Annotated in this window: 262 protein-coding genes, 2 tRNA genes, 6 pseudogenes and 1 riboswitch (1 of these 271 running past the window's edge); of the genes and pseudogenes, 185 read left to right on the top strand and 85 right to left on the bottom strand. The window is 57.6% G+C overall.

From position 1 onward, the window contains the following. From H8S45_RS16210 to H8S45_RS04645, 14 genes are all read right to left on the bottom strand, one after another. Positions 1-240, bottom strand: the start of a protein-coding gene (locus H8S45_RS16210) for a recombinase family protein (RefSeq protein WP_243182376.1). The gene continues 936 nt to the left of window position 1, outside the view; 240 of the gene's 1,176 nt are visible here — the first part of the coding sequence; it begins with the start codon at positions 238-240; the stop codon falls past the left edge of the window. Positions 241-277: 37 nt separating this feature from the next. Next, complete coding sequence (locus tag H8S45_RS04705; protein ID WP_054327749.1) at positions 278-481, bottom strand: hypothetical protein; 204 nt, start codon at positions 479-481, stop codon at positions 278-280. Positions 482-561: 80 nt separating this feature from the next. Beyond that, positions 562-2,142 carry a relaxase/mobilization nuclease domain-containing protein gene (locus H8S45_RS04700; RefSeq protein ID WP_054327814.1) on the bottom strand — a complete coding sequence of 527 codons (1,581 nt, stop codon included), beginning with the start codon at positions 2,140-2,142 and terminating at the stop codon, positions 562-564. Then, on the bottom strand, positions 2,114-2,512 hold the full coding sequence (locus H8S45_RS04695; RefSeq protein ID WP_054327750.1) for a plasmid mobilization protein: 399 nt from the start codon (positions 2,510-2,512) through the stop codon (positions 2,114-2,116). The genes H8S45_RS04700 and H8S45_RS04695 overlap by 29 nt, the downstream gene beginning before the upstream one ends. A gap of 796 nt (positions 2,513-3,308) precedes the next feature. Continuing rightward, a complete protein-coding gene (locus H8S45_RS04690) occupies positions 3,309-6,041 on the bottom strand; it encodes an N-6 DNA methylase (RefSeq protein ID WP_147573876.1) in 2,733 nt (910 codons plus the stop codon). Between the two features lie 8 nt (positions 6,042-6,049). Beyond that, positions 6,050-6,901, bottom strand: coding sequence for a DNA-methyltransferase (locus H8S45_RS04685; RefSeq protein ID WP_207724444.1), 852 nt, complete (start codon positions 6,899-6,901; stop codon positions 6,050-6,052). After that, positions 6,894-7,121, bottom strand: a complete 228-nt coding sequence (locus H8S45_RS04680) for a helix-turn-helix domain-containing protein (protein WP_054327753.1) — start codon at positions 7,119-7,121, stop codon at positions 6,894-6,896. The genes H8S45_RS04685 and H8S45_RS04680 overlap by 8 nt, the downstream gene beginning before the upstream one ends. A gap of 141 nt (positions 7,122-7,262) precedes the next feature. After that, the gene (locus H8S45_RS04675; protein WP_054327754.1) at positions 7,263-7,613 is read right to left on the bottom strand and encodes a TnpV protein; all 351 of its coding nucleotides are present in this window, start codon (positions 7,611-7,613) and stop codon (positions 7,263-7,265) included. Positions 7,614-7,820: 207 nt separating this feature from the next. Continuing rightward, positions 7,821-8,633, bottom strand: coding sequence for a CAP domain-containing protein (locus H8S45_RS04670; RefSeq protein WP_147573877.1), 813 nt, complete (start codon positions 8,631-8,633; stop codon positions 7,821-7,823). Positions 8,634-8,800: 167 nt separating this feature from the next. Beyond that, on the bottom strand, positions 8,801-9,214 hold the full coding sequence (locus H8S45_RS04665) for a glycosyl hydrolase family 18 protein (protein WP_054327756.1): 414 nt from the start codon (positions 9,212-9,214) through the stop codon (positions 8,801-8,803). A 55-nt stretch (positions 9,215-9,269) separates the two neighbouring features. Beyond that, on the bottom strand, positions 9,270-10,820 hold the full coding sequence (locus H8S45_RS04660; RefSeq protein WP_186949716.1) for a recombinase family protein: 1,551 nt from the start codon (positions 10,818-10,820) through the stop codon (positions 9,270-9,272). 125 nt (positions 10,821-10,945) lie between these two features. Next, entirely contained in the window at positions 10,946-11,296 is a 351-nt protein-coding gene (locus tag H8S45_RS04655; RefSeq protein ID WP_186949714.1) for a hypothetical protein, read from the bottom strand. A gap of 42 nt (positions 11,297-11,338) precedes the next feature. Beyond that, a complete protein-coding gene (locus H8S45_RS15985) occupies positions 11,339-12,790 on the bottom strand; it encodes a GIY-YIG nuclease family protein (RefSeq protein ID WP_207724443.1) in 1,452 nt (483 codons plus the stop codon). Between the two features lie 204 nt (positions 12,791-12,994). After that, the gene (locus H8S45_RS04645) at positions 12,995-13,342 is read right to left on the bottom strand and encodes a helix-turn-helix domain-containing protein (protein ID WP_186949712.1); all 348 of its coding nucleotides are present in this window, start codon (positions 13,340-13,342) and stop codon (positions 12,995-12,997) included. 154 nt (positions 13,343-13,496) lie between these two features. Between H8S45_RS04645 and H8S45_RS04640 the strand changes: the two genes are divergently transcribed. Both H8S45_RS04640 and H8S45_RS04635 read left to right on the top strand, forming a co-directional pair. After that, complete coding sequence (locus H8S45_RS04640; RefSeq protein ID WP_147573883.1) at positions 13,497-13,703, top strand: helix-turn-helix transcriptional regulator; 207 nt, start codon at positions 13,497-13,499, stop codon at positions 13,701-13,703. Then, positions 13,704-13,937 (top strand): hypothetical protein, encoded by a 234-nt coding sequence (locus H8S45_RS04635; RefSeq protein ID WP_054327761.1) that lies wholly within the window; start codon positions 13,704-13,706, stop codon positions 13,935-13,937. Positions 13,938-14,244: 307 nt separating this feature from the next. On the opposite strand, the gene H8S45_RS04630 is transcribed toward H8S45_RS04635, so the two are convergent. After that, on the bottom strand, positions 14,245-14,583 hold the full coding sequence (locus tag H8S45_RS04630) for a hypothetical protein (protein WP_186949709.1): 339 nt from the start codon (positions 14,581-14,583) through the stop codon (positions 14,245-14,247). 67 nt (positions 14,584-14,650) lie between these two features. On the opposite strand from H8S45_RS04630, the gene H8S45_RS04625 reads away from it, so the two are divergent. From H8S45_RS04625 to H8S45_RS04350, 56 genes are all read left to right on the top strand, one after another. Beyond that, positions 14,651-15,277, top strand: coding sequence for a hypothetical protein (locus tag H8S45_RS04625; RefSeq protein ID WP_186949707.1), 627 nt, complete (start codon positions 14,651-14,653; stop codon positions 15,275-15,277). Beyond that, the gene (locus H8S45_RS04620) at positions 15,274-15,480 is read left to right on the top strand and encodes a hypothetical protein (RefSeq protein ID WP_186949705.1); all 207 of its coding nucleotides are present in this window, start codon (positions 15,274-15,276) and stop codon (positions 15,478-15,480) included. The genes H8S45_RS04625 and H8S45_RS04620 overlap by 4 nt, the downstream gene beginning before the upstream one ends. Positions 15,481-15,524: 44 nt before the next feature. Next, positions 15,525-15,980, top strand: a complete 456-nt coding sequence (locus H8S45_RS04615; protein ID WP_186949703.1) for a helix-turn-helix domain-containing protein — start codon at positions 15,525-15,527, stop codon at positions 15,978-15,980. A gap of 40 nt (positions 15,981-16,020) precedes the next feature. Next, positions 16,021-16,251, top strand: coding sequence for a hypothetical protein (locus H8S45_RS04610; protein WP_054327765.1), 231 nt, complete (start codon positions 16,021-16,023; stop codon positions 16,249-16,251). A 196-nt stretch (positions 16,252-16,447) separates the two neighbouring features. Then, positions 16,448-16,897 (top strand): hypothetical protein, encoded by a 450-nt coding sequence (locus H8S45_RS04605; RefSeq protein WP_186949701.1) that lies wholly within the window; start codon positions 16,448-16,450, stop codon positions 16,895-16,897. After that, positions 16,894-17,655, top strand: coding sequence for a hypothetical protein (locus H8S45_RS04600; RefSeq protein WP_186949699.1), 762 nt, complete (start codon positions 16,894-16,896; stop codon positions 17,653-17,655). The genes H8S45_RS04605 and H8S45_RS04600 overlap by 4 nt, the downstream gene beginning before the upstream one ends. Then, on the top strand, positions 17,649-18,968 hold the full coding sequence (locus tag H8S45_RS04595) for a replicative DNA helicase (protein WP_186949697.1): 1,320 nt from the start codon (positions 17,649-17,651) through the stop codon (positions 18,966-18,968). The genes H8S45_RS04600 and H8S45_RS04595 overlap by 7 nt, the downstream gene beginning before the upstream one ends. Beyond that, entirely contained in the window at positions 18,955-19,140 is a 186-nt protein-coding gene (locus H8S45_RS04590; protein ID WP_054327771.1) for a hypothetical protein, read from the top strand. Before H8S45_RS04595 ends, H8S45_RS04590 begins: the two co-directional genes overlap by 14 nt. Next, positions 19,133-19,402, top strand: coding sequence for a hypothetical protein (locus tag H8S45_RS04585; protein WP_186949695.1), 270 nt, complete (start codon positions 19,133-19,135; stop codon positions 19,400-19,402). Before H8S45_RS04590 ends, H8S45_RS04585 begins: the two co-directional genes overlap by 8 nt. Further along, a complete protein-coding gene (locus tag H8S45_RS04580; RefSeq protein ID WP_186949693.1) occupies positions 19,396-19,614 on the top strand; it encodes a hypothetical protein in 219 nt (72 codons plus the stop codon). Before H8S45_RS04585 ends, H8S45_RS04580 begins: the two co-directional genes overlap by 7 nt. Beyond that, a complete protein-coding gene (locus H8S45_RS04575) occupies positions 19,611-20,414 on the top strand; it encodes a ParA family protein (protein WP_186949691.1) in 804 nt (267 codons plus the stop codon). The genes H8S45_RS04580 and H8S45_RS04575 overlap by 4 nt, the downstream gene beginning before the upstream one ends. Next, on the top strand, positions 20,398-21,957 hold the full coding sequence (locus tag H8S45_RS04570) for a ParB N-terminal domain-containing protein (RefSeq protein WP_186949689.1): 1,560 nt from the start codon (positions 20,398-20,400) through the stop codon (positions 21,955-21,957). The genes H8S45_RS04575 and H8S45_RS04570 overlap by 17 nt, the downstream gene beginning before the upstream one ends. Before the next feature lies 1 nt (position 21,958). After that, positions 21,959-22,270: a hypothetical protein gene (locus H8S45_RS04565; protein ID WP_186949687.1), complete on the top strand. Its 312-nt coding sequence runs from the start codon at positions 21,959-21,961 to the stop codon at positions 22,268-22,270. Then, a complete protein-coding gene (locus tag H8S45_RS04560) occupies positions 22,263-22,853 on the top strand; it encodes a DNA methyltransferase family protein (RefSeq protein WP_186949685.1) in 591 nt (196 codons plus the stop codon). Before H8S45_RS04565 ends, H8S45_RS04560 begins: the two co-directional genes overlap by 8 nt. Beyond that, entirely contained in the window at positions 22,837-23,190 is a 354-nt protein-coding gene (locus H8S45_RS04555) for a hypothetical protein (protein WP_186949683.1), read from the top strand. Before H8S45_RS04560 ends, H8S45_RS04555 begins: the two co-directional genes overlap by 17 nt. Continuing rightward, positions 23,187-23,552, top strand: coding sequence for a hypothetical protein (locus H8S45_RS04550; protein WP_186949681.1), 366 nt, complete (start codon positions 23,187-23,189; stop codon positions 23,550-23,552). The genes H8S45_RS04555 and H8S45_RS04550 overlap by 4 nt, the downstream gene beginning before the upstream one ends. Position 23,553: 1 nt before the next feature. Continuing rightward, the gene (locus H8S45_RS04545) at positions 23,554-24,030 is read left to right on the top strand and encodes a hypothetical protein (protein WP_186949679.1); all 477 of its coding nucleotides are present in this window, start codon (positions 23,554-23,556) and stop codon (positions 24,028-24,030) included. Then, entirely contained in the window at positions 24,023-24,163 is a 141-nt protein-coding gene (locus H8S45_RS04540; protein ID WP_186949677.1) for a hypothetical protein, read from the top strand. Before H8S45_RS04545 ends, H8S45_RS04540 begins: the two co-directional genes overlap by 8 nt. Then, entirely contained in the window at positions 24,160-24,387 is a 228-nt protein-coding gene (locus H8S45_RS04535; protein ID WP_186949675.1) for a hypothetical protein, read from the top strand. Before H8S45_RS04540 ends, H8S45_RS04535 begins: the two co-directional genes overlap by 4 nt. After that, entirely contained in the window at positions 24,380-24,718 is a 339-nt protein-coding gene (locus H8S45_RS04530; protein WP_186949673.1) for a hypothetical protein, read from the top strand. The genes H8S45_RS04535 and H8S45_RS04530 overlap by 8 nt, the downstream gene beginning before the upstream one ends. A 6-nt stretch (positions 24,719-24,724) precedes the next feature. Then, positions 24,725-24,943 (top strand): hypothetical protein, encoded by a 219-nt coding sequence (locus H8S45_RS04525; RefSeq protein ID WP_186949671.1) that lies wholly within the window; start codon positions 24,725-24,727, stop codon positions 24,941-24,943. Between the two features lie 126 nt (positions 24,944-25,069). Continuing rightward, complete coding sequence (locus H8S45_RS04520; RefSeq protein WP_186949669.1) at positions 25,070-25,906, top strand: rolling circle replication-associated protein; 837 nt, start codon at positions 25,070-25,072, stop codon at positions 25,904-25,906. A gap of 9 nt (positions 25,907-25,915) precedes the next feature. After that, positions 25,916-26,068, top strand: a complete 153-nt coding sequence (locus tag H8S45_RS04515) for a hypothetical protein (RefSeq protein ID WP_186949667.1) — start codon at positions 25,916-25,918, stop codon at positions 26,066-26,068. Between the two features lie 70 nt (positions 26,069-26,138). Next, entirely contained in the window at positions 26,139-26,342 is a 204-nt protein-coding gene (locus H8S45_RS04510; RefSeq protein ID WP_186949665.1) for a hypothetical protein, read from the top strand. After that, entirely contained in the window at positions 26,332-26,706 is a 375-nt protein-coding gene (locus tag H8S45_RS04505; protein WP_186949663.1) for an HNH endonuclease signature motif containing protein, read from the top strand. The genes H8S45_RS04510 and H8S45_RS04505 overlap by 11 nt, the downstream gene beginning before the upstream one ends. Positions 26,707-26,919: 213 nt before the next feature. Continuing rightward, on the top strand, positions 26,920-28,176 hold the full coding sequence (locus tag H8S45_RS04500; RefSeq protein ID WP_243182390.1) for a site-specific DNA-methyltransferase: 1,257 nt from the start codon (positions 26,920-26,922) through the stop codon (positions 28,174-28,176). Then, positions 28,151-28,645, top strand: a complete 495-nt coding sequence (locus H8S45_RS04495) for a phage terminase small subunit P27 family (RefSeq protein WP_186949659.1) — start codon at positions 28,151-28,153, stop codon at positions 28,643-28,645. Before H8S45_RS04500 ends, H8S45_RS04495 begins: the two co-directional genes overlap by 26 nt. After that, positions 28,642-28,809: a hypothetical protein gene (locus tag H8S45_RS04490; protein ID WP_153802393.1), complete on the top strand. Its 168-nt coding sequence runs from the start codon at positions 28,642-28,644 to the stop codon at positions 28,807-28,809. The genes H8S45_RS04495 and H8S45_RS04490 overlap by 4 nt, the downstream gene beginning before the upstream one ends. 109 nt (positions 28,810-28,918) lie before the next feature. Beyond that, on the top strand, positions 28,919-29,143 hold the full coding sequence (locus H8S45_RS04485; protein WP_186949657.1) for a hypothetical protein: 225 nt from the start codon (positions 28,919-28,921) through the stop codon (positions 29,141-29,143). 122 nt (positions 29,144-29,265) lie between these two features. After that, a complete protein-coding gene (locus tag H8S45_RS04480) occupies positions 29,266-30,933 on the top strand; it encodes a terminase large subunit (protein ID WP_186949655.1) in 1,668 nt (555 codons plus the stop codon). After that, on the top strand, positions 30,927-31,115 hold the full coding sequence (locus H8S45_RS04475) for a hypothetical protein (RefSeq protein WP_054327791.1): 189 nt from the start codon (positions 30,927-30,929) through the stop codon (positions 31,113-31,115). The genes H8S45_RS04480 and H8S45_RS04475 overlap by 7 nt, the downstream gene beginning before the upstream one ends. Then, the gene (locus tag H8S45_RS04470; protein ID WP_186949653.1) at positions 31,112-32,332 is read left to right on the top strand and encodes a phage portal protein; all 1,221 of its coding nucleotides are present in this window, start codon (positions 31,112-31,114) and stop codon (positions 32,330-32,332) included. The genes H8S45_RS04475 and H8S45_RS04470 overlap by 4 nt, the downstream gene beginning before the upstream one ends. Next, the gene (locus H8S45_RS04465) at positions 32,332-33,072 is read left to right on the top strand and encodes a Clp protease ClpP (protein WP_186949651.1); all 741 of its coding nucleotides are present in this window, start codon (positions 32,332-32,334) and stop codon (positions 33,070-33,072) included. The genes H8S45_RS04470 and H8S45_RS04465 overlap by 1 nt, the downstream gene beginning before the upstream one ends. A 30-nt stretch (positions 33,073-33,102) precedes the next feature. Beyond that, positions 33,103-34,365, top strand: coding sequence for a phage major capsid protein (locus H8S45_RS04460; RefSeq protein ID WP_186949649.1), 1,263 nt, complete (start codon positions 33,103-33,105; stop codon positions 34,363-34,365). 15 nt (positions 34,366-34,380) lie between these two features. Then, positions 34,381-34,794 (top strand): hypothetical protein, encoded by a 414-nt coding sequence (locus H8S45_RS04455; RefSeq protein WP_186949647.1) that lies wholly within the window; start codon positions 34,381-34,383, stop codon positions 34,792-34,794. Continuing rightward, positions 34,791-35,126 (top strand): head-tail connector protein, encoded by a 336-nt coding sequence (locus tag H8S45_RS04450; RefSeq protein ID WP_186949645.1) that lies wholly within the window; start codon positions 34,791-34,793, stop codon positions 35,124-35,126. The genes H8S45_RS04455 and H8S45_RS04450 overlap by 4 nt, the downstream gene beginning before the upstream one ends. Beyond that, positions 35,107-35,706 (top strand): head-tail adaptor protein, encoded by a 600-nt coding sequence (locus H8S45_RS04445; protein ID WP_186949643.1) that lies wholly within the window; start codon positions 35,107-35,109, stop codon positions 35,704-35,706. The genes H8S45_RS04450 and H8S45_RS04445 overlap by 20 nt, the downstream gene beginning before the upstream one ends. Next, positions 35,706-36,173, top strand: a complete 468-nt coding sequence (locus tag H8S45_RS04440) for a hypothetical protein (RefSeq protein ID WP_186949641.1) — start codon at positions 35,706-35,708, stop codon at positions 36,171-36,173. Before H8S45_RS04445 ends, H8S45_RS04440 begins: the two co-directional genes overlap by 1 nt. Beyond that, positions 36,174-36,632, top strand: a complete 459-nt coding sequence (locus H8S45_RS04435; RefSeq protein WP_186949639.1) for a phage tail terminator family protein — start codon at positions 36,174-36,176, stop codon at positions 36,630-36,632. Positions 36,633-36,636: 4 nt separating this feature from the next. Beyond that, positions 36,637-37,692 carry a phage tail sheath C-terminal domain-containing protein gene (locus H8S45_RS04430; RefSeq protein ID WP_054327801.1) on the top strand — a complete coding sequence of 352 codons (1,056 nt, stop codon included), beginning with the start codon at positions 36,637-36,639 and terminating at the stop codon, positions 37,690-37,692. A 15-nt stretch (positions 37,693-37,707) separates the two neighbouring features. Beyond that, positions 37,708-38,151, top strand: coding sequence for a phage tail tube protein (locus tag H8S45_RS04425; protein WP_186949637.1), 444 nt, complete (start codon positions 37,708-37,710; stop codon positions 38,149-38,151). A 13-nt stretch (positions 38,152-38,164) separates the two neighbouring features. Beyond that, positions 38,165-38,569 carry a phage tail assembly chaperone gene (locus H8S45_RS04420; RefSeq protein ID WP_186949635.1) on the top strand — a complete coding sequence of 135 codons (405 nt, stop codon included), beginning with the start codon at positions 38,165-38,167 and terminating at the stop codon, positions 38,567-38,569. Positions 38,570-38,589: 20 nt separating this feature from the next. Next, positions 38,590-38,775 carry a hypothetical protein gene (locus tag H8S45_RS04415; protein ID WP_186949737.1) on the top strand — a complete coding sequence of 62 codons (186 nt, stop codon included), beginning with the start codon at positions 38,590-38,592 and terminating at the stop codon, positions 38,773-38,775. Next, positions 38,768-40,867, top strand: coding sequence for a tape measure protein (locus H8S45_RS04410; RefSeq protein WP_186949633.1), 2,100 nt, complete (start codon positions 38,768-38,770; stop codon positions 40,865-40,867). The genes H8S45_RS04415 and H8S45_RS04410 overlap by 8 nt, the downstream gene beginning before the upstream one ends. Before the next feature lie 379 nt (positions 40,868-41,246). Next, positions 41,247-42,005 carry a LysM peptidoglycan-binding domain-containing protein gene (locus tag H8S45_RS04405; RefSeq protein WP_186949631.1) on the top strand — a complete coding sequence of 253 codons (759 nt, stop codon included), beginning with the start codon at positions 41,247-41,249 and terminating at the stop codon, positions 42,003-42,005. 12 nt (positions 42,006-42,017) lie between these two features. Then, entirely contained in the window at positions 42,018-43,025 is a 1,008-nt protein-coding gene (locus tag H8S45_RS04400) for an XkdQ/YqbQ family protein (RefSeq protein ID WP_186949629.1), read from the top strand. Beyond that, complete coding sequence (locus tag H8S45_RS04395; protein WP_054327807.1) at positions 43,022-43,279, top strand: hypothetical protein; 258 nt, start codon at positions 43,022-43,024, stop codon at positions 43,277-43,279. The genes H8S45_RS04400 and H8S45_RS04395 overlap by 4 nt, the downstream gene beginning before the upstream one ends. A 9-nt stretch (positions 43,280-43,288) precedes the next feature. Further along, positions 43,289-43,729 (top strand): DUF2634 domain-containing protein, encoded by a 441-nt coding sequence (locus tag H8S45_RS04390; protein WP_054327808.1) that lies wholly within the window; start codon positions 43,289-43,291, stop codon positions 43,727-43,729. Beyond that, complete coding sequence (locus H8S45_RS04385; protein ID WP_186949627.1) at positions 43,719-44,876, top strand: baseplate J/gp47 family protein; 1,158 nt, start codon at positions 43,719-43,721, stop codon at positions 44,874-44,876. Before H8S45_RS04390 ends, H8S45_RS04385 begins: the two co-directional genes overlap by 11 nt. After that, positions 44,866-45,408, top strand: coding sequence for a putative phage tail protein (locus H8S45_RS04380; RefSeq protein ID WP_186949625.1), 543 nt, complete (start codon positions 44,866-44,868; stop codon positions 45,406-45,408). The genes H8S45_RS04385 and H8S45_RS04380 overlap by 11 nt, the downstream gene beginning before the upstream one ends. Further along, on the top strand, positions 45,405-46,235 hold the full coding sequence (locus H8S45_RS04375) for a phage tail-collar fiber domain-containing protein (RefSeq protein ID WP_186949623.1): 831 nt from the start codon (positions 45,405-45,407) through the stop codon (positions 46,233-46,235). Before H8S45_RS04380 ends, H8S45_RS04375 begins: the two co-directional genes overlap by 4 nt. Next, positions 46,235-46,537: a hypothetical protein gene (locus H8S45_RS04370; protein WP_147573941.1), complete on the top strand. Its 303-nt coding sequence runs from the start codon at positions 46,235-46,237 to the stop codon at positions 46,535-46,537. Before H8S45_RS04375 ends, H8S45_RS04370 begins: the two co-directional genes overlap by 1 nt. A 12-nt stretch (positions 46,538-46,549) precedes the next feature. After that, positions 46,550-47,170: a hypothetical protein gene (locus H8S45_RS04365; protein WP_186949621.1), complete on the top strand. Its 621-nt coding sequence runs from the start codon at positions 46,550-46,552 to the stop codon at positions 47,168-47,170. Beyond that, a complete protein-coding gene (locus H8S45_RS04360) occupies positions 47,127-47,561 on the top strand; it encodes a putative ABC transporter permease (RefSeq protein ID WP_186949619.1) in 435 nt (144 codons plus the stop codon). Before H8S45_RS04365 ends, H8S45_RS04360 begins: the two co-directional genes overlap by 44 nt. An 81-nt stretch (positions 47,562-47,642) precedes the next feature. Continuing rightward, positions 47,643-47,945, top strand: a complete 303-nt coding sequence (locus H8S45_RS04355; RefSeq protein WP_186949617.1) for a hypothetical protein — start codon at positions 47,643-47,645, stop codon at positions 47,943-47,945. A 37-nt stretch (positions 47,946-47,982) separates the two neighbouring features. Then, on the top strand, positions 47,983-48,423 hold the full coding sequence (locus tag H8S45_RS04350; RefSeq protein WP_186949615.1) for a hypothetical protein: 441 nt from the start codon (positions 47,983-47,985) through the stop codon (positions 48,421-48,423). 30 nt (positions 48,424-48,453) lie between these two features. Here the strand turns inward: H8S45_RS04350 and H8S45_RS04345 are convergent, their stop codons facing one another. Further along, the gene (locus tag H8S45_RS04345; protein WP_186949612.1) at positions 48,454-48,735 is read right to left on the bottom strand and encodes a hypothetical protein; all 282 of its coding nucleotides are present in this window, start codon (positions 48,733-48,735) and stop codon (positions 48,454-48,456) included. Positions 48,736-48,918: 183 nt separating this feature from the next. Here H8S45_RS04345 and H8S45_RS04340 point away from each other — a divergent pair, with 183 nt between their 5' ends. From H8S45_RS04340 to H8S45_RS04325, 4 genes are read left to right on the top strand one after another with little or no spacing between them, the layout of a single operon-like run. Next, positions 48,919-49,113 carry a hypothetical protein gene (locus H8S45_RS04340; RefSeq protein WP_107631481.1) on the top strand — a complete coding sequence of 65 codons (195 nt, stop codon included), beginning with the start codon at positions 48,919-48,921 and terminating at the stop codon, positions 49,111-49,113. Between the two features lie 42 nt (positions 49,114-49,155). Beyond that, positions 49,156-49,398: a hypothetical protein gene (locus H8S45_RS04335; RefSeq protein ID WP_107631482.1), complete on the top strand. Its 243-nt coding sequence runs from the start codon at positions 49,156-49,158 to the stop codon at positions 49,396-49,398. Continuing rightward, the gene (locus H8S45_RS04330; protein ID WP_186949610.1) at positions 49,376-49,645 is read left to right on the top strand and encodes a phage holin; all 270 of its coding nucleotides are present in this window, start codon (positions 49,376-49,378) and stop codon (positions 49,643-49,645) included. Before H8S45_RS04335 ends, H8S45_RS04330 begins: the two co-directional genes overlap by 23 nt. A 3-nt stretch (positions 49,646-49,648) precedes the next feature. Next, a complete protein-coding gene (locus H8S45_RS04325) occupies positions 49,649-50,470 on the top strand; it encodes a peptidoglycan recognition protein family protein (protein ID WP_054326786.1) in 822 nt (273 codons plus the stop codon). A 68-nt stretch (positions 50,471-50,538) separates the two neighbouring features. On the opposite strand, the gene H8S45_RS04320 is transcribed toward H8S45_RS04325, so the two are convergent. Next, a complete protein-coding gene (locus H8S45_RS04320) occupies positions 50,539-51,384 on the bottom strand; it encodes a LysM peptidoglycan-binding domain-containing protein (RefSeq protein ID WP_147573951.1) in 846 nt (281 codons plus the stop codon). 160 nt (positions 51,385-51,544) lie between these two features. On the opposite strand from H8S45_RS04320, the gene H8S45_RS04315 reads away from it, so the two are divergent. The 10 genes from H8S45_RS04315 to trpA all read left to right on the top strand — a co-directional run bounded on the left by H8S45_RS04315 (position 51,545) and on the right by trpA (position 59,922). Beyond that, positions 51,545-52,555 (top strand): SPFH domain-containing protein, encoded by a 1,011-nt coding sequence (locus tag H8S45_RS04315; RefSeq protein ID WP_107630898.1) that lies wholly within the window; start codon positions 51,545-51,547, stop codon positions 52,553-52,555. Between the two features lie 14 nt (positions 52,556-52,569). Next, the gene (locus H8S45_RS04310) at positions 52,570-52,827 is read left to right on the top strand and encodes a hypothetical protein (RefSeq protein ID WP_054326790.1); all 258 of its coding nucleotides are present in this window, start codon (positions 52,570-52,572) and stop codon (positions 52,825-52,827) included. A 73-nt stretch (positions 52,828-52,900) separates the two neighbouring features. After that, positions 52,901-53,077 carry a ribbon-helix-helix domain-containing protein gene (locus H8S45_RS04305; RefSeq protein WP_082396942.1) on the top strand — a complete coding sequence of 59 codons (177 nt, stop codon included), beginning with the start codon at positions 52,901-52,903 and terminating at the stop codon, positions 53,075-53,077. 446 nt (positions 53,078-53,523) lie between these two features. Further along, complete coding sequence (locus H8S45_RS04300; RefSeq protein WP_054326791.1) at positions 53,524-54,981, top strand: anthranilate synthase component I family protein; 1,458 nt, start codon at positions 53,524-53,526, stop codon at positions 54,979-54,981. Beyond that, entirely contained in the window at positions 54,981-55,550 is a 570-nt protein-coding gene (locus tag H8S45_RS16205; RefSeq protein WP_054326792.1) for an anthranilate synthase component II, read from the top strand. The genes H8S45_RS04300 and H8S45_RS16205 overlap by 1 nt, the downstream gene beginning before the upstream one ends. A gap of 18 nt (positions 55,551-55,568) precedes the next feature. Then, on the top strand, positions 55,569-56,585 hold the full coding sequence (gene trpD, locus H8S45_RS16200) for an anthranilate phosphoribosyltransferase (RefSeq protein ID WP_054326793.1): 1,017 nt from the start codon (positions 55,569-55,571) through the stop codon (positions 56,583-56,585). Beyond that, the gene (gene trpC / locus H8S45_RS04290) at positions 56,582-57,364 is read left to right on the top strand and encodes an indole-3-glycerol phosphate synthase TrpC (RefSeq protein WP_054326794.1); all 783 of its coding nucleotides are present in this window, start codon (positions 56,582-56,584) and stop codon (positions 57,362-57,364) included. The genes trpD and trpC overlap by 4 nt, the downstream gene beginning before the upstream one ends. Continuing rightward, positions 57,361-57,972 (top strand): phosphoribosylanthranilate isomerase, encoded by a 612-nt coding sequence (locus tag H8S45_RS04285; RefSeq protein WP_054326795.1) that lies wholly within the window; start codon positions 57,361-57,363, stop codon positions 57,970-57,972. Before trpC ends, H8S45_RS04285 begins: the two co-directional genes overlap by 4 nt. Then, positions 57,969-59,153, top strand: coding sequence for a tryptophan synthase subunit beta (gene trpB, locus H8S45_RS04280; protein WP_054326796.1), 1,185 nt, complete (start codon positions 57,969-57,971; stop codon positions 59,151-59,153). The genes H8S45_RS04285 and trpB overlap by 4 nt, the downstream gene beginning before the upstream one ends. Beyond that, on the top strand, positions 59,146-59,922 hold the full coding sequence (trpA, locus tag H8S45_RS04275) for a tryptophan synthase subunit alpha (RefSeq protein WP_054326797.1): 777 nt from the start codon (positions 59,146-59,148) through the stop codon (positions 59,920-59,922). Before trpB ends, trpA begins: the two co-directional genes overlap by 8 nt. Positions 59,923-59,985: 63 nt before the next feature. On the opposite strand, the gene H8S45_RS04270 is transcribed toward trpA, so the two are convergent. Continuing rightward, positions 59,986-60,663 carry a TIGR00266 family protein gene (locus H8S45_RS04270; protein ID WP_054326798.1) on the bottom strand — a complete coding sequence of 226 codons (678 nt, stop codon included), beginning with the start codon at positions 60,661-60,663 and terminating at the stop codon, positions 59,986-59,988. A 238-nt stretch (positions 60,664-60,901) separates the two neighbouring features. Between H8S45_RS04270 and H8S45_RS04265 the strand changes: the two genes are divergently transcribed. The 8 genes from H8S45_RS04265 to H8S45_RS04230 all read left to right on the top strand — a co-directional run bounded on the left by H8S45_RS04265 (position 60,902) and on the right by H8S45_RS04230 (position 69,211). Next, on the top strand, positions 60,902-61,486 hold the full coding sequence (locus H8S45_RS04265) for a GerMN domain-containing protein (RefSeq protein ID WP_054326799.1): 585 nt from the start codon (positions 60,902-60,904) through the stop codon (positions 61,484-61,486). Between the two features lie 359 nt (positions 61,487-61,845). Further along, positions 61,846-62,673 carry a sugar phosphate isomerase/epimerase family protein gene (locus H8S45_RS04260; RefSeq protein ID WP_054326800.1) on the top strand — a complete coding sequence of 276 codons (828 nt, stop codon included), beginning with the start codon at positions 61,846-61,848 and terminating at the stop codon, positions 62,671-62,673. Between the two features lie 133 nt (positions 62,674-62,806). Beyond that, the gene (locus tag H8S45_RS04255) at positions 62,807-64,210 is read left to right on the top strand and encodes an MFS transporter (RefSeq protein ID WP_107630892.1); all 1,404 of its coding nucleotides are present in this window, start codon (positions 62,807-62,809) and stop codon (positions 64,208-64,210) included. Between the two features lie 43 nt (positions 64,211-64,253). Continuing rightward, positions 64,254-65,312 (top strand): zinc-dependent alcohol dehydrogenase, encoded by a 1,059-nt coding sequence (locus H8S45_RS04250; protein WP_054326803.1) that lies wholly within the window; start codon positions 64,254-64,256, stop codon positions 65,310-65,312. Between the two features lie 17 nt (positions 65,313-65,329). Then, entirely contained in the window at positions 65,330-66,193 is an 864-nt protein-coding gene (locus tag H8S45_RS04245) for a transketolase (RefSeq protein ID WP_107630890.1), read from the top strand. Between the two features lie 6 nt (positions 66,194-66,199). Then, the gene (locus tag H8S45_RS04240; protein ID WP_186949608.1) at positions 66,200-67,168 is read left to right on the top strand and encodes a transketolase family protein; all 969 of its coding nucleotides are present in this window, start codon (positions 66,200-66,202) and stop codon (positions 67,166-67,168) included. Positions 67,169-67,208: 40 nt separating this feature from the next. Then, complete coding sequence (locus tag H8S45_RS04235; protein ID WP_054326805.1) at positions 67,209-68,321, top strand: glycerol dehydrogenase; 1,113 nt, start codon at positions 67,209-67,211, stop codon at positions 68,319-68,321. Between the two features lie 2 nt (positions 68,322-68,323). Further along, the gene (locus H8S45_RS04230; protein ID WP_186949606.1) at positions 68,324-69,211 is read left to right on the top strand and encodes an AraC family transcriptional regulator; all 888 of its coding nucleotides are present in this window, start codon (positions 68,324-68,326) and stop codon (positions 69,209-69,211) included. 77 nt (positions 69,212-69,288) lie between these two features. Here H8S45_RS04230 and thiE read toward each other — a convergent pair whose 3' ends face one another. From thiE to H8S45_RS04205, 5 genes are all read right to left on the bottom strand, one after another. After that, on the bottom strand, positions 69,289-69,924 hold the full coding sequence (gene thiE / locus H8S45_RS04225) for a thiamine phosphate synthase (RefSeq protein ID WP_107630887.1): 636 nt from the start codon (positions 69,922-69,924) through the stop codon (positions 69,289-69,291). 14 nt (positions 69,925-69,938) lie between these two features. After that, positions 69,939-70,676 carry a nitrilase-related carbon-nitrogen hydrolase gene (locus H8S45_RS04220; RefSeq protein ID WP_186949604.1) on the bottom strand — a complete coding sequence of 246 codons (738 nt, stop codon included), beginning with the start codon at positions 70,674-70,676 and terminating at the stop codon, positions 69,939-69,941. Beyond that, entirely contained in the window at positions 70,652-71,128 is a 477-nt protein-coding gene (locus tag H8S45_RS04215) for a YbaK/EbsC family protein (RefSeq protein WP_054326810.1), read from the bottom strand. The genes H8S45_RS04220 and H8S45_RS04215 overlap by 25 nt, the downstream gene beginning before the upstream one ends. After that, positions 71,128-71,661, bottom strand: coding sequence for a DUF1836 domain-containing protein (locus H8S45_RS04210; RefSeq protein ID WP_107630885.1), 534 nt, complete (start codon positions 71,659-71,661; stop codon positions 71,128-71,130). The genes H8S45_RS04215 and H8S45_RS04210 overlap by 1 nt, the downstream gene beginning before the upstream one ends. A gap of 79 nt (positions 71,662-71,740) precedes the next feature. After that, on the bottom strand, positions 71,741-72,529 hold the full coding sequence (locus H8S45_RS04205; protein ID WP_207724442.1) for a class I SAM-dependent methyltransferase: 789 nt from the start codon (positions 72,527-72,529) through the stop codon (positions 71,741-71,743). Between the two features lie 187 nt (positions 72,530-72,716). On the opposite strand from H8S45_RS04205, the gene H8S45_RS04200 reads away from it, so the two are divergent. The 5 genes from H8S45_RS04200 to rbr all read left to right on the top strand — a co-directional run bounded on the left by H8S45_RS04200 (position 72,717) and on the right by rbr (position 76,727). Continuing rightward, the gene (locus tag H8S45_RS04200; RefSeq protein WP_159068066.1) at positions 72,717-73,949 is read left to right on the top strand and encodes a polysaccharide deacetylase family protein; all 1,233 of its coding nucleotides are present in this window, start codon (positions 72,717-72,719) and stop codon (positions 73,947-73,949) included. Between the two features lie 152 nt (positions 73,950-74,101). Beyond that, a complete protein-coding gene (gene trhA / locus H8S45_RS04195; RefSeq protein WP_054326814.1) occupies positions 74,102-74,755 on the top strand; it encodes a PAQR family membrane homeostasis protein TrhA in 654 nt (217 codons plus the stop codon). Between the two features lie 254 nt (positions 74,756-75,009). Further along, positions 75,010-75,591 (top strand): hypothetical protein, encoded by a 582-nt coding sequence (locus H8S45_RS04190; RefSeq protein ID WP_054326815.1) that lies wholly within the window; start codon positions 75,010-75,012, stop codon positions 75,589-75,591. A 135-nt stretch (positions 75,592-75,726) separates the two neighbouring features. Then, positions 75,727-76,113 carry a Fur family transcriptional regulator gene (locus tag H8S45_RS04185; protein WP_054326816.1) on the top strand — a complete coding sequence of 129 codons (387 nt, stop codon included), beginning with the start codon at positions 75,727-75,729 and terminating at the stop codon, positions 76,111-76,113. Between the two features lie 74 nt (positions 76,114-76,187). After that, positions 76,188-76,727 (top strand): rubrerythrin, encoded by a 540-nt coding sequence (gene rbr, locus H8S45_RS04180; RefSeq protein ID WP_054326817.1) that lies wholly within the window; start codon positions 76,188-76,190, stop codon positions 76,725-76,727. 81 nt (positions 76,728-76,808) lie between these two features. Here the strand turns inward: rbr and H8S45_RS16980 are convergent, their stop codons facing one another. Beyond that, entirely contained in the window at positions 76,809-77,351 is a 543-nt protein-coding gene (locus tag H8S45_RS16980) for a PLP-dependent cysteine synthase family protein (protein WP_456236939.1), read from the bottom strand. Next, the gene (locus H8S45_RS16975) at positions 77,326-77,742 is read right to left on the bottom strand and encodes a PLP-dependent cysteine synthase family protein (protein ID WP_456236938.1); all 417 of its coding nucleotides are present in this window, start codon (positions 77,740-77,742) and stop codon (positions 77,326-77,328) included. The genes H8S45_RS16980 and H8S45_RS16975 overlap by 26 nt, the downstream gene beginning before the upstream one ends. A 135-nt stretch (positions 77,743-77,877) precedes the next feature. On the opposite strand from H8S45_RS16975, the gene H8S45_RS04170 reads away from it, so the two are divergent. Beyond that, positions 77,878-78,597: a peptidoglycan recognition protein family protein gene (locus H8S45_RS04170; protein ID WP_054326819.1), complete on the top strand. Its 720-nt coding sequence runs from the start codon at positions 77,878-77,880 to the stop codon at positions 78,595-78,597. A 43-nt stretch (positions 78,598-78,640) separates the two neighbouring features. On the opposite strand, the gene H8S45_RS04165 is transcribed toward H8S45_RS04170, so the two are convergent. Further along, entirely contained in the window at positions 78,641-78,895 is a 255-nt protein-coding gene (locus H8S45_RS04165) for a hypothetical protein (RefSeq protein WP_054326820.1), read from the bottom strand. An 83-nt stretch (positions 78,896-78,978) separates the two neighbouring features. Between H8S45_RS04165 and H8S45_RS16555 the strand changes: the two genes are divergently transcribed. After that, positions 78,979-79,245, top strand: a complete 267-nt coding sequence (locus tag H8S45_RS16555) for a helix-turn-helix domain-containing protein (RefSeq protein ID WP_307718887.1) — start codon at positions 78,979-78,981, stop codon at positions 79,243-79,245. A 42-nt stretch (positions 79,246-79,287) separates the two neighbouring features. Here H8S45_RS16555 and H8S45_RS04155 read toward each other — a convergent pair whose 3' ends face one another. Both H8S45_RS04155 and pepV read right to left on the bottom strand, forming a co-directional pair. Further along, on the bottom strand, positions 79,288-80,379 hold the full coding sequence (locus H8S45_RS04155; RefSeq protein WP_147573957.1) for a dipeptide epimerase: 1,092 nt from the start codon (positions 80,377-80,379) through the stop codon (positions 79,288-79,290). A 40-nt stretch (positions 80,380-80,419) separates the two neighbouring features. Then, entirely contained in the window at positions 80,420-81,784 is a 1,365-nt protein-coding gene (pepV, locus tag H8S45_RS04150) for a dipeptidase PepV (RefSeq protein ID WP_107630878.1), read from the bottom strand. Positions 81,785-82,001: 217 nt separating this feature from the next. On the opposite strand from pepV, the gene H8S45_RS04145 reads away from it, so the two are divergent. Continuing rightward, positions 82,002-83,165 carry a DUF819 family protein gene (locus H8S45_RS04145; protein WP_054326822.1) on the top strand — a complete coding sequence of 388 codons (1,164 nt, stop codon included), beginning with the start codon at positions 82,002-82,004 and terminating at the stop codon, positions 83,163-83,165. 50 nt (positions 83,166-83,215) lie between these two features. On the opposite strand, the gene H8S45_RS04140 is transcribed toward H8S45_RS04145, so the two are convergent. Continuing rightward, a complete protein-coding gene (locus tag H8S45_RS04140; protein ID WP_054326823.1) occupies positions 83,216-83,875 on the bottom strand; it encodes a Crp/Fnr family transcriptional regulator in 660 nt (219 codons plus the stop codon). 128 nt (positions 83,876-84,003) lie between these two features. On the opposite strand from H8S45_RS04140, the gene H8S45_RS04135 reads away from it, so the two are divergent. The 4 genes from H8S45_RS04135 (at position 84,004) to H8S45_RS04120 (ending at position 86,171) form a co-directional block, all read left to right on the top strand. After that, positions 84,004-84,711, top strand: coding sequence for a 4Fe-4S binding protein (locus H8S45_RS04135; RefSeq protein ID WP_054326824.1), 708 nt, complete (start codon positions 84,004-84,006; stop codon positions 84,709-84,711). A 75-nt stretch (positions 84,712-84,786) separates the two neighbouring features. Beyond that, positions 84,787-85,335 carry a class I SAM-dependent methyltransferase gene (locus tag H8S45_RS04130; protein ID WP_054326825.1) on the top strand — a complete coding sequence of 183 codons (549 nt, stop codon included), beginning with the start codon at positions 84,787-84,789 and terminating at the stop codon, positions 85,333-85,335. Positions 85,336-85,374: 39 nt separating this feature from the next. Then, the gene (locus H8S45_RS04125; RefSeq protein ID WP_054326826.1) at positions 85,375-85,911 is read left to right on the top strand and encodes a putative signal transducing protein; all 537 of its coding nucleotides are present in this window, start codon (positions 85,375-85,377) and stop codon (positions 85,909-85,911) included. 14 nt (positions 85,912-85,925) lie between these two features. Further along, positions 85,926-86,171 carry a hypothetical protein gene (locus H8S45_RS04120; protein WP_054326827.1) on the top strand — a complete coding sequence of 82 codons (246 nt, stop codon included), beginning with the start codon at positions 85,926-85,928 and terminating at the stop codon, positions 86,169-86,171. 42 nt (positions 86,172-86,213) lie between these two features. Here the strand turns inward: H8S45_RS04120 and H8S45_RS04115 are convergent, their stop codons facing one another. The 8 genes from H8S45_RS04115 to proB all read right to left on the bottom strand — a co-directional run bounded on the left by H8S45_RS04115 (position 86,214) and on the right by proB (position 93,299). After that, positions 86,214-87,479, bottom strand: coding sequence for a diaminopimelate decarboxylase (locus H8S45_RS04115; RefSeq protein WP_054326828.1), 1,266 nt, complete (start codon positions 87,477-87,479; stop codon positions 86,214-86,216). A gap of 29 nt (positions 87,480-87,508) precedes the next feature. Then, positions 87,509-87,742, bottom strand: coding sequence for a DUF3006 domain-containing protein (locus H8S45_RS04110; protein WP_054326829.1), 234 nt, complete (start codon positions 87,740-87,742; stop codon positions 87,509-87,511). Beyond that, positions 87,739-88,611: a ComEC/Rec2 family competence protein gene (locus tag H8S45_RS04105; protein WP_147573958.1), complete on the bottom strand. Its 873-nt coding sequence runs from the start codon at positions 88,609-88,611 to the stop codon at positions 87,739-87,741. The genes H8S45_RS04110 and H8S45_RS04105 overlap by 4 nt, the downstream gene beginning before the upstream one ends. Beyond that, entirely contained in the window at positions 88,611-90,107 is a 1,497-nt protein-coding gene (gene putP / locus H8S45_RS04100; protein WP_107630872.1) for a sodium/proline symporter PutP, read from the bottom strand. The genes H8S45_RS04105 and putP overlap by 1 nt, the downstream gene beginning before the upstream one ends. 163 nt (positions 90,108-90,270) lie before the next feature. After that, positions 90,271-90,864: a CYTH domain-containing protein gene (locus tag H8S45_RS04095; RefSeq protein ID WP_054326831.1), complete on the bottom strand. Its 594-nt coding sequence runs from the start codon at positions 90,862-90,864 to the stop codon at positions 90,271-90,273. Beyond that, positions 90,864-92,111: a glutamate-5-semialdehyde dehydrogenase gene (locus H8S45_RS04090; protein WP_054326832.1), complete on the bottom strand. Its 1,248-nt coding sequence runs from the start codon at positions 92,109-92,111 to the stop codon at positions 90,864-90,866. Before H8S45_RS04090 ends, H8S45_RS04095 begins: the two co-directional genes overlap by 1 nt. Positions 92,112-92,134: 23 nt before the next feature. Beyond that, a complete protein-coding gene (locus H8S45_RS04085; protein ID WP_054326833.1) occupies positions 92,135-92,320 on the bottom strand; it encodes a hypothetical protein in 186 nt (61 codons plus the stop codon). Between the two features lie 169 nt (positions 92,321-92,489). Further along, the gene (proB, locus tag H8S45_RS04080) at positions 92,490-93,299 is read right to left on the bottom strand and encodes a glutamate 5-kinase (RefSeq protein WP_054326834.1); all 810 of its coding nucleotides are present in this window, start codon (positions 93,297-93,299) and stop codon (positions 92,490-92,492) included. Positions 93,300-93,567: 268 nt separating this feature from the next. Between proB and H8S45_RS04075 the strand changes: the two genes are divergently transcribed. The 14 genes from H8S45_RS04075 (at position 93,568) to H8S45_RS04010 (ending at position 107,854) form a co-directional block, all read left to right on the top strand. Continuing rightward, a complete protein-coding gene (locus tag H8S45_RS04075; RefSeq protein ID WP_054326835.1) occupies positions 93,568-93,879 on the top strand; it encodes a cell division protein ZapA in 312 nt (103 codons plus the stop codon). Further along, positions 93,876-95,906, top strand: a complete 2,031-nt coding sequence (locus tag H8S45_RS04070; RefSeq protein WP_147573959.1) for a U32 family peptidase — start codon at positions 93,876-93,878, stop codon at positions 95,904-95,906. The genes H8S45_RS04075 and H8S45_RS04070 overlap by 4 nt, the downstream gene beginning before the upstream one ends. Further along, positions 95,906-96,478 carry a Maf family protein gene (locus H8S45_RS04065; RefSeq protein WP_147573960.1) on the top strand — a complete coding sequence of 191 codons (573 nt, stop codon included), beginning with the start codon at positions 95,906-95,908 and terminating at the stop codon, positions 96,476-96,478. Before H8S45_RS04070 ends, H8S45_RS04065 begins: the two co-directional genes overlap by 1 nt. A 135-nt stretch (positions 96,479-96,613) precedes the next feature. After that, positions 96,614-97,459 (top strand): rod shape-determining protein MreC, encoded by an 846-nt coding sequence (gene mreC, locus H8S45_RS04060; protein WP_107630868.1) that lies wholly within the window; start codon positions 96,614-96,616, stop codon positions 97,457-97,459. Positions 97,460-97,463: 4 nt separating this feature from the next. After that, positions 97,464-97,973, top strand: coding sequence for a rod shape-determining protein MreD (gene mreD / locus H8S45_RS04055; RefSeq protein ID WP_054326838.1), 510 nt, complete (start codon positions 97,464-97,466; stop codon positions 97,971-97,973). 24 nt (positions 97,974-97,997) lie between these two features. Further along, positions 97,998-100,280 carry a penicillin-binding transpeptidase domain-containing protein gene (locus tag H8S45_RS04050; RefSeq protein ID WP_054326839.1) on the top strand — a complete coding sequence of 761 codons (2,283 nt, stop codon included), beginning with the start codon at positions 97,998-98,000 and terminating at the stop codon, positions 100,278-100,280. A gap of 114 nt (positions 100,281-100,394) precedes the next feature. Then, positions 100,395-101,135 carry a nucleotide-binding protein gene (locus H8S45_RS04045; RefSeq protein WP_107630865.1) on the top strand — a complete coding sequence of 247 codons (741 nt, stop codon included), beginning with the start codon at positions 100,395-100,397 and terminating at the stop codon, positions 101,133-101,135. Between the two features lie 45 nt (positions 101,136-101,180). Continuing rightward, the gene (locus H8S45_RS04040) at positions 101,181-101,597 is read left to right on the top strand and encodes a methylglyoxal synthase (protein WP_054326841.1); all 417 of its coding nucleotides are present in this window, start codon (positions 101,181-101,183) and stop codon (positions 101,595-101,597) included. 76 nt (positions 101,598-101,673) lie between these two features. Next, positions 101,674-103,035, top strand: a complete 1,362-nt coding sequence (gene hisS / locus H8S45_RS04035) for a histidine--tRNA ligase (protein WP_054326842.1) — start codon at positions 101,674-101,676, stop codon at positions 103,033-103,035. A gap of 3 nt (positions 103,036-103,038) precedes the next feature. Beyond that, entirely contained in the window at positions 103,039-103,212 is a 174-nt protein-coding gene (locus H8S45_RS04030) for a hypothetical protein (protein WP_153802379.1), read from the top strand. Then, positions 103,209-103,436 carry a hypothetical protein gene (locus H8S45_RS04025; protein WP_054326843.1) on the top strand — a complete coding sequence of 76 codons (228 nt, stop codon included), beginning with the start codon at positions 103,209-103,211 and terminating at the stop codon, positions 103,434-103,436. Before H8S45_RS04030 ends, H8S45_RS04025 begins: the two co-directional genes overlap by 4 nt. A 23-nt stretch (positions 103,437-103,459) precedes the next feature. Then, complete coding sequence (gene aspS / locus H8S45_RS04020) at positions 103,460-105,271, top strand: aspartate--tRNA ligase (protein ID WP_054326844.1); 1,812 nt, start codon at positions 103,460-103,462, stop codon at positions 105,269-105,271. Positions 105,272-105,349: 78 nt separating this feature from the next. Next, complete coding sequence (locus H8S45_RS16730) at positions 105,350-107,302, top strand: LTA synthase family protein (RefSeq protein ID WP_147573961.1); 1,953 nt, start codon at positions 105,350-105,352, stop codon at positions 107,300-107,302. Positions 107,303-107,461: 159 nt separating this feature from the next. After that, positions 107,462-107,854: a VOC family protein gene (locus H8S45_RS04010; protein WP_054326847.1), complete on the top strand. Its 393-nt coding sequence runs from the start codon at positions 107,462-107,464 to the stop codon at positions 107,852-107,854. 37 nt (positions 107,855-107,891) lie between these two features. Here the strand turns inward: H8S45_RS04010 and purF are convergent, their stop codons facing one another. From purF to H8S45_RS03970, 8 genes are read right to left on the bottom strand one after another with little or no spacing between them, the layout of a single operon-like run. After that, entirely contained in the window at positions 107,892-109,256 is a 1,365-nt protein-coding gene (gene purF, locus H8S45_RS04005) for an amidophosphoribosyltransferase (RefSeq protein WP_186949602.1), read from the bottom strand. A 53-nt stretch (positions 109,257-109,309) separates the two neighbouring features. Beyond that, on the bottom strand, positions 109,310-109,882 hold the full coding sequence (locus tag H8S45_RS04000; protein WP_054326848.1) for an ANTAR domain-containing response regulator: 573 nt from the start codon (positions 109,880-109,882) through the stop codon (positions 109,310-109,312). A 51-nt stretch (positions 109,883-109,933) separates the two neighbouring features. Beyond that, positions 109,934-111,253: a glutamine synthetase family protein gene (locus tag H8S45_RS03995; protein ID WP_147573963.1), complete on the bottom strand. Its 1,320-nt coding sequence runs from the start codon at positions 111,251-111,253 to the stop codon at positions 109,934-109,936. A gap of 46 nt (positions 111,254-111,299) precedes the next feature. Next, the gene (locus H8S45_RS03990) at positions 111,300-112,028 is read right to left on the bottom strand and encodes a GltB/FmdC/FwdC-like GXGXG domain-containing protein (protein ID WP_054326849.1); all 729 of its coding nucleotides are present in this window, start codon (positions 112,026-112,028) and stop codon (positions 111,300-111,302) included. After that, positions 112,025-113,266, bottom strand: a complete 1,242-nt coding sequence (locus H8S45_RS03985; RefSeq protein WP_186949599.1) for an NAD(P)/FAD-dependent oxidoreductase — start codon at positions 113,264-113,266, stop codon at positions 112,025-112,027. The genes H8S45_RS03990 and H8S45_RS03985 overlap by 4 nt, the downstream gene beginning before the upstream one ends. 5 nt (positions 113,267-113,271) lie before the next feature. Continuing rightward, positions 113,272-113,700: a 4Fe-4S dicluster domain-containing protein gene (locus H8S45_RS03980; RefSeq protein ID WP_186949597.1), complete on the bottom strand. Its 429-nt coding sequence runs from the start codon at positions 113,698-113,700 to the stop codon at positions 113,272-113,274. A 13-nt stretch (positions 113,701-113,713) separates the two neighbouring features. Next, positions 113,714-115,219 (bottom strand): glutamate synthase-related protein, encoded by a 1,506-nt coding sequence (locus H8S45_RS03975; RefSeq protein ID WP_054326852.1) that lies wholly within the window; start codon positions 115,217-115,219, stop codon positions 113,714-113,716. Beyond that, positions 115,219-116,316, bottom strand: a complete 1,098-nt coding sequence (locus H8S45_RS03970; RefSeq protein ID WP_107630855.1) for a class II glutamine amidotransferase — start codon at positions 116,314-116,316, stop codon at positions 115,219-115,221. The genes H8S45_RS03975 and H8S45_RS03970 overlap by 1 nt, the downstream gene beginning before the upstream one ends. A 391-nt stretch (positions 116,317-116,707) precedes the next feature. On the opposite strand from H8S45_RS03970, the gene H8S45_RS03965 reads away from it, so the two are divergent. The 6 genes from H8S45_RS03965 to ribH all read left to right on the top strand — a co-directional run bounded on the left by H8S45_RS03965 (position 116,708) and on the right by ribH (position 124,616). Further along, positions 116,708-118,795 (top strand): glutamine synthetase III family protein, encoded by a 2,088-nt coding sequence (locus H8S45_RS03965; protein ID WP_107630854.1) that lies wholly within the window; start codon positions 116,708-116,710, stop codon positions 118,793-118,795. Positions 118,796-119,006: 211 nt separating this feature from the next. After that, positions 119,007-120,746 (top strand): ammonium transporter, encoded by a 1,740-nt coding sequence (locus H8S45_RS03960; protein WP_147573964.1) that lies wholly within the window; start codon positions 119,007-119,009, stop codon positions 120,744-120,746. Positions 120,747-120,900: 154 nt separating this feature from the next. Next, positions 120,901-121,028, top strand: a riboswitch (FMN riboswitch). A 154-nt stretch (positions 121,029-121,182) separates the two neighbouring features. Next, a complete protein-coding gene (gene ribD, locus H8S45_RS03955; RefSeq protein ID WP_390126114.1) occupies positions 121,183-122,280 on the top strand; it encodes a bifunctional diaminohydroxyphosphoribosylaminopyrimidine deaminase/5-amino-6-(5-phosphoribosylamino)uracil reductase RibD in 1,098 nt (365 codons plus the stop codon). Continuing rightward, positions 122,262-122,903, top strand: a complete 642-nt coding sequence (locus tag H8S45_RS03950; RefSeq protein ID WP_054326854.1) for a riboflavin synthase — start codon at positions 122,262-122,264, stop codon at positions 122,901-122,903. The genes ribD and H8S45_RS03950 overlap by 19 nt, the downstream gene beginning before the upstream one ends. Positions 122,904-122,924: 21 nt before the next feature. Continuing rightward, positions 122,925-124,133, top strand: a complete 1,209-nt coding sequence (locus tag H8S45_RS03945; protein ID WP_054326855.1) for a bifunctional 3,4-dihydroxy-2-butanone-4-phosphate synthase/GTP cyclohydrolase II — start codon at positions 122,925-122,927, stop codon at positions 124,131-124,133. A gap of 18 nt (positions 124,134-124,151) precedes the next feature. Further along, positions 124,152-124,616: a 6,7-dimethyl-8-ribityllumazine synthase gene (gene ribH / locus H8S45_RS03940; protein ID WP_054326856.1), complete on the top strand. Its 465-nt coding sequence runs from the start codon at positions 124,152-124,154 to the stop codon at positions 124,614-124,616. A 44-nt stretch (positions 124,617-124,660) separates the two neighbouring features. Here ribH and H8S45_RS03935 read toward each other — a convergent pair whose 3' ends face one another. Continuing rightward, positions 124,661-125,251 (bottom strand): dipicolinate synthase subunit B, encoded by a 591-nt coding sequence (locus H8S45_RS03935; protein ID WP_054326906.1) that lies wholly within the window; start codon positions 125,249-125,251, stop codon positions 124,661-124,663. Continuing rightward, positions 125,248-125,700, bottom strand: coding sequence for an NAD(P)-dependent oxidoreductase (locus tag H8S45_RS03930; protein WP_243182375.1), 453 nt, complete (start codon positions 125,698-125,700; stop codon positions 125,248-125,250). The genes H8S45_RS03935 and H8S45_RS03930 overlap by 4 nt, the downstream gene beginning before the upstream one ends. 110 nt (positions 125,701-125,810) lie before the next feature. Here H8S45_RS03930 and H8S45_RS03925 point away from each other — a divergent pair, with 110 nt between their 5' ends. The 4 genes from H8S45_RS03925 (at position 125,811) to H8S45_RS03910 (ending at position 129,556) form a co-directional block, all read left to right on the top strand. Beyond that, positions 125,811-125,951, top strand: coding sequence for a hypothetical protein (locus H8S45_RS03925; RefSeq protein ID WP_153802380.1), 141 nt, complete (start codon positions 125,811-125,813; stop codon positions 125,949-125,951). After that, the gene (locus tag H8S45_RS03920) at positions 125,948-127,558 is read left to right on the top strand and encodes a recombinase family protein (RefSeq protein WP_082396958.1); all 1,611 of its coding nucleotides are present in this window, start codon (positions 125,948-125,950) and stop codon (positions 127,556-127,558) included. Before H8S45_RS03925 ends, H8S45_RS03920 begins: the two co-directional genes overlap by 4 nt. A 224-nt stretch (positions 127,559-127,782) precedes the next feature. Beyond that, positions 127,783-128,541, top strand: a complete 759-nt coding sequence (locus H8S45_RS03915; RefSeq protein ID WP_054326857.1) for a sporulation initiation factor Spo0A C-terminal domain-containing protein — start codon at positions 127,783-127,785, stop codon at positions 128,539-128,541. A gap of 112 nt (positions 128,542-128,653) precedes the next feature. After that, entirely contained in the window at positions 128,654-129,556 is a 903-nt protein-coding gene (locus H8S45_RS03910; protein ID WP_147573966.1) for a YitT family protein, read from the top strand. A gap of 44 nt (positions 129,557-129,600) precedes the next feature. Here the strand turns inward: H8S45_RS03910 and H8S45_RS03905 are convergent, their stop codons facing one another. The 3 genes from H8S45_RS03905 to H8S45_RS03895 all read right to left on the bottom strand — a co-directional run bounded on the left by H8S45_RS03905 (position 129,601) and on the right by H8S45_RS03895 (position 132,236). Then, positions 129,601-130,038 carry a dipicolinate synthase subunit A N-terminal domain-containing protein gene (locus H8S45_RS03905; RefSeq protein WP_107630846.1) on the bottom strand — a complete coding sequence of 146 codons (438 nt, stop codon included), beginning with the start codon at positions 130,036-130,038 and terminating at the stop codon, positions 129,601-129,603. 101 nt (positions 130,039-130,139) lie between these two features. Beyond that, entirely contained in the window at positions 130,140-131,009 is an 870-nt protein-coding gene (locus H8S45_RS03900) for a DegV family protein (protein WP_054326858.1), read from the bottom strand. A gap of 27 nt (positions 131,010-131,036) precedes the next feature. Then, positions 131,037-132,236 carry a M24 family metallopeptidase gene (locus tag H8S45_RS03895; protein ID WP_054326859.1) on the bottom strand — a complete coding sequence of 400 codons (1,200 nt, stop codon included), beginning with the start codon at positions 132,234-132,236 and terminating at the stop codon, positions 131,037-131,039. 320 nt (positions 132,237-132,556) lie between these two features. Between H8S45_RS03895 and cls the strand changes: the two genes are divergently transcribed. The 3 genes from cls to H8S45_RS03880 are packed head-to-tail and all read left to right on the top strand — an operon-like array spanning position 132,557 to position 135,329. Next, the gene (cls, locus tag H8S45_RS03890; protein WP_159068064.1) at positions 132,557-134,083 is read left to right on the top strand and encodes a cardiolipin synthase; all 1,527 of its coding nucleotides are present in this window, start codon (positions 132,557-132,559) and stop codon (positions 134,081-134,083) included. A 29-nt stretch (positions 134,084-134,112) separates the two neighbouring features. Next, on the top strand, positions 134,113-134,874 hold the full coding sequence (locus H8S45_RS03885) for a threonine/serine exporter family protein (RefSeq protein ID WP_054326861.1): 762 nt from the start codon (positions 134,113-134,115) through the stop codon (positions 134,872-134,874). Continuing rightward, positions 134,871-135,329 carry a threonine/serine exporter family protein gene (locus H8S45_RS03880; RefSeq protein WP_107630844.1) on the top strand — a complete coding sequence of 153 codons (459 nt, stop codon included), beginning with the start codon at positions 134,871-134,873 and terminating at the stop codon, positions 135,327-135,329. Before H8S45_RS03885 ends, H8S45_RS03880 begins: the two co-directional genes overlap by 4 nt. Positions 135,330-135,366: 37 nt before the next feature. Here H8S45_RS03880 and H8S45_RS03875 read toward each other — a convergent pair whose 3' ends face one another. Both H8S45_RS03875 and H8S45_RS03870 read right to left on the bottom strand, forming a co-directional pair. Then, positions 135,367-135,690, bottom strand: a complete 324-nt coding sequence (locus H8S45_RS03875; protein ID WP_054326864.1) for a permease prefix domain 1-containing protein — start codon at positions 135,688-135,690, stop codon at positions 135,367-135,369. Further along, positions 135,677-136,027, bottom strand: coding sequence for a PadR family transcriptional regulator (locus tag H8S45_RS03870; protein ID WP_054326865.1), 351 nt, complete (start codon positions 136,025-136,027; stop codon positions 135,677-135,679). Before H8S45_RS03870 ends, H8S45_RS03875 begins: the two co-directional genes overlap by 14 nt. Before the next feature lie 157 nt (positions 136,028-136,184). Here H8S45_RS03870 and H8S45_RS03865 point away from each other — a divergent pair, with 157 nt between their 5' ends. Next, positions 136,185-136,679, top strand: coding sequence for a COG2426 family protein (locus tag H8S45_RS03865; RefSeq protein WP_054326866.1), 495 nt, complete (start codon positions 136,185-136,187; stop codon positions 136,677-136,679). A 50-nt stretch (positions 136,680-136,729) separates the two neighbouring features. On the opposite strand, the gene H8S45_RS03860 is transcribed toward H8S45_RS03865, so the two are convergent. Further along, a complete protein-coding gene (locus tag H8S45_RS03860) occupies positions 136,730-138,172 on the bottom strand; it encodes a nicotinate phosphoribosyltransferase (protein ID WP_186949595.1) in 1,443 nt (480 codons plus the stop codon). Between the two features lie 251 nt (positions 138,173-138,423). On the opposite strand from H8S45_RS03860, the gene H8S45_RS03855 reads away from it, so the two are divergent. The 8 genes from H8S45_RS03855 (at position 138,424) to argF (ending at position 146,841) form a co-directional block, all read left to right on the top strand. Beyond that, positions 138,424-139,677, top strand: a complete 1,254-nt coding sequence (locus tag H8S45_RS03855) for an argininosuccinate synthase (protein WP_054326868.1) — start codon at positions 138,424-138,426, stop codon at positions 139,675-139,677. Between the two features lie 67 nt (positions 139,678-139,744). Beyond that, positions 139,745-141,136: an argininosuccinate lyase gene (argH, locus tag H8S45_RS03850; protein WP_054326869.1), complete on the top strand. Its 1,392-nt coding sequence runs from the start codon at positions 139,745-139,747 to the stop codon at positions 141,134-141,136. Between the two features lie 17 nt (positions 141,137-141,153). Then, positions 141,154-141,627 (top strand): YbjN domain-containing protein, encoded by a 474-nt coding sequence (locus H8S45_RS03845; RefSeq protein ID WP_054326870.1) that lies wholly within the window; start codon positions 141,154-141,156, stop codon positions 141,625-141,627. A 16-nt stretch (positions 141,628-141,643) separates the two neighbouring features. Continuing rightward, a complete protein-coding gene (gene argC / locus H8S45_RS03840) occupies positions 141,644-142,564 on the top strand; it encodes an N-acetyl-gamma-glutamyl-phosphate reductase (protein ID WP_186949593.1) in 921 nt (306 codons plus the stop codon). 59 nt (positions 142,565-142,623) lie between these two features. Then, positions 142,624-143,832 (top strand): bifunctional glutamate N-acetyltransferase/amino-acid acetyltransferase ArgJ, encoded by a 1,209-nt coding sequence (gene argJ / locus H8S45_RS03835; protein WP_147573969.1) that lies wholly within the window; start codon positions 142,624-142,626, stop codon positions 143,830-143,832. A 26-nt stretch (positions 143,833-143,858) separates the two neighbouring features. Further along, positions 143,859-144,731: an acetylglutamate kinase gene (argB, locus tag H8S45_RS03830; RefSeq protein ID WP_054326871.1), complete on the top strand. Its 873-nt coding sequence runs from the start codon at positions 143,859-143,861 to the stop codon at positions 144,729-144,731. Positions 144,732-144,747: 16 nt separating this feature from the next. Further along, on the top strand, positions 144,748-145,929 hold the full coding sequence (locus H8S45_RS03825) for an aspartate aminotransferase family protein (RefSeq protein WP_054326872.1): 1,182 nt from the start codon (positions 144,748-144,750) through the stop codon (positions 145,927-145,929). After that, positions 145,930-146,841 carry an ornithine carbamoyltransferase gene (argF, locus tag H8S45_RS03820; protein ID WP_054326873.1) on the top strand — a complete coding sequence of 304 codons (912 nt, stop codon included), beginning with the start codon at positions 145,930-145,932 and terminating at the stop codon, positions 146,839-146,841. Between the two features lie 44 nt (positions 146,842-146,885). Here the strand turns inward: argF and H8S45_RS03815 are convergent, their stop codons facing one another. Beyond that, positions 146,886-148,640 carry a [FeFe] hydrogenase, group A gene (locus tag H8S45_RS03815; protein WP_107630839.1) on the bottom strand — a complete coding sequence of 585 codons (1,755 nt, stop codon included), beginning with the start codon at positions 148,638-148,640 and terminating at the stop codon, positions 146,886-146,888. Then, positions 148,634-150,466 carry an NAD(P)-binding protein gene (locus H8S45_RS03810; RefSeq protein WP_107630838.1) on the bottom strand — a complete coding sequence of 611 codons (1,833 nt, stop codon included), beginning with the start codon at positions 150,464-150,466 and terminating at the stop codon, positions 148,634-148,636. The genes H8S45_RS03815 and H8S45_RS03810 overlap by 7 nt, the downstream gene beginning before the upstream one ends. Positions 150,467-150,736: 270 nt before the next feature. Here H8S45_RS03810 and H8S45_RS03805 point away from each other — a divergent pair. Next, positions 150,737-150,812, top strand: a tRNA-Pro gene (locus tag H8S45_RS03805). A 74-nt stretch (positions 150,813-150,886) separates the two neighbouring features. Further along, on the top strand, positions 150,887-151,507 hold the full coding sequence (locus H8S45_RS03800; protein WP_207724440.1) for a GNAT family N-acetyltransferase: 621 nt from the start codon (positions 150,887-150,889) through the stop codon (positions 151,505-151,507). A 71-nt stretch (positions 151,508-151,578) separates the two neighbouring features. Here H8S45_RS03800 and H8S45_RS03795 read toward each other — a convergent pair whose 3' ends face one another. The 4 genes from H8S45_RS03795 to H8S45_RS16860 form a co-directional block, all read right to left on the bottom strand. Further along, positions 151,579-151,755 carry a hypothetical protein gene (locus H8S45_RS03795; RefSeq protein ID WP_186949590.1) on the bottom strand — a complete coding sequence of 59 codons (177 nt, stop codon included), beginning with the start codon at positions 151,753-151,755 and terminating at the stop codon, positions 151,579-151,581. Positions 151,756-151,773: 18 nt separating this feature from the next. Continuing rightward, positions 151,774-152,955 (bottom strand): FtsK/SpoIIIE domain-containing protein, encoded by a 1,182-nt coding sequence (locus H8S45_RS03790; protein ID WP_147573970.1) that lies wholly within the window; start codon positions 152,953-152,955, stop codon positions 151,774-151,776. Between the two features lie 393 nt (positions 152,956-153,348). Next, positions 153,349-154,035 (bottom strand): viral replication protein, encoded by a 687-nt coding sequence (locus H8S45_RS03785; RefSeq protein WP_147573971.1) that lies wholly within the window; start codon positions 154,033-154,035, stop codon positions 153,349-153,351. Positions 154,036-154,595: 560 nt separating this feature from the next. After that, complete coding sequence (locus H8S45_RS16860; protein ID WP_054326876.1) at positions 154,596-154,943, bottom strand: helix-turn-helix domain-containing protein; 348 nt, start codon at positions 154,941-154,943, stop codon at positions 154,596-154,598. Positions 154,944-155,694: 751 nt separating this feature from the next. Here H8S45_RS16860 and H8S45_RS03775 point away from each other — a divergent pair. The 9 genes from H8S45_RS03775 to H8S45_RS03730 all read left to right on the top strand — a co-directional run bounded on the left by H8S45_RS03775 (position 155,695) and on the right by H8S45_RS03730 (position 162,007). Next, a complete protein-coding gene (locus H8S45_RS03775; protein ID WP_054326878.1) occupies positions 155,695-156,066 on the top strand; it encodes a helix-turn-helix domain-containing protein in 372 nt (123 codons plus the stop codon). Next, positions 156,063-157,628: a recombinase family protein gene (locus H8S45_RS03770; RefSeq protein WP_082396970.1), complete on the top strand. Its 1,566-nt coding sequence runs from the start codon at positions 156,063-156,065 to the stop codon at positions 157,626-157,628. The genes H8S45_RS03775 and H8S45_RS03770 overlap by 4 nt, the downstream gene beginning before the upstream one ends. A gap of 414 nt (positions 157,629-158,042) precedes the next feature. Then, entirely contained in the window at positions 158,043-158,249 is a 207-nt protein-coding gene (locus H8S45_RS16185) for a hypothetical protein (protein ID WP_243182374.1), read from the top strand. A gap of 96 nt (positions 158,250-158,345) precedes the next feature. Beyond that, complete coding sequence (locus tag H8S45_RS03760; RefSeq protein ID WP_054326879.1) at positions 158,346-158,756, top strand: peptide deformylase; 411 nt, start codon at positions 158,346-158,348, stop codon at positions 158,754-158,756. Between the two features lie 17 nt (positions 158,757-158,773). After that, positions 158,774-159,013: a metallophosphoesterase family protein gene (locus H8S45_RS16725; RefSeq protein WP_330603133.1), complete on the top strand. Its 240-nt coding sequence runs from the start codon at positions 158,774-158,776 to the stop codon at positions 159,011-159,013. A 464-nt stretch (positions 159,014-159,477) separates the two neighbouring features. Further along, a complete protein-coding gene (locus H8S45_RS03750; protein ID WP_174887847.1) occupies positions 159,478-159,669 on the top strand; it encodes a hypothetical protein in 192 nt (63 codons plus the stop codon). Between the two features lie 46 nt (positions 159,670-159,715). Beyond that, positions 159,716-160,951, top strand: a complete 1,236-nt coding sequence (locus H8S45_RS16180) for an alpha/beta hydrolase (protein ID WP_330603132.1) — start codon at positions 159,716-159,718, stop codon at positions 160,949-160,951. Between the two features lie 268 nt (positions 160,952-161,219). After that, on the top strand, positions 161,220-161,429 hold the full coding sequence (locus H8S45_RS03735; protein ID WP_054326881.1) for an ATP-binding protein: 210 nt from the start codon (positions 161,220-161,222) through the stop codon (positions 161,427-161,429). Continuing rightward, entirely contained in the window at positions 161,426-162,007 is a 582-nt protein-coding gene (locus tag H8S45_RS03730; protein ID WP_054326882.1) for a 4Fe-4S binding protein, read from the top strand. Before H8S45_RS03735 ends, H8S45_RS03730 begins: the two co-directional genes overlap by 4 nt. Positions 162,008-162,034: 27 nt before the next feature. Here H8S45_RS03730 and H8S45_RS16855 read toward each other — a convergent pair. Beyond that, positions 162,035-162,613: pseudogene (locus H8S45_RS16855) on the bottom strand (tyrosine-type recombinase/integrase); the annotation flags it as partial. A 76-nt stretch (positions 162,614-162,689) separates the two neighbouring features. Here H8S45_RS16855 and H8S45_RS16170 point away from each other — a divergent pair. From H8S45_RS16170 to H8S45_RS03690, 6 genes and pseudogenes are all read left to right on the top strand, one after another. After that, a complete protein-coding gene (locus H8S45_RS16170) occupies positions 162,690-163,265 on the top strand; it encodes a recombinase family protein (protein WP_243182371.1) in 576 nt (191 codons plus the stop codon). Beyond that, positions 163,225-163,860: a recombinase family protein gene (locus H8S45_RS16545; RefSeq protein ID WP_262564711.1), complete on the top strand. Its 636-nt coding sequence runs from the start codon at positions 163,225-163,227 to the stop codon at positions 163,858-163,860. Before H8S45_RS16170 ends, H8S45_RS16545 begins: the two co-directional genes overlap by 41 nt. 493 nt (positions 163,861-164,353) lie before the next feature. Further along, positions 164,354-164,776 carry a DUF6088 family protein gene (locus tag H8S45_RS03715; protein WP_243182370.1) on the top strand — a complete coding sequence of 141 codons (423 nt, stop codon included), beginning with the start codon at positions 164,354-164,356 and terminating at the stop codon, positions 164,774-164,776. Positions 164,777-165,031: 255 nt separating this feature from the next. Continuing rightward, positions 165,032-166,179: pseudogene (locus H8S45_RS16850) on the top strand (HsdM family class I SAM-dependent methyltransferase). A 71-nt stretch (positions 166,180-166,250) separates the two neighbouring features. Continuing rightward, the gene (locus tag H8S45_RS03695) at positions 166,251-166,826 is read left to right on the top strand and encodes a restriction endonuclease subunit S (RefSeq protein ID WP_054326884.1); all 576 of its coding nucleotides are present in this window, start codon (positions 166,251-166,253) and stop codon (positions 166,824-166,826) included. Further along, complete coding sequence (locus tag H8S45_RS03690; RefSeq protein WP_054326885.1) at positions 166,823-167,698, top strand: winged helix-turn-helix domain-containing protein; 876 nt, start codon at positions 166,823-166,825, stop codon at positions 167,696-167,698. Before H8S45_RS03695 ends, H8S45_RS03690 begins: the two co-directional genes overlap by 4 nt. Before the next feature lie 407 nt (positions 167,699-168,105). Here the strand turns inward: H8S45_RS03690 and H8S45_RS03685 are convergent. From H8S45_RS03685 to H8S45_RS03670, 6 genes and pseudogenes are all read right to left on the bottom strand, one after another. Continuing rightward, a pseudogene (locus H8S45_RS03685) lies at positions 168,106-169,035 on the bottom strand (site-specific integrase); the annotation flags it as partial. After that, positions 169,028-169,954, bottom strand: a pseudogene (locus H8S45_RS16845) (tyrosine-type recombinase/integrase); the annotation flags it as partial. The pseudogenes H8S45_RS03685 and H8S45_RS16845, both read right to left, overlap by 8 nt. Continuing rightward, positions 169,948-170,268 carry a tetratricopeptide repeat protein gene (locus H8S45_RS16155; protein WP_243182368.1) on the bottom strand — a complete coding sequence of 107 codons (321 nt, stop codon included), beginning with the start codon at positions 170,266-170,268 and terminating at the stop codon, positions 169,948-169,950. The gene H8S45_RS16155 and the pseudogene H8S45_RS16845, both read right to left, overlap by 7 nt. Continuing rightward, positions 170,225-170,464: a relaxase MobL gene (locus tag H8S45_RS16540; RefSeq protein ID WP_054326886.1), complete on the bottom strand. Its 240-nt coding sequence runs from the start codon at positions 170,462-170,464 to the stop codon at positions 170,225-170,227. Before H8S45_RS16540 ends, H8S45_RS16155 begins: the two co-directional genes overlap by 44 nt. A gap of 107 nt (positions 170,465-170,571) precedes the next feature. After that, positions 170,572-170,844 (bottom strand): annotated as a pseudogene (gene mobL, locus H8S45_RS16535) (relaxase MobL); the annotation flags it as partial. 24 nt (positions 170,845-170,868) lie between these two features. Next, entirely contained in the window at positions 170,869-171,363 is a 495-nt protein-coding gene (locus tag H8S45_RS03670; RefSeq protein ID WP_243182367.1) for a hypothetical protein, read from the bottom strand. Positions 171,364-172,035: 672 nt separating this feature from the next. On the opposite strand from H8S45_RS03670, the gene H8S45_RS03665 reads away from it, so the two are divergent. The 8 genes from H8S45_RS03665 (at position 172,036) to phnX (ending at position 180,919) form a co-directional block, all read left to right on the top strand. Continuing rightward, positions 172,036-172,872: a tyrosine-type recombinase/integrase gene (locus H8S45_RS03665; RefSeq protein WP_147574513.1), complete on the top strand. Its 837-nt coding sequence runs from the start codon at positions 172,036-172,038 to the stop codon at positions 172,870-172,872. Between the two features lie 384 nt (positions 172,873-173,256). Next, positions 173,257-173,526: a hypothetical protein gene (locus H8S45_RS03660; RefSeq protein ID WP_054326887.1), complete on the top strand. Its 270-nt coding sequence runs from the start codon at positions 173,257-173,259 to the stop codon at positions 173,524-173,526. A 1,369-nt stretch (positions 173,527-174,895) separates the two neighbouring features. Further along, positions 174,896-175,318, top strand: a complete 423-nt coding sequence (gene pth2, locus H8S45_RS03655) for an aminoacyl-tRNA hydrolase (RefSeq protein ID WP_186949585.1) — start codon at positions 174,896-174,898, stop codon at positions 175,316-175,318. 231 nt (positions 175,319-175,549) lie between these two features. Continuing rightward, the gene (locus tag H8S45_RS03650) at positions 175,550-176,317 is read left to right on the top strand and encodes an ABC transporter ATP-binding protein (RefSeq protein WP_054326890.1); all 768 of its coding nucleotides are present in this window, start codon (positions 175,550-175,552) and stop codon (positions 176,315-176,317) included. Between the two features lie 6 nt (positions 176,318-176,323). After that, positions 176,324-177,955: an ABC transporter permease subunit gene (locus H8S45_RS03645; RefSeq protein WP_242977811.1), complete on the top strand. Its 1,632-nt coding sequence runs from the start codon at positions 176,324-176,326 to the stop codon at positions 177,953-177,955. 74 nt (positions 177,956-178,029) lie between these two features. Next, the gene (locus H8S45_RS03640) at positions 178,030-179,019 is read left to right on the top strand and encodes an ABC transporter substrate-binding protein (protein ID WP_186949583.1); all 990 of its coding nucleotides are present in this window, start codon (positions 178,030-178,032) and stop codon (positions 179,017-179,019) included. Between the two features lie 17 nt (positions 179,020-179,036). Further along, positions 179,037-180,146 (top strand): 2-aminoethylphosphonate--pyruvate transaminase, encoded by a 1,110-nt coding sequence (gene phnW, locus H8S45_RS03635; RefSeq protein ID WP_054326891.1) that lies wholly within the window; start codon positions 179,037-179,039, stop codon positions 180,144-180,146. Beyond that, entirely contained in the window at positions 180,143-180,919 is a 777-nt protein-coding gene (phnX, locus tag H8S45_RS03630; protein WP_186949581.1) for a phosphonoacetaldehyde hydrolase, read from the top strand. The genes phnW and phnX overlap by 4 nt, the downstream gene beginning before the upstream one ends. 71 nt (positions 180,920-180,990) lie before the next feature. On the opposite strand, the gene H8S45_RS03625 is transcribed toward phnX, so the two are convergent. The 4 genes from H8S45_RS03625 to H8S45_RS03610 form a co-directional block, all read right to left on the bottom strand. Continuing rightward, positions 180,991-181,572, bottom strand: coding sequence for an ECF transporter S component (locus H8S45_RS03625; protein ID WP_054326893.1), 582 nt, complete (start codon positions 181,570-181,572; stop codon positions 180,991-180,993). A gap of 111 nt (positions 181,573-181,683) precedes the next feature. Continuing rightward, positions 181,684-182,736 (bottom strand): uridine kinase family protein, encoded by a 1,053-nt coding sequence (locus H8S45_RS03620; protein WP_174887848.1) that lies wholly within the window; start codon positions 182,734-182,736, stop codon positions 181,684-181,686. Then, entirely contained in the window at positions 182,733-183,164 is a 432-nt protein-coding gene (locus tag H8S45_RS03615; protein ID WP_054326894.1) for a DUF3842 family protein, read from the bottom strand. The genes H8S45_RS03620 and H8S45_RS03615 overlap by 4 nt, the downstream gene beginning before the upstream one ends. 187 nt (positions 183,165-183,351) lie before the next feature. Next, positions 183,352-184,242: a LysR family transcriptional regulator gene (locus H8S45_RS03610; RefSeq protein ID WP_054326895.1), complete on the bottom strand. Its 891-nt coding sequence runs from the start codon at positions 184,240-184,242 to the stop codon at positions 183,352-183,354. Positions 184,243-184,373: 131 nt separating this feature from the next. Here H8S45_RS03610 and H8S45_RS03605 point away from each other — a divergent pair, with 131 nt between their 5' ends. From H8S45_RS03605 to H8S45_RS03580, 7 genes are all read left to right on the top strand, one after another. Then, positions 184,374-184,622, top strand: coding sequence for a hypothetical protein (locus H8S45_RS03605; protein ID WP_054326896.1), 249 nt, complete (start codon positions 184,374-184,376; stop codon positions 184,620-184,622). Positions 184,623-184,625: 3 nt separating this feature from the next. Next, positions 184,626-185,192 carry a sugar O-acetyltransferase gene (locus tag H8S45_RS03600; protein ID WP_054326897.1) on the top strand — a complete coding sequence of 189 codons (567 nt, stop codon included), beginning with the start codon at positions 184,626-184,628 and terminating at the stop codon, positions 185,190-185,192. Continuing rightward, positions 185,189-185,323 (top strand): hypothetical protein, encoded by a 135-nt coding sequence (locus H8S45_RS16530; RefSeq protein WP_256435174.1) that lies wholly within the window; start codon positions 185,189-185,191, stop codon positions 185,321-185,323. The genes H8S45_RS03600 and H8S45_RS16530 overlap by 4 nt, the downstream gene beginning before the upstream one ends. A gap of 60 nt (positions 185,324-185,383) precedes the next feature. Beyond that, positions 185,384-185,581, top strand: coding sequence for an aldo/keto reductase (locus tag H8S45_RS03595; RefSeq protein WP_147574508.1), 198 nt, complete (start codon positions 185,384-185,386; stop codon positions 185,579-185,581). 34 nt (positions 185,582-185,615) lie between these two features. Next, a complete protein-coding gene (locus H8S45_RS03590) occupies positions 185,616-186,608 on the top strand; it encodes an alpha/beta hydrolase (RefSeq protein WP_054326899.1) in 993 nt (330 codons plus the stop codon). Between the two features lie 141 nt (positions 186,609-186,749). Continuing rightward, a complete protein-coding gene (locus H8S45_RS03585; protein ID WP_153802381.1) occupies positions 186,750-186,908 on the top strand; it encodes a hypothetical protein in 159 nt (52 codons plus the stop codon). Continuing rightward, entirely contained in the window at positions 186,905-187,066 is a 162-nt protein-coding gene (locus H8S45_RS03580) for a hypothetical protein (RefSeq protein WP_153802382.1), read from the top strand. Before H8S45_RS03585 ends, H8S45_RS03580 begins: the two co-directional genes overlap by 4 nt. Before the next feature lie 348 nt (positions 187,067-187,414). On the opposite strand, the pseudogene H8S45_RS03575 reads toward H8S45_RS03580, so the two are convergent. The 4 genes and pseudogenes from H8S45_RS03575 to H8S45_RS03560 all read right to left on the bottom strand — a co-directional run. Continuing rightward, positions 187,415-188,024, bottom strand: a pseudogene (locus H8S45_RS03575) (Sir2 silent information regulator family NAD-dependent deacetylase); the annotation flags it as partial. Between the two features lie 15 nt (positions 188,025-188,039). After that, positions 188,040-188,519, bottom strand: a complete 480-nt coding sequence (locus H8S45_RS03570; RefSeq protein WP_407925829.1) for a macro domain-containing protein — start codon at positions 188,517-188,519, stop codon at positions 188,040-188,042. A 38-nt stretch (positions 188,520-188,557) separates the two neighbouring features. Further along, complete coding sequence (locus H8S45_RS16970; protein WP_456236937.1) at positions 188,558-189,235, bottom strand: hypothetical protein; 678 nt, start codon at positions 189,233-189,235, stop codon at positions 188,558-188,560. Positions 189,236-189,349: 114 nt separating this feature from the next. Then, on the bottom strand, positions 189,350-189,751 hold the full coding sequence (locus H8S45_RS03560) for a pyridoxamine 5'-phosphate oxidase family protein (RefSeq protein ID WP_054326902.1): 402 nt from the start codon (positions 189,749-189,751) through the stop codon (positions 189,350-189,352). A 143-nt stretch (positions 189,752-189,894) separates the two neighbouring features. Between H8S45_RS03560 and H8S45_RS03555 the strand changes: the two genes are divergently transcribed. Then, on the top strand, positions 189,895-190,248 hold the full coding sequence (locus H8S45_RS03555) for a winged helix-turn-helix transcriptional regulator (RefSeq protein ID WP_054326903.1): 354 nt from the start codon (positions 189,895-189,897) through the stop codon (positions 190,246-190,248). A 259-nt stretch (positions 190,249-190,507) separates the two neighbouring features. Next, positions 190,508-190,675, top strand: a complete 168-nt coding sequence (locus tag H8S45_RS03550; RefSeq protein WP_159068061.1) for a hypothetical protein — start codon at positions 190,508-190,510, stop codon at positions 190,673-190,675. 179 nt (positions 190,676-190,854) lie between these two features. Here the strand turns inward: H8S45_RS03550 and H8S45_RS03545 are convergent, their stop codons facing one another. Beyond that, entirely contained in the window at positions 190,855-191,646 is a 792-nt protein-coding gene (locus tag H8S45_RS03545; protein WP_242977810.1) for a RibD family protein, read from the bottom strand. Then, positions 191,622-192,464 carry an aldo/keto reductase gene (locus H8S45_RS03540; protein WP_186949728.1) on the bottom strand — a complete coding sequence of 281 codons (843 nt, stop codon included), beginning with the start codon at positions 192,462-192,464 and terminating at the stop codon, positions 191,622-191,624. Before H8S45_RS03540 ends, H8S45_RS03545 begins: the two co-directional genes overlap by 25 nt. Positions 192,465-192,860: 396 nt before the next feature. Between H8S45_RS03540 and H8S45_RS03535 the strand changes: the two genes are divergently transcribed. The 6 genes from H8S45_RS03535 (at position 192,861) to H8S45_RS03510 (ending at position 199,269) form a co-directional block, all read left to right on the top strand. Beyond that, positions 192,861-193,784, top strand: a complete 924-nt coding sequence (locus H8S45_RS03535; RefSeq protein WP_054328223.1) for a LysR family transcriptional regulator — start codon at positions 192,861-192,863, stop codon at positions 193,782-193,784. 11 nt (positions 193,785-193,795) lie between these two features. After that, entirely contained in the window at positions 193,796-194,317 is a 522-nt protein-coding gene (locus H8S45_RS03530; RefSeq protein WP_054328224.1) for a DUF6933 domain-containing protein, read from the top strand. A gap of 78 nt (positions 194,318-194,395) precedes the next feature. After that, complete coding sequence (locus H8S45_RS03525; protein ID WP_186949576.1) at positions 194,396-195,091, top strand: response regulator transcription factor; 696 nt, start codon at positions 194,396-194,398, stop codon at positions 195,089-195,091. Then, positions 195,091-196,128, top strand: a complete 1,038-nt coding sequence (locus H8S45_RS03520; RefSeq protein WP_147574506.1) for a sensor histidine kinase — start codon at positions 195,091-195,093, stop codon at positions 196,126-196,128. Before H8S45_RS03525 ends, H8S45_RS03520 begins: the two co-directional genes overlap by 1 nt. Positions 196,129-196,201: 73 nt before the next feature. Further along, positions 196,202-196,885, top strand: coding sequence for an ABC transporter ATP-binding protein (locus tag H8S45_RS03515; protein WP_147574505.1), 684 nt, complete (start codon positions 196,202-196,204; stop codon positions 196,883-196,885). Next, positions 196,882-199,269: an ABC transporter permease gene (locus H8S45_RS03510; RefSeq protein ID WP_243182366.1), complete on the top strand. Its 2,388-nt coding sequence runs from the start codon at positions 196,882-196,884 to the stop codon at positions 199,267-199,269. Before H8S45_RS03515 ends, H8S45_RS03510 begins: the two co-directional genes overlap by 4 nt. Positions 199,270-199,682: 413 nt before the next feature. Here H8S45_RS03510 and H8S45_RS16840 read toward each other — a convergent pair whose 3' ends face one another. After that, positions 199,683-199,907 carry a sporulation initiation factor Spo0A C-terminal domain-containing protein gene (locus tag H8S45_RS16840; protein WP_082397374.1) on the bottom strand — a complete coding sequence of 75 codons (225 nt, stop codon included), beginning with the start codon at positions 199,905-199,907 and terminating at the stop codon, positions 199,683-199,685. A gap of 26 nt (positions 199,908-199,933) precedes the next feature. Further along, positions 199,934-200,305: a transposase gene (locus H8S45_RS03500; RefSeq protein ID WP_186949574.1), complete on the bottom strand. Its 372-nt coding sequence runs from the start codon at positions 200,303-200,305 to the stop codon at positions 199,934-199,936. 442 nt (positions 200,306-200,747) lie between these two features. On the opposite strand from H8S45_RS03500, the gene H8S45_RS03495 reads away from it, so the two are divergent. The 3 genes from H8S45_RS03495 to H8S45_RS03485 all read left to right on the top strand — a co-directional run bounded on the left by H8S45_RS03495 (position 200,748) and on the right by H8S45_RS03485 (position 202,151). Continuing rightward, positions 200,748-200,879, top strand: a complete 132-nt coding sequence (locus H8S45_RS03495; protein ID WP_107630771.1) for a type I-E CRISPR-associated protein Cas7/Cse4/CasC — start codon at positions 200,748-200,750, stop codon at positions 200,877-200,879. 102 nt (positions 200,880-200,981) lie between these two features. Then, on the top strand, positions 200,982-201,311 hold the full coding sequence (locus H8S45_RS03490; RefSeq protein WP_161804780.1) for a type I-E CRISPR-associated protein Cas6/Cse3/CasE: 330 nt from the start codon (positions 200,982-200,984) through the stop codon (positions 201,309-201,311). 51 nt (positions 201,312-201,362) lie between these two features. Further along, positions 201,363-202,151 carry a CRISPR-associated endonuclease Cas1 gene (locus tag H8S45_RS03485; protein WP_054328230.1) on the top strand — a complete coding sequence of 263 codons (789 nt, stop codon included), beginning with the start codon at positions 201,363-201,365 and terminating at the stop codon, positions 202,149-202,151. A 907-nt stretch (positions 202,152-203,058) separates the two neighbouring features. On the opposite strand, the gene H8S45_RS03480 is transcribed toward H8S45_RS03485, so the two are convergent. The 3 genes from H8S45_RS03480 to H8S45_RS03470 form a co-directional block, all read right to left on the bottom strand. Next, the gene (locus H8S45_RS03480; RefSeq protein WP_054328231.1) at positions 203,059-203,400 is read right to left on the bottom strand and encodes a GIY-YIG nuclease family protein; all 342 of its coding nucleotides are present in this window, start codon (positions 203,398-203,400) and stop codon (positions 203,059-203,061) included. A 115-nt stretch (positions 203,401-203,515) separates the two neighbouring features. Continuing rightward, a complete protein-coding gene (locus H8S45_RS03475) occupies positions 203,516-204,373 on the bottom strand; it encodes an NAD(P)/FAD-dependent oxidoreductase (protein WP_054328232.1) in 858 nt (285 codons plus the stop codon). A 15-nt stretch (positions 204,374-204,388) separates the two neighbouring features. Next, positions 204,389-205,234, bottom strand: a complete 846-nt coding sequence (locus H8S45_RS03470; protein ID WP_147574503.1) for an aminotransferase class IV — start codon at positions 205,232-205,234, stop codon at positions 204,389-204,391. 108 nt (positions 205,235-205,342) lie between these two features. Here H8S45_RS03470 and H8S45_RS03465 point away from each other — a divergent pair, with 108 nt between their 5' ends. The 9 genes from H8S45_RS03465 to H8S45_RS03425 all read left to right on the top strand — a co-directional run bounded on the left by H8S45_RS03465 (position 205,343) and on the right by H8S45_RS03425 (position 209,147). Continuing rightward, the gene (locus tag H8S45_RS03465) at positions 205,343-205,927 is read left to right on the top strand and encodes an epoxyqueuosine reductase QueH (protein WP_054328233.1); all 585 of its coding nucleotides are present in this window, start codon (positions 205,343-205,345) and stop codon (positions 205,925-205,927) included. A gap of 14 nt (positions 205,928-205,941) precedes the next feature. Next, positions 205,942-206,018: transfer RNA gene (locus H8S45_RS03460), tRNA-Arg, on the top strand. A gap of 163 nt (positions 206,019-206,181) precedes the next feature. Then, on the top strand, positions 206,182-206,415 hold the full coding sequence (locus tag H8S45_RS03455) for a cyclic nucleotide-binding domain-containing protein (protein ID WP_054328440.1): 234 nt from the start codon (positions 206,182-206,184) through the stop codon (positions 206,413-206,415). A gap of 55 nt (positions 206,416-206,470) precedes the next feature. Continuing rightward, the gene (locus H8S45_RS03450) at positions 206,471-206,863 is read left to right on the top strand and encodes a hypothetical protein (protein WP_107630744.1); all 393 of its coding nucleotides are present in this window, start codon (positions 206,471-206,473) and stop codon (positions 206,861-206,863) included. 252 nt (positions 206,864-207,115) lie between these two features. Next, a complete protein-coding gene (locus H8S45_RS03445; protein WP_186949572.1) occupies positions 207,116-207,409 on the top strand; it encodes a hypothetical protein in 294 nt (97 codons plus the stop codon). A 25-nt stretch (positions 207,410-207,434) separates the two neighbouring features. Next, the gene (locus H8S45_RS03440) at positions 207,435-207,998 is read left to right on the top strand and encodes a hypothetical protein (protein WP_147574501.1); all 564 of its coding nucleotides are present in this window, start codon (positions 207,435-207,437) and stop codon (positions 207,996-207,998) included. A gap of 44 nt (positions 207,999-208,042) precedes the next feature. Continuing rightward, positions 208,043-208,270, top strand: coding sequence for a hypothetical protein (locus H8S45_RS03435; protein WP_054328443.1), 228 nt, complete (start codon positions 208,043-208,045; stop codon positions 208,268-208,270). Between the two features lie 28 nt (positions 208,271-208,298). Next, positions 208,299-208,559, top strand: a complete 261-nt coding sequence (locus H8S45_RS03430) for a hypothetical protein (protein ID WP_186949570.1) — start codon at positions 208,299-208,301, stop codon at positions 208,557-208,559. A gap of 153 nt (positions 208,560-208,712) precedes the next feature. Beyond that, complete coding sequence (locus H8S45_RS03425; RefSeq protein ID WP_107630741.1) at positions 208,713-209,147, top strand: hypothetical protein; 435 nt, start codon at positions 208,713-208,715, stop codon at positions 209,145-209,147. Positions 209,148-209,565: 418 nt separating this feature from the next. Here the strand turns inward: H8S45_RS03425 and H8S45_RS16965 are convergent, their stop codons facing one another. The 4 genes from H8S45_RS16965 to H8S45_RS03410 form a co-directional block, all read right to left on the bottom strand. Next, positions 209,566-209,898 (bottom strand): DUF1847 domain-containing protein, encoded by a 333-nt coding sequence (locus H8S45_RS16965; RefSeq protein WP_456236940.1) that lies wholly within the window; start codon positions 209,896-209,898, stop codon positions 209,566-209,568. A gap of 59 nt (positions 209,899-209,957) precedes the next feature. Further along, positions 209,958-210,212: a DUF1847 domain-containing protein gene (locus H8S45_RS16960; protein WP_442908797.1), complete on the bottom strand. Its 255-nt coding sequence runs from the start codon at positions 210,210-210,212 to the stop codon at positions 209,958-209,960. A gap of 90 nt (positions 210,213-210,302) precedes the next feature. Further along, on the bottom strand, positions 210,303-210,734 hold the full coding sequence (locus H8S45_RS03415; RefSeq protein ID WP_054328446.1) for a hypothetical protein: 432 nt from the start codon (positions 210,732-210,734) through the stop codon (positions 210,303-210,305). 23 nt (positions 210,735-210,757) lie between these two features. Then, the gene (locus H8S45_RS03410; RefSeq protein ID WP_054328447.1) at positions 210,758-211,426 is read right to left on the bottom strand and encodes a GntR family transcriptional regulator; all 669 of its coding nucleotides are present in this window, start codon (positions 211,424-211,426) and stop codon (positions 210,758-210,760) included. 298 nt (positions 211,427-211,724) lie between these two features. On the opposite strand from H8S45_RS03410, the gene H8S45_RS03405 reads away from it, so the two are divergent. The 5 genes from H8S45_RS03405 (at position 211,725) to H8S45_RS03385 (ending at position 217,218) form a co-directional block, all read left to right on the top strand. Next, the gene (locus H8S45_RS03405; RefSeq protein ID WP_147574500.1) at positions 211,725-212,750 is read left to right on the top strand and encodes a zinc-binding alcohol dehydrogenase family protein; all 1,026 of its coding nucleotides are present in this window, start codon (positions 211,725-211,727) and stop codon (positions 212,748-212,750) included. A 55-nt stretch (positions 212,751-212,805) separates the two neighbouring features. After that, positions 212,806-213,891, top strand: coding sequence for a C4-dicarboxylate TRAP transporter substrate-binding protein (gene dctP, locus H8S45_RS03400; RefSeq protein WP_107630739.1), 1,086 nt, complete (start codon positions 212,806-212,808; stop codon positions 213,889-213,891). Between the two features lie 128 nt (positions 213,892-214,019). Continuing rightward, positions 214,020-214,550: a TRAP transporter small permease gene (locus H8S45_RS03395; protein ID WP_054328448.1), complete on the top strand. Its 531-nt coding sequence runs from the start codon at positions 214,020-214,022 to the stop codon at positions 214,548-214,550. Then, positions 214,547-215,830 carry a TRAP transporter large permease gene (locus tag H8S45_RS03390; protein ID WP_107631530.1) on the top strand — a complete coding sequence of 428 codons (1,284 nt, stop codon included), beginning with the start codon at positions 214,547-214,549 and terminating at the stop codon, positions 215,828-215,830. The genes H8S45_RS03395 and H8S45_RS03390 overlap by 4 nt, the downstream gene beginning before the upstream one ends. A gap of 104 nt (positions 215,831-215,934) precedes the next feature. Further along, complete coding sequence (locus H8S45_RS03385) at positions 215,935-217,218, top strand: nickel pincer cofactor-dependent isomerase, group 22 (RefSeq protein WP_054328449.1); 1,284 nt, start codon at positions 215,935-215,937, stop codon at positions 217,216-217,218. Positions 217,219-217,376: the final 158 nt, after the last annotated feature.

Below are 217,376 nucleotides of genomic sequence, written 5' to 3'. Positions count from 1 at the left end.
ACCGGAGTACCCGTCATCCACAAAAAACTGGATATTTTTGAAACCTTGTTCTTTAGCGTACCTATTGAGAATCGCCTTTTGATTGACAATGCTGTTGCTATCGCCTGTCAGTTCATCGTCACGACTTAATCTACAGTAGATAGCGGTAATTTTGTCAGACTGCCTATTTATATCTTGTTCCTCCTTAATCGGCGGGCAGTCTGCCAATACAGGATTGCTTGTATATATCATATCACACATTTGTGAATAAATCTACCATTTCGTTATAGTGTTTTTCTTAGTTTTCGTTGTCTTTAACCATGTGGTCGAGCAGCTTTGCGGGCAAACTACGATTTCCGTCATAGCTTCCATTAAAGCGATAAGTGGTTTGACCGGAATGGATGGTTACAGTGATCTTCGGCAACTCTGCTGCACAGTAATTGTGGGCAACAATATTGCCGTTTTCATTGATAGTGTAATTTTTATTGTTCTGCTCATTCATAAAAATTGTCCTTTCTACTTGGTGGTATCCAGTTCCCAAATTGGGAACTGGACGGATGGGAATGGATTCGAATGGAATGATTATCGCTCCTGTTCTTTCTTGTGTTCAATTTTTCTGCCAAGGGTCTGCTCCAGATTGTGCCGAATGGTATCGAGCCGCTGTGCTTCTTCCTTGGCAATCTGATATTGGTTGTAAAGCTCGTTTTTCTCCTTGATGAGCTGCTCCACTTCCGTCTGCAACGCCTTGTAGCTTGGCAGTTTCTTCAATCCCTTAGAATCAAAATAGCGTTTAGCGGCGTTCAGAATGATGAAGTCGCTATCATGCTCATCACGATATTTCTGTCGGGCTTTTTCGTTTTTGCAGGCTTTCAATTCGTCGATTACATATCGGGTCTTGTGATAGTTCAGAATATTATTCCGGAACTCTTTCTTTTCTGAGATTGCAGCTTCTACGGTTTTCATTTCGATGCGAATATCACTTAGCTTCTCATGGGCGGCATCACAGGCGGCAGCTAATGCTTCTGGAGATTCGAATCCCATTTCCTGATACAGAAGATAGGTGCGGCTTGCATTTTTGAGATTGTGCTTCTTTGCCCAATGCTCGTACCCTTTGCCCTTTTCCTTTGCGGCAGTTACATCCACCATACGGCTGACGGTGTTCTGCTGATTAACACGGTCTTGGATGGTCGGTGCGGAATGGACGGGTGCAGCTTTCGCCCTCACTTGTTTTGCGTTTCTGACAAAGACAGCGAATACAACAGCTTTATCAAAATCATTGCCCAGCTTTCGTGCCGTGATGGGTTTGGTGCGGTCGGGTGTGAGATAGGACAAACGCCCTCGGCTTTCTTTGACAGCGATACCACGGCGGAGAAGTTTTTCTGCAAAGTCATCAAAGCTAATTGCTTCTGAAAGTGCCATACGGATTTCTTCACGGAGCTTGTCTTTATCGGTTTCAAACTTGGTCTGCTTAATGGGCAAGCCCTGTTCTGCAAGAACAGCGTTTTCTTCATCCAGCGCAATCTGTCCTTTCTTCTTCGCCCAATACTCATGCTCGGTGATATGAGTTCGGCTCCCATTCAGCAGATCAATCTGATACAGACCCGCATCGTGGCACATTTCCATGACTTCGGAACAAAAGTATTCCATAGCTACGTTGGTGCATCGGTGCTTCATGTCCGGTTGAGTATGGCACGGTCTGTCCATATATGGCATGAACGGAACTTCCATAATTCGCAGAGAGTTGATAACGATGTGTACATGAACATTGCCACTGCCGTTATGTCCGTCGGGATGAGTGCAAACGATAGCTTGATGTCCGGGAAAATGCCTTTTGCAGTATTCCTCGCCTAACTGCTGCGCCCGGTCAACGGTCAATCCGTGGTCGGGAACATCCTTGGGGTCAAAGCTGATGATATAGTGATGGCTTTTAATATCTTCCCGTTTTTGATTTTTGCTGTAGCGGAGATTGGCACGGAGACAGGCAATCGCAAAATCTTCGTCACCGCAGTTCAGCGTAGAAATGCAATAATTCTGTCTTGGAACAAGTCTGCCGTTTTCGTCCAGGGTGGGCTTCATGGTGAACTCGTCGTGTTCAAAAGTGAGGTAGGCTTCGGCGGCAGAATAGTCGGCATTTTTAGAGCTTATATGCTTGAACGTTGCCAACAGCATCACCTACCTTTTTCATCACTTCCAATTTCAGAGTGGCGAGATCAGCGGCAGAATCTTGCAATTCCTTCGCCATGGTAGGATAGGGACTGTGCCATTCATTGAGGTGTCGGGCAATCTGATTGAGGTTGTTGCCGATTCTTCCGTACTCAGCGATTAGCTTGCCGACAGCAGCCAGCAGATCATCACTGACCAATGTTGCCACAATGGTCGGTTTGATGGTTGCGCCGAAGCTTGCTTCACGAATAAACTCCGATTGGGTCATGTCGTAAATCTCCAATCGGCGGAGAAAGTCGGCATGTTCTTCATCGTCCAGGCGGGTTTTTACGATATGGGTTCGTTTCGGTGTATTGTAGTTTTTTGTCATTCGGTTCCTCCTTCATTTGTGAAAATGGTGGTCGGCGTATGCCGTCGCTTCCGCTTTGCGGAATAGAGCAGGGTTTGGGGAAGGCACTCCCCAACAAGATTCCATGATGGGGAAAATGAGTGATAGGCGAAATTTGGAGCCATGGTAGAATCTTGCTCTTCACTACCCAGCCTTTTCGTGTTCGTCGATTTTTCAAGTTCACGCATTTGGCGCTGAACAGTATTTTGAAAAAATGACAAAGCAAAAAGAGCCGATTACACAAAACATCAGAAATCGGAGGGAGCATGGCTCTCGCTTCAAAGTGATGTTCTATGTAATCGGCTCTGAAAAATCAAAGTCGGGTTCTGCTTCGTACAGCTCCTGCCAACAGAACCAATGGCGTGGTGGAGCAGTTCGGCACTTCCGGTGTACCGATACCGTGTCGGATAAAACCGACTCTTATAAAATATGTTTGAACATTTTAATATTCAGTTTTGTGTGGATAAACTTTCTATAATATTATTATACAAACAGCGACCTCAGTTGTCAAGATTTGAACAGGAAATACTTGCCATTGCAGTTGTATCTTTTTTATGAACAGGGGCGGCAGCACTTTTTGCTGTTGCCCCTTGATTGCCTTACAGCAGAGACGGGCGAACTTGTCAACGGTGGGCGAAGCCCGTTCATCTCGACCGTTGACATGGACGGTCGGCTCTGCTACTCGATGCAGAAAAATTCTCTCCCTATAAGGTAAGATAAATTACGCAAATTGAAAAAGCAAGGCACCAACCGTAAAAGTTAGTGCCTTGCTGCTGGATTATTCTCGAACAGTAGCTCTTGTTTCTTGCATAGAGAGTAACGACGATTTGATTTTATCAAAATAATCATCAATGCCGAAACTTTTCAGAACTGTATGCTCAAACTCCAAACGAATGTCATCCGACAATTCTTCAGAAACCCTCATGATTTGCCTGGATTTTAACTTCTCAAATGCCGCAATAATTTTTGTTCTGTCATTTTGGGAAACCAGTTTTGGATTAAGCATATAACAATTTGCAATGCTGTCCTTGTTCACATCCAAAACACCGAGTCCTCGCCCAAAGCCAGAAGCTTCTATATAGAACATTGTGAACATCGAATTAAGCAACGCATGATTGAGTTCCTCATCCGAATAACTCGCTTTATGGGTTAATCCAATGAGCCTCTGATTCACGAATGACGGAGTTTCAAATTTTGCAAAGAAAAGACGCTGATCCGGATTCATCATCGTGAAGACCTCAGCAATTTCGTTGTCTTGCAACTCGTACCATTCCATACCAGTTCTTTTAAGAACTGTTGGCAGTGGCTTTCCAACACCATTTCTTTGGTCAACAAATTTTGTTATCCACTCCAGTGCACCAATATGACCTTGCTTTTCCAAATCCGCTGTTGATACACCACAGCAGAAAGCATCTCTGTCCGCTGTTGCAGTAAGTCGATTTACATTTCGGGCGTTTATAAGAACCTTTTTCAGATATTGCTTTTCAATCCTATGTTCGCCCGCTTGCGGATAAAACAGCGCATCCCAACCTCTACGATTACCTCTAAAAACATGGTAAACCTCGTTGATCGGAATAATTTTATCTTTTACATTTAGCAGCCAATCAATATCGTGGAACAGAGCATTGTAACATACGTTCAGTTCTAACAGGTCATCAATCTGGCTCTGTGCATACTTCGACAGTCTTGATACGGTTTTATCCAGCTCTGTTCCCAACAATGCCGAGTTAACCAAAATGTTCTCATTATCACTATCTGTAGTCAGCTGTTCCAAGGTCTGTTTCCACAGCCAAAAATCAGTAGTAGCTTTTTGGCTGGAACCTTTCTTTTCCAACACAATGATGGTTGTCACTACATCGGCATTTTTGAACCAGCGCCCTTTACCACTAAGGTGTACTTGTTTTAAATAATACTTCTGTCTTAATACCTCGATAAGTTTGGTGCCTGCGTTTGTACCGAGCCAAGAGTTGGAAACAATGATTCCGAGTGTTCCACCGGGCTTTATTACATCGGCAATCTTCGTTGCAATATAGCAATACAAATCTGATCTGCCATCTAATTCAGAAGCCAACGGCATTTTAGAAATTTCATCCTTGTCGTCATCAGGAATAATCTCAAATGGGACGAAAGGAAGGTTGGATACCACCGTACCAAACGCAGGCAGAGACAGATGCATTTCTTCACCTGTTTCCGGATTGACTATGGAAATATCATCTCCAATAGTCAAAGATAATGCATTGTGCTGGAACAAACGATTTGCCAGATTGATAGTATCGGAGTCTGTCATACTAATATTGGCAACCTGCAGCGGATATTTGTACTTATCGCACGCCCATACAGATTCAACTGCGTCTTTAGGTGATAATTGTGTCCTTTTGATTTCAATGGCTGCTTTGGGGATTGTTCCTGTACCACAACAACAATCCAGTATTGTATCGGTCCAATCTTTTACAGATAGACGAACCAATAGTTTTGCTAATTCCGGAGGCGTTGTGTACTGTCCGTTAATTGCTCTTTTACTGGTAGCAACAGAACCCTCCAAAATGTTCTGTAACGCTTCTTGATTGAGATTCTCAATTCCATTGCTCTTCAAGAAATTTGAATACTCAGCAAAATCTTGCCATGTCAGTTCTGGCAAAATGTCATTATATCTTACTGCGGAAAAAACATTATAAAAGTCGCATTTGGCAGTAATCTTCTGGAAAATCTGATTTGCTTCGCTTGGGGTAGTATCATAGTCAAGTTCATTGATTACAAGTGCACCATTCTGCCTATTCTTTATAATATGAGCAAAAATAATTCTGTTTGCCCAATTAAGAATTATTGTCTTAGCATAGGCTTTATACTTATCAGTTTCATCATGTTCATATTCAGATTTTACACCAAGCCACCAATTGTCGATATAGGCTGCCATTACAGCATCTCGGAAAGCAGCTGTCTTTAATTTTTCTGCAATAATTTCTTTATTTCGCTGAATGAGTGTTGTTATGGTGCTTTCAGAAATAATGTCACCAAGCGTAGCGTTGCGGAAATCTCCAGATACAAAATAACTGTTGACGTCAAGGACTATTTCTTCTAAAAGTTTTTCCCAATCTGTGCGATAGGTTTCCACATCCGCCCTTGTGCGAATATGGCTCGTTGCATCCCATTGCTTAAGTTTTGAGAAAGTATTTTTCTCTCCTCTGATATAGAGAACTGCGTATGTAAAATTCCAAATCAAGCAACTATTTAAATTTAGCGCTATAGCCTTTTGCTGTGCATCTTTAATAAAGGTTTCGTCCTCAATCGGGACATCCGGCATTTTGAGTTCCCAACCTTGTAAAATAATACTTTGCTCCTTGTTGCCATAGAGAACAACATCTGGAAACATTGTATTTCCTCGACCTGTTGAAATTGTACTTTCTCCACCGGCACGTTTAATAATTAAGTCATTTGCCGTTGCGATTGCATTAATCTTAGAGATAAGATCTATTGCCCAACTACGTTCATTTCTGCGAATAATTGTTGCCACAATGATACCTACCTTTCTGTGAAATCCTTTATAAGATTAGTCACGGCAATGTGTTGACGTGTCTTTTTGTCCAAACTTTCCCACGCCAAGAACAAACGCCTTTTTGCCACATCTATATAGTTAATAGCATCTTTTTTAAACAAAGCTACATCTTCATTTTTTTCTATACCAATAAAATTACGCCCTTCCATAAGAGCTGCAACTAAAAATGATCCGCTACCAAAAGTGTTATCAAGAATCACATCGCCTGGATTGGTGTATGTACGAATGAAATATCGACCTAATTCAATAGGCTTTTGGGTAGGATGAACGACCTCGCCTTCACATTCAGCAGTCTTAATATAAACGATATCGGTCGGGTAGCGTTCCCCATCACTTGCAACATGGACTGGTTGGAAATCTCCATAGCTCCCGCTTAACTGGTTTTTTCTCACGCCTTTATCATAAGGTTCGCCCTTGGTCATTTGTGGATGGTACGTTGGTTGTTTTTTATAGAATACGCATACATCCTCATGTTTTCTCAACGGTTGCTTCTTAACATTAAGGAAATTAGTCGGTTTAGACTTTTCCCAGATCCATTTATACTTATAATACTTTGGCTGGCTGAGAATGAGTTTTGCGGTAAATAGACCTTGTGATGTAAGTACAATGGCACCATTAGGCTTAATAATTCGTAAATATTGTTCCCATAGCAAATCAAGGGGAATATAGCTATCCCATTTGTTCTGTGTCATTCCATATGGAAGATCGCAAAGGATCATGTCGACAGAAGCGTCAGGAATACGTTTCATGCACTCAAGACAATCTTCTTCAAAAAGGGTATTGACCATAGGATAAAGTGGAGAGTTAATATCAATCATGTTTTTCTTCCTCCTCTCCAATTGAATTGAATTCCAAAATATCATCGACTCCACAGTGGAGGGTTTTGCAAATCTTCTCAATGCTATCGAGAGAAATATAATTATCACGCTTGATACGGGTAATGATATTGGCACTAAATCCTGCTTTCTCCATTAGCTCGGCATTAGTCATACCCTTATCAATCAATAAGTGAAATAATTTTTTATAGGTTACAGCCATAGCGAATCCCTCCTTACATTAATAAATATTATATCACGAAAGTGTGAATTTTTCAATAGGTTTGCATGAATTTGTTTTTTCGTCCACTCTGAAAGAAAAAGAGGGACTTGTGCCACCTTGAACACAAGATCCTCTGCGGTATCAGTTATAACTCAATTCGTGTTTCACAATTTCTTCTGCACGGTTGCGGATACTGTTCATAGCTCCAACCCATGCCATTTGGTCAGTTGCCTTCATGTTCTCTGTCACACCCTCAGCAGCTTTCATCTGCTCGATGATAAGTTCAAGACGGTTCTGTGCCTGCTCGTTCAAATCAGCCAGATACGTCCACAGTTCACCGCTAAGGCACAAATCATTGAAGCGTATGGGATTATGTTCCTTGATGTAATCCCTGTGCATACGTCCCCAACAACCAATAGGTCTGTTTTCCTCTGGTAAGCGAATATTTGGAATATAGTAATCACCGCAACGAATATAAGTAAGTTCCTGCATTGTTTGTTCCTCCAATCATAGTATGAAAATTCTTTAAAGACAGAAAAAGGCGATACCTGGTTGTGAAAACCAAGTATCACCAATTTTTCTTGTCGCACCCTGTACGGCAGCTACCCTATGCCAGTAATGTTCTCATACTGTCTTATTGATAGCCACCCTTTGCGGCCTGTTTTTTCACCCGGCGGTGCCGGAAGCGCAAAAATAAAATTAATAGGTAAACAACTGAGCCCAGTACGGCGTGCCGCCTACCACGGAGTAGCCGACGCCGATGGTGGTGAAGTTCTTGCTCATGATATTCGCGCGGTGTCCGGACGAGTTCATCCACGCGGTGACGACCGCCTGCGGCGTACTCTGGCCGTAGGCGATGTTTTCACCCGCGCCGCGGTAGGAAACGCCGGCCTCGGTCAGCGCAGTCGAAAAAGAGGAGCCGTTGGGACGGGTGTGCGAGAAGGACTGCGCGGATTCCTGTGCGCGCACCTGCGCCGCCTGCTGCACGCGGGCGTCGATCGTCAGGGGAGACAGGCCCTCCTTGGCGCGTTCCGCATTTACCAGCGCGACGACCTGGGAGGCGAAGCTGCCCTGGGAGGAGCCGGTATCGCCGTCCGGCGTCTGCTCGGTATCATTGTCCGGCGTACCCTCGGGACGGTTGTTGTCTGGAAGCTGGCCGGGCTGGTCGTCCGGCTGGTTCTCCGGCTCGTCGTCCGGTGTCTGGTCGGGAAGCTCTTCGCCCGGCGTATCCTCCGGTGTCTGCTCCGGCGTTTCCTCCGGCTGTTGGTCGGGCGTTTCGTCCGGCGTCTGCTCCGGCTTGTTGTCAGGCTTTACGACCGGACAGTTGACCTGCTGGCCGCAGAACGAAATATCAAAGCGGTCGCACAACCGCTGGAGCAGCTGGCGCTGGGACTGGGAAGCGAATATGGTGGGGTTGTAGAATTTGCTCATATCGAGATTGGCCGCGCCGGCCGCAGCGGTAGTCGAAATGGTCAGCGCTAACGCCAACGGTACGATTTTCTTGAACTGCATATTTGGATACCTCCTTGGTTTTCGTAGAGTAAACTGGATTGTTTTACTCTCTGGGGCAAAGTATAGCGCATTTTGTAACCGTTTTGCAATGGAAATAGCTGCCGCCCACGGATATATACAGCAGAATCCGGCCGGAAAAGGAATTTTCCGGCCGGATTTCCCGTATTTTATGGGAGTTTTTCAATTTCATAGAGGTTGTTGAGCACCAGCCAAAGCTGGGGAAAGTACCGCATGATATTCCAGATGCTGATGCCGTGCAGCTGGTATTCGCCGGCCAGCGCAAGCTTGGTGCGGATCGAACGGGCGTCCTCGAACCAGACCTCGTGCTCGGCACGGTCGCGCCAGTAATTATAATGCGGCGACTGGGCGGTTTCGTCGAATTGGATGGGCGCGCCGACTTGGATCGCCTGCTCGACCGCCTGAACATTGCCGAGGCTCCGTGCGCGCGTCTGTCCTTTTATATAGGGGAGAGACCAGTCGTAACCATAATTTGGAATGCCCATAAAGATTTTCGCGGGCGGGATGACCGAGGTGGCGAACCGGACGACTGGCTCTATCTTGTTGATGGGGGCGACCGCCATAGGCTCGGAAAGGGCGTATCCCCATTCATAAGTTTATTTATGATACATATAAAGCTTATTCGAATTTTCGAGATATCTCGACATAAATTGTGGAATCACCCAAGCTACGCTCGGGGGCATTTTTCAGATAGACGATACGGCTAATAACCGTGCGGAGCAGGTCGTTTTTTTCCTGTGCGGACTGAGCGGTGGGGTATGCCTCCAGGACGTGCTGCAATTTGGGAAGCATGGAGGGGGAGGCTCGGCGTTCGCGGTCGATGCACAGTGCGCGTTCACTGGCCTTGGCCAGCGCCCGATCCAGCTCGGTGAGCTGGGCATTGATCTGGTTGCGCCGCGAAACAAAATATTCCGGCGTGTAGATTTCCTGTTCCACCAGCTCGGCGGCTCGGTCGAGCTGCGTGCGCAGTTTGCGTTGGGCTGTGTGGATGCTACGGATTTCGTCTTGAGCCTGCGCGGCTCGGTCGTCCAGTTCGCGCCCGACGCTGTTCTGCTGGTCGGTGTCTACCTCGTACTCGGCCAGCCAGAGCCGGAGGGCGTGCAATACGGCATCTTCAACGTCTGCACAGAACGAACTGACGTTGTCACATGCTGCCCAGCGGCAGTCCAAACGGCCGGTGCAGGGCGGGGCAGCCGCCGCTGCGCCATAGGTAATCACATGACCGCATTTTCCGCAGTACAGCAGCCCGACAAACGGGTTTTTGATCTCATGCCCTTTCTTCAGGGGCAGCCCTGGTGTGCTGTCCAGCAGATGTTGTACGGCGTCAAAGTCTGCCTCGCTGACCAGCGCAGGGTGCATCCCCTTGACTTTGACATAATCCGCGACATAGCGGCGCGGCTTGGTGAGTACGCCAGACCGCACGACCGGCTGCGCCGCTTTATGGCCCCATGTAACAAAGCCCGCATACAGGCAGTTGCGCAGCACGTTGCGGACCGACTGCGCGCTCCATGCGATTCCCGCGCTGGTGCGTTCGCCACGGGCATTCAGCCGACGGGCAATCATATAGCAGCCCACGCCCTGCAGACGCAGGTTGAAGACCTCGCGGACGATGGCGGCCTGCGGCGGGTTTAGTTTGAGCGTGTAGCCCTTACCGTTTGGCACCTTGACGCGAAAGTAGCCATAAGGGTCTGTTTTGCCCATGTACTTGCCCTCTTTGACCGAGGCAATGCGTCCGGCCACCATGCGGCGCTTGATCGTCTTATACTCGCGGCGGGACATGAACAGTCCGAACTCGAAATATTCCTCGTCGAACTCGTTTGACGGATCGTAGGTTTTGGCGGGGGTGATAATCTTGGTGCCGGAGTATTTGAACGCCTGCGAGACAATGCCCTGGTCGATGCTGTCGCCGCGGGCGAGACGCTCAACTTCCATGACCAGCACGCCCTCCCACTGTCCAGCCTCGACCTCGGAGAGCAGACGCTGCATCTGTGGACGGGCGGCAATGGTTTCACCGGAGACGATTTCCTCATATATTGCGCCGATCTCCAATCCCATACGCCGCGCCAGCGCGAGCAGGGCGGTACGGTGGCGGGCAAGCGTTTCGCCCTCGCCGCGGGCTTCGGCTTCCATGTCCATGCGTGATTTGCGCAGATAGATTAAATATGCCATAGAATCACCTGATTTCAGTATATGGAAAACGGAAAATAAAAAGAAAAGAAACATTTGTTCGGTTTAGATGGTTAAAAAAACAGCAGACCACGACGGAACAGTGTTCGGTTATGGTCTGCATGGGGTTACTGCGCTTTTTTCAGTTCGGCCATATCGCGGGACAGCGAGCGGACGACGGTTTTGAGCAGGTCGACTTCTTCCTCCAGCGCTTCCACGCGGGACTTCGGCGCGAGGGCTTCCATCAGCGCTTTCTGTCCCTCGGCCAGCGCGTCAAGGCGGGGGACGATGGTGTTTTCCAGTATGATCTCGGTTTTTGTCTGCCGCTCGTCGAGCTGGTCCATACGGCGGTCGAGCCTGTCAAGCATTTCGCCGTGCTTTTCGAGCAATGTCTCGGTGCGTGCCTGACGCGCGTCAAGCTGATCCACACGGTTGTCGAGCTTTTCGAGCAGGGATAAAATCTTTTCTTCGTTGGTCATGGGGAGGCCTCCTTGGTGGTGTTCGGTTGTGGACTCTAAAGGTTACATCTGGAGGGACTGGCGGTACTCCGTAGCGACCATTGTTCGGTTAAATTCTGCCGATGGGTCGATCTCCTGCACAAGACTTTCCAACTCGTCGAGCGATACGTCGAAAAACTCCTTACGCAGGTTAATTTTGTTTTTTCGTTTGCTGTCCAGTCGCTGATGCAGCATACTTTCCAGACCGACAGCATCATCTGAGAAAATAAAGCTATGTACATCAAACGAAAACGGCACTGAGGCATCACCGAGTTCGCGTACGCGATCCATTGGATCCAGACGGCGGGTCATGCCGACTTTGAATGTATTTGCTCCAAACGAACCAAGGTTGCTGATGACATAAACATATCCGGCCTTGCCGTTCTGCCGCGAAATGATCTCTTCTTTCTTCTGCTCGACAGCGGCAAGCTGAGCCTGCAGTTCAGCGATGCGCGCTTCGAGCGTCTTTGCCTTTTCGTCATCCCCAGAAGTTGCTTCCAGCTGCTCTTGCATTTTGATGATTTCCATAGTGTACTTGCTTTCTTCTTTTTCCACCTGACGCTGTTGCTGTTCGAGCTGTTTGCGCTCTTCGGCTTCCTGCCGCATCTGCTCGCGTAGAGCTTGCTGCTCAGCACGCTCCTTTTCTTTACGGATAAAGTATTCATATTCGACTTTAATTGAACTCTCAAACAGGTCATGAATTTCGGAAATAAAGTTGTTCAACGTTGGAGCGATGGCCTGATTGCCGTCTGATGCGATTTTTAGGAATTTCGCGGTCATTTCGTTCAGGCTGGCGAGGCACTTGTCGAGTTGGGAGAACTTAATACTCGTCAAGATGTTTTGCAACTCCGCACGCAGGGCAAGCACCATCAACTGATAGATCGCACGGTTCTGCTTGGTGGTGTATCTTTTTTCATAGCGGGTAAGAACTTCCTCGATTCGCTTGTCATTTTCCCGATTAAGCGCGCGCAAATCGCGCATATCGTTTGAATGCAGGGGCAATTCAACAGAAGGAAGAATGGTGTTAAGCTGCTCGATCTGTTTAGGAGTCAGGTCAAGCTGCTCAGGCAATTTATTCAAGTCGTAGCGTTCGATCGCAGTCTTGATTGCCTTGAGCAACGTCCGCATGGATTCCAGCTTTATGCTTTGGTTTGCGGCGCGTTTGTCTAACCTATCGACCTGGGCCTGTGATTCTTCTGCCGCTTGCCTTGCGGTTTCGACGGCGTTCTGGTAATCGGAAATAACTTTTTCTTGTTCGACCTTGGTTTGCTCGCGAATTTCAGCGATTGTCTCATCGCGTTTGGCGATCTCTGTATCTTGCTGAGCGATTTGCTCCTCTTTCTGACGGCAGTCAAATTCCAGATGTTGCAGATGTTCGGTCTGTGCAGTGATCTGCGTTTCAACCTGATCAAGTGCTGCTCTCTTTTCTGCAAGCGCCTTTTTAGCGGCAAACAACTCGCGGATGCTGTCAAACATTGAGAAGTCCCCCTAATGTGTGATGTCCAAATTGAACACCTAAAATTTGTGAAAACAATACAATATATTGAAATCTCTCTTGCAATCGAACAAGATAAGGTGTATTATTCTAAATACAAACGGTTGTTCGATTTTGGGAGGGCGATCTAATGACACTACAACAACAGCGCATGCTGGAAATAATGCGAGTAGCTGATTCAGAGACTATTGATCGCCTTTTCTGTGTTGCTGCATCCATAATTGGTATTCTGCCTGCCGAATCATCTCGTCTTGCTGTTCCGGTGTCATCTGATCCATCATTTCCAAAATCTTAATCTGCTTCTGCGTTAGGTCGCTCACCTCAGAGGTGAGCGGCTTTTTTTTATTGATCATACCTAACAAATAGGCGTCTGAAACATCAAACACCTCGCATAAATTCTGGACTTGAGAATATTTTGGCGAGGTAATACCACGTTCCCATTGGCTTACTGCCGTTTGATTAACACCAATTAGATCTGCCAACTCTTTTTGCGACAATTTGGCATTTTGCCGCAATTCTTTTATTCGATTCACGGGGTGGCCTCCTTGTCCTGATGTATCAATATTAACAGTAATACTACTAAAAATCAATACTTGCAAAAAAATAGTAGAAAACTGCTTGACAAAATAGAAAACTAATGTTATAGTGTGCGTACAGTAGAAAACTACTACAGAAAGGAGGGGGAATATGCTTTGCATCAAAGAAAAAAGAAAGAGCTTGGGGATTTCACAAGCAGAGTTAGCGGAGAGGGTGAATGTAAATCAGACAGCAATTAGTCAGTGGGAACGTGGCGTTGTTACACCCTCTCTTGAAAAGGCAAAACGACTCGCGTATGTGTTCGGCTGTACTATCGATGACCTGTATGCAGCCGAGCCGGAAAAGGAGGCGGGGTAAATGCGACGAATCAACGAACTGGAGGAGCGTGTAAGCAAGCTTGAGTACGGAAATATTCTAACACCCCCACACAAAATGGAGTATTATTACAGGCCGTTGCTATCTGACACGCAGAAGAAACAACTTATCGACGAATTACATCAATTTGCCATCGAAACGATGAAAAACCGAGAACCGCAGTCTTTAGCGGTCCTGCCTGATATCCTCGCATATCTGCTGGAAAAGAAAGGATAGGAATAGGGTGATAAAACCAGTCGATGAATCTAAGCTGAACACTATTGACCGCTTAGGGCTTGCATATTGCCGCTTATGCGGATGGCAATGGGATGAATTATTAGGGCAAAAACCGCCTGGGTTTGATGCATTGCCGAATTTTGACCGCAGAAAGCATCGGGTATTTCGGAAACCTATGCAGACAAAGTATGAGATTATTACCCCGAAAATCCGTGCAATTAAAACCTTGATCGGACAAGCAAATACCAGCCGATGTTGGTGGATATTCAAGCTCGGCAGAACAGAAGAAGAATGGCGTGCGTGGTATTCAACCGGGGAATATGAAAGACTTTATAAATGCTGCGAGGGATATCGCGAGTGTTAGCCAAGCTCGAATCTCTTTGAGCCTGGTTGTCTGCTTCCGCTGCTTGATGTTTTCCAGCTCGTCTTTACCGGCAAGTGTAATGCAGAACTTCGAACGGAGCTTGATTTCTGTACTCGGGTCAGATGCTTGAGGGTCAGGTTCTATAAAACCATTGTCAAGCAGGTATTTGAAGTGCGGCACAAAAATATGTGCTGATTGGTTGCAAATCACAGCAAGGTCGCTGACGCTCAAAGATGTGCGCTTTGCGAAATAACGCAATACTGAAAGTGAAGTTGAATTCATACCAGTATCTCCTTTCCCCTAAATTCTACCACAGGGGCAAGGAAAACACCAGAAAGGACAATGAACTATGAGTGCAATGAAAGAATATGCGCTGGGCGTTTGCTACGCGCACCAGAAAGAAATGTTCCATTTGTATGACCTGTTGTGGAACTGCAAACACGCGGAAGCGGCGGTTTCGCTGGCAGGGGTCGAAATAGAGGACAGAGATATATCCCCATTGAGCAGCCTATATCGAACCGTGAGGACAATTGATGCAATTCTTGAAAACATACCAAATGAGGAAAGCGAGGTAATGCTTAATATGGTCAATTGGATTGCGGACGATTCAGCTCAAATGAAAGAGGAGCGTGACTCTTGGCGGGATACGCTGATAGAGCATCCTCGAATCGTTTGCAATGCGCACTCGAGAGAAATGTATGCTCTGTTAGAACAGCTGCATAGCTGCAAACATGCAAAGACAATAATCTCAATGGAGCTGATTGAACTGAGCGGCGGGGATACATACCCTTCGGATGATATACAGCCAAGTATGAGTAAGGTTGGCGATATTCTTAGTGACATTATCATTTCCGGACCGGAGTCCCTCTACGAAGAAGATGCTGTAATTATGCTGGATTATATCTTCCGTCTTTTGGATAATCCGGTTTCTGTGGAAGATGAACTCGCCTATTGGAAGGGACGGTGCGCGGCATGAAACTGGAGCTGTCCCACGCAGAACGCAATACACTGCTGGACGCGGCAGGGCGCGACAAGATAGCATCTGCTGCGGGCGCGTTGCTGGAGCAGGCGAGAGCTGCGGGGCTGACGCACCTGCAGACGATCGCGCTGGTGGACTATATCCGTCTCCGGCTGGAAACGCCGCCCGACTTCGGCGGTTTTGAAAATAAGGCGGGTTGACTTTATGCCTTGCATTATACCACGGAAAGGAGGGAAGCACCACGATGCAAAACTACCAGAATATTTACCAAACTGCCCGTGAGGGTGCGGGTTTGACGCAGGAAGCCGCAGCGGAGCGGTTAGGCTGGTCGGTGCGCTGCCTGCAGGACATTGAGCAGGCCATCCGTGAGCCGTCGCCGGAAAAGGCGGCGCAGATGGCGGCGGCCTACCGCGCGCCCTGGCTGCGGGGGTACTATTGCAACCGCTGTCCGCTGGGCTGCGTATGGCACAGGCCGGAAAGCAACGTTGAGCTGCAGCAGCTTGCGCTGGAGGTAGGGCTGGAGGCCGAGGACTACGAGCAGGAGCGGCGCGACGCGCATGATCTGGCGCGGATCGCGCTGGACCGGAAAATCGATGATGCGGAATACCCACGCTATCAGGCGATACAGCGGCGCATGCTGCGCCGTGCGTATCTGGCAGAGATGGCCTCAATAGCGGGGGAAACGCAGGTGGAAAGATGAACAAGCTCAGCGGAATAAAATACAGCGAGGAGGTGTGCCTATGGAAAGCAAAAACCGCAGGCTGGTTATGGAGCAGGCGTTCACGCTCGCCAGCGGCCGCAAGGCAGTGTGCCGGATCTATGACGACGAGAATACGGTACCCAAGTCCAACGCAGAAGAACACCAGAGGTGTGTTGACCGCATGAAAGAGGTAGCTGCGAACATATTTATGCGGGCCGAATTGGCAAAGCAGCAAAAGGAAAGCGCCCAGGGCGGCGGCAACCGCGACTGAGCGCAAAGAAATAAAAGCTACTTACAGGATAAAACAAAAACCCTGCGCTGTCAAGAGGCGGCGCAGGGGAAACGGAGGAATAAACGATGGTTACAAATTGGCTGTTGATGATGCTGGGGATAGGGTGCCTGTATCTGGCGCTCGGGATTTGTATGGACCGGCTGCTCGGCCGTGTGCTGGAGAGGAGGGGGCGGCGGTGAAAGTCACCGAGGCCCTGCTGGCCGAACGACTGACAGCGCGGCGTGCTGTGCAAGCGGCGGCTCCCGCCTCTGTCCCGCACGGACGGGAGGGAAAAAGGGAGCGCTGGACGGCCGAGCAGACCGCGCGGCTGATTGAGCTATGGACAGAGGGGACCCGCGATTATGTGCAGCTTGCCGATGCAGTCGGTGCAACGGTCGAGCGTACCCGCCGCAAAATCGACAACCTGGTCGCGGCGGGCCGTCTGCCGCCGCGCGCGGGGGATAAGGACCGGAGCAGTCCGGCCCTGTCTCCGCATGCCTCCGAGGCCACAGCGGATAAAGCGGAGCCGCCTGCGTTGCCGGACGCAAATGCAGCGCTGGCCGAGCTGGAGGCTCTGCTTACGCGCGCCGCTGCGATCGTGCAGGCGCTGCGCGTGCTGACAGGGGGAGGGGGCAGTAAAGGATGACTTATCATTTCGACGGCCAGATCGCTGCCATGTATGGCGTGGATGAGGCGGTCTTTATCGCCATGCTTCAATTTTGGATCGCAAAAAACGAAGCCAACGACCGCCATTTCCATGACGGCCGGTACTGGACATATAACAGCATCCGTGCAATGGAAAGGCTGTTTCCCTGGTGGAGCAAGCGGCAGATCGAGCGCATCGTCAAAAAACTGAAAGACGCCGGGGTCGTGCTGACGGCAAATTACAACCGAGACAGCCATGACCGGACGCTGTTTTATTCGCTCGATGAGAGTAAATTGCCCATTTCCCCGTTTTGTCGCGAGCTGTCCCCAAACGGTGACAGCACCCCGTCCCCAAACGGTGACGACTTGGCACCAAACGGTGAAATGTATAAGGAACAGTTAAATACACAGTTAAAAGAAGAAGAGGAAAAGCCGGACGGGAATATCAAACCGCTGGAACTGATGGAGCGGTATAACACGATCTGCACCGGTATGCCGCAGGCGGTCAAGCTGACGGAGAAACGGGCGAAAGCGGTGCGCCGTCTTTACGCAACCGGCTATACGTCCGAGCAGCTGATCGATGTATTTTACCGCGCGCAGGCAAGCAGCTTTTGCACGGGCAGCAACGACCGGGGCTGGCGGGCAGATTTCGACTGGCTCATGAGCGAAAATAACCTGGTCAAGGTGCTGGAGGGCAAGTACGGCGGCAGCGCCGCGCCTGCACCGCACCGTCAGAACGGAGGATACGAGCAATGGTAGAAAAGGCAACGCTGGACGCGGAATACAGCGTGATCGGCTGCCTGCTGGTGGACCCGTCGATCGTGGGCGAGCTGATCAGCCTGACACGGGCGGAGGATTTCAGCATCCCCGAGCTGCGCACGGTGTATCAGGCGGCGGTGCGGCTGTTTACGGCGGGACGGCCGGTGGACGCGGTAACCATTCGCGGCGTCTGCGGCGCGGAGTATAACAACCTGCTGCTGCAGTGCATGGATATCACGCCGACGGCGTTCGGCTGGAAAACGTATATAGCCGCTATGCAGGAGCAGACGCGGGTGCGGCGGCTGCGGGCGCTCGCAGAGCAGCTTGCAGAGGTGCGGACAAGCACGCAGGCGCGCGAGCTGATCGGGCAGGCGGGCGAAATACTCAGCGAGAAAAACCGGACGCGGGTCGTGACGATGGACCAGGCGCTGCTGCAGTTTTTCACCGAGCAGGGGGAAAAACGGAAATTTATCAGCTACGGGCTGGACAAGCTGGACCGGCGGCTGTACTCGGATCACGGGGATTTTGTGGTGCTGGCGGGGCGGCCCTCGGCGGGCAAAACCGCGCTGGCGCTGCAGATGGCGGCGCACATGGGGCAGCAGGAGCGGGTCGGCTTTTACAGTCTGGAGACCAGCCCCGCAAAGCTGACCAACCGCCTGGTGGCGAACCGCTGCATCATCGATTTTGCGCGCATCAACCGGCGCGAAATGACCGACGAGGAATGGCAGCGGGCGGCGACGTGGAAAAAGGAGGTCACCGCGACCGATCTGGAGCTGGTCCATGCGCCGGGCTGGGGCGTGCAGGATATCCTGACCACCGCGCTGGCGCGGCGGCAGCGGATCGTGTTCATCGATTACCTGCAGGAGCTGCGCGGGCGCGGGCGCGACCGGTTCGAGCAGGTGACCAATATTTCGCTCGACCTGCACACGATGGCGCAGGAGCACGGCATCCTGGTTGTGGCGCTCAGCCAGTTTTCCCGCGCCGCGGCCAGCCGCGCGGATGCCGCGCCCACGCTGACCGACCTGCGCGAATCCGGCCAGATCGAGCAGGACGCGGACGCAGTGCTGGCGCTGTATCTCGATCCGGACGAGGACGCGCCTGCGGACGACCGCAAGCTGCGTGTGCTGAAAAACAAAGAGGGGCGGCTGGGCGAGTTTTCGCTGTCGTTTGACGGCCAGCACCAGCTTTTTGCCGAGTATATGGACGGGCAGCTCGCCGCCGCGCGCCATGTGGCGCGCGTGGAGAAAAGCCACCGCGGGCAGCAGTCGGAAATCAAAACCGTGCCGGAGGAGGCCAAAAATGAACCTGCGTGAAGTAATCAAAATCCTGCGCTTTGAGCGCCGCCGCGTGCTGGCAATGAGCAGGGTATGCGAGCCGGAATTTGCAGGGGACTACCTGCGCACCGCCCGCGCGCTCGGCATCGCGGTCGAGGTGCTGGAGCGCGTGAGCGGTAAGCACCGAAGAAAGGATGATCGGAATGGGTAAGAAAGTTCGGATTTGTCTTGAAAGACAGAGACTTGGCATGGATGAAAATGGAAAACCATGTCCCGCAGGCATCTGCCTGACGCTGGGCGATGAGGACGGTGAGGAAATGACCGGCGCGGAATACGAAACATTCTTGCAGCAGGTCAAAATCGAAGAAGTGTTGCGGCTGGCCTGCCTTGATAAGCTGTACACCCCGGCAGACTGCCGCCTGATCACACCGGACGAGTACGACCGGAAATATGGGGAGGACGAACCATGCTGAAAGCAGAAGTAAACGGAACACATGTTACCGTGGAGATGCACGGTTCTGGCCTGACCCCGTATGCGGATGTCATGCGCCTACTGCTATCTGTGTATGACGGTTTGGAAAACACGATGATTGGTGCAGGAGATGCGCTGCTGGCTTATATTTCTGACTCCATAGCAAACGGTGAGTTCTTAAAATGCGCAAGGGAAGGGACTGAGAAAACATGAAAACCATCTCGATTGTCAACCTCAAAGGAGGTGTCGGCAAGACGGTGACCGCGGTCAACCTTGCGGCGATCCTGGCGACCGAATACGGCGCGCGGGTGCTGCTGATCGACGCGGACCATCAGGGCAACGCGTCGAAATTTTACCGGATACCGGCCGAGCCAGGCAGCCTCGCGGACCTGTTTGAGGGCATGGCGGCCTGTTACACAGACCTGATCCAGCACACGATTTACCGCGGGCTGGACGTGATACCGGCCGATATGTCGCTGGCGGCGCTCGACCTCGACGGCAGCCTGCCGGACGACGTGCATGGCCGCCCACCGCGCGAGCGTGCGCTGCGTGCGCTCACCGATCTGCGCGACGCGGTGATCGAGGACGACGCATATGATTATATCATTATAGACTGCCCGCCCGCGTTCTCGCTCGCGTCCATCTCAGCGATCGCGGCGAGCACGGATATTGTGATCCCGCTCAAGCCGGGCGGCTTTGAGATCGACGGCATGGCCGAGCTGACGCGGCAGGTGGAAAGCGTGCGGCGCGTCAGCCCGTCGGTGCGGATCGCGGGCGTGCTGCTGACCATGTGGTACAACGATCCGGACATAATCGGGGTGGAGGACTGGCTGCGGAAAAACAGCGGACAGCGTGTGTTTAACAGCCATATCCGGCTGTCGCGGCCGGTAGATAAGTCGGTTTTGGGAGGCGAGCCGATCTGCCAATGGTCGCCCACCTCGGGCGCGGCACGGGATTACCGCGCATGGGTGCGGGAGTACCTGGGAGGTGTGGACGATGGCGAAACGGCTTGACGTAGGCGCGCTGCTGGGCGCGGCGGTGTCCGATTCGAACACCATGCAGGTGCATGACATCCCGCTGGCCGCGATTGATGAGAATGAGGATAACCGCTACGACCAGTGGAACATTGACGAGCTGGCCGAGAGCATCCAGGTGGTCGGCCTGCAGCAGCCGCTGGTCGTGCAGGCAAATGGCGAGCGGTATCTGCTGATTGCAGGGCATCGCCGCCGGAATGCGCTGGCCCTGCTGGACCGCAAAACCGCGCCCTGTATCGTGCTGGCCGCAGACCTCGACCCATCGCGGCGCACGCTAATCCTGCACTGGACCAATACAATGGCGCGCGGCGGCGCGGGCCTGACCGGCAGCGAGGTCGCAGGCGCGGCAAGGGAGATCGAGGCGGCGCTGGTTGATCTCAAACAGCGCGGGGTGGTGGAACTGCCCGGCAAACTGCGGGAATATGTCGCGGGCGTGCTGCAGGTGAGTGAGGCCGCGCTTGCGCGGGCAAAGGCGATTGATAACCACCTGATCGCTGCCTGGAAAGCTGACTACAAAAAGGCGCACATCAACGAGGCTGTGGCGTATGAGCTGCAGGGCTGCGACGAGCGACTGCAGGAACAACTGCGCGGGGTATATCAGGACAGATTGTGGTGCCTCGACGCAAAAAAGGTCAGGGCGCACAAAAAGGCAGACGCAGCGGGCTTCGCCCCGCTGACCTGTCCGGCCGAGAGATCCCCTGAACCATGTGTGAGCACGGATAAACGCGCGGCGGCGGTAAAGCGCGGCGAATGCCCTGGCTGCTGTCACGACTGCGAGCGGTCTGAGAGCTGCGAGTGGGTATGCGGCAAAGTAAGCAAGGCGAACCGCGCGCATGCCGAGGCCGAGGCGCGGCAGGAGGAGCACGAGCGTGAGATCGACGCGTTTGAGGCGTCGCCGCTGGCTGCGGTGCGGCAGCATATGCGTGCAATGCTGGCGCAGTACGGCGTCACGGCGCCGAACGAGCTGGACGAGCCGCTCTGCTATCGCGTCGGTTGGGTTTTTACAGATGATCCATTTGCGTATCGAGCGCTGGACCTGGCTGATACGTTTGCCCTTGCTGAGCAGATCGGCATTGATCTGCAGGAGCTGCTGTTCGGCAATCCGGCGGGTGCGCCGTTGCGGGAGTTGGCGCAGGGGATAGAGCAGGCGGTGGCCGAGCCGCCGCAGGTCAATGTAAACAGCCATGTGTGCGTGACGGGGCTGAGCAAATACGGCGTATGCGGAGCAGCGCAGTGCTGCGATGAGTCTTACGCGTGCTGCATCGCCTGTCCAAAGGATTGTAACGGCCGTTGTGGTTGGCTACCGAAAGCTACGCCGCAGCCCGCGCCGGTCTGGCACCCGTATCCGGCCGAGCAGCCGGACGAGGAGCAGGTGGTGCTTGTGCGCAAAAGCAACGGCTATTATTCAGCGCTCGTATACAGGGAGGGCGCGTGGTATCTCCCCGAAATACCGGATAGCCAGATGGATGTGCAGGTAGAGTGGTGGTCTGCCGCACTGCCGCCGAAAACAGGGAGGGAATGAAATGACGCGGGAAGAAGCGGTTAAATTTGCGGAACACGCAGTAAACATGACCGATATACCAGAGGTCAAAGAGTTTTACAGGATGGCCGCTGTCGCCCTCACCCCGCCCACGCAGGAGCAGGTAAATAAGGCGTGGAGAGGGGAGTGGGAAGATATGAGAGAGGCTTACAACGATGTGCCAAAGCGGAGATGTTCGCGTTGTAAAAGAGTGTTTATTGGGCCTGATACACCGTTCTGCGAGGCTTGCGGTGCTCCCATGACGGACGAGGCCGTGGAGATGGTGATGGAGAGATGGGAGGAGCTGAATGGATAATCTGACAGCAAGCCGGATCGCTGGCGGGAACACAGCATATAAGCGAGTTGCGAGTGACTTTTACCCAACACCGCCAGAGGCTACCGTAGCCCTGATGGATTTCCTGGATCTCCCGAAAGGTACAAAAATCTGGGAGCCAGCCTGTGGTCAGGGCCACATGGTCAAGGTAATGGAGCAAATGGGATACTCTGTAATCGGGACGGACATCCAGTTTGGAGATGATTTCCTGACCACCCCCCTGATGGACTGCGAATGGATTATCACCAACCCGCCGTTTTCCCAGTCAGAGCAGTTTATCGCTCGCTGCATTGAGCATGGCCTACCATTTGCGCTGTTGCTTAAATCACAATACTGGCATGCGGCGAAACGCCATCCGCTGTTTAATCTGCAACAGCCTGAGGCGATACTGCCGCTGACATGGAGGCCGGATTTCATGTTCAAGACCAGAGGGAATGGTTCGCCTCTGATGGATGTAATGTGGGTACAATGGCACCCAGACTATCACTCTACGACCCACTACATCCCGCTTCACAGACCAACTAAAGAAAGAATGGAAGTGCTGAAAGATGGCAAGGGCGATTGATGCATATACACTAAACAATGATCTCGTGTCTTGGTACAATGACACCGAAGATGAAAAGGAAAAATCTATCCTACGGCGGATGATGCAGAGAGTGGTTCAAGCGCCCACAATCACCCCGCCGAACGAGGCGCTGACGCTGGAGCAGCTGCGGGAGATGGATGGGGAGCCGGCATACGTTGTATCGGCAATAGGAGAGCGTTCCGAATGGTACATTGTTGACCTCGAAGAAAACGAGCTTAAAAATCCGTGGGATAGGATCGCGCTTGATAACTGGGACGAAAGATACCCGTACACGGCCTACCGCCGCCCGCCGGATGGAAAGGAGACCATCAAATGAAATGTAACGATTGCGGAAATTTGGGATGGGGCGATGACGAGGGGGAACTCGTCTATGGTTGGTGTAGAGTACGTCAGTATTGCCCAGACCTTGGAATTGAAAGAGATTGTTCGAGTTTCCTCAAAAAGCGGCCAGATGCCCTCTCCACGCTCCAGATCGAAAACGAGAGGCTGCGGGCTGAGCTGGAGCAGGTAAAGCGGGAGAAGGATGCGGCGGCAAGCGATCTGGAAAGCGTTATGGCCTATCGCGGTGATAATGGTGATAATTTAGACACTTGTCAATTCTGCAAAAACGGCCAGTGCTATGTAAGGGGCGGGACAAAACAGTGCCTCCCGCAATGGCGCGGCCAGAAGGAGGAATGACATGAAGCGATACACGGAAAAGCACTACGATGAGAACGGCTATTATCTCATCTGTAGTGGGAATTGCGAAACGCTTAATTGTGGTGACTGTGGCATCTTGGACAAAATCGTTGACCGCCTCGCCGCCTACGAGGACACGGGGTTGGAGCCGGAGGACATCAAACGGGCATTTAATGAAGCTGCTGTTTTAAAACTGGCCGGACAAGCCCTTGGTATAACACCTGACCGCCTCCGCGAACTGGCACAGGCAGACAGACTTCTTGGAAAAAAAGTGTATGAGCCAAACAAGCGGGGGATTGTTTCCACATACGAGGTTATTTCAGTCCACATTTCTTATTGCTCTGTCTTGGTAGGGTGGAATTTGATTGATGGAATTTATTCCAATCTGAATGGATTTGAAATTTCCGCACTGGGAAAATCCGTCTTTCTCACCCGCGCAGAGGCCGAGACCGCACTACGGAGGGAGCAGGATGGCTGATATTATGATGTTTGTAGCTTCCGTTGAGTGGATAGTCTTGGGTATTCTTACCTTTTGGAAGCTTAGGGGATGGAACAAAAAAATGGATGAACTGTACGAGGATATGAAGAAACAGTGGGAGGAGCAGGAATGAAGGAGTACATCACAAAGGCGAAAGTCATTGAAGCGATTGAGAAAGCTGTTGCTCCAGAAATTACTACAATAGGAGACTATGAAACTATTGGGGTATTCACAAGGGAATCCATTGAACAGATTGTATCCAACCTCCCCGCTGCCGACGTTGCGGAGGTGAGGCGCGGGACAAAACAATGCCTCCCGCAATGGCGCGGCCCAAAGGAGGGAAAGGAGGATGCCTGATGACCAGAACGAGAAAAAAGTGAAACTGGAAAAATGCTCTAAACCCGAATTGATTTGGGTGATACGGAGAATGTGCCAGTATGCGCTCTCAGAGCGGGAGCTGCGGCTTGCACTGAACGACCTCAAATATAAACGCGAAAGTGACCGGACCGAAAAGGCAAACGCACTGCTGACCGAGCAGCGCGTCGCGACCGAACAGTATATTGATCTGCTACGACGCTATGAGGGGAAAGCAATTAAAGATATCCCACCCAAAACGCTGGAGCGGGCTGATGCAGCGCTTTCCAGAGCGCGTGCTGCTGATCGGGCGTGGCGTAAACTGATGGGGTGAAAAGCGATGAATAAAGACTTGGGCTGCTGTACGCATTACAACCGGCAGGGCTATTATACCGGCTATGTGATGCTTCCTGTTTTCCGCGTCCGCATCTGCCGGAACTGCGGCGAGGTGCATGCCGAGTGGAGCAGGGCGGCAAACCTCCTGTTTATGGGACTGTTCCGCTGGTTTTGGAGTGGCAAAGTGCATATTTTGGGACGTTGGTCAGACGATGAATTGTAAAAAAGATCATTAAAAGATTGACAAACCCGAAATTTGCGGATATTCTGAAAAATCATAAAAACGAGGGGTGGGAGGCTGCGGCCTCCCTGAACCCGTTTTAGTGTCCGATTTGAACACGGAGGGCAAATGAAACGACGCAAAACAACGCGCGCGGGTCGGCTGGTGTGGGACATCGCCTACACAGTGCCGCGGCCGAACGCCAGCAAAGAGGAGCGCAAGCGTATCCGCGAGGTGACGGCGGAGCAGATCGCGCGCACCAACTGCAATAACGCCCAGCGCAAATTGGAAATGCTGATGGCTGCCAATTTCGAGCCGGAGGACCTGATGATCACCGCGACATACCGTGACGCGGATCTGCCAGAGAGCGCAGAGGTCACGCGGCGACGGCTCGGCAAGGTGTTTGCGCAGCTCCGCGCCTACCGGAAAGCGCGCGGCCTGCCGGACCTGAAATATATCTATGTGCTGGAGGGGCGGCACGGGGACCACCGGCCGCACGCACATATTATCCTGAATGCGGTCGGCGGCGACCTCGAACTGTTTAAGTCGCTCTGGATATGGGGAGACGACGTCCAACTGAGTTACATCCGCGAACGCGGGTACGATGGCTGGGCGGGCTACCTCACCAAGGAGCGGCGGGAGGCCAGCCTCAATGGCAAAAAGCAGTTCGTCGGCTCGCGGGGCCTCGAGCAGCCGGTCACCACTTATGAATGGGTGGACGACGGCGCAAGCGTGGATGCGCCGCCTGGCGCGCAGGTGCTGGACGAGGGCGGCGGCCGGAATGAGACGGCGAGCTGCCGCTACATTAAATACCTGCTCCCAAGGCGGGAGCCGAAACTATATAAACAACGCGCACGCACGCGCGTTGTTGCTGGCTTGGAATGCCCATTAACATCTCACACAGGCATGGAGAAAAAGCCGCGACCACCTCGACAAACCCGAAAAACAGCGTATAATAGGAGATAAGGAGTTGCCATGATCAAAAACGGATGGTACTGCTGCCCCAAATGCGGCCGCAAGTTGTTTCCAATCAGCGACAAGACGCTGATCCGCAATCTGGAATACCAGTGCAAGCACTGCAAGGAAAAATTCAACATCGAAATCGAGCCACGAGCCTTGGAGCCATGAGCCTAACACGACACGGAATGATCCGGTCGACGTTAGGCTCTTTTTCTTTTGCCCGAAAGGAGGGCATGCCGTGAAAACCATAGCCGAAATGATACCGGAATACGAGGCCAACCTGGACGCGCTGCGGGCGCGGCGGCTGGAGCTGCTGGAACAGCGCAGGGTGGAGCCGCGCTTTGAACTGCGCTACCGGCTCACCGGCCGCATCGTGGCGATCAACCAGATCATCGCCAGCACCACGGCGGCGCTGGCGGCCATGATGGACTATGGCAAGTAAGCCCCTGCGCCCCTGCCTGCACCCAAGCTGTACAGCGCTGGTGCGCAGCGGCTACTGCGAGCGGCACCGGCCGCCGCGCGTGGAGAGGCGCAGCGAGGACAGCCGCCGCTGGCGGCGCTGGTACAGCCTGCCGGTCTGGACTGACGACCTGCGGCCGGAGCAGCTTGCCCGCGAGCCGTTCTGCCGAGAGTGCGCTGCTCACGGCCTGCGGGTGTACGCCACCGACGTGGACCATGTCGTGCCGCACGATGGCGACTGGTCGAAGTTTATCGACCCAGAGAACCTGCAAAGCCTTTGTCACTCGTGCCACGGCCGCAAAACCGCCGCCGAAAGCAGGGCAAAGGCGCGCGGCAAACGCCGGTGACCGGCCGGACGCTCGGACAGGCGCGGCGCGGGCCTGACGCGCCCGAACCCTGGCGGGAAATCCGTGGATTTCCCGTACATCCCCCCACCCTGGAAAAGTTTCGGGGCGGGGTGCGTAAGACCGCAGGCCCCCCTCCGCGTGGGATTTTCTCCCCACGGCGGGAAAACGATGGTCAACTGTGTCCCCATAGCGGGAGGGAACGAGGTGAATCGAATGGAAACGACAACAAAACTGGAGCTGCTCGACCCTGCGGCGCTGATCCCGTCCGCGGCAAACCCGCGGGTGCATAGCCAGCGGCAGATCCGCGAGCTGCGCGCCAGCCTGCGCGAGTACGGCGTGGTGTCGCCGGTGCTGGTGGATCAGGAGCGGAACATCATCGCGGGGCATGCGGTGGTGGAGGCGGCGCTCGCGGAGTGCGTGCCTGCCGTGCCGTGCGTGTATGTGGAGCATCTGACGCCCACCCAGCGTAAGGCCTACATGATCGCATCAAACCGCCTTGCTGAGAAATCCCATTGGGACGACGGCCTGCTGGACGCCTGCCTGCAGGAGCTGTTCGACGCGGGCTTCGACCTGCGGTTGACGGGCTTCGGGGAGTACCGGCTGTCCGACGCGCTGGCGCGGGACGCCGCGCCCGACCTGCCCGACGGGGGTCAAGAAATTGACCAGTGCAGGAGGGGCGACCTGTGGGAGCTGGGGAGCCACCGCCTGCTGTGCGGCGACGCGACCAGACCGGAGGACATGCGGCGGCTGATGCGGGACGAGCGGGCGTGGCTGCTGCTGACCGACCCGCCATATAACGTGGACTACCACGGCGGCACGGCCGAGCATCTGACGATCGCAAACGACAACCTGCCCGCGGACCGGTTCCAGGCGTTCCTCACCGACGCGCTGACGGCGGCACGCGGGGCGCTGATGCCCGGCGCGGCGTTTTACATCTGGTACGGCGCGTCCAGCACGATGCAGTTCCTTGCGGCCTGCCAGACGGCAAAGCTGCCCGTCCACGCTTACCTTGTATGGGTCAAAAACCAGTTTGTGCTGGGGCGGCAGGACTACAACTGGCAGCACGAGCCGTGCCTTGCGGGCGGGCTTGCGCCTGCGGATTACGACGGGTGCCTGTACGGCTGGGACGCGCGGGCGGGTCACCGCTGGTTCGGCGGGGACGGGCAGGGTACGGTGTATTTCTGCGACAAGCCGCAGGAGAGCGCGGAGCATCCGACGATGAAGCCGGTGGAGCTGTTCGCGCGGCAGATACGGAACAGTACGAAAAAGGGCGAGCTTGTGCTGGACCCGTTCTGCGGCTCGGGTACGGCGGTGCTTGTCGCCGAGACCTATGGCCGCAGGTGCAGGGCGATGGAGCTGTCCCCGCATAACTGCGATGTGATCATCCGGCGGTGGGAGGAAATGACCGGCCGCAAGGCCGTGCTGCTGGAGGGAGGTGCGGCCGATGGCGGGACCGAGACAGCCGACTGACCTGCTCGTCCTGAACGGCCGCAAGCACCTGACCAAAGCGGAGGCCGAGGCGCGGCGCGCGGCCGAGGTGAAAGCGCCGCCGCCCAAAAGTAAGCGGGTGAAGCCACCGGCCTACCTGCCGGAGAGCCTGCACAAAAAGTTCCGCACGCTGGCAAAGCAGCTCATCGAGATCGGCATTTTAGCGGAGATCGATTACGACTGCCTGGCGCGCTACCTGCTGGCCGAGCAGGCGTACCTGGCGGTCACCGAGCAGGTCAACCGCGCGATCGCGAATCAGGCGATCGCGCTGCTGGAGGACCTGTCCAAAACGCAGACGCGGTATTTCAACCAGTGCGACCGCGCGGCGGCCGCGCTGGGCCTGACGATCTCCAGCCGGTGCCGTCTGGTGGTGCCGAAGCCGCCCGAGGACGAGGCGGCGGGCGACCCGATAACATCTGTTCTGGGTAGGGAAAGGCGGCGCAGGGCATGAAAAACGGAATCATGTGCAGCCTGCTTTGCCCAATGATCAACAAGTACGGCTTTTGCGAGAGCGCGCTGCGCCGCGTCGAGCGGGTGCAGGAGTGCCCGCATGATAAACTGCGGGCGGTGTCCAAATTGAACACGGGAGGGGAAAATCATGGTACTCGAAATTGATTATGAGCCGAAGGCGCGTCCTCTCAGGATTGGTGTCTACACGGATAGTCTGCCCGACACAAAAAGAAACTTTAACGAGTTGTGCCGGCGGTCTGGTGCGGAGATCGCTATGGAAACACTGAATTGGATACTGTTAAGAGATGAGACGAAATTCATCTTTCTTACGAGGAGAACCCCGTCCTACTATCTTAAGGGCCGGCTTTTTGACCAGTGGATGATCGACAGCAATTATCTGTCAGGCGCGGTGCCGTACTGCATATGGGACGAGATGGTCTGGTCGTTGCGATTCTCCAGTGTACCGGAGGATTATCGAATCCGTTACACCAAGATGTAATTCTTAATCTTTCCGGCGCTGTGACGGGCGGCGAGAGCTGCTTGGAATGTGCTATGGCGGCAGGCGGTGTTCCGACCACCGCCCGTCCGTCACAGCGCCGGAGCGGAGAGGAGGTGCGCCGGATGTTTGACGCCGAGGCGGCGTCGTTTGTATGTGATTTTATCGAGTGTTTGACCTGCTCGAACGGCGCGCCGTTCCGGCTCATGGATTGGCAGCGCGACGCTGTCACCGAGTTCTACGGCCAGCTGATCGAGGCCGAGGGCGGCGGGGCGGACCCCGCCGGACTGTACATCCGGCGGTACCAGTACCTCTATCTGGAGATCGCCAAGAAAAACGGCAAGTCCGAGCTTGCCGCCGCGCTGGGCGTGTACCACCTGTACGCGGACGGGGAAATCAACGGCGAGGTGTATGTCGTCGCGGCGGACCGCGATAACGCGGGCATCGTGTACGCGGCCGCGAAATGGATGGTGGAGCATTCGCCCGCGCTGAAAAAGCGCAGCCGTATTGTGGACAGCACCAAGACCATCTACGACACGGTGAGCGGCTCCCAGCTCAAGGTTTTGTCCTCGGAGGCATACAGCAAGCACGGCTACAAGCCGTCCTGCGTCATTTTCGACGAGCTGCACGCGCAGCCGAACCGCGACCTGTGGGACGTTATGACGTTCGGCGCAGGCGACGCGCGCGAAATGCCTGTGTGGATCGTGCTGACGACGGCGGGCGACGATCCGGACCGGAAGAGCATCGGCTGGGAGGTCCACGAAAAGGCGCTGTCCATCCTGCGGTGCCGCGAGGGGCGCGCCCGCGAGGGCGATATGGACGACCCGCGCTGGCTGCCGATCGTGTACGGCCTTGGCCTGATTGAGGACGAGGACGAGCTGAAGAATATCAACATCTACGACGAGGAATTGTGGCGGCGCTGCAACCCCTCGATCGGCAGGACGGTGAAGCTCAGTACCATCCGCGCGGAGGCGCAGGAGGCCAAGCGCAGCGAGGCGGCGGAGCGGCTGTTCCGCTGGCTGCGGCTCAACCAGTGGATTGCCACGCATACGGTGGGCTGGATACCGGTCACGATCTACGACAAGACGCAATGGAACCCCGAGGGGTGCGCGCACTGGCGCGACGCGGTGAAGCTGCTGCACGGTAAGCGCTGCTTCGGCGGCGGGGACCTTTCCAAGAGCACGGACCTTACCGCGTTTACGCTGCTGTTCCCGCCCCAGGAGGGGCTGGACAAGTGGGTGGCGCTGTTCACAGGCTGGATACCGCTGGACGACATCGAGGCGCGCGAGCGCGCGGACCACGCGCCCTACCGCGACTGGATACGGGCGGGCTTTCTCCGCGGCTGCGAGGGCGACGTGATCGATTATGAGGACGTGATCGACACCATCATGCAGGCCGCCAAAGACTACGACCTGCGGATTGTTGGCTTTGACCCGTGGCTTTCCACCACGATCACCCAGCGGCTCATGTCGCTGATCGCGGGGGCGGGCAGGCCGACGCAGATCGTGGAGATTCCGCAGAGCATGAAAAGCATCAGCCCACCCATGAAAGAAATGGAACACCTCATCCGCACGCACGAGATGCTGCACGTCCACAACACGGCCGCGCGGCAGTGCTTTGCAAACGTGCGGTGCGATACGGACAGTAATGAGAATATACACCCCAATAAGAAGCGCTCGCGCGGGCGCATCGACATTACCGTGAGCTGGATCATCGCGTTTGCGGCGAGCAGGCTGGCCGCGGGTCCCAGCATCAACGAAAAAGTACAAGCGGAGGATTGGAGCCTATGCTGAAAAAGATAAAAACCACGCTCTGGCTGTATCTGGACGACCTGCTGCTGATCGCGGGCGGGGCCTGCCTGTCCCGCGCGGCCGCGCTGGTCCATCCGGCGCTGGGCTGGGGCGCGGCGGGCGCGTTCCTGGTCTGGTACGGCCTGCTGGTCGCCCGTGCGGACGCGGGGAGGTGGCGTAAATGATCGCAAGCAAAGCGGCCGCGCAGTCGGTCAGCTATGAGGCGGTGGACTACGACGAGTTCCTGCAGCGCATCGCGCGCGTGTTCTCACTGGATAACGACGCGGACGAGATCGCGGTGTCAAACGCGGAGCGGCTCTCGCCGGTGGCGGCGGCGCACCGTATCCTGACCAACTCCATGAGCCTGCTGCCAATCGCGCTGCGGCGCAGGGCGGGCGGCGAGCGGCAGGAGCTGACCACGCGCCCCGACCTCGATTATGTGCTGCACAGCCGCATGAACGACGCGATGAGCCCCGCGATGGGCAAAAAAATCATGATGAGCCAGGCGTTTTGGCACGGCCTGGGCGCGGCGTACATCGAGCGGGACGCGGTCGGACGCGTGAAAGAGCTGATCCCGCTGCAGACGGCGGGCTACCAGTACCTGAAAGACCGTGAGACCGGCCAGAGCTGGTATGCGTTCACAGTGGACGATATGGTGCGCAAGTTCCAGCCTGGGGACCTGCTGCTGTGCTTCTTCGAGAGCTACGACGGGAAATGGGGACGCGGCGTGCTCGACCTCGCCCGCGAGACTGTGGCCACCGACCGCGCGGCGCAGAAATACCTGCGCAAGTTCTACGCGGGCGGCGGGCGGCTGAGCGGCATTATCGAGATCGACACGGACGCGGACCGGAACACGCGCGCCAAGGTGCGCGACGCTTTCAACGAGTACGCTTCGAGCATGGACAACGCCTACAAGGTCGCGGTGTTGGACAAGGGGATGAAGTTCACCTCGCTCGGCGTCACGCAGTCTGAAATGCAGTTTATCGAAAGCCGCAGCTTCTCGGTGGAGGAGATCGCACGGTTTACCGGCATCCCCGAGTTTATGCTGCAGAGCGGCAAGCAGAGCTACAACAGTAACGAGCAGCAGCAGCTCGTGTTCGTAACCAACGCGCTCGTACCCCATGTGACCATGTGGGAACAGGAATGGGCGTACAAGCTGTACACGGACGCGGAGCTGCGGGACGGCTGCTACATGCGCTTCAACGTGTCCGCGCTCATGCGCGGGGACGACGCGACGCGCAGCAAATTTTATCAGACGATGGTGTACAGCGGCATCCTGAACCCTGACGAGTGCCGTGCGATGGAGGAGCGCAACGCGATCCCCGGCGGCGCGGGGCAGCGGTTCTTTATCACGAAAAACCTGGACACCATCGACCATATTGTACAGGGGGAGGTGAAATAGTGAGGACACAGATGAACGGCTATGTCGTGTCGGACGACGACGCGGAGCTGTACCGGTATTTCGGCTTCAGCGTGGTGTCGCCGCGCGACGTGCGGCAGGCCATCGCGGACAATCCCGAGGGCGAGCCGCTGACGCTGGAGGTCAACTCGGGCGGCGGCAGCATGTTCGCGGGGTATGAGATTTACACCATCCTCAAGGCGGCAAACATCCCGACCGAGGTGGAAATCCAGTCGCTGGCCGGTTCGGCCATGTCGGTGGCCGCGATCGGCGCGGACGTGGTGCGCGCCTCGCCGGTGGCGCAGTTTATGATCCACCTGCCGAGCCTGCGCACCGAGGGAGACAGCGTGGAGCACAGGCGCAGCCTGCAGGCGCTAAGCTCGTTTAAGGCGAGCGTACTCAACGCCTACGAGCTAAAATGCGCGGGCAAAAAGACGCGCGGCGAGCTGGACGCCATGCTGCGCGCCGAGACGTGGATGCCCGTGCAGGACGCGATGGCGGCGGGCTTTGTAGACAGCGTGCTGTACGACGAGGACGGCGTGATCGCCAGCCAGGCGGTGATGTGCGCGCAGAGCGGCATCCGCGCGCTGGCGACCGCGGGCGGCCTGCCCGATGCGGCCGAGCTGAGGGCGCGCAAGGCCGAGATGGACAAGGGCGGCAGCCCGCCCACGCAGGAGCCGGAGGGCGATAAAAATGCGCTCGCGCTGGCAAAGGCACGGCTCGAGCTGCTTAAAAATATGTGACGGGGCGGCAGCCCCAGAGAGGAGAACAATATGGATTACAGCAGGAAAATTGCCGAGCTCAAGGCAAATAAGGGCGCGCTTGTGACGCAGGCGAACGCCGCGGCGGATGCAGGCGAGCTGGACAAGCTGACCCAGCTCAATGTGCAGATTGCCGATATCAACAACCAGATCAAGGCCGTGGAGGAGCTGCGCGCGGCTTCGGGCGGGCAGGCCGAGCCGGAGGGCAGCGGCAAGCCCGCGCCGGAGGACAGGGGCAAGGACCGCCCGTTCGCTTCGCTGGGAGAGCAGCTGCGCGCGGTGATGCTGGCGGCCAAGGGTACGCCGGACAACCGTCTCGGGGCGGTAAACGCGGCGCAGGGGATCAATACCGGCAGCGGCACGGACGGCGCGTTCGCCATCCAGGAGGATTTCGCGGGCGTAATCCTGGAGACCGCCGCGACCTCGGGCGATATCCTGTCCCGCGTGGACAGCTACACGTCCGGCGCGGCGTCCAACGCGGTGCGCTTTATGACCTGCGACGAGACCGACGTTTCCGAGAGCGTGTACGGCGGCGTGCAGGCGTACTGGGCGAGCGAGGCCGCGACCGTCGCCGCCAGCCGGCCGAAGTTCTACGAGACCAAGATCGACCTGGACAAGCTGATGGCGTTTATCTACATCACCGAGGAGGCGATGGAGGACATGCCGTTTATGTCCGGCCTGCTCAATAACGCGATGGCGACCGCCGCCAACCGTCTGCTGGAGGGCGCGTGCATCGACGGCGACGGCGTGGGCAAGCCGCTGGGCATCCTGCACGCACCCAGCCTGGTCACGGTGGAAAAGGAGAGCGGCCAGACCGAAATGCTGACGTTTAAGAACATCGCGCGCATGTACGGCCGCATCCTGCCGCGCTGCAAGACGGGCGCGGTTTGGGTGATGCATCCGGACATGGCCGAGGAGCTGCCGTTCCTGACGCTGCCGGTAGGCACGGGCGGCGTGCCGGTGTACCTGCCGCCCACGGGCGCGACCGGCGCGCCCTACGCGACGCTGTACGGCAAGCCGATCATCGAAACCGACCATATGGCCGAGGTCGGCAAGGCGGGCGATATCGGCCTGTTCGATCTGAAACAGTACATGCTGCTGCGCAAGGGGACGGTAAAGCAGGATATGTCCATCCACGTTGAGTTCCTGACCGCGCAGAACTGCTTCCGGCTGCAGCTGCGCGCGGGCGGCGCGCCCAAGGGCAAAAACGCGGTAAAGCTCAAAAATTCCAAGGTGCTGCGCTCGCCGTTCGTGGTGCTGGGCGCGCGCTCGTAAGGGAGGTATTACGCTATGCTGAACAACCAGAGAATAACGGAAGCCATGCTGTCCGCGCCCGCGTCGCTCGCGGGCGACGGCAGCGTAACGTCCGCCTGGGCGGACATGAACAACCGCTATGATTACACGTTTCTCGTGGCGGTGGGCGCGATGGCGGCCAGCAAGGGCGTGAAGCTCGAGCTGCTCGGCTCGAACGATTCGGGCGGCAGCGGCGCGGAGACCATCAGGGAGCTGTCCCACACGGCGGACAGCGGCGGCGAGACCGGCCGCCTGTTCGCGGTGCGCGGCAGGGTGACGCCGGACTGGCGCTATCTGGCGGTGAAGCTCACCAATCTGGACGACACCACTGCGACGGTGGCGGCGGTCATGCTGGTGTCCGACACGCGCTATGTGCCGGACGACGGCGGAGTGACCGTCCTGCAGGTATGACCGCCGCGGGACGGGCGGCTGAGGCGGACGAGCGCCTCGCCGCCTGCAAGAAATACATGAAGGTGGACTATGACGAGGACGACGAGCTGATCGCCGGTCTGATGCAGGCGAACGACGCCTATCTGAGCGGCGCGGGCGTGCGGCGGGAGATAAATCCCGCCCAGCACGACCTGATCGTGCAGGCCATGACCTTGCAGATGTACGACGCGCGCGGCGCGGACACGCCCCAGCAGGCGCTGGAAACCGTGCCGCCCGTGGTGCGGCAGATGCTTAACCAGCTTAAATTACGATGTAATTATGGAGGTGCGGACGATGGCGGTACAAGCGGGTGAGATGCGGGAGCGCGTGACCATCCTGACGCTGGCAGAAAGGCCGGACGGCACAGGCTGGGAATGGCAGGCGGGAAAGACCACCTGGGCCAAGGTCGAAAAGACCGGTAAGCGCAGCCTGTTCTCCACCGTGGGCGCGAGCCGCGAGGAGTGGTGCGCCACGATGCGCACCCAGCCCCTGACGCTGCATCAGGCGCTGCGCTGGCGCGGGCATTTCCTTTTCCTTGCTGATTTGACCTTTCCGGACCGCCTGCATATGGAGGCGGCCGCCGTGATGGTTGAGCCGGTTATCTGCTCGGTGCGGCGGACAAAAATCGAGAAGAACGCACTGAACAATCCGACGCTGGCGGTTGACCGCATATTGTCGTTCCCTGCCTGCGTGACCGAGAAATACGAGGGCTTTACCCAGGGAGAAACGCACGACGCCACTACGCTGACCTATGTTGCGATCTGCCCCAAGGCGGTTACGCTGCGGGCGGGCGAGATTGTGACCATCGGCGGCTACAAGTTCCGTGTGCAAACCCAACACGAGCTGTCCGAGTACAAAAACGAGTACGAGATCACACGGGAGGCGGATACCTGATGGCAGACGGAGCGCAGGGACTGCGGCGCTTTGCCAAGCGGTGCGATGCTGAGCTGCAGCGCAAACGCGCCGATCAGCGCGCCATCCATGAACGGCTGGGCGCGCGGATGCAGACCGGTGTGCGCGGCCGGATCGCGGGCATGCTGGGCAACGCACACGGCGGACGGGATAAGGTCGCAGGGTGGCAAAAACTGTACATCGGATCGGGCGGCGGCTATGCGGCGGTCCGTCCGGTCAGCCCGCCAAGCGGAAAGGGCAGTCCAGGCGCGATCACAAATGCGATCGTGAGCGGACACAATATCCGGCGGCCCAGCGGGCGCGCGGCGCGGTACACGCCGGAAATCCATAAGCTGCGCGTGAGCGGCAGGGATTTTTATTCGGCTTACCGCAGCGAGCTTCCCAAAATGCTGCAGCGCGAGGTGGAGCGCTGGGGCGACGAAATGGCCGCCAGACTGGGAGGGAAATAAATGCTGAAAGTGAAAGAGCTCATGGACGGGGTAAACGCGGTGGTGGTGCGGCTGTATCCAGACCGCACCGTTTACACCGATGTACTCCCCGAGAAATTCGAGCGGCCGAGCTTTTTCCTGCGGCCGGAGGGGAGGAAGATCACCTCGCGCACGTCGTGCATAGTCGCGGTGGAGCAGATGATCACCATACAATGCATCGACAAGGTGGGCGACCGCTACGAAACGGAAACCGCCCGCCTGTATGATGTGACAGACACGCTGTCTGACGCCTTTCTGCAGCGCGGCGCGCTCATCTGCGGCGACCGCTGGCTGACCGCCGACCGTATCGATATTTCACGTTCGCTCGACGTGGCGGACGTAACCATCACCGTAACCTATGAGGACAACCGTCCGGCCGCGCCGGTGACGCAGCCGGTGGTCGAGAGCGTGGGCGCGGAAACAACACCAAAGGAGGAGTAACGATATGGGCTTGCCCTCTATTGATATTACATTCAAAACAGCCGCGCAGGTGACGATCGCAATGGGCGACAAGGGATATGTCGGCCTGATCGTGCGCGACACCAAGCAGGCGGGCGCGCATTACCTGACGCGGGCATCCAAAATACCCGCCGAGCTGACCGCGGATAACAAGGCATACATCGAGCGCGCGTTCGCGGGCTATGTCAACCCGCCCAAGGGCGTGTATGTGTATGTGACGGACGAGGAGGACGTAAACCTTGCGGAAGCGCTGGCGTATTTCGCCACGCAGGAAGTGGATTATCTGTGCGGCCCGCCTGATATCGAGGAGGCGGAGGCGCAGGCGGTTGAAAGCTGGCTTAAGGAGCGAAGGGAAGCGCACAGCCATATCAAGGCTGTACTGCCCAAACTGGTCGCGGACTACGATCCGGTGATCGATTTCGACGCGGACGGTATGACAGACGGAACGACCAGCTATACCGCAGCGCAGTATTGCTCGCGCATGGCCGGCATTTTCGCGGGTACGCCGTGGACGATGAGCGCGACCTATGCGCCGCTGCCCGAGTTGACCGACGTGACGCGGCTGGACAAGGAAACCGCAGACGCCGCGATCGACGCAGGCAAACTGATCCTCATTCACGACGGGCGGCAGGTCAAAATCGGCCGCGCGGTCAATTCGCTGACGACCACGACTGCCGAGCACGGCCCGATCTTCCAGAAGATTAAGGCGCTGGAGGTCGTCGACCGCGTGGACGCGGATTTCCGCGCCACCATCGAGGACACGTTCATCGGTAAATACGCGAACACCTACGACAACCGCATGCTGCTGGTAACGGCAGGCCGCAATTACCTGTACCAGTTAGAGGAGGCGGGTATTTTGCTGGCTGGCGGCTCTACGCTGGACATCGACGTGGAGGCGGTGCGCGATTACCTGGGCGATAAGGCGGACGACATGGACGACGATGAACTGCGCCATGCGGACACCGGCTCGCAGGTGTTCCTGACCGGTGCGTTCACGATCGTGGACGCGATCGAGGATGTTACCATTAAGATCGCGGTATAAAGGAGGACGGGATAAATGAGCACAAGCATGGATTCGGCCGCGCGCGTCATGTCCGGCACGCACGGCGAGGCATGGATGGACGACGAGCTGTGCGGCGAGACGCTGGGCCTGCAGGCCAAGGTGGCGGGAAACAAAGAGGACGTACCCATGTGCGGGCAGTTTATGGTGGACACCAAACTGATGAGCGCCAAGGGTACCGGCTCGATCCGCTTCCATAAGGTTAACAGCCGTATGGCAATTAAAATGAGCGACAACCTCAAGGCGGGCAGGGACACGCGCGTCAAGCTGATTTCCAAGCTGGATGATCCGGACGCTTACGGCGCGGAGCGCGTGGTGATCTACGACGCCTCGTTCGACGACCTGACGCTGGCGGACTGGGAGGCCGCGGCCAAGGGGCAGATCGAATGTCCGTTTACATTCACGCGCTGGGAGTTCCTGGACCTGGTCCAGCCGAGATAAGGAGGGAAACACAATGGCAGAGAAAAAGCAGAAATACGAACCGACTACAGTGGAGCGTCTGCTGGGCGCATGCAAACGCGAGCCGCAGGAGCAGCTGCTCCTCTTCAAAAGCTGGACGGATGAGACCGGCGTGCCGGTCGTGTTCCGTATCCGTGAGCTGAGCTATGACGAGGTGCGCGAGATACAGCAGATGCATGCTGGCAGAGATATCGCTGCGGCGGTTATCACAGCGGGTGTGGTTGAACCCAATCTGCGCGACGCGAGCCTGCAGAAAGCATGCGGTGCAGCGACGCCATATGAGGTTGTACACAAAATGCTTCGTGCAGGCGAGATTGAGGATCTGCAGGCCGCGATCGAGAAACTGTCCGGATATCGCGCCTCTACATTGGAGATTCTGGCGGATATCGAAAAAAACTGAGAGAGGATGACGAGACGTATGTGATGTACCTGCTGTTCCGGCATCATCACGTCTTGCCATCCGATTACCTGAAACTGCCGCCCGGCGAGCGGCTTGTGCTGCAGGCTTTTGTGCTGGCCGAGTGCCTGCCGAAAGTGCTGGAGGGCATCCGTTGGAGGGCGGAGAGCGAACGCATGCGGCGGGAGGAGGCGACGGGATATGCCTGATGTATCGATCGCACTGAGCGCAAAGGACAAGGTATCATCGATATTAAAGCAGGTCAGTCGGGCTTCCGGCGAAACCGCGAAAGATATTGATAAATTGCAGAACAGTCTGGACACGCTATCTGCCGCCAAGGTGGATATCAAGACCAACCTGTCCAAAGTGCAGCAGGAGGTTACGGAAGCCCGCAAAGCATTCCGCAAATTAGGCGATGCAGTAAGCGAGCAGAACTATAAAGACAAGCTTAGCGAGCTGGAAAAACTGGAGCAGCAATACTATGCGGTGTCTAAAAGTATCCGCATGGTTGAAAACGAGGAAACCTCGCTTGCAGGGACGCGCAGCAAAATCCTGAACCGCGGAGGCGGCAGCGGCGGGCAGACAAAATCCATCCTGAAGGGCCTTGCGGGGGCCGGTATCGGGCAAATGCTCAGCCAGAGCCTGTCCGGCGCGGCCAATACACTGATTGGCTCTTATTTTGGAGATGAGGCGGGAAGCGCAGTGTCCTCTGTGCTGGGGAACGCGCTATCCGGCGCAGCGATTGGCTCAATGCTCGGACCGGCTGGCGCAGCGATTGGTGCGGGAATCGGTGCGATTACAGGCGGCATCACTGCCGCAACAGAAACCTATGCCAAGCGCGACGAAGCGTTTAAGGCTTATGTGCAGGGGCAGGTGGAGGATGTCTTTTCCAGGCGGGAGGAGGACCTGTCCAGCGGCTCCAGCCTGGCCGCGCAGCGTGAAACCGACCTGATTTCATTTTCGACACTGTTCGGGGACGAGGGGACGGCGCGGAGCTATCTGGAGCAGGTAAAAACCATGGCGAATGCGACGCCGTTTCTGTATAGCGATCTCACTGCCATGAGTAAGACGCTTAAGGCTTATGGTTATGCGGCAAACGAAATGATTCCGGCGATGACCTCGATTGGTGACGCAGGTGCGGCGCTCGGCATGACTACTATGGATATGAATAATATAGCGACCGCGCTTGGACGCATGCGATCGAGCGACAAGACGACGCTGGAGGATCTGGACATACTGCAGGATCGAGGCATCGATGCGGTCGGCGCGCTGGCCAGCGCCAAGGGCGTAAGTAAAGGTACCGCCTACTCGATGATCTCAGACGGCGACATAGCCGGTACGGAGGCGGTACAGATCATCCAGAACTATATGGACAAAATGTACCAGGGTTCGATGGAACAGCAAAGCAAGACTTTTTCCGGCCTGCAGTCTACGCTGGAGGGCTATAATCAGGAGCTGCAGAACGCGATGGGCGAGGGCTATAACGAAGGGAAAAAGCTCGGTATGTCAGACCAGATCGACTGGCTCGGCGGTGAGGCAGGGCAGAAAATGCAGGAGGTCTACAGCCAGATGGGGACGCTCCAGAGTGATCTGGAAAATATGCAACAGGAAATGTACCGCGATATTGTCAATGGAATGTTTTCAGGCGATATCTCTGCGGACATGGACGAGCAGATCGCCGCACAGGTGCAGAGTATGCACGAACGGTATCAGGAAGCCATGAGTACGATTGACAGCGGTACAGCAACGGATGACGAGAAGATCGCCGCCCGCGCCGAGCTGGGCGCGCTCATGGGTGAAGCTCAGGCAATGGCTGAGAGCGAGTATTACAACTCCGAAGCGGTTGGTATCCTGACTGACGCCAATATCTCGATGGCGTCCAATATTCAGGCAGCGGCGGGTAGCGCGTTTGAAAATGCGGGCTATGCGCTGGGGCAGCGGCTCACGCGAGGCCTAATCTCCGGCTACACCCCGCCTGCTATAAGCGTGCCAACCTCGACCTATCTGACGGGGAGCGTTTCATCCGGCGGGGGTGGACGGGCGTCGACTTATCTGACAGGCGGGCCGAGCGCAATCGGCGTTGACCGCGTGCCGCGCGACAATATGCTGTACCTGCTCCATGAGGGCGAGCGGGTGTTGCCCGCGCGGGAGGCGCGGGCGCAGGACCGGCAGGGCAGCGGGAGCGTGGTTATCAACATGGGCGGTAATTACACCGTCCGGCAGGAGAGCGATATCGACGCGATCGCGGAGGCGGTCGCTGCCCGTGTGATGGCCCAGCGGCGCACGCTGCGGCCGGCTTGAGGGCATGAAAAAGCCGCCCCGTAAAGGGCGGCAAGCATAGACAAAAGACGACAGCGTATGCTATAATATGCGTGGACGCTGTTACATATTGGCGGTCAGCCCACCTTTTCCCCGCGCATTGTACCGCGAGGGGAGGTGATGCGAATGTGGAGAAAGGCTTTTCAGCTTTTGTTTTGCGCGGCAATCCTGCTTTGCGCAATGTCCATAAAAGCGCGTTGACCGCTCGGTGGCACCCGAAACGGTCAACATTAGTTGAATCAGAGTAAGGGCTGACCGCAGTAACAGCGTCCCTTTTGTATCTGTATTATAGCGTATAAGCCCCGTCTTTGTCAAGCAAGGCAGAGACGGGGCTTTTATTTTTGGGAAAGGAGGGCGACCCATGCCCATTACAGGCGGCGGGATCATCGGCGGCACGGCTGCCGGACTGCTCGGCAGAGTGGCCGCGCAGCAGATACAGGCATACCGTTCGGGCCGGCGGCGGATCATCTTTGTAAACCTGACGACGGGGCAGGAGGTTGTGCTGCCGGTCACGCCGCAGCAGTATGTGATCGACCGCGGCGTCGCCATCGAAACCGTGAACCTGACGGGCTTCGGGGACGTGCATCTGGCGGGCGACCGGACGCTGTTCAGCGAGACGCTCGAATTTATGCTGCCGGTGCAGGCGTACCCCTTTAACGACGTGACCGCTGTGCTGGACCCATATTATTACATCGACTTTTTTGAACTGACGGGAGACAACAGGCAGGTGTGCCGCTTCATCGTTTCGGACAGCCCGACACAATGCGAGGTGCTGCTGGAAAACCTGCAGTACCGCCAGCAGGAGGGAACGGGCGATTATTACTGCACGCTTGCCATGCGGCGGCACCGTCAGCCGAACCCTGTGCGGCTGGTGGGGGATGACCAGAGCACGGCGCAGGCCGCGACGGTTTCCACCCCCGCCCGCGCGACCGAAACGCCCGCGCAGACCGCGGTGCAGAACCATACGGTGCAGCCTGGGGACACGCTTTCCGGCATCTGCCGCCAGTATTACGGCAATGCCAATTTGTACCCCAAGCTGGCCGCCTACAACGGCATACAAAACCCTGACCTGATTTACGACGGGAGCGTTATCAAAATACCGCCCGCGTCGGCGCTGTGAGGAGGCGGAAGGATGGAGCAGTACCAGTACCGCCAGCCGTGGGTGAGCGTGCGGAACCAGGATGGGGAGTGTGATGTGTCGCACATGTTCCGGCGCATCGAGTGGTCGGGCGACGTGGACAGCGTATGCCGTAAGCTCGCGCTGGAAATGATCGTTTCCGCAACCGACCCGCGTCTGCCCTATGTGTACCTGCCGCTCGCGGGCGGCATTCGGATGGGCGTGGGGGAGCAGACGCTGTTTTACGGCCATGTGGTCAGCAAGGACAAATCCACGGATTCCTCCACCATGTCGGTGACCTGCTATGACAACGGGTTTTATCTCAAAAACAGCAAGGCGAGCCGCAAATACAAGGGGGAAACGCCGGAGGCCATCACGCGGCAGCTTTGCAGCACCTATGGTGTGCCGACCGGCGCGCTGGCGCAGACCGGCGTGTCGATCAGCCGGAAATTTTCCGCAGCCGCGGTGTACCAGATCATTGACACCGCCTACACGCTGGCGAGCCGGCAGACGGGCAAAAAGTACCTGCTGCGCTTTGACGCGGATAAGCTGGAGGTGGTCGAGCGCACGGTGACGCCGCAGTCGGTCATCCTGTCGCGCGGGACCAACCTGCAGACCGCGGCCTACGGTGAGAGCATGGAAAACATGAAAAACCGCGTGATCATCGTGGACAGCGAGGGCAACTTCCTCCGCTCGGTATCGGACGACGCGGCGGTGACACGGTACGGCCTGCTGGCCGACGTGCTGACGCAGCGCGACGGGGAGGACGCCACCGCAGAGGCGCGCGACATCCTCGCGGAGAACGGCGTGGAGCGCACGGCATCCGTGAGCTGCCTCGGCCATACCAAGCTGATCACGGGCAACACGGTATGGATACACGAGCCATATACCGGCCTGGCGAATACCTGCTGGATCGACGCGGATAAGCATGTGTGGCAAAACGGCGTATACGCGACCAGCCTGACGCTGAATTTCAAAAACGAGATGCGCGAGAGTGAGAGCGGATCGGAGGCGGACGAATGAGCAACCTGGCGGAGCTGGCAAGCCTGCTGTCGGAGCCGAGCGGCACGGGCGGCTGGACGCTGACGTTCGGTTTGGTAACCAGGGATTACGAGCATGACGGGACGGTGGCGGTTCAGGCGGACGGGCTGCCGCTGGAGGAGGACGATCTGGGCTTTGCGGCGGGACTGCGGCGCGGCCTGTCGCGCGGGCAGCGCGTGCTGCTGCTCCGGTCGGACGATGGGCAGTCGTATTACGCCCTGCTGGCGATGGAATGAGGTGAGCATATGGCGGAACAGGATATTTTCCCCTATCTGCAGCCAACCGCGGCGACGCCAGCGGCCGCGCTGCCGGTGATGCGGGAATGCGCATGGGATTTTGTGCGGGACGCGCCTGTGCTGCGCGGCGGCGTGCCGGTGATCGTGCTGCGCGAGCAGGCGGTCGCGGTGTGGGCCTGGAACGCGCTGCACACCGAGCGCTTCCGCTGGCCGTGCTTTTCCGCAGGCTACGGGAACGAGGCGAACGCGCTGATCGGGCAGAGTTATCAGCCGGAAACCAAGCGCGCCGAGGTGCAGCGCTACATTGAGGAGTGCCTGCTGGCCTGCCCGTACATCTCAGCCGTGACCGGTATGACGGTGGAGGCGGCGGGCGACCGGCTGACGGTCAGCTTTTCGATTATCAGCATTTATGGAGAGATCAAAATGGAGGTGGAGCAGGATGTCGGATAGGGATGAAACGCTGCAGGCGCAGCTTGACGCGCTCAAAGCGGCGCTGCAGGCGCAGGACTTTGACAGCCTGACGCCGGAGGGCGTGCAGGACATGCTGCGCGCCTTTATCGAGGACGACCTTGGGCTGTACGCGGGCGAGGGCGGCCTGCTGAACATCATACTTGCGCCAGGCGCGTATGTGTTCTGGGAGGGCTTGCAGGCGCTGCGCGCGCAGGTGCCGATCTCCTTTGTAGACGAGACGAGCGGCGCGTACATCGATAAGGCTGCGGCAGGGTACGGCATCACGCGCAAGCCAGGCACGGCCGCAGGTGTGGACGTGACCTTTACCGGCACGGCGGGCGCATCTGTTCCGGCGGGAACCATCTGCGTTACCGCGGACGGGCTGTGCTTTGCGACCGATGAGGCGCTGACGCTGGGCGGGGGCGGCAGCGGGACAGTATCCGCAACCGCGGACGAGGTGGGCGCAGTGTACAACATACCGGCAGGGGCGGTGGTGAGTACGCAGGAGGCCGTTACGGGCGTGACCGGTGTGACAAATACACAGGCGGCTGTGGGCGGCACTGATCCGGAGAGCGACGCGGCTCTGTTCGCCCGCCTGGATGCGTACCGCAAGACGCCGCCTACCTCCGGCAACGACAGGCATTACCACCAGTGGGCGCTGGAGGTAAACGGCATCGGCGCGGCGGCGGTGATCCGCTGCTGGGACGGTCCAGGCACGGTCAAGGTGATCGTAGCCGACATGGAGCTGCGGCCGGTGGAGGAGGACAAGGTGGACGAGGTCGCGGCCTATATCGAAACCCAGCGGCCGGTGACCGCCGAGGTGACCGTGGAAAGCGCGGCGGGCGTTGGCGTGCAGGTAGCGGTGACGGTGGAGACTGACGGGACGGTGTCCAAATCGAACACCGTGCAGGCGCTCACCGACCGGATGGCGGAATACCTCGGCACGCTGGCGTTTCAGCCGGAGGCGGAGATCGTATATAACCGCGTTCTGTCGTTTGTGATGGAGCTGGAGGGCGTGACCGACTGCTCGGGCCTGACAGTAAACGGCGGCACGGTCAACGTGCCACTGGACGCGGACGAGGTGCCGCTGCTCGGCACAGTGACGGTAAACGGCTTTCCAGAGGAGGCGGCGGGCGATGGAACGTAAATTGACCGAGCTGTTGCCCGAGCGCTACCTCGCCAGTCCAGAGGTGGGCGCGGCGGCGGGTGTGCTTTGGGTGCTGGGAGAGGTGTTCCGCGCGCGGGCGCTCGACTGGCTGCAGCAGCTTTGCATCGATACCGCGACGTGGGGTATTGTCTACTGGGAACGGGAGTATGGCGTAACGCCGCTGCAGGGCGAGAGCTGGGACGACCGCCGCGCCCGCGTTAAGGCGAAAATGCGCGGCGCGCAGACCACCACACGGGACATGCTGGCAGGCGTAGCGGCCGCTTATGCGGCGGGTGCGGTTTCCACGGTGGAGGAGCTGGCGCGCGAGCATCGCGTCCGGTTCCGGTTCGCGTCCTCCGGCGCGTTCCCACGGGGGATAGAGGCAATGACCGCCTCGCTGCTGGAGGTCATGCCCTCGCATGTGGTGTTTGACTATCTATTTGACTACCGGCAGGAGCGGCAGGCCGCGGTGCGCGCGTCGGCGGGCATGCTGCTGCATGTCCGGTTTACAGCAGGAGGAGGGCTGACGTGAATTATATAACCATTGTGACCGAGGCAGGGCTGGCGGCGCTGGCGGCAGCGGCACAGGCAGGGGGAAAGGTCAACATCACACACATGGCGATCGGTGACGGGAACGGCGCGGAGTACGAGCCGACCGAAGACCAGACCTCCCTGAAAAATGAGAAATGGCGCGGCGCGGTCGCATCCTACACGCGGAGCGGAAACAGCTTTACAGCGACGGCGGCGATGCCTGCGGAAACGGCTGCTTTTACCATCCGCGAGCTGGCGCTGTTCCTCGCGGACGGAACCTGTTTCGCGGTGGCGAACGCGCCGTCCATCCCGCATCAGCCGCCGGTGAACGGTGCGGGGACCGAGTTCGAGGCGGTCATGCCGTTCGTTGTAGAAAACGCGGAGAGCGTAACGGTAACGGTGGAGCCGTCCGGCGCGGTATCGCAGGATATGGTCGGCCAGCCGGACGGCGTGGCGGGGCTGAACGAGGAGGGCTTTGTACCAATCGAGCAGGGCGGCACAGCCGCAGGCACGGCGCAGGGCGCGCGGACCAATTTAGAGGTGGCAAAGCCGGTGCGGACGACGGCGTCGTTCCCCACGAGCGGCTGGACGCTGTCCGGCAGCGTATACACGCAGACGGTGAGCTGCAGCGTGGCGAAAGCGACGATGAAATACGCCAACATCGGCCCGCAGTACTCCACGGATGCGTCCGCGCGCAAACTGGAGCAGGAGGCGTATGCCCTGATCGCCTATGTCGATACCGCGGACGGGCAGCTTGTGGCTACCTGCTGGGGCAATGAAAAGCCAGCGGTCAACCTGACGCTGATATTCGAGGGAGGGGTGGACTGATGCGGACAATAGCGGGCGGGGGCGGCGTGAAAGAGCCGTCGTTCAAGGTATCCTCTATAAAAAAGCTCGAAGTCCCCAGTGGAGGAAGCCTGTATGTGGGGGACTACCGCATGGTTGCGGCAGCGGCGAGCAGTAACCGGTATCAGGTGCTTTTCCCTGACTATGGATTCTATATTGATGTGGATTATAACAACGGCAGTATTATTTCATCGAGTCAGTTTAATAAGAACCACTATAACCAGAACACCAAAACGCTGACATGGCAATACGGCGATCAATCCCCGATGTATGGCTTCAAATAGGGAGGTGCATCAATGAAGCTGCTCACAAACGATAAGACCTATGAGGGTGTCACGTTCCGGCCGACGGCGGACGGGTGCGTGATCACGGCGCGGGAGGCCATAGAGCCGGGCGGGGTGCTGGTGATACAGGCGGACGACGGCGCGGAGCTGTGCCGCTACACGGTGGCGGACTGGCTGCGGTGCGAGACGGACGGGGGTACGCTGACGTTATCCAACAGCCCAGCGCCGGAGCCGCCGCCCGCGCCCGGGCTGGACACGCTGCGCGAGGCGCGGCAGGAGGCAAACAAGCAGGCGCTCGCGGACTGGCTGGACGCGCATCCGCTCGTCTGGACGGACGGCCAGACCTACGGCGTGACGCAGGAGGATCAGGACGAGTTGGCGCTCAACCTGATGCAGTACCAGCTTGCGGTGCAGGCGCGGCAGGAGGCGGTGCTGGAGTGGCACGCGCAGAAGCAGGCGTGCAGGGTATTCACGGTGGAGGAGTACACGGCGCTCTCGCTGGCGATCGCCGCGTATGTTTACCCGTACCGGCGGTATCAGGAAACGGTCAAGGCCGCGATCTGGGCGGCGGAGGGTGAGGAGGAGATCAATGCGGTGCAGATTGATTACAGCACGGTCGCTGGCGCTGCATAGCGGCATGGCCGTGCTCGGTGGGCTGGCGTACATGGGTATCGAATTGCTTTGGCGCGGGCGCACCCATTGGACGATGGGCGTGCTGGGCGGTGTGTGCTTTGTGCTGATCGGCCTGCTGGACGAGATACAGGAGCACCCGCCGATGCCGCTGCAGATGCTGCAGGGCGCGGCGATCGTGACAGGGCTGGAGCTGCTCGTGGGGCTGGTGGTCAACCGCTGGCTCGGCTGGGGCGTGTGGGACTACTCGGACATGCCATGCAACCTTTGGGGGCAGGTATGCCCGCAGTTTTCGGCGGCGTGGTTCGGGCTGAGCTTTGTTGCCGTAAAGCTGGAAAACCTGGTGCATTGGCTTCTAAATGGAGGAAAAAGTTGTGAAAATGACGAAAAATAATCGGGGGGTATCTAAACAGCGATTTAGATACGCATTTCCCGACATTGGCACCGAAAGGCGGCGCAGGGGATGAGGTGTATCATGCACGGACAGACGGCGGCCGCCGCGCCGCAGATCGTGGAATATGTAAAGGAGAGCTTTGCCGATCAGGAGACCTGGGAGGTGTGCGGCGCACCCAAAAACGATACGCTGATCTCTACTTATTATTCGTACCGGACAGGGACGTATATTTCAGTGTACGCCTACCACGCTGGTACGCAGACCGTATCCAAACTGTTCTCAACATCCACCTATGTCGCAATAAGCGTTCAGAGCGGAAAGATCATTGCAACGCAAAATGCCAACAATTCGGCCGAACGCGGGCGAGTGGTGCTGACCGTATAATCGGCCGCCGAAAGGCGGTGCGGGGATGAGGTGTATCATGCACGGGCAAAACAGTCCGCGGGTGCCGGGGATGGAGTATGTCGAGATCGAACCGTTCACATGGGAGGACGCCATTAATGGGACTACCAGCTATTCGACGGTTACACGAAACGTATCGATAAAAAGCATCTCGCGACCCAGCGACAGCCATTACGACCCGATCCCGCTGGCGGTGGCCGTGACCGGCGCATGGCAGAACGACGCCAGTGTGGTAAAGGCAACTGTCAGCGGCACCAGCCGTGTAACAAGCGGCAGTTGTTCGGCCAACCTGTATCTGATAATTACGCCGGACAGCTCGCGGGCGGTCAATGCCAAAATACGGGTAGAGGGATTTATCATATGGGGGCTGGGTGGATTTCGTTGCTACAGTCAGAGTAGCTCGACGCTGGATTTGACGATGGGGAGAGAGGTCACGATGCAATATAAGAGCGATCTGTAAGGCAAAACAAAACCGCCCCATAGGGACGGTTTAACGCGGCTGGACGAACCAGCGGCCATCCGCGTGCCAGATCAGCGTCTGGTGCTTGCCGATGAATATGCCGTGTTCAGTGGCGCACAGGTTGGGATCATACCGGCAGCCGAGGTATTTGGTAACAGTATAGGTTTTCCCGTGCATGGTGATGCGGTACGGCTCGACCGCCCCGTCAACGGTGCGCGTCTCGACGATCACGCCGGTAAAGTTGCGCGCCCTGCGCGAGATCAGCGCGGGGTTAATCGTGGCGTTGCCGCTGGCCGGATCATCATAAAACATGGCGATCACCTCTCTGCCTTATTATAACGCCGCAGAAAGGGACACGACAACATGCAACTTATGGAAAGGGGGCGGTGCCTATGGGCATTTGACCGGAGCGCGTCAAGATAAGACGCTGTACACCCATAGGGTGAGGACATAAATCAACCACGGACAGGCCGTAAGGCCGGAAAGGATACTATTATGAACATCTACATTAAAAACGACGCGGAGATTCAGGCCATCGCAGCGGAGGGCAAGGTACACGGCATCGGGAACATCCTCGACGTATATGACAACCGTCACGGCCTCGCGCGCGACTTCAAGGCGCGCAAGGCGTATTACGAGCATAAGGGCTATCCGGTGAACGAACTGCTGGAGGCCGAGGCCGCAAAATAACAGGGAGGAGGTGACGGGGCGGGTAGAACCGCCCCACCATCTATGCCAATAGAGGTAATCGTGGCGGGCATGAGCCTGATCGGGACGCTGGCGGGTACGTTCGGCGGTATCCTGATATCCTCCAACCTGACGGGCTACCGTATCGAGCAGCTGGAGAAAAAGGTGGCCGAACACAACAAAATCGTCGAGCGCACCTATAAACTGGAGGGGCGCATGCTGGAGGCGGAGCATGATATCCGCGACATGAAAGGGAGTTTTGTCTATGAACCTGAAAGTAAGAATTAAGAACCCCGTGTTTTGGGTGCAGATCATCCTCGGCGCGTTTGCGACGGCGCTGGCCTATGCGGGCCTGACCGCCGCCGATATGACGACCTGGGCGGGCGTGTGGGAAATCATCAAAGGCACGGTGAGCAATCCCTACTGCCTGTTCCTGGTCGCGTGCAATGTCTGGAGCGCGCTCAACGACCCGACCACCAGCGGCGTGACCGACAGCGATCGGGCGAAAACCTACGATAAGCCGCTGGAGGAATAGGATATGGACATACCCTTTATTCCGGCGCACAGCTCGAACTATGCGCGCGGCCGCACCGCGCCGATCCTCTGGATCGTTGTCCACTATACCGCGAACGATGGGGACACGGACACGAACAATGCGCATTATTTCCAGGGCGCGGGGCGCGGCGCGAGCGCGCATTATTTCGTGGACGAGGACAGCATAACACAGACCGTGCGGGACAGCGACACCGCCTGGCACTGTGGCGCGGAGCGCGGCGGCAGCTATTTCAATGGCGCGCGCAACGCCAACAGCATCGGCATTGAAATGTGCAGCGACGTAGTGGGCGGCCGGTATACGATCACCGAGCAGACGGCCGCGCGCACAGCCGGATTGGTGCGCAGCCTGATGGACAAATACAATATCCCGCTCAGTCGGGTATGCCGACATTACGATGTGACGCACAAGGCGTGTCCGGAGCCATGGGTGCGGAATCCGCAGCTGTGGGAGGATTTCAAGCGGCGGCTGGTCGAGGAGGAGGATGGAATGATCGAGAAAAAGAACGTGCTGCTGAACGGCACAGCGTACCCCTGCGAGTGCATCGAAAAGGACGGATATAATTTTGTCAAAATGCGCAGTCTGACGCAGGCGGGCTATGACGTGGTATTCGATGCGGCGCGGCAGATGCCCGCCATCACCGCGCCGCAGTGCCGACCGTTCGTGCCGGAGGGCGACGAGGCCGTGCAGGACGCGGTTGATGCGCTGCAGGAGGTTTGCGGGCTGGAGGAGCAGACGATTGCGTATCTTCTGCGATATGAGTACGGCGACGAGCTGGTACGGAAGCTCGCGGCTGGTTTGAGATAACGGTGTTCAATTTGGACATGGGAAAGCCCGAGGTTGTTCCTCGGGCTTTATACATATCATTAATAGCCTTACTCATAGGTCATCAGCAGCACATAGTCCGCGGCCTCGCCAAGCATTTGGTAATCGTGCGCCTCGTATAGGAGCCCGCGCTGCCCGGCCGAGGTTTTGGGGGCGAGCGCGACCATGACGATCTTGCCGAGCGGCTCCAGCCGCGCGCGCACCTCACGGATGAAAGCGGTATAGCTTTCCGCGTCCTCGGGCGGGATGTACTCAAAATCAATGTCCACGCCAGCATATCCCTGTTTTTCCAGGGTTTGAACAAGGTTATCGATCAGCGCCGCGCGCGTGGACGGATTTTGCAGCACAAGATGCGCTCGTTCGCCGGAAAACTGGCCATCCTCGCCGAGCGTGGTCAGAACCAGCAGCGGCTTGACCTGATATTGCCGCGCCATGCGGATCAGCAGGTCGGCGTTCTGTGGGAGAATGCGGCCGGTACGGTCAAAGCCGTAGGAAAAAACGGATAAGTACGTCAGATAGGGCAGGGTCTTGCGCAGCAAGCGCGGGTCGATATTCGGATACGCATATCCGTTGACCGCAAAGGCACCGAGCTTGGGCGTCGGATAGGAAAGCACGAGCATCTGGCCGGGATAGATGCGGTCTGTGCCGCCGAGTTGCGGGTTGTTCTGCCAGAGGGACAGGACGGTCGTGCCGTGCCGCGCCGCAATGCTGCCGAGCGTATCCCCGCGTTTGACCAGATAGGTTTCGGAGGGCTGCGGCACCACGATCGTCTGTCCAGGAGTCAGCCGCGCCGGTTCGCGCAGCTCGTTCTGCTGGATGAGGAACGGGAGCGGCACGCCGTGCGTCTGTGCGATGCGGTAAAGCGAATCGCCGGGCTGTACGACATGAATTACCATAGAAAAACCACCTTTCCCTGCAATCTATGCTGGAATGGGAGAGGTTGCCAATAGTCGTGCGCGGCGCATGGATTTCGGAAAAGCGAAAAAGCGGTTGACAAAGGGGAGAGGGAAGTGTATTATGATGATATCAAATTAATATCATTGTGAGGGATAGAGCATGAACGAAAAGAACATATTTTACGAGGAAAAAGCGCTGCGCGCGCCCAATGGACTGGGGATTTTGCTGCTGGACATCCTGCTATGCATCGCAGCGGTCGCGCTGATCATACTGGGCGCGGTCAATCTGGATGAAATGGGAGGCATGGCGGCTGCTATGCTGGTTGTGGGCATCGTATATCTGGCGGTGCCGAGTTGGCTGCTGGCGTGCGGCATCAAGGTGCTGCGGCCGAATGAGGCGCTCGTACTGACGCTGTTCGGCAAGTACATCGGTACGCTCAAGGGTGAGGGCATTTTTTTTGTCAATCCGTTTTGCAGCTCGGTCAATCCGACGGTAGAAAGCGCCAGCGAGAAAGCGCTCGATGATCTTGCCAAGAATGAAAATACTTCGAGTGGTAAGATTGTCAAGGCGGCGAGCATGAGCAAAAAGCTTTCGCTCAAGACCATGACGCTTAACAACGACAAGCAGAAGATCAATGATCTGCTCGGCAATCCGATCGTCATTGGCATCGCGGTCATCTGGCATATTGAGGACACGGCAAAGGCGGTGTTCGCGGTGGATAACTATCAGGAGTTCCTGTCCATTCAGTCGGACACGGCGCTGCGCAATACGGTACGCTTGTACCCCTACGATGTATCCGAGGGAGGGGACGAAAAAAGCCTGCGTGGGTCCGCGCAGGAGATTGCCGCCGTACTGGCGGAGGAGATACAGGGACGCGTAGCATGCGCAGGTCTGCGGATTGAAGAGGCGCGCATCACTACGCTGGCCTATGCGCCCGAGATCGCGGCGGCCATGCTGCAGCGCCAGCAGGCGAGCGCGGTTGTGGACGCGCGCAAGATGATTGTCGAGGGCGCGGTAGGTATGGTCGAAATGGCGCTGGAAGAGCTGAGCGCCAAGCAGGTGGTGGATCTGGACGATGAGCGCAAGGCGCAGATGGTTTCCAACCTGATGGTTGTGCTTTGCGCAGGAAAGGACGCGCAGCCTGTTGTTAATTCGGGCAGTATTTACTAAAAGAGGGATAAAACATGTTTACGTTTTTTGTGCGGCTCGCGCGCAATGCCGCGATGAATGCTGCCGCATCGGAAATCTTGCCTAAACCGTTGCGGTATGTGCTGCGTATACTGTTCCTTGTGCTGATTACCGCTGCTTCCGGCTTTTGCCTGTTCCTCGCGTGGTCAATGCGTGAGAACATGGTGGCGGCATTGCTGATTGCGGCGCTGGGCGTGATAGGCCTGGCACGACTGGTACGTTTTGTGCGGCGCATTTTGCATAATGAGGCATAGCCTGAAAAACGGCTGGGTGGCGGTGTGAGCGGTATATATCCGAGTTTGAAAAATGATTTAAGGGGGCGCGGCCATGGCGGACAAGGAAAAAGCGAAAAAGCAGGTGCCGTTGCGGCTGTCCGCCTCGCTGTACGACGAGCTGGCCCGATGGGCAGAGGATGAGTTCCGCTCGGTCAACGGCCAGATCGAGTACCTGCTCACCGAAGCGGTGCGCAAAAGGAAAAAAGTACAGACGAAGGATGACGAGTAGCGGACAAACCGGACAGGCTGCTGTGCGGCGGCCTGTCCATTTTTATAGTAATAAAAAATGAAGAGAAAATGCTTGACAAATTATTATAGAAAGCATATACTGTGTACCAGAACAAGGCAAAACCGCAGAGCAAGAGTAAGTAAGAGCGAGACCGCGCTCCCAGAGAGCCGCCCGTTGGTGCGAGGGTGGCAGCGAAGGCCGTTTCCGAATGGACTTGTGAGGGCAGCCCCAAATCCGGCGCGCCGGAGAGTATGGCTGACGGGCATCCCGCCGTTACCAGGGGAGGGCGCGTGTTGGCGCGCTGTTGAGCGGGCGTTTTTACGCCAATTTGGGTGGCACCGCAGAAGTTTCGGCTTTTGTCCCATGATGCAGGACGGCATCGTGAGGGCAAAGGCTTTTTTTCTTGCCCCGATGCCCAGATCGTTTTCAAACGGAGGGCGGTAAATATGATAACACCAGGCTGTGATGCAATCGTAAAACTGGCGGAGCGGTATGCGACCATTCCGGTCTGCCGCGAAATCTACGCGGATATGGTCACGCCGATCGCGCTGCTGCGGCGGCTGCAGGCGCGGTCCAGACGGTTTTTCCTGCTGGAAAGCGTGGAGGGTGGCGAAAAATGGGCGCGCTACTCCTTCCTCGGCTACGATCCGGTGCTGCGCGCACGGTGTAAAAACGGCGTGGTCACGATCGAGGGCGCGGAAAACCGCACCATACAGACCGCAAAGCCGCTTGATGTGCTGCGGGAGCTGCTGGGCAAGTACCGCGCGCCCCGCATCGAGGGACTGCCGCCGTTTACCGGCGGGTTCGTGGGCTACTTCGCTTACGCAATGTTGGGCTACGCCGAACCTAAGCTGCGCATCCGGCGCGGCGCGTGGGAGGACTTCGACCTGCTGCTGTTCGACAAGGTGATCGCCTACGACCATCTGCGGCAAAAGCTCGTGCTGGTTGTCAACATGAGTACGGACAGCGTGATGGAGAATTACGGCAAAGCCTGCGCCGAGCTGGAAAACATGGCCGCACTGGTGAACGACCAAAGCCCGCTCCCGCCGCTGCAGGCCGCGGAAACGCCCTGCTTCTCCTGCAGCATAACCGAGGAACAGTACGCGGCAGTTGTCCGCAAAACGCGGGAATACATCTATAACGGCGATATTTTTCAGGCAGTGCAGTCGCGGCAGTTCACCAGCCCCTATACGGGCAGCCTGCTTCCGGCCTACCGTGTGCTGCGCACGACCAACCCCTCGCCCTACATGGTGTTTCTGTCCATCGACGGAGACGAGATCATGTGTTCCTCGCCCGAAACGCTGGTGCGTCTGCAGGACAGGCGGCTGACCACCTTTCCGGTCGCCGGCTCCCGCCCGCGCGGCGCGACGCCGGCCGAGGACAAGGCGCTCGAACGCGAGCTGCTGGCGGACGAAAAGGAGCTTTCCGAGCATAATATGCTGGTCGATTTGGGACGCAACGACCTGGGGAGGGTGTCGCGGATCGGCTCGGTGGAGGTGACCGCCTATCAGATGATTCACCGCTATTCCAAGATCATGCACATCTGCTCGCAGGTCGAGGGCGATCTCGCGGACGGCTGCGACGCGCTCGACGCGCTCGAGGCGGTGCTGCCCGCGGGTACGCTGTCCGGCGCGCCTAAAATACGTGCGTGCGAGATCATTGAGGAGCTGGAGCGCGCGCCGCGCGGCGTATACGGCGGCGCGCTCGGCTATTTGGATCTGGCGGGTAATATGGACACCTGCATCGCCATCCGCATGGCGGCGAAGAAGGAGGGCATGGTCACCGTGCAGGCGGGCGGCGGTATCGTGGCGGACTCCGTGCCGCATAACGAATATATGGAAAGCGCGAACAAGGCGCGCGCGGTGATGAGCGCGATCGAACGCGCATCGGAGGTGGACGGCTGATGATACTCCTGATCGACAATTACGATTCCTTTGCCTACAACCTGTACCAGCAGGCCGCGGCGATCCGGCCGGATATTCGGGTGGTGCGCAACGACGCGGTAACGGCCGGCGTGGTCGAGCAGATGCAGCCCTCGCACATCCTCCTGTCGCCTGGCCCAGGCTACCCGAAGGACGCGGGCGTCTGCGAGGACGTGATCCGGCGCCTGGGCGGCCGCATCCCCATTCTCGGCGTGTGCCTCGGGCATCAGGCGATCTGCGAGGTATTCGGCGCGCGTATCGTACACGCGAAACGGCTGATGCACGGCAAGCAGAGTACGGTCACACTCGATCCGGACGATCCGCTGTTCCGCGGGCTGGAAGGGCAGGTGACGGTCGCGCGCTACCACTCGCTGGTGGCCGAGCCGGACACCCTGCCGGACTGCCTTGTCGTGACCGCGCGCGATGGGAACGGCGAGATCATGGCCGTGCGGCACAAAACGCGGCCCGTTTACGGGGTGCAGTTCCATCCGGAATCCATCCTGACCCCGCGGGGCGATACGATACTGAAAAATTTCCTATCCACCCATTGAGCTAAGGAGGCAAAGTAAATGATACAGCAGGCGATCCACACAGTGATCAACGGCAGGGATCTGGATTATGACACCGCCCGCGCCACGATGCAGGAGATGATGGACGGTACGGCGACCGATATCGAGATGGCGACGCTGCTCACCGCCCTGCGCATGAAGGGCGAAACCATCACCGAAATCACGGCCTGTGCCGAGGTGATGCGCGAAAAGGGCGCGCATATCGAGCCGCGCGGCGCGGTGATGGACATTGTCGGCACCGGCGGGGACGAGGTCGGCTCGTTCAACATCTCGACCACCGCGTCCTTTGTCGCGGCGGCGGGCGGAGTGCCGATCGCCAAGCACGGCAACCGCTCGGTGTCGTCCAAGTCGGGCGCGGCAGACGTGCTCGAAGCGCTGGGCGCGGCGATCGACCTGTCCCCAGAGCAGAACGAGCGCGTGCTCACGGAAACCGGTATCTGCTTCCTGTTCGCGCAGGGCTATCACAAGTCGATGAAAAACGTTGCGCCCGTGCGCAAGGGTATGCGCGAGCGCACGCTGTTCAACGTGCTGGGGCCGCTGTCCAATCCGGCGCGCGCGACCATGCAGTTGCTCGGCGTGTACGACGAAAAGCTGGTGCTGCCGATGGCGCAGGTACTCTCCAACCTCGGCGTGACGCGCGGCATGGTGGTCTGCGGCGGGGGCATGGACGAGGCGAGCCTGCTCGGGGAGAACAAGGTGTGCGAGATCCGCTTCGGCAAGCTGACGCCGTATGCGTTCACGCCGGCCGACCTCGGCCTGCCGTCCTGCACGGTGGCCGACCTGCGCGGCGGCTCGCCGCAAGAGAACGCGCAGATCACGCGCGACGTACTTTCGGGCAAAGAGCGCGGCGCGAAGCGCAGCGAGATACTGCTCAACGCGGGTATCGCGCTCTACCTTGGTATCGACGGCATCCAGCTCGCAGATGGCATCAAAAAGGCCGCGGAGCTGATCGACAGCGGCGCAGCGTATGCCAAGCTGGGACAGTTTATCCGGACGACACAGGAGGTATCCGCATGATCCTGGACGAAATTGCCGCCCATGCGCGCGAGCGGGTCGCGGCAGCCAGGGCGCGTGTCCCGCTGGAGGAGCTCAGGGCGCGGGCCGAAGCCCTGCCGCGCGGAGACTTCCGCTTTGAAAAGGCGCTCGCGGGCAGAGAAGCCGCATTCATCTGCGAGATCAAAAAGGCCAGCCCCTCCAAGGGCGTGATCGATCCGCAGTTCGACTACCTTGGCATTGCCGGGCAGTACGAGGAGGCGGGCGCGGACTGCATCTCGGTGCTGACCGAGTCGAAATGGTTCCTCGGCTCGGACGATATCTTCCGTGCGGTACGGCTGGCGGTCGATGTTCCCCTGCTGCGCAAGGATTTTACGGTGGACGAATATCAGCTCTACGAGGCGAAGGTGTTGGGCGCGGACGCGGTACTGCTGCTCTGTGGGCTGCTGGATACGGATACGCTGCGGCGATATCTTGCGGTCTGTGACGCGCTCGGCCTGTCCGCGCTGGTGGAGACGCACGACGAAGCGGAGTTGCGTTCCGCAGCTGCAGCGGGTGCGCGGGTAATCGGCGTGAATAACCGCAACCTGAAGGATTTCTCGGTCGATTTGAACAATGCAGCGCGGCTGCGCGCGGGCGTGCCGGCGGGCGCGGTCTTTGTCGCAGAGAGCGGCGTATCCTGTCCGGCGGACGCGGCTGCGCTGCGGCAGGCTGGGGCGGACGCGCTGCTGGTGGGCGAATACCTGATGCGGTCGCTCGATAAGGAGGAGGCGCTGCGCGGCCTGAGGGAGGCGGTGAAATGAAGCTCAAATTCTGCGGCCTGACCCGCAAGCAGGATATCCTGGCTGCAAATGCGGCCCGCCCCGACTATGTCGGCTTTGTGTTTGCGGACAGCCGACGCCGTGTGACCGAGGAACAGGCGGCGCGGCTGCGCGCGCAGCTTGCGCCGGGCATACAGGCCGTGGGCGTGTTTGTCAATGACGAACCGGAGCGCATCGCAGCGCTGGTAAACGCGGGCGTAATCGACCTGGTGCAGCTTCACGGCGGGGAAAACAGGGCGTATCTCGATCGCCTGCGCGGTATGACAGGCGCGCAGGTGCTGTATGCGGTCCGTGTGGGGGCGTATGCGGATATTGAACGGGTAAAAGACTATCCAGTGGAATTCCTGCTGTTGGATGCTTCGATAAAAGGCGTCTGCGGTGGGAGCGGACACACATTTGACTGGTCGCTGATCGGGGCGGTGGAAAAGCCGTACTTCCTCGCCGGAGGCCTGAATGAAAGCAACCTCCCGCTCGCCCTGCGCACGGGCGCGTACGCGCTCGACCTGTCGAGCGGGATCGAAACGGACAGCGTCAAGGACGAAACAAAAATGCGCCGCGTGGCGGCGCTGGTAAGGGGAGAACAGCCATGAGCAAAGGACGATTTGGCGTACACGGCGGACAGTACATGCCGGAAACACTGATGAACGCGGTCATTGAACTCGAACAGGCGTATGAGCGCTATCAAAACGACCCCACCTTTCAGGCGGAACTGACCGGACTGCTGAACGATTATGCAGGCCGTCCGAGCCGCCTGTATCATGCGGCGCGCATGACGCGCGATCTGGGAGGAGCGAAGGTTTACCTCAAGCGCGAGGACCTGAACCACACAGGCGCGCACAAGATCAACAACGTGCTCGGGCAGGTGCTGCTGGCCAAAAGAATGGGCAAGACCCGCGTGATCGCGGAGACTGGCGCGGGACAGCACGGTGTGGCTACAGCAACCGCCGCCGCGCTGATGGACATGGAGTGCGAGGTGTTCATGGGGCGCGAGGACACCGAGCGGCAGGCGCTCAACGTGTACCGCATGCGGCTGCTGGGTGCGCGGGTGCATCCGGTGGACAACGGCACGGGTACGCTCAAGGACGCGGTCAGTGAAACCATGCGCGAGTGGACCAGCCGCATCGAGGATACGCATTACGTCCTCGGCTCGTGCATGGGGCCGCACCCGTTCCCGACCATTGTGCGCGATTTCCAGGCGGTGATCTCCAGGGAGATCAGGGCGCAGGTGCTGGAGCGGGAAGGCCGCCTGCCGGACGCGGTGCTGGCGTGCGTGGGCGGCGGCTCGAACGCCATCGGCGCGTTCTACCACTTCATTGAGGATAAGGGCGTGCGGCTGATCGGCTGCGAGGCCGCGGGCCGCGGCGTGGACACGGCCGAGACTGCCGCCACTATCGCCACCGGACGGCTGGGCATTTTCCATGGCATGAAGAGCTATTTCTGCCAAGACGGGTACGGCCAGATCGCGCCGGTGTATTCGATTTCCGCAGGGCTGGACTACCCAGGCATCGGGCCGGAGCATGCCTACCTGCACGACATCGGCCGCGCGGAATACGTCGCCGTCACGGACGACGAGGCGGTGGAAGCGTTCGAGTACCTGTCCCGAACCGAGGGCATTATACCGGCGATCGAATCCGCGCACGCGGTCGCGCATGCGATGAAGCTCGCGCCGCAGATGGGCAAAGACCAGATCATTGTCATCAACATTTCAGGCCGCGGCGATAAGGACTGCGCCGCGATCGCGCGTTATCGGGGGGAGGATATCCATGAGTAAGGTAAGGCAGGCATTTGCCCGCGGCAAGGCGTTCATCCCGTTCGTCACCTGCGGCGACCCGTCGCTCGCGGTGACCGAGGCGCTGGTCTGCGCAATGGCGGAAGCGGGCGCGGACCTGATCGAGCTTGGCATTCCGTTTTCCGACCCGACCGCGGAGGGGCCGGTCATTCAGGCGGCGAACGAACGTGCGCTCGCGGGCGGCGTGACGACGGATAAGATTTTCGACATGGTGCGCCGTTTGCGCGCCAGAACCGACGTGCCTATGGTATTCATGACCTATGCCAACGTGGTGTTCTCTTATGGGGCGGAACGGTTTATCCGCACTGCGGCGGAGGCCGGCATGGACGGGCTGATCCTGCCCGATCTGCCGTATGAGGAAAAGGGTGAATTTGATCCGCTGTGCCGGCAGTACGGGCTTGATCTGATCTCGCTTGTCGCGCCGACCTCGCACGAGCGTGTCCGTGCGATTGCGCGCGCGGCCGAGGGCTTTGTGTATTGCGTGTCCTCGCTCGGCGTGACCGGCGTGCGCTCACATATCACGACCGACGTGGGCGCGATGGTGCGGCTGGTGCGGGAGGAGCGCGATATCCCGTGCGCGGTCGGCTTCGGCATTTCCACACCCGCGCAGGCGGCGGAAATGGCGGCGAAGTCGGACGGCGCGATTGTCGGCTCGGCGATCGTCAAGCTGTGCGCCCAGTACGGCGCGGACTGCGTGCCGCCGGTCACAGCCTATGTACGCGAGATGGTACAGGCAGTGCATGCGCTGTAAAAATGCAAAAAAGTGGAGGAAACTCCTGTTTCCTCCACTTTTTTGCAAATAATGACCAGCCGGTCAGCCGTTGCCCGTAGGGATGAACGGGCGGATGGCCATGGCGACGCCGGAGATCGGCATGGTCTGCAGCCAGATTTTGCCCGGGCCGGTCAGGGTAGTGTTAAACAGCCCCTCACCGCCGAGCAGCTTGTTTTTCAGGCCGGGTACCTGCTGGATATCGATGGACACGCTCGGCTCAAAGCCCGCGACGTTTCCGGTGTCAACCACCATTTTCTGCCCCGCAGCCAGATCGTATTCGACCAACTCGCCGTCAATCTCAACAAAGGCGGTGCCGGAACCGGACAGGCGCTGCATAATGAAGCCCTCACCGCCGAAAAAGCCTGCGCCCAGCTTTTTATTGAAATGGATGGAAAGCTCAACTCCCGCTTCCGAGGCGAGGAATGCGTTTTTTTGCACGATCATTTCGCGGCCGGGGGCGATATCGAGCGGCAGGACTTTGCCGGGGAAGCTGGAGCCGAAAGCGATCATGCCCGCGCCGTTCGCGGTATAGATGTTCTGGAACATGCTTTCGCCGGAAAAAGCTTTGGAAAACATTTTCCCAAGGCCGCCGCCGCGCGTTTCCATCTGCATATTGGGACTCATCCAGACCATAGAACCCTTTTCCGTGATCATCTGCTCGCCGTCGGCCAACTGGCAGACCACGACCGGAAATACGCCGCCCTTGATTTCATAATTCATACGGTATCCTCCTTTTACAGTGCTGAGGTGAATAAAACTTCCATTTTTATAGTATCGTGGAAACGGGATGCTGTCAAGCAAATGGAACAAGGCTTGTATCCGGTTCGTCTAATATGATATAATTGAAAACATAATAAAAGGAATACCGATTTGCCAGGGCGGGTTTGGCTGTGCGCGGCCCTTGTGCCGGAAGGCTGCTGCCGTGGCGCTGTGATGCAAAAGGAAGGAGGCGTTTTGGATGAAAAAACGTACTTTGATTGTTATTGTGGTCCTGATAGTAGTCGCGTTGATCGCGGCGGCATGCGTATATGGCTATGTGTCGGGGCGGCAGCAGACACAGGAAGAGCCGCCCGTCAGCGAACCGGAAAAGCCAGCGGAGCCGGAAGGGCCGGATACGCCGGACAAGCCGGACGAGGAGCCGGTGCAGCCAGACAACCCCAACCCTTCGGGCGGGGAGTCGGTGATCGTGTATGTGCCGGATGAACAGGGCGAAACCCTGACGCCGGTCGGCGCGGACGCGAAGGACGACTCGGATCAGGCATTGGTGGACGCGCTGATCGCGGCCAATTCCCTGCCGGCTGGTGTCGAGGTCCAGTCGTCGTCCGTGGAGGACAGCGTACTCAAGCTGGACATGAACGCCGCCTATGGCGAGGCGGTCCGCGCGTCCGGCACCACGGGAGAGAGCATGCTGATCTATTCGCTGGTCAATACGTTCGCGCAGGCGCGCGGCGTGGATCAGGTTTTGATCACAGTGGACGGCGCTCCGCTCGAAACCGGACACGATATCTATGACTATCCGTTAACGGCAAACAGCAACCCGTAAAGGTATGGACGGCCCCTGCGAAAACGCAGGGGCCGTTTTTTGCGCCATATGCAGGAAAAGACAGGGGATAATTCATATTGATAAAAAGCACAGGCGGTAAGCCACCGGACGCACCCGAGGCGTCCGGCGGCTTTTTTCTTTGCGGGGTTATAAATTTTTATTGTAGCAATCCTGACAAAGCGCCGTAGGGAAATTTGTGATTATTGTCGGGAGTGTGTTAAATCTTTATTCAGATGGACCTAAAAAGTTGGAAGCTGTCCCTCTGAAACATGGAAAGTTTGTGCGAATTGTTTAAAATGAAACGTACAAAAAGAAAAAATATATGCAATAGTACGATTGGAGGCGGAGGAGGACAGGATATGGAACAATGTTACAATTTGCAGACCTGCGCGGCGAATTCATCATTGGAGCAGGATATCAGGCTTTGCGCGGACGTGGGTTTTTCCTCGGTGGAAATCGATTTTCAAAAGGCGAGAAACTATCTGCAGGAACACACGCTGCAGGATCTCAGCCGGCTGATGCAAGCGCACCGGATGCGGTGCGCCTCGATAAATGCAATATTTTCCATAAACTTTTGCACAGAGCAGCAGTGGGAGGACGTATGCGCCCAGTTGGACTTCGCCTGCGACCTGGGGGAAGCGGCCGGTGCGGATCGGGTGATCGTCCTTTCTAACGAACGGGCCGATCTGCCGGCAGGCGTCACCGACGAAGCGGTCTTTACGGACACGCTGCAGGCGTTGCATCGCCTAGCGGACAGGGGCGGGGCGAGAGGGATGAAGATCGCTTTCGAGCCGGTCGGAACCATGGCGATCGGGGATATCGGCACCGCTTGGCGGCTGGTGCAGGCGGCGGACCGGCCGGAGGTCGGGCTGGTGATCGACGATTTCAACCTGTACTTGTGGGATGTGGGCGCGGACTTTGATGTGATCTGCCGCATCGCGCCGGAAAAGGTGTTCATGGTGCATCTCAACGATGCGGAAAAGATTCCGTTTGCGCGGCTTGACCAGAACCACCGCTGCATGCCGGGAGACGGGCGGATCGACGTGCGGCGATACATGGAATGCGTCCGCGCCTGCGGCTATGACGGTCCGGTATCGGTTGAGGTGCTCAATTCGGAGATCTGGGCGAAAGGACCGGAGACGGTTATCCCTGAGGCCTATGAGAAAATGGGGAAATTCGTCGATTGATGTGCGATTGATGCGCGGCTGTTGCTGCAGGACAGCCGCGGATTGAGGAATGATGCATGCGTTAGGAGGGGGAGACGGAATCAAGCATAAGCGGAAAAGAGGATAAAACAATGATACGGAATAGGAGAACGGTATGACGAATTTACAAAATGAAAGCAAACGCTTCTATGTCAAAATTGGTACCGGAGAAAAGCTCGCCTATGGCTTCTGGGGCTTTGGCAGCGACCTGGTATTCCAGACGATCACGATTTACTTAACGTTTTTCTACACGGATATCTTCGGCATCACGCCTGCTCAGGTAACCGCACTGTTCCTGGCCGCGCGTGTCTGGGACGCGATCAACGACCCTCTGATGGGCGCGATCGTGGAAAAATGTCATTTCAAGCATGGCAAATACATCCCCTGGTTCGTGGGGCTGTGTATCCCGTACGGCATTTCGACGGTGCTGGTATTCACAACGCCGGAAAGCATCAGCAAGGTTGCGTACGCGTGGTTTACTTATATCCTGTTTGGTATGCTGTTTACCGGCATCATCATTCCGGTGACCTCGCTGTCCTCTTCCATGACGCAGGACCCGATCGAGCGCGCTAAACTCAATTCGTTCCGTATGTTCTGCTCGGGTATCGGCGGCGTGGCCTGCTCTATCTTGGTGCCAAAGCTGTCCGAATCGCTGGGTACTACGCCGCAAAACGGCTACCAGCGCGCCATGCTGATCCTCTCGGTCGTAATGGTGATTTCGTTCCTTGTGGCTGGTAAGGTGTGCAAGGAGCGCGTGCCGGAATCCGCGATGGATAAGGAGGAGCCGTTCCGCTGGCGGGATATCGGTACGCAGTTTGCAAAGAACAAGCCGCTGCTCATCCTGTTTGTCATGTATCTGGCGGCCTACACCTACAACATTCTGGTTTCCTCGGTCGGCACTTACTTCCTGCAGTACAACGTGGTGCAGTATAACATCTCTACCTCGATGGATATGGGTACTTGGAATCTGCTGCAAACGCTTCCGTCCATTATCCCGATGCTGTTCGTACCGGCGATTGCACGGCGCGTGGGCAAAAAAATGACCGTAATTTACGGCTGCGCGATCTCCACGATCGGCATGCTGCTGTTCTTTGTCATGCCAAACACAATGATGATCGGCTTCTGCATTGGCAAGGCGCTCGGCTCGTTCGGCTACGGCATGACGCTGGCAACGATCTGGTCCACCCTGCCGGATTGCGTGGAATACGGCGAATATGTCACCGGACGCCGCTGCGGCGGCTTGATCTTCTCGCTCGCATCGTTCTCGATCAAGATCTCCATGACGATCGCGGGTATCCTGCCGACCATCCTGTTCAGCTTCACCGGCTATGTGGCGAACGCGGTGCAGAACGAAGCGACACTGACCGTTATCAAGGCGCTGAATTCTCTGGTGCCGGCGGTCATCCTGATCATTGGCATTCTGGTTTATACGCGGTACTCGCTGACCGAGAAGCGGTTTGACGAGATCGTAGAGGAGCTGACCCGCCGCCGTATGGCTGCCAAGCAGGCGGAGGACTGAGCTGCAACACAACAACGCAACAAGAATAAGGAGGCTAAACGCAATGAAAGTGGTATGCGGTATTAAGGTCGGTAATATGAAGGATCCGGACGAGACGAAGCGGGGCAAGGTCGGCATTGTCGACTTTGCGGTAAAGCCGGTCGGGCCGGAGGAAGTGAAGATCAAGGTTGCGTATTGCTCGATCTGCGGCTCGGATCCGCATATCGTGGGCGGCGCGTTTGGTCTGGAGCCGCCGTTCGGCCTGGGGCATGAGATGTCGGGCGTGATCGTCGAGCTGGGCGAGCGCGCCGGCGATACTGGACTCAAGGTGGGCGACCATGTGGGCGGCAATTTCCTGCATTACTGCGGAAGCTGCTATTACTGCAAGACCGGCAATCCGGAATACTGTGAGAACGCGGGCAATGAGCCATGCATGGCGGAGTATGTCGTTTGGCACAAGTCCCAGGTGGTCAAGCTGCCCAAGGGCGTCAGCCTGCTACAGGGCTGCATGATGGAGCCGCTTTCCATCGGCGTGCGCATCATGGATAAGTCCAACCTGCAGACCGGCGGCCGCGTGCTGGTTTCCGGCGGCGGTCCGATCGGCCTGATCACCTGCCAGCTGTTCAAAAAGCGCGGCGCGGCCTGCCTGACCCTGTCCGAGCCGAACCAGGAGCGCTGCGCGATCGCCAGGAGCATCGGCGTGGATTACACGGTCGATCCCACGAAAGAGGACCTGTTTGCGCGCGGCATGGAGATCACCGAGGGGCATGGCTATGACGTGATTGTCGAGGTTTCCGGCGTGCCGGGCGCGGCGCAGTCTGTGCTGCCGCTTGCGGCAAAGTGCGGCACCGTGCTGTTTTCCGCGATGTTCCCGAATTCGTACGACCTGCCGTTCAACCTGTACGAGTACTGCTACAACCGGCAGATCACGGTCAGCGGCACCTACTGCACGCATTTCAACTTTGAGCGCACGGCGCTGATGCTGCCGGATATGGATTTCAGCGCGTTCACAAAGCCGGAGCAGATCTTTGATATCGATGACTGCGAGCAGGCGTTTGCGGCGCACCTGAGCGGCAAATATCCGAAAATCGTCATCCGATGCAACCGGTTTGACGGGGAATAACAAGGAGGGTCTTGAAGATGAGCGAGAAAAAGCTGTTGACGATTGCGGAGCTGGAGGACAAGTGCGTCGATATCCGGAGCGATCTGCTGAATTTTATTTACCGCATCGGTATGGGCCATCTGGGCGGCGAGCTGTCCATTGTGGAGATGGCGGTCGCGCTGTATTACAAATACCTGAACTTTGACGTCATGGACCCGCACAAGGAGGGCCGCGACCGCTTCATCCTCTCCAAGGGCCATTGCTCGGAGACGCTGTACACCATCTTTTCCGATCTGGGGGCGTACACGCAGGACTACATGGTCGAGCACTTTGAAAACCTCGACCAGTACAAGTTTGGCATGCACTCCAACCGAAAGAAATGCCCGCAGATCGAGGTTTCGGCTGGCTCGCTCGGCCACGGCCTGCCGATCGCGGTCGGCTATGCGCTCGGCGCGCGCTACCGCAAGGAAAACTACCGCGTTATCGTCATGATCGGCGACGGCGAATTCGACGAGGGTACCAACTGGGAGGCCCTGATGGCGGGCGGCCATTACCAGCTAAACAACCTGACCTGCATCCTGGACAAAAACGGCCTGCAGATGACGGGTACGACCGAACATGTCATGAACATAGATCCGGTGGCGGACAAGGTGCGCGCATTCGGCTGGGAGGTCATCGAAATCGAGGACGGCAACGACATGGCGCAGGTCTGCGCGGCGCTCGACCACCTGCCGGAGCGCGACTATGCAAAGCGCGCCAAGCCGACGTTCATTATCTCCAACACGGTCAAAGGCAAGGGCGTTTCCTTCATGGAAGGCAACCACAAGTGGCACGGCGGCGGCATCGGTGAAGAGGATCTCAAGACCGCGCTCGCGGACGTTGCAAAAATGAGAAAGGCGTGATGAACGATGGCAGCGAAAACGACTTACGATTTTGATATGATGCTCTCCAACGCCCGCGAGGCGTACGGCGAGGAGCTTTACAAGATGGCCTGCGAGGGCAAGGATTTTGTGTTTACCTTCAGTGATAATGTGGCGCCGTCCTCCTCGGCGGGCAAGCTGCTCAAGGAGTTTCCGGAGCGGTGCTTCAACTTTGGCATTGCCGAGCCCGACCAGGTCGGCGCGTCGGCAGGTCTGGCGCTGTCCGGCTGCACGGTGTTCTCTCAGGTGTTCGGTCCGTTCCTGCCCCTGCGCGCGGCCGACCAGATCCATACCGACATTGCGTATAACGACGTGAAGGTCCGTCTCATCGGCACCCATTCGGGCGTGACCGCGGGCGGCGGCCCGACCCATAACGACATCGCAGACCTGGCGCTCTACCGCGCTATCCCCAACCTGACGGTTGTCGTTCCCGCTGATGCGGCGCAGTGCTGCAAGTTTATCCGTGCGTCGATGGATTACGAAGGTCCCATGATTATCCGCATCGACCGCGCAGGCTCGCCGAACGTCTACGCCGAGGATTATGAGCTGACCATTGGCAAGGCGATCGAGACGCTGGAGGGTACGGACGCCTACATCATCTCGTGCGGCTCCAACCTGTACGAGTGCCTGATGGCGGCCAAAATGATGAAGGAAAAGCATGGCTCGAGCATCGGCGTTCTGGATATGCACACCATCAAGCCGCTCGACGAGGACGCCATCCTGCGTGTGGCGCAGAAGACCGACAATATCGTCACCGTAGAGGACCACTCGATCAACGGCGGTCTGGGCGGCGCGGTGGCCGAGGTCCTGTGCGAGGTCAGCTACAAGGGCAATTTCCGCCGTGTCGGCATGCCGGATGAGTTCGCTGTGCTGGGCTCGACGGACGACATCTACCATTATTACGGCATGGACCGCGATGGCATCACGGCAAAGCTGGAAGAGATGCTGCGCCTGTGACCGGACGACTGTTTTAGAGGGAAAGCGAGGGAATACTGAAATGATGACACAAGTCATGGGCTGCTGCGGAAAGTATGTGCAGGGCTACGGCGTGCTTCACGACCTGAACAAATATGTGGACTGGATGGGTTCAAAATTTCTGGTCGTCGCCAGCAAAAACCGGATGCGCGACCTGAAGGACACCATATCCGTCGCGCTCGCGGGAAAAGAAGTCTCCTTTTATGAGTTTTCCGGCGAATGCAGCTGGTCCAATATCCAGAAGCTGATGGACGCGGCGCAGTCGTTCGGCGCACAGACGCTGATTGGCATTGGCGGTGGAAAGGTGGTGGATTCGGTCAAGGCGGCGGCGTTTAAGGGCGGGCTGCTCAACGAGGTCATCATTCCGACAATTGCGGCGACCGACGCCTATACCAGCGCGGCATCCTGCATTTACGACGAACAGACGCACATGATGACCGAGGCGATCAACTCCCCCAAAAACCCCGACCTTGTGCTGGTGGATACCGAGATCCTGCTGAAAGCGCCGGTACGCCAATTCGTCTCTGGCATGGGCGACGCGCTTTCCACCTATGTCGGCGGCCTAGTGTGTCAGGACAATTATTTTAATAATCACCACGGCGGCGTGGGTACGCACAGCGCGCTGGCGATCGCCAAGCTGTCCTACGACATGCTGTTCCGGTACGGCCGGCAGGCCAAGCTGGCCGCGGAAAAAAGGGCGCTGAGCGACGCATATAATGCTATAATAGAAGTGAACATACTGATGAGCGGCATGGGGTTTGAAAACAACGGCTCTTCTTCGGATCACAGCTTTTATTTCGGCACCTTGGCGCTGCCGGACCGAGAGGAATATGTTTACCACGGCGAGGGCGTGGCGTTCTCCACCTGCTGCCAGCTCGTGATGCAGGGCGCATCCAATGAACAGCTTGACGAGGTTTACCGCTTCTGTCGGGATGTGGGCCTGCCCATCACCTTTGATGATATGCATTTGAGCGACCTGACGGACGAAGAGTACGATATCATGACAAAAGCGGCGCTGGAGCAGGGCTTCATACACAACCAGCCGTTTGAGGTCACTTATGAGAAGGTGCTTGGGGCTTATAAGGCGGCAGATGCGATAGGCCATCTGTACCATGAGGGAGGATCGCTGCTGTAAATATGAATGACCGGCAGTATATGAAGAACATAGCGGAGCTTGCGTTTTCCGGATATAAATTTGTTGTATATTATGCGGAAATGCTCGACCGCTGGATCGCCGAATTCCCGCATAACCATCCCATGTATGAGATCTATTATGTACTGGAGGGGAATGTAAGGATCAATATTGCCGGTACGGTGCAGGAATTGCGGGAGGGGCAGGCGTGCGTCCTTTCCAAGGATATCAAGCACCATCTGTATTACGACCCTGACGTACCCAAACGGTACTTTGCGCTGATCTTTGACATTGTCCCCTGCGAGCGGCTTGCCATGAACGGGCCGGATGGGACAGCCGAGCTTGCGGATATCCGGCAGGCGCTGCTTCCGGTCGATAGAACAGGCTTTCAGATACTCAACGCACATGCAGACGCACGGCAGAACGTCGAACGCATCCTTGAGGAAATCAGGGAGCGCCGGCTCGGCTGGAATACGCAGGCAGTCATGCTGTGCTATCAGTTTTTCGTTTTGACGCTGCGGCAGATCATGAGAGCGCCGGTCAGGGACGTGCATTTCTCCGGTCATGAAAACCTGGCGATGCAGGTGTCCATGTATATCCATGCGCATTATCCGGAAAATATTTCGGTGGAAAGCGTGGCTGAAGCCCTTAACGTATCGCCGCGCCACATCAATCGGGCCTATAAAGCGATGTTCTCTACAACATTTATGAAAAACACCAACCTGCTCCGCATTGCATACGCAAAAAATTACCTGTGTACGACCGATTTGTCCATCGAGGAGATCGCGGAAAAGATCGGCTTCACCTCATCGCGGGCGCTGTACAAGCTGTTTCAGCAATATGAGGGGCTTTCCCTGTCGCAGTATCGGGAGCGGCATAAAAAAGACAACTGAATACACCATATAGAAAGCCGCAGGCTCCGTGAGAGGACCTGCGGCTTTCGTATTCTGCTGCATGGGGGAGCGCGGCGTCAGCGCTTTTCGCGCATGGACAGCACCCTTTGACGGATTGCGGCCGCTGCGGCGCGCGGGTCGTCCGCTTTCATAACGGCGGACACGACCGCCACACCCGCGATCGGGCTGTCCGCGAGAACGTCCAGATTATCTGCCTGCAGGCCGCCGATGGCGACCACCGGAATGGGAACGGCGCGGCAGATCTCGTTCAGTGTGGAAACCGGCGTCAGCCTGGTGGCAACGTGGGTCGTGGTGGGATAGATCGCGCCTGTGCCGAGGTAGTCCGCGCCGTCCGCATAAGCGGCCTTGGCGGCTTCGACGGATTTCGCGGTCGCGCCGACGATCCGGTCCGGCCCCAGCAGACTGCGGCAGACCGCAACCGGCAGGTCGCTCGCCCCGACATGCACGCCCGCCGCGCCGCAGGCGAGGGCGACGTCCACCCGATCGTCAATAATGAGCGGCACCCGGAAGCGGTCGGCGACCTCCTTGACCCGCCGCGCGAGCGCAAGGTAATCGCGGCCGCCGGTATCCTTTTCGCGAAGCTGAATGAGCGTCGCGCCGCCGGCGCAGGCCTCACTGACCGCGCTCAACAGGCTGTCCTCCGTGTGGTAGCTGCTGTCCGTAATAACGTAGAGCGTGGGATCGAATTGCATGTTGATTCCTCGATTCATATTGATATATTGAGCAGGCCACAGCCCGATTCGAGCGCGCCGAGTCCGGCGCCGTCCGGCGCGAACGCGGCGCTGTGGCCAATGAAGCGGTTCGGCGCGTATTGATCGGCGCCGAGTACGGTCATATGGTTTTCAATCGCGCGGGCGCACAGGAGGGTGCGCCAGTGCAGCAGCTTGTTCGGCCCCGCGACCCAGCCGGCGGGGACGAACAGAACTTCCGCACCTGCGGCCCGTTGCGCGGCAGCCAGCGCGGGAAAACGAAGCTCGAAGCAGGTGATAATGCCAAGGCGTCCGGCGGGGGTATCTACTGTCGGAAAAGCACAGTCGCCCGCCCGACATTCATCGGATTCGCGGTAGTCGAACGCATCATACAGCATTTGCTTGCGGTGGCAGCCGCGCAACGTGCCGCGGGCATCCAGCACAACGACGGTGTTGTACGGCAGGCCATCCGTGCGCTCATATACACCGGCGGCAAGCCACAGGCCATGCCGCCGCGCCAGCTCGGCCAAGGCGGTCACGAACGGACCGTCCAGCGGCTCTGCGGCCTGTATGTTCAGCGACCGCCTGTTCGTTTTTGCATAAAACATGCTGTATTCCGGCAAAAACAGCATGGATGCGCCGGCATCCGAGCTTTCCTGCGCAAACGATTGAATGGCGTGCAGGTTGTGCCGCTTGTCCGTTCCGGCGCCGAACTGCGCAAGGGAAACGGTTATGCCTCGCGCCAGCCCTTGCATACGTCCACCCATGCCTTGTAGCCGGAGAACTGCTCCAGCTCCGGAATGGTCAGCTCGATGGCAGAGTTCGCGGAGCCGCAGGCGGGGAATACCGTTTCGAACCGGTGGAGTGATTCATCCAGGAAAACGGTCACGCCGGAGTTGATGCCGAACGGGCAGACCCCGCCGACCGCGTGGCCGATTTCCGGCTCGACCTCATCAAAGGCGAGCATTTTTGCCTTGCAGCCGAAGCGGGCCTTGTATTTGGGATTATCCACCTTAGCGTCGCCTGCGGTGACAATCAGGATTACGCCGCCGTTCGTGCGGAACGACAGCGTTTTGGCAATGCGGGCCGGCTCGCAACCGACAGCTTGTGCCGCCAGCTCGACGGTGGCGGAGGAGGTGTCGAATTCCAACACGCGTTGCGCCGCACCGAAGCGGGACAAATGGTTTTTTGCTTTTTCAATAGACATCAGGTAGTTCCTCCACTCTGTTCCGGTATGGTATCGATCAGGCGCTCGCATAGGCGGCGCAGATAGATCGCGGTTTCGCTCAGCGTCAGGCAAAGCACGAGACGCTCGTCCGGATCATGCGGGTCGGCGGGCAGATACTCGCGCAGCAGGGGCGGGATAAGCGCGCGGATGCGCTCCTTGTTCTGGAGCAGCCGCGTATAGCCGGCCTCAAAATCCACGCCGTCCCGTCCGGTCAGGGCCTTCACGTCGCTGAGCTTGAGCGTCTGCTTGAGATGGTAGACGCAGAGCAACTGCATGATTTGCTGGCGGGTGTATTTTTTGCCGCGCACGGGTGCCAGCAAGCCCTCCTTGACATAGTTGTGGACCATGGTTTTTGTCAGCAACTTGTCAGTTGGGTCGCGTTTTTCCGCCGAAAGCGTCTCGTCGAACAGCGACAACACCTGGTCCATATACAGATCAAGCCGCGGCACATCGGCAGGCTGGATATCCTGATCGGAAAAAACCTCGTCGATCAGCGCATCAAGCTCGGACATGCGTTCACCTCATTCCTTTCCTTATATTATAGTCCTTTCCCTCGGCCGGTGCAAGGGTGCGGGCTATCTGTCCGGCGGCTCACTTTTGGAAAATATCGAGCGCATGGCTGGTGACGCCCGCCAGATCCGGCCGCTCGCAGGTGGCGAAGTGGTATTTCAGATACAGTGCGAAGGCCGCTTCGTCCATTTGGTCGACCGCCTCGCGCATGAACAGGGCACAGCCATCCGACGCCACATAATGCAGGCGGGTCACGGGGAAATCCGCCATCAGTTTGTCGATATCCTCCTTGCGAACAAGCTCGAACAGGTCCTTTGGCTGCGAGGTAGCGGCAAAGGTTTCCGCATCGAGCAGTCCGTCGCGGATATACGCGCGCACATCGATATTGCCCCGGTGGAAGCCTTCGTCCAGCAGGCAGCCGTCAGAGATGACATAAGCGGCGAAAACAATACCGCCCGGCTTTGTTACGCGGAGCGCCTCCCGCAGCGCCTGCTGCTTGTCCCGCTTGGTGTAGAGGTGGTACAGCGGCCCGAGCAGCAGCGTGATATCGTATGTGCCGTCCGGAAAGGCGGACAGATCCAGTGCGTTGCCCTGAACGACGCGTACCTTTTCCTGGGGCTGGGTGTGCGCGCGGAACACCTCGATGTTGTGTTCGACCAGCTCCACCGCGTCCACGGTGTAGCCCTGCTGCGCGAGCGCGTGGGAGTAGCGGCCGGTTCCCGCGCCGATTTCAAGCACGCGGCTACCGGGGGACAGGTATTTCCCGATGTAATGCATGGTGGTCAGAAACTCAACCGTTCCGTGCGGGAGCCGCAGCCGGCTGTCCTCGTCATAGTGGCTGTAGAAATCGATCAGATAACGGTTGTCCATGATCGGAAGCCTCCTTTTGGGGAAATCGATGCGCCTGCCGCCGGACGGCCTGCGGCGTATTGCTGTGATTATACCACAGACCGGAACCGGCCGCAAGACGGCCGGCAGGTGGACAGCGGCACAAAAATATGCTATACTTAAACAATAAACCATGGGGGATTGCGATAAAAGGGGGCAAACCAGTGCGATGAAACGGTTTTTGAGGGATGGGCTTTTGGCGGCCTGCCTTGCGGTGATGCTTTCCGCTTTCGGAACCTGCGGTGCGGCCGGCACGAAACTGCCGGTGCTGATGTATCACGATTTGACGACCGACCCGTCCAAAACCAACAGCATGACGGTCACGGACGAACGGTTCCGGCTGGATATGGAATTTTTACAGCAGTTCGGCTATACGCCGCTGCTGCCGGCGGACCTGATCAATATTCGGGAAGGGAAAATGCAGCTGCCGGACAAGGCGGTGATGGTAACCTTCGACGATGGCTACCGCTCCAACTATGATTATGCTTATCCGGTGCTGCAGAACACCGGTATGAAAGCCGCGATTGCGGTTGTTGCGCATAATATCCGGCAGGAAGGGGACGCCGATTCCGCACGGCACAATATGACCTGGGATGAGCTGCGGGAGATGGTGGACAGCGGCGCTGTCGAGGTCGGCTCGCATACCTATAACCTGCATAACCCGCAGTATGGCGGAAACAACGCGCCCGATGGCATCAACGGGGTGATGCGCCTTAAGGGAGAATCGCGCAGCGCGTATAACGCGCGGGTGGGCGGTGACCTGTCGAGCAGCGTACAGTTGATCCTGACGCATACCGGCCAGGAAAAGGTCAATTATTTTTCCTACCCGTTCGGCGCGTATGACAGTTGGATGCCGGACTTGCTGGCACAGGCGGGGATACAGGTCAGCGCGCTGACCAATCCTGGTCTGTCCGAGATTTCCGTTACCCTACAGGGTCTTTCGCGTTACGGGATCACGATGGACCGGCCGGTGTCCGCGCTGCTGCGGCAGACCGACCAGGCGGTTCCGGCGCTGGCCGCGGTATCGGTCAACGGGGAGCTGGCCAAGCTGCCGGCCTACTACATCAATGGCAACAATTATGTGCGCGTGCGGGACGTTGCGGTCCTGCTGGGGGGAACGGGCAGCGCGTTTAACGTAGAGTGGAACAGCGGGAAAAATCGCGTGGAGCTGCAGTCGTTTACGCCATACACGCCGCTGGGGACGGAAAACGCGCCCCTGTCCGGCGAGACCCGCACGGTTCAGTCCATCACAGAGCCGACCGTGGCGGACAGCGTACCCAGCATGGTCGCGGCTTATAATGTTGACGGGTATACCTATTATAAGCTGCGTAGTCTGGGCGACCTGTGCGGTTTTGCAGTCGATTGGGACGAGGAATCGCAGACGGTCATTGTAACCGCTTAAAAGGGAAATACACCTGCTCGAAAAGGCAGGTGTATTTTTTGCTTGCAAGGGAAAAATGTTTACAAAACAGTGCTTGCATTTTTTGAAAAATGTAGTATCATAAAAGATATAAAATAGTTTTATAAACTATATTAAATTGAGGAGGAAACAATATGCCCCGCGTATTCCAGAAAGCCAGGGAGCCGTTTTCCAGTTATTCACATTTTGTGGGCGCGGTGCTCAGCGGGCTTGGTTTGCTGATCGTACTGGTGCGGTTGCTGTTCGGCAGTGCGGTATCAGGTTCGCTGGCTGCTGCGGCCGTTATCTTCTGCCTTTCCTTGATCGCTCTGTATTCCGCAAGCAGCGTGTACCACTTTTCCGAGAAGGGCGAAGCAGTGGTGCGGCGCCTGAAAAAGCTGGATCACAGCATGATCTATGTGCTGATCGCGGGAAGCTATACCCCGATTCTCTTACGCTATATGCCGTCGCCGCGCTGCTATGTGTTCCTTGGTGCGGTCTGGCTGGTCGCACTGGCCGGTATCGCGGTCAAGCTGCTCTGGATCGATGCGCCGCGATTGATCGGTACGGCGCTGTATCTGGTGCTTGGCTGGGCGATTGCCTTTGACTTTGGCGCGGTGCTGTCCATGCCCGTGCCGGCGATCGCCTTGCTGGCAGCAGGCGGCCTATCCTATACCGTGGGCGGTATTATTTATATGGCGAAGAAACCAAATCTCGGACCGCTGATCGGCTTCCATGAGCTGTTCCACCTGTTCGTGATCGTGGGAAGTCTGTGTCACTACGCGATGGTTTTTTGGTATGTGCTGTGATACCGCCTTTGAGCGGAATATACAAAGCTGCCAGTGGAAAACGTGAAAACTGCACAGCGCAGGGGGAAGAGCGACCGCTATTCCCTGTCATATATACACACAAAAAGAAAAAGATTATGAATTTTGTATAAAAACAGAATGTCAGTTTATACAAAAAGATCTAATTACTGTTGCAGGCGAGCAAAAAAACATGGTAAAATATTTGTCAAGAAATGAGAAATCTGGTAATTTTACTTGGCAAAAGGATGAAATCAATGAAGCAGATGCAGATAAACGGGCAGGATGCCCGTCAGTCGGTATGCACCGAAATAAAGGGCGGCTGGAGCCTCCTGCGCACGTCCGACTGTGCGGAGGGGCGCGAATATGCGCTGCGGGCGCATCGGAAAACCGACCGGACCCTGCGAATACTCGAGCAGACCCTGTATGCCATGCTGGAAGGCCTGTCTGTCGCGGTGCTGGTGGAAGACAACACCGGCCGGATTGCGCATATGGCCATGCAGGCGGTAAAGGGGCAGGCGCCGGATTGCCGGTTGCTGGCGCGTGCCGGTGGGACCGCGTTTGTCGCGCTGCCGGAGCCGGATGCCTGCCGGACTGTGGTGGAGAAGCTGGCGGAATTGTCGCATGGCCGTGAAGATGTCCGGATTCGGATTGCCGGCTATATGGGCGCGTGCCTGCCGGAAGTCCGTTTCGCGGGCCTGCTCAAGGGCGGCGCGGACGTGGAGCTGCTTTACACAGGCGGAGCTTGTCCGGAGCTGCGGTTCCGCACGCGGCGGGAGCATATGACGGCGGATGCGGTATGGATGCGCCTGTACCCCTGCTGGCAGGCAGCGGCATAAAAGAGAAACCGTTTTTCCATGTACGACATGGGAAAACGGTTTTTTTATTTTATTTTCGGGAATACTTGACAAGAGTTGAAAAGAGGAGTAAAATATCAATTGATATAAGATATTAATTAGAAAGAGGGTGACATTATGCAGACCAGAAATACTGTACAGCGTCAGATTGTCCTGCAGGCGGTATTGCGCATGCACGACCATCCAACGGCGGATACTGTATATGCGGCGGTTGCGGCGGAGCACCCGTCGATCAGCAAGGCCACAGTATACCGCAATTTGAACCAGCTGGCCAATCAGGGAGAGATCCGCCGTGTTCCTGTTCCAAACGGGGCGGACCGCTTTGATTTCAATACCGAGGAGCATTACCATGTCCGCTGCAGCGGCTGCGGCGCGGTGTTCGATGTGTATATGCCACATATCGATAACCTGATCGAGCGCATCGACGATGCGTCTGGCGTTTCGGTGCAGCGGTACGATATTTTGTTCGAGGGTCTTTGCCCGAAATGCGGCGGCAAGGCGTAACCGGTGTTATTTTGGCGGCGGAAGCGCCGTTCACAAATAAAAATCCTGTAAAAAACGAGAGGAGAAATGTTATTATGGCAAACTTGAAGGGCAGCAAGACGGAAGCAAACCTCCAGACCGCTTTTGCGGGCGAGTCCATGGCGCGCAATAAATACACCTATTTTGCATCCAAGGCACGGAAGGACGGCTACGTCCAGATTGCGAAGATTTTTGAGGAAACCGCGAATAATGAGAAGGAGCATGCGAAGATCTGGTTTAAGCTGCTCAACGGCGGCATCGACGATACCGCGGCCAACCTGAAAGCGGCGGCCGAGGGTGAGAACTACGAGTGGACCGACATGTACGCGACCTTTGCCAAGGAAGCGCGCGAGGAAGGCTTCGACGATATTGCGTACCTGTTTGAAAAGGTCGGTGAGATCGAGAAGGAGCATGAGGCCCGTTACCTCAAGCTGCTCTCCAACGTGGAGAACAAGGTGGTATTCTCCCGCGACGGCGACTGCATCTGGCAGTGTTCGAACTGCGGCCACATCGTTGTTGGCAAGCAGGCGCCTGAGGTATGTCCGGTTTGCGCACATCCGCAGGCTTACTTTGAGATCAAGGCGGACAACTATTAAGATATAAGATGCTGCGCATCCGTTCCGAAAGCGCAGGCTGAAATAAGAAACACCGCGGAATTTTGATTCCGCGGTGTTTTTTCAGTTTTCGGCGAACAACGGGGTGGAGAAATACCGCTCCGCGGTATCCGGCAGGACGGTAACGACCGTTTTGCCAGTACCGAGCTTTTTGGCAAGCTGGATGGCGGCCGCGACGTTTGTACCGCTCGAAATGCCGCACATCAGCCCCTCGAGCCGCGCAAGGTCCTTGGCGGTGCGGAGCGCCTCCTCGTCCGTAACGATGTAGAGGTGGTCGTAGATTTTGGTGTTCAGGTTTCTGGGGATGATGCCGTCGCCAATACCCATTTGCAGGTGGGTGCCGATCGAACCGCCCGACAGGATGGCGGCGTTCTCCGGCTCGACCGCCCAGATTTCCAACTGAGGGTTCTGCGCCTTGAGCACCTCGCCGATGCCGCTGATCGTGCCGCCTGTGCCGAAGCCGGAGCAGAACCCATCGATCGGGGCGCCGACCTGTTCCAGGATCTCGGTTGCGGTATGATGCCGGTGGACCGCAGGATTAGCGGGGTTGTCAAATTGGCCAGGAACAAAGACCTTTGGGTCATTTTTTTGCCATTTCGTTCGCAATTCGCTGGCATTCCGCAATACAGTCGCCGATATTGCCCGCGTCATGTACCAGAATGACTTCAGCGCCATAGTGCTGCACCAGCTTGCGGCGCTCCTCTGAAACGGAGTCCGGCATGATGATTTTGACCGCGTAGCCCTTGACCGCGCCGCACAGCGCCAGGCCGATGCCCTGGTTGCCGCTGGTCGGCTCGACGATGACCGTATCCGGCTGGAGCAGCCCGCGGCGCTCGGCATCCTCCACCATATTGAGCGCGGTCCGCGTTTTGATCGAGCCGCCGACATTAAGCCCCTCGAATTTGACGAACACCTCCGCGCAGCCCGCCGGAACCATACGGTTCAGGCGAACCATGGGCGTATGGCCGACTGCCTCGAGGATGTTACTGTATACCATTGAAAAATCTTCCTCTCAAACGTGTCTACCCCACATTATAGCACAACCTTTTGCATAAGCATAGAACAGATTGACCAAATTGTGTCAATCTGTACGGCTTTTTTTAGAGTTTATGCAGGGAGGAGGTGAAATGTGATGGAGATACATTTTAAGCAGGCGAACGGCGGCAACTATCTGCCCGCGTCGCGCGGCAAGGGGGATATTCAATATCTGGTGATCCATTTTACGGCCAACGACGGGGATACCGCGCAAAACAACGCCGATTATTTCGCGCGGGAGGATATCTCGACCTCGGCCCACTATTTTGTGGACGAAAACGAGGTCTGGCAGAGCGTTGCCGACCATGATATTGCCTGGCACTGTGGCACGAAAGGGACCTATTACCATCCCTACTGCCGCAATGCCAACAGCATCGGCATTGAGATGTGCAGCCGGCTGCAGGATGGGAAGTACTACTTCCGGCAAGGCACAATCGAAAACGCGGAGGCGCTGGCGCGCATGCTGATGGAGAAATACGGCATCGGGGCCGATCATGTGGTGCGCCATTACGATGTGACGCACAAGACCTGCCCCGCGCCGTATGTAGAGAGCGCGGCGGCATGGAACGCATTCAAAACCGGATTGACAGGGGAGATGGATGATATGACGGCAGACGAGGTAAAGCGGCTGATCGAGCAGAGCAGGACGGTTTACGGGACAGTGGACGCGGTGCCTGACTGGGGGCGCGCGACGGTGGAAAAGCTGGTGCGCAACGGCTGGCTCAAGGGCGAGGGGGACGGCAAGGGCCTGAACCTGTCCGAGGACCTGCTGCGCACGCTGGTTATAAATGACCGAGCGGGCATTTATGGGGAATGAAGTAGAAAAAACGGCGGAAATGCAGGATTTCCGCCGTTTTTTTTCAGGTTGGGGTGTGCATAGCCTGTTGCCGCACCGCCTGCTGATGCACGCTCCACCAGCACAGCCCGCAGAGGAACGCGGCGCGCATTGCCTCGCCGACATAGTCGTTGGCGAGCGTTTCCAGCTCGAAAGCGGCCGGCTGCTGGTCGAGCAGTTTGTAGAACGCGCTGGACTCGGCTTCAATCTCGTTTTGGAGACGTTTGTAAAGCGGAGATTCCAGCCAAAGCTCATACTGCCCATGTAGATAATTGTACATTTGTTATTCACCTCACCTTGTATTGTACTAAAGATAGTACAATATGGCAATGGCAAATATGTACTAAAAAATGAACATATATTGTGCAATTTTATGTGTGGTGCTATAATGATAAAAAAGGTGGTGAGTGTTTGCCAATTTGTTATAATAAGCTGTTCGCTACGATCAAGCAGCGGGGAAAAACAGAATATTACCTCCGAAAAAATGGTATTAGTCCGTCTATCTTGAGCAAATTGAAGAATGGGACAGGCGGTATCGATGCGCGAACAATAGAAAAGCTCTGTAAGTTGCTGGATTGTCAACCAGGAGATTTGATGGAATATAAAGAAAGCCCTCAGTCATCCGACTGAGGGCTTTTTGTCAGCGGCTTCCGGTGCCGCGGGCTTATGTAATCAGTCCAGATAGGTGATTTTTTCAACCCCCTTGATGCCCAGCCCCGGCTCGTCGGAAACCGTGATGTCCTTTTCATGGAACACCGCGCCGCCGAGGATGGGATCCTCGGTGCAAAGCACCGGACCGTCCAGGTCGATTTTGGTGATCACCTGCCTGGCACAGGCCAGATGGATGGCCGCGTTGACGCTGACCTTGGCCTCCAGCATACAGCCGAGCATGCACTCCACGCCGTATACCTCGGCCGCGGACGCGATCTTGAGCGCGTTGTACAGGCCGCCGGCTTTCATCAGTTTGATGTTGACCAGGTCGGCCGCGCGCATCTGCATGATGGTCAGCGCGTCGGCCGGCCCCTGCACGCTTTCGTCCGCCATGACCGGAATGGAAACGTTGTCGGTCACATACTTCAGGCCGGTCAGGTCGTGCTGCGCGACCGGCTGTTCGACAAATTCAATATCCAGACCGGCGTCCTCCATCTGGCCGAGGATGCGCACGGCCTCCTTGGGCTTCCAGCCCTGGTTGGCGTCGATGCGGAGCTTGATGCCTTGGCCGACCTCGGCGCGGATGGCCTGCAAGCGGCGCAGGTCGAGCGGCGCGTCCTTGCCGACCTTGCACTTGAGGCAGTCGTACCCGCGGTCAACGGCGTTGCGCGCGTCGCGCGCCATTTCCTCCGGATCGTTGACGCTGATGGTGATATCGGTCACGATTTGGCTGCGGCTGCCGCCGAGCATCTTGTATACTGGTATGTGGTAAAGCTGGCCGTACAGGTCCCAGAGCGCCATATCGACCGCGGCCTTGGCGCTTGTGTTTTTCAGGATGCAGCCCTGCAGGGCGAGCATCAGGTTTTCAAAATCGTCCACCTCGCGGCCGAGCAGGGTGGGGGCGATATGGTCGCGGACCGCGCCGATGATCGCGCCTGCGGTATCGCCCGTGACCGCGCCGGTCGGGGGCGCCTCACCGTAACCGACCGCACCGGTGTCCGTGTGTATCTCAACGATCACGTCCTCGACGGAGGAGACCGAGCGCACCGCAGTCTTGAACGGCACGCGCAGCGGGACGGAAATGCGCCCCAGGCGGATATTGGTAATCTTCATACTGGTTCAGCTCCTTTTGACATAGTCGTGTGTGGGCGGGTCAGCGGGCTAGCTCGTACATTGCCGCCGCGATGATCTCCGCGTTCTGGATGAGGCGCTCGACCTCCATATATTCATCCGGCTTGTGCTCGCGTATCTCGTCGCCGGGGAAGATCGGGCCGAACGCGACCAGATTGGGGATGGATTTGGCGTAGGTGCCGCCGCCGATGGATTTCAGGACCGCCTTTTCACCGGTCTGCTCCTCGTACACCTGGGACAGCTTGCGGATCAGCTCGCTTTCCGGCGGCATATAGATCGCGGCCTTGTGCTTCATTTTTGTCTCGTGGAAGCCGCCGAGCGCGAAGGCGCGCTCCATGCGGGGATGCGCGCCGTCATAGGTTTTGGTGACCGGATAACGCACGGAAAGCGTGAGCGACAGCGTTTCCTCCGCAAAGGCCGCCACGCCGAGGTTGACTGTCAAGTCGCCCGAAAGGTCGTCGCGCATGGCAAGGCCGAGGGATTCGCCGTGCGTTTCCATGCCGATACGTCCGGCCAGGAACGCCATGCAGTCGGCCAGCTCGCCCTCGAGTGGGAGCTGGGTAAGCGCTAGCGCAAGGCGGCCGATGGCGTTCTCGCCCTGCTCGGGCGTGGAGCCGTGTACGGATACGCCCTGCGCCTCTACGCGGATGCCGCCCTCGATCGGCGTCACCGTGACCTTGCTGGCCTGGATGCGCGCTGCCGCGTCGGCCGGACAGGCCAGCTCGGCCATCGCATAGGCAGGGGAGACGTTGGCGGCTGTGCCGCCCTCGAACCGGAGCAGGCGGCAGGGGCCGGTCTGCTCCAGCCTGCGGGAGTAGACGCAGTTCATGATTCCCTTTTCCCCGTTGATGATCGGGTACTCGCCGTCCGGTGTGAAGCCCATGACCGGCGTTTCGCCGCCATGTGCCAGATACCACGCCATATCGTCGCAGCCGGTCTCCTCGTTCGTGCCGAACAGAATGCGGATGCGGCGGGAGGGGATGAAGCCCGCGTCCTTGAGCGCTGCCAGTGCGTACAGCGCGGCCACGGTCGGCCCCTTGTCGTCCATCGTGCCGCGGCCGTAGATGCGCCCGTCTTTGACCTCGCCGGAGAACGGCGCGGCGGCGTTCCATCCGTCGCCGGCAGGCACAACGTCCAAATGGCCGAGCACGGCGATCATTTCCTCGCCCTTGCCGTATTCGCACCAGCCGACGCGGTCGTCCATATTCACGGTGGGGAAGCCCAGGCGCTCGCACAGCGCGAGCGTTTCGTGCAGGCAGCGCGCGACCTCTCGGCCGTAGGGTGCGCCCGCCTCGGGCGTTCCCTCGACGCTGGGGATGCGGATGAGGGCGGCCAGGCTTTGCAGCAGCTCGTCCGCATGCGCGCGGATATAGGGCTTAAAGTCCATATTTATATTCCTCCTTTGGTTATTAACGGCTTATTAACGGTTCTATATCATATTGTACAGGATAAAACGGGAATTTGCAAACCCATCTGTGCAGTTTGCTTGTAATTATCTTGCAAAAAGCCGCGGGATACGGTATACTATTACTGTCATCTGTCAAGGCGTGCGGAGCCGGCGCAGGTGGGAAAAGAGAATGAAAAAGAAATGAGGGAGGAAACCTATGATAACAAACGGTTTTACTTACTTTGCGGTGCTGGCATTTCTGGCTGCAGTGCTGGTGGGTGCGGAAAAGCTGACCAAATGGAAGTTTTTCAAGTTTATCCCGCCGGTCGTGCTGCTGTATTTGCTGACGATGCTGCTGTGTACCGCAGGGGCGTGGGATATGGAGGCGACCTCGGCGGCATATGGCGCGCTGAAAAATAATATCCTGTACGCCATGCTGGTGCTGATGCTGCTGCGCTGCGATATCCGCAAGATACTCAAGCTTGGCCCCCGCATGCTGGGCGGCTTTTTCGCGGCGAGTATCTCGATTTCGATCGGCTTTATTCTAACCTACGCGATCATGCATGGACAGCTCGGTTCGGAAGCGTGGAAGCCCTTGGGCGCGCTGTGCGGCAGCTGGATGGGCGGATCGGGCAACCTTGTCGCCGTATCTGAGGCCCTGCATATCGGAGAAGCGGATCTTGCGTATGCACTGGTGATCGACTCGATCGATTATTCCATCTGGGTCATGTTCCTGCTTTGGGCGATCTCGTTCGCACCGCAGTTCAACAAATGGACCAAAGCCTCCACCGCAACGCTGGACGAGGTTTGCGCCCGCCTGGAAGCGGAAGAAAAAGAGGCGGATAAGCATATTACCTTTGCCGGCCTGCTGTTCCTGATCGGCGGCGCGCTGCTGGTTTCCGCAATCGGGCAGAACATTGGCGCAGCAATCAACGGCGTCGCACCTTGGCTGGATAAGGCGACCTGGACGGTGCTGGTGGTCACGGTGGTTGCGCTGGTTGCGGCGGTTACACCGATCGGCAAGATCGCGGGTGCGGCCGAGTTGTCCAATGTACTGCTGTACATGGTCATCGCGCTGCTGGCGTCCCGCGCAAGCCTGCTGGAGCTGACGGAAGCACCGGTATGGATCATTTCCGGCTTTATGATTCTCGGAATACATGGGATTATTCTGGTTGCCTTGGCAAAAATCTTCAAGCTGGATATGTTCACCTGCGGCGTTGCTTCGCTGGCCAATATCGGCGGCACGGCCTCCGCGCCCATCCTGGCCGGCTCGTATTCCGGCGCGCTGGTGCCGGTCGGCGTTCTGATGGCGCTGATGGGCTATGTCATCGGAACGGGCGGCGGTATTCTGACCGCGAATATCATGAAATTTTTTGCATAACGATCTCTTTTCCAAATGGAAAGCGGCTGTCCGAACCGGACAGCCGCTTTTTATTTTCGGTGTAGGACAAAATGGTTTTTACGGAAGGAGAGCAGCCCGTCCCGCTGCATTTTGCTCAGCTCGTTCGACAGGGCGCTGCGGTCCGCGCCGAGATAATCGGCAAGCTGCTGGCGGTCGAACGGGATATCGAACGTATCGCAGCCGTTCTGCACGGCCTGCGCGGACAGATAGGACAACAGCCTGCCGCGCAGGGATTTCGGCGTTGTGTGGAAGATTTTGCGCGTCAGGGTCAGGTTTTTCCGCGCTGTCACATCGAGCAGGTTGCGGAGCAGGATGTCGCGCCCGCTGTCCTCCCGACCGGCGGGCGCGAGCAGGTGATCCATGGGCAGGAACAAAACTTCGGACGGTTCGGCGGCGACCGCGCTGACCATCATAGGCGTGCCGGGGACGCAGGCGTAGGTTTCCGCAAACACGGCGCCCGGACCGATATGGTCCAGAATTGTTTTGTTGCCCCAGGCGTCGTCGCGCTCAATGGTCACGCCGCCGGACAGCAGGACGCAGAGCGCGTGGGCCGTATCCCCGACCCGATAGACCGGATGACCTTTTTCGTAGGAGCGGCGGTAGCTGTGCAGCTGTTCCAGCAGCGGCGGAAGCTTTGCTTCCGGCAGACCCTGGAACAGGCGGCAGTGCATTAATACGGATGCTTCCATATTTCCTCCTGTTTTGTTGTTACAACAACATACGGTGTGCTACCAGTATAGTAAGATAGGAGCATAAAGTCAAGTATGCGCCGGTTTGTCCGGACGCGGAACAGGTTACCTATCAGGAGGAAACGGATATGATACGGAAAATTATTGAAATCAATGAAAAAAAGTGTAACGGCTGCGGCTTGTGCGCCAATGCCTGCCACGAGGGGGCGATCGGCATGGTAAACGGAAAGGCGAAGCTGCTGCGGGACGATTATTGCGACGGCTTGGGCAACTGCCTACCAGTCTGTCCGACAGGAGCGATCACATTTGTCGAGCGAGAGGCCGCTGCCTATGACGAAGCGGCGGTGCAGGAGAACCTGCGCGCGAAAGCTGAGGCGCAACAGCCGCTTGCCTGCGGCTGCCCGGGCAGCCATGCGCGCGCAATCGACCGTCTCGCCGCACCGCAGGCAGACGGCGCGGTTCCGAAGGTTTCCCAGCTCCGCCAGTGGCCGGTGCAGATCAAGCTGGCGCCCGTCAACGCGCCGTATTTCCAGGATGCGCACCTACTGGTAGCGGCGGACTGCACCGCCTACGCATATGCAAATTTCCATCAGGACTTTATCCGGAACAAAATCACGCTGATTGGCTGCCCCAAACTGGACGAGGGCGATTACAGTGAAAAGCTGACCGAGATCATCCGGCAGAACGATATCAAAAGTGTTACGGTGGTGCGCATGGAGGTGCCGTGCTGTGGCGGTATCGAGCATGCGGTGCGCACAGCCCTGCAAAACAGCGGCAAGTTTATGCCGTGGCAGGTGGTCGTGGTATCGACCACGGGCGAGATACTGGACCGGTAAGGCGTTTGCAAATTCACTCCGCTGTGGTACAATAGCTCATGAGAACGGGGCGTTGGATCGCGGAGGGATAAGAGTATGAATACATTGGACGTGGTGCATGATTTTCTGCGGCGGCAGGTGAAGCCGGGCGCGGTCTGTATCGATGCCACGGCGGGCAAGGGGCGCGACACCGCGCTCCTTTGCCGTCTTGCGGGAAAAAACGGGCGGGTGATCGCGTTTGATATCCAGGAGGCTGCGGTCGAGCAGACGCGCGCGCTGCTGGCGGAGCAAGGCTTGACCGCTGAGGTCGTGCAGGACAGTCACGCGCATATGGCGCGCTATGCGGCGCCGGGGACGGTGGACTGCATTGTGTTTAACTTTGGCCGGCTGCCGGGCGGAGATGCAAAAATATTCACCACAGCCGCTTCCTCGCTTCCGGCGATCGACGCGGGGCTGACGCTGCTGCGGCAGGGCGGCGTGATGGCGCTTGCGCTGTATTATGGGAAAGAAAACGGATATGAGGAGAAAAATGCGATTTTATCGCACTTAAAGTCGATAAATGACCGATTGTTCACTGTTCTGGCATGCGATTGGCTCAACCGACGGAACGACCCGCCGCTGCCGATTTTCATATGGAAAGAGTGAGCGGTCTGTGTTACAATAAAGGAAAAGGAGGGATATGATATGCCTTGGTGTCCCAAATGTAAAGCGGAATACAGAGAGGGGTTTACGGAGTGCAGTACCTGCCGGGTGCCGCTGGTGGATACGCTGCCCGAGGAAAATGAGGAAAATAAGAAGCCGGAGGAATTCGTCCTGCCGGATGGCATGGAGAAACCAATCGCGGTTTACACCGCCAAAAACCGGTTGGAAGCGGAAATGGTCTGCGACATGCTGCGCGAAAATGATATTGTTGTACTCCACCGGCCGGCGGCGTTCCGTCAGATACAGGCTTACAGCGGCGCGGACGCGCGCTTCGGGGTAGAGATTGTAGTCGATGCGAGCCAGACCGCCCGCGCGCGTGCGTTGATCGACGAAATGAACCACAGCTTTGCGGAGGCGCCGGTTGATGAGGAAGAGCTGGCCCGTCTGGCCGAGGAGCAGGCGATGCAGGTGCCGGAGCAGCCTATGGAGGATAACGCTTCGTTCAAGCTGCTGCCCGTGGTGGCAGGCGTGATCGCGGTGGCGCTGCTGCTGCTGTATTTGGTTTCCAACCGTATGTAAAGGGGAGAGTGCCTATGCCGTGGTGTCCGAAGTGTAAAGCGGAGTTCCGCGAGGGCTTCAGCGTGTGCAATACCTGTCATGTGCCGCTGATCGACCATATACCGGATGGGACGGAAACGATCGCGGAGCCTGCTCAGCCCGACGAGGCCTGGTTGCGCGAGGATGGGAAACGGACAAAGCTGCTTCGGCTGCTGCGGACGCTGATTATCCTGTTTCTGGCGCTGGCGGTCGTACTGCTGCTCGCGGATAAGGGGATATAAAAAGGGAGTGCGTATCACGCACTCCCTTTTTATATGCTGTTGTTACCGAATATCGTCGAACAGGCCGGTGAAGTCCAGTGTTGCGAAATAATCCCTTGGCGTTTCCGCACGGCGGATCAGCTCAACCGAGCCATCCTCGCGCAACAGCAGCTCGGCGGAGCGCAGCTTGCCGTTGTAGTTATAGCCCATCGAGAAGCCGTGGGCGCCCGTATCGTGGATATACACATAATCGCCGATATCGATACGGGGCAGGTTGCGGTCGATGGCGAACTTGTCATTGTTCTCGCACAGGCCGCCGGTCACATCATAGGTGCGGTCGTGCAGCGCGTCCTCCTTGCCAAGGATGGTGATGTGATGGTAGGCGCCGTACATCGCCGGACGCATCAGATTGGCCGCGCAGGCGTCAAGACCGGCATATTCCTTGTAGGTGTGCTTGTGGTGGATGCAGCGGGCGACCAGCGCGCCGTAAGGTCCGAGAATAAAGCGGCCCATCTCGGTATAGATCGCGATGTCGTCCATACCCGCCGGTGCGAGCACCTCTTCATAAGCGCGGCGCACGCCCTCGCCGATGGCCATGATATCGTTCGGCTCCTGCCACGGCTTGTAGGGGATACCCACGCCGCCGGACAGGTTGATGAACGCGATATGCACGCCGGTTTCCTTGCGGACCTCGACCGCCAGCTTGAACAGGATGCGGGCCAGCGCGGGATAGTATTCGTTTGCCACCGTGTTGGAGGCCAGGAACGCATGGATGCCGAAATGCTTGACGCCCTTGGCCTTCATATACTTGAACGCCTCGATCAGCTGTTCGCGGGTCATTCCGTACTTGGCCTCCTGCGGCGTATCCATGATCTCGTTTTCAAGTACAAAATCGCCGCCCGGATTGAAGCGGCAGGACATGGTTTCCTTCCACTGGCCGACCTTATCGTAATAGTCCAAGTGGGTGATATCGTCAAAGTTGATGATCGCGTCCAAGTCGCTGGCGAGCTTGAAATCCTCGTCCGGCGTCACATTGGAGGAAAACATGATATCGTGGCCGGTGATGCCGCAGGCGCGGCTCAGCTGCAGCTCGGTATAGCTGGAGCAGTCGCAGCCGAAGCCTTCTTCATGAAGGAGCTGGACCAGACGGGGGTTCGGGGTCGCCTTAACGGCAAAATATTCCTTGAAGCTAGGGTTCCATGCGAACGCGGCCTTGACCTTGCGGGCATTCTCGCGGATGGCCTTTTCATCGTAGATGTGGAACGGGGTGGGATGGGTCTTTACGATCTCCTGCACCTGCTCAAGGGTCAAAAAGGGTTTCTTTTCCATTGGTTTTCGCCTTTCCTTTGTTTCTGGGGTTATTCGTCGGTCTGTTTGCCGAGGATGCGCTCGAAGCGGCGGCGCATATCGTCCTCGATGCGCTGGGTTTCGATCTGGTCGACGCCGATGATGCGGCCGTCCTGCACGATAACGACCATGCCTTCTGCGAGCATGGCAGGCGTTTCTGCGCGGGGGAAATTGACCATTTTGTCGTTGATTTCCACGACAACGAAATCGCCTTCAAAGCGGTCGACGATACCGGTCTGTTTCATGCAGCATTCTCCTTGCTTGATGGTAGTGGGTCGAGCGGGAGGACGACCGTGCCGCTTTCCGCTGTGATGCGGACGTCGCCAACACCCGCGAGGGACAGGTTTTCCAGCGTTTGCGGGCTGGGATGGCCGTAATCGTTGTTCACGCCGCACGAAATCACCGCGGTCGAGGGCCGCACCGCGCACAGGAATTCCTCGGAGGAGGAAGTGTTTGCACCGTGATGCCCAACCTTGAGGATCTCGCACGACAAAAGTGGATAATGGTTCAACAGGGAGCGTTCCGCCGCGGCCTCGGCGTCTCCCATCAGGAGAACGCTGCGGCCACCCGCCTGGAACAGCGTGACCAGGGAGCGGTTGTTCAGGTCGCTGTCCGATACATCGTCGTCCGGCCCGAGGAACGTGAGCGACGCACCGGAATCAAACGGCAGGATGTCGCCCCGTTGCGGGACGGTCGGACGGAGGCCGCGCGCCTCCAGCGCGTCGAGCATGCTGCCGTAGGTGGCGGTGTTGGCAGTCTCCCGTCCCATAAAGAAATGTCCGATTGGGAATGCCTCGATCACCCGCGCCATGCCGCCGATATGGTCGGCGTGCGGATGGGTGGCGACCACGGCGTACAGCTCCTGCACGCCAAGCTCCTCTAAATAGCGGACGATGGTATCGCCGCTTTCCGCTGTGCCAGCGTCCACCAGCACGGCCTGGCCACCCGACAGGAGCAGGATGGAATCTCCCTGGCCAACGTCGATAAAATGGACTTCGGTCTCGCCGGTGAGTTCCTGCGGACCGGATAAAAAACCGGGCAGGTAAAGCCAGGCGTCAAGCGCCAACACAAGTGCCGCGCCAATAAACAGGATGCGCCGGAGGATTCGCTTCATTATTCTTCACAGGTGCGGTAGGAATCGAATTTGTCCGTGATCTCTTTGGACGGGGCGGGCGTCGCCAGGCTGACGATGATGATGGCGAGCAGGCCGCAGACAAAGCCGGGTACGATCTCGTACAGTTCGAAAATGCCACCGGACATCTGCGCCCAGAACAGGTCGACCAGGCCGCCGACGATGATACCCGCATACGCGCCGTATTTGTTGGCGCGCCGCCAGAACAGGGAGCAGAGCACGAGCGGGCCGAACGCCGAGCCAAAGCCGGCCCACGCGTATTCGACCAGACCGAGTACCGTGCTGTTCTGGTTGGTCGCGATCAGCACGGCAATCAATGCGACTACCATAACGCAGCCGCGGGAGACCCACATCAGCTCCTTGGCAGAGGCGTTGGGGCGTATTTTGTTGTGGTAAAAGTCCTCGGTGATGGCAGACGCGGTAACAAGGAGCTGGCTATCCGCGGTGGACATGATCGCCGCAAGAATGGCGGACAGGAAGATGCCCGCGATGAACACGGGGAAGATGCGGGTGACCATGTTGATGTAGATGGTCTCCTCATTGCCCGCGGTGACGAGCAGGCCGTCGCCCAGGAACATGCGGCCGGAAACGCCGATCAGTACGGCGGCGGTCAGCGAGATCAGAACCCAGACGGTCGCGATGCGGCGGGACTTTTTGATCGCTTTCGGGGACTCGATACCCATGAAGCGGATCAGAATATGCGGCTGGCCGAAGTAGCCCAGCCCCCACGCGATCAACGAAATGATGCCGATGGCCGTGTAAGGCGTATTGGTCGCGCCATCCACGAACAGGTTCAGGAAATTCGGGTTAAACGAATCGACCTGCGCAAAAAAGTCGGCCGGCCCGCCCAGCGAGCCGATGGCAATCGAGGGTACCGCGATGACGCAGAAGAACATCAGCAGGCCTTGGAAAAAGTCGGTCCAGCACACGGCGAAAAAGCCGCCGGCAAAGGTGTACGAAATAACGACGACCGCGCCGATCAGCAGTGACACCAGATAGGGCATACCGAATACAGATGAAAAAAGCTTGGCGCAGGAGACAAAGCCTGAAGCGGTATAAAACAGGAAAAACACCAGGATGAATATTGCGGCGATCACCGAGATCATGCCGCTTTCATCCTTAAAACGGTTCTTGAAGAACTGCGGCAGCGTGATCGCGTCGTCCGCCACCTTGGTGTACTGGCGCAGCGGCTTTGCGACAAGCAGCCAGTTGAGATAGGTGCCGATAGCAAGGCCGATGGCGATCCAGCCGGCCGAAATGCCGGACAGATAGGCCGCCCCTGGCAGGCCCATCAGCAGCCAGCCCGACATGTCGGAGGCCTGCGCGCTCATCGAGGTGACCCAGGAGCCAAGCTTTCGGCCACCGAGGAAATATTCGCTGGTCGTGCGGTTTTTCCCCATAAAGTACATGCCGATGCAGATCATAAAGATCAGATACACGCCAAACGCGACGAGTGTGATGATGCTGTCAATATTCATGTATAATTACCCTCCCAAAATTCATGTTTTATTATACATGGATTCGCTTTTTTTTGCAAGAATGAGGGTGGGAAATTGCGGTTTTCACAAAAAATAGACAATATAGATAAAAGTGGACCGCAAAAACAGGGGAAGGATTGTTATGAATGACGGATAGGCCGGTTCACAGCTTCATGGCCCGCGCGAGCTTGCTTTCTGGCTCCGGCGTCAGGGAGAGGTAATCGGCAAGGTCGGCGGCAAGCGCATGGAAAACCTCCTCGCTGCCCGCGATCCATTCCAGCTCGATCTCGCACAGGGGGGCGGAGCGCCCGTTATGGTGCAGCATGCCCTCGTCCAGCGCAAGCTCGCAGACCGTGTCCTCCTGCTGGAGCAGGATGGCGCAGCGCCGGAAGTCGACCGTGCAGATCGTTTCCAGGCGCGCGGCGAGTGCCTGCTCGCACAGCGCGCGCGGCGCGCCTTTGTCGGGCAGCGCGGAGAGTCCCTCCGCGACCGTCTGCGCGTCGCACTCGTATTCCTCATGCGCGCGCATGCCGGCGGGAGTGCTGGTGTTGCGCCGCTTCATGCAACATACGCTGCGGTCGTTTTCGCGGCGCAGACGGAGTGCGGCGTCGTTGCGGCGCAGCAGACCGTCCGCCGTATCGAAATACTGCGATTTCATATGGATGGTGCGGCTTTGGCTGCCGATACGGGAGGAGGCCCAGAGCAGCGCCTGTCCCAATACCCATTCGTCCGCCCGCCATTTGTATTCCTTTTCCATTACCGTATCTGTCCGTTTCCATAAATGATAAATTTGGTGGTGGTCAGCGCGGTCAGCCCCATGGGGCCGCGCGCATGCAGCTTTTGCGTGGAAATGCCGATCTCTGCACCGAAGCCGAACTCAAACCCATCGGTAAAACGGGTGGAGGCGTTGACATAGACCGCCGCCGCGTCGACCTCATCCAGAAAACGCTGGGAAGCCTCGTAGTCGCGGGTGACGATGCACTCCGAGTGACCGGTGTTGTAGCGGTTGATATGTGCGATCGCCTCGTCGAGCGAATCAACGACCTTGCAGGAGATCTCATATCCCAGATATTCGCGCCCGTAGTCCTCCTCTGTGGCGGGGAAGACGGCGTCGCCCAGAAGCTCCCTGGTGCGGGGGCAGCCATGGATGGAGACGCCGCTCGGCGCGAGGCCGGCCGCCGCCATGGGCAGGAACCGCGCCGCCGCGTCCTTGTGGACGAGCAGGCTTTCGGCCGCATTGCATACGCTCGGGCGCTGGCATTTGGCGTTGACCAGGATGCGCTGCGCCATCTCTAGGTCGGCGGACGCATCCACATACACGTGGCAGTTGCCGGTTCCGGTCTCAATGACTGGAACGGTCGCGTTCCGGACGACCGACTGGATCAGGCCCGCCCCGCCGCGCGGGATAAGCACGTCGAGCCAGCCGTTCAGCTTCATCATCTGCGTGGCGCTGTCGCGCGAGGTGTCCTCGACCAGGTTGATGGCGCCCTCCGGCAGGCCCTCGCCGGCAAGCGCCGCACGCATGAGACGGGTCAGGCACATGGAGGAGTGGAATGCCTCCTTGCCGCCGCGTAGGATGCACGCCGAGCCGGCCTTGAAGCACAGCGCGGCCGCGTCCACCGTGACATTGGGGCGCGCCTCGTAAATAATGCCGATCACGCCCATAGGTACGCGCTTCTGCCCGATGTTTAGGCCGTTCGGCGTTTTGCGCATCCACAGCACCTCGCCGATGGGGTCGGGCAGGGCTGCGACCTGGCGGCAGCCCTCCGCGATGCCGGCGATGCGTTTTTCGTCCAGCATCAGGCGGTCGATCAGCCCTTCCACGAGGCCGTTTGCGCGGCCGTTTTCGATATCGATGCGGTTGGCGTCGATGATTTCGCGGGTATTCGCAAGCAGCGCGTCCGCTATGGCGAGCAGGCCGCGGTTTTTATCGTTTGTGCCGAGTCTGGCGACCGCGTATTTGGCGCGGCGCGCGTCCGCGGCAATGTCCATCAGTTGTCGCATGGGTTACACCTCGTTTTATCGTTTTATTTCTTTTTGAAAGGGGCGGCCGCCATAACAAGCATCACGATCAAGTATAGGCCGTACAGGATGTAGGTAACGGCGTTGCTCCAAGGGAAAGAGGCTTCGGGATGGTGCAGCGCATAGATGAAAAACGCGGCGGCAGCTATCAGCATAACCAGCGCGATGAGGCGTGATTTTTTCTTTGTCATAACGGGCTTCCTCCCTCGTTATATCCGCTGGGGGTGCTCAGGGGAAAGAGGGGGGCGCCGGCGGCCCCGCGTCAGCACGGCCAGCCGTGCAGATAGGCCTGCAGGCCGAAAAACGAACCGACCGCGATGCCGATCAGAGAAGCGATCAGATACCGGATGCGTGTCTTGGTCATAGTCCTGCAACCTCCCGTGCGAAAAGCGTGCCGACCGGCTTACCGTCGACGATATCGTATAATATACCCTGCTTATCCCCGTTGGCGACCAGCATGGGGATGCCCGCGTCCATGCACAGTTCGGCGGCGGTGATCTTGGTGGCCATGCCGCCCGTGCCGTGCGCCGAGCCGGCGCCGCCCGCCATGCGGCGTATTTTCGCGTCGATCCTGGAAACGTGACGGATCAGCTTGGCCTGCGGGTTTTTGCGCGGGTCGGAATCATACAGCCCGTCGATATCCGAAAAAATAACGAGCAGGTCGGCCTCGCACATACGCGCGACGACCGCGGAAAGCGTGTCGTTGTCGCCAAAGTTTTCAATATGCTTCAGCTCGGCTGTGGCGACCGTGTCGTTCTCGTTGACGATCGGCACCACGCCGGTGCGCATGAGGGCGGTAAAGGTGTTGTGGATGTTTTCACGCTGGTCGTCGTCCACAATGTTTTCGCGCGTGAGCAGGATCTGAGCCACGTTGATGCCGTATTCCAGGAACATTTTGTCGTAAATGTGCATCAGCTCGCACTGGCCGACCGCAGCGGCGGCCTGCTTCATGGCCAGCTCGGTGGGGCGCTCGCTCAAGCCGAGCTTGGCGGCGCCGACGCCGACCGCGCCGGACGACACAAGCACCATTTCAAACCCCTGGTTCTGCAGGTCGCTGATGGTGCGGACGAGCCGCTCGATGCGGCGGATGTTGAGCTTACCGTTTTCATATGTCAGCGTCGAGGTGCCGACCTTGACGACGATGCGCCGGACCTCGTTGATATTAAGCATAAAAGACCTCCGGTTTCCGGCAGGGCGGACAGGGCCGCGCCGCTGGCTTCCTATTATATACATGTTTATTGTAGCACAGCGGGCGGCTTCACACAAGGCAAACAAAAATCTTTTACAAATTGCCGGAAAAACCGGTTCGTAGAAAAATATACCCGCCGGACGGCTATCTTTGCGCATATTTTTTGTTCCAAAAGGTCAATTGTTGTGGTATACTATATTTTATCAAATTATGCCTTTTGAACGATTTTGCGAAAGGAAGGGATCAGTCATGGCAAACCGCGTGACCATCCAGATCGCGGGGCAGCATTATACCATGCTGGCCAACGAGACCGTGGAATATATGAACGAGGTCGCGGAACTGGCGCAGCAGACCATCGCGGAGTGCGGCGGCTCGGCGTCGTTCGCGTCCACACGCGCGCTTGCGCTGGCGACCGTCAACCTCGCGGATGAATATATCAAGGCCAAGACCGCGGCGGAAGCGGCCGAGGCCAAGTGCCGCGCGCTGGAAGCGGAAAACACCGCGCTGCGGCAGCAGGTGAGCCGCAACAGCGCGAACCACCCCGGAAACCGACGCAAATGAACCGGATAGAGCTTCTGGCCCCCGCAGGCTCGCCGGAGGGGGTGCGCGCCGCAGTCCAGTCGGGCGCGGGCGCGGTATACATGGGCTTCGGCACGTTCAACGCGCGCCGGGGCGCGAAGGGCTTTTCGCAGGATGAAATGGCGCAGGCGATCGCCTATTGCCGCGCGCGGGGCGTCAAGACCAATATCACCCTGAATATCCTTGCCGGTGACCGCGAGCTGGACGCGGCGCTGCAGGACGCAAGGTTCCTCTACGAAGCGGGCGCGGACGCGCTGATCGTGCAGGACCTTGGCCTTGCGCGCCTGATTCATGCGCACGCGCCGGATTTCGCGCTGCACGCCTCCACGCAGATGACCGTTCACACGCTGGACGGCGCGCGGGAGGCGCGCGATATCGGCTTTTCGCGCGTGGTGCTCAGCCGCGAATGCACGCGGGACGAGGTGCGCCTGATCACCGAACAGGCGGGGGTGGAAACCGAGGTGTTCGTCCACGGTGCGCTGTGCATGTGCTATTCCGGACAGTGCTACCTGTCTGCGGTGATCGGCCAGCGGTCGGGCAACCGCGGCCTGTGCGCCCAGCCCTGCCGCCTGCCGTATGGCGGCGGCTACCCGCTGTCGCTCAAGGATCTGGCGCTGGCTGGCCATGTGGCCGAGCTGGCGGAGATGGGCGTGTCCTCGCTCAAGATCGAGGGGCGCATGAAGCGGCCGGAGTACACGGCGATCGTCACCGGAATCTATGCCGGCCTGCTGCGTGAGCGGCGCGGGCCCACGCCCGGGGAGCGGGATATCCTGCGGCGGGTGTTTTCGCGCGATGGCTTTACAGACGGGTACTATACCGGCAAAAAGGGCGACGGGATGTTCGGCACCAAGACCGACGTGCCGCTGCAGGAGGTTCAGTCCCTGTACGACGAGGCGGCGCGCCGCTTTGCAGAGGGGAAGGAGGCGCCGCTCGTTCCGGTGTCGCTTTGCTTTACCGCGCGGGTGGATACCGGCGCGGTGCTGAGCGCGGACGGGGTTTCCGCCGCGGCGCCGGCCGAGCGGGCGGTCAACCGTCCGACCACGCCGGAGATGGTGGAAAAGTCCTTGCGGAAAACCGGCGGGACGCCGTTTTATGTCAAAAACCTGCGCATCGAGCTGGAGGACGGGCTGGCCGTGCCGGCGTCCGTGATGAACGGGATGCGGCGCGACGCGCTTGCGCTGCTGCTTGCCAAGCGCGGTACGCCGCCCGCCCGCGACTGGCTGGAAGGGCCTCTGCTACGGCGGGACGAGGAATGCGCGTCGCGCGAAGGCTTCCGCGGCTTTACCGCGTCCGTGCGCACCAAGGCGCAGGCGGCGGCGCTCCGCGGCCTTGGACTGGAAACCGTTTACGCGCCGGTCGGCGTGGCGGCCGAGACTGGCCTGCCCGCCGTGCTGCCTCGCGTGTTTTCGGACGCGGAGCAGCCCGAACTGGAGATGCTGCTCGGCGAGGCGATGAGCCGCGGCACCCGCACGGTGCTGGTGGGCAACATCGGGCAGGTCGCGCTTGCGCGGCGCATGGGGTTCACGATACACGGCGATTTCGGCCTGAACGCCTATAACAGCAAAACGCTGCACGCGCTCGCGGAAATGGGCGTGACGCGGCAGACGCTTTCGTTTGAGGTGCGTCTGGCGCAGGCGCGCGATATGGAAGGGCCGCTCGAAACCGAGCTGATAGTTTATGGATATCTGCCGCTGATGATCTTCGAAAACTGTGCGATCCGCCGGCAGCACGGCGGCCGCTGCGCCTGTCGGGAGGGTACGACCTGTTTGACAGACCGGAGAAAGGCGCGCTTTGCGCTGCTGCCCGAATACGGCTGCCGCAACACGCTGCTCAACAGTCGCCCGCTGTACCTGCGCGCGGCGTATGAGCGCTTGGGCGTGCAGACCGCGCGGCTGCTGTTCACGACGGAGCCGCCGGAGGAATGCGCGCGCATCGCGCGGGCGTTCCTGGACGGGACGCCGCTGGACGGGGATTTCACCAACGGCCTGTACAAAAGAGGAGTCGAATAATGCGGATTATACTGGCGTCCGCCTCGCCGCGCAGGCGGGAGCTGCTGGCGCTGATTACGAAGGAATTTACCGTCTATCCGGTGGATGCGGACGAGACGCTGCGCCCGGGCGCGCCGCTCGACGCGGAGGTCGTGCGCCTGTCCCGCCTCAAGGCGGAGGCGGCGCGGCGTATGCATCCGGACGCGGTGTGCATCGGGTCGGACACGATGGTGACCATTGACGGCCTGCCACTCGGCAAGCCGGCGGACGTGCGGCAGGCGGCCGACATGCTGCGCCATCTGCGCGGGCGCACGCACGAGGTGCTGACCGGCCTTGCGGTGCTGCCACCGGACGGCGCGGCGCGCACGCTTTGCACCCGCACGCGCGTTACTTTCCGCGATTTTGCGGAGGACGAGCTGGCTGCCTATCTCGCCACGGGCGAGCCGCTGGACAAGGCGGGCGCCTACGGCATCCAGGGCCGCGGCGCGCTGCTGGTGGCGGGGATCGAGGGCGATTATTACAGCGTCATGGGGCTGCCGGTCGCGCCGCTTTACGAGGTACTGCGCGGGCTGGGCGCGCTCCGCGCCGGATAGGGACGCGCGTCCGGAAAAGTGGGCGCGCAAACAGGGGTTGCGCAGTTGGGGGCTTTGTCCGCGCGGTACGCGGCACGGCCCTTTCGTTTGGAACAGGGGTTCCGGACGGGAGATATCAGAAAGGAAGTTTGATTTTTGCGAAGAAGAAACAGACTGGGCTCGCGTTTTTTCATCGGCGTCGCCGTGGTGATCGTGCTGTGCATCCTTTCCGCACTGTACAGCGGCGTGACCGGAAATCCGTCGCCCGTGACGACCGCAGTGGGGATCGTCGCCACACCGATCCAGAAGCTTGCGACCGGTGTGAGCGGCTTTTTCGGTAAAGGGCTGAGCTATTTTACCGAATTCGACGCGCTCAAGGCGGAGAATGAGGAGCTGCACCGACAGATCCGTGAGATGGAGCAGACCGTGCGCGACGCGCAGCTTGCAATAGAGGAGAACAACCGCCTGCGCGCGCAGGCGGGCCAGCCCGAACGCGCGCGCGAACTGACCACGCTCAACGCGGAGGTCATCGCCCGCAACCCGGGCGACTGGGCGACCGTGCTGACGCTCGACAAGGGTTCGTCGCACGGGGTAGAGGTCAATGACGCGGTCATCACCGAGGATGGGCTGGTCGGCTATGTCAGCGCGGTCGCACCCAACTACAGCACGATCACGACCGTCGTCGATATCGAGATGCAGTGCGGCGCGCTGATCACCCGCACGCGCGACAGCGCGATTGCGGAAGGAAGCTACGACCTGATGGCGGAAGGCAGCCTGCGCCTGTCCTACCTGACAGAGGACGCCAGCATCGTGATCGGCGATACGGTGGAGACCTCGGGTGCGGGCGGCGTGTTCCCCAAGGGCGTGATGATCGGCACGGTCGAGAGCGTCCTGCCGGAGGAAAACGGCATCTCGTATTACGCGGTCCTCAAGCCGTTCGTCGATGTGGAAACGGTGACGAACGTGTCCGTCGTGACCGCCTTTACGGATACTACGGAGTGAGCTTATGCAGAGAGAACAGTTATCCATCCCGAAGATGATCCTGTACATTTTGTTCGCGCTGGTGTTTTATGCGCTGCAGTCCAGCCTGTTCGGGGCGTGGTCGATCCGAGGTTACCACCTCGATCTGCTGCCCGCGTTCGTCGCGGCCGCCGCGCTGCTGGACGGGCCGGTGGAGGGCGTTATTATGGGCGTTGTGGTCGGGCTGCTGTACGACCTGGGCTTTACCGGCATCGACGGGCTGTACCCCATCTTTTTCATGCTGTTCGGCATGGTTGCGGGCGCGATGAGCCGGCTGACGCTCAGCCGGAACTATGTGTCCATGCTGATGCTCAACGCGGTCGAGATGGTCGTGATCGACCTGCTGCGGTATTTCTGCTACCTGCTGCCGCAGAAAGGCGCGCCGTTCGGGCTTGTGCTGCAGCAGACGGTCGGCGGCACGTTGCTCGCCAGCCTGCTGTGCTTTGCGGTATACGTCCCGATGGCCAAGATAAGCCGGAAATTTTCCGCGCGCTGACCCCTGCCAGAAAAGAGGAATCCCATGGTGAACAAAAATCAACTGCTGCGCCGGCTGGCGGCGCTGGCCTGCCTGCTGCTGCTCTGTGCAGGGTTGGCCGGCGGGCAGCTCGTGCAGCTGCAGCTTGTGAACGGCGAGGATTACGTCCGCCAGTCGGCGTACTGGCTGACGACCACCTCGACGGTTTCCGCCGCGCGCGGCGAGATACTCGACCGGTACGGCCGGCCGATGGTGACGAACAAAACCGAGTTTTCGCTGGTACTGGTCTATTCGGCCTGGGAGCAGGAGGGGCAGGCGGCGCGCCTGCTCGATCTGGCGGCGCGGGTCAAGGCGGACGCGGCGGCCGCCGCGGCAAACACGGCGCAGAACGGGGACGGGGACGATACGGACACGGAGAACGGCGCCGCCGCTGCGGCAGAGAGTACGGCCGAGCTGAACGATATTCTGCCCATCAGCGATACCGCCCCATACGCCTATACCACGGATGCGGCGACCAGCGATGGCGCCAGACTTTCCAAATATATCAAGGACAGTGCGGACACGCTTAGCCTGACCGCGGTCCAGCAGGCGATCGCGGACGCGAAAGCGCGTCAGGAGCAGAACCCGCGCACGGATGAGGAAACCGGCGAGGTGATCGACGAGGTGAACGCGCTGGATGCGACCACGCTGGTTTCCGCCGCGGACTTCCTTAGCGCGATGAGGGACTATCTGGACCGCAACTGGGGGCTTCCGGAAACGATGACGGACGCGGATACCCGCACGCTGGTCGGCTTGTATTATACCATGCGGCAGAACGGCTTTGACAACCGCACGAATTTCACATTTGCAACCGGCATATCGATCGACCTGATCGCATATATCAAGGAGCACCATCAGGATTACGCCGGAGTTGAGGTGGAAAGCCAGGCCGTGCGGCAGTATGATACGGAATACGCCGCGCACCTGCTCGGCCGCGCGGCTACGATGTGGGCCGAGGAGTGGAGCGGCGATGCATACGGCGGTCCGTATCAGGGCAAGGCCGGCTATAAGATGAACGATATCACCGGAAAGACCGGCCTGGAGCTGGCGCTTGAGCCGTACCTGCACGGCACGGCAGGCTCCAGCACGGTGCAGACCGATCTGGGCGGTCAAGCGGTCAACGAGCAGGCAAGCTCCTATGCCGCGCCCCAGCCGGGCGATAACGTGGTCACGACGATCGACCTCGACCTGCAGGCCGCGGCCGAGGAGTCTCTTGCGGAAAACCTTGCGCAGTATGGGCGGGGCGGGGCGGCGGTCGCGATCGACCCCAATTCGGGCGAGGTGCTTGCGATGGCCTCCTATCCGACCTACAGCCTGGAAAACTATGTGGAGGAGGCGGAGGCGCGGAACGAGGACGCCCGCTCGCCGGAATTCAACCGCGCGACTTTGGGCGTATACGAACCCGGCTCCACCTTTAAGGTACTCAGCGCGATCGCGGCGCTGGAAGAGGGTATCATTGACGCGAACACCACGATCACCTGCACGGGCGAGTTCGAATACGGCGGGCAGACGTTCCACTGCAACAACCATTCCCAGCCCATGACGCTCGACGTGACGCAGGCGATTAAATATTCCTGCAACACATTCTTCTATACTGTGGGACGGGAGCTGACCGGCAAGCGGCTCGAACGATGGGACGCCAAGTTTGGCCTGGGCATGCTGACCGGAATAGAGGTGGACGAGGCGGCGGGCCGCGCGGCCGGACCGACCTACCGTGAGCAGATGGTCGCGGCCGACCCGACGCTGCAGGACTGGCTCGGCGGCGACGACGTGCAGGCCGCGATCGGCCAGTCGGACAACGGCTTCACGCCGCTGCAGCTTGCCAATTATATCGCGGCCGTGGTCAACGGCGGCACGCTGTATCGGCCCACTTTGGTCAAAAGTGTCAAGAGCTATGACTACTCCGAGGTGGTCAAGAGCGAAACTGCGGAAGTCAAAAATACAATCGAGATGTCTGATACGACGGTTGATTTGGTCATGACCGGCATGAGCGAGGTAACCGACGAGGGCGGCACTGCGGGCAGCGTGTTCGCGGACTACCCGATCAAGGTTGGCGGCAAGACCGGTACGGCTGAGGCTATTGAAAACGGGATAAAATTCGACAACGGCCTGTTTATCGCCTTCGCCCCGTTCGACGATCCCGAAATCGTGATCTGCGTCGTGGGTGAGGGCGCGGAGCACGGCTCATCGGTAACGCCGATCGTGCGCGATATGCTGGATACCTACTTCCAGACAGGCGACGTGGATACGGTGAAATCCGTGCAGCAGGAAAATGTGATCGTACCTTGATAAAATCCTGTATAAAAAAGCGGAAGCGTGACAAAAAATTTGCATAAACGCTTGTAAATTCGACATGTGTGGTTTATAATGTCAATATAGTTTTATCATTTCGGAGGCGGTAGATTGAAGGTCATTCTGGTTGCGTCCGGCAAGGGCGGCACGGGAAAAACCTCCTTTACGGCAGGTGTGGGCGCGGCGCTGTCGCAGCGCGGCCACCGCGTGCTCCTGATCGACGGCGACTGCGGCCTCCGCAATCTGGATATCGTGCTCGGCATGTCGGACAGGGTGGTGTATTCTTTTGCCGATGTGGCGGGCGGCGCGGTGCCGCTGGAAACCGCGATGGCGCGGCATCCGGACTATGAAGCGCTATACTTACTGACCGCGCCCGTGGCTTTGCCCGCGCTCAGCGAGCGCGGCATGGAGCAGCTCGCCGTGCAGGCGGAGGAGGCGGGAATCGAGTACCTCCTCATCGACGGGCCTGCGGGGCTGCCCGCCGAGTTGTCGTGGCTGGCGCACATCTCTACGCAGGCAGTCGTCGTAACCTCGACCGACCGCGCCTGCATTCGCGGTGCGGAACGGTGCGCGCGCAAGCTGGAGGAAGAATACTGCATCGCGCGGATCCGGATGGTCCTTAACCGCATCCGGCCGCAGTTGATCTGCCGCGGCAAGGCGGGCAATATCGACGACGCGATGGACGAAGCAGGCTTACCGCTGCTGGGGGTCGTTCCGGAGGACGAGGACCTGATCTCCTGCGGCAATAGTGGAAAAAGCATTTTTGCGGTCAAGCACACCGGCGCGGCGCGCGCTTTCCAAAACATCGCGCGGCGGCTGGACGGAGAACGCGTTCCACTGATAAAAATCTGAACCGAGTGGAAGAGTAGCTTAGGAAGGAAAGGGGATGTCCTTGAAATGAATATTGCATTAATCGCGCACGACCGCAAAAAGGAATTGATGGTACAGTTCTGCATGGCGTATTGCGGCGTCCTGGCAAAACATAATATCTGCGCAACCGGCACGACGGGAAAATTCGTCGAAGAAGCGACCGGACTGAAAATAGACAAGTGCCTTGCGGGCATGCAGGGTGGCGAGGAGCAGATCTCCGCGCGCGTTGCTTACAATGAGATCGACCTTGTCCTGTTCTTCCGCGATCCGATGTCCAATTCGCAGTACGAGCCGGACCTCCATGCGATCGCGCGGCTGTGCGATATGCATAATATCCCGATCGCGACCAATTCGGCAACGGCTGAAATGCTCATCCTCGGCTTGGACCGCGGCGATCTGGACTGGCGAAATATCGTAAATCCGAAAAACAGTTCGAGAAAATAACAATAGGACACAACTGCACCGGATGGGCCTGCGCCCGTTCGGTGCATCCGTCTGTCTTGAGGAGAATCAAAACGCTATGGAAAAAGTGAAACCGAGAACCCTGTCCGGCTTTATGGAACTGCTGCCCGCGCCGCAGGTGCAGATGGAGCGCATCATGCAGGTGCTGCGCGAAACCTATGCACTGTACGGCTTTTATCCGCTGGACACCCCGCTGATCGAGTCCTCCGAGGTGCTGCTGGCCAAGGGAGGCGGCGAAACCGAGAAGCAGATCTACCGCTTCACCAAGGGCGACAGCGACCTGTCCCTACGCTTCGACCTGACCGTGCCGCTGGCGAAATACGTCGCCCAGCATTACGGCGAACTGACGTTCCCGTTCCGCCGCTTCCAGATCGGTAAGGTTTACCGCGGCGAGCGCGCGCAGCGCGGCCGCTTCCGCGAGTTCTATCAGGCGGATATCGACGTGATCGGCGACGGCAAGCTGGATATCATCAACGAGGCCGAGGTGCCGAGCATTATCTACAAGACCTTTACCGCGCTGGGACTCGAGCGCTTCAAAATCCGCATCAACAACCGCAAGGTATTGAACGGCTTTTTCGCCATCCTCGGCCTGACCGACAAGGCGGGTGACGTGATGCGCACAATTGACAAGCTGGAAAAGATCGGCGCGGAAAGGGTGAAGGCCATCCTGGTGGACGACTTCGGCGTGGCCGCCGAAACCGCAGACGAACTGCTGGCGTTCATCGCCACCCCGGGCGGCACGGCGGGCATCCTCGCCGCGCTCGAGGGCTACAAGGGCAAAAACGAGGTGTTCGACCAGGGCGCGGACGAGCTGAAAACCGTCGCGCGGTACATGCAGGCTTTCGGCGTGCCGGACGACCACTTTGAGATCGACCTGACCATCGCGCGCGGGCTGGATTACTACACCGGCACGGTGTACGAGACTGCGATGCTCGACCATCCGGAGATCGGCTCGATCTGCTCGGGCGGCCGGTACGACAACCTCGCGGAATACTATACGGACAAGCAGCTGCCGGGCGTGGGCATCTCGATTGGCCTGACGCGCCTGTTCTATGTGCTGGGCGAGCAGGGCTACCTGAACGACAAGATGAACCGCGCGCCCGCGGACGTGCTCATCCTGCCCATGACTGACGACATGGGCGCGGCGATCGCGCTGGCGACCAGCCTGCGCGGCGCGGGTATCCGCACCCAGCTTTACAGCGAGCAGAAAAAGTTCAAGCACAAGATCGGCTACGCGGACAAGCTCGGCATCCCCTATGTGATATTCCACGGGGAGGACGAGATCAGGGAGGGTGTTGTCGCGGTCAAGGATATGGAGACCGGCGAGCAGGTCAAGGTATCGCTGAAGGAGGCGGTCGTCCGCATCCAAGCGGGACTGGCCGCGAAAAACCAGGGCAAAGTCATTTGTGACAGGGTATAAATCATGCGGCCGGCCTATACGCTGATCGCCTGCATCACGGGGATGGCGCTTGCCTTTGTGGAAGGTCAATGGGTCGTGTTCGTGCCGTTGCTGCTGGTCGGCTTGGGACAGGCGGTTTCGCTGGTGCGACAGGTCCGTGCGCAGGACAGGCAGGATGACGGGGAGGACGAACGGTGAAACAACTGGTTTGGGGCTGTGCGCAGATGCTGCTGGGCATGCAGACCGTGTTGCTCGGCGTACTGCTTTACTGGATGCCGCACACAGCGGACATGGGCGAGAGCCTGTCGCTTGCTTTGGTGCTCATCAGCATTTTCCTTCTGATTTGCGGGATTGTCACTATGATTGCAGGCTACTGGAATCATGTGTGTCCCTCGCTGCATACGAAAGACGATAACAAATAACATTTGATAAGGATTGATAGAACATGAACGAAACCTCTATTTCAGGGATGAAACGCACGCACATGTGCGGTGAACTGCGTCTGTCCGACGTGGGGCGGGAAGTGACGGTCAACGGCTGGGTCGACCGTGTGCGCGACAACGGCGGCGTGCTGTTTCTGCTCGTGCGCGACCGTGCGGGTATCGTGCAGTGTACGTTCGACAAGTCGGTCAACGCCGGCCTGTTCGATGTCGCTTTTACCTGCCGCACCGAGTTTGTGGTAGCTGTGCGCGGCAAGCTGGTTGCGCGCGACGAAGCGGCAATCAACAGGAAGATGCCGACCGGCGAGGTCGAGATCGTCGCGGAGGAGCTCCGCATCCTGTCCCGCGCGGAAACCACCCCGTTCGAGATCGACGACAGCAAGGAGGTCGGCGATCAGGTGCGGCTCAAGTACCGCTATCTCGATCTGCGCCGCCCCTCCATGCAGCGCAATATGATGCTGCGCCACCGCGTCACCCAGGTGGCTCGCAACTACTTTGACGAGCAGGGTTTCCTCGAGATCGAAACCCCGATGCTCACCAAGTCCACGCCCGAGGGTGCGCGCGACTATCTCGTACCCTCCCGCGTGCATCCGGGCAAGTTCTACGCCCTGCCGCAGTCCCCGCAGCAGTACAAGCAGCTTTTGATGCTCGCGGGCATGGACCGCTATATCCAGATCACCCGCTGCTTCCGCGACGAGGACCTGCGCGCCGACCGCCAGCCCGAGTTCACCCAGATCGACCTCGAGATGAGCTTTGTCGAGCAGGACGACGTGATCGCGGTCAATGAGGGCTTTCTCCAGCGCGTGTTCAAGGAAGTGCTGGACGTGGACATCCAGCTCCCGCTGCCGCGCCTGACTTGGCGCGAGGCCATGGACCGCTTCGGCTCAGACAAGCCGGACACCCGTTTCGGCTTTGAGATCCGCGATATTTCCGACATCGCGGCGAACTGCGGCTTCGGTGTGTTCAAGGGCGCGGTCGAGTCCGGCGGCACCGTGCGGCTGATCAACTTGGGCGGCTACGCGGACAAGTTCCCGCGCAAGGAGATCGACAAGCTGGCCGACTTCGTCAAGACCTACCGAGCCAAGGGCTTGGCGTGGATGAAGGTCGCGGCGGACGGCACCATGACCTCTTCCTTTGCCAAGTTCCTGACCGAGGACGAGATCGCGGCCATCAAGGAGCGCGCGGATATGCACGAAAACGACGTGCTGTTCGTTGTCGCAGACGCTTCCGAGGAGACCGCGCTGGTTTCGCTCGGCGCGTTGCGCTGCGAGCTGGCCAAGCGTCTCGGCCTTGCCAAAAAGGACGATTACAAGCTGCTGTGGGTCACTGAGTTCCCGCAGTTCGAGTACAGCGAGGAGGAGGACCGCCTGGTCGCCAAGCACCACCCGTTCACTGCGCCGATGGACGAGGATATCCCGCTGCTGGACACCGATCCGGCTAAGGTGCGCGCCAAGGCGTACGATATCATCCTCAACGGCTGTGAGCTGGGCGGAGGCTCGATCCGTATCCACGATCCCGCGCTGCAGACCAGGATGTTCGAGGCGCTCGGCTTCACCGAGGAGCGCGCGAAAGAGCAATTCGGCCATCTGATCACAGCGTTCTCCTACGGCGCGCCCCCGCACGGCGGCTTGGCCTACGGCCTGGACCGTCTGTGTATGCTGCTCGCGGGGCTGGACTCCATCCGCGACGTGATCGCTTTCCCCAAGGTGCAGAACGCGTCCGACCTGATGATGTCCTGTCCGGACGTGGTGGACGCAAAGCAGCTTGACGATCTTTCCATCGCGGTCACCCGCGAGGAGAAGGACGCGGAAGCGTAACGGGCCTTGGCCCGTAAAAGCCGTTGCGGCGGATGCTGCAGCGGCTTTCCTGTATCGCGGAAAAAGGAGAAAGCAAACGTGTGTCCCGAATGTAAAAAACGAGAAAAGATTGGGAAAATAATTGGTTATGTCGTGGATATCGCCTTGGCGGCGGCGGTATTTTATGCCGCAGTGTACCTGCTGCGCAAGGGCTCGATCCATTACCGGCCGGAGAGCCAGTGGCCGCTCGGCATCCTGACCGGCCTGCCGCTTGTGCTGCGGCCCCGAAAAAGAGCGACCGCGCCCGAGCTGCTGATACACGATGTACTGGTGCTGCTCTCCGCATCGTCGTTCGCCCTGCTGCTGACCGAGTATGTGGTCAAGGGCGGTATCCTGATCGGCAACGTACAGATCTGGCAGGGATATGTCTACCATGCGGCGATTTTCGGCATCGTCTATTGGATCGTCTGCAATATACGGCTCACGGTGTGCATCGGCATGGGCATCACGATGGTATATGCGCTGATCGACCATTATGTGACCGTGTTCCGCGGCACGCCGGTCCTGCTGAGCGATTTGTTCGCCGTCGGCACGGCCAAAAATGTAGCGGCGAGCTACTCGGTGCCGGTCGAGCTTTCGGTCCTGCAGACCGTGGCGATCGCGGCGTTGCTCTGTGCTGCGGTCTGGCGGGTGCGGCGTCCGGCGTCCGCGCCACGGCGCTGGCAGTTCGCGGCCTGCTCCCTGCTGATGGGATGCTGGCTCTATGGGCTGGGGCTTGCCGGAAACAGCTTCGGCTTCTGGCAGGGCAATCTGGAATACAGCGAGTGGTATTACTTCTGCCGCACGGCGGAGAATGCGGTTGTGAAAAAGCCCGCGGGCTATTCGGAGACGGTGCTGGAACAGGCGGCGCAGGCGTATGCCGGCCGGTCCGGAGCAGTGCAGCCCAATATTATCATGATTATGAATGAATCCTTTGCCGACCTCAAAAGCATCGGCGATTTTGAGACGAATGAGGATTATATGCCCTTTATTCACTCTCTGGCGGAAGCGGAGAATACGATCAGCGGCGACCTGCTGGTATCCACGTTCGGCGGCGGCACGGCGACGACCGAGTTCGAGGTGCTGACAGGGGATACCATGGCCTTCCTGCCGTTCGGCTGCTCGCCCTATCAAATGTATGTCAAGAGTGAAACGCCGGGGCTGGTATCCGGCCTGGAGGCGCAGGGCTACCAGACGGTTTCCCTCCACCCCTATCTGGCGACCTCCTGGAATCGCCAGCAGGTCTATGAGCGCTTGGGTTTTGACCGCCAGTTGTACGAAACGGATTTTTCGGACGATGCCGCGCGGCTGCGCGGTTATATCAGCGACAGTGCAGATTACCGGAAGATCATCGAGTTGTACGAGGCAAAGCCGGCGGGCGAGCCGCTGTTTGTGTTCAACGTCACGATGCAAAACCATGGGGGATATGGGCCGTCTGACGATCCGGCATTTGAGGAACGTATCCGTCTCACCGGCGCATATGAGGGGAAGTACCCGCAGGTGGATCAATACCTGTCGCTGGTGCGGTACAGCGATGAAGCGGTCGAGCAGTTGGTCGCATATTTTTCACAGGTGGACGAGCCGACGGCCATCATCTTTTTTGGGGACCACCAGCCGAATGTGACCAGCGCTTTCTACGACGATCTGTTCGGCAATACGGAGGCAGCTCGCACACGAGAGGAAAAGCAGGCCAAGCTGACCACGCCGTTCTTCATCTGGGCGAACTATGATATCGAGGAACGGGCAGGGGTGCAGATCAGCGCGAACTACCTGTCCGCCTATGCGCTGGACGCGCTGGGCTGCGCGGTGTCGGGCTATGACCAGCTGCGTCTCGCGGCGCGGGAGCAGGTGCCGTGCATCAACAACTACGGCTATTACCTGGCGGGCGGCGCGTGGCGCGATTCCTCGGGCGCGGCGGCGGAGCCGGCTCTGTCGCTCTATCAGCACGTGCAATACGCGCAGCTGTTTGACCCGAAAAGACGGATTGACGCCTGGTACGAGCCGCTGGCGTAGATTTTTGGGCGACAAGCCGCTAAGGGGGTTCCCGCCCCCACAGCTTTATGGTATAATAGCCGCAAAGCGACTATTATATATTTATTTCACATGATTATGCCACAGCGGCCCTTAGAGGCCGCTGTGGCATAATGGGATCATGACAGGAGGGGATTGACCATGAAAGAACTCTATAAAGGGCTTGCCCATGTGGCGGTCAATACGGCGGACATGGAGGAAAGCATCGCGTTTTACGAAAAGATCGGCGGCACGGTCACCGCGCGTTCGAGCGTGGGTGAAAAGCTGTTGGCGCTGGTCGAGTTCGGCGGTCTGGTGCTGGAGCTGATCCAGCCACCGGCAGGCGAGCTGGTACCTTCGGGTGTCGGCAGCATCCCGCATTTTGCCGTGTATGTGGATGATCTGGACAAGGTGGTGGCGGCGATCAAGGCCGCGGGTGTGTTTTCGTTCACCACGCCGGAAAAGCGCGTGCTGCCCGACACCTTCGGCGGCCTGCAGAACTGGTTTTTCACCGGACCGTCCGGCGAACAGATAGAATTGCTGCAAATGCTGTAAAGAGAAAAAGTCATGGCGGTTTTTCGCCATGACTTTTTTATACACTGATAGGGTATTTGCCGGTGAAGCAGCCGTCGCAGAAGCCGCAGGCGGCTTCCGGCGCGATCTGGTGCAGCGCGTCCAGGCTGAGAAAGCCCAAGCTGTCTGCACCGATCAGCGCGCGGATCTCCTCCACCGAGTACCGGCAGGCGATCAGGTTGTCCTTGTCTGGAATGTCCGTGCCGAAATAGCAGGGGGAGACAAACGGCGGAGCGGAGGAGCGCATATGCACTTCAGCCGCGCCCGCCTCCCGCAGCAGGGATACAATCTGCCGCGAGGTCGTGCCGCGCACGATCGAGTCGTCGATCATGACTACGCGCCTGCCCTGCACGCAGCTCCGTAGCGCGCCGAGCTTGATGCGTACCGCCTGCTCGCGGCTCTGCTGGCCGGGGGTGATAAACGTGCGGCCCACATAGCGGTTTTTGACCAGGCCCGTGCCGTAAGGGATGCCGGACTCCTCAGCGTAGCCCATCGCGGCGTCCAGACCGGAATCCGGTACGCCGATCACAACGTCGGCCGCGACCGGATATTCCCGCGCGAGGAACCTGCCGGCGTTGCGGCGCGCCTCGTGGACGGACTGACCGCAGATCACCGAGTCCGGACGGGCAAAATAGATATATTCAAAAATGCACATGTGGCTGGAAGCGTTTTCACAGTTTTCACGGATGGAGCGCACCCCGCCGTTTTCCACAACCACGATCTCGCCCGGGTCGAGCTCACGCTCAAACGCTGCGCCCACCGCGCTCAGCGCGCAGGTTTCCGAGGCAAAAACCACAGCGTCCCCGCGCCGTCCCATGCAGAGCGGGCGGAAGCCCCAGGGATCGCGCGCGGCGATCAGCTTCTGCGGCGACATGACAATCAGGGAATACGCGCCGCGCAGGTCGCGGAGCGCCTGGCAGACCGCTTCCTCGACCGAGCGGCAGCGCAGCCGCTCCTGCGCGATGGCGTAGGCGATCAGCTCGGAATCCGTGGTGGTCTGGAAGATGGCGCCGCGGTATTCAAAGGCAGTGCGCAGCTCGGTCGTACCCGCGAGGTTGCCGTTATGCGCCACCGCAAGCGTTCCTTTCACATATTTGATGGTCAGCGGCTGCGCGTTTTCGCGGCGCGTACCGCCGGTGGTGGAATAGCGGACATGGCCGACCGCCATGGTGCCGCCGAGCCGGTCGAGCGCATCCGCGCTGAATACCTCGCCGACCAGGCCGACGTCCTTGTGGAATGAAAGCTCGCGGTCGTTTATCGTCGCGATGCCGCAGGCCTCCTGGCCGCGGTGCTGCAAGGCGTACAGGCCGTAGTATGTCGTGCGGGCGCAGTCGCCGTGCGGGTCGTAGACGCCGAACACGCCGCATTCTTCATGGATTGACACGAAAAAACTCCTCCGATTCGCTTGAGATAGCCAGCACGGGCGCAAAAAGCCGCTTAGAACTGGCTCAGACCGAGGATCTCCTCCGCGACTTGCCGCTTGCTTTTGCGACCGTTCATGGCCTGCTGTTCAATATAGGCATGCGCCTCTGGCTCGGTCATGCCGCGCAGCTCGATCAGAATACATTTTGCGCGGTCTACCAGGCGGATATCCTGGATGCGGCTCTGCAGGCGCTGGTTTTCTTTCTGCAGCCCGTCCAGACGCGCATGCACGGCGCGGACCATGCGCAGCGCCTGGAAAAACAGAGGCCGGCTGAGCGGCTTGGGCAGGACGAACACGCCGTCCGCCTCCACCAACTCGGAAACGGCGTCCGCCTGCTCGGATTTGACGAGCAGAAGCACACCGGCGGCTGTTTCGTGCGCGGCGGCCTGCGCCAACTCATGGCCGAACTCGTCGGGCAGGGGCGTGTTGATGAGAACAATGTCGAATATCCCGTCCAGCAGGGCGCGCCTTGCCTCCGCGCCTGAAGCGGTGGGAATGGTCTGCGCCTGCATGCCGCAGGAGGCCAGGAACTGCGCGAGCGTGGCCTGGGACTTCTGCGTGGAGGATATGAGAAGAATGCGCTCCAAGGCGGGCCTCCCCCTTTCCGTCAAATTGTACGGGCGGCAAGCGCCCTGTGGTCAATAGCGCGCGAAATACATCTCATGCTCGGCGGCGGGGCGGTTGCGGGCGGCGGCGATGCGGTCGTGCTCAACCTGCTTTGCGCTGAAAAAGCCCTCCAGCGTGCGCGCCGTCAGATGCGCGTCGATAAAGCGGCTCTGCTGTGCCAGCCGGATCGCCTCGCACAGCGAAGCGGGTACCGCATCATAGCGGGACACGACCTCGGCCGGCGCGGTGAACAGGTTGACGTCGCAGGCGGGACCCAGCGGTAGCTTCTGCTCGACCCCGTCCAGACCGGCGTGGATGAGCAGCGCAAACACGATATACGGGTTGATGCAGCCGTCGAGCGCGCGGATCTTCATCCGGTTGGGGGCATCGCCGTGCGCCAGTGGGATGCTGATGAGCGGACAGCGGTTCTGGTGCGACCAGGTGATATACTTGGGCGCTTCAAACTCGCCCAGACGGGCGTAGGAATTGGTCAGTGGGTTGCCGAAAACAGTCAACTCCGCGCTGTGGCGCAGGATGCCCGCCACAAAGCTGCGCCCCTCGTCCGCCTGATCGAACCGCGGATGGAACAGGTTGTGACCATCCTTGCAGACCGTTATGCTCAGGTGCAGGCCGTTGCCCGGCGCGTCGGGCAGCGGCTTGGGCAGGAAGGAGGCGAACAGGCCGCTGGACGCGGCCATGGATTTGACCACCCATTTGAAGGTGACAAAATTGTCCGCCGCCTCGAGCGCGTCCGCGTAGCGGAAGTCGATTTCGTGCTGGCCCGGCCCCTGCTCATGGTGCGAGGACTCGGGCTGAATGCCCATTTCCTCGAGCGTCAGGCAGATCTGGCGGCGCACGTTTTCGCCTTTGTCGAGCGGCGCGACATCAAAATACTCCCCGTGGTCATGCGGGAGCGAGGTCGGGGCGCCGGTCTCGTCCAGCTCGAACAGGTAAAACTCGCTCGCGGTACCCATGGTGACCGAATAACCAGCGCGCCGCGCGCGCTGGCAGGCAGCGCGCAGGATGTTCCGCCCGTCCCCCTCGAACGGACGGCCGTCCGGATACTTAATATCGCAGTAGAAACGCACGACGCGGCCCTGCGACGGGCGCCACGGCAGGATGGACAGCGTGGATGGGTCGGGGAAGAGCAACAGGTCGCTGTCCTCCACGTTGAGGAATCCTCGCAGCGCGGAGGCGTTGAAGTGGATGCCGTGCGCAAAGGCGCGCGGCAGCTCGGACGGCATGATAGCGATATTTTTCTGGTTTCCGAAAATATCGCAAAAGGCGAGCCGGATGAATTTGACATCATTTTCTGCAATAAATTGTACGACTTCGCTGACGGTGGTATCCATAAAGCCGCGCTCCTCTCTGAAAATCACAATATCCCGCTTCGGTCGTTCAGCTTTCATATGTGTAAAGCTGATGGTAGCCCGCTTCCGGATTGGGCGAAAGTACATAATATTTCTGCGCCTTGAGCGCGGCGGCGTCGCCGCCGAACAGCCGGCAGAAATCATCGATATAAGGGGCGAAGGACGCAGCCTCCTCCGGAGAAGCCTCGTTGACCAGCACCTGCCGGGGCAGGCCTGCGGGCGCCTGATCACATCTTAGCACAATTTTGCCGCCGTGCATACCGGTGCCGCAGAAATTGCCGGCAGGGAACGCGCCGTCCTGCCCGATGCCGAGTACCAGGATGAGGCCGCCCGCCTGGTATTCGCCCAGAAACGAGCCGGCCCGGCCGCCGATGACGACCACTGGGAAGTGGTCCTGGTAGGCCTTCATATGGATGCCGCCGCGGTAACCGCAGTCGCCCTGGATAAAGATGCGCCCGCCGCGCATGCCGTAGCCGCAGACATCGCCCGCGCTGCCGTGGATAATGATGTCGCCGTCGTTCATGGTGTCGCCGACCGCCTCCTGCGCGTTGCCAAACACCTCGATGGTCGAGCCGTTGAGGTACTGGCCGAGACCGTTGCCCGGCGTGCCGTGGATGGTCAGGGTCTTGCCGGACGAGCCGCAGCCCAGATAGCGCTGCCCGACCGCGTTCTCAATGGTGATTTCGGTATCGTCAATCTGACGGAGCTGCTCATTGAGTTCTTTATAATAGGTAAGGTTTGCATGTGCTGTGGTCATCCGTGTGCGCCTCCTAACTGTTTCGCGCGCTCAGCGCGGGAGAATGCCATCAGCTGCGGCTTCTCGCGGATTAAATCAAAGTCAATGCTGTCAAGCGGGGTCTGCTCGCGGATGAGCGAGGTGTAGATGCCCGCGCGGTCCACATCTCCGATGAGGATAAATCCGACCAGACGGTTGTCGCGTGTGACGAGCAGCTTGTAGTGCTCCCCGTCCTGCTCCAGGTAGGTTTCGCCGTCGTACGAGCCTGCGGTTATCATATGTAGCCCGAGGAAACCCGATGCATTCATCGGGATGGCCTTGTCAAAGCAGGCGCTGCCGCCCGCCATGGCCTTGCCCGCGGTCTCGCCCTGCATGTAGGCGTTGGGCAGGATGGCGAGGATGCGGTCGGTTTCGGCCGCGATGTCGTGCGAGACCGTGCAGTCGCCCGCAGCGTAGATGTCGGACACGGTCGTGGCCGAATGCTCGTCGATTAAGATCCCTCGTTCGACCGCGCAGCCCGTATCGGCGGCCAGCTCGATGTTCGGCCGTACGCCGACCGCGACCACCAGGACGTCAAAGTCAACCGTCCCGCCGCTCTTGAGATAGGCGGTGTGCGGCTCGAACCGCGCGACCGAATCGCCCAGCAGGAAGCGCACGCCTTTGCCCTCCAGGTGCTTCTGGATGATGGCGGCCGGCGCTTCGGTGAGTACGTTGGGCAGGATGCGCGGGGCCAGGTCGATGACGGTCAGCTCGGATACGCGCTGCTGGATGCCCTCGGCGCATTTCAGACCGATAAGGCCCGCGCCCACGATGAGTACGCGCCTATCGTTCCCCGCGCCCAGCAGAGCGTCCAATCGCTTGGCGTCGTCCAGTGTCATAAAGCTGGTTTTGTTTTCCACCGCATCCAGCCCCTCCATGGGCGGTACGAACGGCCGCGAGCCGGTACACAGGCACAGCTTGTCATAGGGAACGGCCGCGCCGTCCTCGAGCACGACGGTTTTCGCGGCCGCGTCCACCTTGGCCGCGCGGCGGCCGAGTAGGGTGGTCACACCGTTTTTCTCGTAAAAATCCGCGGGACGGTACCGCAGCATTTTCTCCTCCGTGGTCTTGCCGAGCAGCAGGTAGGAGATGAGCGGCCGGCCGTATACCGGATACGGCTCGTCCGAAATGACCGTGATGGGGCCGGTTTGATCGACCGCGCGGATGCCCTCGATCGTGCCGACTGCGGCGGTGCCGCCTCCGATGATGACATAGTTCATAGCGTTCACCTCTCCTCGTATACGATGGCCTTGTTCGGGCAGCCCTGCACGCACATCGGCTGGCCGAACGCGTTTTTGGCGCACAGCTCGCATTTCTGCACCGCGCCCTCATTCGAAGTGGACAGCGCGCCATAGGGGCAGGACAGGATGCAGGTGTAGCAACCAACGCACTTGTCCGAGTTGATCTGCACGGCCCCATCCACGATGGACAGCGCGCCCGAAATGCAGCCCTTGACGCATAGCGGGTCGGTGCAGTGGCGGCAGCTGACCGCAAAGGAGATGTTATCGCGCTCCTCGATGCGGATTCGGGGCGCGATCTTGTGGTCCTTGAGCGCCTTGACCATCGAGGACTTGCCCGAGTTGGCGAACGCGCAGTAATATTCGCATAAATGGCACCCCAGGCACCATTTTTCATTGACATAGACTCGTTTCATGCAGTTTCCCTCCTCATTCGCCCGCGTGCTTGATGCCGAGGATGCTCAGCTCGCGGTCGCTCAGGCCGATGCCGCGCAGCATCAGGCGGTTGCCGCGCAGGGCCTCGATCGAGTTGATGCCCATGCCGCCCATCATTTCCTTGAGTTCATGATCCCAGGCAGTAACTAGGTTGACCAGCCGCTGTGAGCCTATGTCCGGATTCAGGCGCTTGACCAGCTCGGGGCGCTGGGTCGCGATGCCCCAGTTGCACTTGCCGGTCTGGCAGGTGCGGCACAGATGGCAGCCGAGCGCAAGCAGCGCGCTGGTCGCGATGTAGCACGCGTCCGCGCCGAGCGCGATGGCTTTCAAAAGGTCGGCCGCGTTGCGGATGGAGCCGCCGACCACGACCGAAATCTGGTCGCGGATGCCCTCGTCGCGCAGGCGCTGGTCGACCGCCGCAAGCGCGAGCTCAATCGGGATGCCGACGTTGTCGCGGATGCGAGTCGGGGCCGCGCCCGTGCCGCCACGGTAGCCGTCGATGCAAATGATGTCCGCGCCCGAGCGCGCCACGCCCGAGGCGATGGCCGCCACGTTATGCACGGCCGCAATCTTGATCAGCACCGGCTTTTTGTACGCGGTTGCTTCCTTGAGGGAAAAGACGAGCTGGCGCAGGTCCTCGATGGAGTAGATGTCGTGGTGCGGGGCAGGCGAAATGGCGTCCGTACCCTCTGGGATCATGCGGGTGCGCGAGATATCCGGACCGACCTTGTGGCCGGGCAGGTGGCCGCCGATACCGGGCTTTGCGCCTTGGCCCATTTTGATTTCAATGGCCGCGCCCGCCTCCAGATAGTCTTTATGTACGCCGAAGCGGCCGGACGCAACCTGCACGATGGTGTGCGGGCCGTATTGATAGAAGTCCTGATGCAGGCCGCCCTCGCCGGTGTTATAGTAGGTGCCGAGCGCGCAGGCCGCGCGGGCGAGCGACTCGTGCGCGTTGTAGGAAATCGAGCCGTAGCTCATGGCCGAGAACATGACCGGCACGCGCAGCTCGAGCTGGGGAGACAGGTTGGGTACTAGGTTGCCGTCCGCGTCGCGCTCGATTTTGCCAGGCTTTTTGCCGAGAAAGGTTCGCGTTTCCATGGGCTCGCGCAGCGGATCGATGGAGGGATTGGTGACCTGGGAGGCGTTGATGAGGATCTTATCCCAGTAGATAGGGTACGGTTCCGGATTGCCCATGGAGGAGAGCAGCACGCCGCCCGTGCCAGCTTGACGGTAGACCTCGGAGATGGCCTTGCCCGTCCAGTTCGCATTTTCTTTAAAGGTATGGTCGGTCTTGACAATCTTCAGCGCGCGCGTCGGGCAGAGGGAAACGCAGCGGTGGCAGGCGACGCACTTGGACTCGTCGGCCTGCATCTTTTGAAACTCGGGGTCGTAAAAATGTACCTCGTTGGCGCACTGCCGCTCGCACGCGCGACAGGCGATGCAGCGGTCGTAATTGCGCACGACCTCATACTGCGGATACAAAAAGTCGATAGCCATTATTGCTTTCCTCCATCATGCAGATTGACGATCACTGGCTCGCCGCCACGCGGCGCCCAGATGCGGTCGAGCGTGGGCTCGATGGCGCGGATGGCGCATTCCTCGGACGCGATGTACACCGTGTCGCCCTTTTCGCCCACGACCATCGAACGCAGCTTGAGCCGGTCGTTGAGAGCCATCAGGCCGCCCGTGTAGCCGACCAGGATGGAAAACGGACCTGTCACCAGCAGGGAGGCGAAGGCGTTGCGCAGGTAGGTCAGGCGCTCGCACTCGGTCGGCGCCTGCTTTTCAATGGTGGACCAGAAAGGCGCGGCGATGACGTTGGCAATCTCGCGGTAGGTCAGGCCGAGCTTGCGACCCAGGTAGTCGACGATATAGGTGATGACCTCGGTGTCGGTCAGCAGGTCGCATGAGTAGCCGAACATCTCGATAAAGCGGCGGTTGGCGTCGTACGAGGAGATTTCGCCGTTGTGGACGACGGTCGTGGACAGCAGGGCAAAGGGATGCGCGCCGCCCCACCAGCCGGGGGTGTTGGTCGGATAGCGACCGTGGCAGGTCCAGGAGTAAGCCTCGTAATTCTCCAGCATATAGTATTCGCCGACGTCCTCCGGAAAACCGCTGGCCTTGAACACGCCCATGTTTTTGCCCGAGGAGAAAATATACGCGCCGTCCAGTGTGTGATTGATGCGGATGACGAAGCGGGAGGTGAATTCGCGTTCATCAAGCTGGCTGGAGGTGAGCTTGGTGTGCAGCGGGGTGACGAAGTAGCGCCAGATCATGGGTTCGTCCGTGATGCGCGGGTGGCGGCGCGTGGGGATTTTGGACAGGTCGACGATGTCGAAATGGTGTTCGATTTCCTTTTCGCAGGCGGCCTTGGCCTCCGGCGTGTCATAAAATACATGGAACGCATAGTAGTCGGCGTACTCCGGGTAAATGCCGTAGCCCGCGAAGCCGCCGCCCAGCCCGTTCGAGCGGTCATGCATGGGGCGGATGGAGGCGATGATGCGCTCCCCGGTTTCCCGTGTCCCGTCCTTGTGGAAGATACCGGAGATCGCGCAGCCGGCCGGGATGCGGACCTGACCTTCTTTTTGCAGCATTGGTGTTTCCTCCTTATGTTGCCCGGCGTGCCGGGTTCGCTTTCCAGAAAAGGATAAAAAGAAAAGCGCCCGCCGCAAACGAGCAGAATGCTCCTTTGCAGCGGACGCCGTTGTCCGTTCTTTTATTGTAGAACAGGCGCGCACAAACGTCAAGCGGGTTTAAAAGAAAATGCGGATTTTTTGCGCTTTGCCCAGAACGGGAGGGGATGGGACGGGATTAAACCGGCAGATTGCAACAAAAAAGGTGAGCGAGTAAAAAATCCGGCCAAAGGGGGTTGACAAACTGCGGCGGGGCGCGTATACTGCGCTTGTAAGCAGCAAAGGCGCTGTGGGAATGACACCCACGGCGCTTTTTTGTTGCCATTTGACAGACGGTAAGGAGCGAATCGATATGAATACGGCGAAAAATGTACCGGAGCTGTTCGGCAGCATGGTCTTTAACGAGACTGTGATGCGGGAGCGTCTTCCCAAGGACGTATACAAAAAGCTGAAGCAGACCATGCGCGAGGGTACGGCGATCGACGCCGAGGTCGCGCCGGTCGTGGCGACCGCGATGAAGGACTGGGCACTCTCAAAGGGCGCAACGCATTATACGCACTGGTTCCAGCCGTTGACCGGCATCACGGCTGAGAAGCACGACTCGTTCATTTCCCCGACGGACGACGGTGGGGTCGTGATGGAGTTTTCCGGCAAGGAGCTGATCCGCGGCGAGCCGGACGCGTCCTCGTTCCCCTCCGGCGGCTTGCGCGCGACCTTCGAGGCGCGTGGCTACACGGCCTGGGACCCGACCAGCTACGCTTTCGTTAAGGACGGCACCCTGTACATCCCCACCGCGTTCTGCTCCTATACGGGCGAAATTCTGGACAAAAAGACCCCGCTGCTGCGCTCGATGGACGCGCTCAGCACGCAGGCGTGCCGCGTGCTCAAGCTGTTCGGCAAGGACGTCAAGCGCGTGACGACCACGGTCGGGCCGGAACAGGAATACTTCCTGATCGACAAGGCGGACTATGCCAAGCGCAAGGACCTGATCTTCACCGGCCGCACGCTGTTCGGCGCCATGCCGCCCAAGGGGCAGGAGATGGAGGATCACTACTTCGGTTCCATCCGTCCGCGTGTGGCGGCGTTTATGCAGGAGCTGGACGAGGAGCTGTGGAAGCTCGGTATTTTTGCCAAGACTAAGCACAACGAGGTCGCCCCCTGCCAGCATGAGATGGCGCCGGTGTTCACCACGACCAACATCGCCACCGACCACAACCAGCTCACCATGGAGGTCATGCGGCGTGTGGCGGAAAGGCACGGCTTCGTCTGCCTGCTCAACGAAAAGCCGTTCGAGGGCGTCAACGGGTCGGGCAAGCACAATAACTGGTCGATCTCGACCGACACGGGCGAGAATCTGCTCGAGCCTGGCAAGGCGCCGAGCGGCAACCTGCAGTTTTTGCTCTTCCTGACTGCGGTTATCAAGGCCGTGGACGAATATCAGGACCTGCTGCGCATCTCGGTCGCCTCCGCGGGCAACGATCACCGCCTGGGTGCGAACGAGGCCCCGCCGGCGATCATCTCCATGTTTATCGGCGACGAACTGCAGGCAATCCTGGATGCAGTCGAGGCAGGGCGGGATTACACGGATGTGGCCAAGACCAAGATGGATCTCGGCGTGTCCGCGCTGCCGGACATCCAGAAAGACACCACCGATCGCAACCGCACCTCGCCTTTTGCTTTTACCGGAAACAAGTTTGAATTCCGCATGCTGGGCTCCTCGCTCAACATCGCCTGCCCGAACATCATGCTCAACACTGCGGTCGCGGAGGAGTTGCGCCAGTTCGCGGATGAGCTGGACGGCGCGACGGACTTCCAGGCGGCGCTCACCGCGCTGCTGCGGCGTGAGATCAAGGCGCACAAGCGCATCATTTTCAACGGCAACGGCTACGACGAAAGCTGGGTCGCGGAAGCGGAAAAGCGCGGCCTGCTCAACCTCAAGTCCACGGACGCGGCGCTGCCGCACTACACGGATGAAAAGAACATCCGTCTGTTTGAGACGCACGGCGTGTATACCAAGCTGGAAATGGAGTCCCGCGAGGAGGCCGTGATTGAGGAGTATTACAAGACCCTGCACATCGAGGCGCTCACCATGCGCGACATGGCGCGCCGCGAGATCCTGCCCGCCTGCCTGTCGTTCGAGCGCGCGGTGGCGGACGGCGCGCTGGCCAAGAAGCAGCTCGGCCTTGCGGGCGGCGCGGAAACCCGCCTGCTGACGCAGGTATCCGCCCTGAACGATGCGCTGGAGTGCGCGGTATCCACGCTGGAGGAAGCCGTGGAGGCTGTGCCGAAAGCGGACGCGGAAACGCTCGCGCATTATTACCACGATGAGGTACTCCCGTGCATGGACGCCGTACGCAAGCCGTCCGACGCGCTGGAACGGATGGTGGGCAAGGAGTACTGGCCGTTCCCGACCTACGCGGATATCCTGTTTTATACCTGAACGGACAGGGGACCTGAAAAGTCTCCCTGTATACGAAACCAGGTTCCGGAGAAGTCTGGTTTCGATACTCGAATGACGCGGCCCGACAGCCTTGGGGCAAAGGGCGCGGCAAAGCAATTTTCGTGTGTAAAAAATTATCATACACAACGGCGTGTATTTCCGGCCTTGGGACCGGAGATACACGCCAAATTTTTTTAGGAGGGATTTTCTCATGCAAGACCTTGTAAACCTTGCCGCCTCGATGGATACTGGGTGGACGCTGGTCGGAGCCGCACTGGTGTTCTTCATGCAGGCGGGCTTCGCGATGGTGGAAACCGGCTTTACCCGGGCTAAGAACGCGGGCAACATCATCATGAAAAACCTGATGGACTTTTCACTCGGTACGCCGATCTTCTGGCTGGTCGGATTTGGCATCATGTTCGGTTCGATGAACGGCGTGTTCGGCGGCTTTGACCTTCTGGCGGACGGTGTGGTCGGCGAAGGCTACGACTGGACGACGCTGATCTTCCAGACCGTATTCTGTGCCACCGCCGCGACCATCGTGTCCGGCTCCATGGCCGAACGCACCAAGTTCTCGGCCTACTGCATCTATTCCATGGTCATATCGGCGGTGATCTACCCGATCTCCGGTCACTGGATCTGGGGCGGTGGCTGGCTCGCCGAGCTTGGCTTCCATGACTTCGCCGGTTCGACTGCGGTACACATGGTCGGCGGCGTAGCGGCGTTCGTGGGCGCGGCCATCCTCGGCCCGCGTATCGGCAAGTACACCAAGGACGGCAAGGCGCGCGCGATCCCCGGCCACTCGCTGACCCTAGGCGCGCTGGGCGTGTTTATTCTGTGGTTCTGCTGGTTCGGCTTCAACGGCGGCTCGACAGTCGCGCTGTCGAACGGCGCGGCTGAAACCGCGGCGCGCGTGTTCGTCACCACCAACATGGCGGCGGCGGTCGCGACAGTCACGGTTATGTGCGTGACCTGGGTGCGCTACAAGAAGCCGGACGTTTCCATGACGCTCAACGGCTCGCTGGCCGGCCTGGTAGCCATCACGGCGGGCTGCGACACGGTAACACCTTTCGGCGCAGCCATCATCGGCATCATTGCGGGCTTTGTGGTGGTGTTCGGCATTGAATTCATCGACCAGAAGCTCAAGGTGGACGATCCGGTTGGCGCGGTCGGTGTACACGGCCTGTGCGGCGCGACCGGCACGCTGATGGTCGGCCTGTTCGGCTACTACGCCTACGGTACGAACGACGTGGCGCCGGTCGGCCTGTTCTACGGCGGCGGCTGGCACGCGCTGGCCATCCAGGCGCTCGGCATGGCCGTGGTGATCGCGTGGGTCGCGGTCACGATGACCGTGGTGTTCCAGATCATCAAGCATACGGTCGGCCTGCGCGTCAGCGAGGCCGAAGAGATCATGGGCCTTGACAAGCCCGAGCACGGCCTGCCCTCCGCCTATGCGGACTTTATGCCGGTGGTTCCGTCCGTGCTGGGTACCAAGGCGGCGCAGGACGACACAGGGGAAGCGGCTGCGGCCGCGGCCGCGCCCGCTCAGGCGGTGCCGGTCACTAAGATTACATCCGAAGCGTCCAGCGGCGGACACAAGCTGAGCAAGGTGGTCATCCTTGCCAAGCAGTCCAAATTCGAGGTGCTGAAAAACGCGATGAACGAGATCGGCATTGCGGGCATGACCGTGACCAATGTGGTCGGTTGCGGCACGCAGAAAGGCGCGCCCGAGTACTACCGCGGCGCGGAGGTGGACGTGACGCTGCTGCCCAAGATCAAGATGGAGATCGTGGTATCCAAGGTGCCGGTCGAGACTGTGATCGAAACGGCCAAAAAGGTGCTGTACACCGGCCACATCGGCGACGGAAAGATATTTGTGTACGATGTGGAAAACGCGGTCAAGGTGCGCACGGGCGCGGAGGGCTACGACGCGCTGCAGTACGACGACTGATCGAGGGGAACAAGCCGGAACAGTGGGACAGGGCGGCTGCTCTGTCTCACTTTCTGCAGAAACCGGAGGCCAGATGAAAATTTATGCTTGCATTTTGTGGGGAAGGGTGTATACTGAAAGAGCAGAAAGCTTTCTGCAGGAAAACCGAATAAACAGATTTCTTCAGGGCAGGGTGCAATTCCCTACCGGCGGTACAGCCCGCGAGCGGACGCCTTTCCGGCGGAAGCATGACTCGGTGGAACTCCGAGGCCGACAGTATAGTCTGGATGAAAGAAGAAAGTGTGAAAGCAAAAGGGGGATGCCCCTTTGTTTGATTCGCTTGTTTACCGTCCTGAAACGTCGCGCGGCGTTTCAGGATTTTTTGTTTGGCGGCGCGCCATATATGTCCCGGAAGTCTGCGGCTTTCGGGACATTTTTTATTGGGAGATGATGCCGTTTGCAAGAGGAGCTTCTGATGCGCAGGGCGCTCGAGCTGGCGCGGCGCGGTGCGGGACGGGTCAGCCCGAATCCGATGGTGGGCTGTGTGATCGCCCGCGGCGGGCGCGTGATCGGCGAGGGATGGCATGAGACGTGCGGCGGGCCGCATGCGGAGCGAAATGCGCTGGCTGCCTGCACGGAGGACCCCGCGGGTGCGACGCTGTATGTCACGCTGGAGCCTTGCTGCCACTGGGGCCGCACGCCGCCCTGCACGGACGCGATTTTGGAGCGGGGTATCGCCCGCGTGGTGGTCGGATGCACGGACCCTAATCCGCTCGTCGACGGGAAAGGGGTGCGCCTGCTGCGCGAGGCGGGCGTGGAGGTCGAGACCGGCGTGCTGGAACAGGAGTGCTGGCGGCTGAATGAAGTGTTTTTCCACTTTATCCAGCACCGGACGCCGTTTGTCGTGTATAAATACGCGATGACGCTGGACGGCAAGACTGCGTCCGCTTCGGGCGACAGCCGTTGGGTGAGCGGGGAGGCCGCACGGTGCAGAGTGCATGAGGTGCGCGGGCAGCTTTCCGCAATCATGGTGGGCGTGGACACGGTGCTGGCGGACGATCCGCTGCTCACCTGCCGCATACCTGGCGGGCGTGATCCGCTGCGCATTGTGTGCGACAGTCGGGCGCGCACACCGCTGGACAGCCGCCTGATCCAAAGCGCGGGCGAGATACCGACCATAATCGCGGCAGTCGGCTGGAATGAGCGGGCTGCCGCGCTCAAAAAGGCGGGCGCGCAGATCCTGCTCTGCGGGGAGCGGGATGGACGGGTCGATCTGCGCGAGCTGATGCGGCAGCTCGGCGCGCGCGGCGTGGACAGTATCCTGCTGGAGGGCGGCACGACGCTGGCGTTCGCCGCGCTGGAAGCCGGCATCGTCCGCAAGGTGCAGGCGTATATCGCGCCCAAGCTGCTCGGCGGTAGCACGGCCAGGACGCCGGCCGGCGGGCAGGGGCTTGCTCGGATGGCAGATGCGTGGCGTCTGACCGGTCTGACCGCCGAGCCGGTTGGAGAGGACTTTTTGTTGGAGGGATACCTGCCATGTTCACAGGACTTGTAGAGGAGGTCGGGCGCGTCGAACGCATCGCGCACGGCGCGCGGGGCGCGCGGCTGATGATTGCGGCCGATGCCGTGCTCGCGGGGACACGGTGCGGCGACAGTATAGCGGTAAACGGCGTATGCCTGACGGCTGCGGAGCTGGATGGGCGGACGTTTACCGCGGACGTGATGGCAGAAACCCTGCGCCGCTCTGACTTGGGGGAGCTGCGCGCGGGCGCGCCGGTCAACCTGGAGCGCGCGATGCCCGCGGACGGGCGGTTAGGCGGACACATCGTGTCCGGACATATCGACGGCACGGGGACGGTCGCGTCGCTCCTCCGCGAGGATAACGCGGTCTGGCTGTCGGTCAAGACGCCCACGGCTCTGCTGCGGTACATTGTGGAAAAGGGCTCGATTGCGATCGACGGCGTCAGCCTGACGGTCGCGCAGGTGGACGGACAGGGCTTTGCCGTGTCCATCATACCGCATACCGGCGCACAGACCACCCTGCTCGGCAAGCGGCAGGGCGAACGGGTGAATCTGGAATGCGATGTGATCGGCAAGTATGTGGAAAAGCTGCTTGCCCCGCATACCGCCCGGCAGACGGACGTCACTATGGAATTTCTCAGCCAACACGGCTTTTAACAGAAAGAGGGAGGCGGAATCATGCAGCAAAACTTTGCAACCATCGAACAGGCGCTTGACGAGCTGCGCGCCGGCCGGCTGATCATGGCGATCGACGATCCGGACCGCGAGAACGAGGGCGACCTGATCTGCGCGGCGGAATTTGCGACCACGGAGAACGTTAACTTTATGGCGACCCATGCCAAAGGGCTGATCTGCACGCCGATGAGCGCGGAAATCGCGGCTCGGCTCGGCTTTGAGCAGATGGTCAAGGTCAATACAGACAATCACCATACCGCGTTTACCGTTTCGGTCGATCATGTGGATACGTCAACCGGCATCTCCGCCGAGGAGCGCGGACTGACCTGCCGCGCGTGTGCGGATACGGCCGCAGGGCCGGCGGACTTCCGGAGGCCGGGCCATGTGTTCCCGCTGACCGCGCGCCGGGGCGGCGTGCTGACCCGCAACGGACACACCGAGGCAACGGTCGACCTGTGCCGCATAGCGGGGCTGCAGGAGTGCGGCCTGTGCTGTGAAATCATGCGCGACGACGGCACCATGATGCGCACGACCGAACTGCTCGAAAAGGCGCGCGAGTGGGGTGTTGCGGTCATTGCCATCCGCGACCTGCAGGATTACTGCCGCAGGCATGACAAGCATGTGGTTCGCGAGGCCAGCGCCAAGCTGCCGACACGCTTTGGGGAATTCCAGATCTACGGCTATGTCAACGACCTGACCGGCGAGCACCATGTCGCGCTCGTCAAAGGGAAGATCGGGGACGGGAAGAACCTGCTCTGCCGTGTCCATTCGGAATGCCTGACCGGCGACGTGTTCGGTTCGCGGCGGTGCGACTGCGGGCAGCAGCTCGCGGCCGCCATGCAGCAGATCGAAAAGGAGGGCCGTGGCGTGCTGCTCTATATGCGGCAGGAGGGCCGCGGCATCGGCCTGATTAACAAGCTCAAGGCCTATGAGCTGCAGGAGGTGGGCTGGGATACGGTAGAGGCCAACGTTAAGCTCGGCTTTGCGCCCGACCTCCGCGAATACTGGATCGGCGCACAGATCCTGCAAGATCTCGGCGCGCGGGAGCTGCGCCTGCTGACCAACAATCCGGAAAAGATCTACGGACTGGACGGGTTCGGCGTGGAGATCGTTGAGCGCGTGCCGATTGAGATCGCGCCGCAGGAGGACGACGCGTTTTACCTGCACACCAAAAAGATCAAGATGGGGCATCTGTTCCAGAAAACCATATAAAACAGGAGGGAAACCGAAATGAATGTACTGGAAGGCAAGCTTGTCGCGGGGAAAGGGAAATTTGCAATCGTCGCGGCTCGGTTCAATGAGTTCATTGTCTCCAAGCTGATTGCGGGCGCGGAGGATACGCTGGTGCGGCATGGCGTGGATACGGATGATATCACGCTCGCCTGGGTGCCGGGCGCATTTGAGATACCGCTCGCGGCGCAAAAGCTCGCGCAGAGCGAGCAGTACTGCGCGGTCATCTGTCTGGGCGCTGTCATACGCGGTTCGACTACGCACTATGATTATGTGTGCAACGAGGTTTCCAAGGGTATTGCGCAGGTGGGCCTGCAGACCGGCGTACCCGTGCTGTTCGGCGTGGTTACGACCGAGAACCTTGAGCAGGCCATCGAGCGTGCGGGTACCAAAGCGGGCAACAAGGGTGCGGACGCGGCTCTGGCGGCGCTGGAGCTTGTGGATCTGCTTCCGCAGCTGCGCTGACCCGCAGACAAAGAAAAGACCATCCGTTTCGGATGGTCTTTTCTTTACACGTTTGCAGGACTGAGCAGCAGAGGCTGGAGTTGGCGCCCCTGCAGCGCAGCCTGGACGGTATCCGGAATACGCTCCATGTCCGCCACAAGCGAGCGGGGCTTGGCGTCGGGCGCATCCTGGCGGAAGGGGACAAAGTAATAATAGCGGCGGTTGAGCAGCGCGCCGATATTGGCTGCGCTGCCGGAAAGCCCGTCGTTGGTGGATACCGCGAGCACAACCGGCTTGTCGCCGCGCAGATGGCTTTTAACCGCCATGACGACCGGCGTGTCGGTTACGCTGTGCGCGAGCTTGGCAAGCGTGTTGCCCGTGCAGGGCGCCACGACCAGTACGTCGAACAGGCCTTTGGGGCCGATCGGCTCCGCGGCCTGGATGGTATCGATCGGCTGGCGGCCGGTCAGGGCAAAGAGCTTGCCGCGCCACATGGCGGCGTCGCCGAAGCGGGTGTCGAGCTGGGCGGCGTGGAAGGACAGGATCGGCGTGACCTCGCAGCCCTGCCGCACAAGCGTCTGGATGACATCCATCACGCGCGCAAAGGTGCAGAACGAGCCGGTCAGGGCAAAGCCAATGCGGATCGGAGCGGTCATAATATGGATTCCTCCTGCAAAATGGTGAGTACCGTATCGTGGATGGCGCGCGCCGCGGACAGCGGTGCGACCCGTCCCGGGAGGGAGAGCGCGTGCAGCAGCCGGCAGCCGGCCGGCAGCTTCGCGTCCGCGGAGATGCCGCCGGGCAGGGAAGCCAGATCGATGACCAGGCAGCCGGTGGAAAGGCTGGACAGCTCCGCAGCGCCGAGCACCGGCGCGGGGACAGTGTTGAAAATGAGCTGGAACGCACTGAGCCGTCCGGCAAGGCTGCGGGTGTCGAGCGCGCGCATGCCATCGGCCTCGATCCTGGCGAAATCCCGCGGGGAACGGGCGGAAACCGTGACGGCGGCATCCAGCGCGTGCAGCTTATGGGCGAGCAGCGCGCCGATACGCCCATATCCGATGACCAGGCAGGACGCGCCCTGCAGGGTATGCTCGGTCTGTTCCATAGCGAGCTGTAGGGCGCCTTCGCAGGTAGGTACATCGTTAGCGGTATAGGCTCCCGCAGGAATACCGGGGGGATACGGCGGCATATGCTGGCAGGGAGGAGGGAAACGGTATGCGGATGGAGGAAAAGGAGCGGGAGAACCTGTGCAGGGCGGTCAAGACGGGTCTGCTGAAGAAGCTGCGTGAAGCGGGACAGATCAACGAGGCACAGTTGGACCGCGCGCTGGATAAGCTGCGCGCAGGCGAACGGTGACCGGCGCAAAGCTTCGGGTCGCCGCGTACTGCCGCGTATCGACATCGCAGGACGACCAGAGGAACTCCCTGGAAAACCAGCGCCGCTATTTCGCGGAGTATATCGGCAGCCAGCCGGACTGGGAGCTGGCGCGGGTGTATGCGGACGAGGGACTGTCCGGCACCGCCGCGCGCAACCGGCCGGCCTTTCAGCAGATGCTGTCCGCCGCGGAGGAGGGGGAGATCGACCTGATCCTGACCAAGGAGGTGTCCCGCTTCGCCCGCAACACGGTGGATGCGCTGGCCTGCACGCGGCGGCTCCGGCGGTACGGGGTGGGCGTGGTATTCATCAATGACGGGATCGATACTCGTCAGAACGACGGCGAGTTCCGCCTGACGATTATGGCGAGCGTGGCGCAGGAGGAAAGCCGCAAGACCTCGGAGCGGGTCAAATGGGGGCAAAGGCGCTCCATGGAGAACGGCGTGGTGTTCGGGTGCAACAATATCTACGGCTTTTCCCTGCTCCACGGCAGGCTGACGGTGAAGGAGGACGAGGCGGAGGTGATCCGGCTGGTATACCGCAAATTTCTGAACGAGGGGAAAGGAACCTTTGTGATCGCGCGGGAGCTGTCTGAGTCGGGCGTCGAGCCGCCCCGCGCCAAAGGGAAGCCGTGGTCCTCCACGATGGTGCTGCGTCTGCTGCGGAATGAAAAATACTGTGGCGACCTGCTGCAGAAAAAGTCGTATACGCCGGATTTCCTGGATCACAAAAAACAGGTCAATCGGGGGGAGGAGGAGCAGATATACCTGCGCGATCACCACGAGCCGATCGTCCCACGCGCAGTTTTCGAGCAGGCGCAGCAGGAGCTTGCGCGCCGCGCACCGGCCGGCGCGCAGGGACGGCGCTGCGTCCGCCGGTACTGGTGCTCGGGAAAGCTCATTTGCGCGGCCTGCGGCCGCCGCTTCGTTCCGCGCCGGCGGCGGCGCGCGGGAGGTGAGGTATACCGGTATTGGGTGTGCGCCGCACGGGGAAGGCACGGCCCGCGGCATACCGATGGACGGGAGACCCCTGACGGCTGCGATATGCGGATGATGCCTCACCAGGCGCTTTGCACCTGCATGGACGTGGTGGTGGAACGGCTGGGGCTGGACGTCGGCCGGCTGATCCGCGAGACGGCCGAATTGGTGGAACAGGCGGAGGACGGCGGCGTGCCTGTGGCGTTGGAGCGCCTGCGGGAGCGCAGGCAGCGCGTGCTACAGCGGCGGGGGGACGCGCTGGACGCATGGCTGGGACACAGCATCACAAAAGAGGAGCTGGACAGCTTGCGCGCGCGTTATGACGCTGCGCTCGCGCGTCTGGACGGGCAGGAGCGGACGTTGGAGGCACAGTGGCAGGCGGCGCGCACAGGGGATGGCCGGACGGCTCTTCGGGCGTTCCTGGAAACCGAGGCGCTCCGGTGTGAAGCGGTGTACGGCGAGCTTTTGGAGCAGATGCGCATTGGGGAGGGGGGAGTTCTGGTGCGGCTGCGTGGACTGGCGGTGACGTTCCGGCTGCAATATGCGCCGCCCAGGCGCGGAGCTGGCCTGCGGCCGGAGGACATACGCTGCACGCTGCTACCGGATACCTAATGCAAAAAATAAGAGCGGGTTTCCGCCTTGCGGAAACCCGCTCTTTCTGTCCGCGCCGCCCTGCCGCAGACGGAAGTCAGGGGATAGTTTTGTCGATTTGTGTCGATATTTTGAGAAAAATAAATCTTTTTGGCACTTGAACCAATGGAAGAGATATGTAAAAATATAGAACAGAGAAATATAAGGCCGAAAAACAGGAAAGTGGCCATAGGAGAAGATCAAAGATGGCGGATGAAAAACAAAAGCTCCGCGTTTTGCTGGCCTGTGCGGACAGCGAGCTTTCCCGATATGTCGCGCGCCGTTTGCCGGAGAACGGGAAGATCGAGCTAGCCGGATGGACCGAGGATGGGGCGCGGGCGCTGGAACTGTATCGCGATACGCGGCCCGGGCTGGTTGTGCTGGATACCGATCTGTTCCATGTGGATGGGCTGACGGTGGCTTCCCGCATTCGGGAGCAGGGCGGGAAAGAGACGATTCTTCTGCTCAGCGCGTTCCAAGGGGCACAGGTGCTTGCCGAATGCAACGTGCTGTCCATCGATTATATGATGCGCAAGCCGCTGAAGGAGGACGCGCTGTACGACCATATCCGGCTGTGGGCGGCAGGCATGGAGGAACGGGAAAAGGAATTATCCGAGGAAACCCGCTTCCGGAAGCAGGTGGACCAGGTGTTTAAGGCTTTTGACCTGCGCACCGATTCCAAGGGCTACGCCTATACGGTCGACGCGGTCTGCGCCTGCCGGCGGAAGAACAGCGGCCTGACCAAGGAGATCTATCCGGCGATCGCGCGCAAACGCGACACAACGCCGGCAAATGTGGAGCGGGACATCCGGTATACGGTCAAAAAGATCTGGAAAGACTGCGAGGCGTCCGTGCTGGAACGGTATTTTGGCGAGATGGCGGTCAGGATGCGGGGCAGAATCAGCAACGGACGCTTTATCAAGGCGATCCTGGACTATCTGAGCCGACAGGACGAAGAGGGGTAACGCAAAAACAGGTCGTTTCGGACGCGCCTTTGCTTAACTTCCGGCGGCCGCTGTGGTATACTATACCTGCAGCGGGCCTGCTGCGCATTTTTCAGTTAAGGTGGGGGCGTAAATGTCTGGAACGGAACAACAGGGAAAGCAGGGGGGATTGGAACGGGGGCAGTCCTGGGGGGAGCAGCTCAGGCGGCTGCTGTTGATTGTGGCGGCGTCCGTGGTGATGGCGGTCAACATTAAAAGCTTTGTGGACGCGGGCGGCCTGTTTCCCGGCGGCTTCAATGGGCTGACGCTGCTCATCCAGCGCAGCGCGCAGCAGTTTGCCGGTGTTTCCCTGCCGTTTACCGCAATCAACCTGCTCCTCAACGTGGTTCCGGCAGTGGTCAGCTTCCGGCTGATCGGGAAGCGCTTTACGCTGTATTCCTGCCTGATGATCGCGTTGACGAGCGTGCTGACCGACCTGATCCCTTCCATGCCGTTGACCAACGATGTGCTGCTGGTCTGTATTTTCGGCGGCATTGTTAACGGCTTGGCGATCAGCCTGTGCCTGTTGGGGCGCGCGACCAGCGGGGGGACGGACTTCATCTCCGTGGCGCTGAGCGAGCGGCTCGGCGTGGACGCGTGGAATTACATCTTTTTTGCCAACTGCGGGATGCTGGCCGTGGCCGGCCTGCTGTTCGGCTGGGATAAGGCGCTGTATTCGATCATTTTCCAGTTTGCCTCCACGCAGGTTGTGCATATGCTCGACCCGCGCTTTAAGCGGACCACGCTGTTCATCATTTCCAATCGGGCGCAGGAGGTATACGAACAGATCAAGGATACGACGCATCACGGGGCGACGCTGTTCCACGGAACCGGCCTGTATAACGGCGAGGAGCGGGATATGCTGTATTCGGTCATCGCGGGCGATCAGGTCAAGCAGATCACCCGCGTCGTGCGCGATATCGACCCCCATGCGTTTATCAATATCCTGAAAACCGACCAAGTGGCGGGCAATTTTTACCGCCGGCCGCACGATTAAAACGGAAGGGCAGCCCCGGGCGCAGCGATGCGCCTGGGGCTGCTTTACTGTTCGCGGCGGCGAACCGGCCTATAACCAAAGGAAACAGGTACCGCGTTGCGTATCGCAAGCTCGTCGCGGGATAAGTAGTCCAGCAGGCGCAGGTCGTTCTGCACGGCGCGGGCGTGTACCCAGAACGGGACCGAGCCGGCAAGGGCAAGCGTACCCGCCGGAATCGCGTCTAGGATATCCGCGAGCGGGTGCGGGGCGTTGGAGAGCGGGGCGTTGAGTTGAGCGTCGCCATGCTGGATGGGAAGCGGCAGGATCACCGCCTGTACGTCCGCAAAGCCGGCGCGGGGGTCGCTGACAGCGGCGCAGCCCTCGACGGGGCGCCGTTCAAGCGCATAGGTGCGCACCGTGTGGCCGTCGGCGCGCAGCAGGGAGGCCAGATAAGCCTGCCGTACGTCGCCGCCGACGACCGCAAGGGTCGCCGATTGATTCATAAGAAAAACCTCCTTCAGGGCAGTCTATGCCAGCGGGGGAGGCGTTGTTATCCCGTGCGGGGCAGGAAAAACGGCCTGTCCCGTGGGATAGGCCGCAGCGCTTATTCCGGTTTTCTGTCGCCGCCAAAGAAAAAGGCGGTCAGCACGCCAGGGCCGGTGTGCGAGCCGATGACCGTGCCGATGTAGCGGATGTCCGAGCGGACGCCGTGCGCGTCGAGCAGCGCGGCAAGTTGGCGGGCGTCTTCCAGACAGTCGCCGTGGCAGATGCGCACAACTTGGTTCCGGTCGGTCATCTCGCGCAGCGTCCGTTCCGCGAGGTAGGAAATAGATTTCTGCCGGCCGCGGACCTTGCAGCCGACGCCGAGTTTACCCGCATTGTCAACCCAGATGACCGGCTTGATGCCAAGCAGCCCGCCAACCACGGCCGAGGTCTTGCTCAGCCGCCCGCCGCGGTGCAGGTGGCCCAGGTCGTTGACCGTGATCAGATGGATCACATGCAGCCGCATCTGCTCCACCGCGGCGGCAGTCACCTCGATGGTGCATCCGCTGTCGCGCATTTCACGGGCTTTATCGACCAGCAGGTATTCGCCGCCGGTCGCGGAGAGGGAGTCGATGCAGATGATTTTGCGCGCGGGGAAAAGCGGGGCAAGCTCGTCGCGTGCCATGCAGCCCGCGTGGAACGTACCCGAAAGGCCGGAGGAAAAGCCGATGTACAGCACGTCCTGCCCGGCTTCCAACGCGGTGCGGAAAAGGGTTAGAAACGTTTCCAGCTTTGCCTGCGAGGTGACGGGCAGTTTCCCCTCCCGCAGCAGGTCGTAAAACTGGTGGAATGAAACGGTCTGCCCACAGTCCTCCTCAATGGTGCGCCCGTCAATCGTAAATGCGAGCGGCGCGCAGCCAATGTCGTTCTGTGAAAAGTAGGCGGCGGTCTCATCGATGGTCGAATCGGTGATAAGAGCGAATGGATACATAGCAGAACTCCTTGCTTTGCGGCCGGATCAGCCGTTGATTTCAAAGGGGGTGTCGCACGCGCCGGTTAGCGAGCGGGCGGGACCGTCGGAGACGACCTCGTAGGTATTTTCGCAGCCAACCAGACCGACCCCCTCCAGGGCGATCTTTGGCTCGACCGCGAACGTCATGCCGGCGCGGATCGGCTCGTCGAAGCCCCTGGCGAGGACGGGCGATTCGTCCATAGTCAGGCCGATCGAGTGTCCGAAGAACCTGCAGCCGCTCATAAAGCCCGCGCGGAACGCGGGGTCAACGCAGGCGCACAGCTTGCCATATACCTCGGATGGCACCGAACCGGGGCGCAGCATGGCGGCAGCCTCGTTCTCGAGGAATACACATTGTTCGCGCGCGGCACGGATCAGCTTGCTCTGTGGATGCTTGGAGAGGGAACCGTAGAAAAACACAATGCTTTTATCCGTATGGTAGCCCCGATAGCCGTTCGGTATGTCAAGCAGCACAATATCGCCCTCGCGCAGGCGCCGCTCGGAGGAGCCGATGGATTTCATGGCGATACAGGTGCCGGCCGTACCGGTGGGGCTGTCCAGACCGCAGCCGGCCAGACTGTTTTCACTGAAGCTGGCTACGCCGAGCACATCGTCTGCAATCGCCTGGTTGAAGCGGGAAATACCCATCGAACCTCGCTCGAGCAGAACCGTGCTGACCTCGCTGCACAGCCGCGCCTCGCTAATGCCATCCCGCAGCAGGACGGGGGCGATCTCCTCCAGCGCGAAGCGGTGCAGGGCGCCGGACTGGCGCATGCAGTCCAGCTCATAGGCGCTTTTGACGGCCCGCAGGCCTGCGAGGACGCCGTCCACTGGCTGCGGCTGCGTAAAGGGTAAATATTTCTGCAACATAGAAAGTTTTTGCAGCGTCATGGTGCGCGCGGCGACATAGACACGGTCGGGGATGGCGGGGAACGCCTCCGCAACCGTGCGGAAGCTGCTCAGCGGACGGATATCCGCAAAAGCGGATTCGCGTTTGGCACATTCGAATGAACGGCGGACGAACAGCACCGCTTGGTCGGGCGTGACGATGAGCGCGCCATCCTGCATGGTGCCGGTGAAGTAATAAAGATCGATCTTGTTGTCCAGAATGGTCATGGACCACGCGGGATCGTGCTGTGCCAATGCTGCGCGCAGTCGGGAAAGGCGGGCGTTCAGCTCGCCGGCAGGCACGGGGGTATGTGGCATTTGTGTTCCTTCCTTTGCTTATGTTGGTTCTGGGGTGATGCGGGCCAGCGGCATGCCTTACGGCGGCGAAGATACACGCATGGGAAAAAGGCGGCTCGGCCGCTTTGCGGCGCTATTATACCACAGCGGCCAGCACTTATTCGCCTGAAGCGACCGCAAAGTGCCGCTGGTGGTATAATGAAGTGAAATTAATGTATAATAGCCGCTTTGCGGCTATTATACCATAGTTTTTCCGGCTGGGCAATGCGTGCGCATTGACTTTTGCGGAATGGTGCGATATGATGCTATACAGGAAAGTTTATGGAGAAAGGAGTCGGGTTATGCGCAGAATTTTGGGACGGATCCTGGCGGACCGGCGTGTGGTCGGCGGCCTGCTGCTGGTTGCGCAGCTGGTGATCGTCATGTACAGCGTGGGCTGGATGAGCGGGCGCTGGCTGTGGGCGCCACGGATATTGACCGTGCTGAGCGTCATCATCGTGATCTGGCTTGTCCGTAAATATGATAACCCGACCTATAAGATCAGCTGGATCATCGTTATCCTGCTGCTGCCGCTGTTCGGAGGCCTGTTTTACCTGCTGTGGGGCAACACGCCGTTTAACCGCGCGCGCACTCAGCATAAGTACGAACCGCAGCCGCCGGATTTCACCGAATACCGCCTGATGCCGGCGACCGAGGCGCTCGCACAGGAGGATCCGCGCCACGCGGCGCGCGCCCGTTATATCACTGCGCTGGACGGCATGCCGGCCTGGACCAACACCGAGGCGCATTATTTCCGCGTGGGCGAGGATATGTTCGCCTCCATGTGCGAGGAGCTGTGGCAGGCGCATAAATTCATTTTTCTGGAGTATTTTATCATTGAGGAAGGCATCATGTGGAATACCATCCTCGATATCCTGCAGGAAAAGGTGCGCGAGGGCGTGGATGTGCGCATCCTGTACGACGATGTGGGTTCGATCGCCACGCTGCCGCAGAACTACGACCGCTTCTTGGCTTCACTCGGCATCCGCGCGGTGCGCTTTAACCGCTTTATCCCCACGCTCAACACCTACCTTAATTACCGCAACCACCGCAAAATGATGATTATAGACGGGAATGTGGGGTATATGGGCGGCATCAACCTGGCAGATGAATATATCAATGAGAAGGTGCGTTTCGGCCACTGGAAGGATACCGGCATCATGCTGCGGGGCGAAGGGACGGTCAACATGACCTCGCTGTTCCTGCAGATGTGGGAATATGTGACCGGCGAGCCCGTGCCGCCGCTCAACGCCTACCTGCCGACGATGAAAATGCCGGAGGACGGCTATGTCCAGCCGTTCGCGGATTCGCCGCTTGACGATTTGAACGTCGGCGAATCGACCTACCTGCAGATCATCCACAACGCGCGCGATTACGTCTATATCACGACCCCGTATCTGGTGTTGGATAACGAGATGATCACGGCGCTGACCATCGCGGCGCAGTCCGGCGTGGATGTGCGGATTCTGACGCCGGGGATTCCGGATAAAAAGCTGGTCTATATGATTACGCGCTCCTATTACCAGCAGCTGCACCGCGCGGGCGTCAAGATCTATGAATACCGCCCAGGCTTCCTGCACGCGAAGTGCATCGTATCGGACGATGATACGGCGGTCGTCGGAACGATCAATATGGACTTCCGTTCCTTTTTCTTGCATTTTGAGTGCGCGACCTGCTTTTACAACAGCTCGGTCGTGCATGCGGTCAAGCAGGATATTCTGGAAACGATCAATGTGAGCCGGCGCATTGACGACGCTTGGCTGCATAAGGTACCTTGGCTGCGGTCTATCGTGGCCAGTGTGCTGCGGCTGTTTGCGCCGCTGCTGTGACCGGACGCCGGCAGAGTGAAGGGGCTGAAATGGAACAACGGGAACAGGTTTTGTGCGCGATCCTTGACGCGGGTGAGCTGCTGCTGACCGCAGGGGCCGAGGTGGCGCGCGTGGAGGACACGATCCGCCGTATGGCACAGGCATATGGCTTTGGCAGGGTGGATGTGCTGACCATCACGGCCAGTATGATCGTCACGGCGCAGGCAGAGGACGGCGCGGTTCTGACGCAGACCCGCCGCATCCTGCGGCGGGAAACCGATATGCGGCGCATCGAGGCGGTGAACGCGCTTTCGCGTGCGGTCTGCGGCGCGCCGCTGCCGCTGGAGGAGCTGCGCGCGCGGGTGGAAGCGATTCGGACCATGCGGGACGATATGCCGTGGCGTATCCCGCTGGCATATTTGGTTATTTCCGGCTCGTTCGCCGTGTTTTTCGGCGGTTCGGTGCGGGATGGTCTGGCGGCGATGCTGTGCAGCATGGTGCTGTACGCGATCGGGCGCATGGGGGCGCGTATTGCGTTACAGCCGCTGGTGCTGACCGTGTTGAGCGCGGCCGCGATGTGTCTGGCCGCGGTGATAACCGTGGAAGCCGGATTGGGGCAGGCATTGGATAAGATTATTATTGGAAACATTATGCTGCTGATACCGGGGATCGCGCTGGTCAATTCGCTGCGCGACATGATCGTGGGCGATACGATCAGCGGCCTGCTGGGAGCGTGTGAAGCGCTGCTGCGCGCGATTGCGATTGCGGCGGGCTGCGCACTGGTGCTGCTGCAGCTGGGAGGTGCGGTATGACCGGGGAAATGGCGGTGCAGGTCGGCATGGCAGCCGTGGGTGCGCTGGGCTTCGGCCTGCTGTTCCATATTTCAGGAAGCCGGCTGGTGACCATCCTGCTCGGCGGCGCGGCAAACTGGGGGTTTTACCTGCTCGCCCTGTGGGCTTATGAGGACCGCGTCGCCGCGTTTTTTGCCGCCGCGCTCGCGACAGCCGCCTTGGCGGAGGTATTGGCGCGCCTGCTCAAAACGCCGGTCCTGACGCTGCTGGTGCCGATGCTCGTGCCGCTCGTCCCGGGCGGCGACCTGTATTATACCACGCTGGCGCTTGTCCGGGGGGATATGGCGGCGTTTGCGCAGTATGGCAGCCTGGTGCTGAAGGAGTCCGGTGCGATCTCGTTCGGGGTTATCCTGATTGCCTGTGCAGTGCAGACGCTGCTCAAGCTGCTCGCTCTGGCGCGGGAGAAAAGAATATGAAAAAAGCGTTCTGCGACCGGTCCGTGCAGAACGCTTTTCAAATTTGGAGCTGCAGCAGAAGATAGACCACACAGGCGGCGATCGCCGCCCAAACCAGGCCCGTGGCGATCAGGCAGCAAAGATAACGCGGCGGAAAGCGGGCGTGCCGCAGGCTACGCCCGAGCGCGTCCGGATCGCCGAGCATGCGCACCGCCAGCTCGACCGCCTCCGCTTCGTTGAAGCCGCGGTCGTTTTGCAGATATTCCATGCGCGTCAGTAGATGGTCGGTCAGCTCGCGCCGCACCCGTGCGCGGTACGGCGGCCAAAGAAGATGGGCGCATACGCGGTCCAGAAACAGGCTGATGCGCTCATTTGGTGACACACGCCTCACCCCCGACCACCTTGCCGAAGCTTTTACAGAATTTTTCCCACTCGCGTCGGCACCGCGCGAGTGTTTTGACGCCTTGGCGGGTGAGCTGATAATACCGGCGCAGCCGCCCCGCCGTGGATTCCCTTTCGTAGGAGCGCACCTCGCCGCGCTCTTCCAGGCTGTGCAGGATGGGGTACAGGGTCCCCTCGTTCATGGAAAAGGTCTGGTCGGAACGGCATTCCAGCTCGCGGATGATCTGGTAGCCGTATTTGTCTGCGTCCTCCAGCATGGCGAGGACGAGCAGCGTATTACTGCCGGGGAAAGGAGAGTCGTTTTTTCTGCGGGGCATGGAAAACCGCCTCCAAATACCTTTTTTATCGATGTATCCACAGTATACATCCGGCGGCAGGGGCTGTCAAATGTAAAATTTTTTTAAGGTATTGCTCTTTTTCGGTTTTTAGGGTATCATAAGCAATAGTTTGCAGGCTTTGGAGGATGGAAAACCGATGTTTGATAGTTTGTTTCAATGGCTGCTCGGCGCTGGCCGCGAGCTGGCTGTTGTTATTATCTCCATGGTTCCTCTGGTGGAATTGCGCGGCGCGGTGCCTCTGGGCGTTATGGCGGCGGGCATGCCGTGGTACGAGGTGCTGCCGTTGGCCTATCTGGGCAACCTGCTCCCGATTCCGTTCGCGCTGTTTTTCGGGGAAAAGGTATTGGACTGGGTGGGGACGCTCAGGCCGTTTACCGGCTTCGTCACCCGCTACAAGGCGAAGCTGGAAAGCAAAAAGGATCAGGTTACCAAGTATGCGCGGATCGGCCTGTTCCTGTTCGTCGCGGTGCCGCTGCCAGGGACGGGCGCATGGTCGGGCGCGCTGATCGCGACGCTGCTCGAAATGCCAAAGGGGAAAGCGCTGCTCTCCATTGCGGGCGGCGTCGTGGCGGCGGGGCTTATCATGCTGGTTGCCTCCAATGGCGTGCTGGGCGTGGCGAGCCTGTTTTGAAAGCGAAAGCAAAGAGCCTCCCGTGAGGGAGGCTCTTTTTGCATTTCGGTTTAAATACGGCAGGATTCCAGCAGCTCGTGCTTGCAGTCCCAAAGCCTGCGGGACAGATCGACGAAATAAGTCTGCGGGTTCTCGAAGCGCTTGATCTCTTCCCAGAGCGTGTCCAGCTCGGCAAGGCAGTAACTGCGGATGTCGCTGATCGCCGGATTCTGGTAAACGCATTTGCCGGCCTGGAACAGCTGCACGCGCAGCGGGCGCACGGTATAATCGGACACCACGCGCTGCTTCCAGGTATGGATGGGGTCGAACAGCACATAGGGGAGGGCGGCGTCGATGACCTCGTCATGGATTGTGATAACATCGCCCAGCGCCTTGCCGGTCGCTTTGTCAAACAGGCGATATACCTGCTTGAAGTGTGGGGTCGTGATCTTTTCCACGTTTTCGGAAACCTTGATCTTGGGGACGATCTCTCCCTGCCCGTTTTCCACGGCTGCGAGCTTGTATACGCCGCCGAACACCGGTTCGGATTTGGAAGTGATCAGCCGCTCACCGATGCCGAAGGAGTCGATTTGCGCGCCCTGTACCAGAAGGTCGCGCACCAGGTATTCGTCCAGCGAGTTGGAGGCCATGATCTGCATATCCGGAAAACCCGCCGCATCCAGCATTTTACGCGCCTCGATCGAAAGGTAGGCGATATCGCCCGAATCCAGACGGATGCCGCGCGGGCGGATCCCGTACTCGCTGACCATGTCCCGCGCTACACGGATCGCGTTCGGAACGCCGGATTTGAGGACGTTATAGGTGTCGACCAGAAAGACGCAGTTGTCCGGATAAATGTCCGCATAGGCCTTGAACGCCTCGTATTCGCTGTCGAACATCTGCACCCAGGAATGCGCCATCGTGCCGCCCGCGGGGATCTTGTAATCCCGATCGGCCAGCACGCACGCCGTCCCCTGACAGCCGCCGATATAAGCGGCGCGCGCGCCATAGATCGCGCCGTCGTAGCCCTGCGCGCGGCGGGAGCCGAATTCGAGCACGGTGCGCCCCTGCGCGGCGCGGGTGATGCGGCTGGCCTTGGTGGCGATCAGCGTCTGATGGTTGATGGTGAGCAGGACCATGGTTTCCACGAACTGCGCCTGAATCATGGGACCGGCCACGGTGACAAGGGGTTCGCCGGGGAAAACCGGCGTACCCTCCGGCACGGCCCATACGTCGCACGCGAATTCAAATTCGCGCAGGTAATTGAGAAAGGATTCCGAGAAGCAGCCGCGGCGGCGCAGGTAGGCGATATCCTCCTCGGTGAAATGCAGGTTTTTGAAATAGTCGATCAATTGTTCCACGCCCGCCATGATGGCGTAGCCGCCGCCGTCCGGCACGCGGCGGAAGAACATGTCGAAATAAGCGCGGCGGTCGGCGATACCTTTTTCAAAGTACCCGTTCGCCATTGTGAACTCGTAAAAGTCGGTCAGCATGGTCAGATTTTTTTCGGTCATTGCGAAAACGCCCCTTTGCGCATGGATGCCATGCGCTTTTATTCAATCCGTGCATCTGTCTTGACACAGTGCATTTATAGTTATAATAGTACGTTTTTGCGCAAAGTGCAAGACTTTCTTTCGGAATATCGATTCACAATATGAATAAATATTCACTATATAAAATAATTATAAATTTTTCTTGCCAAATGCAGGGATAGGGGGTATAATGGAAAAGTCAAAAAAACGACGGATTACGGAGGTAAGCAGACATGGAAAGGAAATATAACAAGGTTGTACTGGCCTATTCGGGCGGTTTGGATACTTCGGTGCTGATTCCGTGGCTCAAGGAGCATTACGGCTGCGAGGTCATCGCGGTTTCCGGCAACGTGGGCCAGGGTACCGAACTGGACGGGCTGGAGGAAAAGGCGCTCAAGACCGGCGCGTCCAAGCTGTACATCGAGGACTTGACCAAGGAGTTCGTGGACGACTACATTATCCCCACCATGAAGGCGGGCGCAACCTATGAGCAGTATCTGCTTGGCACCTCGTTCGCGCGTCCGATCATCGCCAAGCGCATCGTTGAGATTGCGCTGCAGGAGGGCGCGGACGCGATCTGCCACGGCTGCACGGGCAAGGGCAACGACCAGGTGCGTTTCGAGCTGGCGATCCACGCGTTCGCCCCGCAGATGGACATTATCGCGCCGTGGCGCTTCTGGGAACTGAACAGCCGCGAGAAGGAGATCGCCTACGCGGAGGCGCATAACATCCCGCTCAAGATCAACAAGGAAACCAACTATTCCAAGGATAAGAACCTGTGGCACCTGAGCCATGAGGGCCTCGACCTTGAACTGCCCTCCAACGAGGCGCCGATCAATAAACCGGGCTTTCTCGAACTGGGAGTTTCTCCGGAGATGGCGCCCGATAAGCCGACCTACGTTACCATTCATTTCGAAAAGGGCGTACCCACCGCGGTGGACGGCGAGGAGCTGGATTCGGTTGCAATCATCGAAAAGCTCAATAAGCTCGGCGGCGAGAACGGCGTGGGCATCCTGGATATCGTCGAGAACCGCCTGGTCGGCATGAAGAGCCGCGGCGTATACGAGACGCCGGGCGGCGCGGTGCTGTATGCGGCGCACCAGAAGCTGGAGGAGATCACGCTCGACAAGGAGACCGCGCACTACAAGGCGCAGGTCGCGATGAAGTTCGGCGACCTGGTCTACAACGGCCAGTGGTACACCCCGCTGCGTAAGGCGCTTTCGGCGTTCGTCGATTCCACGCAGGAGACCGTTACCGGCGACGTCAAGCTCAAGCTGTACAAGGGTAATATCATTCCGGCGTCCGTCACCTCGCCGTACAGCCTGTACTCCGAGGATATGGCCACCTTTAACGAGGACGACTGCTACGACCAGGCGGATTCGGCCGGCTTCATCAACCTGTTCGGCCTGCCGCTCAAGGTGCGCGCGCTCAACGACCAGATGCTGTACAAAAAGACCGGCGAGCATTTCCCGTCGGTTGAAAAGTAAGAAAGGATATCGTGGGGCGGCATGTCCGAACGTGCCGCCCTGCGGGTGTTTTGTGAGGTAACGAGATATGGCAAAATTATGGGCAGGACGGTTTCAAAAGGAAACCGATCTGGTGGTAAATGACTTTAATTCGTCCATCCTGTTTGACTGCCGTTTATATAAGGAAGACATCACCGGTTCGATCGCGCATGCGACCATGCTGGGCAGGCAGGGCATCATCGAGCCGCACGAGGCGGAAAAAATCGTCGAAGGGCTGAAGGGAATCCTCAAGGATATCGAGGAGGGGAATGTGGAGTTTTCCCTCGATTATGAGGATATCCACATGAATGTCGAGCAGCTTTTGACCGAGCGCATCGGCGACACCGGCAAGCGGCTGCATACCGGACGCTCGCGCAACGACCAGGTCGCGCTCGATATGCGCCTGTACGTCAAGAGCGAAATCCGCGAGATCATCACCATGATCTGTACGTTTATGAAAGCGCTCGCCAAAAAGAGCCGCGAGAACTTGGACGCGGTCATGCCGGGCTACACGCACCTGCAACGCGCGCAGCCGACCACGTTCGCACACTACATGATGGCCTATGCCAACATGCTGAAGCGCGATATCACCCGCCTGCAGGATTGCTACGAGCGCATGGATGAAATGCCGCTCGGCTCGGGCGCGCTGGCATCCACCACCTATCCGATCGACCGCGAGTTCGTCCGGCAGCAGCTTGGCTTCAAGCGGCTGACCGATAACTCGCTCGACGGCGTATCCGACCGCGATTACTGCGTGGAGCTGCTCTCCGCGCTATCTATCCTGATGATGCACCTGTCCCGCCTGTCTGAAGAGATCATCTCCTGGTGCTCATGGGAGTTCAAGTTCGTCGAACTGGACGACGCGTATTCCACCGGCTCGTCCATCATGCCGCAGAAGAAGAATCCGGACGTGTGTGAGCTGATCCGCGGCAAGACCGGCCGTGTGTACGGCAGCCTAACCACCATGCTGACCGTGCTCAAGGGCCTGCCGCTGGCATACAATAAGGATATGCAGGAGGACAAGGAGGCTGTGTTCGGCGCGATCGACACGGTAAAGCAGTGCCTGGAGGTGTTCACCCCCATGTTCTCCACCATGACGCTGCGCCGCGACAACATGCGCAAGGCAGCTTCCGCAGGCTTCATTAACGCAACAGACTGCGCGGACTACCTGACTAAGAAGGGCATGCCTTTCCGCGATGCGTACAAAACGGTCGGCCGGCTGGTCAACCAGTGCATCAAGGCGGATGAAACGCTGGAAACCATGACCATGCGCGATTTTGCCGCGATCTCCAATAAATTTGGGGATGATGTTTACGACGCGCTCGACCTGCGTACCTGCGTGGCTGAACGCAAGGTGATCGGTGGTCCGGCACCGCAGGAGGTCGCCCGCCAGATCGACAAGATCGAAAAGTTTATCGCCGATGTGGAAAACGAAACATAAACAGATGAGGATTTTGTATGTATATTGAGGATATCGCACAGGTATATGAAGAAGAGGAGTTGAACTTCGCCACCGACGAGGAGGAGCAGCGCATCCGCTTCAAGATGAACACTAAGGTTTCGCCGGACGTGTCGTTCACCGCACGCATTGTCAACGAAACGACCGCGCTGTTTACCACGATCCTGCCGATGAATATTCCGGAAGCTAAGCGGGACGCGGTCGCTCTTTACCTGAATCGGGCGAACTGGGGGCTGCTGCTGGGCAATTTTGAGATGGACCCGAACGACGGGGAGCTTTGCTATCGGGTGGCGGGCTGCTTTGAGGAAAACGAGCCGCTGGCGGACGAGATAGTCCGGCGCATGACTTATGTGGGCTTCAACATGTTTGATAAATATGTTCCTGGCGTATTCGCCATCGTATACGGCAATAAGGGGCCTGTGGAAGCGTACGAGGAGATCGAGGCCGCGGAGCGCGAGGCGCAGGCGGAATGAAAACGGAGAAAGACGGATGAAACCAAAGATTTATATCGACGGCAGAGAGGGTACCACCGGCCTGCAGATCTATGAACGGCTGGGGGGGCGGGACGACCTCGAGCTGCTGCTGATCGACGAGGACAAACGCAAGGACACCGAGGAGCGTCGCAGGTTCCTCAATGCGGCCGACATCGTATTCCTCTGCCTGCCGGACGCGGCGGCGCGGGACGCGGTCAGCTTGATCGAGAACGAAACGACCCGCGTAATCGACGCTTCGACCGCGCACCGCACCGAGCCGGACTGGGATTATGGCTTTGCAGAGCTGTCCAAGGCGCACAGGGCTGCGATCGCGGCCTCCAAACGGGTGGCGAATCCAGGCTGCCACGCGAGCGGGTTTATCTCCTCGGTGTATCCGCTGGTCGCGCGGGAGGTGGTACCCGCGGATTTTGCGTTCACCTGCTCGTCGCTGACCGGCTACTCGGGCGGCGGGAAAAAAATGATCGCAGAATACGAGGATGAAAACCGCGACCCGCGGCATGCCTCCGAGCGGATTTATGGCCTGAACCTGCAGCATAAGCATCTGCCGGAAATGGAGTATGTCTGCGGCCTGACCCAGCCGCCGGTATTTGTGCCGGTTGTGGGCGATTTTTACAAGGGCATGGCGACGACGGTCATGCTGCCCAGCGTGGACGCTCGCCGCGTACAGGAAGCGCTGGAAGCGCACTACGAGGGGCAGCGGCTGGTCACGGTCGCTCCGTTCGGCGGGGACGAGCCGGTTATATACGCCAATGCGCTCGCGGGAAAGGACAGCCTGAGGCTGATCGTATGCGGCCATGCGCGGCAGGCGATCGTGACCGCCCTGTTCGACAATCTCGGCAAGGGCGCGTCGGGCGCGGCGGTGCAGAACATGAATATCATGCTGGGTCTGGACGAAGCCACGGGATTGACGGTATAATAAAAACAGCGTATCCTATCTATTTCGCGCCGCTTCGGGCGGTAAGGAGAAATGCAGCTATGAAAATTATTGACGGCGGCGTGTGCGCCGCAAAGGGCTTTACCGCGGGCAGCATCCGCAGCGGCATCAAGGACAGCCGCGCGGACGACGATACCGCGATTATCTTCAGCGCGTGCGAGTGTACGGCCGCGGCGACCTATACGATGAACCGCGTCAAGGCCGCGCCCCTGTATGTGACGATGGAGCATCTGGAAAACGGCGTGGCGCGCGCGATCGTCGCCAACGCGGGCAACGCCAACGCCTGCGCGCCGGACGGGATGGAAAACGCCCGCCGCATGGCCAAGGTCGCGGCGAAGGTGCTCGGCGTGGACGAGGACGACGTGGTCGTCGCCTCGACCGGCGTGATCGGTCAGCGCCTGCCGGTTGAGTGCATCGAGCAGCACCTGCCCGAAATTGTGCTGGACGGAAACGGCTCGGAAAAGGCGAACCGCGCCATCATGACGACCGATACCAAAACCAAGACTGCGGCGGTCGAGTTCACCATCGGCGGCAGGATCTGCCGCATCGGCGGTATCTGCAAGGGCAGCGGCATGATCCATCCTAACATGGGTACCATGCTGTCCTTCCTGACGACCGACTGTGCGATCACACACGAAATGCTGGCCGAGGCGTTGCAGGAGAACGTGCGCAAGACCTATAACCGCGTCACGGTGGACGGGGACACCTCCACCAACGACATGTGCGTGGTGTTGGCCAACGGACAGGCGGGCAACGAGCTGATCGAGTGGCAGGACGAGGAGTATCAGGCGTTCTGCAAGGCGCTGAACGAGGTCAACACCCGTCTGGCACGCCAGATCGCGGCGGACGGCGAGGGCGCGACCAAGCTGGTGACCTGCACGGTCAAAAACTCCCGCTCCGAGGAGGCGGCCGAGCGGCTGGCCAAGGCAGTCGTGGGCTCCAACCTGGTCAAGGCGGCGATGTTCGGCGCGGACGCCAACTGGGGCCGCGTGCTGTGCGCGATGGGCTACTCCAAGGCGCCGTTCCGGCCGGAATATGTGTCCGTGGCGTTCGAGTCCGCGGCGGGCCGCGTGGCTGTGTGCGAAAAGGGCGCGGCGATCGATTTTGACGAGGCGCTTGCCAAGCAGGTACTCTCGGAAAGCGAGGTTACCATTCAGGTGGACGTGGGCGAGGGGACAGACTGCGCGACCGCGTGGGGCTGCGACCTGACCTATGATTATGTGAAGATCAACGGCGATTACCGGACCTGATAATAAACGAAGAGGAACGAGACAAGATGGATACACAACTGGATGCAGAGCTGCGGGCCAAAATACTGGTTGAAGCGCTGCCGTTTATTCAAAAATATTACGGGCAGACGGTCGTCGTCAAATACGGCGGCAACGCCATGATTAATGAGGAACTGAAAGACGCGGTCATCCACGACCTTGTGCTGCTCAACCTGGTCGGCGTCAAGGTGGTCGTGGTACACGGCGGCGGGCCGGAGATCTCGGATATGCTGAAAAAGATCGGCAAGGAGTCCCGCTTTGTCAACGGCCTGCGCTACACCGACCGCGAGACCATGGATATCGTGCAGATGGTGCTGTGCGGCAAGGTCAACAAGGATTTGGTGACGCTGCTGGAAAAGGCGGGCGGCCGCGGCGTTGGCCTGGGCGGCATGGACGGCGGCATGTTCCAGGCAAAACGCCTGACCGACCGTACCGGTACGGATTACGGCTATGTAGGCGACATCGTCGAGGTCAATCCGGCGCCGGTGATCGATATGCTGGAAAAGGGCTATATTCCGGTCGTCTCGACCGTCGCGCAGGGGATCGACGATGAAACCAATTACAACATCAACGCGGATACCGCGGCCTGCAAGCTGGCGGTCGCGCTGGGCGCGAAAAAGCTCATCCTGCTGACCGACGTGCGCGGGCTGATGCTCGATCCGGAGGACGAGTCGACGCTGCTGCGCTTCCTCAAGGTTTCCGAGGTACCCAAGCTCATGCGCGACGGCGTTATCAAGGGCGGCATGATCCCCAAGGTGGACTGCTGCGTCGAGGCGGTGCGCAAGGGCGTGGAAGCGGCCAATATCCAGGATGGGCGCGTCAAGCACTCCATCCTGATCGAATTATTATCCAAAGTGGGCGTCGGTACGATGTTCCAGTGAGAAAGAAGCGAGGAAAATGACCTACCAAGAACTCAAGGCCGAGGAAAACAAATATGTGATGAACACCTACGGCCGTTTCCCGATCGCGCTCGACCGAGGCGAGGGCGCGACGGTATGGGATGTCGAGGGCAGGAAGTATATCGACCTGGCCTCGGGCATCGGCGTCAACTGCATGGGCTACAATAACCAGATCATCATTGACGCGATCACCGCACAGGCGCACAAGCTGATGCATGTTTCCAACCTGTTCACGACCGAGCCTATGGTATGGGCTGCGAAAAAGCTGGTGGAGAAAACGCATCTGAACGGCAAGGTGTTTTTTGCCAATTCGGGCGCGGAGGCGAACGAGGGCGCGATCAAGCTGGCGCGCAAATATTCGTTCGACAAGTACGGCGAGGGGCGTTACAAGATCGTCACGCTCGTCAATTCCTTTCATGGCCGCACGGTGACCACGCTTAAGGCCACCGGTCAGGACCGTTTCCATAATTATTTTTTCCCGTTTACCGAGGGCTTTGATTACGCGGAGGCAAACGACTTTGATTCGGTCCGCCGCAAAGCGGACGATATGGCGTGCGCGGTCATGCTCGAACTGGTGCAGGGCGAGGGCGGCGTGCTACCGCTCGATCCGGCGTTTGTCAAGCAGGTCGAGGCGCTTTGCCGCGAAAAGGACCTGCTGCTCATCATCGACGAGGTGCAGACCGGCGTCGGCCGCACGGGCAGCCTGTTCTGCTTCCAGCAGTACGGCATCCGTCCGGATGTCGTCACGATGGCCAAGGGGCTGGGCGGCGGCCTGCCGGTCGGCGCGGTGCTGGCCGCGGAAAGCTGTGCGGGCGTGCTGACCCCCGGTACGCATGCGACGACCTTCGGCGGCACGCCCATCGTGTGCGCCGCGGTGAATGCGGTTCTCGATACTGTAGGGGAGGGGCAGTTCCTCGCTGCGGTCAGGGAAAAGGGCGAGTACCTGAAAAACGGCATCCTGTCCATTGGCTCCCCCAGCATCCATGGCGTGCGCGGCATGGGGCTGATGTTGGGCATCATTGTGGACGAGGGCAGGCACACGGCCTTTGCCAATAAACTGATTGAAAAAGGCGTGCTTGCGATCACGGCGGGCAAAAACGCGGTGCGCCTGCTGCCGCCGCTGACCATATCCAGGGAAGAAATGGATGAGGCGCTGACCATTATGAAAGAGGTGTTTTAATTGAAGCATTTGCTCAAGCTGCTCGATTGCTCGACCGAGGAGATTATCGGTCTGCTCGACCTGGCCGACCAGCTTAAATATGAAAAGAAGCATAATATCTCCCACCGTCATCTGGAGGGCAAAAGCCTGGGCATGATCTTCCAGAAGTCCTCCACCCGCACCCGCGTCTCGTTCGAGACCGGTATGTATCAGCTCGGCGGACAGGCGCTGTTCCTCTCCAACCGCGACCTGCAGATCGGCCGCGGCGAGCCGGTGCAGGATACGGCGCGCGTGCTGTCCCGTTATCTGGACGGCATCATGATCCGCACCTATGAACAGAAAGAGGTCGAGGACCTCGCGGGCTACGGCACCATCCCGATCATCAACGGTCTGACCGATTTCTGCCATCCCTGCCAGGTACTGGCCGACCTGATGACCATTCGCGAGAAGTTCGCGGTACTCGAAGGGCTGAAGATGTGCTACATCGGCGATGGCAACAACATGGCCAACTCCCTGATCGTCGGCGGCCTCAAGACCGGCATGAAGGTATCGGTTGCCACCCCCGAGGGCTACCGTCCCCATCCGGAGGTCATGGCGTTTGCCGGCGCCAATCCGGATTTCTCCATCACGGACGACCCGATGAAAGCCGCAGAGAACGCGGATGTGGTCATCACGGACACCTGGGCCTCCATGGGCATGGAAGCTGAAAAGGAAGTGCGCATGCAGGCGTTCCAAGGCTATCAGGTGAACGACGAGTTGCTCGCCGCCGCTAAGCCCGGCTGCATGGTGCAGCACTGTCTGCCCGCCTACCGCGAGCAGGAGATCACGACCAAGGTGTTTGAGGAGCATGCGGACGAGATCTTTGAAGAGGCGGAAAACCGTCTGCACGCGCAAAAGGCGGTCATGGTCACGCTTATGGGCAGTCGGGAATAAATAAAAAAGAATGCGCGCCGCTTTTAGCGGCGCGCATTCTTTTTTTATCGGTTTTGCGGCATTTGCCAGGCAAAATGGTTGCAGTGGAGCAGGCGCTCGGCCTTTTCCGAGCAGGGTTCGCCGAGCTCTTCCCGATACAAAGCCTGTACCGCGGGGTTCTCATGTGAGAAACGCAGATCGGCGTGCCGGTCGAGGTCATATAGCACATTTCCGCGCCAGACCGCCTTCTCGCGGTCAGTTCCGTCGATCGGCTGGCCGCCGCCGCCCGCGCAGCCGCCCGGGCAGGCCATGATCTCGACAAATTCGTACTTCACCTCGCCGCGCTTAAGCGCGTGCAGCAGGTGGCGCGCGTTGGCCAGACCGCTTGCGACCGCGCAGCGCAGGGGGATGCCGGCGAGGTCAAAGGTCGCTTCGCGCCAGCCGCCGCGGGTAATATTGCCGCGCACGTCGTGGAACGCGTCGGCCGGCGGATTTTCGCCGGTGGCAAGGAAATAGGCGGAGCGCAGAGCAGCCTCCATCACGCCGCCCGTTGCGCCAAAGATCACGCCGGCACCGGTACCATCGCCCAGCGGCGAATCAAACGGGGATTCGGCGAGCACGGGTACGTCGATATGCTCGGCGCGCACCATGCGCGCAAACTCGCGCGTGGTCAGCACCAGGTCGACATCCGGACCGGCGGCGGTGGACTGCATGCCAGGCAGCTCGCACTCCGCTTTTTTCGCTACGCAGGGCATGATGGAAACGCTGAAGATCTTTTCCGGAGCAAGGCCGAGGCGTTTTGCCAGCCAGGTTTTGCTGACCGCGCCGAACATCTGCTGCGGGGATTTTGCCGTGGACAGGCGTCCGGTCAGCTCGGGGTATTGGGACTTGAGGAACCGCACCCAGCCGGGGCAGCAGGAGGTGAACATCGGCATGTCGGAAAGGTCGCCGTCCCGCAGACGGTGCAGCAGCTCGGTACCCTCCTCCATGATAGTCAGATCAGCGGAGAACGTTGTGTCATAGACATATTCCGCGCCCATTTTGCGCAGGGCGGTAACCAACTGGCCGATGGTCGCCGTGCCGGTGTCCATGCCGAACGCCTCGCCCCAGGCCGCGCGGACAGCGGGCGCGATCTGGACGACTGTGACCTGGTCCGGATCGGCGAGCGCAGAAAATGCCTTGGCGGTGTCGTCCCGTTCGCGCAGCGCGCCGGTTGGGCAGTGGGTGATGCACTGGCCGCACAGCGAGCAGTCCGCTTCTTTGATGAAACGATTGCCGGAAACGTCAATGGTCGTGCGGGCGCCCGAACCGCTGACATCCCAGATGGAAAGCGACTGCACCTTGTCGCAGACCTGTACGCAGCGCATACATTTAATACACTTATTAACATCGCGGAACAGGGGGAATGTGGTGGTCCATTCCAGCTTTTTCCCGCGCGCAAGATCGGCGGGGTAGGGGATGTTCAGAACGCCCAGGTCGGTCGCAACCTTCTGTAGCTGGCAGGTGCCGGAACGCACGCAGGTCGCGCATTTATTGTCGTGCTGTGACAGGATCAGCTCGACGTTGGTGCGGCGCGCCTGGCGGACCCGCGGCGAGTTGGTATGGATGACCATACCATCGCGCACCACGTTGTTACAGGAGGGAACGAGCTTGCCCTCGCCCTCGACCTCGACGCAGCAGACGCGGCAGGCGGAGATCTCGTTCAGGTCTTTGAGATAGCACAGGCTGGGGATTTCGATATCGACGCTGGCTGCGGCGTCCAGGATTGTCGTTCCGGCGGGAACCGAAACCGGAATATCATTGATCGTAAGGTTTACCATTTGGACGTCCGCCCTCCTTTAAAGATGCCATAGCCGAAATGGTCGCAGCGCAGGCAGCGCGAGGTCTCCTGCTGGGCTTCCTCTTCGGTCATGCCGCATTTGACAAGCTCAAAATTATCGATGCATTCCGCGAGCGGACGGTTCTTTAATTCCACGCGGCCACAGGCGGGGGAGTTGGTCAAATGGGCGGGCGGAATGTCCACATCGACCGTGATGACATGGTGGTATCCAAGATGCTGGTCGATATTAGCGGCCGCGACCTTGCCGGCCGCAACCGCGCGGATAACGGTCGCGGGGCCGGTGACCGCGTCGCCGCCCGCAAACACATGGGGCGTGTTGGGTACGAAAGCGTCGGACTCCGCCTGAATCTTGCCGCGGACAACAGGGGTGACCTGCTCGAACGGCTTTGCGTCAATCGCCTGGCCGATGGCAACGATAACAATATCGCAGGGGATGCGGAACAGCGGTTCCCGCGCGTTTTTCGGGCGCGGACGACCATCCGAGCCATACTCGCTGATGATCTGCGGGCGGGTCCAAAGCGCGGTAACATGGCCGTTCTCGTCCGCTTCGATGTGATCGGGCGCCTGCAGGGGAAGAATCTGGCAGCCCTCGCTCTGCGCGTCCTCGATCTCCTCCGCGAGCGCGGTCATATCGGCGACGCGACGGCGGTAAATACAGGTGACGGATTCCGCGCCCAGCCGGATGGCGGTGCGGGTGGCATCCATCGAGACGTTGCCGCCGCCGACCACGCAGACGCGCTTGCCCTTGAAATCAGGTGCGCGGCCCTCACCGATATCGCGCAGAAGCTGGACGGCGGCGTATACGCCCTGGCTGTCCTCTCCCTCGATACCAAGCTTTTTGTCGTTATGCGCGCCGATAGCGATATATACCGCGTCGAACTGCTCCTCAATATCGGAGAATGCAATGTCGCGGCCGATGGAGGTATCCGTATGTACCTCGATGCCGGTGGACAGGATAAAGGAGATGTCCGCGTCCAGCTTCTCCTGCGGCAGGCGGTAGTCGGGGATGCCGTAGCGCAGCATGCCGCCGAGCTGCGGCCGCTGGTCGTATACCACCACCTGATGCCCCATCAGAGAAAGGAAATAGGCGGCGGAAAGCCCGCCGGGGCCGCCGCCGATCACGGCGATGCGCTTGCCGGTGGACGGGGCGCAGGGGGGCGGCGTTTTGCCGGTCGCGTGGTCGCAGGCAAAGCGTTTGATACCGCAAATATTGACCGCGTCGTCCACCATGCGGCGGCGGCAGCGCGCCTCACAGGGATGCTCGCAGACATAGCCGCAGACCGTGGGGAACGGGTTGTCCTTGCGGATCAGGCGCACCGCGTCGTCATACCGGTGCGCGCGAACCAGGGCGATGTAGCCGGGGATATCCACGCCCGCGGGGCAGAGGGCTACGCAGGGGACCGGCTGGTTCAGGCCGAACAGGCAGCGGCCATGCTCCACATGCGAGAGATAGTCCTCGCGGAAGCCCTGCACGCCCTGCAAAACCATGCGCGCGGCTTCGTAACCGATCGCGCAGTCTGCGGTATCTTGGATAACGCGGGCGGTTTTTTCGATCAGGTCAATGGTTTCGACCGTGGCGGTGGAGTCAAGTACGCTTTCGAGAAGCGAGGTGAGCTGGCCGAGTCCGATGCGGCACGGAACGCATTTGCCGCAGGTCTGTGCATGACACAGGCGAAGGAACGAGAGCGCCATATCGACCGGACAAAGGCCCGGGGGGCTTGCGCTCAGACGACGCTCAACATCACGGTACAGGCTTTCGACAACTGTCTGCGCGCGGCCAGGCGTCTCGATGGATAATCTGCTCAATTTACATCCTCCCTCGATGAATATTTTATACACACATACAATTGAATCATAGACCAACTGCAGAGAAAAGTCAACTGCGAAACCGATACCGCGCAAAAAACTGAAAATACCGGACGCATAGCTCAAGGTGGGGAAAGGGGGATTGTCGTAAAATCGAGGATAGGAAAGGGAAGAAACTCGTTTTTGCGCAAAGCGAAAGCTCTTGACAGGGAAGACCGATATTTGGTATACTTTTTATCAGAGTATCTTAGTATAACAGAATTTCACTATCCGGGTGTAGCGCAGTTGGTAGCGCGCTTGCTTTGGGAGCAAGATGCCGGGAGTTCGAGTCTCCCCACTCGGACCAAACAATGATAATCCGAACTACATTATCCAGGTGGGTAATGTGTTCGGATTTATCATTTCTATCGACAATGTAATATGACGAACAAGGGCGGGAGAAACATTCCTGCCCTTGTATTTTGCTTTCTCTATTGTTATCATACTTTTATTGAACAAATCGGAATTTGTGCAAGTGGAGTGGAATATAAAATAATATTAGATACCGAGCGTTTATTTCTAAGAGAAATGAAACAAAATGACTTTCAAGATTTAGCAGAAATTTTACAAAACCCCAGGGTTATGTATGCGTATGAGCATGATTTCTCAGATAATGATGTTCAAGCATGGCTTGACCGACAAATAGAACGATACAAAAAATATGGATTTGGTTTGTGGGCAGTGGTATTAAAAGATACCAATGAAATGATAGGACAAGCGGGGCTTACAATGCAGCCTTATAAAAATACGGAAGTACTTGAAATTGGCTATTTGCTTAAAGAAAAATTTTGGCATTATGGATACGCAAGAGAAGCGGCTATGGGGTGTAAGAAATATGCTTTTGAAAATTTGAATAGGGCTAAAGTATATTCAGTCATAAAATCAGATAATCTTGCTTCTATGAAAATAGCAGAAAGTATTGGTATAATTAAAGAAGATGAATTTATCACACAATATTATAACGGTGAAATGCTTCATTTCCTCTATTCTGTTCATAAATAATTTGATAACTTCCAATTTGTCGACGTGTTGAAGAACGGCGGGAGCATTTGTAACGATGCCCCCGCCTTTTGTTAGTCCTGTTTCACTTTGTCTTGTTCCTGTTGCGCTTTCCACTCGGCAAACTCCCGCTGTCCTTCCTCGCTCTCAAAAAACGCTTGTATCTTCGGAAGCAGGACACGGGCCAATGCGTCCACCTCATGGACGGGTATTCCCGTGCCGTGGTCGTTGATTTTCCGTTTCCTCGCCATAGGAGAGCCGCCCCCAGTCTATAGCCGCTCCTGGTCAAACAGGTAGGCTTGGAACACAGTCCCGTCCCCAGTAATGAAACGGCCCCTTGCGTCCTTGGGTATCTGTTCGGCGGCGCTGGTATTGTTCAGGATAATGCCGGACAATACGCTTTCGGCCCTGCCGCATACCCGGAAATCCATGTTGTTTCTGATCTGGCCGGGGATGATATTCGTGTCCGGGCGCTGGGTGGCAAGTATCAAGTGAATACCAAAGGCCCGCCCCAATCGGGCGAGAGTGGCAAGCCTGCCCTCGATCTGATTGAGCTTGTCTCTGTCCTCCTTGCTCCGGCCTGTCCTGTCCAGCAGTTCCGCCACCTCGTCACAGGCGAATACCAGCCGGGGAAGCCCCTCCCCCGTGGCCTCGTTAAATGCGTCCAGGTCTTTACACCCGGCTTCCTCCAGCCACCCCTTGCGGGCTTCCAGCACCGCCACAAGCTGGCCCAAGACATAAAGCAGGGTATCTTCCCGAAAACACATATGGCATTTCTGCCGCCAGACCTTGGGGAAGTCCACACCGCCCTTGAAATCGGCTATGTAGACCTCCGCCCCCTTGCGGAGCGCCTGCATGAGCAGGAGCTTTAACAGGACGCTCTTGCCGCTCCCCGTGGAGCCGCCCAGCAGGATATGGGGAATATTCGCAAGGTTGACCGACACAGGCCCGGTGAGGCTTTCCCCCAACACTAACACAAAGTTGTCCGGGGACAGGTATTTGTCTTTCCAGGGGAGCAGGGCAGGGAAATCGCTTTCAGCGGGAGCGGAATAGACACGGATGATTTTCCGCCCCTCTGCCCATGTCATTTTAGCTATGGTGATATTCAGGGCCGTTTCAATCCTGGCCCGCTTGTCCTCCCACTCCCCCATGGGTATGCCGCAGGGGTCGAACTCCCAGACCGTCAGCCGGGGGTTGTCTGTGTCCTGCCGCTTTGCTATGAGGGCAGGGGCCTCCCCCGCATGGTTGACAAGGCCCACTTTCTGCAAGCCCTCCTTTGCCGCTTTGCCGCCCCAGGGTGTCCCCAGGAGTACCAGGACGGCCAGGAGGCCGCCCACGGCGTAGAGGGGGAGCAGGAGGTTGATAACGGCCTCCAGGATGGGGGAAAACATACCGTAAGTGTCCAAGCCGAACAGATACGCCCGGAACAGCCAGACCAGCACAGCGCCCACCAGATAGGCCGCCAGCAACGCCCGTTTATGGGGGGGTGTCCCTGACCGCTTCCAGCCCTCTTTTCATGCGTTGGAGCAAGTGGCGGTTTTCCGTCCGCCTGTTGATGGTGTCTTTTTCATTTCTTGTCATAGGGAAATCCCCCCTTTCTTGTGAATGACCGTGGAGCCGTCCGGGAGGTACTCTACCACGACATGAATACGGCGGAGAAACGCCCGCCAGGTTTCCGGCCTGTCCCACTGTTCGCCCCAGTACTGCTTTTCCAGCGGGAGGTTAGAGGTGATATAAACCTTTGTGTAACAGGCCGTCTTGTCATTGTACCGGGCCGGGAGGGACAGAGGGTAAATATCCAGGTAGTTGAGCATATCTTCAATCGGTATCTGACCGCTGAACTCCTAGAACACAAGCACCTCCTGCCCGTGGTAGCCGTCAAAGGAAATGCCCTTTGAGGCCCGGTAGTTTGTCACCCGGTAAATGCTCCGGGGGTCATGGGTTTCGTAAATGCTCCTTGTCTTGCCCGCACCGCTGGCCCCGTAGAGATAGGACACCTCCAAGGGCCTGTTTTCCACGGCGTACTTTTCCGCCGTCAATACCTGCCGGAGCAGGTCAATGTCACGGACACGAAAGGCCATAGCCGGATTATCGTCTATGATTTCCGTGGTGGTTATGCCGTCCCGGATATTCTGGACAAGGCGGAACATCTCCGGGTGTTTCTCCGCCTGTTCCGGGGGTATCTCGCCCCATTCCTCGAAAGTCCCAGGCACCGAAGTTTCCGCCTTGTCCGTGTCCGCCCATCGGCCATCTTTCCGAATGTACGCCCGGTTGTCCTGTACTGTTCCGTATGCCTTTTCGATATGGGCCGTTGGAAAGCGGTTTTTGACGGTGGAGAGGCGCACAGGCGATGGCGCATAGAAAAACAAGTGCGTGTGATATGTCCCCGTTGACGCTATTTCATCACCCATGCAGTAATAGGCGGGAGAAAACAGCAACAGCAGTTTGGTGATAGCGGCGTGATCTAATCCGGCCTCCAATGGATTGTTGATTACTAGCGCCCATTTACGGGATTGGCTATTGTTGCCCATGTAAATCCTCCATTGTATTGCTACATGCTACAAGGTTCCCATAAGGGGTAATACTAGCCCCTTATGGGAACGGCGGCGCTGGTATTGCCGCCGGGGGATATTTTTCTTGGGGAAAAATCTCTTTCCCCGGCTGGCCTCACCAGCGCCGCCGGAGCATCAGGTTTTAGGATTTACCAAATGAATACCCGTGGCCTTTGCTCCCACCTGGGGCTGACCCTGGCTCCAATAGATAAATACCTCCAGGTTGTCAAAACGAACTTCGGCATAGCCGTCCGGGGCATCCATGAGCTTATCCCCGTCAATGCGTACATTGATTTTCTCCAGGCCCCTTTCCGGCAAGGCCACTGTGTAGCGGTAGCCGAGAATATGCTCTGTACGACGCCCCTCCCTATATTAGTAGGCCGGAGATACATCCACCAGCCACAACTTGTTTCCCAGGCTCTGGGACTTGATTTCCAAATCACTAAACTTAAACATAAAATACTCCTTTTCATGCGAGGGGGGCGGCTGGCCTGACCTCCGCCCTGGTTGATAAATCCACAAGACCTCGTGTGCTATTATCATACCAAGCCCCAGAGTACAAGTGAAGCGCAGATCTGCCACCTCACGGTGCAGATCTGCGCTCCTAATCGTTTTATTTCGTTTTGCAGAGTTCTTTTGCGACGGATAAGCGCCTCCGCCTCCTCAAGCAACTGTTCCGGGGAACGGTTTGCAGGGGGAGGCACCAGCGCATCAAGAGAAACGCCGAGGGCTTCGGCTATATGATACACCATGACTAGCCTTATACCCTCGTATGTTCCACTTTCATACCGCTTGATTGTGTCTGACGATGTACCAGCCCTTTCCGCAAGTTCTTCTTGCGTCAAGCCCTGGCCTAGACGAATACGCCTTATATTCCACCCGACCACTCCGGGAATGTCCCCAGGCGGGGGCGGAACAGTGTTTTCTTGTTTGGGTGCTGTCAAACGGGAGCGGTCAGCCCCGTTTTTCAGCAATTACAAATTACCTGTTAGTTGTTAATGGTTTCCGCCGCCGGAGGTGATGTATGCTGTGACTGGTATATGCGGAAACACGGAAAAAGTGCTTTCTGCATACGCACCACCTCCTTTGTGGAATGTCGAGATAGTATGTGCTTACGATACTACCCCCGACGACAGGCCCTACAAACGCATAAAACGATACTGAATACAAGTGAACTGTATTCACCTGTGCGGGAGGGCGCATGGTGTGACCCTCCCTGTTCCTATGCTTCTGTGCCGTTTAGAACGGCTGTCGCTGTTGTTCGCCGCACAAGGCGGCTTTCGCTTGGATGGTCTTTCTGGTTTACTGTTATTCATTCTAAACAATATGCCTTTCGGCTGGTTCGATAATAGAATACCACAGACACGCACTAAGGGCAACTATATATTGATGAATAAACTGTAAATAAATCTATATTTTGTAGTCTTTGCTTCGCCTGCCAGTAGCCCCGGCTGTGCCCCCTGTCAATGGTCAAGATAAACGGCCCATGTGCCGCCATTGACAGGGGGCGCAGCCGGGGCTTGTCGGTAATCAAGGGGTGTCAGCCGCAGGCTGGCTGACACCCGCAAAAATATTTTGAAAGTGTTATTTACAATTATCTCTGTTTGTGATATTTTAGATTTAATAGGAGGGATTTTTATGGAGCAGATTGGAAAACGTCTCCGGGCCTTGCGTGAGGGTGTCCGGCTGACACAGGTAAACATGGCGGAGATTTTAGGCGTACAGCAATCCAGGATAAACCGCTTTGAAACAGGCCGCTCCACGCCGCCCCCGGAGGTCTTTATCAAGTACGCCGACTATTTCAATGTGTCGATGGATTATCTCTATTGCCGCACAGACGAGCCACGGGGCAAACTGTACGACTACAAGCCCCAGGCCCTAAAGGACAAGACGGAGCAAAACCGGGAAATGAGGGCGTTTATTGAAATGTGCTTTGACCCGAAAGCGCCCGTCAACAAGCGTCTGAAAGAGGCGTTGTTCCGTATCATGGAGGAGGGAGAGCAGAAATGAAAGCCGTGATTTATGCCCGGTATTCCAGCGACAACCAGCGGGAGGAAAGCATAGAGGGCCAGCTTCGGGAGTGTACGGCCTACTGTAAGAAGAACGATATTACCATTTTACGGACATACATTGACAGGGCCATGTCTGCCAAGACTGACCACCGCCCGGACTTCCAGCGGATGATTAAAGACAGCGCCAAGGGCCTCTTTGATGTTATCATTGTTTGGAAACTTGACCGTTTCGCCCGCAACCGCTACGACAGCGCCCACTATAAAGCCCAGCTTCGGAAGTATGGCGTTAAGGTGTTATCCGCCACGGAGAACATTTCCGAGGGGCCGGAGGGCACTATCCTGGAAAGTATGCTGGAAGGTATGGCGGAATACTACTCCGCCGAGCTGTCCGAGAAAGTCATCAGGGGCCATACCGAAAACGCCTTGAAATGCAAGTACAACGGCGGCACGCCCACTTTTGGCTTTATCATCGACAAGGAGAAATGCTATCAGATCGACCCGCACACCGCCCCCGTGGTGCTGGAGAGCTTCACCCGGTATGCCGATGGAGCCACCATGAAAGAGGTCATGCAGTATCTTGTGGAAAGCGGGTTTACCACAGTGCGGGGCCGGAAAATCGACCTGAATTTTATTGCCCGTCTGCTGAAAAACCGGAAGTATATCGGGGAATACAGTTACCGCCATATTGTCACCCCCGGCGGTATTCCCGCTATCGTCCCGCAAGACCTTTTCGACAGGGTACAGCAGAGGCTTGAGGCAAACAGGAAAGCCCCGGCCCGTCATAAGGCCGAGGACGATTATCTTTTGACTACGAAACTCTTTTGCGGCACCTGCGGGGCTATGATGGTAGGCGAGAGCGACACCAGCGCCAGCAAGGGCCGGAAGTACCATTATTACCGCTGTGTGAATACCAAGAAGCACAAGACTTGCGCCGCCAGACACAAGAGCGTCCGCAAGATACCCCTGGAAAATGCCGTGGTAAATGCAGTTATGGCGAAAGTGATGAATGATAATTTTGTGGAGTATATAGCCGATAGGGTGTTGGAGATACAGGGCATGGAAAGCAGTGAACTTCCCTCCTTGCGCCAGCAGTTGGCGGAAACAGAGCGAGGCATAGAAAATATGCTGAACGCCATCCAGATGGGGATTATCAACCAATCCACGAAACAGCGCCTTGACGAGTTAGAGGAACGGAAAAAGGAAATCGAGTTGCATATCATCCAGGAGGAAATCAAAAAGCCTATGCTCTCCCGTGAAGATGTGACATTCTGGATTTGCCGTTTCCGAAAACTTGATGTGAGCAAGCTGGAAGAACGGCGGCGGTTGATTGACAGTTTTGTAAACTCCGTTACCATCTTTGACAATTACATTTTGATAACTTTCAACTACAAAGACGGCGAAACAAGGCTTGATTTTAAGGATATTGAAAGTTCGGATTTACAATCGGTCGTGGCCAAAAACCGTCTCAAAATCGATGTTTTGAGACGGTTTTTGGAACTTTTTGGACAACAATGTATCTGGTGTTTTATACAAACAGGATATCAAACGTGGTCAAATTAGTTTTGAGGATTCGTTCCGAAAAGAGGCAAAGGCAAACTGTACAATTTTTGAAATATGGGGTCATGACCATCCAATTTCGACTACCGCACACGTCTACGGCCCTATCTTTGAATCTTTCATCGCAAAATCTGATAGGACCATCGCGCGTCCCAGCCTCGTTCCTCCCGACCGAGCCTTGTATAATGGCAGTTGAAAGCAGTGAAATAAACGAGCAAGGAGCAGTGTCATACGGATCCTCATTCTGGGCAACAACTTTACCTTCACCAACAATATGCCGAAAATGCTGGCTGAACTGACCGGGGCGGAGGTGGTCCCCCACATCCGGGGCGGGCGCGGCTGTCGGAACAGCTGAGTCTCAACACCAAGCTGGGCAAACAGCCCCAGGTGGCGCTCCAAAAGGAGAAGTGGAACTATGTGATGCTCCAGGAGATGAGCCACGACCCCATCACCTCCCCCAAGAGTTTCTGCTCCAGTGTGGAGCAGCTTTGTCGGCAAAACGGGGCGGTGTCCATTCTGTTTGCCACCTGGGCCTACCAGAGGGGCGGAGCCAAGCTGGTGGCCAAGGGCTGGGCCTACGACGAGATGGCCCGAAAGCTGTCACAGGGCGGCGGGGGAAAATAACGCTCTGATTGCCGACGTAGGTTGGCGGTTTTATGAGTTGTCTGATACCTGGGACCTCTACGCCATCGTCATTCAGGCACACAAGGAGAACCAATTATGGCTCGAGAAATCTGCAAAGACGCAGCATTTCTGCCCCAGAAGGCGGTACCCGCCACGTCGGAGGACCTGCGGATGGCGGCTGAACTGCTTGAAACCCTGGAGCACCACAAAGACGGCTGCGTGGGTATGGCGGCCAACATGATCGGCGTGAACAAGCGGATTATCACCTTTGACAACGAGGGGACCTATACGGTCATGTTCAATCCGGAAATCATCAAAAAGTCAGGGCCTTATCAGGCAGAGGAGGGCCGCATTTCCCTCACCGGCACCCACTCAGCCCAGCGGTGGAGTGCCATCAAGGTGCGCTGGCAAAACGAGAAGTTTCAAGAGCGGCTGAAAACCTTCACCGGCTGGACAGCCCAGATCATCCAGCATGAGATCGACCACTGCGAGGGCATCATCATTTAAGTAAGGGGGCGCAGCCTGTGAACATTGCCATTCTCTCTGACACCCACGGCCTGTTGCGGCTGGAAGTGATGGGATGCCTGAAGACCGCCGACGCCATCCTCCACGCTGGGGACATCAACCGGCAGGAAATCGTGGACCAGCTTCGGCAGTACGCACCGTTGTACGCCGTCCGAGGCAACAACGACAAGGGGGGCGGAAGACCTACCCCACACCCTCACTGTCACCCTTGGCGGGGTGTCTTTTTACATGGTGCATAACAAAAAAAGAGGTCACGGCAGAGCTCCCCAGTATCGACGCGGTGGTGTTCGGCCACTCTCATAAGTATTTCCAGGAGGAGAAGGACAGCCGCCTCTGGCTGTACCCCCCGGCTCCTGTGGTCTCCGGCGGTTCCATCAGGAGATCACCATGATGATGGCGGAGGCGGAGAACGGGATCTTTCAGGTGGAGAAGATCACCACTCCCCACGAGGCGACATGATGGTGCTGGGGCTGACCTTTCCCCTCCAGCGGTTTTTGAAGCGGAGACCGCCCTCCCTATGGCGCCGAGCTGGACAGGAGGTCCTGCTGGGACCTCCTATCATCACTCTGCGAGGAAACCGTGTCTCCTAGCCGTCCACTGCCACAGCCGGTACACTTCGTCCACTATGATGTGACGCCCCTCCCCAGCCTGTTCCGGAGGGTGTTCTGGACGCCTCACCGTCGCCGGAGTTTCTCAGGAGCTGGTGGCGGACTATTTGGATCGGGCAGGGACGGTCGAGGTGATCCGAACCCATGGGCGCAGGGAGGTGGCTTTTCTCAACCGGGTCTGGGAGGATATGCTGGCATTGGATCTGTGTATGGACACGGAGCGGCAGGCCCAGCCCCCTGCTGGACCACGCCGCCAACACCCGCCCAAGCCGGTGCGTGGGCTTTGATGGCCTAGGGGCCAGGCACCGAACTGTTGGAGGGGAAGTGAGCGCAATGGAACAATCAACGGAAAAACCCTGCCACAAGAAGTGGAAAATCGCTGCTGGCATTTTTCTGTCGGTGCTGGTCCTGGCGGCGGGTGGCTTTTTCTGGTATGTGTCCGATTACTACAGGGCAGGGGACGTGGCCCTGGAGGTACTGGCCAGCGGAGATCATCTGGAGGTTTGGGACGACCTGACCAGCCTCTTCCCGTCCTCCTTCACGGATACCGCAATCATCTTCTACCCCAGTGCCAAGGTGGAGATGCCCTTCTACATGGCCATCTTCGATGTAAACGCGGCGGCGGAGGTGATGGAAGCGTTCCCTGATATCTCCCACTGGCACATCGCCGGACACTCCATGGCCTCTCAATTCGTTTCGGAGCCCCCAGACGAAGTGGACGGTCTGATCTTACTGGGGGACTACCTCTACGGCGACTATCCGCCTGCCAATACCCTCACCGTCTACGGCACTCTGAACCAGAACGTGGAGGGCCAGATCGACTACACGGAAAATGTGGGCTTCCGGGGGAGAAGGGGCAGCCCACCGCTTTCTTCCCTGGAGCCAGTGTCCATTCCCATGGACGCTCCTCTGGACCTGAAAGCAGGGGAATGTTCCTGCACGGAAACCCACATGAGCGGCCATGTTCGCGTGACTGCGGAGGAGGCCGCCGACCATCTGGAGTGGATGGGCGACGCCGGAGAGAGGGAGTGGGACTTGGACATCCGCAAGCTGGAGGCCTACCACATGGGCTACGGGGCCTCCAAATTTTTCCGCACCCTCAACGCTTTTGAGCTGTTTTGGCACGCCGAGGGGATGAAGACCGCTTTCTCCGGCTGGGTACACCTCAACGGGGAGGAGTACATCGTCCGACCGGAGGATTGCTTCGACGATGCCGACAAGAACTGGGGCGGGGACTTCACCTTCCCCTGGGTGTGGCTGTCCTCTAACGATCTGGTGAGCAATGTTACCGGCAAGCGGCTCGCCAACAGCGTGTTCGAGGTGGGCGGCGGCAATCCCAAGGCCTTCGGCATCGCCCTAGGCCAGAAGCTGCTGGGCCAGTTCTACTACGAGGGCCAGGACTATGAATTCAATTTTAGCAAATTCTGGACTGGCAGCCGCACCTTCTTTGACTGCCGGGAGACGGATGCGGAAATCCATTGGAAGGTAGTCCAGACTACCTTCAGGGCCAAGATGGAGGTGGAGATCTCCTGCCCCAAGGCGGAAAAACTCCTCATCAACTACGAGTAGACGGCTATAAACGCCACACCCGACTGTGGAACTGCGGCAACGGTTCCGGCACTGTGCGGCTGTATGAGAGGAAGAGGGGGTGATGGACGACGTCCACACGGAGCATGTGGGCTGTGAGTACGGGGAATATCCCAAAGTTTTCCTGACAGCCTGTTTTTTGAAGCAGATGTGACGGATCGATACAGCAGACTTCACCTACTGTGATTTTATCACCGAGAAGATCATAAATTTGCGGTATGATAGAAAAACAACAGTAAGGAGGTATTCCATGGTTGCTGGAAAGAAGCGGCGCAGAGCCGTTGTGGATCAATCGTCCTGCGTGGCCTGCGGCTGCTGTATAAAGGTTTGTCCCCTGCAGGCGATTGAGATTGTCAGGGGTGTCATGGCTCAGGTCAACGGGGACAAATGCGTGGGCTGCGGTAAGTGTGCCAAGGAATGCCCCGCCAGCGTGATCGAGATCCGGGAGGTGGAGGCATGAAAATGCACTGGTATGATTATCTCTGGATCGCCTCCATCACCTATCTTGTGCTGGGCTTTTTCAACATCCTGTTTGCTTGGCTGGGATTGCTGTGCTTCTTCATTCCCCTCGTGATCTCTGTGGTTAGTGGGACAAAGGGCTATTGTAACCGCTATTGCGGCCGAGGTCAGCTGTTTGGGCTGTTGGGCGGACGCTTTGGCCTGTCACGGAAGAAGGACATCCCCAAATGGATGAAGAGCAAGGCCTTCCGATACGGCTTTCTGATTTTTTTCTTCGCAATGTTCTTCCTAATGCTGTGGAACACCTATCTGGTATTTGCCGGAGCGCAGGACCTGAGGCAGGTGGTCACGCTGTTGTGGACCTTTAAGCTCCCCTGGCACTGGGCTTACCACGGTACTCTCTTTCACCCCGGCGTGGCGCAGTTTGCTTTCGGTTTTTACAGCGTTATGCTGACCTCTACCGTCCTGGGCCTCATCACCATGGTGCTGTTCAAGCCCCGCAGCTGGTGTGTCTACTGTCCCATGGGCACCATGACACAGCTGATCTGTAAGGTAAAAGAGAGATCCGTTTTGCCTTGATACAATATGCAAAAGGGCCTGTTTGCTTTACGCCGTCTGCCCTGGCATCCCCCAGATCATTTCATACCATTTTGCCGCCGTATGCGTCGGGGTGGAACTTCATTTACATCCAGATCTTCTTCTGGATTTTGGTGAGCTTATCCGGCGGGGGGATGCCCGGCATCCGATCCCGCCGGGCCTGCCGCGCCGCGTTCATCTGCTGAATCAGCACTTTCAGCTTCGCCTCACACTCCTCCCGTGGGTGGGCGTAGACGCATTTGGATTGCTTGGTGCCGTCCGGCCAGGTGGGGGGGAGTAGCGGCCTTCGAACAGGTGGTCGTTGATCTGGGTGATGTGCCCGGTGCCGGGCGTCCAGGTCTTGCTCAGCACCGGCTGGAAGTCTTTGGCTGCGCTCTGTTCCGACTGAGCGGATTCCTCCCGTACTTCGTTGCCCAGCCCCCGGCCGATCTTGGTCGCCGTCTCGCTCTGCATATCCCCGGTGACATGGGTATAGATGTTCAGGGTAGTGGCCGCCGATACATGGCCCAGCATGGCGGAGAGGGGCTTCACATCCATGCCGCTCTCTAAGGGCAAGGTGGAAAAGGTGTGACTAAGCTCGTGGAAGCGGAAAATGACATATGGTATGATATTGTCAGAGGCTACGGTTTGCGCCGTAGTCTTTTTCGTCGAAAGGGGCATTTTTATGGCACGAAAAAGCAGAAAATATCAACACGCAGAAATTGTTAAAACTTCTATCACCAAAGCAGTAGGCTATGTTCGACTTTCAGTTGCAAATCAAGAAGAATCCAGTTCTATCCAAAATCAGAAATTCATTATCGAACGCTGGGGCGATCAGCATCAGATTCCTATATCGCATTACTATATTGATAACGGTTTCAGCGGCAAACAGTTTGATCGCCCTGCGTTTCAAAAAATGATTGAAAACATCCTTGCGGGCAAAATCAACTGCGTTATTGTAAAGGATCTCCATCGCCTAGGAAAGGACTACATTACTACTGGTTACTATATCGAAGTCATTTTCCCAGCTAACGGAGTCCGATTTGTCTCTGTAAACGATCAATTTGATACGGTTGACGGTATTAACAATCAAAAACGTCCTTACAGTTCCAGAATACGCGTACCAATAATAAATGCATTTAATGAGCAAACATCTATTGAAATAAAAAAGAAAGTGGAGGCGACATTAGACATGAAAGCACAACTCGGTACCATTTATTGTGCCAAGAGCCCCATTCGATTATCAAAAATCAGAATCTAACCACGATAAACTCATTCCTGATCCTAAAGCAGCTATTGTTGTCCGGAAAATCTTTGAGTTAGCATCGAATAGCACTGGTGTGACCGCCATAGTCCGATATCTGAACGAGAAAAATATTCCCACACCAATCCAATATGCGAGATCAAAGGAATTAGCTGGAAACTATGAGGATGGCAACGGAGATTGGAATAGCAGGTCAGTCAAGTATATCCTGACCAACCGAACCTATACCGGCATGCTCATACAAGGAAAAGAAAAGAGCGCTGTTGCCGCAACACATGAGCCTTTGGTAGACACGGATACCTTTGACGCCATTCAAAGGTCATTTCAAGCAAAAGCGTTTAATCTCGCCACAAAAAGCCAATCGACGGAAAATGTTTTAAAAGGGAAGGTTATTTGCGGGTGCTGTGGTGGGAAAATGCAGCGTAAGCGCGGAACCAATCATGCAGATTGGTACTTTTTTACCGGTATTACTAAAAACCTTTTAGGCGTTGGCAAGTGCACCGGTATGTATGTGCGGGAGGAAGATGTCTTTCATGCTATCTATCATCAACTAAAGCTATATGTAAACGAACATTTTATTTCCGATTCATAGTATAAGCAGGTAATAAAGAGGATTGACAAAGATATTGCCCAATCTGATCAGCAATATCAAGAGGCTTTTAGGAATGCCATTCGTCATTATGAGAGGTTTGTTGACGGAGAAATCAGCAAAGAGGAATTTCGAGCAGCTCAAGATGCAGCGAATGAAAAAAAGCAATTAGAGATGATACGATTACAAGCAAGACGGATTACGAAAGACTGTATCAATTGTTTCGCAAATTATTGAAAGCAAGTCACAAAGAAATTGCTCTCAGCGAAATTATGGACTGTATTGATGAGATTATCATATGTCCAAACAAAAGCATTACTCTCAAATGGGCGATTGAATTCTAAATGGGCAATTATTAGGTAGCGCTGTTCTTTCCTCTAATAAATTTCCATGTTTACGTATTGGTATAAAAATATGTGCTTTAACGGTTTACAGACGTTGAAAAGATGTCACGAATTATGTATAATATTCGTGACATCTTGCAGGAGGTGGTTCTTTGGATAGTGGATATATGAAACAGAAACGTGCACGAATTCTGTCTGCAGAAGACGGAACCATCTTTGCTATTTCCGACTTCGCAGATATTGCTGATTCGGCAACTGTACGACAAAGTTTGAACCGCCTTGTACAGGCAGGAATATTACGGCGCGTTCTTAGAGGAATTTTTGAAAAGCCGAAATATAGTAGTGTTCTCAATGAGTTTGTAGAAGTAAATCCAGATGCAGTAGCAAAGACTTTGGCTCGTACTTTTCACTGGACAATCGCATCATATGGAAACGCCGCTCGATACCTGTCAGGCTTATCAAACCAAAGACCTGCAATTTGGTCCTATATCAGTACAGGGCCATATAGAATATATAAATGGAATTCAATTAGGATTGAGTTTAAACATAGAACAAATAAGGAATTCATCCGTTAATGTCTTAGCTGAGAAGAATAGAATTTTAGATTGCGTATAGAAAATAAACGGAGGATGTCTATGAATGATGGACAACTGCTAACTGTAGATATGTTAAGACTTGTATCCAGTACAAATCCGGATGTATTGAACGTCTATTGTTAATCAAACATATATGTGCAACACCAGATGAGGAGCAGTGTTGGAGCAAAGCGATAAAATGCAACAATGGAGAAACGATGTGGAGCATGATAGTGCAAGAGGCGAGTAAGGCTGATGGAAATATTTTTCTGCAATAAATATGCTATTGGCCAAATAAAACCCCATCTGTTATTCACCGCAAACCTGGCTGAACGCTTATGTACTGTTGCAGTGGACGAGTACCCACTGAAAGATATTGTACATTTGCTTTCTAATATATCAACAGATAACGATACCTTATCCGCTATTTTTGAGCATAATCTGGCAAGGGAAGTACGGACCGGTTCGCCCAACGCTGGCGATTTTTATACACCTAAACAAGTTGTTCAGTTGATGGCAGAGCTACTGGGAATTGGACATGGCGGGAAAGTATACGATCCTTGTTGCGGGAGCGGTGCAATGCTGTGTGGCATAGCCCTTTCTCATCCCAGCAAAAAACTATTGTTGTATGGGCAAACACTCGATCAGGAATCCTTTTCCATCTGCCAAATGAACCTTATGTTGCACGGTCTTTCTGCGGATTTGGGAAAATGTCCTGCCAATACACTCATAGAGGATATGCACGCAGATCAATATTTATAATAGACATTCTTACAAATCCGCCGTTTAATTCTTCCGATTGGTGCGGAAATGACACTGCGAACAGGAATGTACATTGGCAATATGGGTATCCACCACGAAAAAAACGCTAATTTTGCGTGGCTCCAATACATCATCAGTCACTTGTCCCCCAATGGACGTGCAGTTACACTTTTACCGAATGGAACGTTAACAACTCAGAATCTTGCAGAAAGCGAGATTCGTAAGCAAATTCTTCTTGATGGATGGATTGAAGCAATTCTTGCGCTTCCGACGGGCTTTTTTATGGAACGAAGATTCCCTGCTGCGCGTGGGTTATAAACAAATCTTCCGCACACGATACGGTACTTTTTGTTGACGCAAGACAGCTAGACATTCTTGGACAGCAGGATGGCAAAAAAATTTCTGCGCTTCTGTGTCAATATCGGAATGATAAGCAACTTGAAACAACACAATGGTATGCCGTAGCATCTATAGCGGAGATTGCTCAAAAACGCTATGTTCTGAGCCCTAATCTGTACACACTTCCGAAAGAACTCTTGTTACCTTCGTTTGAGCAGATATCTGAAGATTTCAACACGTCGGTAGATATATTGTGCAACCGAATTCCGACATCTCAGCTCTGTGAAAGTATTAAAAAATGAAAGACAAAAAGCGTTCCTAAAGATTGGAACGAAGTGTATTTATCCGAGCTATATAACATTTTTGGAGGTGTATGCGCAAAGAAAGAAGCCTTTGGGCGGGGTACGCCTATGGTAGACGTAAAACCGTGATTCACCACATATTCCTACCGGAAAATCTTCCTGCCTGCGTTGAGTTGACGGATGGTGATGCTCCCAAATATTATATCAAACGCGGTGATGTGCTGCTGAATCGAACAAGCGAGACTATAGATGAGTTGGCATGCTGTAGTGTAGCGTTGAAAGACCAGGCTGCGGTGTATGGAGCATACCTGAAACGCTTGCGGCCAATAAAAGACGACTGGGTCGATCCTCGATATATAGCGACATACTTTCGCAGTAAGATATATCAGCAAGAAATTGAACGGTGTTCTTTTGTTTATACAACTCGTGCGAATATCAACATTCATCAGCTTTCGATGATACGTTTATATTATCGAAGCATGACGTGGCAACATGCAATCGGGGAAACGCTGTCTTCTGTAATTCGTTTTAATCAAGAACACCAGGATATGGAATTAGGCGAATTAATAAATCATTTTATCTGGGCTTTTATTGATAAGTTTATTACATATCCCATTTTACTTTTTCAGAAAGGGCGTGACGAATGATGACGCAATCGGAACAAATGAAATTGGTTCTACTCTATGCCATGAATGAAATAGGTGGCGGCGGAAAGCGTCATCTGGTATTACAGCATATTAACGACAATAGCTATTGGCATAAAAATGATACAAATGATGTACTGGGTACAACACGTCCATCTGAGTCAAAATGGCGGAATAATTTTTCATACGAGCGGCAACATTTAGTCGCTGATGGATATATGAAGGCTGGTGGAGATGGGAATTGGATCATTACAGAGAGAGGAAAGGAGTACCTGAGCAAACTAATAGAGCAAGCCCAAAATATACCGCCGGAGGAGAACCGTTTGTTTACACTGGCATTCTATCAAAAGCTCTTTTCTGCTCCTCTGTCCATAGATGGTATAGCTCTTGATGAAAAGGATGAAGAAGCACAATATATTGCGCGGATAGCTGTGGAAGATATGGACTCTGTATCTGTCCCAGATGCTTTTTCAAACGAACCCGAGAGAAAACGTACTTCGCGTATTTCAGGAAGCCGCATTATCTATCCGCGTGATTCAGCTGTAGCTAAACGGGCACTTAGCAGGGCAAACCATTTGTGTGAAGCAAATCCATCCCATGTATCATTTCTACGCAGAAATGGGCATGTGTTGTATATGGAGCCGCACCACTTGATCCCAATATCTTTTACCGACTATTTTGGAGTGAATTTAGACCGAGAGCAAAACATTTTTTCGCTATGCAGCAACTGTCATAATCAAATTCATTATGGAAAAAAGGAGGATGTTAGAAAGTTAATCGCAAAATTGTTTTTTTCAAGAGCGCAAGAGATATGTTCAATACTGGGCAGAGAGATCAGTATTGAAGACATTTACCGAATTTATGGTGTTTTGTAATGGTTAATTGAGTTGATATCACAAATAGCATATAGAGCGGCCCCTCATGGAGATAGTCGACGAAATAAATACAATACAGGTGGATTCTGGTCAAAAGGTTATGGTATATTGAAAGAAATCTAGTTATGTTCTAGCTGTATATGGAAATTTCCTGAAAATACGAGAACAGGATGCTATCAAAGGCGTCTAGTGAAGGGCTTCAATTTTCCTATGTTGTAATCATTGTCCCTACCACTGAACTATTCTATCTTGAATACACCACCCTATCAGAGTCATCTAGATGCACAAAATGAAGCCGTTGAGATCTGTGTAAAATACTAAGTTGCTTTCGACAATCCAGAAGTTGAAAAACAGGAATCCCATGCCATCACATTTGACGGTTTGGGATTTCTGCTTTTGCAGAATATATTTTTTGTAGTAAGCTTGACATATGGTTGGCGTAAATCGTGAAATCTGATTCTTTTGCACCCTGCCCGCTCCGGAATGATCTGGAGTCGCCGGCGCACCGCCCCCCAGTGTCATGGGCACGTCCTCTTTGACAGGGGAGGGGAACATCCACCGGGAGTCCACCGTTTCTCGGTAGTGCCGCAGTATCCCCACCACGCAGGGCGGCAGGACCCAGTCTACGGATGGAGGCGCGGGTCTTCGGGACGCTCCCATGGAGCTGTCCCTTCACCCCGTAAATCTGCTTGTTTACGGTCAGGGTTCTGGTTTTGAAGTCCAGGTCGTCCCACTGGAGGGCCAGCAGTTCGCCCCTCCGCCAGGCCGGTACACAGATCCAGGAGAAACAGCTCGTAATAGCCCTCCGCCTGAGCCTGGATGAAGAAGCGCCGGAGTTCCTCCTGCACCGCTTTCTCCAGCGCGGACCGGCAGACGGCGTGGAGGCCGCGCGCCATGGAGTCGGAGAGCACCTTGCCGAACTGTTCCGTGCGGATGAGCCGCCCAGCCGTTTTCATCCAGGTATAGAACTGCTGGAGGTCCTTCTGGGGCAGCTGGTTCAGAGGGATCTTCCCCAGCTCAGGGAGGATGTGCTGATAGATCTTCGTTTTGTAGTTCACCTGGGTGGTGGGGCGGATCTGGGGCTTGACGTAGTTCTGATACCAGAAGTCCAGCCACTCCCCGAAGGGCGTCTCCGGCCGGACCTTTTCTGTCCTGGGGGCGGTCGCCGTCTCCCAGAGCTGCCTCAGTTTCTCCCGGCACTCCCGTTTGGTCTTAGCCAAGACATTCTTCGTTTTGGGCAGGCCTTTCTCGACGTAACCGACGACCACCCGGCCCTCCCAGCGGCCGTCCTTGCGCTGGTGGACGGAACTCTCGCCCTTTTTTCGCCGTTTAGCCATGGCGTGCACCTCCTTCCGGCCTGTTTTTCTGCCGCGGTTTCAGGCCTTTCCTCAGGAGATTTTCCAGGAAGCCGCCTATGATGTGGCTGGCCTCCTGCTGCATGTCCGACGTCACATGGGTGTAGGTGTCCAGGGTGAAACTGGCGTTGGTGTGGCCCAGGATGCCGGACAGGGTCTTGGCGTCCACGCTGCTGGTGAGGGCGTGGGTGGCAAAAGTGTGCCGCAAATCGTGGAATCGAATCGCAGGCAGTCCCGCCGCTTTTAAGATCCGCTTCATCCAGTAGTAGGCGGCGCTTGGGCGCACTGGCTTCTCCGGAGCCAGAGGTTTTGGGAAGCTCCACTGGCTGATGGCATGTTTCTTCCGTTCCCGTAGCCGCTGGACGTGCTGGGCGGCAGGTGGATGGTCCGCCGCCCCTGGCTGGTCTTTGTTTCGCCGATCTCCAACTCCCCAGCCTTGGGGACGTTCACCGACCGAAGGACCTTCAGTGTCCGGCCTTCTCGTCGAAGTCCTGCCAGATCTCGTTGCGGTCCACCGTCGCCAGGAAGGTGTCCACCTGCTCCTTTGTGAGGATCTGCTTGGGTTTATAGCTGGCCTTGGGCACCGCGGCCCCGGGCGATCACATGGGCTGCCTCCGCGTCCTTCAGGCACCGGTGGAGCCATGGCGTGGATGCGGAGTACCATGGTGTCTGACAGCTCGTGCCCGTATTCCGAGTACTCGAGGACACGGCCCTCGTGTTTCAGCTTTCGATACAATTTCAGAATGTCCATGCGGGCTACCCAAGACACGATCTTATCCCCCAGATAGGGCTTGATATGGCACCGGATGAACTGATCGTAGCTGCGTAAGGTGTTGGGCCGCAGAGTGGCCGCACCGTAGTCCTCCATCCACCGGTTCAGCCACTCTCCCAAGGTCATGCGGACTCAGTGAGATAGGCCACCGCTTTTGGTACGTCCTTCGGAACATCTTTTCCTTCCAGATACAGTTTTCCCAGACGGTAGGCGGCGCAGGCGTTGTCCTGAGCCGCCGTTTTTTCATACCAGGATACCGCTTCCTCCGTTCTCTTTTGGCTTTGCAGAAGCTTCCCCAATGCGTACTGGGCGAAGTTATATCCCGCGTCAGCCGCCCGCCGGAACCACAGCTCCGCCTGCTGGTCATCGGGGAGGATGCCTCGCCCGTCCCGCCAGCACCTACACCTGCTCTGCCTCGTCCCGAGACTGATTCCACTGTTCATAGTACTCTGCCACCATAGGGACCTTGGCCAGCTCATCCACGATGGCATTCACCTGGGCCTTTATTGGCTTTTTCAGGTAGCCATAGACCTTTTTGACCTTGTGGTCCGCCAGCATCCCAGCCAGCGTATCCATCCGCTCTGCGATGGCAGGGTTGTGATACAGGCCTGTCTCCATCCTCCAGATGAGCCGTCCCATGGCCTCCATTGCCGCGTCCCGCACTTGGCTGTAGAACAGATCTTTCTGCTGATGCAGAGAGGAAGCTCGTCACGGAAGATCTCATTGGACAGCTGGGAGCGCATCTTCTCGATACCTTTTTCCGTTAGAAAACCCTGCTGGGGATCCGCCGACCAGACCATCATGTGGATGTGAGGGTGGTGCTTCTTGTCGTGGAAGGCGGCATACCATCGGAAGTTGCTGGGCAAGATTTTCATTGCTTGGGCCAGTTCCGTCTGATGGGCTAGCAATAACCGGCGCCAGCTCTCGCTGTTCTCATAGCACAGCCGGTGGGCGTCCTCCCGTTTCAGGGAGTTGACGAAGGTCCACACCAGCCCGGTATGCCTGTTGATCTCCTCCATGGTTTTTCCAGATCGGCAGGACCGTCAGCGGAAAACAGTCCGTGAGAGCGGGGGCGCTCCGCCATATATTCCAAGTAGTCGCTGCCGTTTCAGGGTCTGATGTAGCCCGACTTCTGGAGCAGTGCCAGCATCACTCAGCCCCCTCTCTGGAAAAGAAGCGCGTCTTCGAAGTTGATTTCTTTTACTTCTTTGGCGCATCGGACCCGGGTTTTTCTCAGCTGATCCAGATCCAGTGTCTATGCCGGCGGCCAGGACATTCTCCATGAGACTCTGCTCCACCGCTAGCAGGCGTCCCATCCGTTTGCCCAGGGCGCCCAGCTTGCCCTCCAGCACATCGGATAGGGCACGAAGCAGGTAAGCAGCGGCAGATTCCGCGTCCAGATAGCCAGAGTAGAACCGAACGGCTTTTTCAATAAATTCGTTTTTGGTCGTACAGTTGTCCCTCTGGTAGTGGGACTCCACATGAACCCATACATTATCGTCCATCCAAACAGTGTGTCTATGTCTATTTTCATCCATTGTCAAATTCCTCCAAACTCTGTCGTAGCGTCAGCGAGTATCCCTCAACAGCGGGGATATTCGCCTGTTTTTCTGGAAACAGCGTCAATCGCAGTTTGGGCGTTCCGAAAAAGCGTCAGCCCCGTCCCCGGAAACCGCCCGCATTGCGGGTGGAGGTGACCGCATAGGCGCACAAAGGCATCAGGGCTTTCTCCTGCCTATCTTTCGTTCTTCGAAAATCGTTCGAGTGACCGAAGATTTGTCGTCCAAGCAGTGGGAACAGCGGCCCCAAGCTGTCGGGAGGGGCAGGCCCCCCTTCCGTTGCCAGAAGTATTTGCGCGCAGTATTCTCACTCATCCCAACCGCGTTGCCAATGGCCTGGATGCTGGGCCAGCACTGGCGGGTTTGTGTTTTTCACACTGCCGCAGGAAACCTTACACCGCCAATTCCACAGGACACAGCCCTAGGAGAACGATACCTCAATGTTTTGCCTTTCCATCTATACAGGCGGCGGGCAGGACTATTCACAAGAAAGTAAAAGTAGACCAGGCTGAAATCAGCCTGGTCTTTCATTGTTTATGCGGCGCAAATTTTTAACCGTTCCGATATTGATGTTCTAGGTGATTCCGCAGTGCATAGCAAAGCTACCCTACGGTAAAATAAGGACATCTTTTTCACAGGAGGGTTTTGCTCATGAGTATCACTAGTCAGCAGATCGAAGCGTTCTCTCAAAACCTGTACGAGGAGGAGCGCAGCCCCGGCACCATAGAGAACTACCTTCGTCACGTCCGCACCTTTGCGGCGTGGCTGGGCAGAGGAGAGGTGACGAAAGAGGTGGCGGCTGGATGGAAAGCGTATCTGGTGACGGCAGGCTACGCCCCTGCTACCATCAACGCCATGCTGGGTAGTCTAAACCGTTTCTTTGCTTTTATGGACTGGCAGGATTGCCAGGTCAAGACCCTGCGGCTTCAGCGTCGCTTGTTTCGGGATGACAGCAGGGAACTGACCCGCGCGGAGTACGACCGCCTGCTGACTACTGCCCACGCTCAAGGCAGGGAGCGGCTGGCCCTGCTCATGGAGGCCATCTGCGCCACCGGCATCCGTGTGAGCGAGGTGCGCTATCTCACTGTGGAGGCCGTGCAGAAAGGGCGGGCGGAGATCGCCCTCAAGGGGAAGGTGCGCACTATTCTCATCCCCGGTAAGCTACGGAAAAAGCTGCTCAAATTCGCCCGAAAAAACAAAACCGCCTCCGGCGAGCTCTTCCTCACCAGAAACGGAAAGCCCATGTCCCGAAAGCAGATTTGGGCAGAGATGAAGGCCTTGTGTAAAGCGGCTGGGGTAGCCCCGTCCAAAGTGTTCCCCCACAATCTGCGGCACCTGTTCGCCCGGACATTTTATAAAGTTTGCAGGGACGTTGCCAAGCTCGCTGACGTGCTGGGTCATTCCAGCATGGAGACGACCCGCATCTACCTGATCTCCACCGGAACGGAGCATGTAAAGCAGTTAGAGCGGCTGGGTTTGGTAGGATAGGACAAACTTCATAGTTTGTCCTAGATTAGCAGAAACCCAACCGGCAGAGTACATATTCACAGGGACATTTTAGCATGGAAATCACGGGAGCGCAAGAGATTCGCTGGTTTGGGGCATGGAAAATCAAGCCAATCAAGCCTCTTTTTTGATTGGCCTTATTTTGTGCGCCTGATTTACCGCCCCATGTGCCGCATGAGGTGTTTTTCATGCCATACGGCGGAACCTTTGCTAACTGGCACCGCCCTTTTGATAGACAGACTATGAAGTTTGTCACTGGCAGGGAAACAGACGGAGGTGGTCGACATACTTCATACGGCAGATTTCAGCACAGCCGGAGCTCCGTCCGGCCAGAGTGATTTTTCGTGCGAGGGAGGTGAGTGGTTGATGGGCCATGCCCTTGCCCTGCCCCTGCTGGATTTTCTGGCATATAAGGCGGGCTGCGCATACCTCTCCGACCTGCCCCGTGCCACCGGCTGGCAGAGGGCGCGACTGATGCGTGCGCTGGAGAATATTCCAGCAGACGCAGCCAGCCTCCACGACTGGAACGACGCGCTGGATTATCTGACACAGGCCTCTCCTGCGTCTACCACGCAGGAGGCCAGAGCGCGGCTGATGGCCGCATTGAGCAACCCCGTCAATACGGGGTCATACTAAAAGGAGAACAGAAGCGATGAAATAACGATTTAGACGGCCCTGGGCGTTGCTGCTCACCATCGTGATGGTGCTTGGACTGTTGCCCACGGCAGCTATCGCCGCACCTGCAACAGGCAGAGTAGCCCTGTCCGGGGTGGGGAACCTCCAGAACTACCCGGTTCACCAAAAGGCAGACGACGGCCAGAACGGCTAGGACTATGTTTATTACGGCGGTTTGAAATGGCGGGTGCTGGACACCGAGGCCGCCGCAACCGACACGAAAGAGAGCGTTCTGCTGTTAAGCGAGAATGCCCTCAATACCGGCCAGCTATGGGACGGCTACCGTATATATTCCGTGGCTATTGTGTACTCATCTTCTGTGCCAGCACTTTCAAAGAGTGATAGAAGGCAAATGAGATGGAGTGGAGACAGCAAAAAAACAAGCGGAAATAATACAAAAAACTTTTCAGTACTTATTTGGGAAGATAGACGACCTATCCATTCCCCTCAAAAGAGAAATTCCGGAAGTCCTTGGGACAGTAGCTTGTGGTGGAAATCCTACGGTTGAAAAACGCTCGCAAAATCGGGTTTGACCACAGCGTCGCCCACAGACACGAAAAACTTGCTTCTTCTTTCTCCGCATGGTATTATGCAAAAAACTGAATATCTGGGTGTAGTTCAGTTGATAGAACGCGCGGTTTGGGAGCGCGAGGCTCGTGGGTTTAGTCGCACCACTCGGCTCGCTGAAAAAGCCGTCGACTTTTGTCGGCGGTCTTTTGCTATACTATATCCTTGAGGGAGTGTAAGGTAACAAAGCTTTCAAAGCACCATAATTACACTTGAAAGTAAAAACGAGTGACAGGATTTGGTTGTTGTGATATAATTATATTATAATATCTTAAAAATCTATGATTTTCCAGTTGTTTTAAGTGCTTATAAAAACGTTGGATCCGCACTAAGAAAATTTTCGGACATACCCCGTTTTCAATGTATTATAAGCATAGATGGAGCGGATACAATTGATGAGAAACAATCCCAAACATCAAAATTAGTGATGAGGAAACGTCAGGTGAAAGATGATTTGGAAGAAAGCATTTTGAACGGAATCAAATCCACTCTACTTTCGCGTACAGGCTTTCGTAGTAATCCCATTGTCATTCAGGCTGTAGGCGGCGGATGGACTGTGTGAATTTGTTGCTGCGTTCTGGTTTTAAAACTGGTTTCGTGCCTATATATGTCTCTTTATCGGTGGATTACACTATCAATAGCAGTTGGAAGAGTTATAAGTATGGTGCGGGTTAAAGCGCTAAAGGGTTTTAGGTCATAAAGCTGACAAAAGCGGGCTAGGGTGATAAGATTCAAGTAAACCTGAAAACGGAGGAATAACGTGATGGACAAACCAAAGCAGATGGTTGTCATGCGGCGCGACTTGAAAATGCGAAAGGGGAAAATCGCTGCACAGGCTGGCCATGCGTGCGTGACCGCTGTGCTCGCAGCGCTGGAAAAGGAGCGTCGGATGGGACAGGTGCGCGCGGAAGTCGGCGGTATCCTGCTGACGCCGGGTGGCGGGGCGGCAACTCCGCTGAGCGAGTGGTTTGCAAGAGGCGTGGCCAAGGTATGCGTATATGTCGATTCCGAGGAAGACCTGCTTGCAATCGACCGAAAGGCAAAAGCGGCCGGCCTGCTGTCCGCGCTGATTTGCGATAACGGATTGACGGAATTTCATGGGCAGCCGACCTATACCTGTCTGGCACTCGAACCCGCGCTGCCCGAACAGGTCGATCCGATCACAGGGGATCTGCCGCTGTTTTAACGGGCAAAAGGGAAAAGCAATCGTTTCGTGCAGGGTACACAAAACCGCAGGTTTTGCGTACCCTGCCTTTTTATGCATACAAAGAAAACGGAAAAATAAAACGGCGGCGGAAATATGCGCGGATTCTTACTTTCATTTTACATGGATTTCGTTGCGGTTGGCAGGGCGGTCCGGTACAATTACTTAGGCGAGAAAATGAGATCAAAAAGCAGATTGGAAAGGAGCCTTTTTGTGCTGGAACTCAAGCATATCAAAAAGTCCTATGATGGGATGCCCGTGCTCAGGGATATCTCGATTCAGGTAGGGGACGGGGAGATCGTTTCGATCCTGGGACCGTCCGGCTGCGGCAAGACGACGCTGCTCAACCTGATCTTGGGCATCACGGACGCAGACGAGGGGCAGATCCTCTACAATGGCGAGGATCTGACGCATACGGTGATGGAAAAACGGGGCTTTAACATCGTTTTTCAGGATTACGCGCTGTTCCCGAATCTGAATGTTTATAAGAATATCATTTACGGTCTGAAAAACAGGCCGGGGATCTCTGCACGGGAAGAGGTGGAGGAGCTGATCGACCTGCTCGGCCTGCGCGAGCACCTGGATAAGCGCATCGATCAGTTGTCGGGCGGCCAGAAGCAGCGTGTGGCGCTGGCGCGCACTATGGTGATGAAGCCGCGCATCCTGTTGCTTGACGAACCGCTCTCTGCGCTGGACGGAGTCATCAAGGAGTCGATCAAGGATCGTATCCGCACGATTGCGAAAGAGTACCACCTGACAACCATCATCGTCACACACGATCCGGAGGAAGCGCTCACGCTTTCCGACCGCGTGCTGATTATCGATCAGGGAAGTATTTCGCAGTATGCGCAGCCAGCGGAGATCATCTGCCGGCCGCAGAACGATTTTGTGCGGAAATTCATTTTGAACCAGCTTGAGATCAAGCGGAACAATATCTATGCGCTGTTTGGAGGCGGGGCGGCGCGCGGCAAGGCGGTGTGATTCGGTATGATGCGCAAGAACAGGGAACTGCGGATCGTATTCCTTGGAATCGTCGTGTTGTTCGCGGTGTTCCTTGTCATACCGGCGCTGCAGCTTCTGCTTAAATCCGTTTGGGGGGCAAACGGGCTGACCGTGGAATTCTACGCCTCGGTATTTGCGCAAAAGGGCTTTGGAGCAGCCCTGCGCAACAGCTTTGTTGTTTCCGCGGCCGCGGCCGCAGCGGCGGTAATGCTGGCGTTTGTGATCGCGTATGCGATTCACTATACGCGCTTGCCGCGCCCGTGCAAACGGCTGCTACAGGCGGCCGCGACGCTGCCCATGTTCCTCCCGACCATCACCTACGGATTTGCCATCATCTACTCGTTTGGCAAGCAGGGACTGATCACGCAGTTGCTCGGCTTCCAAATGTTTAATATCTACGGCTTCGGCGGTCTGATGACCGGTTATGTCATCTATACTGTACCCGTCGCGTTCCTGCTGATCCACAATACGATGGGATACATTGACAAAAAGACGCTGACGGTTTCCAGGGTGATGGGGGATGGCGCGCTGTCCACCTTCTGGATCGGCGTTCTCCGGCCGCTGCTGGGGACGCTTGCAGGGGCGTTCATCCAGGCGTTTTTCCTCAGCTTCACGGATTTCGGCATACCGGCGTCGGTCGGCGGCCGGTATGAGGTCGTGGCTACCGTGCTGTATAACCAGATGCTCGGCGGCATACCGGATTTTAACCGCGGCGCGGTCGTCGCTATGATTATGCTGCTTCCCTCGGTTGGCAGCATCTGTTTGCTGCAGTTGTTGGAGCGGTTTAATATCCGTTACAGCCGCATTTCGGATGCGGAACTGCGCAGGAACACGGTGCGCGACGTGGGCTGGGGGCTGTCGGGCGTCATGATCGCGGCGGCGGTGCTGGCGGTGTTCGCGGTGATTTTTGTTGTGCCGCTGGTGGAGGACTGGCCGTACCGCACGGCGTTCTCGCTCGAGCATGTGCGCGAGGTGCTGTCCGACAGCAACCTGCTCCGTATTTACACGCGTTCCATCTGGATGGCGCTGCTGACCGCGCTGTTCGGGACGCTGCTGGCTTACGGCGCCGCGCTGATTACGGCGCGCAGCTCGCTGTCGGGAGGGTATAAGAAAGCGGTCGAAAGCATCGCGCTTGTGACGAACACCATTCCAGGCATGGTGCTGGGCATCGCGTTCCTGTTTTCATTCTCCGGCTCGGCGTTGCAGAACACGCTGGAGCTGATGGTCCTGTGCAACATCGTCCACTATTTTTCCACGCCCTATCTGATGATGAAGAACTCGCTTTCCAAAATGAATGCGGGCTGGGAGACGACCGCGATGCTCATGGGGGACAGCTGGATCAAAACCATTCTGCGCGTGGTCACGCCTAACGCGCTGTCCAGTCTGATCGAGGTGTTCAGCTATTACTTTATCAACGGCATGGTCACGATCAGCGCGCTGGTCTTCATCGCGGGCGCACGCACCATGGTGCTGACGACCGAGATTAAGCAGCTGCAATATGTCAATAAGTTCAACGAAGTGTTCGTCCTGTCGCTGCTGATCCTGTTTACCAACCTGATTGCAAAAGCGTTGTTTTCCTGGCTTGCCAACCGCAGCTCACAGAAGAAAAAGGCGTGACGCGGCCGGCGTTTCTCCTGCAAACAAACTTTGTATCTATCGCTTACGATAACAGACCGGAAAGGAATTTGATTATGGTAAAACTGAGAAAACTGATGTCGCTGGGGCTTGCCTGCTCGCTGTCCCTGTCCGTTCTGGCGGGCTGCGGCGCGAAAGCCGCGGATGAGCAGGTCATTATCTACTCCAACGCAGACGACGAGGCAATCACCGCCATGTCCAACGCGCTGGACGCCAACGGCTATGAGGGCAGGTACATTTTTGAGACGTTCGGCACATCCGAGCTGGGTGGCAAGCTGCTTGCCGAGGGAACGAATCTGGAGGCCGATCTGGTGACCATGAGCACCTTTTACCTGCAGAGCGCGCAGGAGCAGAACGGCATGTTCCTGCCGCTGGAATTTGACGTGAACACGCTGGAAGCCGTGCCGGACTACACCGCGCCGATCACCTCGCAGGAGGGGGCGATCATCCTCAATACCGAGGTGCTGGCCGAGGCGGGGCTGGACAAGCCGGCCAGCCTGCAGGACCTTGCCGACCCGAAATACGCGGGACAGGTTGCGGTGACGGATATCCAGTCCTCCTCGACCGCTTGGCTGATGATACAGGCGCTTGTCTCCGCGTATGGCGAGGACGGCGCCCAGGAGGTGCTGCACGGCATCTATGAAAATGCGGGCGACCATATCGAATCCTCCGGCTCCGCGCCGCTCAAGCTGTGTCGCGCGGGCGAGGTGGCTATCGGCTTCGGCCTGCGCCATCAGGCGGTCGCGGACAAGGCGGACGGACTGCCGATTGATTTCGTCGACCCGACGGAGGGCAACTTCTCTCTGACTGAGTCGGTCGCCGTGCTGGACAAGGGTGACGCGACCAATCCGGAGGCCATGAAGATGGCGCAGTGCATCATTGAGAACGGCCGCGCTGCGCTGCAGCAGACCTATCCCAACCCGCTTTACGAGGGGGAGGGCGCGGATTCCGCTAACAAATCCGCTTATCCGAAAACCTTTGACCAGCCGCTGACCTTCGAGCTGTTCTCAGCGCATCAGGCGCTTTCCGAAGCGGCCAAGCCGTAAGACAGGAGTGATTGACTATGACGCAAGCCTATAAGCTTCTTACCCCGGGGCCGCTGACGACCACGGACTCGGTCAAGCGGGAAATGCTGGTGGACCGCTGCACCTGGGATGACGACTATAAGGCCGTGACCCAGAAAATACGCCGCCGGCTGTTGGAACTGGCGCAGGTATCCGAGCAGGAGTATACGGCGGTGCTGATGCAGGGCAGTGGCACGTTCGGCGTGGAAAGCGTGCTGTCCAGCGTAGTCGGCGCGCAGGATAAGCTGCTGATCTGCTCGAACGGCGCTTACGGGGAGCGCCAGGTTCAGATCTGCGAATGGAACCGCATCCCATATGCGCACTATGCGGAGGCTTACGACAAGGTGCCGGACGCGCGCAAGATTGCGGACATACTGGCGCGGGACCCGTCCATTACGCATGTGGCTATGGTACACAGTGAAACCACGACCGGCATCCTGAACGATATCCAGGCCGTCGGCGCCGTGGTCAAGGCGGCGGGCCGTACATTCATCGTGGACGCGATGAGCTCGTTCGGCGGCGTGGAAATTCCGGTCGCAGACTGGGGCGTTGACTTTCTGATTTCAAGCGCGAACAAGTGTATCCAGGGCGTGCCGGGGTTCTCTTTCATCCTCTGCCGGCGTGCCGCCCTGCTGGCCAGCGAGGGCAAGGCGCGTTCGCTGTCGCTCAACCTGCTCGACCAGTGGCGCGGCATGGAACGGGACGGCAAATGGCGCTACACCTCGCCGACACATGTTGTGCTGGCGTTTTCCAAAGCGCTGGAGGAGCTGGCGGAGGAGGGAGGCATTCCGGCGCGCCACCGCCGCTACGCGGCCAACAACCGCCTGCTGATCGAGCGCATGCGGCAGCTCGGCTTTGCCACCTACATCGGGCCGGAGCACCAGTCGCCGATCATCACGACGTTTTGCTATCCGGCGGGTGTTTCGTTCCGTTTTCCGGAATTCTACCAGTACATCAAGGCGCGCGGTTATGCGATCTATCCCGGCAAGCTGACCGAGCGGGATACGTTCCGTATTGGCACCATCGGCGAGGTTTACGAGGAGGATATCGAAAAGCTGGCCGCGATTATTTATGATTTTCTGCGTGAGAGGAAAGGGGAGACTGCATGATACAGGCGGTGATTTTTGACTGGGCGGGTACGACCGTGGACTACGGCTGCTTCGCGCCGGTACAGGCCTTTATCGAAGCGTTCCGTCAGTTCGGCGTCGAGCCGACCATGGAGGAGACGCGTACTCCCATGGGGCTGCTGAAAAAGGACCATATCCGGACAATGCTGGGGATGGAACGTATCGCGCGGGCCTGGCGGCAGGTGTACGGCCGGAAGGCAGGAGAGGCGGATGTGGAAGCGATTTACGCACAGTTCGAGCCTGGGCTGCTTTCCATTCTGGAGCAGTTCACCGCACCCAAGCCGCACGTCTGCGAAGCGGCGGCCGCGCTGCGGGATATGGGCGTCAGGATCGGCTCGACGACCGGCTACACAGATGCGATGATGGAGATTGTCGCGCCGTGTGCGGCGCGGCAGGGCTACGCGCCTGATCTCTGGCTCAGTCCGGACAGCGTCGGCGGCCTGGGGCGTCCCTATCCGTACATGATCTTTGAGAATATGCGGCGGCTGGGCGTCTCCTCAGTGAAAAATGTACTCAAGATCGGCGATACGGTGTCCGATATGCAGGAGGGCATCAACGCGGGCGTCTGGACGGCCGGCGTAATCGAAGGCAGTTCGGCGCTCGGCCTGAGCGAGGAGGAGTTTAGCGCGCTTCCACCGGAGGAACGGGAGACGCGCTGTCGTGAAGCCGCGCGCCGCTTCCGTGAGGCGGGCGCGCATTTCGTGTTGCGCACCCTGGCCGATGCGCCGCGTCTGGCAGCATTTTTGGGCGGGTGACAGGCCCGCAAAAGAAGCTCGGGATATACAAAAAGGGACGTCTGCAAGACGTCCCTTTTTGATTGGGGGGATCAGCTTTGGACGGTTTCCGCGGTTTTATCTTCCCGACGGAAACGCACCATGCCCGTGCGGTCGAGGGCGACCATGAGTACGGGGATGAAAACAAGCTGGAGGATGATGCCGGGGATGGCGGTCAGGAACGCGCCGGACAGGAACAGCTGCCAGGTAAACGGCTCGCCGCTCACGCCGGTGAGCAGCACACGGACAACACCCCATACGATACGCCCGCCGATCATCGCCGCAATCAGAGAGCGGTACAGCGATATGACGCACTGCCAGCGGGAGTGGTTGTACAGGTAGCCGGCGATGATGCCGTAGGCGGCCAGTTCAAAGGCCATGGCGATGCCGGTCGGGAAGATTGGCGGCATACCGAACATGGCATACCGCAGCAGCGGAAGGACAAAGCCTACCAGGCCGCCGTACTGCCAGCCGCAGAGCAGGCCGCAGAGCAGGACCGGCAGATGCATGGGCAGCAGCATGCCGCCGATTTGCGGGATCTGTCCGGTGAAAAACGGAAGGACGATGCCGAGGGCCATGCACAGTGCGGCGAGGATCAGGTCGTAAATGCGCTGTTTGGATGTTTTTTGTTTCATAGCGGGGATACTCCTTATCAAAAGTCTGGATATGCGCCTCTTCTGAGGGCGGGGCCTTCATGGCTTTTTTACGGAGCGCGGGGGATAAAACCGCCTTCGTGGCGGGGTGCGTCAAAGGAAGAACGCGCTCGTGTCGAGCATCATGTCGCTGCCGGAGGCAACGCGGTACCGCTGGAAATACCGTTCCTCAAAGGGGATCCAGCGTTCCTGAAACGCGGCGTAGTGCGCGCCCTCCCTCGCCTGCAGACGGCGGGCCTGGGCTTCGCCCGAGCAGGTCAGGAACAGCCGCAGGTCATAAAAGCCGGATAGCGACGGATGCAGGGAATAGCTCCCCTCCACAATGGTAAGAGGGGCGGGCGCAAGCGTTTCCGGCGCGAGCATTTGTCCGGTCTGGCAGGAATACGGCCGGTAGATGGCGCTGCCGCCGGCGCGGAGCGGAACCAGGACCTCCTCGCGGAACCGCGAGAGATCCATATTCCCAGCCGGTTGCTCCGCCCAATCCGGCGGGCGCTGGTCAAACGGGAGGTAAAAATCATCCATATGTACCACGCGGCAGGGGAACAGCTCCTGCAGGAGCCGTGCGAAGCCGGTTTTGCCGCTGCCGCAGCGGCCGTCGACCGCAACGATAGCGGGTCTGCCGCTCTGCGTCAGCCGCTGTACCGACAAAAGGGCGGGGAAGTAGCCCGCGTAGGAGGTGCGAAGCAAGCGGTAATGCGGCCGGTAGGCGGCGCGGAACGCCTCGCTGTGGCGGGGCGGCGGGCAGCCCTGAGCGCGGTAGGCTGCCACCCAGCCCGCCATGCCGGGGATCGGCAGGGGGGAGAGGGCGTCCAGCCGCCGCGCCAGCCCGTCTGCGGAGCCGTGGTGCGCGGCGGCCGTGCGGAGGACCAGATCGGCCAACAGGGGGACCGTCGATGCCGTACCCAACCGGTAATCCAGATGGAAGCGTGACAGGCCGTTCCCGAGCGGATCGGGCGCGGGGGCGCAGACATCCGGGGCAAGCGTCTCCCACTCGCGGAAAAGCGCCTGCTGGACCGCGGTCCGGTCCGAGACCAGATGCTCCGGCCCGAATTCGCTTTGATACGCCAGCTTGCCGAAATCCTGCGGCTGCATCGCGGGATAGCGCTCTCTATGGAACTGCAGGATGCTTGCAAACGACAGGCTCATGGGGACAGCTCCCGCACCGCCAGCTCCGCCGCGCGCTGGAGGTATTCGTCAAGCCGGCGGTCCTCCGTCCCCGCGACAAAAATGCCGCAGGTCGAAGAGGGGATCAGGATTTTAGGGGCTTCTGCCCCGGATACTGCGGAAGCCATGGCGGGCGAAACCTCGCCCATGATGCCGTTTGCCAGGATAATGCCGATCGGGCCGAGGATCAAATCCGCGCGGGCGGCATTGTAGATAACGGCGTTTTCACCGGTCGCCCCTTGCGCCGCCCCAGCCTTGAGCATCGCGTTTGTGGCGAGAACATTGGTGCCGACACAGCGCAGCACGCAGTCCTGCGGCAAAACGGGCGCCAGAAGGCGGATAAGCTGCGCCCCCATGCCTCCGCCCTGTCCGTCCAGAACCAGCACGCGGCGGGACTGTTGTTTTTTCATTGGTCTGCCTCCTCTGATGGGGATTCAATGGCGGCTATGGGACCGGCCTGCCTTCTGGCACCGGTCCACAGCCGCCGGATCGCATACGACCGAACCTGCTTCCGGATACAGTATACATTACACTTTATTATATCAGCCGACCAGGGTGGTGCGTCAAGCCCCAATCAGAAAAATATGAGAATCCGCCTCAGGTCGATGCGGTGGAAAGGCCGCGCTTCAGCTCGCGCACAAACACCTCGGCCGCGCGGGTGAACACCTGGTATTTTTTCCAAGCCAGATACATCCAGGATTCAAGCCGCGGCTCGAGCGGGCGGAAACACAGGCTGCGGCTGCCCGACAGGTCCACCAGCTTGTCCAGCGTGAACAGGCAGCCCATGCCCTCCTCCACAGCCAGGACAAGTGTGTTGACCAGATTGCCGGTGGCCACCACCCGCAGCTTTTCATAGCCGTAGCCCAGCCAGCCGGAAAGCCCGTCCTCCCCCTCTAACTGGCGGGAGGCGATGAGCGGGACGCCGGGCAGGTCCTCCGGACGGATGCGCGTCAGCCGCGCCAGTGGATGATCCCTGCGCATCAGAAGTCCCCAGGTATCCGGACTGGGCAGGCGCAGGTAGTCGTATTTGCCCATGTCGAACGGTTCGATGAGCGTACCAAAGTCGATTAACCCCTGGTCCAGCCGGTCGGTCACATCATAACCGTCCCCGCTGGAAAAATGGAAGCGGATGGCCGGATACCGGCGCTGGACCTGCTGGGCAGTCTGTACGATCAGCCGCATGCCCTCGGTTTCCCCGCCGCCAATGTACAGGTCGCCGCTGATGCCCTCGTCCGGCGCGCTGACCTCAGCCTTGGTCTTTTCCACCAGCGAGACGATTTCCTCGGCGCGCTTGCGCAGCAGCATCCCCTCCTTGGTCAGCGTGATACGACGCTTACCGCGTAGGAAAAGCTGCTTGCCCAACTCGCGCTCCAATTCCATGAGCTGCTTGGACAGGGGGGGCTGGGTCATGTGCAGCGACATCGCAGCGCCGGAAATGGTCTGTTCCCGCGCGACTGCGAGAAAATATTCCAAAACCCGAATGTCCATGCGATCCCTCCTTCTGTGGGTAGTATAGCATGTCTTATTATATCTTTCAAGAATAATAATGTATTCTTTATATATATTTGCTATTTGTTGTTCGGCGGTTTATACTCAAATCAGGGAAAGGGAGCGAGATTATGAAGGAGCAGGAGCTTCGGCGGCGCGTGATGCAGAACCTGTTGGACGCGGGCTGCGGGGAGGCGCTCGCCCGGGAATTCTGGCGGCTGTTCGAGTGCGGAAGGCACGGCGAAGGGGCGGCGCTGTTGGCCAGACACCGGTGCCTTCTGCTCGAGCGCTGCCATGCGGAACAGCGGAGAATCGACTGTTTGGATTACCTGATTTACCAGCTTGAGTACAGCGAGACATTCCGCGCAGAAAGGAAGTAACTAATGCACGAGACAAAAATCGAAGAACAGGCAAAACGGGCTGGCCTGCCCGTCTACCAGTACATGCGCGTCGCGTCTCAACGCGCCATGAAGCTGAGCGCAGAACTCAACTTCTCTTACCACGAGCCGGAGGAGGTCGCGCGGCTGTTTTCCGAACTCACCGGCAAACCGGTGGGTGAGGGGTTCTGCCTGTTCCCGCCCTTTTACACCGACTACGGCCAGAACATCACGGTCGGCAAGAACGTGTTCATCAACACGAGCTGCCATTTCCAGGACCAGGGCGGCATCACCATCGGGGACGGGGCGCTCATCGGTCACAACGTGGTGCTGGCCACGCTCAACCACAACGAGAACCCTGCCCGCCGCGATGAGCTCATCCCCCAGCCCATCGTCATCGGCAAGCGGGTGTGGATCGGCGCGAATGCGACCATTACCCCGGGCGTGACCATTGGGGACGGGGCCATTGTGGCCGCCGGTGCGGTGGTCACGCGCGACGTACCCGCCGGGATGGTGGTGGGCGGCGTACCCGCCCGTATTCTGCGGCCCCTCCGAAAGGAGGAAACGCTGTGAAAAAACGCCGGCTGTCCCAGCTGCTGGCCTACAGCCTGACCCTGAGCGCCTGCGCGGGGATGTTCCAGAGGATTGGATGGGAGGTCTGGATACTCCCATACCCCTGCTACGGCCGAGAGCAGCCGGTTTGATTTTGACACCCGCCGCGTCACCCTGAACAGCGGCTACGAAATGCCCATCTACGGCTTGGTATGTACAGCCTGCATGGCAAGCCCTCCGCTCAGGCTATCCTGCGCTGGAGCCTGCAAAAGGGCGTGGTGGTCATTCAGGACTCGAGCAACCCCGACCACATCAGGGAGAACACCGAGCTGTTCGACTTTGCGCTGACCGACGAGGAGCTGGTGCAGATCAAAGTATTGGACCGCAACGAAAAACACGACTGGTACTAACATTTCCGGCCATAACGAAAGGATAGATACCCTCATGGAAGAACTGCATCTGACACAGGAATGGGATAAGACCTTCCCGCAGAGCGCGTCTGTCGCGCACAGCAAGGCCACCTTCTGCAACCGCTACGGCATCACGCTCGCGGCCGACGTGTACGTCCCCAAGGATGGGCAGGGCAAGAGGGCGGCGATCGCAGTGTGCGGGCCGTTCGGCGCGGTCAAGGAGCAGGCCGCGGGCCTGTATGCCCAGACCATGGCCGAGCGCGGCTTTGTGGCGCTGGCCTTTGACCCCTCGTTCACCGGCGAGAGCGGCGGCGCGCCCCGCTACATGGCCTCGCCAGACATCAATACCGAGGACTTCCAGGCCGCGGTCGATTACCTCTCCCTGCGGGAGGAGGTGGACGCGGACAGGATTGGCCTTATCGGCATCTGCGGCTGGGGCGGGCTGGCGCTCAACGCGGCCGCGCTGGACACCCGCGTGCGGGCTACCGTGGCCGCGACCATGTACGATATGGCCCGCGTGAACGCCAATGGATATTTTGATGCCGAGGATTCGGCCGACGCGCGCTACGCCAAAAAGCAGGCCCTCAACGCCCAGCGGCTCGAGGACTGCAAAAACGGCGCTTATGCGCTCGGCGGCGGCGTGGTTGATCCGTTGCCCGCAGACGCGCCCTTCTTTGTCAAGGACTACTACGACTACTACAAAACGCCGCGCGGCTACCATCCCCGCTCGCTCAACTCCAACGGGGGCTGGAACGTGACCGGCTGCATGTCATTCTTAAACCAGCCGATTTTGCAGTACAGTAGCGAAATTCGCAGCGCGGTGCTGCTGGTACACGGCGAAAAGGCGCACTCCTGCTACTTCAGTCGGGACGCATACGCCGCCATGGTCGAGGGCAGTCCCTACGCGGACAACAAGGAGCTGCTGCTCCTGCCCGATACCGTCCACACCGACCTGTACGACGGCGGCGGCAAAAACGCCATCCCGTTCGACAAGCTGACGGAATTTTTCCAGGCGTATCTGGGATAAATACCGACGCCGCAGAGAGCTGGACGGGACAGGCAGAAAAAGGGCGTGCCGCCAGGCGGCACGCCCTTTCCGGCTTCGCGGGGGTGCGCTCTATTGCGTTTGACCACGTGCCGCGGTATGATAAGGGCAGGAGGGAAAGCGATGGATATGGGGCTGTTTTTGGAGCTGTTCCATGCCGCGCGCTATGCGTACATCCGCATCAGACAAAGGAACGGAAGGGCGCTCTGCTCCAAAGGGAACACTCGCTGGCGGGAGCGCGTTGCATCCGGCAGGGCGATCTGGTCGGGACAAGGGGCGTGACCATACACATCGATACGCCGGTTCATGCGCCCCTGACGGCATGGTCGGGAGAATATGAGAAAGAAAAGGATTTCTGCGCCAATTATGATGTGCTGCATAACGGAGTGGTTCTGGCGCGGGCGGTTCGCGCCTTTTTACAGTTTGTCAGACCGGCATAAAACAGAAATACGGAAAATGAATCACGAGCCATGAAACACAGGTATTTTACATTTCGGAAAACGCGGCTTATCCTATTGAGGTGCGGAGCGGCGCAGCCGTCTCCGGAGAAACAGAAAAACCCATCCGCACAGGCGCTGTATGGGCAGGAAGCCTTGCAGGGAAACATACAAAATGGATTTTTTGAAGCGGTCAAAAAACGGTATTCATGCAAATAATTTGACGGACGGGCGGTGGAAAAGGACCGGCTGGAAGCGGTTTTAGCGGCCGGCCGGCTGGCTCCTACGGCCAAAAACCTGTAGGAGCAGCATGTCTATGTTGTGCAGTCCGAGAGCGGGCTCGCCAAGCTCGGTCAGGCGCCAGAAGGGGTATTTGATGATGGCCGGCGTATTGCCGCCCACGCCTAATTCCAGATACACCACCCGCAGCCTCTCGTGCTGCTGGAGAAAGCGCTCATATCGCTCGGCGGCGGCATACCAGCCGCTGTCCTGCACAAAGGTCTGATCGCAGCGGAGGTTCATGGACATGGGCCGTCCGCACACCGGACAGCGGGGGAGCAGCTCCGCCGGCACACGCATATCCTTTTGTTCGGCGGCCATGCGGCGGACGGTTTCTTCATTGTCCCAGGTCTTTTGGCAGCAGGGCTTTGAACACGTAGTCCCCCTGGGTATAGAACAGCCTCTCTTTATCAAATCCGGCAAGCTGGAACTGATGGTCCACGTTGGTGGTCAGCACAAAGTAGTCCCTGCCGCTCACCAGCCGCAGCAGCGTGTCATAGACCGGTTTCGGAGCCCTTTCGTAGCGGTTGATCATGATGTGGCGGCTCCACCAGGCCCAATATTCCTCCGGCGTTCCGAAAGGATAGAAGCCGCTGGTATACATATCGCGGATGCCATACTTCCGGATGAAATCCCCGAAGTGTTTTTCGAAGCGCTGGCCGGAATAGGTCAGGCCCGCCGTATCTGCGCAAACGGTTCAGAGCAGACTGCGGTAGAGGTCTGCGTCAATATCCTTGAAAACATTGAAAATTATCGTTCTGATGGAAGTAGGTGTTTGCAGGAATGCTTTGACCGTGCGGACTGCGATAGCCGCCGCCTCCGGATGGGGGAAGCGGAATTCTCCCGTGGAGATGCAGTAGAACGCCACGCTTTCCAGGGACTGCGCCGCCGCCAGTTCCAGACAGGCGCGGTAGCAGGCGGCCAGCCGCTCCCGATCGCGTCGGGTCACACGGCCCTGTATGATGGGGCCGACGGTGTGCAGCACATAGCGGGCGGGCAGGTTGTAGCCTTTTGTCAGCTTGGCTCGCCCTGCGGGTTCCGGACGGCCCTGCTGCTCCATCAGATGGTGGCACTCATCTCGGAGCTGAAGGCCCGCCGCCGAGTGGATGGTGTTATCGATGCACCCGTGGCAGGGGACAAAGCAGCCAAGCAGACCGCTATTGTTCGCGTCTACAATGGCGTCTGCGTTCAGGCGGGTGATATCCCCCTGCCATCTTATCCGAAATGTCGGTTATCGCACCGTGTACGACCTGCTTCTGCGAAAGGCTTACCCGTCGCGCCGCTCCACCGCCCCAGCCGGACAGATGCGGTAGCAGTTGCCGCAATGGAGACAGTGCGCGGTGTCGATGCTGCGGGGAAACGAAGCGCTGATACAGCCCGCCGGACAGACGATGCGGCACCCCTGACAGCCGATACACTTGTCCGGATCGATGCAGTATCCGCTTTTCCGTGCGGCCCCGCCGCCAAAGGAAAAGCACTGGCGATAGGGAGGAAGCTGTCCCAGGTCAAAATACTCCCCCTCGCCTTTGTAAATCTGAAAGACTTCCAGCGCGTCACAGCTTTTTCCGTAGGATAGATTTTGGCCATATAAGGGTTTTTCTCAAAAATCTCCGCCAGACGTTCCTTTCCAATGCTGCGCACCGCACCCCGCAGGGAAATCGCCAAGGTGGAAAGCGTATCGCGGCCTTTCATGCCGGTGAACGCTACGAAAGGCTTTGCCGTCAGGCGGGTGTAAAAGGCTTTGCCCCTGACGGTCAGGAAATAAAGACCCGCGGCATCCGCCAGCATCAGGTCGATCACACAGGTCTGGGGCAGGCCGTGCGTATCCAGGGTGGCGAACACAGTGGAATGGATGTCCGCCTGAAGGGTTGTCAAAATCTCTTGCGTTGTCATTGTGCGGTCTCCTAGTGAAAGCGGAAAGGCGGTTACGGAAAACGGACGCGCGGCCCAAGCCGCCAGCGCTTGTGCGGGGCGGCTTGGGCCGGCTTCCGAGGGCTGTCCGCAGGCTTACAGGTCATATTCCCGCGGTGGGTTGCCGGAAAAATCAGCGATCACAGCGTGCGCACCGGCCAGATAGAATACCTCGAAAATGGGGTTGTCAGCGGTTTGGTACTGGCTCTTGACGATGGGGTTTTGGAGACACATCTCCTTAGCGGGCAGGCTGTCCTCAAAGACCGCTTTGCCGTTCAGGCGGATCCAGGCGTAGGTGGGGCTGGAGACGCTGATCTCCACACAGGGATTGGCCTGCATATCCTTGTAGACCTCTTTCTGATTGTTGGTGCAGAACCACAGCCTGCTGTCCATCTCCCCAGCGAACATAAAGGGGCGGCACTTGGCCTTCCCGTCCCGTCCGACGGTGGCCAGATACTGCACCGGATTCTCGTTCAGGAATGTTACAACTTCGTTCATTTTTTTGACCTCCAAACTGTTTTCTGTGGGAATGGGTTGCTTTTTGCTTCCGCTGCTATTATAATACTTCCATACAGCCCTGCTGTAAAGTAAGTACAATATTGTGCCATAGTTACCATTTGGATACTAAGGGAGGGATACGGATGGAAGCCGAGAAGCCGGTGAGCCGGAAGCCTGTAAGGGAACTGCCGGCCTGCCCTGTGGAAACGACGCTTACCCTCATCAGCGATAAATGGAAGGTGTTGATCCTCCGTGACCTGATGCCGGGAACAAAACGGTTTGGAGAGCTGAAAAGGTCCATCGGCCATGTAACGCAGAAGGTCCTTACCGCGCAGCTTCGGGAGATGGAAGCGACTGGACTGTTGACCCGCAGGGTTTTTGCGGAGGTGCCGCCCCATGTGGAGTATACGCTGACCGACCTGGGATACAGCCTCAAGCCGGTTCTGGATGTCATGTGGAACTGGGGCGAGGCATACAAGGCGAAAAACGCACAATAAGAAGCAGGCCGGGGATGGTTTTCCCCGACCTGCTTTTTTACTGCGGGAAAGACTGCCGGCCTTTTGCGGATTACGCATGGTGGCGATGACACGCCCGCCGTGTTCCGCGAAATATCGGGTGGTTTCACAGCCGATGCCGGAGGATGCGCCCGGGATAAAATATGAAACGATTTTGGACCATATCCGCCAGCCGATGCCTGCGACGCGGTTCTTCAGGTGCAGGCTGCGGAAACCGCGATCAATATGGTGCGGGACGGTATTGGAATCGGAATATATGACGGAAACGCTGGCGGCAGGGCATGCGAAATATCCGGTTAATCTGGAAATCACTTTTGAGATTGGCCTGTTCGCCAACGATTTGAACGACCTCACACCCACCGCAGCGCAATTTGTTCAGAGCATCACGCATGACCAGTCCGCTGGATAAGCGGGAAGACAGCGGCGTGTAAACCGGAAAGAGCGGCCGATGGGGGACGACCGGAGGAAAACAGCAAAATGAACAAAGCGCCAAGGCCGTATAGCCTTGACGCTTTCCCTGTGGTTTTACCAAATTATTTATGGGTGCATATACCATCCCAGATGCTGGAAGCGTACCGTGCGGGATGGTCATCCTTGGGGTATACCTTGCCGTTCCACCTTATAGCGCAGCCATACGGCGCTGCCGGGGAGGGATTTGGCTTCCAGCAGGGTAAAGCCTGCGGCAGTGTCGTCGCTGATGCCCGGCTTTTCCATAAACAGGGTTTGGGCGCTGGCGGAACCATCGGCGCAGGGCGCAATGACCACGCTCACCTCATCGCACAGGCCGGCTTGGATAAACGACCAGTTGAGTACCGCGCCGCCGCCCAGCATCAGTGTATTTATGTGGAACAGCGCGCGCAGCTTTTGCAGAGCCAGGGTCGCGTCAAGCGTTTCCTCTCCGGCGATAATGTAAGAAATCCCCAGCCTGCGCAGGAAAGACTTGTAGGTGTTGGATGCCCGTGCGGTCAACACCTCGATCACATGGGCGGTGGTCGTTTCGTAGTGCAGCACGGCATCCTTCCAGCCCAGGCGGCCGGCAGGATCGATGGACACATAGTACATACCGAAGTCCGGCTGGGCCGCGAAATCCCCGTCCGGCACGGGGAGCGCGTTCTCCTCCAGCGCGGGCTTTTCATAAAAGGTGAAGTTGTCATCAGTGGTCACCCGTCCGGAGAGCCAGCCCTGGTGCCGGTAATAGGGCTTCTCACCAAAGGCGATGCGGTAAAAGGCTTCGCCGGCTTCTGCGGCGGCAGGATGGTTCATGTAATTGCCCATGATCTTCCCATCCAGAGAGGTCATCATGTGGCAGAAAATATACGGCCTTGTCACGCGGAACTGCTCCTTTCCAATAACGCTCATCGCATCAGCGACATGAACCATTCCACCGTCTCCGGCTCATAGTGGGAGAAGAACGCGCTCTCAGCAGTGTCCAGGGCGGCGATAGCGGCCATGTCGTCCTCGTTCAGGGTAAAGTCAAATACATGGAAGTTTTCCTCCATCCGCTTGACGTGGACAGACTTGGGAATGACTACCACACCGCTTTGGAGCAGAAAGCGCAGCGCGGTCTGGGCTACGGTTTTGCCGTATTTGGCGCCGATCTCGGTCAGGACGGGGTTGGTGAACATCTGGTTCCGGCCCTCGGCAAAGGGACCCCAAGATTCGATCTGGGTATGATGCTTCGCCAGCACCTCACGGGCGACCTTCTGCTGCTGGAATACATGGGTCTCCACTTGGTTGACCGCGGGCGTTACCTCGGCAAAGGTGGTCAGGTCGATAAAGCGGTCGGGGTAGAAATTGCTCACGCCGATCGCGCGGACCTTGCCGTCGCGGTAGGCCTTTTCCATCGCCCGATAGGTACCGTAGTAATCCCCAAAGGGCTGGTGGATGAGCAGCAGGTCCACATAATCGGTCTGAAGGGCTTGCAGGGAGGCGTCGATGGAAGCAGCAGCCTTTTTCTCGCCGGCGTTGGCGATCCATACCTTGGTGGTGAGGAACAGCTCGTCACGGCTGATGCCGCTCTTGCGCCAGGCGTCGCCCACGCCATGCTCGTTGCCGTAGGCCTGGGCGGTGTCGATGGAGCGGTAGCCCACGCGGATAGCGTCGGCCACGCACCGTTCGGTTTCAGCCGCGGCCACCTGATATACGCCGTAGCCTAGTTGGGGCATCCTGACCCCGTTGTTCAATGTTACATAATCCATGGTGTTTCCTCCTGTTTTGATCGATGTAATTATGTTTTGAGCGGTCCGTAAAAATACAGGGGCGGTCGCGCCGCCGTCCACCAGAAAGTCCGCGCCGGTGATGAAAGCGCTGCGGCTGCCGATGAGCAGCTCGGCCACACCCGTCACCTCGCCCGATGTGCCGGGGCGGTCTGCCGGGCAGTTGGTGAACATGTTCTTATAAAAATCCCCGCACGGGCCATTAAATTCGTCGAGCTCCAGAGGCGTGACGATGATGCCGGGGGAGGGAGAGCAAGTGTTCTGTGGGAGTGGTGGCCAATTGTTCGTCCTCCTCTATTGTACCAGCGGCAGCCTTGACGGGGAATCTCCAATGTGTTAGCATGGTATCAACCTATTGTTAATACATAAGGAGGGGCTATGCTCAACCCATTACTTACTACCTTCCTGACGGTGGCGGACTGCGGCAGCTTTACCAGTGCCTCCAAGCGGCTGTTTATTTCAGCCACGGCGGTGATGAAACAGATGGACGTGCTGGAAGCGCATTTGGATTTGCGGCTGCTCGAACGCACCCCGCACGGCGTGCGCCTTACCGCGGCGGGGGAAATGATTGCGCGGGATGCGAGGTTTTTACAGGACTACGCAAGACGGTCGGTGGACAGCGCCCGGGCTGCGACAGCCGATGCGGAAACCACCTTCTGCGTGGGGACCTCGCTGCTCAACCCTGCCAAACCATTCATGGATCTGTGGTACCAGGTCAATCGGGCGTTCCCCGGCTACAAGCTCCATCTGGTCCCTTTTGAGGACGACCATCAGGGTATCCTTGCCGAAATTGGCAGACTGGGAGAGAAGTTCGACTTCCTTGTGGGGGTGTGCGACTCCCGCGCGTGGCTGGACCAATGCAGTTTTCTGGCGCTGGGTACCTATAAATGCATGGTGGCGGTACGGCGGGAGCATCCTCTGGCCGCAAAGAAGCGGCTGACGCTTTCCGACCTGCATGGGCAGACCCTGATGATGGTGAAGGCGGGGGATTCAGGCCTTAACGACAGGCTGCGCGCGGAGCTGCGAAAGAACCATCCGCAGATCCAGGTGGAGGACACCCCTCGGTTTTACGATATTTCCGTGTTCAACCGCTGCGCGGAAACAGGGCATGCGCTACTTACGCTGGAATGCTGGCAGGATGTCCACCCGGGACTGGTCTCGCTTCCGGTGGAGTGGGAGTACGCTGTTCCATACGGCCTGCTTTATGCCACGTCGCCCTGTCCGGATGTGGAGCGGTTTGTACGGACAGCGGAACGCGCGGCCGACCGGATTCGGACGGAGAAAAATCAGCATGCCCCATGAGGTGAAGTGAAATGGAACTGGGACTGACCTTCCCCCTGCAGCGATTCCTGAAAATGAAAGCGCCCGACTACGGCACACAGACGGACCGGCGCTTTTGCTGGGATCTGCATGTGATAGATCTGCGGGGCAGGAAATGCTTGCTCGTGGTCCATTGTCACAGCCGCTATGCATTCGTGCGCTATGATGCGATGCCCTTTCAGTGGGCGGATATCCCCGCACTGTTCCGTATCGGGCTGACGGACAGCCTCACAGCCGCCGGTTTTCCGGCAGCGCGGATTGAGGAGTATCTCGGTCAGGCGGGGGAGCCGTATGCCACCCGCACCCATGGCCGGCGGGAAGTGGCGTTTCTCAATCGGGCGTGGGAGGATGTGCTGGCACTCGATCTGTGGCTGGATACCAGCTGCCAGGCGCAGCCCTTGCTGGATTATTCCGTGAACGTCCGTCCGGGCCGGTGCGTGGGATTCGAGGGATTGGGGACGGGACTGAAGCGGATCGCGTGGACATTGGGGGCTGAGACTGCCGCGGCGTTGTAAAAGCGCGTTCGTTGTATTATCCAACGGAAGCGGTATAATGAAAAGGCGGAGGATATTGGATAAGGATGGTAGCAGCCAATGAAGCGGATATTTTTTGTAGAAGACGACCTGAGTCTGATCGGCGGCCTGTCATTTGCCCTGAAAAAGCAGGGATATGAGATCGACATCGCGCGAACCAGCATGGAAGCGGAACAACTGTGGCAGGATGGAACCTATGATCTGGTCATTCTGGACGTGGCACTTCCGGACGGCTCGGGCTATGATCTGTGCAGGAAGATCCGGGAAACATCCAGGGTGCCGGTCATGTTCCTGACCGCGGCGGACGAGGAGACCGACATCACCATGGGGCTGGACATCGGCGGCGACGATTATATTACCAAGCCTTTCAAGCTGGCGGTATTCCTTTCCCGCGTCAATGCGCTACTTCGCCGGAGCGAAAACTTCAGCCAGACCGAGCCAGAACTCAACTCCAACGGCATCAAGGTGTTGCAGCTCAAGCGGGAGGTCTATAAAAACGGGGCACCGATCGACCTGACGGCCAGCGAATACAAGCTGCTGTGCCTGTTCATGGAGAACCCAGACATCGTGCTTTCGCCGGAGCAGATTTTGGGCAGGCTGTGGGACTGCGAGGAAAACTATATCGACAGCAGCACCCTAACGGTCTATATCCGCCGGCTGCGCACGAAAATCGAGGACGACCCTGCCAATCCGCAAAACATCGTGACTGTCCGTCGGATGGGCTATAAGTGGAATACAGCAGGGCGGGATGCGTGATGAAAATACTGGTGAACCGGAAAATCAAGCGGCTGTTCTGCGCAGTACTGCTGATAATCGCTGCATTTTCCATCTTTTCAGTTGCCTGTGCTGCGATGGAATTACAGCATGCGGCGGTTTATGTGCTTTTGGCGTGTGCCGGCATGGGGATTGCTGTTTTCGCTGCGTTGTATCTGTATTTCCGGGCGCAGAGCAGGATGATCGAAAACGCCGCGGCGCAGATCGAAGACTACATCGCGGGGAATCGGAACGCCCGGATCGAATGCGACGAAGAAGGCGAACTGTACCGCCTGTTCCACGAGGTCAACTCGCTTGTCGCTGTCCTGAACGCCCATGCCGAAAACGAAGGACGCGCCAAACGGTTTATGAAGGATACCATTTCGGACATTTCCCACCAGCTGAAAACCCCGTTGGCTGCGCTGAATATCTATAACGGCATCATACAGCAAGATGCAGACGATGCACAAACCATCCGGGAATTTGCATCCCTGTCCGAGCAGGAGCTCGACCGGATCGAAACGCTGGTCCAGAACCTGCTCAAAATCACCAAGCTGGATGCGGGAACGATCGTGATTGACAAGGCGGAGCACAACATATCCGAAATGATGGGCAAGATCGAAACACAGTTTGCCTACCGGACGGAGCAGGAGGGGAAAACGCTGATCTTGTCCGGTGATGATACGGCAACGTTGTGGTGCGACCGGAACTGGCTGATGGAAGCGGTGGGCAATCTCGTGAAAAACGCCCTGGACCATACCGCCCAAGGTGATGAAATCCGCATCACATGGCGGGCATTTGCGTCGGTTGTCCAGATCGTGGTGCGCGACAACGGCAGCGGCATCCACCCGGAGGACCTGCCGCATATTTTCAAGCGCTTTTACCGCAGCCGCTTTTCCAAGGATACGCAGGGGATCGGGCTGGGGCTTGCGCTGACCAGGGCGATCGTGGAAGCGCATAACGGCACCATCGAGGTGGACAGCGAGCTGAGCGCCGGCACGACCTTTACCATGAATTTTCTGATTCCTACAAAATTGTAGGCTGTGTGTCATCCTGCAGTAGGGCGCGCATGGTACTCTTTCTATACCGAATCAGAAAGAGGTGTGAGACCGAATGGATCTATTAGAGGTGCAAAACGTTTGCAAAACCTATGGGAGCGGCGAAGCTGCCGTACACGCATTGAAAAACGCGAGCTTCACGGTTCCCAAAGGTGAATTTGTCACCGTGGTCGGGGAGTCCGGATCGGGCAAGAGCACGCTGCTCAATCTGATCGGCGCGCTGGACACGCCGACCTCCGGCAAGGTATGGATCGACGGCAGGGATATTTTCTCCATGAAGGAGCGCAGCCTGACGATTTTCCGCCGCCGGAACATCGGCTTTATCTTCCAGAGCTTTAACCTGATCCCGGAGCTGACCGTGGAACAGAATATCGAATTTCCCGTTTTGCTGGACTATCGGAAGCCGGACAAAGCCTATCTGGAAGAGCTTCTGACTGTGCTCAATTTGCAGGAACGCCGCCATCATCTGCCCAGCCAACTGTCCGGCGGCCAGCAGCAGCGCGCGGCGATCGGGCGCGCGCTGATCACCCGTCCTGCGCTGATCCTTGCCGACGAGCCGACGGGCAACCTCGATACGCAGAACAGCAGCGAGGTCATTGCCCTGCTGAAGCAGGCTTCCAGAAGCTATGAGCAGACCATTATCCTGATTACCCACAGCCGGAGCATTGCGCAGACCGCGGACCGGATTTTGCGGGTATCCGACGGCGTGCTGACCGATTTCGGGAGGTGTCGGGAATGAGGAGCTATCTCAGCCTGATCCCGATCTCGGCAAAGGTGCACCGGCGGCAAAACCGCATGACGCTGCTTTGCATCATCTTTGCGGTGTTCCTTGTCACGGCGATTTTCAGCATGGCGGATATGCTGGTGCAGTCTGAGACCATGCACACAAAGGAAACGCACGGGAACTGGCATATCCAGATCCAGAATATCACGGAAAGCGACGCGCAAACGATCCGCACGCGCACGGATGTGGCCGCCGCATCGTGGTATGATGTGGTCAACCTTGATCAGAGCAGGGCATATACGATCGACGGCAGGCAGGCTGCCCTGTGCGGTATCGAAGAACCCTTCCGAACGGATATCATGCGCTACTTTGACGAGGCTTCCAGTGTGCAGGCGGATGATGCAGCCATCCTCACACCGAATGCGAAGGAGCTGCTCGGCGTAGCAGTGGGCGACAGTTTGGTACTGGACACGCCTGCCGGCAGCTATACATTCCGTGTAACGGGCTTTCGCAGCGACGACAGTCGGTACGCCAACAACAACGGCAGCGGCGAGACGACAGCCTTGCTGGTGGATGAGGATCAGGTCGGCGTGTTCATGAACATATCCGCGTTCCGCAGGATCATGCAGGATAACGGCGATACGGGCAGCGCCTCGTATTATGTGCAGTTTGGCAGCCATGCCAACATGAAAAAGGCGATCGCGGAGATCAAGGAACAGTGCGGTCTGGCGGATGCGGACGTCCAGCAGAACTTTATCCTCATGGGACTGGCAGGGCTGAGCGACAATACGCTGGTGAAAAACGTGTATCCGCTGGTTATTATTTTGTTCCTGCTGGTGCTGATCGCAGGCGTGCTGATGATTTCGGGCAGCCTGAACAGCACGATCGCCCAGCGGACGCAGTTCTTCGGCATGATGCGCTGCGTCGGCATGAGCAAACAGCAGGTCGTCCGCTTCGTGCGGCTGGAGGCGCTAAACTGGTGCAAAACAGCCGTGCCGATCGGCGTGTTGCTCGGCACATGCCTCGCGTGGGGTCTGAACGCGGTGCTGCGGTATCTGGTCGGCGGCGAATTTTCCGAAATTCCGGTGTTCGGGGTGAGCGCAGTCGGCATTGTCAGCGGTGCGGTGCTCGGCGTGCTGACGGTTTGGATCGCGGCCCAATCCCCGGCAAAGCGCGCAGCAAGGGTTTCGCCGATTGCAGCGGTGTCCGGCAATGCGGCGGACGGAAAGCGCAAACCGCACAGGGCAAAGGCGCGTTTTTTGAAGATCGAGTCCTCGCTGGGTGTTTCCCATGCGGTTTCGGCAAAGAAAAACCTGTTCCTGATGTCGGGCTCGTTCGCACTCAGCATCATCCTGTTCCTGTGCTTTTCCGTGCTGGTGGAGCTGCTGGGGTGCCTGCTGCCGACGTCGCTGTCCGCGCCCAATCTGACGATCGCAAGTAGTGCTTACTCCAATACGGTGAACCATGCGCTGGTAGACACAATCAGCGGCATGGAAGGCGTGACGCATGCGTATGGGCGGATGTATGCGGAAAATATTCCGGCAGCATTCGATGTGGATACAGAGCAGACGACGGTGGATCTGATTTCTTATGACGAGTCACAACTGGGCTGGCTCCCAGACGATGATATGCTGCGGAAGGGGAGCGACCTGTCCAAGGTATATGGGGACAGCGGCTATGTGCTGGCCATCTGGGATAAGGATGTTCCGCTTGATGTCGGGGACAAAATCCAGCTCGGCGGTTTCGAGGTGGAGATCGCCGGTATGCTGAAATACAGCCCGTTTTCCAACAGCGGCCGGACGGATGGGGAGATCATCCTCATCTGCTCCGAGGAAACCTTTACGCGGCTGACAGGCATGCGGGATTATGCGATCATCGACATACAGGTGGCGAAGAGCGCGGCCGACCAGGATGTAGCTGCAATCCGTGATCTGGTAAACGGCCGGTACGAATTTACAGACAGGCGGGACGAGGGCGACCGAAGCACCTATTGGGCATTCAGCCTGTTTATCTACGGGTTCCTGGCAGTCATCGCCCTGATTACCGTGTTCAATATCGTCAACAGCATTTCCATGAGCGTGTCCGCAAGGATGAAGCAATATGGCGCCATGCGGGCGGTGGGGATGGACGGGCGACAGTTGACAGGGATGATAGCGGCGGAAGCGGCTACCTATGCGTTTTCCGGCTGTATCATAGGCTGCGCGGCAGGGCTGTCGCTGAGCAGGCTGCTGTATGACAAGTTGATTACCAGTCATTTCCCCTATCACACATGGAGCCTGCCGGTGCCGGCGCTTTGTATCATTTTGCTGTTTGTGCTGAGTGCGACGGCCGCAGCGGTCTATGCGCCGTCCAAACGGATACGCCGTATGGCGATCACAGAAACCATAAACGAATTGTGACAATATTGGCATATATGGAAAAACGGAGCGCCCTGAACGATTTGGTTGAGGGCGCTCTTATATTGCTGGATTATAAGAAAGCCATATGAAATAGCGTCAGGAATACGAAGTGAGATGATGTCTGACAAACGATAAATGGTTTGCAAACGGATGCTGCATGGAAATGCTCAAAAAACTGAGAACATTTATAGTATGGAAAAGAATGGCGGATTGAGTTGAAATAATAAAGCTGGGAAATGATAAATAAATATTAACCAGACAGATCAGTTGGGATGCACTGTTAGGGAAATTTTAACAATTAACTATAATAGTAAAATCCCATCAATGTGTAGGCGAAAATAGGGGAGGGGCAAGACCAGCTATAAAAGGTCAAGAGGTTAGTACGAAAAAGGTGGAAGAAAGATGAGAAGTGATCAGGGTATGATAAGGTGCCGCGGAGCAGTCTGCGGTTGAGAGGGATGCAGTATGTAAGAAGCGATGATCTCAATAAATTCAGAGGCGGTAGGGATACAGGTCAGGGGATAGCCAGCTATCTTGCACAACAGGATGGGATTGATCTTATAGGCCCTTTCCACAGCGGTTCGGATACTGCGCTCTACAGTAGTCCACTGACAGTGAAAGTGTAAAGCAGCTTCCATGTAGATTTCCTAAAACAGGAAAAGCGCTATTTGTCGCTATTGTTCGGTATTATTCGACACGTTTTGTCTCTGGGTGGTACCGGCTGCCACAGCCTTTCCTCTTTAAGGATGGTGTGGATGGTGTTGCATAACTTTCTGGAAACAGAGCAGATGGTGGTGAGATGGTGTTTGCCGCGGGCAAGGAGGGATTGATAATACTCTGAGAGAACGGGGGCGTAAAAAGCCGCCCTTGAGGCGGCAAGCCAGACAGCCTTCCGGAGATAGGGCGAACCGCGTTTGGAAATTTCCTGCCGGGTTCCGATAAACTCTCCGTACTGTGTGACCCGCACATCCAACCCGGCAAAGGCAGCCAGCTTGTTGGGGGCGTCAAAGCGGTGGATGTCTCCAGCTTTGCTCAAAATAAAGGATGTCCTAAATGCCAGGAATGGTAGTGATGTAGCTGCCGGTCTGCTTCAGCAGAGAGGATATTTGAGCCTCCAGCTCCACGATTTGTCCCTCCAGAAACGCCAATGTTCAATGAGTTGCCGGCTCTGAAATACAAAAGCGTCCTTGGCAAAGTTCACCCCGAAAGAATCGGCTGCCGCAGCTTTCTCTTTTCCTAATCGGCCGTGGCTGGCTTTCGCCAGAAGATTAGAGAGTATGCGGGTGGAAACGGACAACAACTCCTCCGGCGTGGGATATTGGGAGAGTATTTTTGGGGAGGCAGCGCCAAAGGTGTCTGAAAACAAGTGACAGATTCGTGACGAAGAACTGTCCGAAGCGCATGATCTGGGCGATAATGAAGCTGTCCTTCCGGTCATTCTTTGTCTGTAAATACATTATACGAGGAGAAAATACCTGATGCTGTATGAAATCCACATGATTAAGAATTATCCGCCGACCAATTTGAACCGTGACGATACCGGCGTGCCAAAAATCTGCATGTTTGGTGGGGCGCAGTTTCCGTCGCATTACGAGTGCGAACCGGAGTAGTCGAACTTGACATTGATGACGCGCCAGGATGGCAGGGGGGAGATGGGCAGCCGTCAATTTGAGCAGAGACGCGTGTGGCGCGGCGTGATAGCAAGGAGGAGAATGATGTATCTGACAAGAATTGACTTGCGCCCGCAAGTGCGCGCGATTCAACGGGCGATGGGAGACTGCCAGCAGATGCGCCGTCTGGTAAGCGGACTGTTTCAAAGCGGCAGAAAAGAATCTGAAATCCTATACCGCCTGCGTGCTGATCGGGGGATGACGGCGCAGTACCTGTATTCAACTACACCAGTAGATCAGAGCGCGTTGACTGCAGGGATGGCTTTTGCCGGCGAACGGGATCTGACAGATTGGTTAAAGGAATTAGGGCAGATTTGGAGGGGGGATCTTCTGACTGCCCCAACTAAAAAAGTGGCGGCGGAGGGACATTAAAACAGCCGCCGACGGATCCTGCGTGAAAAAACAGGGCGGCTGGAATGGCCCTTGCACAAGGCGGCGCAATACGGATTTGATCTGTTGCAGGCAAACGAGAAGGAAAGCGTCCACATGATGGGAAATCATGCGCGGGAGCAAGGCGGAAGAATGCATTGGTGCTGGAAAAGCATATGGAATGGGAATGCCTTTGTTGCGGAGGCAAGGATGAAAAATTTGCAGGAACTGCCGAAATTAAGGGACAGCATTACATATCTCTACTTGGAGCATGCTGCTATTGAGCAGAATGATGCTGCTATTATTGCCATTCCAAAAGATGGACTTCCTATTCCGATTGCAGCCATGACCTGCTTGTTGCTTGGATCGGGAACAAGCGTGACCCATGCGGTGTTCGTGCAATTTGTGAAAATGGATGTATGGCGATCTGGTGCGGTGAAGGAACTACCTGTTTTATGCGGCGGGAATTGGAGAGATGAGAAGCGCAAAGAATCTGCTCTGTTCATGGATGAAGAACTGCATATGCAGGCGGTGAGGCGGATGTACGCACTCCGCTTCCCAAAAGTAAAAACAGATCACCTGACCTTGCAGCAAATTCGCGGCATGGAGGGGATCCGCGTACGTAAAGCGTATGAGCTTGCCCGCCGTATAACTGGCGTTAAGTGGAATAAGCGTTTCTACAAAAATCAGGATTGTGATATGGTGGGTCCGGTCAATCAAGCGATGTCGGAAGCCGATGCGATGCTTATGGTATGGCTTGTGCCATGCTGCAATCGTATCGCTGGGCTGCTCTCCAGGGCGTGGCTTTATTTACGCCGGCAAACAGTTGTCATTCGTATATGATATTGCAGATTTATATAAGGCGGAGACGACCACCTCAGCAGCATTCGAGGCGGACAGTATCACGACATATCATCAAAGGAAACCTGTATGCGCTGTAGGAAATATGTTCCAATGATAGGCTCTGCATACGCGGGGATGGAGTAGCTACTTTCAATCTTAACGAAGTGGAGATTTAGAACTTGACATTCTTTGTTGGTTCCAAGTTTCCACTATGCGAACGGTATTCCTGCCTTTCGTTGATGTAGGTATGGACTACTTCATGCACTTCCACAGAAATCTGTTTGGGATGATACGCCGTACCGTTAATTCGTACTTCAAGTGATACATTAAACGTATCCCAAAGCCACAATACATTGCAGAGCGGCATCCTTTTACACCTTGAAAATGCTGTTTCGGACCTGTTTGTTCATCAAATCGATTACACAGGATAGGCATGGAGCATCGAGCTGCAATTGCACTGTGACATCAAAAAAGATTCTGTAAAAAGGCGGTCAGTCAAGGCCACACAGGGGATTAAATGTGGCTTTTTCAGAAGAACCTCCCAGCAAGTAATCTGTGTAAATTTTGATTTTTGTGCAAATGACTGAACAAGAGCAATTTGGGGCACACGTTGCTCTGTTTCGTATCTGCTCAACACTTGTTTGAAGGTTCCAAGCCACTATGCAATCTAACTCTGAGACATATTTCGTTTTTTGGGGGATCTCGCACAAGGGGGATTCCCCTAAAAATATAATGGCGCTATTCCCCCTCAAAGTTTTGTATAGGAACAAGACAATCAATGTATTTTAACGCACCGTACCGCAAAGTAAGACAGTAATTTCACCCGAAAGCGCACCGTTTTTCCAAAACCGCAAGCGTCGAAGCGGTTTTGGAAAAAACAAGACTGGGAGGTGGGGCGTTTCCTTTTTCAGTATTGCGGTGCGTCCGCCAGCTTTTCCTGCCATAGCTCGAACAACGCTTCAATATCGCTTTTGAATTCGGCTTCGGTCTGCGTCTCCTTTTGGGTCAGTACCTCCAACACCTCAAAAACGAATGTCCAGCCACCGTTTTGCCAGTCCGCCTGCAGGGCGTGGTCGGTGCAGGAACCGGTCATCTGCGCGAACTGGAAGCGGTTTTCGCTGCCGCGCAAGTCGAGCGTGCGGCGTAGCAGGATGCGTCCGGTCTGTGTGTTGCGGATCTGGAAAACCCCGCCCCGCTGGCGGCGCGCCTTGTAGGCTGCCACGGCTTTGCGCCGCTGCTGCTTTTCCATGGGAAGCTCCTTCCTTTGAATTTACTAAATTACTAATTTACTAATATTATAACGGTTGGAACAGCGTTTGTCAATGAAAAATCCCCCGCCGGCAGGCGGGGGAGATTAAACAGCATTATTTGCGGAGGAATTTGACCGCGCTCATAGCGGCCTGCGCTCCGTCCGATACGGCCTTGGAGACCTGTAGTAGCCCTCCCGTGCAGTCTCCGGCCGCAAACAGGCCGGGGACTGCGGTTGCCATGCCGATATCGGTCTGGATGCGGCCGTTTTCAAGCTGAGCGCCCAGCTTGCGGGCAAAATCCGCGCTGCCTGCCGTGCCGTAGGCGATGAACACACCGTCCACCGGCAACGGTTCGCCGCTTTCAAAGACGACCTGCGTCACCCGATCGGTACCTTCGACCGCCGTGACCGGACGGGTATCGACCGACAGGCCGGCGGGGACAGCCGCCTGTAGCGCGCCGCCCGCTGTCAGCAGCGTAACAGAGGACGCGACCGGCAGCAGGGTGCGAGTCTCCTCCAGTGCATACTCTCCCTGCCCCAGCACAGCGACCGGCTTGCCGCGGTAAAAGAAAGCGTCGCATACCGCACAATAGCTGACGCCGCGCCCCTCAAATTTCAGTACGCCCGGGATTGGGGGGACCGCGCGCGGCGCGCCCGTTGCCAGAATAACCGCGTCCGCAGGGAACGCGCCGCCTGTGGATTTGACAGAAAAGCCGACTTCCGCGTATTCGATACCGGTGACCTCGGCTTCGGTAAGGGTCACGCCCAGACGGGCGGCCTGGGCGCGGCCGCGCGCCAGTAGGTCGGGACCCGAAAGCGGCTCGACAAAGCCGAAATAGTTCTCGATTTTTTCCGTCCTGCCCAGCGCGCCGCCATCCTTATACAGTACGGTGGTTGGAATATTAGCACGCGCGGCATAGATTGCGGCACTCAGTCCGGCCGGCCCGCCGCCGACAATGAGGATAGATGGCATAACGGCTCCTTTCGTTTATCCGGCGGTTTGTGCGTCGAACCACTCTTGATAAGCGGTTTGCAGCCTGTCCAGCCGGTCGGCGTCGCGGCCGCCGACCGGCCGCCCGTCAATCTCGCTGACCGCAATACAGTGCGAGCCAGTAGACAGGATCATGATTTCATCTGCCTGTAGCAATTCATCGACCGTGAACGGCGCGATGCGCGACGGAATGCCGAGCTTACCGCACAGCTCGAGGAAGTGCTTGCGTGTGATGCTGGGCAGGATCAGCTCGTCCGCTGGCGGGGTACAGAACACACCGTCCTTAAGCATCGCAAGGCCGGAATGGGCGCCCTCGGTCACGCGCTCGCCCCGATGGAATACGACCTCGTCGCAGCCGGCCTCGGCTGCCCGCTGCATGGCCATGCAGTTGGGGATGAGGTTGAGCGTTTTGATGTTACAGTGCAGGAAGCGGGTGTCCTCAACCGTAATCAGCTTGTAGGGCCTGTCCTGCCTGTCGAGGCTGCACGCCTCGGAAAAAGCCATCAGGGTGGATTTTGCACCCTTGGGGAACGCGTGCATGCGGTGTGCCGCCGCGCGGGTGGACTGCCAGTAGAGCATATGCGGCGCGTCCGAATCCAGACGGGCGACAAGGTCGTTCAGCACGGCGGCGAGTGCGTCCCGCTCCATTGGCGGATCGATACGGAGCAGCGCCAGGCTGTTATAAAAGCGGTCAAGATGGTCCGCGAGCGCGAATATTTTTTTGTTCCGCACCATAGCGGCGTCGTAAACACCGTCGCCAAAGTAAAGGCCGCGGTCGGTGATCGGTGCGCGGATCTCGTCGATGCGGCCGATCGCGCCATTGTAGTAGGCAATATCTTTCATAAGGGGAAGCCTCCTTTCTCTCTGTGATTCCAGTATAACGGCTTTGGACGGGCTTTGCAAGAGCGGCCGGAATATGATAGAATAACAAAACAGAGGGAGGGATAGCACATGAAAACGCTGCTGCACATCTGTTGCGCGCCCTGCTCGATCGCCTGCATCGATACGCTGCGGCAGGAGGGCATCGAGCCGGTGGGATTTTGGTACAACCCGAATATCCATCCGTTTACGGAATATAAGATGCGCAAGAATACGCTGGTCGAGTATGCGAAAAGCATTGACCTCAAGCTGGAGATCGAAAATGAATACGGCCTGCGGCGGTTTATTGAGGGGGTGTACCCCAATTTTGACAACCGCTGCACATTCTGCTATACTCTGCGGTTTGAAGAAACCGCACGCTATGCGGCGGAGCATGGGTTTGACCAGTTCACGTCCACGCTGTTCGTCAGCCCGTACCAGAACCATGCGCTCATGCGCGAGGCGGCCGAGCGGGCGGCGGAAAAATACGGCGTGCAGTACCTGCACAGGGACTTTTCGCCCCGCTTCCGCGAGGGGCAGGACAGGGCGCGTGAACTGGGCCTGTACATGCAGAAATACTGCGGCTGCATCTTCTCGGAAGAAGACCGCTATAAAAAGAAGCCGAAAAAGAAAAAGCCGGAAGTGGATGCTTTACAAACTGCGGAAAAGCTGGTATAATACTTTTTGTACCCGCGCCCGTAGCTCAGCTGGATAGAGCGTTGGACTCCGACTCCAAAGGCCGTGCGTTCGAATCGCATCGGGCGTACCACGAAAAGCCGCTTGTTTGATAAAACAGGCGGCTTTTTTGTTTGCGCACCGCCATGACATAATATTTTTTCGCTGCTGCTGAGAAATAATTATCTTATAATAATGCTGGCCGAAAATGATTCGATTATAATGATATTGTGAATCAAGCAAAGAGGGATTTGGAAATGACGATCCTGGAATTCCTGAGCGATGCAATGCTTTTGCAGGATGATGAACTGAATCAGCGGCTGCTTCCGCCTGTATATATGCGCCACCTGAAAAAGAGCGAGCTTTTGATCCGTGAAGAGGATATGCAGACCAACGTATATTTCCTCATGAATGGGGTGTTGCGCGGTTATTTCATTGACGGAGAGGGGGCTGATCGATACGGTCAGCAACAAGCATATGTGGGGGCATAATTGGTGAAAAAGGAGTAATCAGCCTGATTTTGACCTGCGCCCTGCTGGTTGGCATGTGCTGGTGTGGGCGTTCGCGGCATACCAGCGCGCGCAGCCGGAGATCTGGGACGGCACGGCTGCGGAAAGCTATGCTGGCGGCAGCGGCACAGAAAGCGCTCCTTACCTGATCGCAAACGGCGCGCAGTTGGCAAAATTCGAGCAGGCGGTCAATGACGGTACATTTGGCCTTCGCTATGCGGCGCTGACCAATGATATCTATCTCAATGATACGAGTGAGCGGCAGAGCTGGGATGAAGACACCGCGTCGAAAAACCAATGGACGCCGATCGGCAATGTAACCAATACTTTTCGTGGACAATTGGATGGGAGGGGCTATGCCGTCCGCAGTGTGTACATCAATTTACCGGAGCAGGAAAAAGTCAGGCTTTTGGGGTTATTCGAAAGTTGAATAGAGCTGGACGAATGTACAAAATCTTTCACTGGAAGAATCCCTGATTATCGGAAAGGAAAATGTTGGGGGTATCGCAGGTTATGCAAGGTGGTCAAATAGCGGAAACTATTCAACCATTTCCAATTGCCATAGCGCTGCCGTGCAGGGAGGTGACCGTACAGGCGGAATTATTGGCGGCATGGAAGATAATTGGTGTGAGATTATAATTGATAAAAACTCAAACAGCGGAAAATAACCGGCAATATCCATGTGGGTGGTATCACTGGTTATTGTGATATATTCCGGATAAAAAACTGCTATAATGTTGGCACGATCATCGGTGAACATGATGTTGGCGGGATCATGGGGCTTGCACATAAAAGCGTCAGTGATTGCTGGAATCTGGGTAATGTGTCCGGCCGCACCAAAAGTGTTGGCGGCATTGCCAGTGCGATAACATACCGCCAAGGGGCTGGCAACGACGTGGCAATCGAACGCTACTTCAACGCCGGCAGGCATCGTTGCATCAATCGCTGGATCGGTGCGCCTGAACGGCGTTTATAATGCCGGCACGGTGCAGGGCGAGCCTGTGGCTATGCTGAGCGCAAGCGCCGCGCTGAATTACTCCTGCTATCTGGATGAAACAGGTACAGCGACCGACGCGCAGGCCAGAACCGCCCGCGAGTTGAAAAAGCGGAAGACCGTGCATGAGCTGAACGGCGACGACGATGTTTGGATCCGCGACACTGGCTACTACAACAGCGGCTATCCGTTGATTTCCACGATCGACTACTCAGTTTATGTGCAGTATGTACCCATGACGACGCCGGACCGGCCGATCGGCGCAGCGGAATTCAGCCAGACGGAATATGCCGTGGATATTTCGATGTTCATGCAGATCGATACGGAGGTCGAGCTGACGCAGGCGGATATCGAGTGGTATTCCTCAGATGAAACGGTCGCGCCGCTTGTTCCGGAGCAGCAGAGCTTTCTGGAACTGACCGAGGAAGAACAGGCCGCGCTGGGCTACCGGTATCTGGCCGGAGTCAAAATCGCCTGTGGAAATGCAGGCAGCAGCGTGGTTCCCTGCGCAATTGATAACATCGGCGACCGGTTGCCGCCTTGTCGTCGGGCAGGAAACGCCGGATTTTGAGCTGAGTCTGTGCCGCGCCACGATACAGTTTGCAGAAAAGGAGGATGGAAGCCTCCAGGACCAAACCACATATAGCGACCTGCTCTACAACGATACCCCCCGGTGAAACCCTGCTTCAGCTTCTGGAGGAGGGCGGCTTTGTCGATTCCGCTAAGTGGTGGACAGCGTTGGAAAACTGCCATGAAAAGCTGCACGGGGGACGCATTGACCGATTTTATAGGAAAGAGCTGTGTGACAGCCAGTATCTAGGAGGCCGGCTATCTACTGAATGAGTTCATTTGGAAAGGTATCAAGCTGGTAATGTTGCCGGAACTGGAAACCATCCATGCCGCCTATAAAGGGATGGGGTTTATCGTCAATTTCTTGACGGATAATGATAAGAAAATTGAACAGATGAGCAAGCTGGCGGCTACTGTGATCGTGGAATCGCTGTTAAATCAGGTGTATTCGGACACAAAAAACGAATTCCTGACGGGAATACAGGCGGATGAAGAAGAAAACATCAGGCTTGCCCAAAATTATCTGGCCGCCGTCGATCTGGGATACGGCGCGCTGCTCTAAGATTGTGATGAGGCCATCCGCTATTACGAAATCTGTTGGGATGCACTTTTCGTGGGGGATGAAACGTTTGACAAATTAATCGAGCAGGTGAGCGGGAAAAAGGATGGCTATGCCGCACGCTTTGAGGAACCCCAAACCGGCTAGATCGAATTTTTGAAAGACAATGAGAAGCATCGTGATCTGTATGAGCAATATAAGCGGCTGGAAGAATGGCAGGCCAGAAAGTATACCGCCGCCTGTCCGTTGGCCGTTTATGTATACCAAAACGGCCAACAGGATCCGGTAGCGTGGGTAGAGGATAACCAGCCCGTCTGCGCCGAGGGAAGCATGATCTCGGTTGTTATCGAGGGCGACCAGAAGATCTTTTTGTTCTATGACAATGCACAGTACGGTTTCCGTTATGTCGGAAACGGCGCCGGCAACCTGGATGTGACGATTCAGGAGTTTGATCAGGCGGGGGCGCTCGCACGCACAGTCGCCTATATCGCTTTGCCGCTGTCCGTAGGACAGGCCTACACCTCGAAGGGAACCAAGAGCGAGGGGGGCAACGATCTCTTATACGATGGTGTAGAGGCAAACGGGCGGTGACACGGATCAGACCATACCTCCTGCTGTGGACACCCAGACCGATGCAAGTATCAGGCGGATATCGTGCAGGGCAGCTTCTCGATCGGCAATGAAGAGGGGCGACTGTGCTGTGGATAAATTTATCAGCCAACAAAGCTGCCGGTTCGGGGCGAGGCAGGAGAGGAGAAATGTTTGTGGTACCCCAGTATGGAAGTGCGCTGAACGTAGGAAGTGTTTTAGTGTACTGAAGATTATCTTCCTTAGACCCAACGGCCAAGGGATATAATGCAACATCGCGCCAAGTATAGGTCATATGTCGGCGTTCAATACGCCTGCCGACCAAAAGTGTACGAAGGTTTTCCTTTATAAACAACGGATAAAATAAAAATGGAGAACCGTCTTTACCTGCTGTATAAAACACAGGCAAAGACGGTTTGTTTTATTTGTCCTCGTCGCCTTTCAATAGCCGAGCATAGTAGCACGATGTACCATACAGAGCAGCGGCAGGATTGTGACCTAAAACACGGTTTTCGGTAATAGCAGTTGTGCAAAACGCATTGGAATATTTGTAGAATAGACTGTCGTGGCCAACACATAAACCAACGACGATATTCAAATCGGTTTGCGCTTTGTTGAGACGTTCCGCCCGCATGATAGGGTTGCATATAGAAACGCCAACCTCCTCACACTCTTTCGGAATTCCAATGCAGCTTTTGGACGTAGCTCCGACTTTGCAGATAACACCATATACATCAAACCCATGTACATGCAAAATGCGCGCCAAAATACGAGATCCCTCAATTAGACCGTCACAAGTAGCGATCCCCGTTTTTAAGCGCTTATTTTACGGGCTACAGCGATGATTTCCTCAACTCGCGTCAGAAGACGGTATCCCTCGTACTCTACCTCGGCTGAAGCCAAGGAATATTTACTGTTGTCCGGTTCCATATACCGCTCCAGAATACGGTCTAACTCCCCCTCTTCCAGATTGGTCGTCAGACAAAAATCAGGCCAGTGTTTGTCCAGCGTACGGCAGTTCATAATGCCGTAGTCTACACAGCTCGGATTGATTTTCTTACCAGTCACTCCTTTTAAAATTATTATACCGAGGCTCGTTTTCAATGTCATTTTTTTTTTGCAGTAGAAATGCGAATCTCTGGGGTAGCATAACACTGATTAAAACATCTTCTTAACCACACTGTCCGCCACTGTACGGCGAAGCTGGTCCACAATATCCGGATCCGCGTCTTCGGTATTGGCATAGACCTCAACCGCGGCCTGGACCACTTGGATAGAACGTCCCATCAGCCGGATTCTTTTTGACGAGTGCAGCGCATCCAGAAGGCCTTGGGCCATTTCGCGGCTCGGTTCGCGCATGCATTGCTGGGCAAACGCTTTTACGAGGTTGTGCGGCCGCAGGCTGGACCCGCCGAGGATCAAAAGAAGGGCGCCGGGACCTGCGAAAATCAGGCTGACAGCCAGCATGGAGGTGCCGAAAATGAAATTGGCGCCAATGCCGATTGCCAGCAATGCGCCGCCGATAACCTCAAACCGGATCGCCGCCGCGCGGAAGCGCTTGTAATAAGACTGTTCTGTTGCATGGTCCATTGGAAATTGCTCCTCTCAGCAAATTAAATAATATCTGTGTCACTGCGGAAACGCAGGATCGTGGTCAAAGCGGACTGCTTGGAAAATTCCAGATGCTGCAGCATCGCGGATGCGGCAAGCTCCCAGTTCCGCGCAAGGCAGGCGTCAGCGATCTGCGCATGCTCCTCCATCGACTCCTGCAGGCGGCGGTCGATGGACTGACCGCTCATGATGCGCAGCCGGATATTCTGCGTTTGGATGCGTGCATACAGGTCAAGCAGATAATCATTCTGCAGGGCGGAAATCAGGAAAAGATGGAATCGGTCGTCCAGTTCATAGAAATCCGGACAATTATTGGTCGTTTCAAAATCGTGAAAGATTTGGGAGAAGCGCTCGATCTCATGCTGGTTGATGTTATCGCCGCAGGTGCGCAGCGCGTATGGCTCGACCAAGGTGCGCACCTCAAAAATCATGCGGATATCGCTGACGGTGATGCCGGACACAACGATGCCGCGCTTGGGAAACACCTTGAGCAGACCCTCCTGCGCCAGGCGGCTGATCGCCTCGCGGACAGGCGTGCGGGAAAAACCAAGCTCTTCCTGAAGCAGGGATTCGCTGAGCAGCTGGTTTGGAGCATATTCGCACGAAGTGATTTTGTTTTTGATAAAATGGTAAGCCTTGGACTGCATTGAGGGCTCTTTTTGGACCGCCATGATCCGCACCTCCGAAAGAGTATATAAATTAATTATATTGCGCTTTTCAGTAATATGCAATAGGGATACAAGTAAAAATAAATTGTTAATTTAGACATAATGCTTGCTTACAAATTGGTTAATCTTACAATTTTGTTTGTTTTTGATAAAGTGTCATTGACAATAATGGGAAAGGGGAATAAAATGGTTGCGTAAGGTACATCTGGGATACAAGTTGTAGCCCAAACTGCGGCGCGCGCAGTGCAGCGTCCGGACACCGAGATCCGGAAAATGTCGGTTTGGAGGGATTCCGTTAAAGATGAAAGCAATCTGCATAGAAAAGCCAGGGAAAGTCGTCCTCAAAGAAATTGAAAAACCGGTAAGGAAGCCGGGGGAAGCGTTGCTCAAGCTTCTGTACGGGGGTATCTGCGGAAGCGACCTCGGCTCCTATCGGGGTGCGAACGCATATGTATCGTATCCGCGTATACCAGGACACGAGTTTTCGGCGGAGATCGTGGAGATCGACGAAAACGAGGAAGGGCTTAAGCCGGGCATGATCGTAACCTGTAATCCGTATTTCAACTGCGGGACATGTTATTCGTGCAGGAGAGGCTTGGTCAATGCCTGCACGGGCAACGAGACGATGGGGGTGCAGCGCGAGGGGGCGTTTGCCGAATACATCACCATGCCGGTCGAGCGCATTTACGACGGCAAGGGGCTGGACCCCAAGGTGCTGACGCTGATCGAGCCATTCTGCATCAGCTACCACGGCGTGCAGCGGGCAAACGTCAAGGCGGGCGAAAAGGTGCTGGTGGTCGGCGCTGGCACGATTGGCGTGCTGGCCGCAGTCGCGGCCAAGGCGAAGGGGGCCGAGGTCACGATCTGCGATGTGGCACCGGACAAGCTCGAGTATGCCTGCCGGACATTCGGCCTGGACCACAAGCTGCTCAACGAGTCGCCGGAGGCGTTCGCAAAGGGTGTCGCCGCGCTGACCGACGGGAATGGGTTCGATGTGACGATCGAGGCGGTCGGCATGCCGGAGACGTTCATGAACTGTATTGACGCGGCCTGCTTCGGCGCGCGCGTGGTGCTGATCGGCGTATCCAAGCGCAACTTAGACAATTTCTTTTTTACGATCATCCAGAAAAAAGAGCTGAACATTTACGGCTCGCGCAACGCGATGAAAAAGGACTTTGTGGAGCTGATTGATCTGGTGAAATCGGGCGGCATCGATTTGGAGAAGATCGTCACCAACACCTACAAGTGGACGGACGCGCCGCAGGCGTTTGAGGAGTTTTCCGCTAACGCAGGAAAAATGCTGAAAGTTGTGATCGACTTCACCTGAAGAACCGATATGCGGCGGTGAAGTGAAATAAAAAAGTGAGAAAAGGAGAATCAGCATGAAAACGAAATGGACAAAGAGGATGATGGCCACCCTGCTTTGCGGAGCGATGATGGCAGGCCTTGCGGCGTGCGGCAACAGCAGCACGGACACGACGGCGAACGGTACGGCGGGGGACGAGCCTGCGTCGAATGATGCGGGTGCTACCGTTACAATCAATGTTGGCTATGAGAACGCGACCACCGAGCCGGCGGCACAGGCGGCTGAGAAGTGGAAAGAGCTGGTTGAGGAGAAGTCTGGCGGCTCGATTCAGCTTGAGCTGTTCCCGAACTCTACGTTAGGTAAGAAAAACGACCTGATCGACCAGATGCTGATGGGCGAAAGCGTGATTACGGTTGCGGACGGCGCGTTCCTCGCAGATTACGGCGTGCCGGATTTCGGTATCTTCTATGCGCCGTATACATTTGAGAGCTGGGATGAACTGTGGGCTGTGCTGGACAGCGACTGGTATGCTGACCTGTGCGACCAGCTGGCAAGCACCGGCGGCCTGCGTGTTCTGACCTCCAACTGGATTTACGGCGCGCGCGACATCCTCTCCATCAAGGAGGTTCGCACCCCGTCCGACCTGTCCGGCCTGAAGCTGCGCGTATCTTCCAACGACCTGTCGGTCAGAAGCTTTGAGGACCTGGGCGCAACGCCGGTCGGCATGGATATGGGCGACGTTTACCAGGCCATGAGCGGCGGCACGATCGATGCGGTTGAGAACCCGATCACCTCCCTCTACAACCGTTCCTTCCAGGAGGTTGCCAAGTACCTGACCAAGAACGAGCACATCCTGGCTACCTCGATGTGGATTTGCGGCGAGTCTTTCTTCACCACCCTGACTGAAGAGCAGCAGCAGATCCTGATGGAATGCGCGGACGAAGCGGGCCTGTATAACAACGAGCTGTACGACGCGGCAACGGAAGAAGCCGAGCAGGGCATGAAGGACGCGGGCGTAACCGTTATCGAGCTGACCGACGACGAGAAGGCACAGTGGGTTGAGGCTGCGCAGAAGTTCTTCGACGAAGCCTCCAGCACCCTGGGCTGGACCGAAGGCCTGTATGACACCGTGAAAGGGATTTCGACCGGCGCCGCTGCATAATCCGACAACAACACATAATCTGTTTTCTTCGCTGGGAGAAGCGGGTCGCTGATCCGCTTCTCCTCCCCGCGGGGACGGAATATGTGCGAAAAGATGCGTTAATAGAAGAGAGATCGGAGGTAAAACGCATGAAGCAACAGCGCAACTGGAGATTTCTGCTGCTCAACATCGATGTAGCGATCGCGTCCATTGCGATGTGCGTGCTGGTAGGCCTTACCTTTGCCGGCGTAGTTGCACGCTATATTTTAGGCTCCCCCTTTACTTGGATTGAGGAGATTCAGGCGGCCATGATCGTCTGGGTGATTTTTGGTGCGGCCGGCGCTGCGTTCCGCACCGGCAACCATGCGGCGATCGAGGTGTTTTTTGAGTTTTTCCCCAAAGCGGTAAAGAACATAATCAACATCCTGATCCTGCTCGTGACCATTGTCACGCTGCTGTTCCTGGGCTACCTGTCCATACAGTACATGATGGTGTTCGCAAACAGCGGCCGCACCACCGCGGTGCTGCACATTTCCTATATTTTAATTTACTGCATTGTACCGGTATCCTGCATCTGGCAGATCTTCAACTTTGTGCTGGTGAATTTCTTCCATTATTCCGAGCAGGAAACCATTGAAGCGATTACGGAGGAAGAGTTCGAGGAGGCGAAGAAAGAATGAATATCATTGGTATCTCCTGCATCCTTTTGCTGGTCATGCTTTTCCTGAAAGTACCGGTGTATATCTCGGTGCTGGCGGCCTCGGCGATCTATTTCCTCGGCAATCCGGCAACCAACGCAACGATTTTCGCCCAGCAGACGCTGGCCGGCGCACAGGGTCTGTCCCTGCTGGCGATCCCGTTCTTCGTCATGGCGGGCGTATTCATGAACTATACGGGCGTTACGCGCCGCATCATGGACTGCTGCGCCGTTCTGACCGCGCGCATGCCCGGCGGTCTGGCGCAGGTTAACATCCTGCTGTCCACGCTGATGGGCGGCCTGTCCGGCTCCTCGCTCGCGGACGCGGCGATGGAAGCCAAGATGCTCGTTCCCTCTATGGAGGCGCACGGCTTCTCCAAGGCGTTCTCGACCGTTATCACCGCGGCCTCCGGCATGGTCGTGCCGCTGATTCCGCCCGGAACCGGCCTGATTATTTACGCCTGCATCAATAACATCTCGGTCGGCCAGTTGTTCGTCGCTGGCATTGGCCCCGGCCTGTTCCTGACCGCCACGCTGATGATCTTCACGCACTTTGTATCCAAAAGGCGAGGCTACAAGCCGATGCAGACGGAAAAGATATCAGCGCATGAAAAATGGGATGCGATCCGTCCGGCGATCCTGCCCATGCTGCTGCCGATCATCATTATCGGCGGTGTGCGTATCGGCGTGTTCACCGCGAACGAGGCCGGCACGGTCGCGATCGTTTATGCGCTGGCGCTCGGCGTGCTGTACCATGAGATGAAGCTCAAGAACTTTGCCAAGGGCTGCAAGGAAACGGTCACCACCACCAGCTCGATTATGCTGATCGTCGCGGCGGCGTCCTGCTTTTCCTGGGTGCTGACCCGCGAGCAGATTCCACAGACGTTTGCCAACTGGATGACCAACGCCATCGACAACAAATACATATTCCTGCTGGTCGTCAACATCTTCCTGATCATCGTGGGCATGTTCGTAGAAGGTAATGCGTCGATGATCGTGCTCGGGCCGCTGCTGCATCCGGTTGCGCTGGCGTTCGGCATTGATCCGGTCCACTTTGCAATGGTTTATATCTTCAACTGCACAATCGGTGCGTTCACCCCGCCGATGGGTACGCTGATGTTCGTCACCTGCGGTATTACCAAGTGTCCGACCAAGGACTTTATCAGGGAAGCGGTACCGTTTTATATCCTGTTCGCGGCCGATATCCTGCTGCTGACATACTTCCCGCCACTGTCTACGTTCTTGGTTAATCTGATCTACTAAGAGAAAAATTGATAGCAAATTGGCTAAGACCCGGTGCTGCTGCGGCCGCGATTGCGCGCTGGAGAAGGCCGGGTTTTGCCGCTGTTTGAATGGAGGGCTTTGCCATGAGAGAACGGCCGTTGGTCGCTGATTTAGTGAAGGATACTTTTGTGCCGAAGATGTTCCGCGTGCGTCAGAAATTCCCGCGTCCGCGCATCGATCCGGCGGATATACCGGATATCATCCGCAGCCTGCTCAGCGAGGAGAAATTCGCCTCGCGCGTCAAGCCCGGTATGCGCATTGCCATCACTGCAGGTTCGCGCGGCGTGGCGAACGTCGCGCTGACCACCAAGTGCATCGCGGATTTTGTCAAATCCCGCGGCGCGCATCCGTTTATCGTGCCGGCGATGGGCAGCCACGGCGGCGCAACCGCCGAGGGACAGCGGGAGATTCTGGCCGGCTACGGAATTGTGGAGGAGTATGTCGGCTGCCCGATCATCTCCTCGATGGAGGTCAAGAAGATCGGCGTCAACGACGAGGGCGGCGACGTATATATTGACAAAAACGCGGCGGAGGCGGACGGCATCATCCTGGGCTGCCGCGTCAAGCCGCACACTGCGTTCCGCGGGCCGTATGAAAGCGGTCTGATGAAAATGATGGCGATCGGCCTGGGCAAGCAGTACGGCGCGGAGGTCTGCCATGCGGAGGGCTTCAAGAACATGGCGAAAAACGTGCCGCTGTTCGGCCGCTGCATCCTGAAAAACGCACCCATCCTGTTCGGCGTACCGACGATTGAGAATGCGTTCGACGAGACCTGCAAGATCGTTGCGGTCGCGGCGGAGGATATCGACGCGGTCGAGCCTGAGCTGCTCAAGGAAGCGTTTTCCTATATGCCGCGCATCCTTGTCGATTCGTGTGACGTATTGATTGTCGATCAGATCGGCAAGAATTTCAGCGGCGACGGGATGGATCCGAACATCACAGGCACATTCTGCACGCCTTACGCAACCGGCGGTATCGACGCGCAACGCGTGGCGGTACTCGACCTGAGTCCGGAAACCCATGGGAACGGCATCGGCTTGGGCTATTCCAGCGCGACGACCAAGCGCGTGTTTGACCAGCTCGATCTCGCGTCCATGTACCCGAACGCGATCACCTGCACAGTGCTGGGCGGCGTGCGCATCCCGATTGTGATGGAAAGCGATAAGGAGACGATCCAGGTCTGCATCAAGAGTTGCAACGAGATCGACAAATCCAACCCGCGCGTGGTGCGCATCCCGAACAGCCTGCATCTGGAGCATATCATGCTGTCCGAATCCTATCTGGAGGAGGCAAAAAACAATCCGCAGATGGAGATCGAGTCCGAGCTGGAATACCTGCCCTTTGACGAGGACGGCAACCTTTGGTAATGCGTTTTGAGGAGTGAAATATTAAAGATGGAAGAACTAAATTACAAAAGAATAAAAGCGAGCGGATACAAGGGATATATTCTGGAGGAAGCGCCGGAGAAGATTCTGCAGTTTGGCGAGGGGAATTTTCTGCGCGCGTTCGTGGACTACTGGTTTGA

The organism is Agathobaculum faecis, from assembly GCF_014287995.1.
Lineage (GTDB): Bacteria > Bacillota > Clostridia > Oscillospirales > Butyricicoccaceae > Agathobaculum > Agathobaculum ammoniilyticum.
This window is presented reverse-complemented; position numbering and strand designations above follow the sequence as displayed.

What these genes read in the sequence shown, in the direction of transcription:
- H8S45_RS03945 (WP_054326855.1), top strand. Translation starts at nt 122,925, where the DNA reads ATGCAGCAAAACTTTGCAACCATCGAACAGGCGCTTGACGAGCTGCGC.
- H8S45_RS04580 (WP_186949693.1), top strand. Translation starts at nt 19,396, where the DNA reads ATGCTGAAAGCAGAAGTAAACGGAACACATGTTACCGTGGAGATGCAC.
- H8S45_RS03470 (WP_147574503.1), bottom strand. Translation starts at nt 205,234, where the DNA reads ATGAAAGATATTGCCTACTACAATGGCGCGATCGGCCGCATCGACGAG.
- H8S45_RS04600 (WP_186949699.1), top strand. Translation starts at nt 16,894, where the DNA reads ATGACTTATCATTTCGACGGCCAGATCGCTGCCATGTATGGCGTGGAT.
- H8S45_RS04560 (WP_186949685.1), top strand. Translation starts at nt 22,263, where the DNA reads ATGGATAATCTGACAGCAAGCCGGATCGCTGGCGGGAACACAGCATAT.
- H8S45_RS03405 (WP_147574500.1), top strand. Translation starts at nt 211,725, where the DNA reads ATGAAAGCAATCTGCATAGAAAAGCCAGGGAAAGTCGTCCTCAAAGAA.
- H8S45_RS04435 (WP_186949639.1), top strand. Translation starts at nt 36,174, where the DNA reads ATGCTGAAAGTGAAAGAGCTCATGGACGGGGTAAACGCGGTGGTGGTG.
- H8S45_RS03770 (WP_082396970.1), top strand. Translation starts at nt 156,063, where the DNA reads ATGAAAGCCGTGATTTATGCCCGGTATTCCAGCGACAACCAGCGGGAG.
- H8S45_RS03590 (WP_054326899.1), top strand. Translation starts at nt 185,616, where the DNA reads ATGGAAGAACTGCATCTGACACAGGAATGGGATAAGACCTTCCCGCAG.
- H8S45_RS04070 (WP_147573959.1), top strand. Translation starts at nt 93,876, where the DNA reads ATGAACCGGATAGAGCTTCTGGCCCCCGCAGGCTCGCCGGAGGGGGTG.
- H8S45_RS04105 (WP_147573958.1), bottom strand. Translation starts at nt 88,611, where the DNA reads ATGAAGCGAATCCTCCGGCGCATCCTGTTTATTGGCGCGGCACTTGTG.
- H8S45_RS03510 (WP_243182366.1), top strand. Translation starts at nt 196,882, where the DNA reads ATGAGGAGCTATCTCAGCCTGATCCCGATCTCGGCAAAGGTGCACCGG.
- H8S45_RS04200 (WP_159068066.1), top strand. Translation starts at nt 72,717, where the DNA reads ATGAAACGGTTTTTGAGGGATGGGCTTTTGGCGGCCTGCCTTGCGGTG.
- H8S45_RS03865 (WP_054326866.1), top strand. Translation starts at nt 136,185, where the DNA reads ATGTTTGATAGTTTGTTTCAATGGCTGCTCGGCGCTGGCCGCGAGCTG.
- aspS (WP_054326844.1), top strand. Translation starts at nt 103,460, where the DNA reads ATGAACGAAACCTCTATTTCAGGGATGAAACGCACGCACATGTGCGGT.
- H8S45_RS03530 (WP_054328224.1), top strand. Translation starts at nt 193,796, where the DNA reads ATGGAACTGGGACTGACCTTCCCCCTGCAGCGATTCCTGAAAATGAAA.
- H8S45_RS04585 (WP_186949695.1), top strand. Translation starts at nt 19,133, where the DNA reads ATGGGTAAGAAAGTTCGGATTTGTCTTGAAAGACAGAGACTTGGCATG.
- phnX (WP_186949581.1), top strand. Translation starts at nt 180,143, where the DNA reads ATGATACAGGCGGTGATTTTTGACTGGGCGGGTACGACCGTGGACTAC.
- H8S45_RS03975 (WP_054326852.1), bottom strand. Translation starts at nt 115,219, where the DNA reads ATGGCTATCGACTTTTTGTATCCGCAGTATGAGGTCGTGCGCAATTAC.
- H8S45_RS04590 (WP_054327771.1), top strand. Translation starts at nt 18,955, where the DNA reads ATGAACCTGCGTGAAGTAATCAAAATCCTGCGCTTTGAGCGCCGCCGC.
- H8S45_RS04445 (WP_186949643.1), top strand. Translation starts at nt 35,107, where the DNA reads ATGGCGGTACAAGCGGGTGAGATGCGGGAGCGCGTGACCATCCTGACG.
- H8S45_RS04350 (WP_186949615.1), top strand. Translation starts at nt 47,983, where the DNA reads ATGCACGGGCAAAACAGTCCGCGGGTGCCGGGGATGGAGTATGTCGAG.
- H8S45_RS04480 (WP_186949655.1), top strand. Translation starts at nt 29,266, where the DNA reads ATGTTTGACGCCGAGGCGGCGTCGTTTGTATGTGATTTTATCGAGTGT.
- H8S45_RS04575 (WP_186949691.1), top strand. Translation starts at nt 19,611, where the DNA reads ATGAAAACCATCTCGATTGTCAACCTCAAAGGAGGTGTCGGCAAGACG.
- trpD (WP_054326793.1), top strand. Translation starts at nt 55,569, where the DNA reads ATGATACAGCAGGCGATCCACACAGTGATCAACGGCAGGGATCTGGAT.
- H8S45_RS04470 (WP_186949653.1), top strand. Translation starts at nt 31,112, where the DNA reads ATGATCGCAAGCAAAGCGGCCGCGCAGTCGGTCAGCTATGAGGCGGTG.
- argB (WP_054326871.1), top strand. Translation starts at nt 143,859, where the DNA reads ATGGATACACAACTGGATGCAGAGCTGCGGGCCAAAATACTGGTTGAA.
- H8S45_RS03545 (WP_242977810.1), bottom strand. Translation starts at nt 191,646, where the DNA reads ATGGTTCATGTCGCTGATGCGATGAGCGTTATTGGAAAGGAGCAGTTC.
- H8S45_RS04255 (WP_107630892.1), top strand. Translation starts at nt 62,807, where the DNA reads ATGACGAATTTACAAAATGAAAGCAAACGCTTCTATGTCAAAATTGGT.
- H8S45_RS04390 (WP_054327808.1), top strand. Translation starts at nt 43,289, where the DNA reads ATGGCGGAACAGGATATTTTCCCCTATCTGCAGCCAACCGCGGCGACG.
- H8S45_RS04595 (WP_186949697.1), top strand. Translation starts at nt 17,649, where the DNA reads ATGGTAGAAAAGGCAACGCTGGACGCGGAATACAGCGTGATCGGCTGC.
- H8S45_RS03515 (WP_147574505.1), top strand. Translation starts at nt 196,202, where the DNA reads ATGGATCTATTAGAGGTGCAAAACGTTTGCAAAACCTATGGGAGCGGC.
- H8S45_RS03935 (WP_054326906.1), bottom strand. Translation starts at nt 125,251, where the DNA reads ATGACCGCTCCGATCCGCATTGGCTTTGCCCTGACCGGCTCGTTCTGC.
- H8S45_RS04145 (WP_054326822.1), top strand. Translation starts at nt 82,002, where the DNA reads ATGATAACAAACGGTTTTACTTACTTTGCGGTGCTGGCATTTCTGGCT.
- H8S45_RS03735 (WP_054326881.1), top strand. Translation starts at nt 161,220, where the DNA reads ATGGTTGCTGGAAAGAAGCGGCGCAGAGCCGTTGTGGATCAATCGTCC.
- H8S45_RS04625 (WP_186949707.1), top strand. Translation starts at nt 14,651, where the DNA reads ATGAGTGCAATGAAAGAATATGCGCTGGGCGTTTGCTACGCGCACCAG.
- H8S45_RS03665 (WP_147574513.1), top strand. Translation starts at nt 172,036, where the DNA reads ATGAGTATCACTAGTCAGCAGATCGAAGCGTTCTCTCAAAACCTGTAC.
- argJ (WP_147573969.1), top strand. Translation starts at nt 142,624, where the DNA reads ATGAAAATTATTGACGGCGGCGTGTGCGCCGCAAAGGGCTTTACCGCG.
- cls (WP_159068064.1), top strand. Translation starts at nt 132,557, where the DNA reads ATGCGCAGAATTTTGGGACGGATCCTGGCGGACCGGCGTGTGGTCGGC.
- H8S45_RS04305 (WP_082396942.1), top strand. Translation starts at nt 52,901, where the DNA reads ATGGCGGACAAGGAAAAAGCGAAAAAGCAGGTGCCGTTGCGGCTGTCC.
- H8S45_RS03410 (WP_054328447.1), bottom strand. Translation starts at nt 211,426, where the DNA reads ATGGCGGTCCAAAAAGAGCCCTCAATGCAGTCCAAGGCTTACCATTTT.
- H8S45_RS04370 (WP_147573941.1), top strand. Translation starts at nt 46,235, where the DNA reads ATGCGGACAATAGCGGGCGGGGGCGGCGTGAAAGAGCCGTCGTTCAAG.
- H8S45_RS04345 (WP_186949612.1), bottom strand. Translation starts at nt 48,735, where the DNA reads ATGTTTTATGATGATCCGGCCAGCGGCAACGCCACGATTAACCCCGCG.
- H8S45_RS04120 (WP_054326827.1), top strand. Translation starts at nt 85,926, where the DNA reads ATGCCGTGGTGTCCGAAGTGTAAAGCGGAGTTCCGCGAGGGCTTCAGC.
- H8S45_RS04535 (WP_186949675.1), top strand. Translation starts at nt 24,160, where the DNA reads ATGAAGGAGTACATCACAAAGGCGAAAGTCATTGAAGCGATTGAGAAA.
- H8S45_RS03595 (WP_147574508.1), top strand. Translation starts at nt 185,384, where the DNA reads ATGTACAGCCTGCATGGCAAGCCCTCCGCTCAGGCTATCCTGCGCTGG.
- proB (WP_054326834.1), bottom strand. Translation starts at nt 93,299, where the DNA reads ATGCTTAATATCAACGAGGTCCGGCGCATCGTCGTCAAGGTCGGCACC.
- H8S45_RS04505 (WP_186949663.1), top strand. Translation starts at nt 26,332, where the DNA reads ATGGCAAGTAAGCCCCTGCGCCCCTGCCTGCACCCAAGCTGTACAGCG.
- H8S45_RS03980 (WP_186949597.1), bottom strand. Translation starts at nt 113,700, where the DNA reads ATGAAACGAGTCTATGTCAATGAAAAATGGTGCCTGGGGTGCCATTTA.
- H8S45_RS03395 (WP_054328448.1), top strand. Translation starts at nt 214,020, where the DNA reads ATGAAGCAACAGCGCAACTGGAGATTTCTGCTGCTCAACATCGATGTA.
- H8S45_RS03855 (WP_054326868.1), top strand. Translation starts at nt 138,424, where the DNA reads ATGGAAAGGAAATATAACAAGGTTGTACTGGCCTATTCGGGCGGTTTG.
- H8S45_RS03495 (WP_107630771.1), top strand. Translation starts at nt 200,748, where the DNA reads ATGCTGTATGAAATCCACATGATTAAGAATTATCCGCCGACCAATTTG.
- H8S45_RS03965 (WP_107630854.1), top strand. Translation starts at nt 116,708, where the DNA reads ATGAATACGGCGAAAAATGTACCGGAGCTGTTCGGCAGCATGGTCTTT.
- H8S45_RS03905 (WP_107630846.1), bottom strand. Translation starts at nt 130,038, where the DNA reads ATGAATCAATCGGCGACCCTTGCGGTCGTCGGCGGCGACGTACGGCAG.
- H8S45_RS04695 (WP_054327750.1), bottom strand. Translation starts at nt 2,512, where the DNA reads ATGACAAAAAACTACAATACACCGAAACGAACCCATATCGTAAAAACC.
- H8S45_RS03540 (WP_186949728.1), bottom strand. Translation starts at nt 192,464, where the DNA reads ATGGATTATGTAACATTGAACAACGGGGTCAGGATGCCCCAACTAGGC.
- H8S45_RS04380 (WP_186949625.1), top strand. Translation starts at nt 44,866, where the DNA reads ATGGAACGTAAATTGACCGAGCTGTTGCCCGAGCGCTACCTCGCCAGT.
- H8S45_RS04630 (WP_186949709.1), bottom strand. Translation starts at nt 14,583, where the DNA reads ATGAATTCAACTTCACTTTCAGTATTGCGTTATTTCGCAAAGCGCACA.
- H8S45_RS04010 (WP_054326847.1), top strand. Translation starts at nt 107,462, where the DNA reads ATGAAAGAACTCTATAAAGGGCTTGCCCATGTGGCGGTCAATACGGCG.
- H8S45_RS03900 (WP_054326858.1), bottom strand. Translation starts at nt 131,009, where the DNA reads ATGTATCCATTCGCTCTTATCACCGATTCGACCATCGATGAGACCGCC.
- H8S45_RS04215 (WP_054326810.1), bottom strand. Translation starts at nt 71,128, where the DNA reads ATGTCTATTGAAAAAGCAAAAAACCATTTGTCCCGCTTCGGTGCGGCG.
- H8S45_RS03660 (WP_054326887.1), top strand. Translation starts at nt 173,257, where the DNA reads ATGGGCCATGCCCTTGCCCTGCCCCTGCTGGATTTTCTGGCATATAAG.
- H8S45_RS04075 (WP_054326835.1), top strand. Translation starts at nt 93,568, where the DNA reads ATGGCAAACCGCGTGACCATCCAGATCGCGGGGCAGCATTATACCATG.
- H8S45_RS04410 (WP_186949633.1), top strand. Translation starts at nt 38,768, where the DNA reads ATGCCTGATGTATCGATCGCACTGAGCGCAAAGGACAAGGTATCATCG.
- H8S45_RS03930 (WP_243182375.1), bottom strand. Translation starts at nt 125,700, where the DNA reads ATGGAACAGACCGAGCATACCCTGCAGGGCGCGTCCTGCCTGGTCATC.
- H8S45_RS03385 (WP_054328449.1), top strand. Translation starts at nt 215,935, where the DNA reads ATGAGAGAACGGCCGTTGGTCGCTGATTTAGTGAAGGATACTTTTGTG.
- H8S45_RS04490 (WP_153802393.1), top strand. Translation starts at nt 28,642, where the DNA reads ATGAAAAACGGAATCATGTGCAGCCTGCTTTGCCCAATGATCAACAAG.
- H8S45_RS03775 (WP_054326878.1), top strand. Translation starts at nt 155,695, where the DNA reads ATGGAGCAGATTGGAAAACGTCTCCGGGCCTTGCGTGAGGGTGTCCGG.
- H8S45_RS03640 (WP_186949583.1), top strand. Translation starts at nt 178,030, where the DNA reads ATGGTAAAACTGAGAAAACTGATGTCGCTGGGGCTTGCCTGCTCGCTG.
- H8S45_RS04360 (WP_186949619.1), top strand. Translation starts at nt 47,127, where the DNA reads ATGCGGTGCAGATTGATTACAGCACGGTCGCTGGCGCTGCATAGCGGC.
- H8S45_RS03475 (WP_054328232.1), bottom strand. Translation starts at nt 204,373, where the DNA reads ATGCCATCTATCCTCATTGTCGGCGGCGGGCCGGCCGGACTGAGTGCC.
- H8S45_RS04065 (WP_147573960.1), top strand. Translation starts at nt 95,906, where the DNA reads ATGCGGATTATACTGGCGTCCGCCTCGCCGCGCAGGCGGGAGCTGCTG.
- H8S45_RS04325 (WP_054326786.1), top strand. Translation starts at nt 49,649, where the DNA reads ATGGACATACCCTTTATTCCGGCGCACAGCTCGAACTATGCGCGCGGC.
- H8S45_RS03615 (WP_054326894.1), bottom strand. Translation starts at nt 183,164, where the DNA reads ATGAAAAAACAACAGTCCCGCCGCGTGCTGGTTCTGGACGGACAGGGC.
- H8S45_RS04115 (WP_054326828.1), bottom strand. Translation starts at nt 87,479, where the DNA reads ATGGAAAAGAAACCCTTTTTGACCCTTGAGCAGGTGCAGGAGATCGTA.
- H8S45_RS04050 (WP_054326839.1), top strand. Translation starts at nt 97,998, where the DNA reads ATGGTGAACAAAAATCAACTGCTGCGCCGGCTGGCGGCGCTGGCCTGC.
- H8S45_RS04515 (WP_186949667.1), top strand. Translation starts at nt 25,916, where the DNA reads ATGATCAAAAACGGATGGTACTGCTGCCCCAAATGCGGCCGCAAGTTG.
- H8S45_RS03860 (WP_186949595.1), bottom strand. Translation starts at nt 138,172, where the DNA reads ATGACCGAAAAAAATCTGACCATGCTGACCGACTTTTACGAGTTCACA.
- H8S45_RS03490 (WP_161804780.1), top strand. Translation starts at nt 200,982, where the DNA reads ATGATGTATCTGACAAGAATTGACTTGCGCCCGCAAGTGCGCGCGATT.
- H8S45_RS04485 (WP_186949657.1), top strand. Translation starts at nt 28,919, where the DNA reads ATGGAAACACTGAATTGGATACTGTTAAGAGATGAGACGAAATTCATC.
- trpA (WP_054326797.1), top strand. Translation starts at nt 59,146, where the DNA reads ATGAGTAAGGTAAGGCAGGCATTTGCCCGCGGCAAGGCGTTCATCCCG.
- H8S45_RS04565 (WP_186949687.1), top strand. Translation starts at nt 21,959, where the DNA reads ATGACGCGGGAAGAAGCGGTTAAATTTGCGGAACACGCAGTAAACATG.
- H8S45_RS03870 (WP_054326865.1), bottom strand. Translation starts at nt 136,027, where the DNA reads ATGCCCCGCAGAAAAAACGACTCTCCTTTCCCCGGCAGTAATACGCTG.
- H8S45_RS03605 (WP_054326896.1), top strand. Translation starts at nt 184,374, where the DNA reads ATGAAGGAGCAGGAGCTTCGGCGGCGCGTGATGCAGAACCTGTTGGAC.
- H8S45_RS04610 (WP_054327765.1), top strand. Translation starts at nt 16,021, where the DNA reads ATGGAAAGCAAAAACCGCAGGCTGGTTATGGAGCAGGCGTTCACGCTC.
- H8S45_RS03465 (WP_054328233.1), top strand. Translation starts at nt 205,343, where the DNA reads ATGAAAACGCTGCTGCACATCTGTTGCGCGCCCTGCTCGATCGCCTGC.
- H8S45_RS04235 (WP_054326805.1), top strand. Translation starts at nt 67,209, where the DNA reads ATGATGACACAAGTCATGGGCTGCTGCGGAAAGTATGTGCAGGGCTAC.
- H8S45_RS04335 (WP_107631482.1), top strand. Translation starts at nt 49,156, where the DNA reads ATGCCAATAGAGGTAATCGTGGCGGGCATGAGCCTGATCGGGACGCTG.
- H8S45_RS03915 (WP_054326857.1), top strand. Translation starts at nt 127,783, where the DNA reads ATGGCGGATGAAAAACAAAAGCTCCGCGTTTTGCTGGCCTGTGCGGAC.
- trpB (WP_054326796.1), top strand. Translation starts at nt 57,969, where the DNA reads ATGAGCAAAGGACGATTTGGCGTACACGGCGGACAGTACATGCCGGAA.
- H8S45_RS04140 (WP_054326823.1), bottom strand. Translation starts at nt 83,875, where the DNA reads ATGGAAGCATCCGTATTAATGCACTGCCGCCTGTTCCAGGGTCTGCCG.
- argH (WP_054326869.1), top strand. Translation starts at nt 139,745, where the DNA reads ATGGCAAAATTATGGGCAGGACGGTTTCAAAAGGAAACCGATCTGGTG.
- H8S45_RS04130 (WP_054326825.1), top strand. Translation starts at nt 84,787, where the DNA reads ATGAATACATTGGACGTGGTGCATGATTTTCTGCGGCGGCAGGTGAAG.
- H8S45_RS04300 (WP_054326791.1), top strand. Translation starts at nt 53,524, where the DNA reads ATGATAACACCAGGCTGTGATGCAATCGTAAAACTGGCGGAGCGGTAT.
- H8S45_RS04040 (WP_054326841.1), top strand. Translation starts at nt 101,181, where the DNA reads ATGAATATTGCATTAATCGCGCACGACCGCAAAAAGGAATTGATGGTA.
- H8S45_RS04265 (WP_054326799.1), top strand. Translation starts at nt 60,902, where the DNA reads ATGAAAAAACGTACTTTGATTGTTATTGTGGTCCTGATAGTAGTCGCG.
- H8S45_RS04675 (WP_054327754.1), bottom strand. Translation starts at nt 7,613, where the DNA reads ATGCAGGAACTTACTTATATTCGTTGCGGTGATTACTATATTCCAAAT.
- H8S45_RS03695 (WP_054326884.1), top strand. Translation starts at nt 166,251, where the DNA reads ATGCGCAAAGAAAGAAGCCTTTGGGCGGGGTACGCCTATGGTAGACGT.
- argC (WP_186949593.1), top strand. Translation starts at nt 141,644, where the DNA reads ATGAAACCAAAGATTTATATCGACGGCAGAGAGGGTACCACCGGCCTG.
- H8S45_RS03795 (WP_186949590.1), bottom strand. Translation starts at nt 151,755, where the DNA reads ATGGCGAGGAAACGGAAAATCAACGACCACGGCACGGGAATACCCGTC.
- H8S45_RS04320 (WP_147573951.1), bottom strand. Translation starts at nt 51,384, where the DNA reads ATGGTAATTCATGTCGTACAGCCCGGCGATTCGCTTTACCGCATCGCA.
- ribH (WP_054326856.1), top strand. Translation starts at nt 124,152, where the DNA reads ATGAATGTACTGGAAGGCAAGCTTGTCGCGGGGAAAGGGAAATTTGCA.
- H8S45_RS03760 (WP_054326879.1), top strand. Translation starts at nt 158,346, where the DNA reads ATGGCTCGAGAAATCTGCAAAGACGCAGCATTTCTGCCCCAGAAGGCG.
- H8S45_RS04405 (WP_186949631.1), top strand. Translation starts at nt 41,247, where the DNA reads ATGCCCATTACAGGCGGCGGGATCATCGGCGGCACGGCTGCCGGACTG.
- H8S45_RS04665 (WP_054327756.1), bottom strand. Translation starts at nt 9,214, where the DNA reads ATGGCGGTCGCCCCCATCAACAAGATAGAGCCAGTCGTCCGGTTCGCC.
- H8S45_RS04170 (WP_054326819.1), top strand. Translation starts at nt 77,878, where the DNA reads ATGGAGATACATTTTAAGCAGGCGAACGGCGGCAACTATCTGCCCGCG.
- H8S45_RS04245 (WP_107630890.1), top strand. Translation starts at nt 65,330, where the DNA reads ATGAGCGAGAAAAAGCTGTTGACGATTGCGGAGCTGGAGGACAAGTGC.
- H8S45_RS03800 (WP_207724440.1), top strand. Translation starts at nt 150,887, where the DNA reads ATGACGAACAAGGGCGGGAGAAACATTCCTGCCCTTGTATTTTGCTTT.
- H8S45_RS03430 (WP_186949570.1), top strand. Translation starts at nt 208,299, where the DNA reads ATGTTGCCGGAACTGGAAACCATCCATGCCGCCTATAAAGGGATGGGG.
- H8S45_RS04540 (WP_186949677.1), top strand. Translation starts at nt 24,023, where the DNA reads ATGGCTGATATTATGATGTTTGTAGCTTCCGTTGAGTGGATAGTCTTG.
- H8S45_RS03960 (WP_147573964.1), top strand. Translation starts at nt 119,007, where the DNA reads ATGCAAGACCTTGTAAACCTTGCCGCCTCGATGGATACTGGGTGGACG.
- H8S45_RS03585 (WP_153802381.1), top strand. Translation starts at nt 186,750, where the DNA reads ATGGATATGGGGCTGTTTTTGGAGCTGTTCCATGCCGCGCGCTATGCG.
- H8S45_RS04185 (WP_054326816.1), top strand. Translation starts at nt 75,727, where the DNA reads ATGCAGACCAGAAATACTGTACAGCGTCAGATTGTCCTGCAGGCGGTA.
- H8S45_RS03560 (WP_054326902.1), bottom strand. Translation starts at nt 189,751, where the DNA reads ATGAACGAAGTTGTAACATTCCTGAACGAGAATCCGGTGCAGTATCTG.
- H8S45_RS04095 (WP_054326831.1), bottom strand. Translation starts at nt 90,864, where the DNA reads ATGGAAAAGGAATACAAATGGCGGGCGGACGAATGGGTATTGGGACAG.
- H8S45_RS04125 (WP_054326826.1), top strand. Translation starts at nt 85,375, where the DNA reads ATGCCTTGGTGTCCCAAATGTAAAGCGGAATACAGAGAGGGGTTTACG.
- H8S45_RS04635 (WP_054327761.1), top strand. Translation starts at nt 13,704, where the DNA reads ATGCGACGAATCAACGAACTGGAGGAGCGTGTAAGCAAGCTTGAGTAC.
- H8S45_RS03435 (WP_054328443.1), top strand. Translation starts at nt 208,043, where the DNA reads ATGGAAGCCTCCAGGACCAAACCACATATAGCGACCTGCTCTACAACG.
- H8S45_RS04205 (WP_207724442.1), bottom strand. Translation starts at nt 72,529, where the DNA reads ATGGACAACCGTTATCTGATCGATTTCTACAGCCACTATGACGAGGAC.
- H8S45_RS04640 (WP_147573883.1), top strand. Translation starts at nt 13,497, where the DNA reads ATGCTTTGCATCAAAGAAAAAAGAAAGAGCTTGGGGATTTCACAAGCA.
- H8S45_RS04285 (WP_054326795.1), top strand. Translation starts at nt 57,361, where the DNA reads ATGAAGCTCAAATTCTGCGGCCTGACCCGCAAGCAGGATATCCTGGCT.
- H8S45_RS16180 (WP_330603132.1), top strand. Translation starts at nt 159,716, where the DNA reads ATGGAACAATCAACGGAAAAACCCTGCCACAAGAAGTGGAAAATCGCT.
- H8S45_RS04190 (WP_054326815.1), top strand. Translation starts at nt 75,010, where the DNA reads ATGAAGCAGATGCAGATAAACGGGCAGGATGCCCGTCAGTCGGTATGC.
- H8S45_RS04110 (WP_054326829.1), bottom strand. Translation starts at nt 87,742, where the DNA reads ATGAAACAGACCGGTATCGTCGACCGCTTTGAAGGCGATTTCGTTGTC.
- H8S45_RS03520 (WP_147574506.1), top strand. Translation starts at nt 195,091, where the DNA reads ATGAAAATACTGGTGAACCGGAAAATCAAGCGGCTGTTCTGCGCAGTA.
- H8S45_RS03910 (WP_147573966.1), top strand. Translation starts at nt 128,654, where the DNA reads ATGTCTGGAACGGAACAACAGGGAAAGCAGGGGGGATTGGAACGGGGG.
- H8S45_RS03620 (WP_174887848.1), bottom strand. Translation starts at nt 182,736, where the DNA reads ATGAGCCTGTCGTTTGCAAGCATCCTGCAGTTCCATAGAGAGCGCTAT.
- H8S45_RS16840 (WP_082397374.1), bottom strand. Translation starts at nt 199,907, where the DNA reads ATGGAAGCTGCTTTACACTTTCACTGTCAGTGGACTACTGTAGAGCGC.
- H8S45_RS04085 (WP_054326833.1), bottom strand. Translation starts at nt 92,320, where the DNA reads ATGACAAAGAAAAAATCACGCCTCATCGCGCTGGTTATGCTGATAGCT.
- H8S45_RS04475 (WP_054327791.1), top strand. Translation starts at nt 30,927, where the DNA reads ATGCTGAAAAAGATAAAAACCACGCTCTGGCTGTATCTGGACGACCTG.
- trpC (WP_054326794.1), top strand. Translation starts at nt 56,582, where the DNA reads ATGATCCTGGACGAAATTGCCGCCCATGCGCGCGAGCGGGTCGCGGCA.
- H8S45_RS04400 (WP_186949629.1), top strand. Translation starts at nt 42,018, where the DNA reads ATGGAGCAGTACCAGTACCGCCAGCCGTGGGTGAGCGTGCGGAACCAG.
- H8S45_RS16170 (WP_243182371.1), top strand. Translation starts at nt 162,690, where the DNA reads ATGGCACGAAAAAGCAGAAAATATCAACACGCAGAAATTGTTAAAACT.
- H8S45_RS16540 (WP_054326886.1), bottom strand. Translation starts at nt 170,464, where the DNA reads ATGGGACGGCTCATCTGGAGGATGGAGACAGGCCTGTATCACAACCCT.
- H8S45_RS04570 (WP_186949689.1), top strand. Translation starts at nt 20,398, where the DNA reads ATGGCGAAACGGCTTGACGTAGGCGCGCTGCTGGGCGCGGCGGTGTCC.
- H8S45_RS03480 (WP_054328231.1), bottom strand. Translation starts at nt 203,400, where the DNA reads ATGGAAAAGCAGCAGCGGCGCAAAGCCGTGGCAGCCTACAAGGCGCGC.
- H8S45_RS15985 (WP_207724443.1), bottom strand. Translation starts at nt 12,790, where the DNA reads ATGTTTGACAGCATCCGCGAGTTGTTTGCCGCTAAAAAGGCGCTTGCA.
- H8S45_RS04460 (WP_186949649.1), top strand. Translation starts at nt 33,103, where the DNA reads ATGGATTACAGCAGGAAAATTGCCGAGCTCAAGGCAAATAAGGGCGCG.
- H8S45_RS04270 (WP_054326798.1), bottom strand. Translation starts at nt 60,663, where the DNA reads ATGAATTATGAAATCAAGGGCGGCGTATTTCCGGTCGTGGTCTGCCAG.
- H8S45_RS03670 (WP_243182367.1), bottom strand. Translation starts at nt 171,363, where the DNA reads ATGGATGAAAATAGACATAGACACACTGTTTGGATGGACGATAATGTA.
- hisS (WP_054326842.1), top strand. Translation starts at nt 101,674, where the DNA reads ATGGAAAAAGTGAAACCGAGAACCCTGTCCGGCTTTATGGAACTGCTG.
- H8S45_RS04705 (WP_054327749.1), bottom strand. Translation starts at nt 481, where the DNA reads ATGAATGAGCAGAACAATAAAAATTACACTATCAATGAAAACGGCAAT.
- H8S45_RS04240 (WP_186949608.1), top strand. Translation starts at nt 66,200, where the DNA reads ATGGCAGCGAAAACGACTTACGATTTTGATATGATGCTCTCCAACGCC.
- H8S45_RS03845 (WP_054326870.1), top strand. Translation starts at nt 141,154, where the DNA reads ATGTATATTGAGGATATCGCACAGGTATATGAAGAAGAGGAGTTGAAC.
- H8S45_RS04450 (WP_186949645.1), top strand. Translation starts at nt 34,791, where the DNA reads ATGACCGCCGCGGGACGGGCGGCTGAGGCGGACGAGCGCCTCGCCGCC.
- mreD (WP_054326838.1), top strand. Translation starts at nt 97,464, where the DNA reads ATGCAGAGAGAACAGTTATCCATCCCGAAGATGATCCTGTACATTTTG.
- H8S45_RS16205 (WP_054326792.1), top strand. Translation starts at nt 54,981, where the DNA reads ATGATACTCCTGATCGACAATTACGATTCCTTTGCCTACAACCTGTAC.
- H8S45_RS04620 (WP_186949705.1), top strand. Translation starts at nt 15,274, where the DNA reads ATGAAACTGGAGCTGTCCCACGCAGAACGCAATACACTGCTGGACGCG.
- H8S45_RS03690 (WP_054326885.1), top strand. Translation starts at nt 166,823, where the DNA reads ATGATGACGCAATCGGAACAAATGAAATTGGTTCTACTCTATGCCATG.
- pth2 (WP_186949585.1), top strand. Translation starts at nt 174,896, where the DNA reads ATGGACAAACCAAAGCAGATGGTTGTCATGCGGCGCGACTTGAAAATG.
- H8S45_RS04530 (WP_186949673.1), top strand. Translation starts at nt 24,380, where the DNA reads ATGCCTGATGACCAGAACGAGAAAAAAGTGAAACTGGAAAAATGCTCT.
- H8S45_RS03535 (WP_054328223.1), top strand. Translation starts at nt 192,861, where the DNA reads ATGCTCAACCCATTACTTACTACCTTCCTGACGGTGGCGGACTGCGGC.
- H8S45_RS04395 (WP_054327807.1), top strand. Translation starts at nt 43,022, where the DNA reads ATGAGCAACCTGGCGGAGCTGGCAAGCCTGCTGTCGGAGCCGAGCGGC.
- H8S45_RS04420 (WP_186949635.1), top strand. Translation starts at nt 38,165, where the DNA reads ATGGCAGAGAAAAAGCAGAAATACGAACCGACTACAGTGGAGCGTCTG.
- H8S45_RS04660 (WP_186949716.1), bottom strand. Translation starts at nt 10,820, where the DNA reads ATGGCATATTTAATCTATCTGCGCAAATCACGCATGGACATGGAAGCC.
- H8S45_RS03625 (WP_054326893.1), bottom strand. Translation starts at nt 181,572, where the DNA reads ATGAAACAAAAAACATCCAAACAGCGCATTTACGACCTGATCCTCGCC.
- H8S45_RS03525 (WP_186949576.1), top strand. Translation starts at nt 194,396, where the DNA reads ATGAAGCGGATATTTTTTGTAGAAGACGACCTGAGTCTGATCGGCGGC.
- H8S45_RS04440 (WP_186949641.1), top strand. Translation starts at nt 35,706, where the DNA reads ATGGCAGACGGAGCGCAGGGACTGCGGCGCTTTGCCAAGCGGTGCGAT.
- H8S45_RS03880 (WP_107630844.1), top strand. Translation starts at nt 134,871, where the DNA reads ATGACCGGGGAAATGGCGGTGCAGGTCGGCATGGCAGCCGTGGGTGCG.
- H8S45_RS04455 (WP_186949647.1), top strand. Translation starts at nt 34,381, where the DNA reads ATGCTGAACAACCAGAGAATAACGGAAGCCATGCTGTCCGCGCCCGCG.
- H8S45_RS04685 (WP_207724444.1), bottom strand. Translation starts at nt 6,901, where the DNA reads ATGATTGATATTAACTCTCCACTTTATCCTATGGTCAATACCCTTTTT.
- putP (WP_107630872.1), bottom strand. Translation starts at nt 90,107, where the DNA reads ATGAATATTGACAGCATCATCACACTCGTCGCGTTTGGCGTGTATCTG.
- H8S45_RS04355 (WP_186949617.1), top strand. Translation starts at nt 47,643, where the DNA reads ATGCACGGACAGACGGCGGCCGCCGCGCCGCAGATCGTGGAATATGTA.
- H8S45_RS04555 (WP_186949683.1), top strand. Translation starts at nt 22,837, where the DNA reads ATGGCAAGGGCGATTGATGCATATACACTAAACAATGATCTCGTGTCT.
- H8S45_RS04385 (WP_186949627.1), top strand. Translation starts at nt 43,719, where the DNA reads ATGTCGGATAGGGATGAAACGCTGCAGGCGCAGCTTGACGCGCTCAAA.
- H8S45_RS03610 (WP_054326895.1), bottom strand. Translation starts at nt 184,242, where the DNA reads ATGGACATTCGGGTTTTGGAATATTTTCTCGCAGTCGCGCGGGAACAG.
- H8S45_RS04220 (WP_186949604.1), bottom strand. Translation starts at nt 70,676, where the DNA reads ATGCAAGGGCTGGCGCGAGGCATAACCGTTTCCCTTGCGCAGTTCGGC.
- H8S45_RS04030 (WP_153802379.1), top strand. Translation starts at nt 103,039, where the DNA reads ATGCGGCCGGCCTATACGCTGATCGCCTGCATCACGGGGATGGCGCTT.
- H8S45_RS04495 (WP_186949659.1), top strand. Translation starts at nt 28,151, where the DNA reads ATGGCGGGACCGAGACAGCCGACTGACCTGCTCGTCCTGAACGGCCGC.
- H8S45_RS04165 (WP_054326820.1), bottom strand. Translation starts at nt 78,895, where the DNA reads ATGTACAATTATCTACATGGGCAGTATGAGCTTTGGCTGGAATCTCCG.
- H8S45_RS03555 (WP_054326903.1), top strand. Translation starts at nt 189,895, where the DNA reads ATGGAAGCCGAGAAGCCGGTGAGCCGGAAGCCTGTAAGGGAACTGCCG.
- H8S45_RS03950 (WP_054326854.1), top strand. Translation starts at nt 122,262, where the DNA reads ATGTTCACAGGACTTGTAGAGGAGGTCGGGCGCGTCGAACGCATCGCG.
- thiE (WP_107630887.1), bottom strand. Translation starts at nt 69,924, where the DNA reads ATGCAATTCGATCCCACGCTCTACGTTATTACGGACAGCAGCTACCAC.
- phnW (WP_054326891.1), top strand. Translation starts at nt 179,037, where the DNA reads ATGACGCAAGCCTATAAGCTTCTTACCCCGGGGCCGCTGACGACCACG.
- H8S45_RS04210 (WP_107630885.1), bottom strand. Translation starts at nt 71,661, where the DNA reads ATGTCCGAGCTTGATGCGCTGATCGACGAGGTTTTTTCCGATCAGGAT.
- H8S45_RS03825 (WP_054326872.1), top strand. Translation starts at nt 144,748, where the DNA reads ATGACCTACCAAGAACTCAAGGCCGAGGAAAACAAATATGTGATGAAC.
- H8S45_RS03645 (WP_242977811.1), top strand. Translation starts at nt 176,324, where the DNA reads ATGATGCGCAAGAACAGGGAACTGCGGATCGTATTCCTTGGAATCGTC.
- H8S45_RS04135 (WP_054326824.1), top strand. Translation starts at nt 84,004, where the DNA reads ATGATACGGAAAATTATTGAAATCAATGAAAAAAAGTGTAACGGCTGC.
- H8S45_RS04520 (WP_186949669.1), top strand. Translation starts at nt 25,070, where the DNA reads ATGAAACGACGCAAAACAACGCGCGCGGGTCGGCTGGTGTGGGACATC.
- H8S45_RS04230 (WP_186949606.1), top strand. Translation starts at nt 68,324, where the DNA reads ATGAATGACCGGCAGTATATGAAGAACATAGCGGAGCTTGCGTTTTCC.
- H8S45_RS03785 (WP_147573971.1), bottom strand. Translation starts at nt 154,035, where the DNA reads ATGGGCAACAATAGCCAATCCCGTAAATGGGCGCTAGTAATCAACAAT.
- H8S45_RS03815 (WP_107630839.1), bottom strand. Translation starts at nt 148,640, where the DNA reads ATGGTAAACCTTACGATCAATGATATTCCGGTTTCGGTTCCCGCCGGA.
- rbr (WP_054326817.1), top strand. Translation starts at nt 76,188, where the DNA reads ATGGCAAACTTGAAGGGCAGCAAGACGGAAGCAAACCTCCAGACCGCT.
- H8S45_RS04425 (WP_186949637.1), top strand. Translation starts at nt 37,708, where the DNA reads ATGAGCACAAGCATGGATTCGGCCGCGCGCGTCATGTCCGGCACGCAC.
- H8S45_RS03990 (WP_054326849.1), bottom strand. Translation starts at nt 112,028, where the DNA reads ATGACCACAGCACATGCAAACCTTACCTATTATAAAGAACTCAATGAG.
- H8S45_RS04315 (WP_107630898.1), top strand. Translation starts at nt 51,545, where the DNA reads ATGAACGAAAAGAACATATTTTACGAGGAAAAAGCGCTGCGCGCGCCC.
- H8S45_RS04525 (WP_186949671.1), top strand. Translation starts at nt 24,725, where the DNA reads ATGAATAAAGACTTGGGCTGCTGTACGCATTACAACCGGCAGGGCTAT.
- H8S45_RS03995 (WP_147573963.1), bottom strand. Translation starts at nt 111,253, where the DNA reads ATGGATACCACCGTCAGCGAAGTCGTACAATTTATTGCAGAAAATGAT.
- H8S45_RS03925 (WP_153802380.1), top strand. Translation starts at nt 125,811, where the DNA reads ATGCGGATGGAGGAAAAGGAGCGGGAGAACCTGTGCAGGGCGGTCAAG.
- H8S45_RS03885 (WP_054326861.1), top strand. Translation starts at nt 134,113, where the DNA reads ATGGAACAACGGGAACAGGTTTTGTGCGCGATCCTTGACGCGGGTGAG.
- H8S45_RS16155 (WP_243182368.1), bottom strand. Translation starts at nt 170,268, where the DNA reads ATGAACAGTGGAATCAGTCTCGGGACGAGGCAGAGCAGGTGTAGGTGC.
- H8S45_RS04330 (WP_186949610.1), top strand. Translation starts at nt 49,376, where the DNA reads ATGAACCTGAAAGTAAGAATTAAGAACCCCGTGTTTTGGGTGCAGATC.
- H8S45_RS04340 (WP_107631481.1), top strand. Translation starts at nt 48,919, where the DNA reads ATGAACATCTACATTAAAAACGACGCGGAGATTCAGGCCATCGCAGCG.
- H8S45_RS03415 (WP_054328446.1), bottom strand. Translation starts at nt 210,734, where the DNA reads ATGGACCATGCAACAGAACAGTCTTATTACAAGCGCTTCCGCGCGGCG.
- H8S45_RS03970 (WP_107630855.1), bottom strand. Translation starts at nt 116,316, where the DNA reads ATGCTGCAAAAAGAAGGTCAGGTCCGCATCCCGGCCGGCTGCGCGATC.
- H8S45_RS03895 (WP_054326859.1), bottom strand. Translation starts at nt 132,236, where the DNA reads ATGCCACATACCCCCGTGCCTGCCGGCGAGCTGAACGCCCGCCTTTCC.
- H8S45_RS04680 (WP_054327753.1), bottom strand. Translation starts at nt 7,121, where the DNA reads ATGGCTGTAACCTATAAAAAATTATTTCACTTATTGATTGATAAGGGT.
- H8S45_RS04500 (WP_243182390.1), top strand. Translation starts at nt 26,920, where the DNA reads ATGGAAACGACAACAAAACTGGAGCTGCTCGACCCTGCGGCGCTGATC.
- H8S45_RS04655 (WP_186949714.1), bottom strand. Translation starts at nt 11,296, where the DNA reads ATGACCAACGAAGAAAAGATTTTATCCCTGCTCGAAAAGCTCGACAAC.
- H8S45_RS04550 (WP_186949681.1), top strand. Translation starts at nt 23,187, where the DNA reads ATGAAATGTAACGATTGCGGAAATTTGGGATGGGGCGATGACGAGGGG.
- H8S45_RS04310 (WP_054326790.1), top strand. Translation starts at nt 52,570, where the DNA reads ATGTTTACGTTTTTTGTGCGGCTCGCGCGCAATGCCGCGATGAATGCT.
- H8S45_RS04430 (WP_054327801.1), top strand. Translation starts at nt 36,637, where the DNA reads ATGGGCTTGCCCTCTATTGATATTACATTCAAAACAGCCGCGCAGGTG.
- H8S45_RS03600 (WP_054326897.1), top strand. Translation starts at nt 184,626, where the DNA reads ATGCACGAGACAAAAATCGAAGAACAGGCAAAACGGGCTGGCCTGCCC.
- pepV (WP_107630878.1), bottom strand. Translation starts at nt 81,784, where the DNA reads ATGGACTTTAAGCCCTATATCCGCGCGCATGCGGACGAGCTGCTGCAA.
- H8S45_RS04545 (WP_186949679.1), top strand. Translation starts at nt 23,554, where the DNA reads ATGAAGCGATACACGGAAAAGCACTACGATGAGAACGGCTATTATCTC.
- dctP (WP_107630739.1), top strand. Translation starts at nt 212,806, where the DNA reads ATGAAAACGAAATGGACAAAGAGGATGATGGCCACCCTGCTTTGCGGA.
- H8S45_RS16970 (WP_456236937.1), bottom strand. Translation starts at nt 189,235, where the DNA reads ATGACAACGCAAGAGATTTTGACAACCCTTCAGGCGGACATCCATTCC.
- H8S45_RS04615 (WP_186949703.1), top strand. Translation starts at nt 15,525, where the DNA reads ATGCAAAACTACCAGAATATTTACCAAACTGCCCGTGAGGGTGCGGGT.
- H8S45_RS04260 (WP_054326800.1), top strand. Translation starts at nt 61,846, where the DNA reads ATGGAACAATGTTACAATTTGCAGACCTGCGCGGCGAATTCATCATTG.
- H8S45_RS03730 (WP_054326882.1), top strand. Translation starts at nt 161,426, where the DNA reads ATGAAAATGCACTGGTATGATTATCTCTGGATCGCCTCCATCACCTAT.
- H8S45_RS16975 (WP_456236938.1), bottom strand. Translation starts at nt 77,742, where the DNA reads ATGGTATACAGTAACATCCTCGAGGCAGTCGGCCATACGCCCATGGTT.
- H8S45_RS04155 (WP_147573957.1), bottom strand. Translation starts at nt 80,379, where the DNA reads ATGAAGATTACCAATATCCGCCTGGGGCGCATTTCCGTCCCGCTGCGC.
- H8S45_RS04365 (WP_186949621.1), top strand. Translation starts at nt 46,550, where the DNA reads ATGAAGCTGCTCACAAACGATAAGACCTATGAGGGTGTCACGTTCCGG.
- H8S45_RS04250 (WP_054326803.1), top strand. Translation starts at nt 64,254, where the DNA reads ATGAAAGTGGTATGCGGTATTAAGGTCGGTAATATGAAGGATCCGGAC.
- H8S45_RS03985 (WP_186949599.1), bottom strand. Translation starts at nt 113,266, where the DNA reads ATGAACTATGTCATCATCGGAGGCGGCACCGCCGCAGTCGGCACGATC.
- H8S45_RS04670 (WP_147573877.1), bottom strand. Translation starts at nt 8,633, where the DNA reads ATGCAGTTCAAGAAAATCGTACCGTTGGCGTTAGCGCTGACCATTTCG.
- H8S45_RS03390 (WP_107631530.1), top strand. Translation starts at nt 214,547, where the DNA reads ATGAATATCATTGGTATCTCCTGCATCCTTTTGCTGGTCATGCTTTTC.
- trhA (WP_054326814.1), top strand. Translation starts at nt 74,102, where the DNA reads ATGCCCCGCGTATTCCAGAAAGCCAGGGAGCCGTTTTCCAGTTATTCA.
- H8S45_RS04090 (WP_054326832.1), bottom strand. Translation starts at nt 92,111, where the DNA reads ATGCGACAACTGATGGACATTGCCGCGGACGCGCGCCGCGCCAAATAC.
- H8S45_RS03455 (WP_054328440.1), top strand. Translation starts at nt 206,182, where the DNA reads ATGACGATCCTGGAATTCCTGAGCGATGCAATGCTTTTGCAGGATGAT.